Raw genomic sequence first — 230686 nt, forward strand, 5'->3', positions numbered from 1 at the left:
TGCGTTGCAGCTTTTCTCGGATCTCCATATCCCCTGTTCTTTTGGTCGGAGAAGCTAATAAGGATCGTGACAGATGAATAATGCCGTGAAGCGGTGTGTTAAGTTCATGGGAAGTCAGAAGAAGAAACTCATCCTTCATCCGATCAGCAACCTGCAATTGATGAGTTAGCTGCTTCATGGATTCATACGCTCTAACATAATGATAGACAAGAACATAGACAAAGATGAGCAGCATGAGCAGCATGGTCAAATTGACTAGCGCAAGTCCGATAAGATTCCACGTATTCAGGATTGACAGTACACAGGTCAAAAACATCATCCACACCGATATCATTAGCAATTGAAACTGCGGTCGCTGGACTGAACCATAATCTCTACGGATATAGCTCCGCAGCATAAGTCCGATTGCGATTACATAACCACCGAGACCCAGGAGGTAGAAAAAGTCCTGAATAGTGGAATAGATACGAAATGGAAACACTAGGATTCCTGCCACATAAGAAAGCAGAATGAGTCCAAGTAACCGTAATCCCTGCTGCGTCCGTCGATTTACCATAATGCTAGAAACGATCCAGAGGACGACAACGGGCAATGCGTACACTGCGATATATTTAATTTTAAATGCGATCTCAAAGGACAAATTCGGGAATAACTGAAGGAGCAGCCTTTCTCCATTCGCCAAAACCGCCACTGCCAAATTCAGAAAAAACAGCGATTGAAGCAATTGAAGCCGACAGCGATGCAGACGATAGAAGAAATATAAGTACAGCAAAGCAAAAAGAAGCAAGAAACCGATTACAAGCAGCTCAGTGGCTCCCTGCAACAGCCCGCCCTTCTCCGCCAGGTGCCCGAGACCTAAGGTTAGGGAACTAAAAATGCCACCGCTCTTGTAATCAAAATTAGCTACTTGCAGCACAACCTCAATATCAGCCCGAACAGGCTTAAAATACACGGTGTATGGTACATTTCTGGGCTCGTAGCTTTCACGGGAAAAGCTTGGCACCCCCGATTTCATCATTAGCGTGCCATTCACATAAATGGCATCTGCGAATCGAACGTAGTGTTTGCTTAGAGCGAGCATTTGGTCCGTTGGCGCGTGCTTGATGTGCAGTCGATACGTTCCATAGCCTTGCCCTTTCATCCTCTCTCCGTTCGGCAAAGGTGCTTTCTCCCAGTTGCCGGGAACTTGAATCGTAGTGGATTCCCCTATACCTCTATGGATATCTTCCGGTGAAAGTAACTGGTTAGGGAAAAATTCCCATTCCCCATCAAGGGAAATGGGACCTTCATTAATAAAATCCACATCATGCAAGTCGAGCACGCCTTGCTTTACGATAGGGGCACTTCTTGAATCGATTTCTATCCATGTAAATAGTAAGACAAGTAAAGACACAATAAGAAGTGTAAGCAAAAACCGATCCCTACCCACCATCACGACTAAAGCCCCCTTCTAAAATCGTGGTTATCCTCTGCTAAAAAAAATGCTTCTCGCACGCACTTGCAGAGCTTCATGCGGGAGAAGCATTCTTATGAATAAATTAATCAATTAACCTTGACTTCTGCAGCAGTCGCTGCATGACCGTCGCAGCCTCCGCTTTGCTAATATAGGCTTTAGGTGCGAGTTGATTGGATTGTCTTCCTGTAATTATACTCGCCGCTACACTAGATGCAATACCGCTGCGCGCCCATTCCGAAGCATTTGCAGCATCTGAGAAGGTACTTAGTACTAGGTCTATCTCAGTTGGAGAAACTGCCCCTGAAAGCTGAGTAAGCTTCATTGCCTTGGATACGATCAACATCGCCTGTTCTCTTGTAATCTTGTCATCAGGTCGGAAGCTGCCGTCTTCAAATCCGGATAGGAGACCATACGTATGTGCCGTATGGATAGCGCCGGCGTACCAGTCTTTCTGGTTCACATCGTTAAATAGCTGGTCTCCTGAATTTGCAGGCAGCCCTAAGCCACGAATGATAATCGAAGCAAACTCAGCACGGGTAATGTCTTGATCGGGAAGGAACAATCCATTTCCGGCTCCATTAATCACCATTCTGGACCCCATGTTATTCACCGCATCTTTGGACCAATGCTGCTCAACGTCTTTGAATGTGACGGGATTCCAAATAACGGAATACATACTGTTCGTCAAACTGTTGATTTCAGCTTTGTAAACTCCATCTTTGCTGATGATTTTCGTTGGAACATGGCGGATCGTTCCATTCTGTTCAATCACTACTCCTGTTGTAATTTTGCTAGTATCTACGCCTTGAGGTATCGTCACGGTTCTTTGGACATATGAATTGAACACGGATACTGCTTCAGTCCGATCTCCATATGAGGCTGTGACTTCATATTGCAAAGGCGGAACCACCACGAAAAGTCCGTTTGACTCAGCCGATGCTTGAGCGGCACGATTTTTTTCTTCCGTAGGCTTGCTAATCTCAATCCGCACCTTGATATCCTGAAGCTGCAGATTGGATCCTAATTTATCTCTCAGCGAGTCAATATTGATCTGCTTCGCTGGTACAACATAGCTTGCCGTTGGTGTGGCAATTTCTATAACAGCCTCGCTGGATTGTAGACTTTTAACCATTCGTCCATTTAGTTCACCGACCGCCACATCGTTCTGCGCAGCTACCGGTATAGTAATGATTGCATGGCGTCCCGCCGCAGCTACACGTTGCAACAGCTTGTCTTCGTCAACAACGATCGTAAGCACTTGCTGCCCATTCTTCTTTTCCGTCTTGGCGGTTCCTGCATTCTCTACCTTGCCATTGACCAACACCTCAACCCCATTTGGTACAGGAGTGCTTGGCGCTCCCCCCGATGTCCCAGCTGTACCAGACTCTTCGCTGCTTGGAGCCTGCGGAGTTGCTGTTACTTCTACTGAAGGTAGACTATTCCCTCCCGGTGCCCCTGCTCTCACTACAAAATAATAGGGCTTGCCGTTAGACAGTTTCTTGAAGTTGTATGAGGTTTCCTTCACTTCAATAGCGGATTCTGCATCAAATACTCCCGCAATGGTAGACACATACACAGAATAGTAGGTTGCTCCGGTCACTGAATCCCACTTCAGTGTAGCTTGTCCATCGCCCGCTGTCACCGTTACGTTCATGGGTACTGGAAGGCTGACGGTCACTGTTGCCATATCACTTCGAGTTGTGGCCGCTCGATCTCCGGTCGCGGAATCGTCCGTATTCGTCACCTCGACATAGTAGTAGAAGGTGCCCGTCGAATCTGAATTCACTGTTAGCGTTGCATCTGTAGCCCCTGGTATCGCTTCTCCGACACCATTCTTTATTTGATACCATTGATAGCTGAGCACATTCGGAGCGCTTGCCGCTACATTCAGCGTCCATGGCTGACTATAAAGAGCAGACTGATTCTGTGGCTGAGCTGTAATAATAGGCATAGCTGCATTTGTCAATTCATTAACGGTCACTTTGGCCGCCCTGCTCGTTGTGGTCGCCGTTTGTGTTCGAACCGCCGATGTGTCCGTGTTCGTTACAACTACATAGTAGTAGTACGTGCCTAAAGTTAACGTAGATGGACTGTATGTCGCATCGGTGACTCCGGATAAAGCGATGCCTCCTGTCGTACTGTCTGTATCATTCTGATACCATTGATAACTTAAATCTGTCATACCGACTGGATTTACACCTACACTGATCGCAGTACTTCGACCAATCGCTACAGACACATCCTGAGGCTCTGTTGTAATGACAGGCTCTGCTGCATCTTGCGAATTAACCTTTACGCGAGCGACCCCGCTTGTTACGGAAGTGGTCTTGTTCCGCGTCGCACGATTATCCGTATTCGTCAGAATGACATAATAATACTTGCTGCCAACTTGTTTTGTTGGTGCTGTGTAACTGGAGGAGGTTGCTCCGTCAATGACAGTTCCGCCCACAGTTGAATTTGTCGTATTGCTGTACCATTGGTAGGACAAGCTTCCACCTGTAGGTACCGTCGCTCCAACAGACAGCGAAGCTTGTCCTGCTTCACCGATATTCACATCTGCAGGTTGTGTTGTGATGGTCGGAGCAGGAGCATCCTGCATCACCACGGAAACCTTGACAATGTTGCTCTGGGTTGAAGCAATCTTACTGCCATTAGCCGTATTATCCGTATTCTGAACAACCACATAATAATACGTATCTCCAAGCTCACTTGTTGGTACCGAATACGTCCGACTCGTGGCATTGGCAATTGCCTGTGCTCCTGTCGTTGAACTTGTGCTGTTGCTGTACCACTGATAGCTAAGCGTTCCTGGACTTGCGTAAGCCGAGACAGCTAAGGTCGCAGTGGAACCAAGGTTCACATTCTGTACGGTAGGCTGTGAAGTGATCGACGGCGCACTGGCGTCTCTCACTACATTAACCGTCACCGTGTAGGTTTTAACCGAACCATTCGCTGCCAGCACATCAACATAGATGACATTCTTCTCCAGGGGGATCGTAATACTCCCGCTCTGGCTACCGCTCGTGACGGCTGTGCCATTTACTTGAATCGTTGATGTTTTGTATTCTGCGGTAGGCGTTAGCTTAACACTTGTCACGCCGCTGCTCGCTCCAATATTAACCGAATAATTGGTTACAGAAGACGAGAATGACGGCGACAGCGTCCCCGAGCTGATGACAAGATTGCTCAGATTACCGGCATTAGCGTTTGGCGGAGCTAACGTTTTGACAATCGCTTTCTTGGACTGGTACATTTCTTGATAAGCAGCATAGTGCTGGCCATTCCATACGCTTGTAGTGAGGTATTTAATTTCATTACGGCCAGATAAATCGAAAGAACCGAGCGTGGTCAACGTTCCGTCATTTAACTCCTTAACATAAAGATCACTAAAAGCATTATAAACCCAATGCAATTTGCCGTTATAAACACTTAGATGGGAATATGTACTGAAGGTGCTTTGATATCCTACCTTCTCCCACGTTGAGCCGTTCCATTTTTTCAAATAGGCGCTTAGCCCATCCAAGTTGTCACTATATGAAACGTAAGGGGTACCATACAGAAACGCAACGCTTATATAGTAGGGTTGCTGGTTCGTTGTAACCGGAGGGGTCACAGCGACCCACGATGCCCCGCTTTCCTTCTTGAACACAATCTCTTGGATTTGGTTAAAATTCGCATCGAAATAGGACTCTTTATAAGCGATGTAAGCCTCATTATTATAGAAGGTCAAGGAATAAAAACCGCTTGACTTGGTAGACAAATAGGAACCGCCTACCGCCACCCAGCTGCTTCCGTTAAACTTCTTCACACTCGCCTTATTGGAATCCCCTGCATCAAAATAAACTACATAGAGCGTACTATTATGAGTCTTGAATTCAATCCCGCCGACTGTACCTATACTTATCCCCTCTGCTCCAACGGTTGTCCATTGCGTGTTGTCCCATTTCTTGACGATCAGTTTCCCATTTCCTATTGCCTTATCAGTATAGGCAACATAAGGAGTCTGATTGATAAAAGCTAGTTTAGGATTAGACACTTCACCATCTGAAAATCCCAGGGGGCCCACGTTCACCCAATCTGTGCCGTTAAATTTCTTGACGACAAGCTTCTTGGAAATGCCGGCATCCTTATAAGCCACATACGGCATACCATTACCGTCATTTGCTATATTCATATCTTCCGCTGATCCCACGGAAAACTCCTCTGTCCCAACGGGATTCCAAACTTTACTTTCTGTGGTCGTTACCCGCGCAATGTTACTATAGACGGATTGACTACCCTCTGTCACCTTCGCATAATAATAGGCAGTGCTTGCAATAGATCCGGTAACATTATATGTTGAAGCGGTACTTCCGGTAATCGCCATACCTCCAGTTGTACTTCTGGTTGGACTGGCGTACCATTGATAATTTAGTGTACCGCCACTTCCCGGAGTGGCTGTCACGGAGAGTGTAGTCTGTCCACCCACCACAATAGACGCATCTGAAGGCTGTTGAGTAATCGTAGGACCTCCTCCTGCAGCTTCAGCAAGTGGCGCAAATCCAAAGATTAGTTGAAAGACAAGAACAATAATAAGCAGCAATTGCATACCCCGACTGAAGCGTGGGGCACTATGTCCATTCCATGAGTGCATCATTTGCAAGTTGTTCCCTCCAAATAGGTTATTGGTGTATGCTCACCTCAGCCTGCTGAGATTTACATGACCACCCTTCAATATATTAGAAGAATCCACTTAACAAACGCTTAACAACTTGACATTATTTCACTTGTTTCGACAAAAAACCGCCCTCAATCGACTCCCTCTAGAATCGTACGGATCGCCTTTTCCAAACGACTTATCATCATTCTTAATGACAGAATCAGAAATATATTGTTCAATTTGCTTATAAACCATTTCTACTTGGCTTAGACTTTCATCAAAAAATGGTTCAGGTCTTATTACCAGATGTTCTGGAGTGTAGGACACATTTTAACCTCAAAAAAAAAGATGAGGAGTTCCCCCCTCATCTTTTTTATATTTATACAAAAAGCTGTATAGCGCTGTTTTTCTCACTAAAGTTGAAACGGTTTTATCAACTTTAATGGTGTTATTCTCATTTCGAATGAAAAATCACATTTATTGTGTGGTGTCATAATTAATGAGAAAAAATCGGGAGAAAACATTGATTTATCAAGGGACGTTTTCACAATTAGTGAGAACTACATTCCCCAGAAAGCTGCTGTATAAGCCCGATTTTCACATTTTATGAGAATATCCGCATAATTCAAAATGTATATTTATTCACCTTAATGTATAGTCGAACCCCACCTTAAGGTTATCCCTTAAAAAGGCACAAAAAATGCTTACCATTAATAACTCGTGGTAAGCATTTTATTAACCTTAAATGAATAGAAGTCAAAATTCAGTTTAAGTAAGTAAATTTTAAAAGTACATCGATCAATGAGAAAGTATATAGCTCCCCGGCTAAACGGGTTTAACATAGGACAGGCTCAGCTTCGTGACTATGCTTTTAATTGTCAAATAGAGTTATCTTTCTACTGAAAGCAAGTCTTCAATTCTTACTAAATAATCTGATAGTAGTTGAATTACTAGCTATTAAAACTATAAAAGCATAACCAACCAAGAACTCAATATATTAACATATTCATCAATCCCATTCCTCACGAGCTCTGCTTACTGCAGTGATAACTCCTGTGCGCGTTTTGGCATAATTGCCCCAACCGCCTCAAGCAGATCTCCGGCCCCCATGTCATCGTCTTTAATTTCAACTTTTCACTTTGAATTTCAATAAGGACCTTCTGGTTACTAATGTTTGACTTTCTCAATATACTTTGTAACTGGATGATTGTTTCATGGTCCATTTTTTGACCATAACCGCATCACTTCCTAATAATAGTTCATTCATTATACCTTATCCCTAATACATCAGATAAATGTTGGCTTCAAAAGAACGGGGATATGTTTCGTGGTCACCTTACATATAAACCATTATGGACAAAAATTCCATCTTTTATACATACGTTGATGAACTGAATGACAAGAACATATATCATTTGCCAGGTTGTCCTGTTTTCTGCAGTTATGCGACCTTTAAACATGTATGTTCATGTCAACCGACAGCTTTCTTATGTGTCAATCGGGAATAGGATAAAGTTCTTGTCATTTATGACATCAAGTTCTTGTCATCCGACAGCAGCAGCTGGGGAAATAAAAAAACACCAAAACCATCGAATCACGATTGTTTTGGTTTTCGTAATTTTTTATAAGATCGATATATTTACTGATCAATTTATAAACACTTTTTTATGCGTCGTCGGCAACTCCATGGAGACCGGGATCAACGCCAGCAGCAGCGGGTCCGCCTCGGCAAACTCCCGGGCCATTGCAGCAGCAATTTGCCAACGCCCTGGCCGCGATAATCCGGGTGTACGACTACATCCGCAATGTAGCACTCCCTGGCCCGCGGCTGATAGTCCAGCGTATAGAGTCCAAGCAACATTTTGAACGTGTACCACTTGCCGAACTTGGCGAGTTCTTTCCATAGCGAAGAGCTTTGCGTCTGCGGTTCAGCTCCTTTCCCATCCGGATCCGATCGCCACTTGACCGAGAACGTGCCGACCGCCACGCCATCTTGCACAGCAACCATGCGGAGGCTAGCCGGTAAATAAAAGTCTCAAAAACGGAAGTTTTTAAGACTGGAAATGATTATAAATATATTGAATTAGCTAAATAAAAAGCAACGTTCCACATAATAATAGCAGATAATTCATTTAACAATAACATTAGCTTACCTAATGAATCGATACGACCCAATATTCCTCCGGCTAATACCAGTGCTGCATTTATGATGAACAACCAGCTACTAATTTACGTTCTCTCTTTCTTTTATTTCATTTATCTGTTGAATCAGTTTGTCTAATTCCTTTTCCGGATTATGAGTTTCCATCCACTTTTGACCGAACAGAGAAATAAAAGCTGAGACAGGCATTTCTCTTAAAAACGCGATTGTATATTCATCATCAAGATTAAGCTCTTTACTAATCTCTGAGAAAAACGCGGTAATCAATTTTTTCCCGAACGTATCTTCCAGCCATTCTTTCGTTAAACTTTGTCTTGTAAATACATATTCTTTCTGGGTAGTCGATGCTACATGAATAGTTGCTTTTAACGGTAAATGATCCAGCGATCCCCCAATTAATATCTCAAAATATCCTGTTTCCACTAACCAATCGCTACTTTCCACATTATAAAATGCAAAATCACGTTTTGTTAATTCAAAGTGCAACTGTTTCTTTTCTCCTGGTTGTAGTGATACTTTAGTGAATTTTTTTAATTCTTTAATTGGACGAATGACGCTTGCTTGCTGATCATGTACATATACTTGTACAACCTCTTTCCCGGGCAAACTTCCTGTATTTCGAACTTCTACATATACATGAACGGTTTCATCATCTTTATAGGCTTTTTTTTCAACACGTATAGAGTCGTAAGAAAATGTTGTATACGATAAACCATGTCCAAATGAGAACAACGGCTTTATTTCTTTTTTGTCATAGTATCGGTAACCTACAAAAATACCTTCACGATAATGGACTTTCCCGTTTTCCCCCGGATAGCTAATATGTGCTGGATTATGAGCCATATTTTCAGGGAATGTTTCTGATAATTTGCCAGATGGATTCTCATTACCAAATAGAATATCAGCAATAGCACTTCCACCTGCTTGTCCGGCAAACCAGCCTTCTACTATCGCTGGAACTTGTGCTACCGACCAAACGAGCAGCTCTCCAGGAGATAATGCGACAAGATTAACGGGAACCGGCGCTCTCTCGCCTACAAGGCCATCACCGGTTAAAGAGTACACGCTTTGCCCGTAGCTCTTCCCGAGTTCCAAGTTTTCCTCCCAATACTTCTCCATGTGATCCATCCTATGACATCCTTTCGTGTTTTTGGACACAAAAAAAGCCTTGAATGTTAAATAAGGCATGACCGAATAGGGCCATACACATATCTACTTCAAGGCATATTTTATACGTTGTCTGATTAGACAACTGCTCCCTCTCCAGCTGAATTTTGCAGCGGAGAAAATCAATAAGATTTCGTAATACACTGCCTATAACTGGAAATGGAGCAACAGAAATTAGCGCTGGGGCGTACGACCACCATTGTTATTTAATATTTTTCGACAAATGATTGTCCCCCTTTTGTTTTACTGGTAAGCTCCAGTTATTGGTGCAAACCCCTAAACTTTATCTTTGAGGTGAACTATGCGAATTTGGCTGCTCGATGTTTATAAAAAAACGGAGGAACTGATAGCGGATCATAAAATCTACCCCTCCAGCATAATTCGTATTTATGATGGATATGGTTTCGAACCGATCCCGCTTCCCCATGAATTTGATCTGGTATTGATTGATTTTATGAACGCAAATGATAACCAATTGACTGAACTACAGGACCGTCGTCGTGAACTTGAGCAGCTTACAGGACAGCCCCAGCGTAAATCTTTTAGGGGGGTTAATAGTGAGACATTTTTACAATTTTCACATGCAGCCGGGGATTTATCCCCGAGAATTGTAGAAGCTCTTAGAGCGGGCATCCCTGTGGTTGTTATTGGGGGGAAATTCAATACGGAGGTGAACTTTCCCGACCAGCCTCTAATCCATAGTTACTCCTGGCTTTTAAATACTCTTCCTTCTTTAAAGGTAACAGATCAATCACCTGCTGAAGGTCCTGCATCAATTGATTGTGTTAGTTCAGATCGAGCAGTTAAAGAACTGGCTAAGCAGTTTGAAGGGGATCTAACCTGGGAGGTTGCTTTTAATGGGAAGCGGGATAATTTGTTTAAATTGTTCCGTAAAAAAAGTGAACAATCTCCATTTGAACCGCTGTTTGAGAACAAAAAAAAGCAACCGGTTGGGTTCGTTCTTCAGGCTTTTAACAGAGAGCTGATCCTGCTCCCGAATATCAGAGACTGCCAGACAAGAAGTCAATATATTGCATACATCTTAAATGAGTTTCTACCTCAGTTCCGTCCGGGATGGTATCCGGAAAGATGGTCCGGCACCTATATGCCGGAAGTGCTAAAGGAGAAAAGTAGAGCCCTTGAGATGGAAAGGAAGAGAATTTTAGAGGAGTTAGAGCGCAAGGAAGCCAAGGTACAGGGACAGATAGACACGATTCAGTCGTTTATCGATTTGGTTACCCAGGCAGATGAACGATTAGTTACTGTAGTAAAACGCTCTTTTGATGAAATCTTCGGCGCCAAAGTAACTGATTTAGACTCCAATCGTGATGGAAAAGAAAAGCCCAGATTGTTTGATTTGCTGGCCAGCATAGAAGGCAGGCAAATTGCCATAGAAATAAAAGGAGGGAAACGCTCGTTAAGCAAAGACATGCTGGACAAAGTCCAGGCAAATGTAGGGACTTACCTCAGGGAAACCAATGCGAAATTACATGGAACCGTACTTGTCCTAAATGACCAATTAGCAAAGGCGCCAGAAAATCGCGAACCATTTGCTCCTCATATGATTCAGGATGCTGAGCAGCGGGAGATAGCAGTACTACCTACTCCAGTCCTCATGGGTTTAATTGCAATGCGCATCACCGGTGATTTAAATAATTCAGACTTTTTGGCGCTTATAACAAAGCCGGGACTGGTGAAGCTTCCACAAAAGAAATAAATCCAACAAATCTAAATGTCGCCCAGATAAAATAAAGGCTCGATCTACTGGTATTGTGATCACCCAAAGCCTATGCGTATCCTTCAAAGCTTCTTTCTCCCTGCGATAAATTGTCCTAAAATGGTGTATTTCTGTTATGGTGTCTAATCCTTCGTGCTGAGTTGAGTTTAACATGACATCCAAAACCATTACGTCTATCTGTAATTGCATACTTGCTTGAATCGCTGTTTCTTTTGTTGAAACAATTCCCGATACTTTCACATCCGGTTCAGAATTGATTAACGTAGCGAGACTTTGTTGCCAATCGTGGTCACTGTCAGCCAGTAATACTTTTATGCTCCGTCTCTCTCTGAGAATCAATTCTTTAATCTCTTCTGAATAATTCTCCAATCTATCCATAAATAATAACCTCTTTTCCACTTTAAAAACAGAAACAGACACAGCCCCCTCTGAGCTGCATCTGTTTCTCAACATCGTGTATTTCGAGAGGGGAACCCGGCGATCATTGCATTAAGCAGAAGACCCGTCGCTTTGCGTCCCAGTCTTTCGATCTGGTTTGCCATTATCCTTCAAGGTAGATATAACATAGAGCAAGTTCGCTTACATATTAAATGTGCCGAAAGCTGCACCTATGCCAATCAGATGACTAAAATAGAGCAATCTCAAATATCATCATCAACAAAGAAAACGTCAGGAAATAAAGAGAAAGTCGAAAGTTGTTTGAAGCCCATCTCGCTTCATTTTTTGTAATCAATCCATGTAGACATGCGATCAACCAAATTATTAACAGCGCACCAGAAACGATCAAATATCCTACACCAACGTAGTTATAATCAAATAACAAATAATTAACGAAAAATAAGCTCACAACATACGGTATCATCTGTATTTTTGTGCGATATACACCTTTTATAACGGGAAGTAGTGGATACCCTGCTGCTCGGTATTCTTCTTTTTTTAAAATCCCAAGTGACCAAAAATGCGGTGGCTGCCATAAAAAAAGAAACAAGAATAAAAGCCATGCGCCAAGTTCCAGCTCATTTGAAAAACCGCAGTATCCGATCATTGGTGGCATAGATCCGGAAATACCTCCGATTGAAGTACTCCAGGTTGATGTCGGTTTAAGCCAAGCCGTATAGATCACTACGTAAACAAAAAGTCCAATAAAGCCCAAAGCTGCGCTTAATGGATTAACGAAAATATACAATGTAGCCAATCCAACGAACCCCGTTATAATCCCAACTATCAATACATTCCGAGGTTTCAACCGCCCGCTCGGTAACGGGCGAACACGAGTCCGTTCCATTTTTAAATCTCGTACACGATCCAAGAAGTTATTTAACATCGAAGCAGCCGCAACAACTAATGTTGTTCCAAACAGAATGAGTATCAAATTTAAATCGCCAGACTTCAATCTTGAAGCAAGACAGTAACCAGCAAACGCACAAAATAAATTAGAAACCAAAATTCCTGGTTTAATAACAGAAATCCAATCTCTCCAGGGTTGGATTTCTATTAACGACTGGCCTGAGGCTCCACTGCTGTTCTGCATTTTGTTCTGCATTTTGTTCTGCATTTTGTTCCACCTCATATCTTCCAGAAAAAATGATGTTGGAGGAGGTATCTGGATTCGAACCAGAAGTCAGGGTTTTGCAGACCCTTGCCTTACCTTTTGGCTATACCTCCATGGGAAATGATAAAATATTTATTTTTGATAATTAAATCTTACCCGCTTTCTTTCATAGGATCAATTCTAATAATTAAATAATAATGATTAGTTTTTCCTATGATAATAAGCATTTCTCTATCACAAATGGTTCTGCAGACTGAAATTTCAGTCTGCATGCCTCTGTTCCAATTCTTTCAATTAATCAATCAAGACCGGCAATGTGGAGCAGATCATCAGGTCGATTCGATCTGTATTATGCGACAGTGTGTTCTGTTTGCTTGTCTCCCACATCGCTTTTGCAAAGTCGATTTGAGCCCCGTTCGCGCATATCTGATCAAATACGGTATCTTCACATAAAGTGATGTCGTCGGGTTAGTAGTCCCCATGCTCATGCGGAATAACGATACTTTTATTCTTTTTCAATGTCGCTCAAGATGAATCATATTGCTAACTCCTATCCTCCGATTTGAGACATTCTGCGAGCCGTGGGTGTATGTGAAATGTCTTGTTCGTCTTGCAGAAATTTGGACATTTCATGATTTTCAGGCTTTGTACCGAGCGCATCGAGGAAAAGCTGCCGGATCGCCGCATCATCGCCGATCACGCTGCGTACTTGGAACTGCTCTGTCCAAGCAAGGCAAGGCTTGATATAACCGTCTGCCGTGAGGCGCAGACGATTGCACGTCTGGCAGAAATGCTCGCTTACCGGATGAATCAAGCCAAAACTGCCTACAGCACCGTGCAGACGATAATTCTCCGAAGGACCATTCCCTTGGATGGTCGTCTCAGCCTCGTACTGCCATTGCTGCTCCGCACAAACTTCCTTGATACGGTTGAGCGGCAGGTACAAGTTCTTCCACTGTGAATCACTGTGACCGATTGGCATATATTCGATAAATCGGACATGAATATCGCGGTCCAGTGTTAGCGTGATAAAATCCGCGATTTCGTCGTCGTTAATCCCTTTCATCAGCACAACGTTCAATTTGATCGGGCTTAAGCCAGCCTTCACGCAGGCATCAATGCTATCGAGCACTTTCCGAACGTCACCGCCGCGCGTAATCAATTTGAACCGATCCGGCCGCAGGGAATCCATACTAATGTTCACGCGTGTAAGTCCAGCTTCCTTCAACCGGGCGGCGCGCGGCGCGAGAAAGATGCCATTCGTCGTTAGCGCAATATCTTCGATGTCAGGGATGCCGGATATCATCGCCACAAGCTTCTCCAGCTCTTTGCGAACAAGCGGCTCTCCGCCGGTGAGGCGGATCTTGCGTATGCCCATCTCCGCGACGACGCGTACGACATCGACAATCTCTTCGTAGGTAAGGATATTGTCCGCCGGTTCAAATTCCATGCCTTCCTCGGGCATGCAGTAGATACAACGCAAATTACAGCGATCCGTCACTGAAATGCGCAAATAATGATGTTGACGTCCGAATGGATCGACTAAGCGAGGCATTGTCATCGTCGTTACACACTCCTTACAGATGGAGGATCGGCTCTCCTCACACCTTAGTTATTTATCGCTGTTTACATCTTCTGACGGTATATCGCTGAGCAGCGGTCGTCCATCAGGATAGGTCTGTTGGTTCAACTGATCCCCAATCCATTCGGAGCCGTCTTCGCCATATTCTTTCTTCCAGATCGGTACGATCTGTTTAATCCGTTCAATGACATATTCATTCGCTTCGTAGGCCGCTTTGCGACGCGGCGAGGAGACGGCGATGACAACAGCGATATCGGAGATTTCAAGCCGTCCTACACGATGGGTCACCGCCACGACGGTATCCGTCCAACGTTCGCGCGCCTCCTGCCCAATTCGCTCCAATTGTTTCGCTGCCATGGACGGGTAAGCTTCATATTCAAGATATAAGGTGCGTTTGCCATAGGTAATTTCACGGACCGTGCCTAGGAATAACGTAATCGCACCTGCTTCCCGACGCTTTACTTTCTCCGACACGTCTTCCGGCTTGATTGGTTGATCGGTTATAACAAATAGTGAGCCGCTCATATGGGCCTCCCTTCCTCTCATATTTTGATTACAAGTGCTGACGCTGATAATCACCGCTCTTCCCACTTTTCTTTTTCCAAATAGGTCGGTCCCAGCACAAAATGCGTCAGTTTCTCAAGATTCATCGTGATCGCTCCCCTCTCTATCCACCGCTGACTGGAGGCAGCAGGGCCACCGTATCATGAGGCTCAATCCTATGTGTCTCATCTACGAATTGTTCGTTCACCGCGATCATCACATGATCTAGACGCAAATTAGGATAACGCTGCTTGAATTCTTCTAAGAATGCATCGACAGTCATCGGACCGAGATGAAGCTCCAAATTGGATGCGCCTAACTGTTCACTCACATGGGCAAAACATAATATTTTCACAAGATCACCTTCCTATATGACATAGCGATGATATAACTTCTTGGCTACCAGCGGTTCGGAAGTGCCATGAACCAGCGCGCGACCATCCTGGAAAATAACGAGGCGATATTCCCCGTCATGAATTTGCAGCAGATAAGGATTTGCCTTTACGTCCGCATGCAACTGCTCCACATGCCAAGCGACCGCTTGCAAATCGAGCGGCTCTTGGCGCGGATACCGTACCCAAACGGAGGTTCGACCGCACAGCACTTCAGCTTGGATCGCCGACTCGTGCTTCAAATACGGATAGCTTGGATCGTTCCCACACGTCGGGCATGCGTGGCGCTTTGCCGATCCATTGAGTCGTATCGCTTGATGCGTATTCGACCACAGATCGAAGACCGTAAACCGATCCGACATCTGATCTCGGTTCCTAGACAGCCACTTGAGCGCTTCGGCCGACTGCATCGATACAACCATCTGTACCGTTGGCGCAATAATGCCTTCCCGATCGCATGATGTGGAGCCAATCGGCATCCGTTCCATCAAGCAATGCAGGCAAGGCGTCGTGCCTGGAATAAAGCTGCATACGGCGCCATAACTGCCAGAGCAGGCCCCATAAATCCAAGGAATTTGGTAGCGATAAGCAACATCGTTCAATATATACCGAATCGCAAAATGATCCGTCGCGTCAAGGATCAAATCCACTTTGTTACGCTTCAACAAGACTTGAAGATCCAAAGCTGTGCAATCCATCACATGCGCGTGAACCGTAATATCAGAATTGATCTGCCTTAACCGATTCGCTGCCGCCACGGCTTTGGGCAATTGATCGATAGCATCCTGCTCGGCGTACAGTGACTGCCGCTGCAGATTACTCCACTCTACATAGTCGCGATCGATAATCGTGATCGTGCCAACACCCGAGCGAGCAAACGTTTCCGCATTACCGGAGCCGAGCGCGCCCGCACCTACGATCAACACATGCGCATCCCCCAAGGCCTGTTGGCCAGCAGCACCAATCGGCCGGAAATTCTGCTGTCTGCTATACCGATCCTGAGACATCGCTGCTACCCCCTTCTGTTCATTCATCAAAGCCGCACTGACAACCGCAAAACCGTCCATCCCAGAACAGCGAAAATACGACATTGGCTGTAGTGCGTGAAGCACCACAGCCAATGTTTTGCCGATACTATGCATGAGCGATAATGAATCATTCAAGACCTACAATGCGGAGTAGATCATCAGGTCGATTCAATCTGTATTTCGCGACAGTGCGTTCTGGTTGCTTGGCTCCCCACATCGCTATGGCGAAGTCGATTTGAGCCCCGTTCGCGCATTGCTGATCAAATACGGTATCTCCGACATAAAGCGTTGTTGTCGGGTCGATTCTGGTTTGCTCTACATATTTGATTAACGGATCAGGCTCAGGCTTATGCTTGGACGTATCATCTGCACAAATAATGTGCGAGAAGTATTCACTAATACCGTGCGGCATAAAGTCGAATTTGAATTCCTCGCGTGTTTTGGACGTAACAACACCCGTATGGATGCCTTTTCCGGCCAACTTTTTAAGCATATCTTCAATCCCGGGATAGAGGGTCATCAGATGAGTATTCCTTTTTACATAAAGCGTCAGCTTTGCAGCAGCATGCTTTACATCCGGAACCTCCAAGAGGTTCATACTATTCTCACTAGTCATCCCCAATACAGGAATCAATTCTTCACTTGGGTACTCCATGTTCTTTTCTTCTCTTAAAACCTGCTGCAAGGCTAGAATGATCGCTTGGTCTGAATTAAGAAGAGTCCCATCCACGTCAAATATAACGGCATGAATCATATTAAAAACCTCCTTTTTTCATTCACAATTCCCGCTAAAAACCCATTAGTAATTCAATATTATTTATCGTATAATAATAGAAAATTCCTATCATTATAAAAGCAACACAAAAGGAGGAAGTCCAGTGGAACTGAAGCAATTGGAATACTTCATGAGGTTAAGTCAAGAACTGCATTTTACCCGTGCTGCCGAAAAACTAGGTATAACCCAGCCCTCGCTTAGCCAGCAGATTCGTTTGCTTGAGCACGAAGTCGGCATGCCTCTCTTTGATCGTGTCGGCAAAAAAACAATGCTTACCGAAGCAGGCAAAGCGTTACAACATCACAGCTACAATGTGTTTCATGAGCTCTCACAGGCGCGTGCAGTAATCAGTGAACTGCAAGGCTTAAAGAGAGGTACATTGAAAATTGGCGCGCTCTTGACCGTTGTTAATTACTTGCTTCCTCCTACGGTGGTGGGATTCCATAACCGTTATCCCAATGTAGAGCTTTCTGTACTTGGGCTGCGGACCGGTGATATCTATAACGGACTTCTGCAAAATGAGCTTGATCTGGGAATTGTACTCTTGCCAATGGAACATGAAGATCTTGAAGCCATCCCACTCTATAAGGAATATCTTGCCCTTGCAGTATCTGTAGATCATCCCTTGGCCCAAGCATCGTTTGTGACGCTTGACATTTTAAAGGAAACACCTTCTGTTCTATTGCCGAATTCCTATTTCTTACGGCAAGTGATTAATGAACAGTGCCGGTCATTGGCATTCACGCCCCAGCCAGTGTTGGAAATGACAACGATGGAATCGATCATCACGATGGTTGGCAAAGGTGTCGGCGTTACCGTCCTGCCGAAAGGGTACTTGGATTATATTGATCATCCACAAATCCGAACGATTCCGATTCAAAATCCGGTGCTCACCACACAAATTGGAGTCGTATATCGTAAGAATAAACATTTATGTGCAGCTAGCCGTGTATTTATGGAACAATTAATTTCAACGGTTAAAAACAAAAACTTTTTGTAAACGAAAAGCTACCGGCGAAACTCTCTTAGTCGCCAATAATAGGATAGGATACATTGCTTTTATAAACCAACTCATTCCCCTTATTAAGAGTCCGATAGTTCAGTTCCAATGTATCGAGCAAATGTGCCAAAATAGTATTTGAATGTGCTAGCAGAGACATCTGATCCATCATTTGATCTGGATGTTGGACATATCTACCTGGTTCGATTTCATCACTACAATATTCAATCAGCTTTTTGATGCTGTCATTGCTGCTTTCCAGATGAAATTGCAGCCCAATCACATGACCACTATACTCGAATGCCTGATTAACGCAACCAAGACTCATCACAGCCGTCTTGACTTCATCAGGTAATTCAAACGTGTCTCCATGCCAGTGAAAAGGAACGTACACCTGCGGAAATTGTTTGAAAAATACAGAGTTCTGGGACTCTTCCGTCATTTTTACAGGATGCCAGCCAATTTCCTTATACGGATTTTTGTATACTTTTCCGCCAAGTGCTTCTGCAATCAACTGCGCGCCCAAGCATATACCAAACACCAGCTTCTGTTGCCGAATCGTTTCTTTAATAAACGCCTTCTCATGAACAAGCCATGGAAAACGTTCCGCGTCGTATACCCCCATCGGACCGCCCAAGACGACGAGCATATCGAACTCCGACTGAAGTGGGAAATGCGTGCTTTCGTATAATAAAGTGCCTGTTAACTTATAGCCTTTGTCCCTAACCCAATCCGATATTCGTTCGGGCGATTCGAATGGAACATGCTGCAAGTAATGGATTCTCATCTTATTCCACTTCCCTAAAGTATTCTTTCGTTTTGTTCAGTGCAAAAAGAAGTTGCTCTACATCCTCTTCCGTATTATATAAATAAAAGCTGGCACGAGCCGTAGCACTGGCTCCAAAATGTCTCATCAACGGTTGACAGCAATGATGCCCTGCACGAATCGCTACGCCGTACGAGTCCAAAACCGTAGCCAGATCATGCGGATGGATCGTGCCCAAATTAAACGTCACCAATCCAAACCGCCCTTCCTCCGGACCATACATCGTTAAATGTTCGATTTGCTTCATTCGTTCTACTGCATAGCTGGTCAATAGCTTGTCATGCGCTTCGATGACATCCAGTCCGATTTGCTCAAGAAAATCAATAGCCGAGCCCAAGCCAACTGCGCCTGCGATAATTGGCGTGCCCCCTTCGAATTTCCACGGGAGCTCCTTCCAGGATGCGTCATACAGACCCACATAATCGATCATTTCTCCGCCGAATTCAATCGGCTCCATTTGTTCGAGATAAGCTTTTTTTCCATATAACACCCCAATGCCGGTTGGCCCGCACATTTTATGTCCCGAAAAGGCATAAAAATCGCAACCCAGCTCTTGCACATCCACCTTGATATGGGGAATGCTCTGCGCTCCATCTACCATGATGACTGCCCCATGCTTATGGGCGATTGCCGCGATTTGCTTCACTGGATTGGCAACACCCAATACATTGGAAATATGTGAAACAGATACGATTTTCGTGCGATCTGTGATCGTTTTTTCCGCCGCTTCGATCGAAAATGTCCCATCGGCTTGCAGCGGTATATATTTTAACACTGCACCTGTCGCCTTTGCTGCTTGCTGCCAAGGAAGAAGATTGCTGTGGTGCTCCATAGTGGAGACGACAATCTCATCGCCCTCTTTGCATACCGCTCGTGCATAACTGCTTGCCACAAGGTTAATGGATGAAGTTGTCCCGCGCGTAAAAATAATTTCCTCAACCCGTTCTGCATGGATAAAACGAGCTACTTTCGCCCGCGCTCCTTCATAAGCATCCGTTGCGCGCGAACCTAACGTGTGAACCCCTCGATGGACGTTCGCGTTATCTCGTTCATAATAGTGTTTCAAGACCTCAATGACCTGAATCGGTTTTTGAGCCGATGCTGCGCTATCCAGGTAGGCGAGCGGATGACCGTTAACTTTTTGACCCAATATAGGGAAGAGTTTTCTTAGGTTAGAAGTATCCAAAATCATCACCCTTTATTGCTGATTTTAGTCAGTGCTTGATAATGAGCGCTGATCGTCCTTTCGATATCCTCTTCGGAATGAGCTGCCGAGACGAAACTCACCTCGTAAGGTGTAGGAGCAGTTAAAATGCCAAGCTCCAGCATGGCTGCATAATATGCTTTAAATAGCTGCATATTTGAACCTTTAGCAGTAGTATAATCTACAACCTCTTGCTCCGAAAAAAAGGTTGAAAACATGGAGCCTACCCTGTTTATCTTGAGCGGTATGCCTGTCAGTTCAGCGTTTTCCTCAAAACCATCTGCCAATCTAGTCGCTTTTCTGTCCAGCTCCTCATACAATCCTGGCTCTTCAAGCAATCGCAAGGTTGTATATCCTGCCGCCATAGCGAGCGGATTGCCTGACAATGTTCCCGCCTGATAGATGGACCCAACAGGAGCAACCTGTTCCATAATCTCACGTTTACCGCCGTAAGCGCCGACGGGTAACCCACCTCCAATAACCTTGCCGAGACAGGTAAGATCCGGATCGATTCCATATAGCCCTTGCGCCCCATGAAAACCTACGCGATATCCCGTCATCACTTCATCAAAAATAAGCAAGCTGCCATACTGCTTTGTAATCTCGCGCAACCCGTGGAGAAATCCAGGAGTTGGCGGGATAACCCCCATGTTCCCCGCAACAGGCTCGACGATAACAGCCGCAATTTGTTCCCCGCATTGTTCGAATAGAAAGCGGACACTGTCCATGCTATTATAGGGCGCTGTAAGCGTATGAGCAGCAACACTATCGGGTACTCCCGGACTATCCGGCAATCCTAGGGTAGCGATGCCCGACCCTGACTTGATTAATAGTGCATCGGCATGTCCGTGATATCCGCCTTGAAATTTTACGATTTTTTGCCGCTTTGTATAACCTCTTGCTAATCGTAATGCGCTCATTGAAGCTTCCGTACCGGAATTCACCATACGTACCATTTCAATAGATGGCATACTTTTGCATATCCATTCAGCCATTTTGATTTCAATCTCCGTAGACAAGCCAAAGCTGGTTCCGCGAGACGCTGCTTCCTTGATCGCCTCCACCACTTCAGGATGAGCATGCCCGAGGATCAAAGGCCCCCACGACCCAATATAATCGATAAATTCGTTGCCATCGATATCGAACACCCGAGCCCCTTGACCTCTTGCCGCAAAAACAGGCGGTAAGTCTACCGTTGAAAATGCACGAACAGGGCTATTTACCCCACCAGGTATCACTCTTTTGGCTCGCTCGAATGCTGCTATGGAACAGGAATCCTCTCTTTTTGCGCTGAGATTCATAGTTGCCCCCCTTTAGCTAAATCGCCTTGGCTTCGATAACTACCTTGATGTTTTTTACAGTTAAATCTTGTGGTCCTCTTACAGGCAAACCGACTTCCAGATGCTCTTGAATGTATCGGATATGTTGTTCCGCGATGACTTCCCCAGGCAGTAAAATAGGAATACCTGGGGGATATACATAAACGGACTCTGCCATGATGCGCCCAGCAGATTGCGAAAATGGAATGAGTTCGACCTCCCCATAAAAGGCATCTCTTGGCGTCAAAGCAAGCAGCGGAATTTCTGGTAATTTGACATCAATGGCTCCAGCTTCCGCTTTTGGGTTTTGATGAGCTTTGGCAAGTTCAGCTAAACCGTCCAGCAAGCAAGCTACCGTTTCTGTCGAATCACCTGGTGTGATTAAGCAAAGAATGTTGTACAAATCGCTCAATTCTACTTCAATATTGTAGTGCTTCCGCAGCCATTCTTCCGCAGCATATCCGGTAATGCCTAACTCTCGGACATGTATGGTAAGCTTAGTAGGGTCGAAATCAAAGGCCGCATCCGTCCACAGAATCTCCCTGCCGAAAGAAGCCAGACCGGGAATTTGGTTGATTTGATCTCTGGCGTATTCTGCTAGTTGAATCGCTTTTGCTGCCATTTTCGAGCCATTCAAGGCAAGATGCTTCCGTGCTGCGTCCAGGGAAGCCAAAAGAATATAGGAAGTCGATGTTGTTGTCAGCATGCTAAAGATGGTTTGTACTTTTTCACGCTGAATGAGCCCTTTTTTAATATGGAGCAACGAGCTTTGTGTCAACGATCCGCCAAGCTTGTGCATGCTTGTTGCAGCCATATCTGCTCCAGCCTGCATAGCTGATAACGGAAGCATGTTATGAAAGTGGAGCAATGCCCCATGCGCCTCGTCAACAAGTACCGGTATGGCGTAATCATGAGCTAAATCAACGATGGCTTTCAGATCGGTACATACACCGAAATAGGTTGGATTGATCACGAGTACCGCTTTGGCATCCGTATGTCTTTCAATCGCCTTCTTCACTGAACGAACAGAAACGCCATGATCGATCCCCCATCGTCTGTCTCTCTCGGGTGTGACGAATACAGGTTTGGCTCCTGCAAAGATGATGGCAGATAAAATCGACTTATGCAGGTTGCGCGGCACAATAATTTTATCGCCCGGCCCACACACAGACATAATCATCGTAATAATCGCACTACTCGTTCCTTGCACGGAAAATAATGTATAGTCCGCGTCAAAAGCATGGGCAGCCATGCGTTGGGCTTCGTCAATCACGCCAGTAGGCTGGTGCAAATCATCCAATGGCGCAATATTGATCAAGTCAATGGACAGGGCATTTTCGCCCAGAAATGTTTTAAACCCGGCTTCCATCCCTTCTCCTTTTTTATGGCCCGGTATATGAAATGGAATCGGGTTTCGATTCGCATGCTCGAGCAATGCAGTAAACAATGGTGTACGGTGGTGATCCATATTGTTGTTCAATTCCTTTCAAAACGAGAGATCAAGTCAACTTATGGTTAATCTTAAATTGAATCGGATCATTCTTCAATTCAATTGATTATATGATAATGATAGTATATTCCTATGATAAGATCAGATTTTTCACTTCATCCCGTCCCGGAAGAGCCGAAATCGCACCTTTTCTTGTCACGGTGAGCGCGCTAGCGGCTACAGCAAATTTAAACGCCTTGTGAATGTCCTCTTCATGCCAACTCATTTGTCCGATGACTAACCTGCCCTTATCCCCTTTTGTCCCGCCAAGTTCGGTTAACCGAACCAAAAGTCCGCCGACAAAAGCATCTCCAGCTCCTGTTGTATCGACTGGCAGAACAGCGTAGCCGGGACACCCCCCTGTAACAGATGCTTCCTTGCTATTGAATGAGTAGTAGCATCCCCGACTGCCCAAAGTGACGGCAACAAGGGATACCCCTCTGGCGTGAAACCATTTGGCTGCAGCTTTCGGCTCCGATTCACCTGTAAATAGTGCCATTTCTTCCTCGTTCACTTTAACAATATCCACATACGGCAGCACCGCTCCAATCTCATCCATCGCCTGCTCCGGGTTCATCCATAGAGACGGACGCCAATTGAGATCAAATGAGATCATAGTTTGCGTCTCTGCTGCAAGCTTCAAGGCGTGCATCAAGGCAGACCGGATCGGCTCAGAAGCTAGCGAAATAGAACCAAAATGAAAGATAGCCGCTTCTTTTACCTTAGTCTCATCCAATTCAGCGAGAGTCAGAAGCATATCCGCACAAGGCTGCCTATAAAACAGAAAGTCCCTCTCCCCGTCAGCCTGCAAGGAGACATAAGCCAGCGCTGTCTTCGCTTCTCCTGTGTGGAGAAGCCCGCTCACGTCGACTCCGATATTCTCCAAGGTGTTCCTGATGAAATAGCCAAAAGGGTCAGCTCCAACCATCCCGAGAAATGCCGCTTTGCCGCCAAGCCTTGCAACAGCCGCTGAAACATTGGCCGGAGCCCCTCCTGGCGCTTTGTCAAATCCCGGAGCGTCTTCGAGCCCCATTCCCGCTTGCTGCGACACCATATCAATGAGCGCCTCGCCCATGGCTACAATCTTACTCGGAATCATCCCCATCCGTTCCCCCATCCATATTATTTAAATCATTCAACAACTTCGTCAACGACAACAACACCTGCCGTTCTTCTACTCCATGGGCTGTTATCGATATCGTTTCTCCTGAAGATACTCCCAATTGAAGAAGACCGATAATGCTTTTCCCGTTGGCCGTTCTGTTTTTATAGCTTACATTGATTTCAGCATCGTATTTTTGGGCTTCCATGGCAAACTGTTTGGCTGGTCTGGCATGAAATCCCGATTTACAAGCGATCCTGACATCTCGGCTGATCATACTGCGGTTCCTCCATCACTTGTTCTTGTAAGTATTGGCTATACTCTCCAGAACAAGCGCATAAATCTCCTGTCTGTTTGAAGCCCGAATTAACCGGTTTACCGTATCTTTATTTTCAATCAAATAGGCGATTTGAGAGATTAACTCCAATTGTTGGGGCTGATTGCCTACTACGGCAATCAGCAGATAAGCGATTTTGCCTTCACCGAATTCCACACCCTCGGGATATTGGGCAAATACAATACCGGGCTTGAAAATAGATTTGCTGCCCGAATCAATTCCGTGAGGAATCGCCACTCCATTGCCAATATACGTGGAAAGCACCCATTCCCGCTTGTACATCTCTTCAATGAACTCGGGATTGGCGTGACCTTTGAGTACGAGTAACTGCCCGACTTGTTCGATCGCCTCCCACTTATGGCTCGCTCTCGTGTTCAGTAGAATATGCTCGGTTGTCCAAGAATCTTTCGGCAAAATAGATGGACCCACGACCTCTTCGCCTTTCATTGTTTCCGTATCTCCCCTCCCCTGTTCCGTCTTAAGTTGCTGAACCAGCTCCTGATAGAACGTCCGATCAAGAAAAGAATTCAACGAATAATGCCGGGCATGCGGTGCCGCGACTCGGGCCCGTTCGGTGAGATGCACTTGGGAGCAGACGATATCCGATTCTTCGGTCAGTTCGTCGATCGAGCAGTTATTCACAGCCACATTCAGGTCGGCTTGCTTCAATTGTTTGCTAAGCAAGGCAGCTGCCATTGCGCTGGTACCTACTCCTGCTTCGCAAGCGAAAGTGATCGAATTTACTTTTGTCATCGGCTTCGCAACTTCGATGAAGGCTTCATTTAAAGCAGCCTTCTTACTGGATAACCGAGTAGACATCGCTTTCCTTGATTGCTTCACCGAAAGAATGACGAAGTTTCCGGCAAAACTAACCATAGCCGAAACGAGGATGCCCGCCAGCACAGGCAAATGCATGCCCTTTGGAGCCATGAGAAGCACCACGATAATGCTGCCGGGAGAAGGCGTGGCGACAAGCCCGGCATCCAACAGACTAAATACGAGATTTCCAGCCATCCCTCCCAGAATGAGGGGTACAATAAGCGACGGCATCATCATTGCATAAGGGAAATACATTTCATGGATGCCGCCAATGCTATGAATGGCCATAGATTTTCTGCACTCTTGCTTCTCTTGTCCGTATGATCTTAAATAATAGGCCAGCAGCAAGCCGAGCCCCGGTCCGGGATTCGACTCCATCAGGAAATAAATCGACTTACCGATCTGACGGGCCTGGTCTATGCCCAGCGGTCCCAGAATACCGTGATTGATGATGTGATTAAAGAACAATACTTTTGCCGGTTCAATAACAAGCGCAAGCAACCAGAATAAGCCGGATGCCATTAACTTCTCCATCCCAGTCATGATGATCTCAAGCAATTCGACGAAGACGGGTACGAGCATATAATGCGCGACCAATACAAAGAAAACCCCAATCAACGACGGGATAATATTATAGGAAAGCAGCTCTAGTCCTGTGGGAATTCGCTCTTTGAGCTTAAGATCCGTCTGAACGATCGTATATCCGATAATCGGCCCGAGAATCATGGCAGGCAAAATCATCGTATAATTGGAAGGGTTTCCTGCGATTAGACCGACTACGACAAAAGCGGCGACCATTCCTCCACGCTGTCCGCCAACCATCTTCCCTCCCGTGAAACCGAATAAGATCGGAATAAAATATTGGATCAGCGTATCGATAAGCGGATAAATTTCGGAAGTCGGCCACCATCCTTGTGGGCCAAACAGTACCCGAACGATGCCGATGGCGGTGAGACCAGGAATATTCTGTATAACCAGAGCACTAAAGAAACGTCCGATGCGGTTAAAACCCTTCATAATTGTCCTCGGAATACAGCGCGGGTCTTATCCATATAAACCCTGCCCAGAACTGCCTTAAATTTATTCCGCACCCCTTCGATTTCATCTCCGGTGAGCGATTGAACGAATTGTTCTTCTGCCAACTCCGCGCTGACCGAACTGATCATCTCTATATACTCCTTGGGCGCAGTATGCGGGGCAAGCAATATAAGCACGGTGCTGACTGGCTCGGCATTTTGCGAATCTCCCCAGTCCACAGCTCTCTTCAGTTGAAACAAGCACACGCAAAGCGTACTTATTGCGTCGCTTCGACAATGCAGGATGGCAAGCCCCTCATCCTCCAGCACGAATGCTCCCCTTTGTTCTCTCTCTAGAAGATCTTCTTTGAGCCTGGTTTGCTCAACTTGCTGAATTCGCTCTCCCACATAAGCAATCGCTTGATGAATGAGATCCTCCTTCGATACAACAGTTAAGTCTGATTCTAGAAACAAATGATTGGTTAGAAGCATCACGGCTTCTCCATATAAACTGATGGCCGCAACGGTGCCTTCGATTTCCGTCGTTTCCCGTTCGGATACATCCCTGGATAAGGGAGGACGGTTTAAATATTGTTCAATTAACGATATATCACTCTCTCCGAGGAATGAATTGACAGCGATAACCTGATGCTTTTCGTGACTGAACGAAACGGTGGAGATAATCAGATCGATGGGCGCATGCTTCTCAATCGCATTCTCAATATGAAGCAGTGACACGATCTCCACGATGCGAATGTTTGGGAACTGTTTCTCCAATTGGGTTGCAAGTAGCTTAGACGTTCCCATGCCGCTGGGACAAGTCAGAAGCACCCGATAGCCGTGGGAAGAGCTGCCCTTTTGCCGCAAAATAGCGGCTCCGAAGTGTAGCGCAAGATACCCTATCTCTTCCTCCGGAACGTTGCAACACAAATTCTCCTCCAATACGCATACCGCGCGGGCCGTGGCAGCGTACACTTCCGGATATTGGTCACGAATATGATCCAGAATCGGATTTCGGATATCCATATTCAGCAACAGTCGATGAATAGCCGATTCAAGATGTGCAGTAAGAGAGTCGATAAGATAGTTGTCATATTCTAGCTCCAGCTTCAAATCTTGCCCTACGATTCGAATCATCTGCTCCACGTAATGCTCTACTTTAACATCACCGGGGCGGTTAGCTAGAGCGAATATCCGTTTGCCCTTGGCTCCTAGCAGATGCATCGTGATGTAGCCCACTTCACTCTCGGGAATATCCACTTCCAATTGTTCATTTAATTTACGGGCCATTACCCGCGCCCAGCGGAACTCTTCGGTTTCTCTCAGATGGCGCAGGGAGTCGGTATCAATCGTAATGCTCTCACCATGTTGTAGACGCTGAATGACCAGAGCAATATGAATAACAAAACCTACATAAGCGCTGTCAGTCATCTCGAATCCGCGTACTTTCTCAGTTTGCCTGACTATGCCTTCAATTTGGCTAATCGTGTCTGGCGCAATAAAATGAAGCAAATGATTGCGAACAGACAGCTCAAGCTTGTCCTTTTCGAAAGTATACGATGAATAGGAGGATAAAATATCCATCAATTGCTCTTGCGAGAAATGCTGATACAATAGGTCAATGATCGCCGCCCGAATGCTCAGCTCCTGAACTTCTAGATGTATGCCAACCCCGGGCTTGCGAATCAACCGGATTTTGTGCCTTTCAAACCATGGCTCCAGCTTGTCGAGATCATTGCTGACCGTTGCCATGGCAACGCCAAGCTTGCTGCTGAAGAAGAACAGTTTGGCGGGCTCCTGAAGGGTAAGCAGCATCTGCGTCAGCAGATACTGCCTTTCCTCCGGTGTAAAGATTCGATTTCCATCCCTGATGTTGATCTGGTCGAACAGCTCTTTTTTGGCGTCATCCTCACCTTCCAAATGAAGCCCAACCCCTGTCTTCTTGACAAAAGTAAGCCCAAACGGAAGGAGAAGACGGTCCAAGCCGTCAAGTTCTCGTTGAACCGTACTGATGCTGATCTTCAGCTCCAGCGAAATCTCTCTTATTGTAATTGGTAAGGAGGATCGAAGAAGAAGCATCAGAATTTGATGTTGTCTTGAATTCACCGAGATGCCCTTCTTCATACCAATCCCCCCCTTGTGCCGAACCTATGTTATCTGGCGATATGTTTAAGAATCCGCATCCATAATGCCGGATAGTACTCCCAGTCGGTGAACTCTTTCGGCCCCCAGTGTGGCGCACAATCGCTGGCAAAACAGGCCGTTTTTCCCTCGCCGTAGCTTCCAACCACGAGGAAGGGGTCGTTCTTAGCTGTAACCAAAACTTCCGCGTCAGCTTTGGATTTAAAGCGATTATAGCCCAAGAATCTAGGCCATTCGCCGAAGCCTTCTGTTATGCTATGTGGCTTCGTATTGGTTGGTCTTACGCCCTCTGGGGTCTCCATCCGATCATCGCCATCCAACATTTCAACAGGAAGCACATCAGCGAGAACGGTGTTTTTGTAATTGGCTTTGCCATCCGACCCCATGTAGGACATGTATCCGCCAATCATGAGAAGACCGCCGCCGCGGGCGACGAAATCGCGGATCAGTTCCAGACTGTTCGGCAAATATTCCATCAGGAAGACCGTTTCGTATTGAAGCAGAAACGTATTGCTGCCCACATCGCTCAGTATGATGGCATCATATTGCTGTAACTGCTCATCGCTCTTTGGAAAATGCCGCGTTACTTCATGCGAAGGGATATAATCGACCTCAACCCCCGCATTTCTTAATCCCCCAATAAGAGCTGTAGCTCCCTCGTGATATCTTGTATAATGCAGGCTGTCGTACCCTTTATAATGGATTTCGTAAACAAACCAGGACTCGCCTACAAATAAAAGTTTCATCGTATATTACTCCTCTCGATATACGTTTATCATGTAATGCAAATAGACTTTAAGCTTTGGATGCCATCAGCCTTTGACGGCACCCATTGTCAGCCCGCGAACCAGCTGCTTCTGCGTGAACCAGCCCAGGATAAGCGCCGGTAGAACGGACAGCGTAGCGACAGAAGACATTTTTGCCCAGAACAGACCTTCCTGCGTCATGTAAGTGGCCATGAAAACCGGCATCGTTGCCGACCGTGTGTAAGTGAGGCTTGTCCCCAGCAGGAATTCGTTCCAGATAAACACCATGCAGAGCAGGGAAGTCGAAATGATTCCCGATTTCACTAGCGGCAGTGTGATTCTGAAGAAGCCTTGAATCCCCGTCGCCCCATCCATCTGATAAGCTTCTATGGTCTCTGACGGAACCTCCTTAAAGAAGGATCTCATCATCCAGACGACAAGCGGTACGTTCATAGCCGTATAGAGCAAAATCAGTGTCGGCAGCGTGTCAAGCATATTTAACTGTTTCCCAACCAGATAAATTGGAATGATGACCCCAACTACAGGCAACATTTTGGTAGAGATGAACCAGAATAAAATGCTGTCTCCTTTCTTAAGTTTATGCATCGCCAACGCATAAGCGGCGGGCACGCCAAGCAGCAATGAAAACAGCGTGGCTACAAGCGTTACAACGGCTGAATTCAGCATATAATGTCCTGCGCCGTTATCCCACACAATCCTGAAGTTCTCGAACGTGGGTTGAAAGATCAGGGTTGGCGGCATGGTAACGGCGTCGGTCTCGCGCTTAAACGCGGTTGTAAACATCCAGAAGACTGGCGCGAAGTAAATCAAGGCCACTACATACGTGAGGAGTGTAAGAAGCAATGCCAACGGTTTTCTCACGAAAGCTCCCCTCCAAATCTTCTCCGTAAAAACTTGAACAGCATCATCATCAGAATCGTCGTCAGAATAACAATGATGACACCCAGTGCGGAGGCTTTCCCAATATCCCAGTTCTGGAACCCAAGACGATACAAGTAGAACGTCAGGTTTGTAGATGCATAACCTGGGCCTCCTGACGTCGTAACATAGATTTCACCGAACGCCTGCATGATTGAAATGAGTCCGAGCAGGGCAGCGACTTCTATATATCGCAACAGATGAGGAATCACGACATTGGCAAACTGCTGCAATCTTGTAGCGCCGTCTAAATGCGAAGCTTCTAGCAGCTCCTGCGACACGGATTGAAGCCCGGCAAGCAATACTAGCATGAAGAACGGGGTCCACTGCCAGATGAGCAGGCACATGATCGTCTCCAGCGGATATCGTCCCAGCCAGTCAGGTGATTGCCCGCCGAACAATTGGAATAGATATGCGCTAAAACCAAAATTCGGATTCAAAATCATCGCCTTCCACACGATGCCCGAGACCGCAGGCATGATGAAGAAAGGTGCGATGATCAGCGTGCGGGCAATGCCTTTTCCATAAAAATTTCGGTTTAGCAACAATGCCAAACCAAGACCCAGCAACATACACAAACAAAGGGAAACGATTGTCAATACAAAGGTGTTCTTCAGTACGAGCCAAAACTCCGCACTACCGATAATGTCGATAAAATTGGATACTCCCGCAAAAACAATCCCTTTATCAGGCCTCATGATGTTCCAATTTTGAACACTGTAATATAGAGTCATGAGGAATGGCACTTGCGTGACAGCACAAATATAGATGATGCTGGGCCACAATAACCATTTTGTCGGAGGCGAGAAATGAGATTTCCTACTATGGACTGCTTTAACGTCTCGGGAATTCGGATGATTCAATTCGGCAACCTTCATGTTACCTCACCTTCTTGTGTGTAATTCTGGAGAGAGCCCCGGAATAGCACCGCTCTCTCCAGGAGAGGTTATTTCTTGTAGCCGGCCGCCTCTGCGATCTTCTGTGCGATCTGTTGCGACGTTTTGATGGCGTCCTCGACTGACTTTTTTCCGCTGATCGCCGCTGCAATTTCCTGGCTCACTTCGTTGCCCAGTTGCTGCCATTCAGGGATAATCAGCGCTTGAAGTCCCATGTAGGGCACAGGGTGGATAGTCGGCTTTGCTAAATTTGCATTATCTATCGATTTGAAGACAAATTCGGCAAATGGAGCCGCTTCTTTGTATTTCGGATTTTCGTACGTCGACATCCGAGTGCCTGGGGGAACCCCCCCCCATCCTTCACTCTCTCCAACCTTCGTAATGTATTCCTTGCTGGTCGCCCAAGTAATGAATTTGAACGCTTCATCTTTATGCTTGCTCCCCGATTCGATAGCAAGTGACCAAGCTTCCAGCCAGCCATTGCTTTCTTTGCGATGCTTCGGCGCGAGGGCATAACCGATCTTTCCGGCGACCTGCGAACTGTTGGGATTGTTCAGAAATCCCGCTGCAACTGTCGCATCGTACCACATCGCAGCTTTACCTGTGGACATCAGCGTAAGTGCTTCCGTAAATCCGGTGCTGGTCGCTCCCACCTGGCCCGATTCCTTCAGCAAGTTAACAAAAAACTGGATTGCTTCCGCTGTTTCCGGGCTGTCTAGCTTGGCATTCCAATCCATGTCGTACCAAGAACCGCCGAACGAATTGATGGTCGTGTTCAGCGGAGCCAACACCTCGCTATATCCCGGCATGCCGCGAAGTACGATGCCCGGCACGTTGTTAGCTGCTTTTACTTTTTTGGCGATATCCTCAACCTCTTTCCAGGTCGGGCTCTCGGGCATTAAGACCCCGGCTTTGGCTAGCATATCCTTGTTATAGAACAACATGCTGCTTTCTCCATAGAAGGGAAGCGCATATAACTGTTCATTGAAAGATAGTGCGTTTCGGATGGATGGGAAAATATCTTCGAGGTCGTATTTGGTCTTTCCGTCCCCTGGCAGAGCGTCAAAGCGCGGATTAAGCGGCTCGATCCATCCATTGTTCGCCCAGATCGGCGTATCGTAAGTCCCGATCGATACAATATCGAATTTTCCGGCCCCCAGCGAGACATCTTCCGTCACCTTCTTGCGCAGATCGTTCTCAGGCAAAGTAACGAACTTGATCGTCACGCCGTTCTCTTTCTCATAGTCTTTGGTCATCTTTTGCATGATGATCATATCCGGATTGTTAACCGTTGCCACCGTCAACTCCACTTTCTTGCCATCGTTCTCTTTCGTCGATGGCTGTTCCCTGCTCTTCGTATCCGTGGAACTGGGCGCCCCGCAACCAGCCAGAACAAGTATTAGAGAGACTGAAGCCAGACTTATTTTTTTCAACCCCTTGCCCATACAAAACCCTCCCTTATCCATTTTTGGACATCCGGAGATCTACCCGCCCTTAGGTTGATGGATGTCCAATGCCTATTATAAACAGCCAAAATAGCCACTGTATATTTATACATTCACAAGTTTGACCCCATCAAATTCAGTTCATTATTTAATAGTTCATGTTCGATAGATGATCTTGCAGACTCATTGGATTATACCGCTGCCCATTAGTCTTTCCCGGGAATCAGGGATAGTGCTCCTCGTATGAAACGATTTCTGCATTTGCCATTAGATCCCCCATCCATAGTTTTGATTAACTATAAATATTAATTGGATCCGGCTTATCGTTCAATTCAATTGATTGTATAACAATGATAGGATTTTCCTATTGCAAGAGAACGGGAAATAAATCCAGATGCAGAGATGGCATTCATCGCTGCAATTCTAGACTTTGAATGAGGGAGTATGTTCGGGGCATTCTTGGAGTGAGGCTTCTTGGGTAAGATATTTTTGGATCATCTTGCAATAATGAGGGGTGGCGATATCGCCGGTATTCGGGAGAAAATGAATGCAACCTAGACAGGGTTCCGATAGAACGATATGCCCCTCCTTTTGCAACTTAGACACAATAGAGCCAAGCCCTATCTCGAAATGCGTCATCAGCTCCTCCGAAATAGGCTGGAGGGCATCTTCTAATAGGTGTCCCCAATTATCAAGTTTATTAACGATCTCCCTTCCCTTTGAAGTTAAGGAAAGTAAGGTCACTCGGCGATCGTCGGCTTTTTGTGATTTATCAATGAGCCCCCTTCTCACTAATCCATTGAGTATTTTCACGGCCGTTACATGGGTCGTACCGATTGTATTGGCGAAGTTGCCTACCGTGGCCACATCGCTTCGTGTGTGAGCAGCGAACAGCAGTGCCTGGATTTGTACAGGGGATAATCCCAGGGTATCGCTTTCGGCCTGTGTCACTTTTTTGATCGCCTGGGACATTCGGAACAAGGCCATGCCGATGCGGGCTGAGCGATTATCCTTTCGATGCTGAGGGTCAAATATCATTGCATTTCGTACCTTCCATATTGATAGATGTCTCTTATATATTACATGCAAAGCAAGTCGGATAAAAGCAGATTCAATGAAATGTGTTGACAAAAGAAGGTGCCGCTTAGGGCACCTTCTTTTGCGGTGTTTAACCTTTTACATCTTCGAGACTAGCACCGAAATTGATATGATATACATTTCCGCCAATCACCAAGGCTGGAACGGATTTAACACCCGCCTTCTCCGCTTCTTCGATCCGGTTTCGCGCTGTACCGAGATGCACAATTTCCGTAGTTATCTTTGATTTGTCAAGATAATCAACAACCACTTGCTCCGCATCTACACAAACGGGACAACCTGCATGATAAAAAACTGCTTGTGCCATTGACATTCACTCCTTTATATTTTATGTAGCTTTGCTACTTAATTAAATTATAAAAAAGGATACAGACATGATCAATCTCAAATTGCTTATCGTTATCATAGGTAAATATGATGATCGTTCAAATCGACTTCACGATATCGTAAGGGCGCAGGAAAACGTGGTCGGCTGGCAATTGCTTATTTACCGCGCCCCATACAGCCAAACCGAAGTCGACTCCCGCGCCTTTTGCGCATTCCATGTCATAGACTGAATCTCCGATATACAATACTTCGCTAGGATCAAGATCGGCGATTTCCAAATATTTCAACAGCGGATCGGAATAAGGCTTATGGCGCTTAGTATCGTCCGCGCATATAGCAACCGGGAAATAATGCTTGAGTCCATGAGGTGTAAACTCACGGTGAAATTGTGTTCTTGTTTTTGAAGTAACGATGCCCAAATGCAAGCCGCCCAAAGTCAAGGTAGCCAACACGCTTTCGATTTCCGGAAATATACTTATCTGCTCGTGATGCTCCGCGAAATACTGTGACATTTTGCTCATTGCGTTCTCCATGTTCAGGTCGTCTATACCGAATTTTGCAAAAGTATGTGAACTAGGCGTGCCAAATTCTTCGGCCATTCTCTCGTAGCCGACCTCGATTCCCCGCATGTCGCGTACGGTTTTTATGAGAGATTGGGTGATCGCTTCTTCCGTGTCGATCAATGTTCCGTCTACGTCGAAAACAACGGCTTTATAAAGCATCAGTTCTGTCTCCTTTTCCGTTAGTTACAGCGCGATAAGAGCGGACGGCAACCGGGTCCCCCTCCCGATTGCCGTCGCAAATAACTGAAATGCCAAGTCTATGCTCTTGTCAAATACGCACCGTGCACGGTAGAATGAAATTGCATGAGTGCTTGTGCGGGATCCGCGGCCTGCCAAATATTCCGTCCGATGACGATGCCTTTGACCCCCAACTGCATCGCTCGATCCAGCTTGGACAGAAACTGGTTGAAGTTGTCAGCTTGCGGTCCTCCCGCCAAAAATACCGGCGAATCAACGCTTGCCAAAATTTCCTTCAATACGCCCTCGTCTTCCGGATGTTCGATTTTAAGCAAATCAGCGCCCAACTCATAGGCAATCCGGACCGTTTTTACGATATTGCCCCCTGTGACATTACTTCCTGTTGTAAACGCTTCCACAACGAGCGGCATCCCCGCATCCCGACATTGTTCTGCGATGCTCGCTATATGTCTTGTATTCTCGGCGTCCGCATCGGCAGTTGTTCCATCCGATCGAATGTACCAAACGACCGCCGCGTCAGCGTTTACTCTTAACGCATCCTGAACGGTAGCTATCGCAGAAATGTTCAGCCTCTTCGGAGTCGGCCGATCGAACGCGTTCGTGCGATCAAGCCGAAGCCAGAGCGCCGTACTGTTCGCCTGTCCCAAACTTGATGCGGCCCATAGACTCGCTTTCGGCCCGAGTAAAATCGCGTCGGCAACGCCTTTCACGCAAGTAGCGCTGATGGTTCCGAGATCGTGAAGTCCAGGCATCACCCCCGCGGACAATCCGTGATCGAGACCGACGACCATTGCTCTGCCGTCCTCCCGAAACAGCTTCGACAGCCTCCGCTGCCTGCCAAGCCCTGGTAATGTTGCAATGTTAGCGATTACTGTCATCTTGTCACCTCTTGATAAACTATATTAGGCAGTGTGGTTCCGAACCTGATCACCGTGATTCGGTTCGATTAAATTTGATTGTTCCGACTCTGGTAACGGCCTAGCAAACAGACGGGCTAAACCGAATTTGTACAAAAGGCATCCAATCACGCCGCCGGCAAGCGGACCGCCGATCGTAATAAACATTGATAGACCGTCCCGAGGTCCCGGAAATGCTACACTTCCGAATCCCATAAAAGCAAGCATGATTCGCGGCCCGAGGTCTCGAGCAGGGTTCAGCGAAGTCATCGTATGCGCGCCCGTCACGACCGTCAGCATGGTGACGAGTACGATAATGCCGATCGGCAAACCCCAGGGTGCTGGGGAATTCTCGTTACGAGCTTCCGTCAAAACCAATACCACGATGGCCAGCAAGGCTGTGCCAAGCAATTCAGTCGCAAATCCTCGCCATACCGGCACGATTGCATAAGCGTGTGCGTCGATGCCGACGATCCATGGATGAGGAGAGTAAGGGGCCAGCATCATGGCGATTTTTTCGCTGCCAACGGCTCCGATTTCAATCCCTTTGCGCACCGCGAAATCACGGATCGCATCGCCGAATACAAGCACAACGGCTGCAGCCCCCCCGAAAGCGCCCATCACCTGGGCTGTCCAGTAGGGGATTACTTTACGCCATGGATGACGTCCGATGACTGCAAAACCGAGCGTGACCGCCGGATTCAGATGCGCCCCCGATATAGAACCGGTTACCCAAACCGCAAGAGCAACAGAAAATCCCCAAGCTAATCCTGCACTGAACAAGTCGGCGGCATGCCCGTAAGTGACGGCGATCACTACAGCCGAACAGCCGAACAGGATAAGAAGAAAAGTGCCTACTGCTTCGCCAGCATATTTTTTCAGCCAACTGTTTCTCATGCAGTATCCCCTACCTCTTCGGTTGATTTAAAACTTGTTTAAGAAGGTGCTCCAAATGATCGTTACGGGCATACGAGATTTGCGTACCTGGGCGGGTAACGCTATCGGAAGCAAGCGTGTTGGCCAACTCGATAGCCTTGAGCGGTTCAAGACCCGCCGCGATTCCATAAGAGAACGCGCCGCAGAAGGCGTCGCCGGCTCCTGTTGTGTCCTTGGCATCGACAGTTGGCGCTAATAGCTCGATAATATCGTTCCCACTGCCAGGCATATAAAGCAATGCACCGTTTTCGCCTAATGTAACGACCAGATTCACACGAGTACGATCACCAAATTGACGAACCGCCTGATGAAGATCCGAAGCATCGATGCCTGCCATTTCTTTTGCAAGTAGGGCGAATTCCGTTTCGTTCGGAATCAGCCAATCGGTATTGTCGAGAATTTCTTTTTGTACAGGAGCTGCAGGGCCGGGGTTCAAAATTGTCGTCGCTCCGACTTCTTTCGCCCTTTGAAAGCCGCGCAAAATGGCGGATTGTGGAATTTCCAACTGCGAAATGATCACATCTGGCTTAGGCAACCGATCGAACGCTTCGTCAACCATCTCGGGAGATACTTCCTCGTTGGCTCCGGCGCCCAGCACAATCCGGTTGTCGCTAGTCTTTTCCACCCAGATAGCCGCTACGCCGCTGTAATTGTCCGGGACAATTTTTACGAACGAAGTGTCGACACCGTTCTGTTCAAACGTTTCGATCCACTTCGGACCGAAAACATCGTCGCCGACACACGTCACCATGGAAACTTTAGCTCCGAGGATTGCCGCCATGATAGCCTGATTGGCGCCTTTGCCGCCGAAGCCTTGCGTGAATCCTCGACCGAATACGGTTTCTCCGCGTTCCGGGAACCGTTCCAGATAAGACAGAAGATCAACCATATTGCTTCCTACTACCGTAATATTCGGATGTTGTTTCATTGAATGTGCCTCCCAAGTAGTTTCAGTATGAATCTCTCTACCACATCCATTATCGCTGAAACCGATCCGAATGAGATGGTACGCTTTTTAGATAGCGCTTACATTCTAGGACTGCGTGCTCCAACACTTATACAGGTAGGTAATCGTGTCGTCTATTGGCCCACCTCTTTCCCATTATAATTTGTCTTGATCTGGAGATGAATATAAAGCTTTGATAAATTTGTCTATAGTGGTATATATACCTCTATATACATCTCTAATTTAGAGAGTATCATACCAGCTTCAATGCTGTCAATGGCATTATTCCAATCGCATTGTTTAGTTGTTTAAATTGTCGAAACACAAAAAGACACCTTCCGCAAAGAAGGTGCCGAGTTTACAACTTTAAGAGCGGCTTTCATGAGCGTTCGAGAATAGAGGTCAATTTCATTCGATCGCTTCGCAGCCATACTTTGGAATATTCGAGCGGCGCATTGTCCGCAGAATAGGTCACTTGTTCCAAAAGAATAATCGGGGTCCCTACATCGATTTCCAATAAGGACGAAATCCGCTCGTCCGATCCGCATGCAACGAATGAACGTTTGCCGCGGCGAATGCTCAAACCGTAATCACGCTCGATAATGGAAAATAGCGTCTCTTTCTCGAAGTTGTATTTGTCGAGGTTTGGGAACAGTTTGGCAGACAAATAGTTTTCAAGATAGACGACCGGACAATGATCAAACGATCGGACACGCCTCAAAAAGTAAAGCGATTCACCTTTGGACAAGCCCAGGTGCTGGTCGAACGGGTTGACGGCAGGAATACGCTCTATGCCAAGGAGAACGGTCGAAAATTCATTTTTATTGCTATCAAGCGTTTCAGCGATCGATACGAGCCGTTCTGCCACAGGCGATTCGATTTGCCGTCCTACGACAAACGTGCCTTTGCCGTGGATTTGCACCAGTACGCCTTCGTCAATCAAATTTTTAATCGCTTGTTTGATCGTCCCTCGACTGATCTCAAGCGACGCAGCAAGATCAATCTCCGATAACAACTTATGCTGTGGACTCCACTCGCCGCTATTGATTTTTTGTTTCATCCAGGTTTGCACCTGTACGTAAAGCGGTTCAGGACTATTTTTATCTATAAATGGCATAATGGCATCATCCTTAAATAACGTTCATATACATCAATATACCTTTAATCTTAAAAAAATACAAAGGTTCAAAGGTGAATTAATCAAGAAAGCGACCGGTAGATCACCCGAATGATCGGGACTCCAACAGTCGCTGCTTCCCCATTAAAATTCAACCATTCCTCTTTTGAAACTCAGTCAGAAAATCCGCCAGTGCTTTGCAATGCTCATAAGGTACCGCATTATAAATGGAAGCGCGGAAATGCCCCGCGTCTCGATGGCCTTTTAATCCCATGAACCCTTCCTGCTCCAGCTCAACAAGCAACTTATTCTCCATTTCTGGACTGGATGCACGAAAGGTAACGTTCATCATCGATCTGCTGTCCTTATAAGCCAATCCTTTATAAAATCCGCCGCTATTGTCGAGCACATGATAAAGCAGCTCTGCTTTCTGCTGGTTGCGGACAGCCATCCCCTGTAGGCCGCCCTGATTCACAATCCACCTGAGTACAAGGTTCACCATATACACAGAAAAAACGGGCGGTGTATTGTAGAGCGAATGATGGTTGACATGTGTGCTATAACTTAATATATCGGGAATCGTTTCCGGAATGCGCTCCAGCAAAGAGCGGAGGACAATGACGATCGTAACGCCCGCAGGTCCCAAATTTTTCTGAGCACCTGCATATATCAATGAAAATTGGGATGCTTCAACGGGACGGGAAAAAATATCGCTAGACATATCCACTACTAAGGGAACATGTCCGGTATCAGGAAAGCTTCGGCATTGTATGCCGTCAATCGTTTCGTTTGATGTGAGATGGACATACGCCATATCCGTCGGAATATTCAAGTTGCTTAGATCGGGCATCTGTTTGAAACTTTGTTTCTCCCCGCTTGCCAACACGAGGGTCTGCCCTATTTTCAGCGCTTCTTGCCACGCCTTTCCCGACCATGTCCCAGAGTGTATATATCCAGCTACTTTTCCTTCTGTCAAAAAGTTGATCGGCACCATCGAAAATTGCAGGCTTGCCCCTCCGTGAAGAAATAAAACCTCATATTCTGAAGAGAGACCCATCAACTCTTTAATCAACTGCTTCGCTTTATGATGAATCGCTTCATATGCTTTGCTTCGATGGGATATTTCCAGAATGGATGCGCCAATCCCTTGATAATTTCGCAATTCTTCTTGTGCTTCCTGCAATACTTCCGCCGGCAACGCTCCCGGACCGGCATTAAAATTATAGGTATTAGCCATAGCCCATCACTCCTGTAGACCTTCATATAAAGGGAATTGCGACGTGATTTCCTGCACACTTCTTCGTATTTGCTCCTTGGCGACTGAACTCTCGGGATTTTTAAGCGCAAGTCCAATAAGCCGAGCAATTTCTTTCATTTCTTGGGGTCCCAATCCTCTTGTTGTCATAGCTGGAGTCCCGAAGCGAATGCCGCTCGTCACAAGCGGGCTTGCCGTATCATGAGGAATCGCATTTTTATTCGCCGTAATCCCCACCTCATCGAGTATGCTTTCAGCTTCTTTTCCAGTTAGTCCGATCGGGCGCAGGTCGAGCAAAATAATATGATTGTCCGTCCCTTCCGATACAACAGTTAACCCTTCATTTAATAATTCCTCAGCCAATACTTTGGCGTTAACCAGCACTTTTTCGATATAAGATTTGAATTCCGGTTGCAACGCTTCGCCGAACGCAACCGCTTTTGCCGCGATGGCATGCATAAGAGGACCGCCTTGGACTTGAGGAAAGATTCCTTTATCAATCGCTTGCGCCCACGGCTTGCGGCACATGATGATACCGCCTCTTGGACCTCGCAGCGTTTTATGCGTTGTCGTCGTAACAAAGTGCGCGTGCGGAATAGGGCTAGGATGGAATCCTGCCGCGACAATTCCTGCAATATGCGCCATATCTACAAAGAAAAGTGCTCCTACTTCGGCTGCGATTTGAGCAAACGGCTCAAAATCGATCGTCCGCGGATAAGCGCTGGCACCAGCAACGATCATACGCGGGCGGTGCTTAAGCGCAAGCTTTCGGATAAGTTCAAAATCAATTCGCGCCGATTTTTCATCAACACCATAAGGCACAAAATTATAGAATCTTCCGGAAAAATTAACCGGGCTCCCGTGTGTCAGATGACCGCCATGAGATAAATTCATGCCTAAAATCGTATCCCCTGGTTCAACGGAAGCAAAATAAACCGCCATATTTGCCTGAGCGCCGGAGTGAGGCTGCACATTGACATGCTCTGCACCAAAAAGGGTTTTCGCACGTTGAATAGCCAGTTCCTCGACCCGATCCACATATTCACAACCGCCATAATACCTTCTTCCCGGGTATCCTTCGGCATACTTATTGGTCAGTACCGTACCTGTTGCTTCCATAACCGCTCGGCTCACAAAATTTTCCGAAGCAATCATCTCTATTTTATTCCGCTGTCGTGCTGCTTCTTGCCAAATGGCGTTCGCAATGGTTTTGTCCTGTTGTTCCAAAAATTTCACAAACCTCATCCTTTCCATCCACGCGTTGCAATAGTAACGATTTTCATGATAGTATATCAATCAATGGATTATAAAAAACTATCCATAAACCATTTATCTGAACAATCCATAATTTCAAAATAAATGTTGGAGGTGAATCCGATGCTCAAAGTTAACCGAGATGATGAACGTCCCATTTGGCAGCAGTTGCTTGACCAAGCGATCCATAATATCACGACCGGAAAATGGCCGCCTGGCGAATTGCTGCTCCCATCCCGCGAGCTCGCGCAACTGATTGGGGTTTCCCGTTCAACCATCCAAAGTGTGTATGAGGAGCTATTCAGTCGCGGATACACCGTAACCTCTCGCCGCGGCGGAACAAGAGTTAGTGAATGGACGTATAAGCCCCACTCTGCAGACGAAGTTCCAGCCCTGGGGCCTGTTCCGCCAGAATTACCGCTATTAAACACCGCCATCGGCCATTTGCATAGCTGGTTCGGAAATAAAGAAAATGGTAGAGATGAGATCGATTTCAGTCCCCATGAACCGTATTTAGATGAGCACTTTCTAAATAATTGGCGACAATCCTTTTTACAGGCTTCCACAGAAACAGACCTGGACAGTTGGGCCTACGGCGAGGCCTATGGATTCCTGCCGCTGCGAGAACAGATTCAGCGTTATTTGTCGCTTGAACGTGGCGTTCATGTGGAGGTCGATCAAATTCTGCTGACCTCAGGCGCACAACATAGCCTCGATTTAATCGCCCAAGCCCTGTTGCATGAAGGAGCAACCGTTTCGGTTGAAGATCCCGGCTTCCCTGCTGCCTGGATGGCGATGAAGTACCGGCGTATGCAAGTTGTATCCGTCCCGGTCGACGAGCACGGGCTATGCGTAGACGACATTCATCCTGAATCCAGACTTGTGTATGTTACGCCATCGCATCAGTGCGCGGTTGGCGTTATTATGTCGGAGCCTCGCAGGCAACAATTGCTGCATTTGGCTGCGGATCAGCGATTTTGGATCGTTGAGGATGATTACGACAGCGAATTTCGCTATCGCGGTGACCCGCTTCCCACTTTGTTCAGTCAACGGCCTCAGAACACGTTATATATGTTGAGTTTTTCCAAAATGATCGCTCCCGGCATTCGGATGTCTGCCCTCGTTGGCCCCAAAGAAGCCATTCGTCAACTCGCTCGCGTCCATGAACTGACCTATCGTCATCTTCCGATTATGGAGCAATTAACGCTCACCCATTTTATCGAACACGGTCACTTCATGCGCCATATGAGAAAAGTGCGAAATATATACCGTCGCAGACACGCAGCCATGACGAAAGCTCTCATCGCGACAGGTTTGAGCGAACGCTTCACGCTAAGCGGCGCAGAAACAGGGCTGCATATGCTGCTTGAAGCTGAACCATCGTTTGACGAGGCAACCGTGACGAGCCGGGCGCTGGAAAGAGGAATCCGTATCTATCCGCTCAGCCAGTATGGTTTGGAAAGCAAGCGAAAAGGCTGGGTACTGGGTTTTGCTAAAGTTGATGAAACAACCATTAAAGAAGGGATTGAATGTCTGGCAGAGCTCCTTTTAAACAAGTAGCCCTGCCAGCGTTTGATTATATAGCAGCTCCGTCTGCGCTACCATCCCGTTCTTTCAGCACCTTGCTCAGAATGCCGATCGCTTGATCGATCTCATCGCAGGTTACGTATAAGCTCGGCATAAAACGGATTACGTGGGTTCCTCCCGCTAGAACAAGCAGTCCATTCTGGTGCAGCTTCTGAATGATCGGTGCAACAGGTTCGGCAAATTCAATGCCTATCAGCAGTCCTAGCCCTCGAACGGTACGGACGGCGGGATAAGCTTTTAACTCATTACGCAGCTTATCCAGTGCATACGCTCCCGCTCGTTTCGCTTGTTCTGCCAATCCGTCCTCCAGCAATATTTCAATCGTTGCCAGCCCTGCTGCCATTGGAAGAGGCGAACCACCAAATGTGGAAGCATGGCTGCCAGCCGAAAATGCCTCTCTCAGCTTCTCCTTCCCCAACATCGCCCCGATCGGCAACCCGCTGGCCAATCCCTTCGCCAGTGTGATGATATCCGGTTCGATGCCATACTGCTCATAAGCAAACAGGCTCCCCATTCTCCCGATTCCGGTTTGCACCTCATCGACGATCAGGAGAATTCCTTCCTCTTCGCATAGCTTAGCCAGCTCAACTACGAATTTGGGTTCGGCAAGATGAACGCCGCTCTCTCCCTGCACCAGCTCCAGCATGACGGCCGCCGTTTTGTCCGTGATGCTGTTTCTTACGCTCTGAATATCGTTAAAACGCGCATGCACAAACCCTTCCGGCAACGGAAGGTAGCCATCCTTGACCTTCTCTTGTCCGGTAGCTGTCAAAGTAGCCATTGTACGGCCATGGAACGATTGTTCAAACGTAATAATCTCGTAGCGGTTATTTCCCAGCACGCGCTGGTGATACCGGCGAGCGCATTTGATCGCTGCTTCGTTTGCTTCAGCGCCACTGTTACAGAAAAATACAAGTTCCGCACAACTGATCGTCACAAGCTTCTCGGCAAGCTCTTCCTGAATCGGGATATGGAACAAATTGGATACATGCCATAATTGATCCAGTTGCTCTTGAATCCGTGCTTTTACCCGTTCCGGGACGTGACCTAAATTACAAACGGCAAGTCCCGCCATAAAGTCCAAATACGATTTCCCTTCAGCATCCCATAAGGTTGTCTGGTGTCCTCTCACCAGTGTGAGCGGGAACTTATTATAGGTAGGAAATAAATAACTCTTTTTCAGGTTGATCACCGCTTTCCCATACACTGAATTCCTGATCTACTCAAGTTCAATCCTGTTACTGGCCGCGTTCCTGCATCCGTTCATGCTCCCGCAAACTGGATATTTCAATTCCCTTCATCGGCGTTCCCAAGTTTTTCGATACGCTTGCGATTAACGCATAATCTTCGTAGTGTGTCGTGGCTTCAACAATCGCACGCGCAAACTTCTCAGGGCTATCCGACTTAAAAATACCCGATCCTACAAAGACGCCGTCTGCGCCCAGATGCATCATTAGCGCAGCATCGGCTGGAGTAGCCACCCCACCTGCGGCAAAGTTGACCACCGGCAGCTTGCCGGATTCGTGAACCTGCAACAGCAGATCATACGGTACGCCGTGCAGCTTCGCTTCGTGGTACAATTCGTCACTGGACAGACCTTGCACTTTGCGAATTTGACCGTTGATCAAGCGCATGTGACGCACCGCTTCCACAATGTTGCCCGTTCCCGGCTCTCCCTTCGTGCGAAGCATAGCAGCTCCTTCCTGAATGCGGCGCAGCGCCTCACCAAGGTCTTTGGCGCCACAAACAAACGGAACGGTAAATTCGTTCTTGCTAATATGGAAAACTTCGTCAGCAGGCGTCAGCACTTCGCTCTCGTCGATATAATCTGCGCCTAGCGATTCGAGTACTTTGGCTTCTACATAATGGCCGATGCGGGCTTTGGCCATCACCGGTATCGATACAACCTTCATTACCTCTTCCACAATGGTCGGATCAGCCATGCGGGCTACTCCGCCAGCTGCGCGAATATCGGAAGGCACACGTTCCAGCGCCATCACGGCTGTTGCTCCGGCCGCTTCCGCAATCTTGGCTTGCTCGGCATTCATCACGTCCATGATGACGCCGCCTTTTTGCATTTCCGCCATCCCTCTTTTTACCCGCTCTGTACCTGTATTCATGTTCGTATTCATGTTCACGCCTCCTGTTATTTTTGTTCGATTTGTTGTATTCCTCGCGCTCTGTATGGCTTCTTATGAAATTTCCCATGAATCAATAAATGTGCAGCCAAACCCGCGACAAGTCCCCAAAATGCGCCGCCGACGCCAAGCAAGGTCACATTTGCGGCTGTAGCTAAAAACGTAATCAATGCCGTCTCACGTCCCTTTGGCTCCGCTAAAGCATTGGCAAGACTGCCGCCAATGGTGCCCAGCAATGCCAATCCTGCTAATGTGGCGATGAAGGTTGCAGGAAGAATCAGAAACAGCGCAGCCAATGTCACGCCAAAAATACCGACAATCGTGTAGAAAATGCCGCAAGCAATGCCTGCAATATAACGCTTTGACGCATCCTCGTGCGCGTCTTTTCCTGTGCAAATCGCTGCTGTTATGGCAGCCACATTAAAAGCGTGCGAGCCAAACGGCGCTGTAAGGAGCGAGCCCAAGCCCGTTATAGTCAAAATAGGATTCGCGCTTGTCTTAAACCCGTCATTCCGCAATACGAGCATGCCGGGCATATATTGTCCCGTCAAGGTGATCACAAACAGCGGCAAGGCAACGCCCAACAAAGCCTGTAACGAAAACTTTGGAGCGACAAATACCGGCGAGGCTATGGCCAATTGGATATTGCTGAAGTATGCTTTTCCCGTCAGGATCAAATAAAGCAGTCCGATGACTAAAATACCCACAATGGCGTAACGGGAAGTAAACCGCTTTAGCACGACATAAGCGACAAACAGCACAACGACAAGCAGCGGGTCCACTTTCGCTCCGCCAAAGGCTGAAATGCCAAACTGCAGTAAAATACCTGCCAATAGCCCGGAAGCGATGCCTGGCGGAATAAGCCGGACGAAACGTTCAAACATGCCCGATAAACCTAAAACGATAAAGCCTGCCGCAGAGATCATATAGGCACCAATGGCTTCTGGATACGGGGTTACGGCTAAAGCTGATACGAGAAATGCTACGCCTGGCGTTGACCAGGCTGTAATGATCGGTTCCCGGTAGCGATAGCTTAGCCAGATCCCGGTTATACCCACGCCAATGGAGATCGACCAAATCCATGAAGCGGTCATTTCGGGACTTAACCCCGCGACTTTTGCCGCCTGAAACACAAGAATAAAGGTACCACCATAGTTGACAATGACAGAGATTAAAGCAGCAATCGTCGGTGATATAAAGTCGCGGCCACGCAGCGCGGTTGTTGATGTGTTCACATTCTTTCTCACCCCCTTTACTCGTCCTGACGCATATTTTCGTTCCAGTAATAGCTGTCCGGCAAGTACCGCTCTCCGAATACTTTTGTTCCTACGCGAATAATGGTGGCTCCTTCCTCAATGGCCACCTTGAAATCGCCGGACATGCCCATCGAGAGTACATCCATTTCTATACGCGGGAAATTTCTCTCCTGAATTTGATCTCGAATGGATTTCAAAAGCCGGAAGCAATGCCGGGTCTCCTCGTTGGTCGCATTCAATTTGCCAATCGTCATCAGACCTCTTATATTTAAAGTTTCAAGCTGGGATAATTGTTCGACCAACTCCAGAGCTGATTCGGGAGAAGCCCCAAATTTGCTCTCCTCGTAGGACGTATTGATTTGTACCAAAATATCCATCGTCTTGTTCTCTTTAACAAGTTGCTGGTGCAGAGCCTGACCCAATTTCAAACGATCCACAGAATGAATGAGCGTCACATATTTGACGACATCCTTCACTTTGTTCGTCTGCAAATGCCCGATAAAATGCCATTCCACCCGATTATATTGCTGCATAAGCGGGAATTTGTCCCGAAGCTCCTGAGCTTTGTTTTCCCCAAACAGAACCTCTCCCGCCTGCATCGCCATTTGCAGTTTTTCAAGCGTTACAGTTTTGGTCGCGAGCAATAATTTCACGTCCTCGGTTTTACGCCCCGATGCTTGGCAAGCTAATTCCATCTGCTGTCTTACGCTTTTGAGATTCTCTTCAACTAAATTGCTCATGTCTCCTCTCTTCTTTCCTCACGACCCTCGTCAAAGGAGATTTCCCGTACGCGCTTGATTTCCGGTATCGCGAGTAAGGACTCCATCACGTTCCTTGATGCTTTTTTATCGATTTTTAAGATCATCACTGCTGAGCCGCCGACTTCGTTTCGCCCCACTTGCATCGTGGCGATATTAATGCCGCTATCCCCAAGCAATGTTCCCACACGTCCAATGATGCCGGGCTTATCCTGCTGTGAAATCAACAAAACATGTCCTTCAGGTGGAAGCTCAACCGGATAGGGACCAATTCGGACAAGACGTCCGCCAACGCCGGGAAGTGATGTCCCTGTCACCCATCTCTCCTCGATGGTTGTCTTTAGTCGAATGGTAATCTCGCTGGACGCGCTTTGGGCTAACAGAGATTTTCGTACCGTAAGATGAATGTCGCGAAGCTTCGCCAGGTGAATGGCATTGACGATATTGACCTGTTCCGCGCCGAGATGGTGAGAAAGTATCCCCTTAAGCACATACGGGATGAGCGGCGATGTGTCCAAATCCGCAAGTTCGCCTGCGTATTCCACCGTGACTTCTCGGATCGCGCCATCTGTCATCTGGACAAGCGATTTCCCCAGTTGTTCGCACAAGGTGAACCAGGGCTGTAATTGATTGAGCAGGTCGGATGGAACGGCCGGCATATTGACAGCATTTTTAAACGGTTCCTGTCGCAGGATATGAATCACTTGTTCAGAAACATCAATAGCGACATTCTCTTGCGCTTCCAAAGTGGACGCGCCCAAGTGCGGGGTAACGATGATTTTGGGATGCCTTAGGAATGGGTGATCCGGCGCCGGAGGCTCGTGTTCAAATACATCGAAGGCGGCGCCTGCCACAATCCCTTCATCGAGCGCTTCAACAAGCGCCGACTCGTCAATAATTCCCCCGCGCGCGCAGTTGATAATCCGCATTCCCCGTTTCATTACATCGAATTGCAGCCTCGCAATCATATGATGCGTTTCATCCGTCAGCGGCGTATGCACCGTTATAAAATCAGCTGTCCGTATGATGGTATCTACGGTCGCCAACTTGATCCCCAGTTTTCCCGCCCTTTCCTCCGATAGAAAAGGATCGTAGCCAAAAACGATCATGCCAAACGCCGCTGCGCGTTTAGCTACTTCGATCCCGATACGGCCCAGCCCAAGCACGCCAAGCGTCTTGTTTCGCAATTCAACGCCAAGGAATGATTTTCGATCCCACTGCCCGGCAACGGTTTTGGTATAGGCTTGCGGAATATGCCGGGCGAGTGACATCATCATCGCAAAGGTATGCTCGCACGTCGTGACCGTATTGCCGTCGGGTGCATTGACCACGATAATTCCCCGGCTTGTCGCAGCATCCAAATCAATGTTGTCCACCCCAACTCCTGCCCGACCGATGACTTGCAAACGAACGCCTGCCTCTATGATGCGCTTAGTCACTTTCGTTTGAGAACGGACGAGCAGCGCATCATAGGAATGAATGACAGAAATGAGCTCCTCTTCGCTCAGCCCCGTTATTTTGGCGACCTCCACATCTTCAGCACGCGTCAACTGCTGCAATCCAAAATCGCTTATTGGATCTGACACCAGAACTTTAAACATGATCTTCCCTCCCTCTCTATTTGAAGACTGTACGATAGTGAATGCGGGCTTGTAGTCTGTATACCCATGCGGATTTGAGAACCACAACGTCAGTTTATCAAAGTATGGTTTGTTTCTATATATCCAAAAACGATGTATTTGAGCAATCCATAAAACAGTGTTGATTCTCAAGTCCCATCATCCCTGTCTTGAAGGTAGAAAAAAACCACAAGAATCACCAGGATTCCTGCGGTCTATTTTTGTTGGCTATGTTAAATTCTAATGTTGATAATTGACCATAATAAAACCGCCTTGGTGAAAAGACGGTTTTAATGAGCTATCTCGTACCCGTTAGATCAATCGATTTAGATTGTTAGTCTTTTTCAAATCCATAATCTCGTTCGACCTTACAAACTCTCGTTTTATATCTGAGATACCAATCAGACATACCTCTTCTTTGAGCAATCAAATGTCGTTCGTTCTGCTTCCATTTTTGTATAGCTTCGAGAGATTCCCAATATGATACTGTAATACCTAAGCCCTCTCTGGCACTTTCTACGCCTAAAAATCCGGGTTGGACAGATGCAAGTTTAACCATTTCCTCTGCCATTTCCGAATACCCTTTATCCCCATCAGTTCTTTCAGATGTAAAAATCACTGCGTAATAAGGTGCTTTTGGTGTTTGGGCAATTTCACTCATGACTTTCCTCCGTTAAAATAATTATTTGGGTGTTAATACATTTTGTTAATCTCTTCTGCCAGTTCAGTTTAACAAGTATAAGCAGAAAGCCGAAGTTTGTCATTCGTGTCGGTCACAGAAAACAGGCATGATTTCACCAACATATTTTTCTTATTCGATGCTGTATTCTCATATTCCTTACTGTCTAAGTAACGAAACCAAGCCAAATAATTTTGCAAATATCTTAGTTGCAACACCATTAAAGCGGTCCATCCATTTCTTCAAGCGGCTGTGGTAGCTGTTTACGTTTTGGATAGGGTACACGCCTTTCGCACGTTGTTTTCCATCCGACTTGAATCGGTAATGAGCCGAGCCTTTTGAATTCGCATAGGAACTGAATGCTCTCCACGAATCAGTGCATAGCACGTTTGAGTCAGATATATGACCACCAATCGATTCATCCAATTTTGTATTCCGAATACGTCCACGCCCAAGTACGCCAGAGTAAGTCATTTTTTCTGACGGTCACGGGCAACGAGTACACATACTTGGTCATTACTATTACCACGATATTGGGCTTTTCCGCCGCGTTTACGTGGCTTACGATCGGCTATATTCCGTTTGCCCTTTTCGGAGAATAAGAAATACGTTTCATCCATTTCAACGATTCCTTGGAACGCTTCAGTTGAAATCTGCTTTAGAACGGCAAGAATCTTATGTCGCCAGTAAAACAAGGTGACGTGCGTGACTTCACCATTTAACTGCTCTGCACATTTTCTCAGTGAATAACCCTCAATCATACATTCAATAAAACGAATCCAAATATGAGGTCTCCTCGTTCGTTTCAGAGGGGTATTTGTAAGGTCATTGAACGTTTGGCGACAGGACTTACAACGGTAACGTTGACGTTTAACCTCTCCAGTACGGGATTTTACAACGTACTTCCCAAATCGCACAACAGAATGGTTTTTGCAATGCGGGCAAACGAGTCCCTCTTATGCTTCTGCTCTTGAATTTCATCAATCGCTCGAACTGGAACCGCCACACCCTTGGTTCGGGACTGCAAAAAGTAGATAAGCTCTCGCTTACCATTATCGTCCAATGTATCAGCAAGTCTCTTCAGTTCCTTTAAATCCATGGGTAAATCATCTCCGAACAGTAATATTACCCTAATTATAGAACATTAGTTCGTATATATATCAAATATCAACAACAAAGTTTAACATAGCCTTTTTGTTATTAACGGGTTGCGTTCTCCTCCTGAATCGCTCCGGCAAACTTATCCAGCGCCTTCAGCAGCAAAGAGCGTGGACATGCAAGATTCACGCGCAAGTAACCAGCTCCTTTTTCGCCGAATAGGGAGCCTTCGACGAAGGCGACGCCCGCCTTGTCGAACATGAGCTGTTTCAGCTCCGCAGGCTTGTCCGAGATCGCTGTACAGTCCAGCCATACCATATACGTTCCTTCCGGCGACATCGCTTTCACCTGCGGCAAATGCTCCGTCACGTAGGCAAGCAACGCATCGCGATTGCCCTCCAAATAGACGAGCAGTTGGTCCAGCCATTCGTCACCGTGCGTATAGCTTGCCTCGGTCGCGGTCAGGCCGAAGTACGACTCCATATGAATGGACAGCGTTTTGAGCGCCGTATTGTATTGGCGGCGAATATCCGCATTCGGGATGACGACGGCTGCCGCCCGCAAGCCCGCGAGATTGAACGTTTTGCTCGGCGCAATGCAGGTAATGGAGTGCTGCGCGCACACCTCCGACAAGGAAGCGTACGGCACGTGCTTATGCCCGGAGAAGACGAGATCGTGATGAATTTCGTCCGCGACGACAAGCAGTCCGTGCTTTGTGCAAATTTCCGCCACCCGCTCCAACTCCCCGCGCGTCCACACGCGTCCGCCCGGATTGTGCGGCGTACACAGCAGCAGCACTTTCGCCCCGGCCGCGGCCTGCTTTTCAAGCAGCTCGAAATTCATCTCGTATCGGCCTTCCCGAAGGATTAGCGGATTGTTCATGACCTCCCGACCGTTCATTCGAATGACATCGTAGAACGGATAATATACCGGCGATTGCAAAATAACGCCGTCTCCCGGCTGCGTGAACGTCTGCACCGCCAGACTCAGGGCAGGCACGACTCCTGGGCTGGATGAAAGCCAGTCTTGCTCGATTCGCCACCCATGGCGTCGCGACAGCCATCCGACAATCGCATCGTAATAGCTTTGCGGCCGCATCGTATATCCGTAAATGCCATGCTCCGCTCGACGTTTAATCGCCTCTACGACTTCCTTCGGGGGTTCGAAATCCATGTCCGCTATCCACAAAGGCAAAATATTAGAGCGCCCGAACAGCTTCTCGGATTGATCCCACTTGTAGGAAGCCGTCCCCGTCCGATCGATGCGTTTGTCGAAATCGTATTTCATGCGTTTTCCTCCGATCCGTTTTATCCACTGATTTCCCGTTCCGCAGCCTCGATCGCCTGCCGCAGATCCTCCAAAATATCGTCCGCATGCTCGAGCCCGACGGAAAACCTCAACAGTCGATCATCCACGCCGATCGTGCGTCGAATTTCTTCCGGAATGTCCGCATGCGTCTGTACCGCCGGGTATGTCATAAGGGATTCTGTGCCTCCCATGCTTTCCGCAAAAGCGATCAGCTTAATGTGGCGCAGGATCGGCTCGATCGTGCGGACATCCCTCATTCTGAAGGAGAAGATGCCTGTATTGCCGGACGACTGAGCCTTCTGAATCTCATGTCCGGGGTGATCCGGCAGCGCCGGATAGTAAACCTCTTCTACGGAAGGATGATCCTTAAGCCATTTTGCGACCTTCATCGCATTCTCTTGATGACGTTCCATCCGCAGCGCCAGCGTCTTCATGCCGCGCATCAACAGCCAGGAATCCTGGGGAGCGAGTACCGCACCGATCGAGTTATGCAGGAACGCCACATCAGCGGACAGCTTTTCGCCCTTCGTCACGATAAGACCTGCTAGCACGTCGTTATGGCCGCCCAAATACTTGGTCGCGCTGTGAACGACGATATCCGCGCCAAGCTCGATCGGTCGTTGGAAAAATGGCGTCAGCAGCGTATTGTCCACAATCGTGAGCAGACCGCTGCGCTTCGCCCATGCCGCCACCTTGGCAATATCCGCAATCACCATCAATGGGTTGGTAGGCGTCTCAATCAGTACCGCCTTCGTATTTGGCTTGCGGTGCGATTCCAGCGCATCCAGATCTTTCGTATCGACATAGGTCACCGTCACGCCGAATCTGGACAGCACCTGCTCCAGCAGACGGTAAGTTCCCCCGTACAAATCGAGCGACACGAGCAAATGATCCCCGGTGCTGAACAAGGAGAAGACGATCTGCAGCGCGGCCATGCCCGAGCTTGTCGCGAAGCCCGCGTCCCCGCTTTCCAGATTGGCTGCCGCCGCTTCCAGCACGGCGCGCGTCGGGCTTTTTGAGCGGGAGTAATCGAAGCCTGTGCTCTGCCCAAGTCGGGGATGCCGAAATGCGGTGGATGAATAGATCGGGAAGCTTACCGCTCCGGTCTGAGGATCGTTCTGCGATCCGATTTGGGCCAAGCGACTTTCAATTTTCATCATGATTCATGTGCCTCTTTTCCAACTAATACCGATCCAAGCCTCAACCAGGTAGCACCTTCTTCGATCGCAACTTCGAAATCATTGGACATCCCCATGGAAAGATGTTGCACGGGATAGGAAAAAATATCTCTTCCATTAAGTTCATCGCGTAATCGTTTCAATTCTCTAAAAACCGGTCTAGTCGCTTCAGCATCAAGCTCGTACGGGGCCATCGTCATCAGCCCCACGACTCGAATCTGTTTCATCCGTGAAACTTCCTGCGCAAATGTAAATAACGCTTCCGGAGAAAGTCCTTGTTTACTCTCCTCCCCCGAAACGTTAACCTGAATAAAACAATTTACGACGACATTCAAATCAGCAGCCTTCTTCTCTATTTCTTTCATCAAGGATAGGCGGTCTAATGAGTGTATATACTCGAATTTACCGATAACATCTTTTACTTTATTGGTTTGCAGATGACCGATAAAATGCCACGTTCCTCGTGGATGGAAGGCCTCCCATTTAGATTGAGCTTCTTGCGTACGGCTTTCGCCGACATGGCCTATACCAGACAACAATACTTGCTCCACTGTTTTCATCGTCGTATATTTCGTCACAGCTATGATCTGGATCTCTTCTTCGCTTCTGCCGCATCGCCCACAAGTTTCGCGGATGCGATGTTCGACCATGGACAGACGATCTTGCAGATTCATTGGATCACTCCTCTTACGGGTTGCTTGTTCCTCTCAAAACTTCCGATTGCAAAGCCAAAAGCGGCGTTCGTTCTGTCGTCACTATTTTTTGCCCATTTCGCGAAAAGAGGCTTCGACAGCCTCAAGCGTGTCGTCGATATCCTGCTCCGTATGGGCCGTCGTCAGAAACCAAGCTTCGTATTTCGACGGTGCCAGATTGACGTTGCGATCAAGCATATGCCGAAAAAAAGCGGCAAATGCTTCGCCGTCCGTATCCTGCGCCTCCTCATAATTGGTGACCGGATGATCGCAAAAATGGGTGGACAGCGAGCCGCGAATGCGGTTGATCGTCAATGGCACGTCATAGCGATATGCCGAAGCCTGCAATCCTTCCGCGAGCTTGGCCGCAAGGCGATCCATTTCCTCATATACGCCTTCGCCTTGCAGAACCTCTAGGCAAGCTATGCCGGCTGCCATTGAAGCCGGGTTTCCAGCCATCGTACCCGCTTGATATGCTGGACCGAGCGGCGCGACCTGCTCCATAATTTCCTTGCTGCCACCGTAAGCACCGATCGGCAACCCGCCGCCGATGATTTTACCGATCGCGATCAGGTCCGGTTTGATAACCTCCTGATTGGCAATACCGGCAAATGTTTGGGTAGAGCCGTAATGAAAGCGAAAAGCGGTGATGATTTCGTCATAAATGACAAGCGAACCGTTATCATGCGCCATTTGGCAGAGCCCCTCAAGAAAGCCAGGTTTCGGCATGACCATGCCGAAATTTCCTACGATCGGCTCGACTATAACGGCGGCGACGTTTTCACCCCATGTATCCAGCGCTTTACGCAATCCATCCAAATCGTTGAACGGAACAGTAATAACCTCCTGCGCGATGCTGAATGGCACACCTGCACTGTCCGGCATCCCCAGTGTGGAAGGCCCGGACCCCGCCGCAACGAGCACAAGATCCGAATGGCCGTGGTAGCAGCCAGCAAATTTGATGATTTTACTCCTGCCCGTATAAGCGCGTGCAATACGGATCGTCGTCATGACTGATTCGGTGCCGGAATTAACGAAACGGACCTTTTCCATGGAAGGGATGGCTTTTTTGAGCATACGGGCCATTTTTATTTCGAGCTCGGTAGGCGTACCGTATAGCAAGCCGTTTTCTGCAACGCGCGTGATCGCCGCCGTGATGTGAGGATGGGCATGTCCAGTAATGATCGGGCCAAAGGCCGCCAAATAATCGATGTAATGGTTGCCGTCTTCATCCCAGAAGTAAGCGCCTCTGGCCCTCTTCATAAATACGGGCGCCCGGCCGCCTACCGCCTTAAATGAACGAGAAGGGCTGTTGACGCCACCAGCGATGTGCTGAAGTGCTTCCTGGTAAAGCTGTTCAGAACGAGAACGATTCATTATAGATTCAATTCCTTTCTACATGGACAGACGACATTCCAGATTCATTGCCTTACGTGTTGCCTGTTAGTCTTTTTCGAGAATCCGTCTCGGTTCCCGCCAAACGTTTTAGAAACGTATTTCTCCAATTCAAGGACAATTCTTCCACTTCGAGGATTTGTTTGATGCCCTCGATATTATCCTTCTCTCGGTGCATAATCCGATTGGCAAATGAAACTGTAATTTCCTTAGGATGACGATGAAGAAGCGATAGTCCGTCGTCTTTAGAGACAACCCCCTCTGCCAGAACGCGGAAGTAAAATCCCGTGTAGCCCGTTTGTTGTACCTTCAAGAGCATATCCGGTACACCGTACCTAATCGTCAACTTGTAACAAGGCTGTCTCGGCTGACTAACTTGAACGATTGCTTTACCAAGCTCAAAAACGTCCCCAATGCAGACATCGGTTTCCAACAAGCCTCTTATCGTTAAATTTTCCCCTAAGGCGCCATACTCTAACGGTATTTTCAGCTCATTTTCCCAAAATGGGTAGTGCTCGTAAGGATAGACACATACAGCCTTCTCCCTACCTCCATGATGAACGAGATCACCCTGCCCATCCCCTTCAAAGTTTAGATACGATAAATACAAAGCTTCGCCTGTAGCCGTTTTGAATATCCCCGTAGAAACGTTTTTCTGCTGAAACTGGACCTGTGTGGGCATGCCCACATTTAATGAAAGAATTTCAATAGATGCCATTCGGATCACCCCGCTCTAAGATTTTGATCAACAAGTTTGCCGATGCGACTATATACCACGTTCCTGCACTCGTTCACGACGAATCTCAACAGCAAGCCCTGAAAAATGAATAGCAACCGGAGGATTAGGCTTGGTCACACGAACCGTAACCTTTTTGATCTTGAGATACGAATCCAGAAGGGTGGATGCAATGTTTTCGGCTAAAGCTTCTACCAAGGCAACCGGGGACCCTCGACTACTCTTTTAATCACCTCATACAAATCGGCATAATTTATCGTCAACTTCAAATCATCCGCCACCCCTGCAGGAGACAAATCAAGATATAAAACTAAGTCGACAACATATTTTTGACCCAAACGGTTTTCCTCAGGCAACAAGCCATGACGACCAAAGAAATCTATTTTACTTAAAATCATTTATCCAAAACGCTTCACTCCTCGGCTCTTTTAAGATTCTTCTGGCTGCCATTGCTGTTATCCAACTGGTGAACCTTCGACAACTTTTTTAATCACCTGCGTCAAAACCGAGAAGCGAGCGCCACCGTCTCCAATACAGCATCGATGACATCCTGCACGTCGCTGTCGGTCATCGCCGGGAAAATCGGCAGAGACATCGCTTCTTCGTAATAGGATTCGGCATGGGGACACAGATGATCCGCATAACCAAGAGATTGATAATAAGGCTGCTTGTACACCGGGATATAGTGTACATGAACGCCGATATTCCGTTCCCGCAGCGCGGCGAACGCCCGATCCCTCCCCCCGGCAATCGCGTCTTTCTTCCACCTGAGCACATATAGATGCCAACTGGAGTTCGCGTCGGGAAGCTGCGTTGGCACTTGAAGTCCCGGCACATGGCAGAAAGCGTCCGTATATGCCGCTGCGATCTCCCGCCGTCTCGCCACGAACGCATCCAGCTTCTTTAATTGCGAAGAGCCGAGCGACGCCTGTATATCGATAATCCGGTAATTGTAGTCCAGCGACTGCATCTCGTAGTACCAAGGTCCGTCGTTGCGAGTTAGAAGCCGAGGATCCTTGGTCATCCCATGGCTGCGGAACATACGAAGACGCTCCGCATACTCCTCGTTATCCGTGACAATGATCCCAACCTCGCCGGTTGTAATATGTTTGACCGGATGGAAGCTGAACATCGTCATATCCGCGAGGGAACCGGTCTTGCGCCCCCTGTAGCTCGCCCCAAGCGAATGGGCGGCATCCTCGATAATGACGAGGTTATGCAACTCGGCTAGCCACCTGAACGCATCCATCTCGGCGGGCTGCCCGCTGAAATCAACCGGAATGATCGCCTTGGTCTTCTCCGTAATCCGTCGCGCTGCAGCATCTGCATCCAGGTTGTAGGTGTCCGGGCAAATATCCGCAAATACTGGAGTTCCCCCGCAATAGAGGACGCAGTTGCTGCTCGCAAGGAAGGTAAGCGGGGTTGTAATGACCTCATCGCCCGGCCCGATACCAGCAGCCTCGCAAGCGCCATGCAGGGCAACAGTCCCGTTAGCGAACGCCACCCCGTATTTTGCCCCCGTATACGCAGCGATGTCCCGTTCGAACTTCTCAATCGCCGGCCCCTGCGTAAGCCAAGCGCTGCGCAGCGTCTCCACGACGGCTGTAATATCATCCTCATCCAAACATTGTCTGCCATAAGGCAGCATCTTCTCACGCATAGAGCCTCTCCCCTTCTCTATAGAAGTGCCGTCCTGAACCACTCTTCCGTGCGGCGTATCCCTTCATCGGCATAATTTATCGTCAACTTCAAATCATCCGCCACCCCTGCAGGAGACGAATCAAGATATAAAACTATATCGATCGTCCACTATACGAAAACTGTACGGCATTGCATAGAAGAAGAACACTATGCTAGTATATCAATAGGTGGATTGGTTACATACGTCCAAAAATTATGTATTTAAGCAATCCAAAAAGGGTGCTAATTTCACTTCATTCTATACGGGGGGATCAAATTGCTGAAAGTAAACCGGGACGATAAAAGACCCCTATGGCAGCAATTGCTCGATCAGGCCATCGATCATATTAACAATGGTGTCTGGAAGCCAGGGCAGCGCTTGACGCCCACTCGAGAGCTCGCCCAGCAGTTGGGAGTGTCCCGCTCCACCATCCAAATTGTGTATGATGAACTGCTAACCCGTGGTTATACGGTAACATCAGGACGCGGGGGGACACGCGTTAATGATTGGATTCAGATCACTGACAAATGCGCTCCCTCGCTTGATCCGCCACAGCTTCCTGAACTGCCTTTGCTGGTCGAACAGTCGCAACACTGGTTTAGAAGTAAGGATAATCAGGAATCGGTCATTGATTTTAGTCCCTATCAACCTTTTGTAGATGCGCAGTTGTTAAAAGCGTGGCGCAAATCGTATTTGAATGCCTCTTCCCAATTCAATGTTTCTTCCTGGTTTTACGGGGATGCTTATGGCTTTGAGCCGTTACGCCGACAAATCCAACGATATTTATCGCTAGAACGCGGGATTCATGTGCAAACGGATCAAATCTTGCTAACATCCGGGGCCCAGCACAGTATTGATCTCATCGCACAAACACTTTTGACCAAAGGAGATATCGTAACCGTCGAGGACCCAGGCTATCCCGTTGCTTGGATGACGATGAAATACCGGCAAATGAAGGTTACTCCAGTTCCTGTTGATGAGCACGGACTTGTCATAGAGAAGGTGCCCGCTGACGCGAAGCTTGTATTTGTGACCCCTGCTCATCAGTGTGCCGTAGGTGTAATGTTATCAGAACCACGCAGGCAACAGCTTTTGCATAGAGCCGCTCAGCAACGTGCATGGATTGTCGAGGATGATTATGACAGTGAATTCCGGTACCGTGGAGATCCGATGCTTACTTTATTTAGCCAACTTCCACAAAATTGTCTCTATTTAATGAGTTTCTCGAAATTGACCATGCCGGGCATTCGCATATCCGCTATTGTTGGCCCTGCCGAAGCAATTGCACAACTGGCTCGCGTGCAAGCATTCACCTATCGCCACCTCCCGATCATGGAACAAGTGGCACTAGCACATTTCATCGAGCATGGGTACTTTATGCGCCATATGCGACGAGCCAGAAATATTTATAGACGTCGTCATGAAGTCATGCAAAAGGCGATTACAGCCAGTGGTCTCGGAAACAAGTTCACGTTGCGAGGGATTGAAACCGGCTTGCATGTACTACTGGAAGCGGATGAATCATTTGACGAGGATACGATGACCCTTCGGGCGCTTCAGGGCGGAGTTCGGGTACACCAGCTTCATTCCTATTGCTTGGAGAGTAGACGCAAAGGGTGGGTATTGGGCTTTGCCAAGGTAGACGAAAGACTTATCGTGGAAGGCATGTATCGACTTGCTGAAACGGTCTTGTAGCATGCTCTGGATATAACACATCATCCTGTGATGTAACAGGTTTTAGGCTTTTCGCGATGAAAGCCACGCCATTACATCCGAGGCATTTCGCTCCGGTAGAAACACTGGATAGAACACATGCTCAATCCTTCCATTATCTATAATCAAGGTTAGCCTTTTGATGAGCGTCATTCCTCCCACTTCAAAAATTGGAAGTTCCAAAGCGCGAGAAAGGGAGAGCGAACTGTCTGACAACAAAGGGAACGGCAGATGAAGCCGCTCGGCGGCTACTTTTTGGTAGTCCGTGGATTGAGTCGAAAGACCGAACAGCCGCTCGACGCCCAGACCCTTCAGCTCGGCAAAATGATCGCGAAATGCGCACGATTGCGAAGTACAGCCGCGTGCGCCGGGGATTGCATCCCATCCTTCCAGAGCGCCGCCGACTGTGGGGCTTGTACGCGGATACGCATAGACAACGGTTAAACCGCCTTCTGCAAGGTCAACAGTAGAGCCGTCAGTTGCAGCCAGACCGATGCTGGGGATCTGTAGACCGCTAAGATACGCGACCTTCCCGTCATCTTCCGGCATGGCAAAATGCCCCGGCCCAAATTCTTTTTCAGCCATTGCAGCTTCTCTTCCCTTCTCCATCTGTCCTTATTTCTTACGCTTAATCACAAAACCATTTTCTATTTTCTCAAACCCGACTTTAGGATAGTATGCCATTGCACTTGGTGCGGCCAATAAGATCAAGGCGACGCCTTCCCCAATTTCTTCTCGTACTCTGGCAATAAGCTCCCTTCCTATTCCGGATTTCTGGACATCCTTGTCTACAGCCAGGTCTGACAGATAGCAACAAAAACTCCAATCTGTTAGCGCTCGAGCGATGCCGATCATTCTATCCCCAAGCCAGGCGGTGAGCAAGATATCTGCATGACTTATCATGGCTTGAATTCGTTCAGGTTGATCGGTCGGGCGTGCAATTCCGCTATTTCTAAACACACGAATGACATCTTCAAGCTTCACATCCCTATTGTTCCTGTAAGTGATATTCACTGTTTTCGTCTCCTTCCTGCTATGGACAAACTCTACTTTTAATCATTCTCTATCGTTGAGCGACAATAGCCATTACTTCTCGCAGCGATCTCAAAAATTTGTCGTTTTGTTCAGCTCTTCCAACCGTTACTCTGATGTGGGTTGGAAAACCCAGCGCATGACCCCCCCGGATAATAACACCTCTCTTAAGCAACTCATCAAACATGATTTTGGACGGGCGTTGTACATCAACCAAGATAAAGTTTCCATGTGGTTCATAGTAACGCAATCCCATATTGTCAAATTCAGAACTGAGTTGAATGATCCCTTCCCGATTGTGCATGCGGCATCTCTCGACGAATATCTGATCTTCCAACGTAGCCAGAGCTGCTGCTTGTGCGAATCGACTAGTATTAAACGGTTCCCTGACCTGATTGATTGTACGAATCACATTGGGGTGTCCGATTCCGTATCCAATTCGCATGGAGGCCAGCCCATATATTTTTGAAAAAGTCCGGAGAAGAACAAGATTAGGATAGTCCTTCAACAGACAAAGCCCGTCCGGATAGTCTCGATGAGTGACATAATCGGAATAGGCTTCGTCCACCACGACGAGCACATGTGGCGGAATCAGGCGCAGAAAGAACTCCAATTCAGCATGACTAACCATCGTTCCCGTCGGATTATTGGGATTGCAAATCCAGACAATTTTGGTTCGCTCGCTAATTCTTGACAGTATGCCATAAAGATCATGTTTTCCTTCCTTATGCGGGATCTCAATGCAAACTGCGTTTTCTATCTCTGAATTATGTTTGTATTGAGGAAAAGTGTTCATCGACATGATCGTTTCATCCCCGGCAACCAAGTAGGCTCGAGCCAGCATCAGAATCACCTCATCCGACCCTGCGCCCAAAATAATCTGATTGAGCTGAACATCGAGCATCTCAGCCAGCTTGAGCCGCAATGCACAAGCTTCGCCGTCCGGATAGTAATGGATGTTTTCCATTTCTGCACGGATTGCCTCAATCGCACTTGGCGAGCAACCAAATGGATTTTCGTTAGAGGCTAGCTTGATCACCTCCGTCAAACCCAATTCACGTTTCACTTCTTCAATTGGTTTCCCAGGCTGGTATACAGGCAAATGTAGAACATTTGTTTTCGGTTTCATCCGTCTCTCATCCTCTCACGCCTTGTAAGTCAAGGCGTTTTTCACAAAACAGACATCTGGTCTTTGATTTGTTTAAGCAAGAATTCACAGTCATCAATTTCAAGTGCATTGTTATCCTTCCTGTGCCACTTTAAACAAAACAATACATGTTTTTCCCAATCAACTAACTCATCATAAGTACAATTCCTTACCCTTTCTATAGCATGCTCACGATGCACAATAGATCACCTTCCAAAAATGCAAATCCAAGTCTTAGTAAGGTTGCTCCTTCTTCAGTTGCTAATTCAAAAATTAATACATACTCATAGGGCATTATCTCTGCTGCAGCACGCCTTTCCCTTTTGATTCAAGTACCATTTGTAGAAAATAGGAATGTAATGAAGTGTCATCAGTCAATTCAGGGTGAAAGGAGGTCGCGAGTAAAAGTCCTTGTCTTGCTGCTACAATTCGGTCATGATAAGTTGCTAAAACCTCGACACCAATGCCTACCTTTTGGATTAGAGGAGCTCGAATAAATACGGCCCGAACAGATTGAGGGATACCTTTTATCGATAAAACAGTTTCGAAGCTTTCTTTCTGCCGTCCGAAGGCATTGCGGGATACTCTCATATTCATGAGAGAAAGATGAGCTTCCTCACCACTATCTATTTCATTGGCAAGTACAATCAGACCTGCGCAGGTTCCAAGTATAGGTTTTCCAGAAATAGCAAACGATCGAATCTCCTCGATAAACCCATATTTCCTCATCATTTTCCCTATTGTTGTGCTTTCACCTCCAGGAATAATAATGCCATCTATACCGGTTAATTGTTCTTTTCGTTTGATGGCAATGCCAACCGCACCAACTTCATGAATCATGTTCAGATGCTCTTCCACTGCCCCTTGCAGTGCTAAAACGCCTATTTTCGTTTCCATAATTGCCCTCGTTCCTGCATTCTATTTATTTGCTTTAAATTTGGAAATTTCGATACAAGATCATAAGTTGAGTATAATATCTAATTTATGATAAGACTATTCCGTTGATATTATAAAAATAATAGTTTTTCCCTATGATTCAAGCAAGCCTATCATTACGATAGGCAAATCTTAATTGATGCGGCTTGAAACTCTGTCATATAATGCTTCTTAAATCATTTTAAAATCAAAAAGAAATTGGTGATCGTTATGGCAATTCAACGTTTATTTCAAATGTTAACTGAACTGACATCTCATAAATGGTCCTCAAAGTTGATCGGCTCATTTACGAAAACAAGAGCCAGCCGCTGGCTTCTTCCATGGTATTCGAGAGCGTACGGGATTCGTACCGAGGATGCGGAAAAGCCTTTGAAGGCTTATCAGTCATTAAATGAATTTTTTATTCGACGCTTGAAGGACGGCCTTCGTCCGATTGATCAAAATAGCGCCGCGTTAGTCAGCCCCGTGGATGGTACCATCACTGGAATAGGTCGAATAGACGAAAAAAGAATAATCCATGTTAAAGGCCAAAATTATACTACAGAAGAGTTATTGGGTTCTTGTTCAACCTTTGACAGATATCGTGGAGGTTTCTTTATTGTACTTTACTTGAGTCCAGCTGATTATCATCGCGTTCACTCACCGGTTACCGGAACGATCATTGCTAAGAAACATATTTTAGGTAGAGCGTATCCCGTAAACGAGTTTGGGTTAAAGCATATGAGCAAAGTATTAAGTCGTAACGAGCGACTGATCACTTATATGAGGCATCAATACGGCATTTTATCTATCGTTAAAGTCGGTGCAATGAATGTAAGCAGTATCAAGTATACGAACTCGCTCGCACCCCATCTCAATAAAGGGGATGAGCTTGCTTATTTTGAGTTCGGGTCAACCGTTGTTCTTTTCGTTGAGAACGGAGCCTTCGAATTTCTCCAAGAGCTATGTTTAGGAAGCCAGGTACGTGTAGGTGAACCACTAGGTTATTGGGGAGCACGCTTTCAGGATGCATATCAAACGGACGCACACAACTAGCAACGTAGAGTGTCTAAATGAAGAGACGAGATGTAGAACACGTGTGATTCACACTTTCCCGAATTGTAATACAGTTACATCTCATTGGCTGTCTGCATCCGGTATAAGGTGAAGATCGGCTCCACAAAAGCGATCCAGGATAGAATTGAGAGGTTTCATATCAAACGTCATGCCTGCTCAAAAGGAGAAAAGAGTAAGCGGCTGGTTTTTGTCGAAACCAACCGCTTTCGGTGTTTTAATTATGATTCTCCAGGCCTCGTGGTCATCAGACGATACAGTTTCGTATTTCGCGGAAACTTGTCGGCAAATGGCACAAGAGAACTTCCGATTTTCATTAAACCATTCCCCACATCAACATTCGTGATGTAGGAAAGCCGCATGTCTGAAATATTGAGCAGTTCCGCCAGTTCTTTGCGATCTGTACTGGCTTGATTCAGCATGACGATAAACTCACTGTTCGCAAGCATGGTATGGGCTGTATGACTTTGCAGAAGATTGTCCACATTTTGCGTAATTCCCGTACAAAAAGCGCCATACTTTCTGACCCGCTTCCAAAGTGCGTACAGAAAGTTGGCGCTGTATTCATGTTGGAACAGCAAGTAAAACACCAAGTAACTTTGACTTAATTTTCATATTCCCATTATGCAGCGCCGCTGGAACGGGAGCAGCTTCGCGCAACGGGCATACACCTGCAAGCGAAATATGTGCCTCAATTCGAGCAGGATGAGAGCGGACGGCTGCTGCGGTTGATCTTGAGGTGAGTGCCATGAACACGCTGATCAAGCTGTTTGCGGTTCTGATTGCCCTCCTATTGCTCTACCTGTATCCGCTCGCTGCCGCCTTTGACCAGCAGGACGATATTTCCGAGCTGGTAGCGCTGCGGGCGACGACCTCATTTGTGGATGCGGTACGTGACAAGGGCGGCATTACGCCCGCGATGTATAACGACTTTATGGCAGGGCTCGCGGCAACGGGCAACAGCTTTGCGGTTGAGATGGAGCATGGCAGCAAAACCTATGTGCCGGTCTATGATGACCCCGCCCGACCGGAAACATTTCGCGGCACGTACGAGATTCATTATGACGCGTACTACAACGCGCAGATGTTGCCGGTGCTGTTTCCCGACAATACCCTCACCAAGGATGATCCGAGCCGCCGCTACCGGATGCGGGCGGGAGACAGCTTCGCGGTCACGGTGCGCAATATGAATCGGACGGCGGGGACGCTGATCTTTGACATGCTGAACAATACCATCAGCCCGAATGAATAACTTTGCTGGCTTTTTTATTGTGCTACGGAGAACGTTAGCGGAATACTGATGCAAAGGTAGCCGGTTACCATGGTCGGCTGGCCCTGCACATCTGGTAGAAGAGCCTGCGACTTTTCTGAAAGATCCGATTTGAAAAATTAAGCAGCCCAGCCGCCATAGCTATGCAAGCAAAAGCGATATGAACATACATTACGTTCAACCAAACCGCGAGATTTAGCCCATGCTTGAGTCCTGTTTTATGGCTTAAAAATCCCTCGGCTCCGGGATCGAACATATAGTTTTTTACACTGACGTAAAGGATCAATAACATACTGATTCCGACCAAAAATCGGTAACATGATTTGGTATTATTCAATGGATCGTAACCTCCGGTTTCAAAATGCAGAGGGTTAGGCTTCCAATGTCTTCAAAAAAGCAGAAATATGATCCGTACTGTAATGAATATGCCGGTTGTCAGCTTCCAGTTTGCTCAGCATAATCCCGCCTTCAAGAGCGGCCATAAGAAAAGAGGCTACGCCATCTTGATCGATGCTGGATTTGAATTCCCCATTCGTTATGCCCTCGTGCAAGATGTTTGTGATAAATGCTATAAAGTCGCGCATCCGATCCTGGGTTTTCTCGCGCAGCAATGGATGCCCATCATCGTGCTCAATGGCCGCATTCATAACCGGACAGCCTCCCACAAATGGAGGAGAGTCCACCACGTTGCTGTACAGTTCAAACATACTTATCAGTTTTTCCATAGCGGATTGCCGGGAACTGACTACTGCTACAAATTGCTCGAATACAGTGTCGGCGGCATATTCAAAAGCTTCCACTGCAATTTCATCCTTATTGATGAAATGTTTATAGATGCCCCCTTTCTGAATTCCCGTAGCATCTGTGATTTCACTGAGAGAGACACCAGCATATCCTTGAAGGTTAAACAGCTCGGCTGATTTGCTAATGATGTGTCTGCGGGTTTGCTCGCCTTTTTTCATATCATATACCTCCAGCATGCATCATTCACTGAAATGGGAGTGATGTTTGGCGGCTTCGATAATCGGAATCAATTTCGTATCGTTCTTTTTCTGAAGCTGGTAAGTAAAATGCTCGATCATTTTTTGATTAATCCCGAGTCGCGGATATTCTCCAATGATTTGCTGGACAAGATCTTTTGGAAAAAGATCGACCCGAAAACCTGCATCAACCATAACCCCTAAATGTACCAGAGCAATTTCGGGCTGTTTTTTTTCCGCTTCGATGGTGGCGTGCAGTTCAACCGCTTTTTGTACGATTTCCGCTTTTTCAATTGGATAACCATGTTGAACCAAAAAATGGCAAGCCGCTTCGCCGCCCTCGATTTCAAAAGTACGCTCTCTGTTTGCAAATGGTTCGGTCAAGCCCAAATCATGCATGATGGCACCGAGATACAGTAATTCCGTGTCAATATTCAGATCATTCTTCTGAGCAATCATATACCCAAAAGCATAAGTTCTCATCAAATGATTGAATAGTGTTCGGGTTGATAGTTCTCGCACGTAATGAGTGGCATCAACGGACAGCTTGCTTTCTGGAACAAGAAACAGTGAAGTCATGTATGACTCTCCTTTGCGTTAGAAAATGTGTGCTGCCTTGCTAATAAAAAAAGATACCGATCGGTATCTTTTTTTATTAGCATAGTTCTATTTCGTTTTCAATAGTTGCGTCGTCTTGCCTATTTGACTTGGCCAATCGATAGGCTTACCTTATAGTTGCCATACTTCAAGAGTTCTTCCAAGAAAGCATTCAGTTCTAATGGCGAGCCTACTCGTACCGGGATGATAAGAGCGTTCGTTCCCATAACCAGTCTTCTTCAAATTCAGTTTGATCTTCTCTATCACGTTGCATTGTAATTGCAATGTCATTTTTATATATGTATCTACCGTCAGAATCATCGTAAATCCAATCTCAAACATCAGATTCAGAGATAAATTCATCATAGGTCATTTGGCTCTTCTCCCCCTTTCCACACATCTATTTTTCCAATGGTTTCCTCAAAAAGAAAGTGAACTGAACCAGACAAATCAAACTTTATAAAACTCTGAAAAGAGCTCAAGCTATAACAACGCCTGAGCTTCAACTGATTAGGTAAATGTGGCTCCGATACACATATTACCTGATAAGCAACAGTCAGTTCACCGTATCGTTTTTTTGGCTAAGCTGGGATGAATCGCTTGCTCCGATATTTTCACATACAACAGTTTAAAGAGAGATGCGAATCAAAATTTTGCGTGTTTGCCTCGTGTGTCTAAGATCTTGCAAGCATGATATACTAGTAAGGAATGGAGTTGATTGCACATGAATGAACTTCTAGATCCCGAAATGACTTTTTATTCAAACGCATATTCGGCAGTGAAGAGAACCGGGATGTACTGCTTGCCTTCTTGAATAAGACCTTTATAGAAGCGGAAAGACCCCCTTTGACGGAGATTATCTTGCTGAATCCCTATACCGAAAAGGATGCTCCCCGCGATAAACAGTCCATTTTGGACATTCGAGGCAAAACAGCGGACGGGGAACTTATCAACGTTGAAATGCAATTATTTAATAAATACGATACCGAGAAACGTACGATGTTTTATTGGAGCAAACTATACAGCGGTCAGCTTCAAGAGGGCCAGTCATATAAAATGCTCAAAAAATGTGTGACCATAAACATCCTGAACTATTCGTTTCTGCCTAACAACCAGTATCATAACGTGTTCCATCTGCGTGAAGATCGAAGCGGCCTACCGCTTATAGATGACTTAGAACTGCATTTTCTTGAATTGCCTAAGATTGGCGATCATGCAACTCCTGTTGAGAGTGGTGGACTAGTCAATTGGTTACTTTTCTTAAAAGGTGTCGATAAATCCAATTGGGAGGTGCTGACGATGAACGAGCCTGCATTGAAAAAAGCAATGGACACATTGGAATTTCTTAGTCAGGATGCTGAGGCCCGCCGATTGTATGAAGACAGACAAAAGTATCTGCATGATGAAGCTTCCATGATTGAAGGAGCTATGGCTGAGGGTGAAGCTCGCGGCGAGCAAAAGAAAGCGATCCAGATGGCACTGGAGCTTCTCAAGCTTGGAGTGGATACAGCTGTCATAGCCAAGGCCTCCGGGCTGTCCGAGAAAGAAATCATCGCCTTAAGAAAGCAGTAATAAAATCGATAAAAGGATGATTGTAGGATTATCTAAATCTGGATGTTCAGCTTGAAAAGCCCGGACATTATCCATCACTTTTTTATATAAGTTGATAATTTCCTGCTCAGTCCACGTAGTATGAATTTCATCCATGATTATCTCAAGTTCAACCTCTGAGACTGTAAAGAAATCGCTGCAGCAATTACTACATCCCGAGAACTGTAGTTTCAACTTGCTCATAAAGTTTGAATAGGTGTGCCGCGCGACTGTCAGGAGCGACCCGATGACAATTTTTCGAAGCCTTCCCGCTTCCACAGAAGCAACGTTCTTTCTTAGCCATAAACTACCTTCAGCATGTATAATTTCCGTCTGTAAATATTCGCCAAAATATGACTAATTTCCTTCTCCTGTAGGGTGATAGACCAACAGAAGCTTATCTCCACTTAAAATTAAAGAGCCGAGCAGCAATGTACTCGATCCCATTAATTACCGAAGAATTCCTTCTCCAATATTTCAACGGCTTCACTTATAGGTATGACCCATAGGAACCCTGCTTCTTTATTCCCATTAGATAATATACCAAGTAATCGAAACGGATTCTCAGTATCTTCTCTTTGATAAGAATAAGCAAATGAACCACTCATCCCACCAAAATCGGGCAGTGGATGACCTGTCTGACCAAATTCATTAGTCCCATCCACATCTGCCAGTAATACTATTCTCTGCGATGCTTCATCAACTCGATCAATAAAGGTCGTATAAGGTGTCGTTGTCATATCTACTACGAATGCATCATAATCCACGTCGGTTTCTTCTTTAGAGATACCATGTAGAAATACAACATTGCATTTATTTTCAAAATAACCTAATGGATCTTCATAAATCAAACCATCTTCCAAGAAGCATTTATTTTGTTCCTGCTCCATAAATACTGCGGACGTATGAGCAACTTCAAAGATTGCTATATCTCGCTCGAAATCAACTGCTTGCTTCAATAAAGTCAATGCTTTTGTTCCACCTTGATACTGGTAAGGAATCACGATGTCAGAGAGAGGAAGTAGTTCATTACCTAATGTGACAACATGTTTAGCCGTAACAGCAAAATATCTATGTTTATATTTCAATAAGCCGGCAGATCCAAGTGTACCAATTTCATAACCTGCTACACCTGTCTTATTAAATATTCGAGTCAATACCGGACCGGAAAAGAGTTTAAACTCCTTAGATTTCTGGAGAAGCTCTTCCTGTTCGATTCTTATCTCCACGATCATCACCTCACAGAAAGTCTAGTCTGGCAACCTCTCTAACAAATCCTTTGCAGAATACCTGATCCCCGCGCATTCTTCTAGGATGCTTCTAGCGAGTTGTTTTACTTCTACATCTTTCGAGGTGATACACACAAGATAAGCGATATTAGCAAAAGTATCGTAGTTACCCCATCCACCATATCCAGTTGCATTAACAAAAGTGTGTGATATCGATTGCAAAATCCTTGTCTGATAAATAACTCCGAAGTTCAAGATCAAATTTCCAAACGATGACAGTCGATGTTCTACTATGAACTTGCTAATCTTGTCTGCATCCACCAAAGCCATTACATACTCATGCACTTGGGCGTTATACTTAGCATTCAGAATATTATTTATCGCGTTTTGTTTGTTCTCCTCTTTATTCACACTATTGATAACGAAGTCTACATCCTTAATTATCTCTCTAACTGAGTCATATCTTAATGATTTATCCCTTGCCATACACCGTTCAACTACAGTCTCAAACATATGATCAGGATCTTCTGAATTTAAGGTGAAGATGTAATCAATAATTTTGCCAATAGAGTATATATCACTTTTCAGATCCAATTTGGTAAAGTCTGTACCTGCGGCAGGATCAACAAAAAGATGATTGTTCTTCTCCGTCATCGACGACTTCATGCTGCGTTCAATAGATAAGTCCTTACTTAACCCAAAGTCACAGATCACAAAATCATTCTTAATTTTTAATACATTACCTAAATGAAGATCACGATGGATGATACCTTGTTCATGAGCATATGCCATACCGTTCAGAATATCCAATACGATTTTCAGCTTATCTTCAACAGAGAGATCGAACTCTTCTTCTAAGTACTTAAAGAGATTTGTATCCCCTGGTTCCATCAAATACGAATGGTTGTCCGAATCGTATTCATACACATTCAGAATTTGTGGGCAACCTTCAAGCTTCTGCATATTTTCAAACTCATATCTCATGCGCTTTTGAAGTTTTACATCAATTTGAAAATGGAGCTGCAGCTCTTTCCTTAAAACCCCTTCCCTAACCCGTACAATATTACAGTAAGAACCATAATCCAAAATGTCGTCAGGAGCTAAAATGATGTCTCTCGCTTCTGGATTTCTAACCTTTACGTTGTCTCTCAATAATACTTTTGTGATGAGTTCAATCACGTTGTTACTTTGTTCTTTATTTATCGAGGAGAACTTAAGAATGTTCAAAATATTTTGTAGTACATGTAACCACTTATTGTTCGGCAATCCACTGTATTGGTCAACTAAATACTGGTCTTCTACTATTCTAAGACTACCATTCTGGTCGAAGAAATCAGCAATATCCAAGTACTCAGCACTCAGTACAGAGTTATCAAAATACCAATCCAAAACAAGACCATAATACTGCCAGTTGGTATCTGAGATCTTACTATCCCATAGTCGCTTATCGAGATAACTCAGGATTTTTATATAGTTCTGCTCCGATAACACAATATCCCTCCTTGAACTGCCATTGAATTGGGAATGATGTGACTACTTATTGAGTTCAAATGTATCTGCTTTCGATAACAGCTCAAACTCTTCCCGAGAAGCCACAAGGGCCTCATTCAACCAAAGGATCTTTCCAGACCCCTCATTTAGCTTTACATCGAAGCCGAACTTCCATTAAAAATGAGCAGACCGATCAATGTGACCCCAGTCGACACCTGAAATCCAACCGTCGATGAACTTGATTTCCAACTGGTGAGCAAGCTTCAAGATCTCGCTCATGACGATGGAGCCGTAGCCGCGATTCACGTGAGCACCCTCGATACGAATGTCTGCTATTTGAATGTGTTGTTCCTTTTGAAATACGTGTAAGTAGATATTGGGGTCAGGGAGCTTTACACCCTTATTTGTAATGATCCGAATACGCAAATTGATATTGATATCGTCTTGATCGTCACCGTAATACAAGCGGTATACGATTACTCGTTCGTTATGCTTATTGGTCACGACATTGAGAACACGATGCCCTTCGCCTTCGATCTGAGACGATAGATATTGAACCTCGTATTCGATGTCGCCTTTCCGCTTCAATGGGATCGGTTTATAGTTACGCATTCGCTTCAGATCATCGAGCGAATCGTTGCTGCCAAATAGACCTTTCAAAAGAGAGACAACGGTCATCGCTGTCTCGGTCAATACAGTCTGCTCATGGCATCGTAAAATAATATGCCTAACTGACACTCTTTTTTGTTCGGTGCCAATTAGAAAGTACTCTTTAATTGTAAATTCCAGCTGCTTTAACTCTTTTCGGGGATAAGATTTTAATTTGATTTCTCTAGCATCCAAACCAACTTTGCCTCTATGGCCCGAAGGTTGTCTCCTTCGAGCATCCGCTCCGACAAGACGTTTTGAACTTCGCGAGAGGAAGGGACGACTTGTGCCGGCGAAGGACTAGGTGGGACAAGTTAGCGGCGTCCCTAAAGGATGTCGGTTGGAATTCGCATTAAAATTTCACCCCATTCCCTTAATCAGTATACAATGATTCCCACCCATCAGCCGATCTCTGACTTAGAATTGATAACTTTTCTAATTTAGAATACCAATACTCTTTTTTGGCTTTTTCTTTTTGTAAAGTCATCAGAATATATCTTCTTTGTATATCTACAATCTTTCTTACACTAGATAGTTCAAATTTCTTCAAGAATCCTTTCGCGATAAATTCATCAATCCTTTCCAAATTCACTTTGACGCGACTGCATATTGTCTTTTCATCAAGAAGTCCATGTATCAAATCTGTTCTATATATTTTTTGAGCTTCTATCAATGAAAACGTACCACATTCAAATGATAATTCCTTTGATTTCCTGAACTCAGGAGTCAAAAGAGCCTTTAACTTTTCACATTTCCATATGGCATTTAATTGTTCGAATTTATTATGATTTTCTTTCCACATTGAAACTTTATCCAGTAAGCTAATATTTTCAAGATTTACTTCAAACGATGTAGTGTTCTCTTTTCGCTTAAAATTATTATTTGGAGTATATCGTAAATACCTTTTTCTTTGATAAGAAATATGTGCTATTTTTTCTAACTCCTTCTCAGATAAATCTTCACTTTTAATGAAGGTTACAAGGGGGAGTATTCCTACATTGTGAAGATAGGCGATTAATTTTGCGTAGTTGTATTCATAAATCTTATAGATTTCAAACTCTCCAACAACACCACTTTCTGCCCATAAAATACGCTTTAAGCCTAAACTCTCTTGCTCTTCACGAATCTGGTATTTTAATAATTGTAATCTTTTTTCAGCCTGTCTTAGTTCCAAATAAGACCCATCTAATATAAATCTTTTTAACTCAACCAGGCCCAATTAGCTCAACCCTTCCGACAATTCTACATACTTATTAATTCTAGATACGGTCTCTTCTTTGAAATAATACCTTTTCCTTCCATCCTTCATGACTAAGATATAGTCAGCCTTAATGTCCTGTTCTTCTAGCAATCTCCATAGCCTCTTTTCACCTATTTTTAATAATTTCATTACGTCGCTAAAGTAGAGTCCCTTCTCATCTTGTCTTCTCTTCTTTAAAATTTCCATGCATGTCTTAACTTCTCCCTCATCATAATAATTGTCAGCCAACGAGTACGAATTTTTTCCAGTGATACGACAAGGGTTTAAGTGACTTGAGTATGTAAATGAAATAATTTCGATTATTGTGAAGGCATACTTGGAATACTTTGCCAACACACTATGGAAACTAATCATTGAAGGACTTATCCCCTCCAAACACTCTCCGAGGCAATCCTGTATCAAATTATTAACCTCTTGGATTTGAAACAATACCTTGGATGAATATGCAACTCTAATTGGTGTTATATAACCGGCATTAATTATTTTTTGAACGGAATCAGAGGTGACCCCAATAATCAAACCGACTTCTTTTTTTGATATCAAACAGTTTCGATTTTTTAAATATCCGTCAAGGGGCGTTTTCTCGACTAAATATCTATGCTGACCGTTTATATACTTAGTTTCAATTTTCAGTTCGTTATAATCATTTAATTCATGAAGTTTATCGAATGCAATGCCCGTACTTTGTCTTACTTCTTCCCTTCGAATTTTCCTCCTATCAGCTAATAAACTTGGTTTTCTTTTAAACACAGAAAAATCCTTCCTTACATTACCTTTATCAATTTGTTCAACAAAATAGGAATTGTATGCATCTTGGACCCAAGCAAAATCTTGAACATTGAAAATATCTTCAAAGGCCTTTAGACGTTCGTATCGTTGACTACCTTTATTACGACTTAGGAAATTATCTAGTACGATGTAAAAATGTTTTGGAAAGTCTAGATACATCCAGTACACATTAGCTAATGCAACTGCTAGCTTAAATCCACTTTTTTTCCCCTTAAATTGGTTATAAAAAATGGTTAACTTTTCAAATGTCATTCCGGTAAAATCAACAGCACCAATAAGTAAATGAAAACTCAAGTAAGCTAGTCTAAAGTATTGAGCAAAATTGCAATTTTGTATAAAACAGCTTTCTTTCTCCCATAGATTGTTCACTAATTGTTGCTGGGACTGAATAATAATATTGTTGTCAATTGGATCAGGACATTTTGTATCTTCAAAATTAAACGAACATATCTCACATATTTGATTTGTAAACGTCCCCAAGTTGATTGAACGATTACATTGAGGACATAGATCTATCAACATTACGTTATGATTAGTACATAGATGAATGGGTGTTATACACCAAATTGTACGGTGATAGTATTTTTCTTTAATACACTGGGGGCAATATTTCACTTTATTCTTTAAAATTATCTTTGAGGCTAGTTCCGATCCAAAGAAATCTTCTAAATTATATCCATTTTTTTCAGTTATTGAATCATTCTCCCCTAAAATAAAGGTATTTATTTTCTCTAATGCCTTAAGATTAATTTCATTATTTTGCGCTTGGTAAACTGATAATTCCAGAAAATTATTGAGGTAAGAATAACGGTGGTAATTCATTTTTGATACTCTATGAAGAAAACCCGATATACTTTCATTGCTTTGGATAACGGGGCTAATTAATGCTTTCTTCAAATTTCCACTCATTATTTTTTCCTATTTCTTTTCTTACGTTTCTTTATTTGTTCTTTTATTGATCGGATCATCGCTTGATAAGTTTCAAGTCCGTGACGATCAACACTAATATCATTTGAAATACGATACGCAATTGTTAACCCTCCATCTTTCAATAAAACAAAGATATATTCATCGTCGTAGTTATCGAAATAAATGGAAATACTACCAAACTCTTTTCCATACCACTGTTCACGAATAGCAATGCTACATGAGTAGATAAAGCCTTTAAAAAGAATTCCTTTATCTGTTAACTCAGCTTGCTCAAGTGGAAAAAAATCAATTAATTTTTCCACACTTGTTACACCTCCTATTATTCTATTAGTCCTATTATTTCCAAATGATAGATTTATCATACATATATATAGTATTTGGTTTTAAATACTATTTTTCTCTCGTGTTTAACGGTATTCTGGTTGACTACACTTCAATTAGAGGTGTAGCTAATGTCTGAATCAATTTTGAAATTAATTGGTAAACGGATACGGGACTTACGAAAAGAAAAAGGATTGTCACAGGAGCAATTAGGTGAGTTGGCGAACTTAAACTACACCTATATTGGGGGAGTCGAACGAGCGGAAACAAATATTTCTGTGCTTAATCTTACAAAGATTGCACATGCATTAAATGTTGGGGTGATTGAACTCTTCTCTTATACTAGGATATACGACCAAACAAAAGGGAAATCTTCTGATCTAGAACAAATCATTGATCTTCTCCTTTCGATTAGTCCTAAAGAAGTGAAAAAAGCGAAGAACATATTGATGGAAGTTTTTGACAAAAATTAGATGGCGGCCTAGGTGGCCGCCATTTGAGTTATTAACCATTTATACATTTAGCGAAGGTCCTTGAGCTTTCTGCAAGTTTCTTCCCTTTTTCCGTTTGATCATCAGTTTCTCTTTGTACTTGTTCATCGCATCATTCTCAGTTCCAAGCGTTGTTTCTAAATCAAAATTAGTGTCGGCAAAGGGATTTGCAACAAATGGTCTAGCCACTTGTTTTACTTTCAGAAGTGCCTTCGCCAAATGTGATTCAGCTATTTTATCAGCGCCTGCCTTAACGGCAATATATGTCGCATACTCAAGTAACTTCATTACATAAAAAGGTATTCCATTCGAGATGTAGTACAACTTATCAGCAGTTCGTGGATCAGCCAGATTCGCTAATTCAGCAAAAGGAAGCAATTTATCAACTTTTTGAAGAAATACCCTAAAAATAAGAATCTCCTCAACGGTACCATATGCGAAAGCTTCTAACGCAACTTTGTTACAAAATCTTCGATCCAATTGGGGATTGCTAATAAAAACTTTTACTGATTCCGGCATTCCACAGAGAATAACAGCAATGCCAATTTCTTCGGTAAATGTCTTAACCCAGTTTGATGCTGTCGCTAATACATACTCGGTGTCTGCATCAATTAGATGCTGGAACTCGTCAAAAATAATAACTTTTATCCCAAGTTCCTTGACAAAGTGATGAATGCGACTGGTCAACTCAGTTTCGGATCCTTTATGGCTGAAGGGATCTCCCATATCTTCTAGCACTTTCGATGCAAGCATTCTCGGTGTTGCTTTTGGAGGAACAACTACCCTTAATACTGGAATATGCGTATATTCTCGATCATCCGTTTCTTTAGTTTCACGAGGATATCTTGCCGTGAATTCCTTGGTTACCGTACTCTTCCCCGCACCTGTTGGCCCAAAAATATATAAACAATCTGGACTAACGGAGTCATCCGACAAATCCATGATCGTTTCCATCTCCTCAAGCAGATTTTCATACTTTGGGTGATGGACAATGATCTTTTTAACATGCTCAACACGTCTTTTCAATTCCTTTGAATCAGGTGCTTTTCCATCTAACCGTTCAAAATCCAATTAACATATCTCCTTTTGCCCAATCCCCCAACTGTCTGCAATTTTATCTAAATCAATGTTGTCTACTTGCAAGGCACCAGGTTCAGGTTTTACAATAATAGTTTCTTCCTGATTATTATCTGATTTAGAAGGCTTTATACCTCCGTTACTTTCCTCAGGATTTAGAATCGATATATTCATTGCTTCTACAAGTCCAGGAAGTTGTTTGATAGGTACACCTTTAATTGCACTGGCCACAGTTTCATTGACTGCTGCCTCCCTTCTTCTTCTTCTACGAATCCCTTGATATTCTAATTTGCATTCTTGTTGAATCTCTTCAACGTTTAATCTAGCCCTGCCTTGTAGCGAAGAATCATAGTCATTATATGCACTACCATCCTTGTTTGTCAGATATGCCAACAATTCAGCATTAATCGGATAATTCTTGTCGATATTTTTTCGTTCCAGGCCTCCATTTTTAATAAAGGCCTCAATATAACGTTTATTGAATTCATCTTTTACATAGATAACCCTTAAATCAGAGCCATAGCGAATCAGTACTTCACGACTTCTACCTTCACGTTCCAATCGCTTTCTAAGTTCATTTAATTCATCACTAAAAAAATGATGTCCCATGAGTAATATTCCACGAGGACCGACGGTACGTGTATTACTGTTTGAAGAGAAGAGTAATTCTAAATACTGACGATTTGCAGGTAATTTAGGATGTATCTTCATTTCTTTTAAGCCTTTAGCCCATAAATGCTCTGGAACCCCTTGGATGTTCTGACCTCTATTAAAATTGTTCGCGACCATGTCAACAATTGCTATGTGTGCGATATGATACAGTCCTTTACTATCGACCACCGCTTTCGCTGCCGAGTCATATTGTCCTTTTTTTGTAGGATTTGAAAAAAGTGAACCGACTAATCCTTGAAATGCTTTATGATTTAGATTTCCTAGTGCTTGTTCAACGGATCCTTTTTGATGACCGGAAGCTACTTCGCAATATCTAAGTCCGATACGAAGAGCCGAACACACCTCTTCTACTTCTTTCGCGTCGTTTACCTTTGCATTATCCAAAAGTATTGATTGAGGGACACCATATGCCGTCCAATTCTTCTCAACCCGTGTGTACAACTCTTTAAATCCAGTCTTTGGTAAGATGCAATGTAAAATTAATTGTTTCCAATCACCAGCATCAGGCTCCTTTTTAAAGATGATATTAAATCCCATCGGTTCACCTGTTGCCTGATCCATTCCGTACATGAGGACCGGACGAAATAACTCGTCAAGTTCAAAGTCTACGATTAAACAGTCAATTGGCGTCCAGTCACATTCCATACATTCAAGTGGACGTGTTGCTCTTGCATTTGAATGCACACCATTGTGTTTTAAATCTGCTTGATTTACCCCCATGTGTTCTTTATCGCGCTCATATGTATCTACTGTTTCCTTCCGTATCCTTCGATATGTCGATTCTGAAACATTCTTGAGTTGCTCATGATCTGCCCTTGTCAAATTAATATTTTTTATTTCAGCATCAAGCACATCATATTCGTCTTTAATAGTAACGTATTCCGCTTTGCTTCCATATTTAAAAATAATGCGAGAAACTTCAGTCATTACTTCTGTAGCGACCCGATGATCTTTTGGCCCCCTCATTTTTGGAATTAAGTCTAATTTGTTCTCTCGCTTATACCATAAATCTAACCATCTATAAATCGACGCGGGAGAAATCGAGCCATTGGGCTTTAATTCCTCAGGATAGTTATCAGCATAAGCCTGAAACTGTGATGGCCTTATTTTTCGTTCAATAATAGGCTCAATCGCTTTATACCGTTTCTCCATAATATCGATTTGAACATCAGTATAATCTTTAGTACTGTATTCAATAACATCAGAGTCTTGACCTTCATGCAGAATAATTAGCCTTTTCTCATTGTAAGCAGTCAAGATCTCAATAAGAGACAGCAATTCCTTTGTGTCGTGTGTTATATTAAACAATTCAACATCATCATCTCTTTGCCGGAGCACTTCATATGTGTTCGGTCCAATTCGAAATTGCGTACCATACTTGAAATCTATGAGCATGAACTTCTCTCCCCCTCAACTGAATAACGTAAAACTGAATCGTCAGATAGCTTTACATTAACTAAATCTGTTGAAATCTCTTGTAGGTAAATCAATTGATAAACAGCCTTATAGAAGCTTTCTTCATCAATTTCCTCACAAGACTCCCTCAATATAAAAAGATAGATTTCTGTTTTTTGCTTCAATTGCCCCAAAATATGGTCCATAATTTTATCCGAAACTTCTTGAGTACCTAGATGACGAAGTAATGAAAGATTGGTTTGCAAGTACCCTGGGTTTATTTCCTCCTCTGTGAATACCTCGTAATGCCATCTCTGAGCTTCGCAAAATTTTCTACCAACTTCATACTTAATAACATTTGACGGATAGTTCTTAAACCGAAGAGATTTTACCTCAATAATGAAAACACGGCCATCTTTTAGGATTAATTTGAAATCCGGAAAATACTTATGTTTTTTACCATTCAATAAATAATGAATGCAGACCGGCTGATAAAAAATTTCTTCAACTTGAACATCAAAGTCAGCTAGTCTAATAAAGTTCCTTTCAAGAAAACTCTCCCAATGAATCATATCACCAGTTTTAAGAAATGGTTCTTTCCCACGGAAACCTTTTCTTTTCGGCATAATTTTGCGAGCTGGTTTGTACGGCATACGCTTTTCACCTCTGTTCATTTCATTATTTGTGGTAAAAGTATTGCCAATTCTTATGCTGTGATAAACAGTCTTTTTTGATAAACTTATATATTTAATTAAGATACAAAAAAGGGTAGTGCTAGATCTTTCCTAGAAAACTACCCAAAACCATATTTAAATTAGCCCTTTACATGACTAAGAAGATTGTTCGCTTCTTCCACTAAATACATGTATTTAAAACCGCCATCAATTTTATTTCCTGTTATTGCTTTTAAACCAAAATCCTCTTCTAATTTTCTTATAGAAATTTTAATATTAGTAAAATACTCATTTTTAATTCCGTCTAACGACATATATGTTTCTTTAAATTTTTGAATCGACACCTTATGATAGACCTTAAAAGAAAATTCTTCGTGATATGTAGCTTCTAAAATCCCTATTTTCACCCAAAAGTTCACGCAATGCTCTTTCACACCAAGCAATCGTGCAACTTCTATTGTTCTTAGGTTGTTTCCCTGACTTTCATTGAATTTACGTCTAAAAAAATCTTTAACCTGCATTCTATTGAACAATAGTACATTTAAACCAATTCCTGCACCAATACCACATGGTAGAAGTTCTTCATTTAAAATCATCTGAACAAGTCTTCCTGAAGAACAATGTTTATGAGCCTGTCCGATGTTAACCACTTTTTGAAAATTTATAATTAAGCTTTCCTCTGTAACTTGATTGGTAACCCTACTTCTAAGATTGTCAATAAATACATCAATTGATTGTTTTTTTATATATCTTGCGTTAGAAAAGTCATACTCTTTATATGAATATTCAAGATATCCATATCTCACGATGTCATCTATCCCAAATCCTACATCCAAATAACTTTGAGCTTCCAAGTAGCTAAGCATTTGCTGATTCTCTGCATCTTGTTTAGACTTATACTTTTCTAGACTCTTTTTAATTGTAATTATGTTAATACCTAGTGCTTTTTTTGAAATTTGACCTTCAATTTCATGATTTACTATTAATCGAATTAGTTTTTCTTTACTCACATTTAAATATCGCGCAGCTTGAATTCCAGATATGATCAATTCCTCGTACACATTTATAATTTTTATCAGATTTGAACAAGAGTAGGAATTAAAATTATCTAAAAGATAATTTATAAATCCTTTACGCAAAAGTACTAAACTGTCGTACCTTGCATCGAATAAGTCGCTGTAAAAATTCCCGAAATCCCCCATGATATTATTGAATTTTTTATTTGAAGTAGACACCTTCACTTCCTCTAAAAATTTATAAAAGTTATTTGGCCAATCAGAAAATACTTTAATAGCCTCTCTTTGTAAAGTTGAAAATTCTTCTAAATTGCAATTAACACCAGAAAAATGAGAGATATTTTTGCATTCACACATAAATTTCGATACTAACAAAATACTATTATTTAACGAAACAAAATCCATCTCATTTATTACTACACTAAATTGTTCATTATACTTAGTATTCAATAGATGATTCGTACTAATTCCACAAATAGCGAAGATTCTCATTGACAAATACAAGCTTTCCTTATTTGCTGCTGCTAAATTGGAATTCTTATGCTCATGACCGCAACTACAACGAAATATATCAGAATTCCACCATGTCATTGATTTCGAGCATTTTTGGCATTTATCAATAAGCATACATGAATGTATAGGACAGGAGGTTAAGTTAATTAAGCTCCATATTTTTCTGATATAATTCTTTTCTTGCAAGCAAAGTGAACATACTTTTAATTTTCTAGTGCAAATCGAATTCATATTAACATTAGCATTGAAGTATCTATAATAAATTTCCGATTCATCAAACGATACTATGAAAAGCTGTTGAAGCAATTCTCCTTCAAAACCCAAAATGCTTTCCAATAAGTTTAAATCTTTTTCGGATATTACAGTAGTATCAAGAAAAAAACTATGCATTCTTGAATCTTCGTAAACACTCAATAATTTATAAATGTATATTGGGTTAATTCGGTTGCTTTGCGCGGATCTTATAAGATAACTGCTTATGCTCTCATCTAATTTTGGGCTCGGGCGACTGAGAAGTTTAAACATATAAACCACTTCACCTTTATGTTCAAATTATACTAAAATAGCAAAAGTGTTAATTATATTTAATTAGCACTTTTGCTAATTACCTATTTTCCCAAATAATCAGCTATATATACTTCTTATATAAAGGTGAAGTCCACGAGTTCGTTGATTTAACGGAGATATTGTCCTTGGGCAAGACGATGCCATACAATGCAGCATAAGGACTTAAAATAAGGCTTGTTGTTGCCGAATCTTCGCGCTTACCCGCTTTTCATGATACCTCCATTTTACGACAAAAAAGGTACAGCCTCTTCAACTTTCTTGAAGAACTGTACCTTTTTCTAAGCAATAGACTTTTTTCGGTTCAATTAGGGAAGGCAAATAGGTCTAGGTCAAAAATGATGTATAACAATGTATAATTATACATTTATCATTAAATACGAAAATTCCTTCTCATTTACTTGAAAAAAATTCTCAGTATTTATGACGCCACACATTTATAAAGTAAACTAAACTTTATTCAATCCTTACGAACAACGGCTGTATCCGCAGTTCGTACAGTTCTTGCAGCCTTCGCTGTTCACGAGCGAAGCGGAGCCGCAGGACGGGCACAAGTCAAGCGAAGTCAGCCCAGCAGGCGCAGCACCTGCGGAAGGTGCAGCATGGCTAAGAGCATCCGGCGCTTCAGGCACGACTTCTCTTGTGGCGGTTACGTAAGCCTCCGCATCCGTTTCACCGGCCATCGCCTCTTCATGCATCTCAAGCGCTTTGGCGACCGCATCGGCGATGGACTCGACACGGTTGGCGCCGAAGCCGATGGCCCCGGAACCGCCGATACCTTTGAGATGCTTGATCAACAGGTTCACTTTGTTCCCGTGATCGCCGTAGCGCAGGAACAAGGAGCAGACGCGGCCGAGCGCTTCCGCCATGGCGAAGACGTCCGAGCCCGCTTTTCCCACGTTGAGGAAAATTTCGCTCGGCGAGCCGTTCATGTCGTTGATTGTAATGTACGCCATACCGAACGGCGTATTGATTTTATAGGTAGCGCCGCGCAGAATTTGCGGACGGCGTTTATATTCTTTATCGAAGACGTTCCCGGAAATCGCATCCGCTTGGACGACCGGTTCCGCCGCAACCGCCACAGACGGTGCTTCTGTCGGAACTTCAGGTGCAGGAACGGCCGCTTCGGCTTTCTTTTCGTCCTTCTTGTCCTTGTCCGTTCCGGTGCTGAGTACCTGTACGTCACGGCTGCCGTCGCGGTAGATGGTCACGCCTTTGCATCCCAGATCGAAGGCAAGCTCGTACAGCCGCTCGGTTTCTTCGACCGTGAAATCGGCCGGGCAATTCGCCGTCTTGGAAATGGAACTGTCTACCCAGCGCTGGATAGCGGCTTGAGCGCGGATATGATCCTCCGCCGACAGACTCATGGCCGTCACGAAATAATCCGGCAGTTCCTGGTCCTTGTTGGCATCCTTCCATTCCTGCGCGATCGGCACGAATTGCTTGTCGTAACCGAGGCGGCTTTGGCGGAAATATTCAAAAGCGAAATAAGGCTCGATACCGGTGGAAGTTCCGACCATCGTTCCCGTGCTTCCCGTCGGTGCCTGCGTAATGACCGTCACGTTGCGCATTCCGTTCTTGCGGACGGATTCCGTCACTTCCGGATAAACCTCGTGCATGTTTTTCATAAAGCCGCTCTGCAGGAATTTCTCGGTTTCGAAGTGCTTGAAAGAACCTTTCTCCCCGGCAATTTCAGAAGAAGCCAGGTAAGCTTCACGTGCCATGAAACCATAGATTTTATCCAGGAATTCGAGAGATTCCGGGCTTCCGTAACGGATGCGAAGCTTGATCATCAGCTCGGCCAGCCCCATCGTTCCAAGTCCGACACGGCGTTCACCCTGCTGGTTCTCGCGGTTTTCCTCGAAGTGGTAGGGCGTCTTGTCGATAACGTTGTCCAGAAAACGCGTGGAGTAACGGACGGTTTTGCCTAGCTCGTCCCAGGCGACATCGTCATTCTCCTCGTCGTAAAACTTGGACAGGTTGACGGCGGACAAGTTGCATACGCCCCAGGCCGGAAGCCCCTGCTCTCCGCAAGGATTGGTACAGATGATCGGGTTGAAGTACCAGCTGTTGGACATCTGGTTGTAGTACTCCATAAACACGACGCCCGGCTCCGCGGAGCGCCATGCGGACTCGATGATCGTGTGCCAAACTTCGCGGGCTTTGACCGTGCGGTACACTTTTACGGCTTTTCCGAGCTTTTTCCACTCATTGAGATCGCCGTTCCAAACTTCGTCGTATTCGGGGTCCGTCGTATCCGGGAACACGAGATCCCAGTCCAGATCCTCCTTCACCGCTTTCATAAAGCCGTTGCTTACGCAAACGGAAAGGTTCGCGTTCGTAATCTGGCCCATCGTAGATTTAACGGTGATAAAATCAAGCAGATCGGGGTGCCAGTCGTTGATCATAAGCATCAGAGCACCGCGACGGCTGCCGCCCTGCTCGATCAAGCCCGTCGTATAGCTGAAGAGGCCTCCCCATGACACGGAACCGCTGGAAGAGCCGTTAACGCCTTTAACGATCGCGCGACGCGGGCGAAGGGACGAAAGATTAATTCCGACCCCGCCCCCGCGGGACATAATTTCCGTCATCTCGGACAAGGTGGCCATAATACCTCCGCGGCTGTCATGCGGAGACGGAATGACATAGCAGTTGAACAGCGTCAACTCGTCGCTGGCATCCGCGCCTGCGGCGATACGGCCCCCGGGAACAAGCTTCCAGTCGTCCAGAATGTAACGGAATTTTTCCGTCCATTCCTTCTGTTTTTCCGGCGTCGCTTCCACGGAAGCCATGGCCTTGGCCAGGCGGTCCCACAGCTCATCCGGCGTTTTTTCTATATTAAGAGTCAGTCTGTCGATGTTCGACTCGATCGTTTCGCCGCTGCGCAGCTTAACGGTAACATTGCGCCCATCTCGCGCGGTGATTTCCCCGACTTCCTTGGCCGGAAATTTCGGGTCGTCCTTGGTCAGGACAAGCACCACGTCTCCGACTTTCGTATTGTTCGTGTCCGCATCTTTTAACGCATAACGATCCAAAAAGATTTTTTCACTCAAACCTTCCAAACTTTTCCGCTGCATCGTCTTCAAAACGGCAACACCCTCCCAAATCAATGTACCTGCACCCGGGAACCCGCACCACTGCGCGAATTTCGCGGTATGTACGTAAGCACTATATATAGTGTCCTTAAAAGATTATACAACACTAGATGTTGTGTTACGAATAAACTGCGAATGAATTCAACGGGATAACAAAAAGCAGGTGCTTGTTTTCTCACTTTTTCTTCGCCTTGCTCTTTATTTCGTTTGCGAAACATTTATAAAAAACGACAATTTTCGACATATCGAGCCTGTAAAAGGATAAGAGTCGCGGTGCCCCGCGGGTAATTTTTTGTAAACATTGCTGCAGCCGATTTGCGTGCATACAGACCATCGGCTCATTTGTGTAAGGTATTCTTTCCCCTATATACTATAAACAGATCCGCCGAAAAAAGAAACGGACGTTCGCCAGTTGGGTAATTTTTCGTATTATCCCCTACATACTTTTTACTTTCAATCGGCTGCGCCCAGACACGCTTGCCAACACAAGCGCTTATTTTGGTAATAGAAAGATAACTTAAAGGAGAACTAACCCGATGATGCTTTTCGGAAATCAACTTGTACCGGACGAAGAAGTCCGCATTTCCCCCCTTGACCGGGGCTATTATTTCGGGGACGGCGTCTACGAGGTGTTCCGCATTTACGACGGCCGGCTATTTGAAGTAGAGAAACATATGGAACGTTTCAACCGCAGTATGGCCGAAGTCCGGATCGGCCTTCCTTATCCGCTCGAAGAGCTGGAGAATCTGCTGAACCGGCTCACGGAGGCTGCCGGCATCCCCGACGGCCTCGCTTACGTTCAGATCACCCGCGGCGCCGCTCCGCGTTCCCATCCGTTTCCGGCTGCGGCGGAGCCGGTCGTGACGGGCTGGTGCTCCCCGTTTTTGCGTCCCCTGAAAGATCTGGAAAACGGGATTTCCGCCATCGTCCGGGAGGATATCCGCTGGCACCGGTGCGATATCAAATCGCTGAACCTGCTCCCGAACGTGCTGCTGAAGCAGGAGGCTCTTGACGGCGGTGCGGGCGAAGTTATTTTCAACCGAGGCGGCGTCATCACCGAAGCGAGCGCGTCCAACGTGATGATCGTCAAAGACGGGATCGTGAGAACTCATCCCGCCGATCATCATATCCTGCGGGGCGTCACCCGCTCGCTCGTTATCCGACTCGCGGAAGGTCTGGGCATCGCCGTGCGTGAAGAAGCTTTTCGGGCCGAGGAACTCGCCTCGGCCGATGAAGTCTTCATCACCAGCACTGGCTCCGAAGTTATGCCGGTCGTGCTGGTGGACAGCCGGCCCGTCGGAGACGGCAAGCCCGGTCCCGTTACCCGGCGGCTCCAGCAGGCCTTCGAGGCGGCGATTCCGGCCGGAAGCCGCTGATCCGGCGGACAGCAAAAAAGGCCTCCAAACCGCACTTTAGAGTGGGTTTGGAGGCCTTTTTTTACCGCGGCAGCGGGCCGCCGAAGGCGGAAACCGGTATGCGGCCGCCATCCTTTGGCTACCGGTGCTGCCTCATCCATCCCGCCGCATAATCGACAAGCGGACGCTGCGGCATCAAGGCCGTGTCAGCCGAGCCTACTTTTCCGCGGATGACCACCGAGTGCCGGGCTTCGAAATCCGCACCCGCCCGGTCGAAATCGTCCGAGTCGATTCCGATATCCGGAAACTCCACCCACTGACGGACCCCGTCTCCATCAAGAACAGGCGCCCCGTTCGTGACTTCCTTCTTCGACGCATACTCCGCCCGGTATTCCGCCAAATGGATGGACGTGTTGGAGCCGTGACCGACGCCCAGCAGCAGCACATGACCTTCCAGCTCGTACAGACGGGCAAGCGGGGAACCCTCCCCGAGCCCGTAAGCCAGGGAATGATCGCCCGTCAGTTTCTGCGCCTGCGGTCCGATCGCCGCAAACGAAACCTGCGGGTGGCTGCTGCGCATAACCCCCGGGTAAGTTCTGAACGCTTCCGGCAAGGCTCCCATAAAAAACGTCCGGGTCTCCTCCGCTTTATAGGCCGGCATCGTGCTTCGGATCACGTCCCACCACTCCTGCGGCACGGGCGGATTGCTCCAAGCCGATGGCTCCGACAAGTCGCCGCTGTGTGTCGGCATCATCAGCGTGCCCCCGCTGCCCAATGCGTCCCGGAGAGCAGCTATGACCGCCTGTGTGCCCCCGCAAACCCAACCGAGGGAACTTAGAGAGGAATGGACCAAGAGAATCATCCCCTTCTTCACACCGAGTCTTCTGAGATCCTCCGCAAGGCTTTCCGCCGTATGCGGCCGTTTCCCCGTTCGTTCTATAATCTTGTCGATCGACATGGTACGTTCACCTCACCCCAAAATTACCGCTACCGCTTCAAATTCCATTCGTCGGAACTGTACTTTTCGCGCGCCAGCTCTTCCGCAAGCTCCAGCTCGTACGGAGTCAACGCTCCGTCTTCAAGCTCAATGCCCATGCCTTCGGCTACACCGGCGCGGAATGCGGTTTCCACGTCTCCGAGTGTCACGGGGGCAAGCCCGGCAGTTCGGAGCAGATCGTTAATCGCGACCGCTTTCTGCACAAAGCTCTGCTTCATCCGCTCCGCAATCCGCTCGTTGGAGAAAAGCAGCAGGCCGAACAACTGCTCAACATCCAATTCCAGCAAAATGGAGCCGTGCTGAAGCACGACATTCTTCTGCCTAACCTGCGCGCTTCCAGCGACTTTGCGGCCTTCCACGACAAGCTCGTACCACGAAGGGGAATCAAAGCAGGCCGCCGAGCCGAGCGATTCGTATTTCCTCTTCTCTTCTTCGGTTGCCAGGTTCACCATCTCGGCCGCCAGCCCCAGCTTCCGGAATCCGAGGAGCAGCCCTTCGCTGAGGACCCGGTAAGCTTCCGTTACGCTCGTCGGGATTCCCGGATAACGTTCCGAGACGATGATGCTGTATGTAAGCTCGGCATCGTGCAGAACCGCCCGGCCGCCCGTCGGACGGCGTACGAATCCGAGACCTTGGCCGGCGACTTTGTCCAGATCGATCTCCTTCTGCGCTTTCTGAAAATAACCGATGGAGAGAGCCGCCGGCCCCCAGCCGTAAAAACGGACCGTCGGAGGAACCCTGCCTTCGCTGTGCGCGATGAGAATCGCTTCGTCGATCGCCATGTTCTCAGCCGCCGTCCGGTTGCCTGTATGCATATAACGCCATGTTGTCATGTTCCTCTTCCCTTCTTATCAAGAACGGCAGGCGCGGAAGCCCGGCCCGCCCGTATCGGTTTTGAGTGCACGTTCATTCCTTTATCATAGCACAGGAGCGCTTCCGATAACATTCGATAGAGCTCCCGGCAAGGATGTCTGTGGCGGCACAAGCCGAAGAAATCCCGGCAATGCGGCCGCGTTATGAAACCTCCTTCTTTGGATCATACTAGTTACAAAGTTGCAGATTGCATACGGCTGACCGCTCATAACGGCAGCAGCAAGCGGATGACGGGCAGACGGGTCGGGAAACGGCGCCCGGGATACGGCCCATTTTCGAGAAGGAGGCAGAGCCTAGATGAACAACCAGACAACGGAGCACATCCGCCCGATTCATGAAGGGCTGAGCATGCATACGGATCGGGAATGGTTTCTGGACTGGGAGTCGCGTGTCGTCCGTAACGGCCCCTGGGATAATTGGACCTTGTACCAGCTTGCTTACGAGGCGGAAAAGTCGAGCCTGATCCACTCCTTCGACGAGCTTCTGTGCCTGAAGCATGTGAACGGAATCGAGCCCATGAGCCATCAGATCGATACGGCCAAGAAAGTGCTGTACGACATGCGCGGGCGGGCTATTCTGGCCGATGAAGTCGGACTCGGCAAAACGATCGAAGCCGGACTTATTTTAAAAGAATATATGATCCGCGGACTTGTACGCAAAGCGCTCATTCTGGTACCCGCTTCGCTTGTCCTGCAGTGGGTCCGGGAGTTGAATCAGAAATTCGGGATCGCGGCAGCCGCCCAGAAAAAATCGTACATGTGGCAGACGTGCGACGTGATTGTCGCTTCCATGGACACCGCCAAGCGGGACCCGCACCGGGAGATCGTGCTCGGTCTGGATTACGACATGCTTATCGTGGACGAAGCCCATAAACTCAAAAACAAAAAAACAACGAATTACCAGTTCGTCGGAGAGCTGCGTAAAAAATATTGCCTGCTGCTTACCGCTACGCCCGTACAGAACGATCTTAAAGAACTGTACAATCTGATTAATCTTCTGAAGCCGGGGCAGCTCGGGGCGCAGACGAATTTTCAAGCCAACTTTGTTATGGCCAAAAGAATGCCGAAAAACGAAGGCGTTCTCCAACAGGAGCTTTCCAAAATTATGATCCGCAACCGGCGCGGCGACGGAAATGTCGAGTTCAAGAAACGAATCGTGAAAAATATCACGCTTACGCTTTCTGCCGAGGAACAGGCGCTTTACGATGGCGTCACGAATTTTATCCGCAGCCAGTATGAACAAAATCAGGACCAACCGAGCAATACGCTGGCGCTTGTCACCCTTCAAAGAGAAGTGTGCAGCTCCCGGGACGCCGTTTTTATAACCTTAGTCAACATGTTCAAAAAGACGGAAGAAAACTCTCCGGTCCGGGCCAAAATATGGGAGCTGGTCGAGCGAATCCGCAGCATCCAGGCTAACACAAAAGCAGAAACCGTATTGAATCTGATCCGGGAGATTGATGATAAAGTCATCATATTCACCGAATACCGGGCGTCCCAGGAATATTTGCTGAACTATTTAAGAGAGAACAAAATTACGGCCGTCCCCTATCGCGGGGGAATGAACCGGGGCAAAAAAGATTGGATGATGGACCTCTTCCGTACCCGCGCCCAAGTGCTTGTCGCAACCGAAGCCGGCGGAGAGGGAATCAATCTCCAGTTCTGCCATCATATGATCAATTTCGATTTGCCCTGGAATCCCATGCGGGTGGAGCAGCGAATCGGGCGGGTGCACCGGCTGGGCCAGACGGACGACGTAAGAATCTACAATCTCTCTACCCGCAATACGATCGAAGAGCATATTTTGAACCTGCTGCACGAAAAAATAAACATGTTCGAGCTGGTCATCGGCGAACTCGATTCGATTCTGGAACGTCTGGAAAAAAAATCGACCTCGCTGGAAAGCTCCCTATTCAAAATGATGATGGAATCTCGTTCCGATGAAGACATCCGCCGTCAGATCGACCGGCTCGGGGATTCGCTTACCGGCATCCGGGAGGAGCTTGAACCGGAAAACGAAAGGAAAGCCAAAATCGGTTCCATACTCAGCGCCATCGGGCAGAATGTCGGGGTGAACCATGAATACCGCCCAGGTTGAACGCTTTGTTATGCGGTTTCTGGAAGCGTACAACTGCCGCATTATCGAAAAAACGAAGCACGCCGTCATCGTGAACCTCTCTCCGGAGGCGGATAAAGAACTCACCGGGCGCTCCTACTATTGGAGCTTCGTTGAGCGCACCGGAGTCGAACCCGAAACGATGACCTACCGTTTCGTTTTCGATCCGGAAGGGGACGCGGCAGCCGCGGCGGCGGCTCGTCCCGTACCGGCCGGGCCGCTTAACGGGCCGCTGGGGGCCGCTTCCACAGCGCCCGGGCCTCAGCCTGCCGCTGTGGAGCGCCGGGCGCAAGGTGCCGCCGGGCCGGGTAATGCCCCCCCGGGCGGCAGCGCGGCAGTCACGGCCGGGCCGGGGGCGCCTGCCGGTGCCGTCTCCGCGGCCTCTGGCGCTGCGGGCGGCGGTGGCCAGGCGGCCGGCGGCGGCACTGTTCCCGCGGGCAGCAGCGGGACACTGAGCCCGCAGGGCACGCTCGCGGCAGGCGCAGCAGGGCCGGGGGCTCAGGCGGGTCCGGCGGCGGTCACCACGGAGCCGGGAGCTTCTTCCGGCCACGGCCAGGTAAACGCCGTCCACGCCGGAAGCGGCGGAAGTCCGCCCGAAGCGATCCGCTCCGCGGACAGCATCCTCGGGCGGTACTTCGGCACGGCCCCCGCTCCGCCGGTCGGCCGCGTCCCCCGCGACGAGGTTACCTTCGGCAGCCGCCGCCTGCAGCAGCTCTTCGCGACGGCCTTGAACAACGGCCGGTTTACCCGGCTGTTCGAGGCTCCGCCGCAAGCAACCGGCAGTTCTCTGCCGGAGCGCTCCGCTCCCCTCACCTACTGCAGCTGGATGAATGTGAACTACAAGGTGGAGTATGCCTGCGATATGAAACGCAGCGAGGTTCATTCCTTGGCCATTCAAATGACGACGGGAGAAATCCGCGAAGAGTTTCATCCCTCCATGCTGACGAGGAAGCTCGCACCGAAACTGCCGGCCAACATTCATCTGCTCGGCGATAATTTGACCCTTTCGAGGGCCGCCTCGATCCTGGAAGATTACCTGGAGCAGAAAATCCGCCGCACCGACCACCGCTGGGCGGACCGTGCCAACCAGGTGCTGGCCGAGGAGCATCAGCTCGTCCGCTTGTATTACGAAGGCATGCTCGCGGCAGCCGAACCGGAAGCCCGCGAAGAGCTGGAGACCCGCTATGCGGCCCGGCAGGCGGAGGTAGACTGGCAATACCGGCCGAGAGTGCATGTATCCGTCATCAATTGCGGATTATTTCATTTAAGGGCGGACGAAAGGTGAAGATGCGACGAAAGTCGCTAAAAGTTCCTATGGGCCGGCCTACACGTTCTAACAAACTTTTTGCAAGGATTCCCTTACACTAGATTTATAGAATGAACGGCAGGCAGGTGAACAAATGAACCGCACAGCTGTATGGACGGCAGCGCTACTGGCGCTCGTTGTCTGGCTCGCTGCCGGGCCCCCTTCGTTCTCGCAGGGTGAACAACTCTTCTCTCAAGAAGCTCAAGAGTCCCTTCCCGGCTCGGCAACACGCATGAAGCAGGAAACCGGACGAGCGTCTTTGGATAAAAGGTACACGATCCTTCCCGGAATCAGACCCGCCGAGGTTCTGGCGGATTTCACGGCAAATGAACCGTCAGATACTCCCGGAGCGTCCAACACCGGTACCGTACTGAACGAACACATCGTACGTTGGATCGACAGTCTTGCCGGCCGGAAAGGTTTCGAAGGCTGGAACCGCGCCAAGTGGACGGTCGCTCCTCTCGGGCCGGGTACCCACGGCTGGATCGTCCTGCTGACGGATAACGGTCGCGAGACAGGCTATCTGATCGTGTCCGCCGCCGAAAACGGCACCCTGCAGCTCATCGAATACGGAACAGGCGAACATCCCCTGTTCAGCACCCGAACGCTGCACCGAACCTTGGTGCAGCACGCCATCATTCCTGCATCCATGTCCTATCAAGCTTGGCTGGACTCCGCGGAAACAAGGCTGCGCCGTCTTTATACGGATGCCTTCCATGCGGTTTGGACCGTTCCCGCCGGGAACAATCGTATTCTCGTCGATGCCAAAACCGGTGAAATCCGGACCTTTCAAAATTATTCGCCCGCAAGTGATTCAAGTTTGCTCGGGCTGCATGGCGCAGCCTTTGAACATACACCCGGAACGCCGCTTGAGGTCATGCCGTCCGATCCTTATGAAGAGATAGCCTGGCTGACCCGAAAAGCGCTCCCTATCCGTTCCTATGAAGAATTGACGCCCTACCTTGCGGCCGGCAAGTCCCTGACTTTCGTCTGTGAATGTTTCGGGGGCAGACTTACGCTGCCGCTTCCCGTAACCGGCGCTCTGCGCTGGACCGGCGGCGCCGCTTTTATCGCCTTCGAGCAGGAAGGCAGACGCTTTGTTCTCCTGGACGAAGCGGTTTCGCTCGGACAGTTTTACCCGACTGACGGTATCTCCTCCTCTTTCCCATAGAAAAGCTTCCCCGGGTCCCGGAACGGTTTACCGTTTCCGCCGTGAACCTGAGGAAGCTTCTTTTTTTGACCAATCGCTTCAATTTCCGCCTTGCGAGTTAAACATTCAGTCTTTGCTCCGGCGCCTTACGGCCTTTATGATCATGGAGATGGACAGGGGAATCATCCCGAACCAGTGGACCGACCAGCTTTCTCTGGTTTCTTTGTGCCTGACGCGTGCTTCCTTTCGTACTTGTCTTGGAGTTTCTATATAGTGAACCACTTGTTCCGTTATATATTTCACGAGCTCTTCTCCGCCTTTTGCCATTTGTCAGCCCTTCCTTTCCGCATTAAGAACGCAATTTCTTTAACATTAGTATTTCCCGGACCATCCTTTCGTAAAACGGAACATGCGCGCACATTCCCGATCATGACTCTTTCCAATCGCCCCCTCCCCTCCTATAATGAAAAGTGGAGCGTAAAATCACAGTCCGGTTGGTAGTCCGGATGCATGCTTTAGATTTAAGCCTGATTAAATCTGTTAACATGTCGTAGCCTTCCCCCTCGGGATGTCCGGCGCTCTGTTTACTTAAACGGAGGGGAAAAAACATGAAATTAACGGTTTTTTACAACGGGCAGTACTGGATTGGAATTGCGGAGGACGAAAGAAGCGGCAGCCTGCTTGCAGCCAGGCACATATTCGGAACGGAGCCCCTTGACGGGGAAGTGCTGGACTTTGTTCTGCACGATCTGCTCCGCTTGCTTGAAAGTGTCGGCAAAGGCGTTCGTGCCGTTCCCGCAGTTGAACGGAAAATAAATCCGAAACGGCTTGCGCGGCTGGCTTCCAGAGAGCTAGCGCAAAAGGGCCCTTCCACGATGGCCCAGGCAGCCATCCGGGCGGATCTCGAATACCGCAAGAAAGTGCGGACAACGTTATCCAGGGAAGAGCGCGAGGCAGACGCGGCCCGCAAGCGCGAGATTGCCCGTCAGAAAGCCAAAGACAAACACCGCGGCCGCTGAAATGGCGCACAAAAAAACCGACTGACGCTTCAGGGCGTCAGCCGGTTTTTTGATCATCCTGTAAGTCGGGCTGCATCAATCGCGGCTGATGCCGACAATCGAAGCGATAAAGCGCAGAATATACAGGAAAAGGTTAATAAAGTCGAGATACAAATTCATTGCGGCGAGCGGCACTTCTTCCGCTGCCACGCCTTCGCGGTATTGAGCGACATCATAGAGCACCCAGCCGCTGAAGATCAGAATGCCGCCAACGGACAAGAGCAGATTCAGCGTCGAACCGAAGTTGACGAACAGAGATAGCACGCCCATCAGCACGAGGCCGATCGTTGCCGCGAACAGGAAGCCTCCCAGGAAACTAAAGTCCTTCTCGGAACGGGCCGCGTACCAGGCAAGTCCCCCGAATATAACGGCTGTAGCCAGAAATGCCCCGGACACGAGGTTGGCACCGATTATCGAACCGTACGACATAATAACCGGGTACATGGTTACGCCCGAGATAGCCGTAAAGGCGTACAGGAACCCGTAGCCGATGTTTTTGCCCCGCATTCGGACTACAATGGCCGCCACGATCATTACGAGCTCAACGACAATAAACAGCGGGATGATCGACGGCGGTACAATCATGGCACCCACCAGCATGCCTACGAACGAGATCAGCAGAGAAAGCGCAAATGTCCGCAAGATGTGAGAAAGCGATCCTTGGTGGGAATACGTCATTGTTCTTTCCAAATTACAACACACTCCTTTTTGATACTACCCATTTTCCACTTATTTATAAATGGTTATACGAAAAAGGCCAGGCATTCGTTTCATTTTTAAAGAAGGATTTTTTAATGAAAAACAAAAAAGCCACCTGCTCCGGTTGACCGGTAGCCAGTGGCTTTCCTGTGTTGCTGATGCGGTCGAGAGGACTCGAACCTCCACGGCTGTTACACCACTAGAACCTGAATCTAGCGCGTCTGCCAATTCCGCCACGACCGCGTGCTTTGTAAGAACGAGATTAAATATATCATGTGGCAAGACGTTTGTCAAACATATTTTTAATCTTTTTTTGAGACGCGCCATATCCATACATTTGAGCCAAAATAAGACAAAAGAAAGCCGTAACGGCTTTCCCTTGCCTTATCTGGACTGAACGCGTTTCTAATCCTTTACCGGTTCCGGGACCGGAATTCCTTTGTGAAGCAGTTTTTGACCGTATGACGAGCGGAAGAATAAACGTTCCAGTATCGTAACGATACCGCTTCCTGCCCAGTAAAGAACAAGCGCAGCCGGAGAGCGCCATATCACCGTCAACGAAACGGCCATGATGGCAAGCGGCATTCCCACCCTGAGCAGCGTGGGCTGCGACGCCGCCGGATCGGGAACGAGGCTGATCAGCATTCCGAGCCATCCTATAATGCCATACAACACAGGCAGTGCGTGCGCCGGATCGGGAACGCCCAGCGACTGCATCCATGGGATTAGCATGGAGGTCATCTGAGCGCCGTGCAGAGAAAAATACGGATAAAGGCTCATAAAAATCGGCATCTGGATCAGTCCCGCCGCAAACGCGAGCCCAGGTTTGATGCCGTAGCGGGAATACAGCCGGAGCATCTCCTCGCCCAGCTTGCCGGACTGGTTCGCATACTGCTCCCGGAGCTGCCGGATGGCCGGCTGCATACGAATCTGTCTCACTTGCTGCCGGGCACTAAGCAGATTTACGCGGAATAGAAGGCTGCGCACAAGCAGGGCAAGCAGCAGGATGGCCAGCCCCCAATCATTCGTAAAGGCGGCTACTACGTTCAGAATACGGTCCAGCAAAGAGATAAAGGGTTGTAAAAGTGACATAAAGGATTCCTCCCGTTTTTTGATAGCGGCAATACCGACAATAACCTGTATCGCGTTAAACGGGAGGAATCCGGTTCATCGGAATGATGATCGCTCCTGACGGGAACTTTTCGCCGGATTCTGAAAATACCGAATCCGATGAGCCGGATAAGAACCGGCGAACCGCTTTTGTCCGAAGTGACCGGGGGAACGGGAAATTCCACGGCGTTGAGAGGGGTCAGCAAAATCCATTCGCCCAGCCACCAGCACGTAAAACCGAGCGCCAAAAATAGCACCGGTATATCCAAACTCCACTCCATGGCAATCCCCCCTCTCCTTCATGATGATACGGCTGGGTTCTTCCGGGGTTTCATAAAAATCCGGGCGGATTCACTACAAGGCGTTCAAGCTTATTCCATGCTTATTCCAACGTTTTCTCTATCATGATCGCACAAAAAGAAACAGCGCCATCCTATAGGAAGGAGGCGCTGCGCTGTTATGAAGAGGCGTACCATACGAACCGCCACACCGAGGGGTGATGTGTACTGTGAAGGACCTACAGGTCACCGCCGTTATAAGAAACCGGGCCATGCGCTGGCAGCTGTGTACACCGGTGTCTCACCTTACGGGAGCGCCAGGGCCTTCTTGTAAGCCAGGCCGGACTGCATGGCGGCTTCATAAACGGACCGGCCGATCATATGGCCGAGGTAAGTGGCCGTTCCGGCGTAGCGGTGGAGCCGGCCTCTCTGCGTGGAAGCGATCAGCACGGCGTCCGTCGTCGTGCCCGTCGCCCCGCTGCCGTCTTCCAGCGCTACGCCGAGGTCCTGCAATGCCGCCGCCTTCGCCTCGGTGGCGGTAATGACGGCGTTGACCATGGCTTCATCGGTCAACTCGCCCTCTACGGCCACGATAATATTAATCGTGCCGGGAAAAAGCGCCGAAGCCGGAAGCCCGCGTCCGGCACGCGCCTTGTTGGAATAGCCGACGGTGACCCAGGCGCTGACGGCTATTCCGGTGTCCGCCGCGAAAGCGGCAGTGGCAGAGGGCTCGGCCGCGCCGATGCCGTTCACGGGATTCGCCGAATCCCTGTCTGCTGCTGCGGAGAGGCTTGCTTTCTCTGTCCCTCGAGTGTCCGGTCTTCCGTCAAATGCTTCAAAAAAGCTTTGCGCTTCCCGATCGGCTTCGGAGGAAACATCCAACTTACTGTCAGACGTATCGAGAAAGCTTCGCGCAGCTTGGTCGTCGGCTCCTACCGGCACGTGGGCGGGAGCGTCCAGGCGAAGATGACTTTCGCCAAGGCCGCTCATATGTACGGAGGTCAGCAGGCAGGCCGTTTCCTCCCTGTTCAGACCTGCCGCCTCCAGGAACCCGTTCATTTCCGTCACCGGATCTCCGCAGGCATACGTTTTGTCTACCTTCCGGTTGATGATCGTCCGGTGATAACCGAAACCGCCGCCCCACGGCGCGGAGCTTAACGTCCTCAGAGGAAACGGAGCTTCCAGCAGCAGATAGCTCCCTACCGCGCCTTCTTTCACGGCTGCGGTAATTGCTGCAGCCGGGCGGCTTACCGTCTGAATGAGCGTTTCTTGAGTGTTCAACGGATCAGGCCTCCTCGCCCTCGCTAGTTTCCCTTGGCAGCGTATATTCAGCGGGACGGCTCTCCGTATACGGCTGATAAACATACTTTCTGTCCAGCTGCACCAGCTTCCGGCTGCGTTTACGAATAGCGACGGACGACTCGTTCCATGCCACCACGTAGCCTCTTATATCGTTGTGCGGATCCGCATCCCTGACGATTCTAAGCAGGGTGCCGTCAATCCGGTATCGGTCTAACTGCTCGTCGCTGATCATGACAAGCCCTCCTTTTGCTCCAAAACATTTCCTGGGCAATTGTATCTATTGGTTCTTCGGCCCGCTTGCCTGCAAGGCAAAACCGGCATCCCTACTAGCATACACAAAACACGGCGGCAAGCCAAGAGAGCCCGAAGAGCGGACGGAATACGGCTGATTCATTTTTTTCGGGCACCGGGTAATAAAATCTGCGGACTGCGGGAGTTTTAGAAGCCGGCTAGTTGGGCAATCCTTTTAAGAGAAAGGGTACAACCTGCGGTCAGGCTTATAAGAAGGGAGCGAAGAGCGATGGACGGCAAAAAAACTTTTTACGTCAGCGTAGGTTCCAAACAAATCGTCGACGAAGCGGACGAGATCAACTTCGATTTCGAAATTAAGGCAACGGATGAGGAAATCGACAAACTGGCCGAGCTTTTCGAGGTTATAGACGAGTCGGACGAGCAGACACATTTCCGGGCTCTCCTGCCTTTTAAGGAATATCACAAGGACAAAGAAAACGACGCCTACGACTATGATCTCAAACAGATTTATCAGACGCTTTACAATCTGGGGACGGAAGAGACCCGCAAACATATCGAAGAAATGAATGTGCTGAATTAAAAAAAGACCTGCCGGGAAGCCCGGCAGGTCTTGCTTATGAGGAACACATCAGCCGACGTGTTCTTTGGAATCCGTATTTTCAAACCAGCAATCCAACACTTTGCTCGACATAACGCGTTTCTTGATATAATCGACCTGCTGAACCGTAAACTGGGACTCCCATGGAACGGAAAGTTCCGTGAAGAATTTGACCACCGTAAGAAGTTCAGACCATGCCACGTATCGTTTATACCAGAAAAATTGAGGGTGTTCAATCATATACGGGTACAAATCATCAAACTCGGTGTGTTTGCAGTCTAGGGCGCGTTCGAAATGGTTCTTCGCTTCGGACAGCTTCTCCAGCAAATATTCAGCTGGAATTTGCTCATTTCCCATAGCGATCCCTCCTCTCCAGTTACCTTCCTCTATTATATCGAATTTACCCCGTCCAGGAAAGTATTGAAGCAGAATGAAAATGTTTTCATAAAATAACGGTTAATCGGCGAACACGATGTGTCCTTGTTCGAGAGACGTTATCGTCACGAGGGACTCCGTACGGATTCCCTGCTCCCGGATCGCCCGGCCTCCGGCTTGAAACGCCTTCTCTACGGCGATCCCGACGCCGACCAGTTCGGCTCCCGCGCGTTCGACGATCCGGATCAGCCCTCTGGCCGCGTCGCCGTTGGCAATAATGTCGTCTATGATTAAAATCCGGTCGTTTGCGGTTATATATTGGGAAGAAACCATAATATCCGTCACGATTCCTTTGGTGAAGGACGGTACACGTTCGCAATAGGTATCCTCGCCCATGGTCACCGACTTTTTACGTCTCGCGAAAATAAACGGGACGCCCAGCTCGCTTGCGACGGCAAAAGAGAGCGGAATTCCGGACGATTCGACAGTCAGCACTTTGGTAGGTGAGCTTTCTACAAAACGCCGGGCGAATTCCCTGCCCATTTCCATAATCAATGCAGGGTCAACTTGATGATTCAAGATGGCATCCAATTTAACGACTTGGTCGGAAACGACGCTTCCGGCTTCTAAGATACGTTGTTTCAACAGTTCCATAGCTTCTCCTCCACCTTTGAATATGTGTTAACGTACCACAAGCCAAACATAGGTTTCAAGTCCCATTTTGCGCCTTAGGCCCTTTCTCCCGGAACTTTTCGGCCCTTTTACGAGTCTGTATAAATAACAGGCATTTAATGCCGCCCTCTTTGCCGGCGGCAAAGCAAGAAAAGACGGCTTAAGCCGTGCAAGGCAGATGACGGAGCCGTATGAACGAACGCCAGTCTCTAATTTCACCCCATCCAGGCTAATATGAAATTTGAACGAACCGTCCCCAGGGCTTATGATAAGGAATGTCGCTTCGCGTCCGAAACCGGAGCGGCAGAAGAAAGGAACGATTGCAATGAAGAACAAACTCCGCAGAGCAGCGATGATCGGTCTTCTGATCTCCGTTCTGCCGGCGGCGGCAGGCTGTGAAGCTGTACATACGTTTTGGGGGAAAGAAACTGCCGGTCCCTCCGCAAATCAGGCAGAATCTAACGGAAACGCGCAGCCTTCGCCTTCCGGTGCAGCCGGGCAGACACCGGCTCCCGATCGTTCGGCCGCCGTTTCTTCCAACGAAAATACGGAAGGGCCGGTCAAAGCCAAGCCCGTGGTGACTCCGGAGAACACATACCGGGTCAACAATCCGACCTTGATGGGCGTCACGCTGGGCACGCCTAAAGACGAGGTGCTGAATCTCTTCGGAAAAGCGAAGAACATGTTCGTCATGGACGAGGATCCCCAGTCCGTCACGGTATACGAATACGGGTCTTTCTCCGTCGGCTTCAACGTGTTCGACCGCCTCGAATTCGTCCAGATCCAATCGGCCGATATCGATCCGGGCCTTGGCGGGCTGCGTCTCGGACAAACCGCCGACGATGCCGGGGACGTTCTGGGCAAGCCGAACAACCGTACGGATTACGTGCTGACCTACAAAGCCCAGAATACCGTATTGAAGCTGGACCTTGATCCCGACAATCAAACGATTCAATCCATCAAATTGTTCCCGGCCAGCTAAACGCCGGTATACGGACAGTTAAAAACCCGCAGCCCTAGGGCTTGCGGGTTTTTAACTGTTCTTTTTTCTTTTTCTGCGAACCAGATAGAAAATAAGAAAACCGACTGCGGCGGCAACGGCGAGCCACATGATGCTGATGCCGAGGTAAGTGTGAAAACCGTGCAGAACCGCTTCAAAATTGGCCCCGATGAAATGTCCGAGCGAAAGAAACGTACAGCACCACAGCAGAGCGCCCGATCCGGCAAAAAGCAGATAGCGCCAAAGGGAAATCCCGCTGACTCCGGCCAGATAACAGGTGAAATGTCTGAGTCCCGGAACGAAATACCCGAAAAAGACAGCCCACATGCCGTATTTCTGAAACCACAGCTCCGTGCGGGTGATGCGCTCCTGTTTGATGCGGACCCACTTTCCTATTTTGTAAAGGAAGGGCTTGCCGAGCCGAAGTCCGACCGTGTAGGAAATCAGCATCCCCGTCATCGTTCCCAGATAGGAGACGATAAGTGAATGCGTAAAATTCAACGGACCGGTGTCCATCGTAAGCGAGCCGACAAACGTCATCAGCGTCTCATCGGGGATCGGCAGGCCGACAATGCCGGCGGCAAGCAAAGCGTAAAGAGCCGTATACCCGTAATTGGAAATCAGCTCAAATATCGTTTCTTTCACTACATAACACTCCTAACGGGGTTGTTCCTGCGCGTTTCTTATGTTGCTGTCATGCCCGTCCGGTCCGAAACATACCTTGTACTAGTACGAAACGTGAAGGGTGAGAAGAATGGCTTCTAAAACATGGACGCAAACCGCACAGGTTGCTTTTACGTATGTCGGGACGGTCGTGGGAGCGGGCTTTGCGTCGGGTCAGGAGATCCTGCAGTTTTTTACCCGCTACGGCGCGGCGGCTTCCTTAACCATCGCGCTCGCGAGCGTCTTGTTTGTATGGCTCGGCATCAAAATGATGCTCATGGCGCACGATGTCCGGGCGGAGTCGTACGAAGATTTGAATATCGCTTTATTCGGCCCGAAAATCGGCAGATGGATCTCTCTGTTCACTTTGTTCGTTCTTTTCGGCATCTCTTCGGTCATGCTCGCCGGCGGAGGAACGGTTTTCTCCGAGCACTTGTCTCTGCCCTTCCAGAGCGGACTGCTCGTCACCGCTGTCCTGTCCTATGCCGTAATTACACGCGGCATCGGTGCGATTATGGCGGTGAACACGGTCGTCGTGCCGGTAATGGCCACGTTCAGTCTTATTCTGGTGATTTACACGAATAAGCTTCCCACTTCGCAGGCATGGCTGACCCTCGGTACCGACCATTCGCCGCTCAGCGTCTGGACCGCGCCCCTGCTCTACGTCGGCTTCAACCTGGCCACCGCCCAAGCGGTTCTCGTTCCGCTCGGCGCCCAGATCAAAGACCGGCGCGTACTTTTCCGGGGCGCACTGCTGGGCGGGCTCGGAATCGGCCTTCTGCTATTCGCCGCGCACTATGCGCTGAGCGCACAGATGCCGGGAATCCGCCAGTTCGGCATTCCGATGGCCCGGATTATGGACGGGATGGGAACCGTCATCCCTTTTGTGTATCTGCTTGTCATCTATGGAGAAATCTTTACGACCTATCTTTCCAATACATATGGGCTGACTCTTCAGCTGCAGCAGCGGACGGGCCTCGGCCGCAGGACCGTTCTTCTCCTGCTTATCGCGCTCAGCTATATCGTCAGCCTGATCGGCTTTAAGCCGCTTCTGTCGGCGCTTTATCCGTTATTCGGCCTTGTCAGCTCGGTGTGGCTGGCCGTGATGATGTGGAGAAATCGCTCCGCCTGAGGAACGCCACGCCCGGACCGTCAAAAGCAGACGGTTGAAGCTCATCAGCATACCCAGAAATACAAATAAAAATCCGCAAAGCAAATAACCGATGTGATAATCGGGAAAAGCTTTCGCATCACGCAGCACCGCAACAAGATCGGCAAGAAGCATGATGATTCCGATCGCCATGAGAGCAAACTGCGCATAGTCAAGCGGAGTAATCCGCTGCAAAAATTTTGCCGCATGCTGTTCGGGAACAGCGCCTCGCATGTCCCCTTTCCACATCCGGTGCAGGATCCAGGCGGTATAAGCGGAAGCGGCGGTTACAAGAAGCCCGAAAAAGGCTGTGAATACGGCCAGAATTGTAAACAATTGAATTGAAATCCTCTCCCTTGCGTAAGGCTGTCAGCCGAATGTTAAAAGCCTGGACACGACCCAGAGGGTACACGCCGCTGCCGCGGCAGGCAGTACCCAGGTTATCATTGTCGCCGCCCGCCAACCGGGCAGCGGAGTTGATCGCCACAGCAGCTCCATAAGGCGGCTGCTCTCCCCGGAAATGGGTCTCGCTTTCTCTTCCAGATTCGTCCGAACGGCAGCGTCTGACGGGTCTGGGGCCCGATTCGCGCTTTCGCCGGAAACAGCCGCAGGAGAAGGATTGCTTGGATGTTCTATATACTCAGACGATTTTGCGGCCTCCATCCCTTCAACCTGCCGGGATCGGGAGGACCGGGAGGACGCACGCTCGGCCTCTGTCTTCGCTTTTTCTCGTTCCGATGCAGATTTTTTCGATTTGACAGGCTCCCGCTTCGGTTCCGGAAGCTTCTCGTCCTGCGCGGGGTCCTTCGCTTTTGCCGTGCGGATACGGCCTTTGCGGCGCCCCACTTGATAGGTAATTTCCCGGTCTCCGGGTTTTGCCGGTTTTTTCTCAGACAAATGTCTGTCCCCCCAGTTCCTGTAGAACCTCTTTTGTCCCCGGTCTTCTATTAGACGACTGTTGCGTCGGACAAGTTGTGCTTTACAGCCAAAAAAAAGACCTTTCCGTCCAATTCGACATAGGGAAAGGTCTTTCCTGTTTTTTACATGCAAAAATAATGACTTTATACCTAGATAAGCCTAGAAAGGTTTCGAAAAAAAGCTTATACGATCCCGGCCGCGCGGTTTGCGGCGAATGCCGCGCTGCCGATTACGCCGCCGTCGTCGATAAGGGTGCCGGGGTGGATGGTGAGGCGCTCCCAGTATCCTTTGTAAACCGACTTCTGCAGTTCTTCGCGCATAGGCTTGAACAGCCGCTCGCCGGCCAGGGAGGCTCCGCCGCCGATAATCAGCGCGTCCGGGCTGTACATGGTTACGGCATACGAAAGCCCGCGGCCCAGCAGCTTGCCCGTATGGTTCATGACTTCGATCGCCAGCCGGTCGCCTTCGTCATACGCGCGGGAAACATCCGCCGCCGTAATGGAAGCTGCCTCTTCTCCGGGGAACCACTGACCCAGGATGCTCTCGCATCCTGCCGCAAGCGCTTCCTTGACCTGGCGAACGATCCCCGTCGCGGATGCGATCGTTTCGAGACAGCCGACGAGTCCGCAGCCGCATGGCGTCGTTTCCGCATCGTCGACGCGGATATGACCGATTTCGCCGGCCATGAAGCCGCCGCCGTAATACAGCTGGCCGTTATTGACCAGTCCGGCCGACATGCCGGTCCCGAGCGTAATCCCGAGCACATGCTCGTACCCGCGGCCCGGTCCCTTCATGGCTTCGCCGTAGACGTACATACGGACGTCGTTGTCGATGAAGACCGGTACGCCCAGTCTTGCTCCGAGCTGGTCGGATACCGGCACCTCGTTCCAGCGGAGGTTGCTGGCGAACACGCACACTCCGCGAACCGGATCGATAAAGCCCGGCGTTCCGATTCCTACCGCTTTCAGCTGCCCGGGCGCAATATTCTGCTCCCGGAGCATCGTTTCCACCATAACCGCAATCTTTTCCAGCACATAGTCGCTGCCTTTGGCCGCTTCCGTAGGCTGTTTGCTTTTGACCAGGACATTGAATTCCTCATCCAACAACCCGCATACAATATTCGTTCCTCCGAGATCCACGCCGACGAAAAAGCTCATTCCCGTCCGTCCTTTCCCTTATGCGTTCGCATACAAAGTGGTAATGCCGTGCTGCTCAAGAACCTTCTCCATGTCGGGTTCCAACCTCGCGTCTGTCACACACACGTTTACGTCCGCAAGCGGAGCTATGGAGAACAAGGAGGCTTTCCCCACCTTGGTATGGTCAAACACTGCTATCGTATGCTGGGTGCGGCTTATCAACAGACGGGCGGTCTGGGCTTCGAGCTCCGAAAACGTCGTGATGCCTTTGTCCGCGGAAACGCCGTCCACTCCGAGAAAGAGCTTCTCGATGTTGAGATGCTCGATCGTCTTCTCGGCCAGCGGCCCGCTGAGCTCGAAGCTCTTGCTGCGCATGACGCCGCCGACGACGACCACCTGCAGGCCTTCGCTGTCGGCCAGTTCCATGGCGATATTCACGGCATTGGTCACAACCGTAATCCCCTGGCGCTGCTTCAGTTCGCGGGCGATGAGGAAGGTTGTCGTGCCGCCCGTCAGGCAGACACTGTCCCCTTCCTCGATAAGGCCGGCCGCCCTGCGGGCGATCGCTTCCTTCTCCAGCCAGAGCTGCTGCTTCTTCTCGGCGAACGAGGTTTCGCGGACAGCCGTGAGGCCTTCGAACAGGGCCCCGCCGATGGTGCGGACAACCTCGCCTTTTTTCTCCAGAAGGTCCAAATCGCGTCTTGCCGTCGCTTCCGAACATTGAAAATGCTCGATGATCTCCCCAATGGTTATGCGCCCCTGCTGCTTGAGGATCGTCATAATCTGCTGGCGCCTGAGATCTCCTTTGGAAGGAGTCGTGTCATTCATTTCAACTTTCACTCCGTCACAAGGTTAAATTTCGACAAACTGAGTCAGGTTGCGCGGATCGTCCGGATTCAGCCCGCGCTTCATCGCGCTGTAATAGCCGTTGTACTGGACAGCGGGCAAATACAATACGCTGCGCGCTTCATCGCTGAGCGCGGCTCCGCCGAGTTCCAGAACCAGATCCGCAAACTCCGTGTCTTCCCCGCGCTCCGCGGTCAGAAGCAGAATCGTCGCTCCGTATTCCTTCAGCTCTCTGGCTACCTTCAGCTCATAATCGCGAGCGGACTGCGAAAGCAGGAAGCAGACAAGCGTACCCGAGTCGACGATGGATTTGGGACCGTGTCTGAACTCAAGCGTGCCGTACGCTTCCGTCCACGTATACGTCATTTCCTTCAGCTTGAGGCAGGCTTCCAGCGCCAAGCCTCCGAGTGCGCCGAGTCCGAGATAGACCGTTTTGTTGAAGTTGTGCGCCGACACCCATTCTTTGATGCTCGTATCCGAGGCTTTGACCAGTTCTTCGTCTAATTCTAACACAGTTTTAAGCTCTTGTAAGTATGCCTCGCCGCCCGCCGCCATGGCGATTGCGGCCTGCATCATAAAGGTCATGGAGCTGAGCGATTTGCTCATCACTGTGCTCTTCTCTTTGCCGAGCGGCGAAAGCAGGCATTCCGTCATCCCGAACAATTTGCTCGTCTCGTGGCAGGTGATGCCGCACGTATCAATATGAGCCGCATTCTTGACGGAATCAAGCGCAAGAAGCACCTCATGGGATTCGCCCGAACGCGACACGCCTACAATCAGAAGCTTCTTCCCTCTCGGGAGAGTGGCGTCTCGCAGCAGGAAAATATCGGAGGAAGGCTGCGCGGATGCGCTGCGTCCGGTCCATTTGCGGAACGTCGCCGCCATCGTGATCGACTGGTAGTAGGAAGAGCCCGATCCGATAAAAACGACTTCCTCGTATTGATCGTTTCCTATATAACGGTTCACCCAGTCGGACTGCTTCTGAAGCTGGTCCCATGCGGCCTGCAAAGCGGCGGGCTGAGCACTGATTTCGGTATACGTTAATTGGCCTTGAACGTTTGACATCTTCTAATTTCCTCCCTTATAATCAACTTAATGACATTATAAATCATTATTTTGATCGTTTCAATCATTTTATACGAGGGGGTTTTTCAAATGGCTCATTTGATTTCTTCTACACACCTGCTTCAAGCGGCCCGTCAGAACGGCTACGGCATCACGGCATTTAACGTGCATACGCTGGAAATGCTGCAAGCCGTCGTCGAGGCGGCCGAGGAGCTTCAGGCTCCGCTGATTCTGCAAACTACCGTCGGAACGGTGAAACACCTGGGACCCGACTATATCGTTGCGGCCGCAGCCGCTGCCGCCAAACGGTCTTCCGTCCCGATCGCGCTTCATCTTGATCATTGCACGGATTACGAGCTTATCGTACAATGCATCCGGGAAGGCTATACATCGGTCATGATTGACGCTTCCATGCATCCGTTCGAAGAGAACGTCCGGCAGACGCAGGAAGTCGTGAAAGTCGCCCGTGCTGCCGGCGTGAACGTGGAAGCTGAACTCGGCAAGGTCGGCGGCGTCGAAGACGACATCGTCGTAGCCGACGAAGATGCGCTCCTCGCCGATCCCGACGAATGCGTCCGCTTCGTGGAGCTTACCGGCGTGCCGACGCTTGCCCCGGCCATCGGAACGGCTCACGGCATTTACAAGGGCGAACCGAAAATCGCTTTCGGCAAGTTGGAAGAAATCTACCGCAAAGTGAGCCTCCCCCTTGTTCTGCACGGCGGCTCCGGCATACCGGAAGAACAGGTCAAACGCTGCGTATCGCTCGGCATGGCCAAGATGAATGTCGCCACGGAGCTGCGCATCGCCTTCTCCGATGCCATCAAGAAAGTGTTCCAAGCGAACCCGGATGAAAACGACCCGCGCAAATATATGGTTCCGGCCAAAGCCGCCGTTAAAGAGCTGGCCCAGGCGAAAATGCGGCTTACCGGCTGCGTAGGCCGCGCCAAAGATTTCATTTAATTTCAGTCAAGACAGGAGAACCCGGATGATTACCACCGTGACCCTCAATGCGGCAATCGACAAAACCTACCGCGTAAAAAGCTTCGAAATGGACCGGGTTTCCCGCGTAACGGACATGATCGCCGTACCCGGCGGCAAAGGGATTAATGTCGCCCGGGTGGCCCGTCTGCTCGGCGAGCCCGTTACGGCCGCCGGCTTCGTGGCGGGCTTCAACGGACAGTTTATCCGCAGCGGTCTGGACACGGAGGGCATTCCCCATGACTTCACGGAAGTCCCGGGAGAATCCCGCCTCTGCCTGACCGTTCTGGATGCGGACAACGGCACGCAGACGGAGCTGCTGGAGCCCGGACCCGCCATCGCGGAAAACTCCCTTCTTACCCTGAAGGAGAAGGTGAAGGCACTCGCGGGCAGGTCCACGCATGTGTGCTTCTCCGGCAGCCTGCCGCTCGGCTGCCCTCCCTCGCTCTATGCGGAGCTGATCACGCTCGCAAGAGAAGCCGGCGCCGAGGCCGTCCTGGACGCGAGCGGCGACGCTCTGGCTGCCGGGCTCGAAGCGAAGCCTCTGCTCATTAAGCCCAATGAGCATGAAATCGTGCGCCTGCTCGGCAGGCCCGCTTCCTCCGACGACGATCTGGCCGCCTGCATCCGGGAACTGATGCAGCGCGGAATCCGGCACGTCGTCGTCTCGCTCGGCGCGCGCGGAGCCCTCGCGGGCAGCAGCGGCCGCGTGCGGCGGGTCGCCATCCCGGCGATCCGGGCCGTGAACCCGGTCGGCAGCGGCGACGCGATGGTGGCCGGCATAGTCACGGCTCTTCGCCGGGGAAGCAGTGACGAGGACGCGGCCCGCTTCGGCGCGGCATGCGGAAGCGCCAACGCTCTGCAGATGCAGGCGGGGGTCGTCACCGCTGAAGATGTCGAGCGGATCTTCCGTTCCGTCACGGTGACGGATTACTGACACGGGCGGGATCGACGAAAAGACGATGGACGACGGGAGACCGAGTCTTCACGCTTGGCTCCGGAACACACGGCACCGTCGCACTCGCAAAAAACAGGCATGTTCTCTTGCAACGCGGAGAACATGCCTGTTTTTACGTTTTGTCCCGGTCGCTGCCGGGGAGGCCGCACGGTGCATGTGAAACGCTTCGCAGCATGCGAGCAACGGCAGTTCCGGCTGTATGTTTATCAGTACCGCGATCGACAAAAGTCTTTTTCAAGACGACGTCGCCCCCGCATTAGCCGATGGGAATCGCAGCCGGACGACTGGACGACTCTCTTCCCGAACGACTAACTGGGATGAACAAATAAAAAACTGGAGGTCATGGTCCGCGTTCATCTCAAAATCCTTTCTCCGGAAGGCAAAAGAGAATAGAACATTTTCTTGTCAAAAGACATACTTGTAAGGACCTATACGATGAACGCCAAAAGACCCTTCCTTTAATAAGGAGGGTCTTTTGGCTGTCTATTAAACATGAAGCACACCTGCTGCGGGAGAAATCCCTGTCACCGCATCCCTTACATGCTCGTGACAAGTAAAAAGCAGAACCTGCCGCTTTCCGCCGAGCTGCCCGATAATCCGCAGCGCCCCTTCCATCCGCTCTTTATCGAAATTGACGAATATATCGTCAAAAACGAGCGGCAGGGAAGCTCCGCCGGTAAATTCTTCAACGAGCGCGAATCTCATCGACAAGTAAAGCTGCTCCGCGGTTCCGCGGCTTAGCCTTGATGAGTCCACCTGCCGTCCGTCCGACCGGACGGCATAGAGCCGCTGCTGCCCGAACGGCGCGACCACTTGCGTAAACCGGCCGCCCGTCATGGCCGCAAAGCAGGCCGAAGCGCGGCGGAGCACGCCCGGCTGGCGTTCGCGTTCACAGCGCTCGCGCGTCCGCTTCACGAGCAGGGCGGCCATCGCGAGCACCGCGTATTTGCCGCCCAGCTCGCGCACCTCGGCGAGCTGCTCCTCGGTGCGCTGGAGCAGCTCGCCGCGCTCGCTCCCGCCTTCGAGCTTCTCCAGCTCGCCGGCCAGACGGCCGCGCCTGTCGCGCAAGCGGTTCGCCTCGGCCTCCAGGCCGCTCAGGCTGCCCGCGAGCTCCTCCTCGCGCGAGGCGAGGCTCCCCTCGTCGGCGCCGGACAGCGCCGCGTCGAGCCGCTCGCGCCGCGAGACGCCGGCATGCGCATCCAGCGCGCCGGAGAGGAGCCGCGCTTCGGCCGCGAGCTGGGCAAGGCGCTCCTGGAGAGCCGCCTGCCAGAGAAGCTCCTCTTCGCCGGCGGCCTGCGCCTCGCTCAGAAGCGCTTGCAGGCGCTCCGCCGCTTGACGCGCCTTCTGCGCGGCAGCCGTCTCCCGGCGCCGGACCTCCGCGGCTTCGGCCGCAAGGCGCTCGCGCCTTGCGAGCAGCCCCTGCTGCTCCGCAAGCCGCTCGGCGCGGCGCCGGAGCCCCGGCAGCGGGTCCGCCGCTTCGGCCTCGCCCAGCAGCCGGACCGTCCGCGTTTCGAACGCGGCGGAAGAGGCCTGCAGGGCGGCCAGTTTGGACTCGCAGCCGGCAAGGCGCTGCAGCAGGTCATGCCCGCGGGCGATCAGCTGCAGCGATTCCAGCGCCGCTTCGGGAGACAGGTGCGGCCTCAGCTTGCGTTCGCGAAGCCAGGCGCTCCAGCGCTCCTGACCGGACGCGGCGCGTTCTTCCAGCGAACGCATCCGGGAGGAAACCGCCGCCTGCTGCTTCTCCAGCGACTGAATGCTCTGCTTCAGTTCTTCAAGCTTGGCCCTCCGGCGCTCCAATTCGGAGCGGTGCTGCGCCCACAAATCGGTGCCGGTCAGCCAGCTTTCCAGCTCCCGCTCCAGCCAGCTCAGCGTCTCCGGCCAAGACGGCAGAGGCATGCGTCCGAGAGCGGAAGTTTCATCGGAAGAGCCGTTCGCGCGGGCGGCGGCCGCTTCACGGCTTCCGGCTCCGCGGCTGCTCAGAAGAAGCGCCAGATTCTGCTGCAGCCGCTGCCGGAGAGCCGCCTTGTCTGCCTCCAGCCGGACATCCTCGCCGTCTGCCCGATGGTCCGCTTCGCCCGGTTGTGCGGCAGCGGACAACCAATCGCCGGAGGAGGCCGCTCTTCCCCGGCGGGCACGCCCTCTCCCCTCCGTCCGGGCTTCCGGCAGCAAGGGACCCCGGCTGTGCCTGTTTCCGCGGGCTCTATCCGGGGAGCCGAATATCAGCCAGGCCGTACCCGCCGCCAGCACAACAAATACGGCCGCAGCCGCAGCCGCCTGACCGCTTATAAGCAGCGCCGCCGGCAGAAGAACCGCGATCGCTCCCGCGGCGTAAGCGGTCTTTTTCCTTGTACGGTCGGAGTCGCTCCGCCTTTGGTCCGACCAGGCTTCGAATTCCTCCTGCCTACGGCGTTCTTCCTCCCGGATCCGGTCTCTCTGTTCTTCCTCGCTCTTCAGCAGTCTCCACTGCGCGTAATCGGAAGACAACCGGCGAAGCAGACCCGATTCGGCGGCTGTCCGCGCACCCGGCGCATCTTCCCGGAGCTCCGACAGCGTCAGCCATTCGCTCCATTCGAGCTGGCGCTCGGCGAGCTCGCTCTGCTGCTCCTCCAGCCGGCCAAATACCCGGCTCAGCTCGCTTTCGAGCAGCGCCCTCTCTCCGTCCCATTTCGCAAAGGAATCCCGTGCTTCCCGGATCTGTTCTTTCATGCCGACCGAAACGGGGAAATCAGCCAGATCCTGCCGCGTCCACTGCTCGTCGAGCTGCCGCAAGAGAGCCGCCAGCGCTTCGTTCAGCTGAGCTTTCTCCGTCTCCGCGGACGCCGCCGCAAGCTGCCCGCTGCGGTAAGCCCCCGCTTCCTCTTCAAGGGCGGCGAGTTCGGCCGCGCCTTCGAGCAGTTCTTCGCGGACGGGCAGGGCTTCGACCGCCCGCAGAAGCGCGGCGCTCTCTTCCTCGTATTGACGCCGCTCATTCTCGAATTCGTCCCGTTCCTGACGGATGGCTTCATATCGCTCGGCGGCATGCAGCGGAAATCCGGGAATTTCCCGGATTTCCGCCATTTCCGCCTGAATCCGCCGCAGTTTCAGCCACGGCTCGAAGGCTTTCCCGCAGCGCCGGGTCCATTCCAGCTCGGCGGCCGTCTCCGTCCGGGCGGCATCCAGCCCGTTCAGCCGGTCTCCGAGCCGTTTCCACTCTGACGTCGCTTCTTCGTACCGGCTGATCTCGTCGGCGGAACGGTTCCGGCTGGAGCGGAGTTCTTCGTACGCCCGGATGCTGCGGTTCAGCTCCTGGGTCCGTCCCCTTGGCCGGAACAAAGCATCCGCCCTTGCAGCGAGCTTGCGCTCCGCTTCCACTACGGCGCTTCCGCTCACGCCAAAGCCCGCTCCGTAGAGGTAGCCGCCGATGTCGTCCCCCTGCAGGGTCCGCAGCTCCTGAAGCTCGCCCAGCCCGAAGGCGAACAAGCTCCGGAAAAGCTCCGCGGACAGTCCTCCGAGCAGATGACGGAGCAGTTCTTCGCCGCCTTCCGCGCCTCCTTCGAGCGTCACTTTAACGGAGCCGGCTGCGGGCGGACGTCCGGGACCGCCGTGATCCGCATAGCGTTCGATCAGGACGGTCCGGCCCTGCTTGTCCTCCAGCAGCAGCGCGCCGCCGTGCGCCCCCCCGCCATCGGGCTCATACCTGTCGGCGGCCTGCGCCCGCGTCGGGAACCCGAACAAGACGGCGCGGATAAAACCGAGCAGGGTACTTTTGCCCGCCTCATTGGGGCCATACAGCACGGTAACGGGCGATTCAAACCGGTAAGTCCGGTTCTGCAGGGAACCGAACCCCCGGACTCTTATTTCGCGGATGATCATTTGCCCCGCCTCCCGTCCGGCATCAGCTGATCGACGGCGAGTTCACGCGCCGCCTCCAGCCAATCTCCCGTGTCTTCGAGAAGCCCGTCCGCTCCTCCGAACAGCCTGGAAGCTCCGTTCTGGACAAGGAGGGAACCGAGCGCCTCATCGGCGAATTCTCGCAGCTTCCCTTCATCCGCAGCCAGTTCTTCCGCCAGCCGGAGGAGGTCGCCTATGAAGCTTTCCTCCCGGAGAAGCAGTTCAAAGTCGATATCCTGCCCGGTTCGGGCTTCTATGGATTCGATCCAGACGAACGGAACGTCCGCCGCCGCACTGCGGAAGACGCCGCCTGAGGGGGGATCCTTGGGGTAAGAGTCCGTCCCCTCTTCCTTATTGTCGTCTGCCGGGTGGAGAGCTTGCGTATGTTCGGCGCCTGCAGCGGTGCCGCCCCTGCCGTATCCGGCGGCCGAACGTCCCGCCAGAGCCAGCAGCTCGCTCTCGCGCAGCTCACGGAGCAGGTCGGAAAGGGTACTCCCTGCCTGCAGCTTCAAATGAAGCGGTCCCCGGCCTTCCAGGAAGATCCGGGCGACGGTCGGCCTGCCTTCGGCTTTCTCCCTTAGCCGGGCCAGCAGATCCTGCAGGCTTTCCTGCAGTTCCTCTTCCGTGCCGATGCCCGCGATAGAAAGAGTCTCCTGCTGCCAGCGCACCCCGTCCAGGGCGTGAAAATCCAGCGCGGGACTCCCGTTCTCATCCACAGCCACGATATAGCACCCGCGCGGGCCGCACTCCCGTATGCTCCTGCCCTGTATGTTGCCGGGGTACACGGCGGCGGGCTTCTCATCCATGACGATTTCTCTTGTATGTATGTGGCCTAGGGCCCAATAGTCGATCCCCCGCCCCACAAGATCCGATTTGTTGCAAGGGGCGTAGTTGTCGTATCCCGGGCGTCCGTCGACATTCGTGTGAAGCAGAGCCACTTGGAAAACCGAAGCGTCCCCGCCCCGGAAACGCAGGGCGAGGTTCTCCGTTACCGCGGCGGATGCGTACGAGATGCCGTGAACTTCGGCGACAAGCCCCCGATCTTCCTTCACGACCCGAACCGTCTCGACCCTGTCCGACGGATATACATAAGCTCCCGCCGGCCATTCCAGGTCCGCTCCCCGGCCGTCCAGCGGATCGTGATTGCCGTGGATAACCAGGGCGGGGATTCCCGCCCGGTCCAGCTCGGCAAGGGCGCTGCGGAAGCGCAGCTGAGCCCGGAGGGAGCGGTCGCCGGCGTCATAGATATCGCCGCTGAAAACAGCGAAATCGACCTTCTCCCGGACCGCCAGCCGGACGAGCCGGCTTAACGCTCCGAAGGTCGATTCCCGGATTACATCCCGGATCCGCTCGGGAACCGAGTTCATCCCTTTGAACGGGCTGTCGAGGTGAAGGTCGGCGGCATGCAGAAATTTCAGCGCCTTCATCCGCACACCCCCTTCGTTTGGCCTAAAGCGATGAAAGTCTTCATTTCCCGTACCTCTCGTACACTCCGCGAAGCTGCCGGATGACCCTGTTGAGCGAGTACGATTTCTTCGCTTTCTCCGAAGCCGCACGGGCCAGCTGATACCGGTAGGTCGGATCGACCACGACTTTCTCCAGCGCCTGGCTGAGCGCCGGCGCATCACCCGGCTCGACCAGCAACCCGTTGCGTCCGTTCTCGATCTGCTCCGCAACCCCCCCGACATTCGTGCCTACTAGTGCCAGAAGGCAGAGAGCCGCCTCCGCAAATACGGAGCCGAAAGCCTCAGCTTTCGAAGGAAGGACGAAAACGTCGAAGAAGGGCATAAACTCTTCCGGGTGCAGCATGTACCCGTAAAAAATAATCTCCTCATATAAGTTCAGTTCCTTCGCCAATTCCTCGAGCTCTGTCCGGGAAGGGCCGTCGCCGATAATATGCAGGACGAAAGGATGCCCCCGTTCTTTGAGCATCGCACATGCCTGAAGCAGCGTTTCGAGCCCTTTCGCCGGAACCAGGCGGCACACCGTAATGAGTTGGGCGACTTCGTTCTCGTGGGAAATCGGCCGGAAGCGCTTCTCGTCGTAGCCGTTCGGGATAACCCCGATCCGATCGGGGTCCTGGATAAATTCGCTTATATATCCTTTGAAAGAGTTCGAAACCGTTAAAATCTGGTCCAGCCGCGCTTCCATCTCGCCGTAAATCGACGTCAGAAAAAGCTGCTCGGGACCGCCTTCCTCTATTTTTCCGTTCAGCAAAAGCTCTCCCTCGTAGCTGGAGTGAACGGTTACGATGACCGTCGTATCGGGAAATACTTCCTTAATAGCGAGCGCGGCAATCGGGTGATGGGCGTGAATCAGATCGTAGCTCTTACGGATACGAAGCTTCGTCCACCACACGTAATCTTTGTAGGTTTGGATATATTTGTCCACGATCGGGTTCCCCGCGTAACGGGTCCAATCGAACGTATTGAAGGTAACGGGCTCGGTTCCCTTGCCCCTGACCCTTCTGGGAAGGGAAAACAGTTCCATGTCCCAGCCTCTTTTATTAAACTTTTCGGTAATATACGGGACCATGGAAGAAACCCCGCCCGGCTGCTCCGGCGGGAAGAATAACGCTTGCAAAATGTTCATCGATGCACACTCCTGATCCTCCGGCCGCTTGCGCGGCGCAAATCCGGCTTCAGCATCATACGCTCAGCCTCTTCTTATTGTACCTTCTGCCCGGCTAATAGAAAAGAGAACACGTCCCTGCCGGTGGAGACGGCGTTTCAGTCTGCCGGTACTTTTCCGAAAAAAGTTGTTCTTGTCCCCGCCCTATTTTGCTATAATGAAATCGCCTGAAAATGCGAACGTACATTTGAGTCCGGACCCCGCAAAAGGGAACGGACAACCTCGGAGGAATGTTGAACTTGTGGAACAATCCGATTGAAACATGGGGTCCGGAGACGGCCAGCTCCATGATGCTAGTCATTCTTGCCCTGATGATTTTCATCTCGGGAAGGCTTTACTATACACGCAGAAAAAAAGGCTATCTCTCGATGACCGTTTCGCTCATCCTCATGCTCGCGCATAACCTTCTCCGGCTTTACTGGCAGGCCTCGGGCCAGCTGCAGGGCGTGTCGGGCTTCGCGGACGATCTGCTGCAGGCCGTCACCTTCGTCCTGATCAATCTGGGCGTTTATCAGCTGTATAATCCGACGCGGCGGCGTCATTATTTATATTTTTACGGCTTGATCGCGGTCGCTCTGGGCATTTCCGCTTTTCATTTTTACCCGCCGTCCGCAGGAAGTCCCGAGCAGGCTGCGCTTCTGGCCGACTTGCCGCTGGAGCTGTACATGTTCGTGCTGATCTTTTTATGCGCTTACACCATTACGCCTCTGATCGGACAGCAAGGTAAATTCCAGGCCGTGATGACGCTGTATTTCGCCAGACAAACGGCACATATGGTCAATCTGTACCTGTTTCAAGGGGAGCAGAAATGGCTGATGCTGGCGGAATGGTTCATTCCGGTCATCTATGTGACGATTCTTTTCTTCCTGCTGTTCGATCGGGTAGTCGAGCTCATGCAGGCGATTTACCAGTCCTCGATCACCGACGGTCTGACCAAAGTGTATAACCGCAAATACTTCGATAAAAGAGTTTCGCAGTATATCCGGCTGAATTTGAACGTTTCGGTCCTGTTCAGCGACATAGACAATTTCAAAAAGCTCAACGACACCAAGGGCCACCACATGGGAGACGAGATGCTCAAGCAGGTGGCGAGCATCATGCGCCAGGAAGCGGACGAGAGCGGTATCGTGGGGCGTTACGGCGGCGAGGAGCTCGTCATTCTGCTGACCGATCCCGATGTCAAACCCGCCGAGCTCGCGGAGAGAATACGCAAGCGCATCGAAGAAGAAACCATCGTCACCGTCAGCATGGGTTTCAGCACCTACAAGAAAGGCCTTACGGGAGACAAGCTGATCAAACAGGCGGACGAAGCGATGTACAAGGCCAAAACAACCGGGAAGAACAAGGTCGTCAAATTCGGCGCTTGACTTATTCCCTGCCCGGTCTTCCGGCAGCAATGACTACACGGCGGGGATTACAAAAAAGGCGCGGCCTCTGGCAGGACCGCACCTTTTCCTCACTGAATATGGAACAACTCCTCGACCTGCTTTCCGAGAACGATGCTCAGACGCTTCGCGGCCCCGGGACCGACCGACTTCATCGACCGCTCCAGCAAGCTGATGTATGCGTGGCTTAATCCCGTCTGTCTGGCGAGCTCCCGCTGGGTCAGTCCCAGCGTCATTCTTCTGCGGATAAATTCTTCCGATTTGGCGATAATCCTCATAAAAAATCATGGCCCCCATTTCCTAATTAATTCCATGGTAGCATTATAATTTACTATTGTAAACATAAATATTTACTATAGTTGACGATATCTCTTCTTTCTTTTACCCCGGATTGAAAAACCACATTTTCCCTGCTATGATAAGCATGTTAACTAATGTTTACCAAGAAATGCGGGTGCTGCGATGTATTTCTATGACAAACTCAAAGATCTCCGCAAGCTGAAAGGCTATACGATCCGCGAACTGGCAGACCGTTCCGGCGTATCCGCCGCTTACATTTCCCAGCTTGAGAACGGCAACCGCAATATCCCGTCTCCGGATGTGCTGATGAAGCTGTCCGAAGGCTTGAATATTCCTTACGCCGAACTGATGAAAATCGCCGGATATCTCGACGAACCGGAGAGCGGCGGGGACAAGCCCAAGGCTCCGGTCAATCTGCGCCGGTTTCTTCATGACAACGATCTCATCTTCGACGGCATGGAACTGACGGAGCAGGACAAAGAATGGGTCGAGCGCATGCTCAGCGCCCTGTTCTGGAAAGAACGGAACAGCCGCAACGGATAAGAACGGCCGACCGCCCTCCTGCAATCCTGCCTTACATAAGCAAATGGAACAACCCGCTGGAGCTGAATCTTCCTACGGGTTGTTATTCGTTCCTGTTAATCTTTTTGGGCCGCGCGGCCAAAGTTCCCCTTTGAAAACCGCATATTCCCTGCTATGATAAACATGTTAACTAATGTTTACCAAGAAATGCGGGTGCTGCGATGTATTTCTATGACAAACTCAAAGATCTCCGCAAGCTGAAAGGCTATACGATCCGCGAACTGGCAGACCGTTCCGGCGTATCCGCCGCTTACATTTCCCAGCTTGAGAACGGCAACCGCAATATCCCGTCTCCTGATGTGCTGATGAAGCTGTCTGAAGGCTTGAATATTCCTTACGCCGAACTGATGAAAATCGCCGGGTATCTCGACAAACCGGAGAGCGGCGGGGACAAGCCCAAGGCTCCGGTCAACCTGCGGCGGTTTCTTCATGACAACGAACTTATCTTCGACGGCATCGAACTGACGGAGCAGGATAAAGAATGGGTCGAGCGCATGCTCAGCGCCCTCTTCTGGAAAGAACGGAACAGCCGCAACGAATAAGAACGGCAGGCAGGCACCCTGGAATCCTGCCTTACATAAGCAAACGGAACAACCCGCGGGAGCTGAATCATCCCTGCGGGTTGTTTCTTGGTGTATGTTAATCCGGGCCGGCTACGCGATTGAATTCGGTTTGGCCAGACGGCCGAGGTTTCCCTGTATCTCCTGAATCCGTTCATTCTCCTGCCGCAGCTTCTCCTCGATACGTTCCGTCAAATGAGCGATCTGTTCTGCAACACTGTCCGGCACTTCAACTTCGGGCAGCGACTTGATGATATACAGCAGACACTGCAGCGTATCTTCCATCACTTCTTTTTTGCGGCTTGCGATTACGACCTCCGCCAAGAAGATAAGGTGCGTCAGTTCATTTTGCAGGACACTCATTCAAGTTCCACTTCCTTCCACTTCCGATTATGACTGAAATTGTCGAATGTGAAAAGTTGCTCTTGACAGTTTTAACTGTAATATTTATTATACTAGATATATCGTAACTTATTTAGTTACAGTTTAGTCCACCCAGACGGCATCCGTTATGCCCGGATATCCGTCCTTCTGCCAGCGGGCCTGACCGAGTTCTCCCTTTTCTGCCGAACGGCCGGCGGCCCGCTTTTTTTACCCGACGACCGAGAAATCGTTTGGCCTGAAAAAATTGACTACGCGGAACTACCGGAAACGAGACATGTTTTCCGCAAAACCGCACACATTACCTATAACTTTGCCAACCGCCAAAAGGAGGATATTTATGACCCAACAGCTTTTTCCCGAAACTCTGAAAGTCATTGCGGAGCGCCACTCCGTAAAATCGTACGATCCGGATTTTGTGTTTCCCGAGGAGCATAAGGAGCTTATCCTGAACGCGGCTAACCAGGCGCCGTCCTCCTGGAATCTGCAGCACTGGAAATTCCTCGTGATCGACGACCCTGCCGCCAAGCAGCGTCTGCTCCCCATCGCAAGCAACCAGAAGCAGGTCGTGGAAAGCTCCTTTGTCGTCGCCGTCCTGGGCGACCTGCAGGCGAACTTGAACGCCGAAACGATCTACGGCGCTGCCGTTGAGAGCGGGTTCTTGACGCCGGAAATCAAAGACACGCTCGTGTCGCAAATTAACGGCGCCTATGCAAGCGGCGGAAGCATTCCTCGCGATGAAGCGATCCGCAACGCCTCGTTCGCGTCCATGCAGCTCATGCTCGCGGCGAAAGCGCTCGGCTACGATACGTGCCCGATGGGCGGCTTCAATCCGGCCGCGTTCGTACAGGAATTCAATATTCCGGAGCGCTACATTCCCACTCTGCTGATCTCCGTCGGCAAAGCGGCGAAACCGGCTTATGCGTCGGGCCGCTTCCCCCTGGAGCAGGCTATCGTTAAAAATTCGTTCTAACCTGGTCTTACCCTAAAATTTCACACACGGAGGGATTCCTATGTCTTTGCTAAATGTATCCGATCAAACTTTCCAAGAAACGCTGGATAACAACAACCTTGTTCTCGTCGATTTCTGGGCGCCGTGGTGCGGTCCCTGCAAAATGCAGAGCCCGATCCTGGACCAGCTGACGGAAGAAGCCGGCGAAGCGGTAACGATCGCCAAGATCAACGTCGACGACAATCCGGAAACGGCCTCGAAGTTCGGCGTGATGAGCATTCCTACCTTGAAGCTGTTCAAAAACGGCGGCGAAGTCAAAACGATGGTAGGCGTTCAATCGCTTCAGACGCTGAAAGAACTGGTTAATCAAAACCAGTAATTATCCGAAATTTTCCCTGCCCTTTTCTCCCAAAGCCCGGCACAAAGCAAAAAGAGCGGTCCTTTTCGTCATCCGGCGAATTGGACCGCTCTTTTTTACGGAAAAAACGCGGAGCCCCGGCTCCGCCTTATCGTGTTATTGAATCGTAACATTTTCGAACAACAGTTCATCGATCAGCTTGTTGCGGTAAAGCATGGACAGATGCAGCGAATCGTAATCCTGCTCCTTGTCCAGCTCCTCCATCAGCAGCCGGGCAATTTCCTGCCGTTGGCGGGAATCGTCGGTTTGGCGGAAATCGATAAAGCCGGTCAGCTGATCCTCGCTTACGTCAATAGTGGCCGTTCCGATCGGAATACCGCCGTATTCCTGCTCGTAAATCTCATAGGTCAACGTATCCCCGTCATCCCTTGCCAGAATGACCGAGTATTCCTCTTCGCCGCTGTCCAGTTCGCTCAGCTCATCCGCCTCTTCCAGCGAGATTTCGATCGAATCCACAATTTCCCCGTCAAAACGGCTGTGGAACAAAAAGTTCTCGGTCTCTTCTTCCTGAAAGTCGGCGACAATCAGGTTCGATGCGAGCTCCATCTCTTCCTCAAGCGGGTCGAATACCCAGTCGAGCATACATACGGCTTCGCTGCCGTAGATCCGGCATGACGCTTCCGCCACCAGGCGGGAACCCGGATCGAAAAGCTGGTACTCCACCCGCCCGCGCGAATCTTCCAGAAGCACCAGCTCGTAATCCGGTTCCGCGTCGTAAGCGTCCTCTTCCATGGAGATGTCATCGAGCTCATCTTCCTCGTAGTCTCCGTATACGGATTCGTCACCGACCCACTCCGCCGTCGTTTCATCGTCCGCATAGTCCACCGCCGAGGATTCGTCCGGAAGCAGCGGAGTCCCGATGATATGGTCATAGCTGCCATACGTCAGCACAACGTCGCATTCCCGGATGTTCATCGCATCGACCAGCCATTGGATATGGTTGCGCACGAATGCGTCCACTTCTCTTTTGCCGGCAGGGGACAGTACGGCATCCTCAAGCTGAATGCCCCCGGTCATCCGGTCCCCTTCGCGGTACACCAAACTGATAATTCCGGCAAAACGGCCGTCCACCAAGATTTCCGTCACTTCTCCGCCCGCCGTTTTCAGGTCGGGTCTTAGTACTAGCTGGGCCATTTGCTCTGCCTCCCTTATCGGTATTTCCGGACGATGCAGCAAATTCTGGCCAGGCCAAAAATGCTTACCCGGAAGATTCTGCTCCTAGCGTACCCGGATCGCCGGAAATATATGTGACAACCGGGAGGCGGGCCCAAAACAAAAAAAGACTTACCCGGAGTCTGCAGATGCGGACGGGTAAGCTTCTGATTACTCCACTTGCAAAGAAACCAATATTCTCCAAGCAAAAAAGTCGGTGTTAACTGACCTTTCCTAAATTATTTGATTAAGTGAACTCTGATTACTGAACCTGTACCTTTATTGCATAATCGACAGACCCTTCAGGCCATTTAACTAAAAAAGAATAAACATATACGCCTTCTTTATCTGGAGCAGTTATTTCATTCGATTGAATATCGAGGTTTTTAAATTCTTCTTTATTAATGGTTTGACGAAATTGAACTTTCTCTGGAGTCTTATCAAAGGAAATATTAATAGAAGATTTTTTGGGAACAGGTACGGCGTCTTTATTATCCATAACTTCCCACGGTACCCCGTAACCGTCTTTAGCTCCCCAACTAAAAGAAACGATCTCAACAGGAATGATTATAGAGCTATCCTCTATTTTAGCCACAGGATTAGGAATAGGTTTATTGCTTAATTTGCTGCAGCTGACCGCTACCATTACCCAGGCTAACAACAAGAAAAATACCAGGGATTTTTTCATAAAATCCTTTTCCCTCCCATTTTCTAGATATATATTACTATACATGAATAAAAAGGAAAGTGAAACCCATGGGGTGTCGCTTTCCTTTTACACAATATTCATTTAATCAATCATGTAATGTAACCATCTCTCCAGCCCTAATTTTTGCAATTACTCTGTTTTGCAAATCGCCATCCGATGTCCATAGTATACTATCAGTTAAGATATTCCAAGTATCTCTTCCCTTCTCGTTATTATGAAGATCCATATTACTATGCTGTCTTCCCGAGTATCCATCTTCAAATATTTTACTGTAATAGGCTTCATCTTTACTTTCATGTGCTGTTCCATAAGACCAAGCCCACTGCTTTCCTGCATACTTACACATTAATGCATTCCATATAGCATGGCGGAATGCATCGCTAACATCTCCTTGTCCACTTTTACCATAATTAGTAACTGTATATGAATATGCTTTTTCTTTACAGCTATTAATAATTAAAGCTATCGCAGGGTTAGAGACAACTAAAGCTTTTTCAGCAGGCGTTAATTCAAGCCAAGTAGATTTAGCTTCTTCATATCCAAAGGTTTGTTCCTGCTTCGCTGTTTCATCAAACAATTTATTTACTTGGTCCAAAAGCAAATTCGGATTCTTTTTCTTTAAAACCTCTATTTTTTTATATAGTTCAATCTGTGTGCTAGAAAAGTTTAAATCTTTATAGGCCGGGTTCGAAACCACATCATCAACTGTGAGCTGTTTGCTTTCTATTTGTACGGGAGATGGTAAAACTGAAATTGTTGTATCGCTAGAATTTGCAGAAACAGTAGAACCCATAGAACTAATAAGAGCAGTAGACACAAGGACATTGAACGAAACTTTTTTTAACATTGATTTAGTTTTCATAGGCTTCCCTTCATTTGGTATTTTCATATACATTGTATTTTTAATTTTCAATTATGTAAATATATGTAATGTTTAGAATTTGTAAAGGTCCATAATATCTAAAACTAGCTTTATCTCAAATTTTCAAACCATGTTTCATTTGATATTATTTGTAATATGTGACAACCGGGAGGCGGGCCCATAACAAAAAAAGGCTTACCCGGAGTCTGCAAATGCGGACGGGTAAGCCTTTTTTCATGGATACAGCGTTAATTGCCTCCGTTCAATCCGTCAGGACTGCCGGGACGGCTCCGGTTCCGCCGCCAGCTCCGGCTCCTCTTCGACCTTGAACCGTTTCGGCAGAAGCAGCGTGAGCACGATGCCGATGGCCGCCAGAACGAGCAGGGACCAGAAGATGCGGCTGAGACTGAACGCGAACAGCTCGCGGATGCCTGCCATCGTTTCCGGCGAGAACGCGGAACGTCCGTGGGCGTCCAGCGCTTTGTTGAGATCGATGCCTCCGACCTGATCGGGATGAGCCTGCTGATACGTATGCAGCGAGGTGTTGTACAGCATCCCGAACACCGCGATCCCCAGCGTCTGGCCGAGCGTACGGATGAACGTATGCGAAGACATGGCGGCTCCGCGCAGCTTCCAGCCTACGGCGGACTGCATCGTGATCGTGTACGCCGTGAAGGCGAAGCCGAAGCCGATCCCGAACAGCGCCGTGTACACTTCAAGCGCCCACCCCGGGGTTGCGGACGTCATTAGGGCCAAGGCGACGGAACCCGCCGTAATTCCTCCCACGCCGATGAGGACGGCGGATCTTACGCCGAGGCGGACAAAGCCTCTTCCCGCCAGGGCTGCGCCGACCGTCCAGCAGATGGACAGCGGGATCAGCGCGAAGCCCGAGCCGGTCGCCCCGCCGCCGTTCACGCTCTGCACCCAGAGCGGCAGATAGATCGTGACCGCCACGAGGATGGCGCTGAGAATGAAGCCCGACGAGTTGATGAGCGTAAGGAGCCGGTCCTTAAACAGGTCAAGCGGCAGCATCGGCTCCGGCGATCTTTTTTCGACGGCGATAAAAATAAACAGGAAGACGACGGAGACGACCAGCAGACCGAGAATGACAGGCGAGCCCCAGGCATACTGAACCCCGCCGCTCAGCAGGGCATAGATCAGAGCCGTCATGCTGACCGTGAACGTCACAATGCCCGGATAATCGATCGGCCGCTTCGTTTTCTCCAGATTTTCGTGCAGATAGGCGGAAATCAGCAGCATGGAGATAATGCCGAACGGAATGTTAAAATAGAAAATCCATCTCCATGACACATAATCGACCATCAGACCGCCGGCCAGCGGCCCGAGAATGCCCGAAAGCCCCCAGATGCCGCTGATCCAGCCCTGGATTTTCGCGCGTTCTTCGAACGAGTAAATGTCTCCGACGATAATCATCGTAACGGGAAGAATGGCGCCGGCGCCGATCCCCTGGACCGCCCGGAAGAAGATCATCATTTCCATGGATTGCGCGATTCCGCACAAGGTCGAGCCGATCAGGAACAAACCGGTTCCGATCATAAAAATTTTCTTGCGTCCGTACAAATCGGACAACTTGCCGAATATCGGGGTAGAAACCGCCGTGGTGAGCAGGTAAATGGATATAACCCAGCTCATCAAGTCCAGACCGCCCAAATCGCCGACGATACGGGGAATGGCGGTCGACACGATCGTGCCTTCGATGGAAGACAGGAAGGTCACGACCATGATCGCCAGCAGGACTTTCGTTTTGTCGGTGTTACCGGACCGAGCCATTGGCAGCACCGCCTTTTCTTTTTTTAGTGAACCGCACGGGATGTTCGTTCAATTCGCTCAATCCCGGCGGACCGTTTGCAAGACGTGCGTTTCCAGCGCTTGCGCCACGCCGTCTTCATTGTTGGATGCGGTTATTTGGTCCGCCTGCTCCAGAACGCCTGCCGGAGAATTGGCCATCGCGATTCCGAGACCCGCGAAGGAGATCATCTCCAGGTCGTTGAAGTAGTTGCCGATGGCAAGCACCTCGTCCGGACGGACGTCGAGACTTGCGCATAAACTGCGCAGTGCGTTGCCCTTCGTGGCATCGGCGTGCATCACGTCGATAAAATGATCCCCGCTGCGGATCATGCGGAGATCGCCGTACAGCCGCGAAAGCGACCAGTCCCGCTCCACCGTGTCCATGACGGCCGGGTCCGCGCTGTAAAGCGTAAACTTGACGAGCGGGACCGTCAAAGCCGTAACATCCGCAACGAGATGCGGAGTGACGAAAAACTTCTTGTACATGGCCTGTTCGACCTCGGTTAAACGCTCCAGGTACATATCAAACGGGGCGCACACGTCGAAGTGCACCTCATGCTCGCGGCAGTATGCGATCATAGCGGCGATTTGGCTCACCCGGAACGCATACTGATGAATCAGTTCCAGCCCGGGAGACTGAACGGTGGCGCCGCCGTTGTGCGTAATGACCGTTCCTTCCAGTCCCAGTTCCTCCAGAACCGGAATGGCGCTTGCGGGCCCGCGGCCCGTGCAGAGCACGATGGAGCTTCCCTGCTCGTGCACACGGCGTACGGTTTCCCGGGTCCGTTCGGTAAGGAGATAGTCGTCGTTCAGAAGTGTGCCGTCAACATCCAGGGCGATCAGTTTGTAAGTCATGGGGCAGGTCTCCTTTCCACTCCGTTATTAGCTGGTATTGTCTCTCTTGCCCTTTGCACAGTCTTATGCACAGTCTTGTGCATTGCCTTGTGTACGCTGCCTAAGCTTCGTCTCATTTATGTAGATCGTTGTCGACACCGGGCTCGGAATCCAAGGAAGGCTTGCCCTGGAGCAGCTCCAGTTCCTCCCGGGTCAGTTCCCGGTATTCGCCCAGTCCCAGAGCCGGGTCCAGTTGGAGCGGTCCCATCGAGATGCGCTTCAAATAAACGACCCGCTTGCCGACTGCCTGGAACATCCGTTTCACTTGGTGAAACTTTCCTTCCTGAATGGTCAGCTCAATCTCCGAGCGTGGCGGATCAGCGGTTGTATCGCATGTCAGAACGCGAAGCTGCGCCGGCATCGTCACGTACCCGTCATCCAGCTCGACGCCCGCCTCAAACGCCTGTTTGTCGGCTTCTCCGGCTGAGCCTTCCACCTTGGCGTAGTAAGTCTTCGGCACATGCTTGCGCGGAGAAAGCAGATTGTGGGCCAGTTTGCCGTCGTTCGTTAGCAGCAGAAGCCCTTCCGTATCTTTATCCAGCCTGCCGACGGGAAATACGTCAAAGGGCGCATAAGCCTCGCCGAGCAGATCCACGACCGTGCGGTCCCGGTTGTCTTCCGTAGCGGAAACGACGCCCTGCGGCTTATTCAGAAGAAGGTAGACGAACTCCCGGTAAACGATCTTTTCTCCGCTTACGGTGATCTCGTCCTGCTCCGGGTCCACCTGCATCCCGCTGTCTTTGACCCGGATGCCGTTCACTTCGATCAAGCCGTTTTTGACCGTCTTTTTCAAATCGGAACGTGAACCGTAGCCGAGATGGGCGAGCACCTTATCGAGCCGTTGTGTTTTTCTTTTAATCGCGCTTCCGCCTCCTTCCGGCCAATCTTTTATGGAGCCTGCCTCTATTTCCTGCTTTTCCGCCCTATGAATAAAAGCCCTCTTGCCTCCGAGATCCGGGGCCAGGGCATGTTAGGTGGACTGCCTTTTATGCGAATCGGGGTATTCGGTCGAAGCGTTGGTGTTGAGCATACCGGGCGGAATTTAGTGCGGCTCCCCGTATTATAGACTATTCCGTGCCTGCTTGCACCTTCGGTCCGACAAAAAAACAGGCAATCTTTCACGATTTTCTCACTTTTTCACGAAGAACAAGCAGGATTTGCGCTCTTTCGTCTCGAAATTATTCTAGCTAAACAAGTAACCACTTAAGGAGTGAATTATGAAAAAATTAGCGATTTACTTAGGCATTATCGTTGTCCTTTTCGCCGCGATCTTCGTGGTCACGAAATCTTCCAACAAGGGCAATGACGAAGCGGCCAACAAGCTTTACGGCGTATCCGCTTCCAAGCTGAAACCGGCCACACAGAAACTGCTCGAAGACCCGAACTACCAGAACCTGATCAAACCCGAAGAGCTTGACAAACGCATCGCGAACAAAGAAAGCTTCTTCCTGTACTACTACGGCGCCGATTGTCCGCACTGCAAAGTAACGACTCCCGTCCTTGTCCCGCTGCAAAAAGAGCTTGGCATCGACGTGAAGCAGTTTAACCTGCTTGAATTCCAGGACGGCTGGAAAAAATACAACATTGAATTCACGCCTACACTCGTATACTACAAAGACGGCGTAGAGGTAGAACGCATGGTCGGCGGCGTGCCGGAAAACGGCGGAACCGAAGGCAATACGCCTGCGAAGTTCAAAGAATTTTTCCTCAAACATAACGGCAAATAATATAAAGAAGCAGCGGAGCTTATCCGCTGCTTTTATTATTGTGTTGGCACTTGGAGGACTGCGGGTCAAAAATCTTTCTTTTTCATGATTCCGAGTGAAATCAGATAAGAAACGAGAAATGCCGCCGCTCCCCCCGCCGCGATAACCGCGACCGCCGTCGGGGAAGGAAGCCCCCATTTGTCCGTCGCTCCTACAATGAAGCCCAGCATGGAAGTCGACGCGAACAGCAGGATCATCATGATGACGCTGATTACCTGCAGGTACTTGTCTCCCAGCCAGTAATGCAGCGGAAGGTAGATCGCCGCATACACGAGCAGCATGACGCCGAGAAGCCCTGAGGTTCCCCAGGAGAAGGCGGATGCGCCGCCCGTCCCTCGTATCATCGACGTTACCGTGCTTACGATAAAACCGATCCCCGTTCCCAGTATACCGAACAGGAGCACGCTCACATACCTGGCGCCCACGATATCCGAACGCCGCACGGGAAGGCTGCCCAGCAGGATGAAATTTCGGTTCTTCACGTCATGATTCGCGGAAATAAATAAGAGCATGATGGAGGGAACAAGCTGGACCACTACACCGCCCATCCGGGAATTGGAGAACGAGATGGCAAAGAAAACCACATAGGCGGCCATCCACCAGAGCTCTTTTCTCATCACGCGAAAATCTTTGCTAAGCAGTGCCACCATGGCTGTACCCTCCTTTGACCGTATAGACCATAATATCTTCCAGCGTCGCGGGCTCGATGACCGCGTAGCCTCCGAACAACTTCTCGGCCTGCGGCCGGTTGTAAACAAGGCCTTCGAAGCCTACGGACGTTTCCCGGACGGAAACGAACTGCTTGCGGATGTCCGCATCCAGAAGCTCCGTCCCGCCTTTGACGATCGCGTACCGTTCCTGAACGTTCTCCTTGCTCTCGCTGAAAACGAGCTTTCCCCGGTTCATGAAGGCGATGTAATCCGCGACGCGGTCCAAGTCCGTCGTAATGTGGGTGGAGAACAGAATCGTATGCTGCTCATCCTGCATCAGATCCGCCAGCAGATCGAGCAGTTCGCGCCGGAAGACGGGATCGAGTCCTGCCGTCGGTTCGTCCATCACGAGGAGCTTGGCCCCGTGGGACAGAGCCGCAGCCAGACCGAATTTCATCTTCATGCCTTTGGATAAGTCCGAAATCTTCTTCCCGGCCGGAAGCTCGAACCGCTCCAGATAGGTTTGAAACTGCTCCTCGTTCCAATTCCGGTAAAAAGAAGCGAGCAGCCTTCCGGTCTGGCGGACAGTCAAATGCTCGTAGAAATGACTTTCGTCCGATACGAAACCGATCCTTTCCTTGATCTCCTTCTCCCGTATCGGCATCTCCATTCCTTCTATGAAGACACGTCCCTGCTCCGGAATAGCGAGATGGAGCAAAATCTTGATCAGGGTGCTTTTGCCCGCACCGTTAGGACCGATCAGTCCTGTAATGTATCCTTTCGGAACCGCAAAGGACAGGTCTTGAATGTTGAAGTTTGAATAGGCTTTGGAAATATGCTTAAACTCCACGGCGTTCATCGGATGTCTTCCTCCTCTTCATACAGCGCTTTGACGGTTTCGATCGTTTCATCCACGGTTATTCCCAACTGCCTAGCTTCCCGGACGGCTTCCGACAATTTCGCTTCAAACTGCTTCAGCTGCTGTTCCCGGATATATTCCCGATTCAGACCGGAGACGAAGGAACCTTTACCGACGACCGAGTCGATCAGCCCTTCCTTCTCCAGCTCCTCGTAAGCTCTCTTGGTCGTGATCACGCTGATTTGCAAATCTTTGGCCAGCTGCCGGATCGACGGCAGGCTTTCTCCCGGAAGCAGCTCTCCCTGCAGAATTTGTCGCTGAATCTGCTGTCTGATCTGCTCGTAGATCGGCTCGCCTGAACTCTGCGAAAGAATAATGTTCATAGTTCACCCGCTTCGCGTTATCATTGTTCATATTGTATATGTATACTATATACACTATATACAATGTTGTCAATCCGATTTTGCCCATAAAAAAAACGGCAGGCCGCTTGGAGCAGCCTCCGTTATTTGTCCAACCGCCTTCCCTCGAGGCTTCAGCGGTCTCCGCATCGTCCCAACTCCTCCATAAGAAGCCGGACTCCCCTCTGGATTTGTTCGTCCCCGACTTGGGAGACATTCAGCTTCAAATAATTGTCCCGGGGAAAGCCCGGTAGATAGTGCTTGTCGATCGGTTCGATCACCACCGATTTTTTACGCAGCCGCCTGGCCAGCTCCGGCTGGGATACAGACGGGCTCAGCATAAGGTGAGTATGGACGGGAGAGAGCTCTTCGCTGTCCATAGCCCCTTGTACTGCGCCGCCGGCAAGCGGCCCATACTCCGCAAGCATTTGCCGGAGAAGCAACGACCTGGTCGCGTAGGCGGCCTTGATTTTATGCTTGTGCCGTTCGAACATCCCGCTTTTCAGGTAAATCTCCAGCGCGCCTTGGGAAATCATCGAGCTGTCAATGTCGGCGATGCGCTTATACAGGCTGAAGAGGTCCACAAGACTGCCGGGAATGACCGCAATACCGATGCGAAGGCCGGGGAACATGATTTTGGAGAAACTTTTCAAATAAATCACGCGCCCCCCCTCATCGTAAGCATGGACCGGATCGGCTTTCCCGTCCGGCTCCAAGTCGGCCAGATAGTCGTCTTCCACCACGTAGACATCGTACTTGCGGGCAAGGGCCGCGATTTTCTTCTTCACATCCGTGCGGTAAGAGCACCCGAGCGGGGCATGAAACCTCGGGATCGTATAAAAGAACTTGATCGGCTCCGTGCGGAAAATCCGCTCCAGTTCGTCCAGATCGATCCCTTCCCGCGAACGCCGGATTCCCATGACCGGGACTCCGTGAGTCACGAGCTGTTCGATGAACAGGTGATAGCCGGGCTGCTCGATCAGCACCTTCGTTTTCCCGTTCGGAAAAGGAAGCCCGGCCAGAATGGCCAGCGCCTGCTGCACCCCGGACACGACAAAGAGGCTGCTGACGCGCGTAAACACCTGATAATCCGCAAGCAGCTTCTGCATCATCACGAGCAGTGCGGGCAGGCCTTGAGGAGTGCCGTACACAAACAAATCGTTTTTGTACGTATCGATCGCTTTGTTCATACAGTGCTGGAAATCCAGATAAGGAAAAAAGGCCGGGTCCGGAGCGGAGACGGCAAAGTCGATGACATCCGGCGAGTCCGGGGAGGTATCCGACGACGATTGGACGACGTAGTACCCGCTCTTGGCGATGGAATAGACCAGATGCCTGCTCTCCAATTCCTCCATTGCCCGGATAACGGTGCTTTTGTTAACCCCGTAGCTTTCCGACAACTGCCGGATGGAGGGTAGTTTGCTGCCCTCCTTGTAGCGGCGGTCCGCGATCTGCTGCTCCAGATCGGTTAAAATTCCTTCATATTTGTGCATGAATTTCACCTCTCCGGCCAATCTGTACCGGTACAGTTAACGTTTTCTCCTATTGTAGCACAGGCGCCCGTCCCCTTAAAATCTAGGCAAGGACCTTAATAAACCGCTTTGCATGCAGGCTCAAAGGAATAGATCGCCATGAAAGCAGCACCTCTTACCAAAGCTTACCTATCCGCCGTACTATACGCCTTGATCATCGGCTTCTCGTTCATATTCGTAAAAACCGCCCTCGTTTCCACAGGGCCGTTCGACCTCCTGGCGCACAGGTTTACGATTTCCCTGGCCGCGCTGCTCCTCTTCCTCGCCTTCAGCAGAACCCGGCTGAACATCAGGAAGCGGGATTATTTAGCCATCCTGCCGATGGCCGTGCTGTATCCCGTTCTGTTTTTTGCTTTCCAGACCTTCGGCCTGGTACAAGCGTCGGCTTCCGAGGCGGGAATCATTCAAGCCGCAGCCCCCGTTTTCACTATGATGCTCGCTTCGGTTGTGCTGAAGGAACGGACCGGCCTGCGGCAAAATCTGTTCATCGCCCTCTCTGTGGCAGGCGGTGTTTATATTTTCGCCATGAAGGGACTGGACTTTCGTACGATGAACGGAGCCGGACTGTTCCTGATCCTGCTCTCCGCTCTTTCCTCCGCCGGATACAGCGTGCTCGCGAGAAAATTAAGCCGGAACTATACGCCGCTCGACTTGACGTTTGTTTCGCTGCTTTTCGGCTTCATCGCGTTCAACGGATTTGCGGTCATCCGCCGCACCGTCCAAGGCACGCTTCCTTTCTATTTCGAACCTTTCGGCGACCTTTCGTTCATCGTCTCGGTCCTTTTTCTGGGTGTGCTGTCCTCCCTTGCGAGTTCATTTCTGTCCAATTACGCCCTTTCCAAAATGGAGGCGTTCAAAATCAGCATTTTCAACCAGTTGGCAACGATCGTGACCATGACGGCCGGCGTCATCATCCTGCATGAGAAACTGGCCTATTTCCATTTGATCGGAGCCGCCCTTATGATTGCCGGAGTAGTCGGCGTATGCCTGCCGGCGTCTCCCCGCAAAACTTCCCGGCAGCCGGAACGGGGGCTGGATGCGTGAAGGGAATGTTGAGCAGCAAAAAGCCGCCGCGTTTGACAATCTATCACCGCGTCCAGCTTCGAGTATGCGCCCGTTCAACTATAATGCCTGACGCCCATTCCGCAGGTACAACGAAAAGGCCGTGACATTCACGGCCTTTTTATCGTTCGCCTTATTCCCGGCTGCCTGCTTCCCGCACCGGCTGCGGGGGACCCGCTTCTCGCCCCGAATCACTTCCTCAAAGAGAGACGCGCATATGAATGCCGGCCAGACGCTGTCCGTCCGGTCCCGTCTTCTCCGACACGTCAAAAGGACAGAAGCCGAGCTTCGCATACAGCAGCAGCGCGGGCGTATTCGTGTTGTGACAGACGAGATTCAGAAACGGAACACCGAGCTCCCGCTTCGCCCTGTCCATCATCGTCCGGATCAGATAAGAGGATGCCCCTTTCCCCCGGTATTCGGGCGCCACAATCACGTTTCCGAGCCAGCATTCCTTCTCCCGTACGCAGCCGTACAAATTGGCGTAAGCGGCAATTTCCCCGCCTTCGGCCGTTATAACGGTCGGGCACAGCCGTGTTTTCAGCGTTTCGCGAATCTGCTCCGGCGTTAGCGGATATTCGCCTTTCGGATACATGTAAAAGAGCTCGCCCGCATGCTGCGGCAGCCCGCAAATAACGTCCAAATCGTCCGGTGATAAAGACCTGCTTTGATAATCCGCCATTCCTGCCACTCCCTCATCTTATTCTTATGTACCGTATTGTACAGGCGAACACCGTTTTCCCGCCCGCTCTTATCTCTTGTCTCTTGTCCCTGCCCCTGCCTGCAAAAAAAACCGGCAGGGCCTTATGCCTGCCGGTTCCTTCCCTGCCGTTCCGTCTTATGATTCGGTCCGCCGCTCGCCTTGAATTTGCCGGACCTGTCCCGCCAGGTTCTCATCCACGATGCGAATTTCCAGCGGATAAGGCTCGAAAGGCCGCACCCCGATATTCCGGAGCTTGACCAGATACGCCTCCGCATCCCGCAGCAGCAGAGCCACGTTTATTCCGAGCAGCCTGTCCGGGTACCCCTGCAGCTTCGCGATCCCCGATTCCATCAATTTAACGGCTCCCGATACGTTAGCGTTAAGATGATGATACAGCCCGACGGCAATCTGCAGCAGCCCCTGGTAAAACGGCTTCCGGCCTTCTTCCAGCCAGAGGGTCTCCATCACTTCATGGCATTCGTAATAGTCCCGGTTTACATTGAACTCGTATAAAAAAGCGAGGTACAGAGGATCGTAAGGACGCAAATCAGCGCGCCCCTTTTTTCGCCCGTTTGATGGCTTCCTGGATTTCCTCCTGGAGCTCTCGCATGGCCCGTGTATCGTCCTTTTCGAAAATTTCGTTGAAGCGCATCTGGAACTGGACGGCTTCCCGGACGCGATGATAGAAGTACAGCACCTGGATGCAGTTCAGAATGACGGTAACCAGATTCGAATTGTCTTCGAACAGCTTCTGCGCTTCCACGATTTCCCCGCGGATATTGGACATTTCCTGATCCAGCAGGTAAGCGGCTTCCGCCGCCCGGCTCAGTCTCGTGCGGACCTCCTCCGGCAGCATGCTTTCCTTGTATTTATAATTCAGGGAATGCTCGATAGTCGCCCAGAAATTCATCGCCAGCGTACGCAGCTGAATTTCGCCGAGCACCTTTTTCATCCCCAGAGAAGTCTGTACCGGGTATTCGATAATCATATGAAAGCTGCGATAGCCGCTTTCCTTCTTGTTGGCGATATAATCTTTCTCGTAGAGCACTTTCATATCCTTACGTTGGTGGATCAGCTCGCGCAAAGTTTCGATATCTTCAACGAACTGGCACATGATGCGGATGCCCGCAATATCTTCGATACCGGTTTCGAGATCGTCCATGGATACGTTCAACTTCTTGGCTTTATCCAAAATGCTCGAGATTTTTTTGACACGCCCGGTCACGAATTCGATCGGAGAATATTCCTCGCGGTTTTTGAGTTCCGCCCGAAGCGTTTTGAATTTAATTTTGAGTTCTTCTACGGTCTGTTCATAAGGAAACAGAAATTTTTTCCAATCCCTTCCATCCATAAGAACTGCCTCCACTTCCGGTCAAAGTCGACGTTGATCTGCCCCGATCGCCTCGGAAATATGGGTAAAGCCGTCTTTTTTAAGCAGGGTCGACAAACCTTCATTCAATTTCTTCAAAAGGCCCGGGCCTTCGTATATAAGCGCCGTATACACCTCGACGAGGCTCGCTCCCGCACGGATTTTGTCATAGGCATCCTGCGCGGTGAAAATTCCGCCGGACCCGATAATCGGGATGCGTCCTTCCGTCATTCGGTACACGCGCGAAATAAGCTCGGTCGAACGGGATGTCAGCGGACGTCCGCTCAGGCCCCCTGCCTGATCCCGGTTGGGATGACTTAATCCGTCGCGTCCAAGCGTCGTATTCGAAACGATAATCCCGGAAACCCCGCTTCCGCCGATGACGGCAATCGTATTTTCCAGCTCGGTGTCGGTCAGGTCGGGCGCAATTTTGACGAGAACCGGCTTGGCCGCGCCGCCGGTCCGCTCGTGCTGAATCTTCATCTCGCCCACGACCGCATGAAGCAATCTCTGCAAATCATTGCCATGCTGCAAATTACGCAGATCGGGAGTATTCGGTGAAGAGATATTGACCACGAAAAAGTCGCCGTGCCCGTACAAAGTTTGGATGCAGGAGCGGTAATCTTCTTCCGCCTGCTCGTTGGGCGTCGTTTTGTTCTTGCCGATGTTGACGGCCACGGGGACCGGACGGCTGCCGAGGCGGCTTAAATTTTGCGCCATCGCCTCCGCGCCGACGTTGTTGAAGCCCATCCGGTTGATCAGGGCTTCATCCTCCGGAAGCCGGAAAAGCCGCGGCTTGTCGTTGCCGCTCTGCGGTTTGGGGGTAACGGTCCCCACTTCCATAAAACCGAAACCCATCCGGGAGAAACCTTCCACCGCCTGGGCATTCTTATCCAGTCCGGCGGCAAGTCCCACCGGATTCGGGAACGCGATTCCCCAGAGCGTGCTATGAAGTTCGGGGGCGTGGCCGAACCCCCATGCGGCGCCGATAACGGACGACATTCCCGGGATCTTGGCAGCCGTTTTAAGTCCGTTAATAATCAAATGGTGAGCCTTCTCCGCGTCCATGCGAAACAGGACCGGCTTAGCGATTTTCTTGTATACCATGCAGTTGACACTCCGTTCCTCAGTACTCTCATCTGTCAGTTTATCGCGTTCCACGCGAGAATGCAAAGATTTTTATCCGTACAGAGCCCCGTGATCGGGACGTATAATCCCCTTTAATCCACATTAAACACGAACGAAATATATTATAACACAAAAAATGTTCGCCTTATCATGAATTCCGTACAAATGTTTGCTTATTTTGACCGGTTCTTGCGACAGAACCTATTACGATAAACCGGATCGTTTTAATCGGTTTTAAAAAACGAATTTAAACGGCAGGCCTTCGTCTCGTAACGCGTCAGACGGAAAAGTCTCTGAGCGGCAGTAAAAAGAGCGCCCGCCCCGCACATAGCAGGGAAGGCGCTCTCGCATCCCGTCCTTAACGGACGGGGAATTTAATCCAGCCAGCGGTATACTTTACCGGGATTGGTCTCCTGTACCTCCGAAGGAAGCTTAAAAGCTCCCTTCGGGCCAAATCCGGCCCCGGATGCGCCGCCGCCGCCGGGCCCGTCACCGACGAGCCCCGCCGGGAGCAGCCCGCTTCCTATGGTGACCTTCGTGCCTTTCGGAGCCATGTCGAACAGCTCCTCCACATCTTCCTGCCTCATCCGGATACAGCCCAGCGATTCGTCCTTGCCGATCGAGGAGGGGTGTCTGGTCCCGTGGATCGCATAGTCCGTATCGGAGAGCGTCATCCCGCGCGTGCCGAACTCGCCTTTCGTCCGTCCCTTGGGATTGCGGACTTTCTCGGACACGGCGAATTCGCCGAGCGGGGTCCGCGCCCCCCCGAGACCGACCTCGTAGCTCCTCACGACGGTCCGTCCGCTCACCAGCGCCAGCCGGTGCAGCTTGGTGTCGATGAGGATCGCCAGCGGCTCGCTGAGCGCCTCCTCCGCGGCCGCGGAAGCGGCGGACGGCTTGGCGCCGGGGGGCGTGTCCGCGCCGCCTGTCCCGGCTGCGGCCTGCCCGTTCGCGCCCGCGGCGGCCGCCTCCCGTACAAGCGGGAACGCTTCCCGCATGTACGGCGTCAATCCCGACATGACGTTGTCGGGATACGGCCGTAGCAGCTCCTCCGGACGCTCCGGCAGCTTCCCGCTTGCCGCGCGGTAAGCCTCCAGCGCCGATCGGAGCACGAGGAGCTGCTCCTGGCGCTGCCGCCAGGCTCCCGCCGGCTCCGCGAAGCGGCCCGGATCGTCCGGGCGGCAGTTGCATGCGGCGGCGTCGAAATAGGCGATCGCCGCCGCTTCGCCGGGCCCGCCGCTTGCGACCGACAGGAGCGGCTTCAGCGGCCTGTGCCAGGCGATCCAGCCGCCGCCCGGTCCGTCCGCGCCCTGTGCGGACAGGAGGACGGCTTCGCCGCCTGCCGGCCTGTCGCGCAGCAGCATCCGTTCGAGCGCTCCGCTCGCGGACGTCTGCTTCTCCGCCGCCAGGTAGACGCGGAGACCCCCTTCCGCCGCCGGGAGGTCCGCCGGGGCGGCGACGCTTCCGCCGGGGCGTCCGTCTCCCGCTGCCGGTCCCGACGGAGCGGGCAGCAGCGCGATCAGCGCCAGCAGGGCGGCCGTAAGCGCGGCTTTCCTGCGGCGGCTTCGCTTGGCCGCCGTCTTCAGCTCCTGCGGCCAGGGAACGGAGGAATCGAGCGCCGACCAGTCGACGGTTATTTTCCGTTTCTCGAACGCTTCATAGATTTCCCCGGACTGCGCGTAGCAGTAAGCGGCTTTCCCCCGGTCTCCCCGGGCCGCATACTCCCTGCCGAGCAAATACCACGCCATCCGCTGGTCCGGATGATCCCGGACGTATTCCTTCAGATAAACCCGGTCTTCAATGGGATTGTGCCGCAAAAATCGGGCCAGTTTCTCGTCCGGTTTTTCTGTGCTCACTTTTTTCACCGCCTGCTTCAAGGATTACCGGTGTTTCTTTTCCTTTTATCGGCAGGAGAAGCTGCTCTGTTGAATTTCGTTCAAATCGCGTCGGTTTTTCTCTCTTATTTTCTTTTATCCGGGGCAATCCGAGTTAATCCGACAACAATAGACAAAAAAGCCCTGTTTCCGATAGGGAAACAAGGCTTTATTTGTATAAAGAAAGAAATCTTACATATTGAAAGGAGTATCGGCCACTTTGATCGAATCGGTCGGGCAGCCGTCTTGCGCATCCTGCAGATCGTCGTACAGATCTTCCGGAATTTCGGTCACGCCGTGGTTACCGTCGTTTTCGTAAATCACTTCCGCAATACCCTCATCATCGTAGTCGTAAATATCTGGAGCAGTTGCGCCGCAAGCTCCGCACGCAATGCAGGTGTCTTTTTCCACCCATGTATACTTAGCCATATATGAATTCCTCCTCTAATAGTCCTCCATTGTCCACTATAATATAAAGTATTCGAAAGTTCAACGGAAAGTACAAGTGAAAAGCCAGCCGCCATGCGGTGTCCGGCTCTTCCCCTTTAAGATTTCATTCTTGGGCGGATGTTATTCGGCTCCCGGTTTTTATAACGGGAATGAATCTCCGTCCGGGTCTTTCTGCAGGGAAGTTCCCCTCCGCTTGCGGTTGCGTATAAGCGCCGACGGATTGTCGCCGATCATCCCCGCGGTAAGCACGGCATCTTCTCCGAATTTATCCCGGAGCGCATCCATAATTTCGCTCAGCTTGTCCTTCTTCGGCTGCTGCTCGTAACTGAACAGATCGAGCTGAATCGCGGCCTCCTCCTTCGGCGTCAGGTTCTGGCCCGTGATGCCGAGGAGGCGGATCGGCTTTTCCGGCGCCCAATGCCGCTCGAACAGCTCGCACGCGGCCTTGTACAGATCCTCGTGATGATCGGTCGGCACGGGCAGTGTCACATTCCGTGTGATCGTCTTCATATCGGGGTCCCGGATCGTAATCTGCACGGTCGAAGCCATCAGCTTCTGATGCCTGAGCCGGCGTCCGACCTGATCGGCCAGATTCAAGAAGACACGGAACACTTCCTTGCGGTCCGTGTAATTGTAAGGAAGCGTCGTCGTGTGGCCGACCGACTTGTTCGGCTCGCGCTCCGGGTTAACCTCCGAACGAGAGATGCCGTTGGCGGCCTGCTTGAGAGCGGGTCCGCTTATGCCAAACGACTTGCGGAGAAGCCCATCGTCGGCAGCCGCCAGTTGGCCGATCGTGTGAATCTGCAGCTTCTGCAGCTTCTCGGCCGTTTTTCTCCCGATGCCGTACAATTCTCCGCAGGGTCTATCCCAAAGGACCTTCGGCACATCCCGCAGACGAAGCACGAACAATCCGTTGGGCTTTTTCATATCGGAAGCCATCTTGGCCAGAAGCTTGTTCGGCGCCACGCCGACCGAACAGGGCAGACCCAGCTCTTCGCGTATCCGGGTCTGAATCTCCTCCGCGATCTGAAGCGGGGTTCCGAACTGCTTGGAACCCGTTATGTCCACATAACATTCATCAATGGACATGGTCTCGACCATCGGCGAATAGTCATAGACTATACGGCGGAAGCCGCGGGAAAACTGCCGGTACAAATCGAAATTCGGCTTGATGAGCACAAGCTCCGGACAAAGCCTCATCGCCTGCCGGACGAGCATTCCCGTTTTGACTCCGCGCGCCCTGGCGGGATAGGAGGAGGTTACGATAATGCCTTTGCGCTGTTCCACGCTGCCCGACACCGCGATCGGCTTGCCCCGGTACAGCTCGGGCTCCACGACTTCGTGTACGGAACAGTAAAACGCGTTCATATCGATATGTAAAATAACTCGTCCGTTTTTGGGATACCCTTCCTGTGCCATTATCCCGGCTTCCTCCTTCCTGCGGGCGCGCGAGGTCCCGTTTAGCGTATCGAAAAGCGGCCGTGCGGCGCTTTATCCTCTTTATTCCTTCTAATTCTTAGTCTATTCCTGTCCGCTTGAGGAATCAAGAACGGCTATCGTCCAAAATTTGCGAAAATTCATTCTTTATGGTTGAAATTATGATATAATCGTGCATTATACATTCGAGAAAACATTCGAAAAATGAACAGCGACACGTTTAGAGGGGGAGCACCGAAATGTCCGATTCAATCAAAATCTTTGACACTACGCTTCGTGACGGAACCCAGGGCGAAGGAATCAGCCTGTCCGTGGAGGACAAACTGAAAATTGCCCAGAAGCTCGACGAGCTGGGCGTTCATTATATAGAAGGCGGCTGGCCCGGAAGCAACGGCAAAGACATTGAATTTTTTAACCGTGTTCAGGAACTGAATCTTAAGCATGCGAAAGTAACGGCATTCGGCAGCACCCGCCGCAAGAACACCAAAGCCGAAGAAGATCCCAATCTGACGACGCTGGTGGCGTCCGGCGTTCAAGTCGCGACGATTTTCGGAAAATCGTGGGATTTTCACGTTCACACCGCCATTCAGACGACGCTCGAAGAAAACCTCGCGATGATTTTCGATTCCGTACGGTATCTGAAAAGCTGCGGTCTTGAAGTCATTTACGACGGCGAGCATTTTTTTGACGGCTACAAAAACAACCCGGACTACGCCCTCCAGACAATCCGCCAGGCGCAGGAAGCCGGCGCGGACTGGATCGTGCTGTGCGATACGAACGGCGGATCGATGCCGGAGGAAATTTTCGAGATCGTTTCGGAAGTCAAGAAACAGATCACGACGCCCGTGGGCATCCACGCCCACAACGACTGCGAGCTGGGCGTCGCCAATTCCCTGGCAGCCGTGAGAGCCGGCGCCCGCCAGGTCCAGGGCACGATGAACGGATACGGCGAGCGCTGCGGCAACGCGAATCTGTGCTCCGTCATTCCGAATCTGCAGCTGAAGCTCGGCTTCGCCTGCATTTCGGATGAGCAGCTGGAATCGCTGGGGCCCGTTGCCCGTTACGTCAGCGAGATCGCGAACATGCACATGCCGATGAACCAGCCGTATGTCGGCAGCGCGGCTTTCGCCCACAAAGGCGGCATCCACGTGTCCGCTATCCTCAAGCACGCGAGCACGTATGAGCATATCGTTCCCGAGAAGGTAGGCAACAAGCAGCGCGTACTCGTTTCGGAGCTGGCGGGGCAGAGCAATCTCGTTTCGAAAGCGGCCGAGCTCGGCCTCAACCTGGAACAGCAGGACGGCAAAGCGAAAGAAATCATTTCGCGCATCAAAGACCTTGAGCACGAGGGATACCAGTTCGAAGGTGCGGATGCTTCTCTTGAACTGATGATGCGTGAAGCTTCCGGCGAGCTGCAGGAGCCGTTCGTGCTGGAATCGTTCAAAATTTTCGTGGAAAAGTCGGCGGATCGTCCGGTCAGCTCCGAGGCTTTCGTCAAGGTGAACGTGCACGGCGAATCCATGTATACCGCCGCGGAAGGCGACGGACCCGTCAACGCGCTCGATAACGCGCTGCGTAAAGCTCTGCTGCCTTTCTATCCGGACATTCACAGAATGCACCTGTCCGACTATAAGGTACGCGTGCTTGACGACAAAGGAGCGACCGCTTCCAAAGTCCGCGTTCTGATTGAATCCCGCAATTACGAGAACGAATGGAATACCGTCGGCGTTTCCTCCAATATTATCGAAGCCAGCTGGCATGCGCTCGTGGACAGCTTCCGGTATGCCCTAATCGGAAAGTCCAGCGTCGAGAGAGAATCGCTTGATCCAAGACCGGTCGGTCTAGTGAACCACTAATTTATTTTTCCTTACAAAAAGATAAGCCCCGTTTCTTCCGTGTGGGCAGCCTGGCCTTACACACGGACCCGAAACGGGGCTTTTTAAATGTCTCCGAAAATCGGGCAGGCTAGACCCGAAACTACGGAACCTTTTAGCGGCCCTTGATCAAAGCCTTGATTTTCTTTTCCCACTCCGCCTTCGGAAGAAGGTTTACCACTTCCTGCACGACTCCGTTCCTGTCCACGAGGAAGCTCGTCGGGATCGCCAGAAACTTGAACGATTCCGAGACTTTACCGGGTTCATCCAGCAGCACCGGAAAATTGATTCCATACTCCTTGGCGAAGGCCCTCGCCTTTTGCTCGTCATCCTGACTCGTTACATTTATTGCCACCAGGTCCACTTTGTCCCCGTATTTTGTCTGAAGATCAATCAAATCCGGCACTTCCATCTTGCATGGACCGCACCAGGACGCCCAGAAATTCAAAATAAGCGGCTTATCGCGCGCGCCTCCGACCTGGTAAATCTCACCATCCAAATCCGGCAGGCTGAAAGAAGGCACAAACATTCCCGGACGGGGGCCCGTTTGGGTAGGCGCAGCCGCTTGTTTTTCGTCTTTTTTGCCGATCTGGACAAATATAGCCGCGGCCAGAAGAAGCACGATGGCCAGAATCGCTGCATTCCGTTTCAATTTCAGCCCTCATTTCCGCATCATTCGCTTTTTATTCTATCACACGGGAAGCTCAAAATCAGGTACATACACGGTCAGTATCCCCATCTTTATCCGATTCCAACATTATGAACGGTTTAAAAAGTATGATCTTCCGCCCCGAGGAAACCCTATCCGTACCAAGTCAGAAGAGAGGTCAACCACATGGAAAAATCGAAATCCCGAGGGCTTGACATCATTTTCGAGAGTGATCAGGACGACGACTACCAGTTTACCGCCGAACAGACGGCTGAAGGCGGCAAAAAAGGCGGAGGCAAAGGCCGGCTTCTTGAATTTATGGCCATTGCGACGGTACCGCTCGTGCTGGTACTCGGCAACTCGATGCTGGTCCCTATTCTCCCGCAATTGGAGACGGAGCTGGGCATCACCAAGTTTCAGAGCAGTCTGGTTATTACTCTGTTTTCGATTACCGCAGGCCTGATCATCCCTATCTCCGGTTACTTGTCCGACCGGTTTACAAGGAAATCGGTGATCATCCCGTCTCTTATTATATATGGGGCGGCCGGGGTTTTGGCGGCGTTCGGGGCGATCTGGAAATCCTATATGATTCTTATTATAGCCAGAGCCATTCAGGGTATCGGCGCAGCCGGCACGGCCCCCATCGCGATGGCTCTCGTGGGGGATTTGTATAAAGGGGGGACGGAAAGCAAGGCCCTCGGCCTGACGGAAGCATCCAACGGGTTCGGTAAGGTGCTTAGTCCCATCATCGGCTCCCTGCTTGCTCTTATTGTCTGGTATATGCCTTTTTTCGCCTTTCCGATCTTTTGTCTTCTGGCTCTGCTGGCCATGATGTTTCTCATTCACGAACCCAAAGCCAAAAAGGAACCGACGAAACTAAAGCCTTATCTCCACAAAATCGGAACCATTCTGAAAAAGAAAGGACGCTGGCTGATCACTTCCTTTTTTGCGGGTTCTCTTGCGCTTTTTATCCTGTTCGGTGTCCTGTTTTATCTGTCCAACATATTGGAGGAGCCCCCTTACCACATAGCCGGCGTCAAAAAAGGGCTGGTCCTGGCGATCCCGCTGCTGGGCATGGTCATTACCTCTTACACAACCGGAGCCCTGATCAAGAAAAACGGCACCGTGATGCGCTGGCTGATCAACATCGGCCTTTTAGTTATGACGCTGTCGCTGGCATCCACGATATTCGCTCTCCAGAATCTGTATTTGTTTATCGGGCTGCTTACCTTAAGCGCCATAGGCACCGGGCTGCTTCTCCCCTGTCTCAACACGATGATCACCGGCTCCGTGGAAAAAAGCGAACGCGGTATGATCACGTCCATCTATAACAGCCTCCGGTTCATCGGCGTGGCCTTCGGTCCGCCCATCTTCGGCTGGCTGATGGATAAATCCGACCGGCTCATTTTTATAACCGTATCCTCTCTGGCGGGGTTGACGCTCGTCCTTGTGTTTTTTCTTGTTAAACCGCAGGGAAAAATCAGCTGATCCGTTGAGTGCGGTAAAGGATTCCGTTATAATTAGCGCATGATAAACGCGAAACGGTTAACTGAAATCAACGTAAGCCTGTCTTTGTACACGGAATGGCTGGCGCGGTTCAGCCGCTTTCCGGATGAAGAGGCTTGCGGATTCGTTTACGGAAGGATTCGGAAGGAGACCGCATATGTCTCCTCTTTCGTATGGGTTCCGAATGTTTCGGCTTGCCCCACCCGTTCTTTCCGCATATCCCCCTCCGATATTATGCATCACTTAGGGGGCGGAAAAGCCCCAAGCGACCGGCCCGCGCGCTCTTCATTAGCGGGTCCCGTGCTGTTGGGACTGTTCCACTCCCACCCGCGTACGGCTGCTTCGCCGTCTTGCGAGGACATCTCGGTCTTGCGGTTGTGGCCGGAACTGCCCTCCTTCTGGATCGTCTCCCTGGAGCGTTCCGTTCCCGAAACAGCGGTATACGCGTGGGCGGAACCGCAAGAGAGCGGCGCTGCACTCGGACCGTCCGAATCGGCGGATTCTGCCGACAAGGCCGTCACGACTGAGGATACGGGGCAGCCCGGATCGGTTGGTCCCTCCGACACGGGCACCCGGACCGATCGGACCTCACAGCGTGCAGAATCCGCTCCGTCGTCTAATCGGCCAGATCAGGTGAAGAGTCTCTCAAGGCTCCGTAAAATCCCGCTTTGTATAGAAGCGCTATGAACCAAAAAAAGCAAGCAGGTATCCGCGGCTTCCCGCATTCCTGCTTGCTTTTTCATATCACAGCCTTCTTTTCCGCGTTCTGCGAGCCCTAGGTTTTACTGAGAAGCGCGTAAAGATCTCCGAGCGTATCCACGCCCATTTCACCGATTTCTTCCAGGAGCTTCTTCCACAGCTCGGCGGTCATCAAAGAATCGTCCAGGGCGTGGTGTCTTCTCAGCACCGGAATCTCGTACAGCTCAAGCAGAGAATCGAGGGTATAGTCTTTGCGCCGGGGCATCAGCCATTTGGCTACCATCATCGAATCCAGCACCCGGTGGGAGAGGCTGACTTTCGAAGTTTTCCAGAGCGCCGCATTCAAAAACGCTTTGTCATGAGCCGAGCCGTGCGCCAGCAAGACCCTCGCCCCTACAAACTCGAAAAATTCACGCAGGGCCGTAATCAAGTCCGGCGCTTCGGCCGCCTCTTCCGTCCGGATTCCGGTCAACTCCTCGATATGAGGAGGAATCGTGAGGTCCGGATTCACAAGGGTGTAAAACGTCTTGTCTTCGAGCTTGTCCCCGGCCATAGACACGGCGCCGATCGAAATAATCTCGTCCGCCGTCGATGAGAAGCCCGTCGTTTCCAGATCAAAAACAACGACTTTGAGATTGTGCAGGCGAGTGTCCAGCAGCGAATGTCTGCGCTGATCCTTCAGAAGCTGACGGATAAACGCCATCTGCTGGGCGTTGCGCGGGTTAAACATGGATGTAATCGCCGGGGTCAAGCCGCCCATCTTGTAAAGCCTCCACATACCGCCGTCGGGGCCGCTCTCTTTCATCGTTTTACTCCTTTCCGGTCCTATTGTCCCGTATGCTCGCGCAGCTTGGCGGAGGAAGCGTCCCTGCCTTTCTTGACGGAACCCCGCACCTGGCGGATGACCTGCCGCTGAAGCCGTTTTCCGAATTTAAGGCCGCTTTTCAGTTCCGCCCGGCATTTGCGGGTCAATATTCCGGCAGGCAATATACCCGCAGTCGCGAAGTGTCCGTTTTCCCTGTAAAAAGGCGTGTTCAATCTCATCTTCAATGAGTGCAGAAACACTTCCCGGCAAGCCGTGCCGAACTCAACCGTAACGGCTCCGCGGTCGATGAGCGCATCGATTCTTTTAAGGGTGGAAGAATCGGAAATGCCGTTTTCCAGAGCCAGAAGACGGACCGCATTTACAAGCGGGATATAAAGTCCGTATTTGATATCCACGCCGCCCGCGTAAGGCCCGTACCGTTCCGTCACCAGACGCCCCAGTAATCCCAGGGACACTTTATGGTGCAGGGTGTTAGCCAGAAGCGGCAGGAGCAGCCCCCTGTTGAGCGCTATGCTCTCGTGAAAGGCCTGCTTGATCCGGTCCGCAAGAGCTTCGCTACCGTATACGCACCTCAGGTCGGCCGCGATAAGCAAATAGCGCGCGTTCTCCCAGACGGGCTCCGCAAACCAGCCGTTAAGCTGATCTTTCCACCCCGCTTCGCTTCTTCTCCACAACTGGTTCTCGGCCAGCACCCTCCCCGTGCACGGCGGATAACCTGCCAGCTCCAGACCTTGGCGGATTCGCTGGGCAAGCTTGCTGAAATATCCGTCCGCCGCCGCTTCCGTGCCTTCCGGGGGATTTTCGTAAACCAGTCCGTTGTCCTGGTCGCTCCACGGCGTTTGTTCCTCCCGGCCGCCGCTTCCCATAAGCAGGAATGCGTAAGGGAGCGGGGGCTCCCCCGCTCCTTCCGCAGCCAGGCGTTTTTCCGCCAAGGAAATCATTTTCCGGATCATGGCATCGTGTGTAAAATTGAGTTCTTCGTACAGCAAGGCCGCCGTTTCCTCGCCGAGTTCACTCTGGAACAAACCCTGCATATCCGCGCGGATCAGAGCCAGTTCATCCGATCCGGCAGCACCGTTGATCCTTGTGCGAAGCAGTTGCCAAGCCGAGCCTACTATCGGTTCCATGAAGGCATCTCCTTAGATAAGACCGGTCCGGGGCGCGGTCACGAAACCGGCACCGAGCGACCGCCTTCATTGGACTGTTTTGCCGAAGTGTGCGCTTCGATCGCGTGATTCATTTGCTCCGGATACCCGTAAGTGCCGTGCTCGGCGAGATCCAGCCCCATGATTTCTTCTTCTTCCGTCACGCGCAGACCCGTCGTAACTTTAATCAGGTAGAGGACGATGAAGGAAATAACAAGGACGAAGACAAGTGCGCCCGCTACTCCGATAAACTGCACCCACAGCTGGTGGAAACCGCCGCCGTAGAACAAGCCCGCTCCGCCTACATTGACCGTTTTGGCCAGCTCCGGCGTAGCGAAGAACCCTGTGGACAACGTGCCCCAAATCCCGGCGATGCCATGCACGGAGAAAGCGTAGACCGGATCGTCGATCCCTTTCTTTTCAAACCAGATCGCCGTGAAGAAAGTGACCCCTCCAGCAATGGCCCCGATGGCGATCGATGCCAGAGGCGTAACGAAGGCGCAGGAAGCCGTGATCGCGACAAGCGCGGCAAGTACGCCGTTAAGCATGCTTGGAATATCGGATTTGCCGAAGTAAATCCAGGAGATCGCCATAGCGGCCACACCGCCTGCCGCCGCGGCCAGGTTTGTCGTCAAGGCGATATAGCCGAAGAAACCGTCTCCCATTGCGCTCAGCGTACTCCCCGGGTTAAAACCGAACCACCCGATCCAGATGATGATGACGCCAAGCACGGAGAGCACTTGATTGTGGCCCGGAATTTTATTCGGCGAGCCGTCTTTATTGAATTTGCCGATACGCGGCTTCAGGAGGATGGTTGCCACAAGTGCCGCTGTTGCTCCCTGCAGATGCACAACCGTGGAACCCGCAAAGTCCTGCATGCCGATTTTGGACAGCCAGCCGCCGCCCCATACCCAGTGAGCCACGATCGGATAAATCACTACGGTGAAAAGCAGTCCGAAAATAAAGTAAACCGGGAGCTTGGCGCGTTCGGCGAAGCCTCCCCACGCGATTGCCAGTGATACACCCGCAAACGCCAGTTGGAACAAAAACTTAATCGTGATCGGGACATCCGAAGCGCTCAAGGAAACGAAGGCGTCGGCGTTGACTCCGTCCATGAAGAAGCCGGACAAGCCGAACAGATTGTTGTTGAACAATCCGGCCCCGTCTCCGAAAGCAAGCCCGAAACCGAACGCCCAGAATGCGATGGCGCAAATTCCGAAAGTCAGAATGGTTTTACCCGCCACGTGGCCGGCATTTTTCATCCGGGTTGAGCCTGCTTCAAGCAAAGCGAAACCGGCCTGCATAAAGACGACCAGCATAGCGGCGACCAGCACCCATACCGAGTTGATCGCGGCTTGCAGTTGCTCCGGTGTCGGAGCTTCCGCAAACGCCAAAGCCGGGAAAACCATACTGAGCAGCGCTAACCCGATCAGTGTCTTTTTAATCATTCATACCAGCCCTTTCATGTCAGGTTTCTTAACAATATAATTGATTAGTGTCATTATACGCGAACGTTTTGCGAAAAAACAATAGGTTTCGTTCACTTTTCGGATGTTTTTCATTAAAAAAATCAGCTTTTTTCAGATTTCCACAATATATATATCATATTATGTAATATATATGTCATATGTATACTTGTTCATCAAAATGTCAAAAGCATTACGTTTGACTGTACGGTTTAGGATCGGGTATCATTAGGCTGAGGTAAACACGTGCGAACAACAACTTTTAAAGGAGGGGCGAAATCATGGGGATATGAAGCTTCATAGAATCGGAGAGTTGTCCCGGTTGGCCGGAGTCAGCCCCAGGACGATCGATTATTACACCAAGCTGGGCCTGATTCATCCCGAGAAAAGATCGGACACCAATTACCGCCTGTATTCGGATGAAACCTTGCTGCGGCTCAAACGTATTGAAGAGATGAAAAAAGAGAAATATACGTTGGAAGAAATCCGTACAACAATGCTGAAGCTGGATAAAGCGGCCCACGACGAACATGTGACCGATAAGCTGACATCCTATCAGGTGCTGCTCGGCCAACTGCAGAAAGAAATCAAGGAACTCGATCCTATGATTCAGCAGCTAAAACCGAATCAGCTCAAAAAGATTTATAATCTGATTACCCAGCCCACCGCCGCATGCGTCGAGGCACTGCTCTATTTGCTCGGCAAAGGTCCCTTTACGTAACGGATCCCCACGACTATCTTGACTATGGAGGTCTGCAGTTATGTTTTTTCATCCTATGGATTTTCTTATTCTCATTGCCTTCGGCTTATCCATGTGGGCTTCATTCCGGGTCCGCGGCACGTTCAACCGCTGGTCCCAGGTACCCGTTCAATCCGGTATGACCGGATACGAAGCGGCCCGCCGCATGCTTGATGCGGAAGGGCTGTACGATGTTCCGATCGAGCCGGTTCCCGGAGCTCTCACGGATCATTACGATCCGATCTCCAGAACGGTACGTCTTTCCGAGCCTGTCTACTACGAGAGCACCATCTCGGCCGTTTCGGTCGCTTGTCACGAAGTGGGACACGCGATTCAGCACCAAGTCCATTATCCGATGCTTGTTGCGCGCCACAAGATGTTCCCGGTCGTAAACTTCGCTTCCGGCGTGGCTCCGCTTCTACTTATCGCCGGCCTTATTTTTCAGCAGTTTGATATTCTGCTTCTTCTGGGAATCGTCTTCTTCTCCGCCGCGGTGCTTTTCCAGCTCGTGACTCTGCCGGTCGAATTCAATGCCAGCAACCGGGCCCGGGAGCTCATGATTGCAGGCGGCTTTATCACCAACGAAGAAGAGCAGGGCGTAGCGAAAGTGCTTAACGCGGCCGCCTTGACTTATGTGGCTGCGGCTCTTATCTCGCTGCTTGAGCTCGTTAAGTACGTTATGATTTTCAACAGCCGTTCCAATGATTAAAACGGCCGTATCCAACTCGGACGCAGCAGATGCTGTAACCGCAATAAGCTTTCGTCTACAATAGACGAAAGCTTTTTTTCTGTATATGCACGGAAAACGGCAGATTATGTATGACGGAGTGCTTTCTCGCATCGTTATCCAGCTAAGACCCGTTTAATCTGCCCATAGGCCTGCCCGGATCGGCAGAGGGCTGAAACTCCATCAGAAACCGGCTGAAATGCTCAGTCACGAGCGGAAGCTTCTCATCCCTCCGGCGGATGACTCCTACGGTGCGCGTCACTTTCGGATCGACCTTCACCACGCACGGCTCGATATGCGTCGTATAGCGCAGCGCCAGCTCGGGAAGAAGACTGACGCCCATCCCCGCTGCGACAAGCCCGCGGATCGTATCCGTCTCGTCTCCTTCGAATTCGATCTTCGGCACAAATCCTGCCTTCAGGCAGGCGTTCATGACGATCGGACGAAGCGAATACTGTTCGCCGAACATAACAAACGGCTCCTCCTTAAGCTGCTCCAGCCGGATGCTTTTACAGCCAGCCAGCGCATGGTTAGGCGGAAGCACCGCTAACAGCTCCTCCGTGAGCATGACTTCTCCCTTGACGAGCTCGTGCGTCTCCGGACACGGCGATATGATCGCCAGATCGATTTCGCCTTCCGTAACGTCACGGATGAGACTGGTGTAAGTTCCTTGCTTTAATCGGAATTTAACGTTGGGATGCTCCTTCTTGAAGCAGGATATAAACGCCGGAAGAATAGAAACGGATACACTATGGGGAAAACCGACCCGGATCTCCCCGGCTTCGGGGTCCAGGAATTCCCGCACTTCGCCCACCGCGCGTTCCAAGTCGGTCAAAATATGTTCCGCACGGCTCAGAAACAGACTCCCGGCGGGAGTCAGCTGCAGATTGCGTCCTTTCTGGACAAACAGACGAACACCGAGCTCCTCCTCCAAATGGCGGATTTGCCGGCTTACGGCAGACTGGGCCACGCGAAGCTCTTCGGCTGCTTGTGTCATATGCTGCTTTTTAGCCACTTTCACGAAATACTGCAGTTGTCGTAACTCCACAGATTCCTCCATTAGTAAGTTCTGCTATCTCTACCTATTATAGCCGATTTAGATGTTCCGGAGAACCGTTTACAGGCTCCATATGTTTAAAGAGTGTATTGGACAACCCCTTTAACGCGAGGGTATAATAGGGAGGGCTGGAATTTCCAGTTCTTTCGGATAATCGATAAGGAGGAATACATATGTCTCAAGAACGCAAGGGTGCAGCCACTTTTAAGGGCAACCCGATCACACTCGTTGGTCCCGAGCTTAAAGCGGGCGATGCAGCACCGGATTTCAAACTGAACAAAGACCTCCTGAACGAAGTTTCCCTTTCCGATTATGCCGGCAAGGTGAAGCTGATCAGCGTGGTCCCTTCCATCGATACGGGCGTATGCGACGCTCAAACCCGCCGTTTTAACGAAGAAGCCGCCAAACTCGGCGATAACGTTGCCGTTCTGACTGTCAGCGTTGATCTTCCGTTCGCGCAAGCCCGCTGGTGCGGCGCCGCAGGCATCGATCAAGTCGTCCTGCTTTCCGACTACAAAGCGAAGTCCTTCGGACAAGCTTACGGTGTTCTTATTCAAGAACTCCAGCTCGACATGCGTTCCATCTTCGTCATTGATGCCAATGACAAGATCCAATACGTGGAGTATCTCGGTGAAATGACGGAGCACCCGAACTACGAAGCCGCGATCGAAGCGGTTAAAAAGCTCGTATAAAACTCCGGCATAAAAAGAAAACAGCACAGGAATCGATGCGCTCATCGAATCCTCTGCTGTTTTTTTATGCCTGTGAAGCTGCCCGCAAGCTGCCCAAGCGTTAGCGGCTGATTTTGTAAGCCGCCAGCTTTTTGTCCAGCTGCTTGTAAATGTCCAGAATGGTCCGGTAATTGGAACCGAGATCCCCCATGTTCCCACGGGAAGCCGAATAAATATCAATAGCCGATGTCGTCGGATTAACCGCAAACAAAGTAATTGTAATATCCTGAGTACGTCCGAGAGCCGTACGTTTTTCCACCACAATCTCTCCGACATTTTTCACTTCGTGAAGGAGTTTGTAGCCGGGTGTTTTTTTGATCATCCCGACGGTTTCTTCCCACACCTGGTCTTTGGATAATTTGTAGTAACGGGTTTTTAATTCCGGATCTTTGGCTTTCTCACCGGTTGTCTCGAAACTGCGAAGCAAACCGACTAACGTTCGTTTCAAAGTCGTTCCCCCTTCATGAAGCATATCCAAACTGCTTGCCAAACCACACTAAAAACAATCTTACCATTCTTTGCAGGGAAGCAAAAGAGGAGAACGGTAAAAACCGGGCATAAATCCCTGGTCATTTTATTAAACAGCGGCTAAATAACCAATTTCATCCATCCTTACCGCTTTTGCATGAATAAAAAGCCTCTCCGCAGAGAGGCTCCTCTAATTCAAGGGGGTTCCGTTCACTTTAAATGTGTGCCCCGGATTATCTTTAGAACGTTTTCTGGTTGGCGCTTTCCCAGTCTTTCATAAACCGTTCCACGCCGGCGTCGGTCAGCGGATGCTTCATCATAGCTTCGATTACTTTGAACGGCACCGTAGCGATATGAGAGCCTAGAAGAGCGGCCTCGATCACATGCGTAGAATGACGCACGCTGGCTGCGATAATTTGTGTCGGAAGCTCGTGCACCGAAATAATTTGGCTCACTTCTTCGATCAGATGCATGCCCACCTGGTTAATATCGTCGAGCCGTCCGATGAACGGAGATACATAGGTCGCTCCCGCTCGTGCCGCCAGAAGCGCTTGTGTGGAACTGAATACAAGGGTCACGTTTGTTTTAATGCCTTGGTCGCTGAAACGCTTCGTCGCCTTAAGGCCGTCCGCAGTCATCGGCAACTTAATGACAATCCCGCTGCCGACTTTGGCAAGTTTCTCGCCTTGCTGGACCATTCCTTCCACGTCCGAGGCGACAACTTCGGCACTGATCGGCAGATCGCCTACGATGCCTACAATTTCTTTGAGGGTCTCAAAGAAATCTCGTCCCTCTTTGGCAATCAGAGACGGATTCGTCGTAACTCCGGAAATAACCCCCAGCTCGTGCGCTTCTTTAATCTCGTTTACATTGGCCGTATCAAGAAACAGCTTCATACACGATCCACCACTTTCGGCAAAATTTTTGATCTCTATGTACATTCACATTCCACTTTTTTACCATAGCATAAAATGGGCTCTAATACAAAAAGGGTCCGTGCCTGTAGCCTCTCTTTAAATTACCCTCTTTCGGACAAAATAAAAACAGCCCCGTTTACGGAGCTGTGTCTTTTTTTCTACTTATAACATCCATGATTACATAAGAAAACCCGCAAATGCCGTCCGGTTTAATAGTTTCAAACCTGCTTTAGCAGGTGGGTGATCGCAGAAACGTTTTTGAAGTCCCTTTTCGGGGGCATGTCAGCCGCGCTTCAATATGGATCTCCCGAGAAACAATCATTGGTTTAAAACAAAAGAAACCGAAACGTACATCGCAGGATTTTGTTTATATCCCTATTATAAGACAATCGCGAACCGGATTCAACTGGAATCGACTGTCTTTTGTAAGAATAGGTCTATCGCTTCAGAACGCCGCTGAAAAAGGGACCAGGGCTACAGTTTGTCAGACTCTTTCTTTGTCGAATCGTCTTCCCGGACGGCCGCCGCATCAAGCTCAGCCGCCTGCCCGTTCTCTTCCTGCTCCCGCTCGCGTTCAGCCTCTTCCATCGCTTCCTGCTTGCGTTTGATTTTCTCGAAGCTCCGGTTGAACTGCCAGAACGAAAAGGTCGCGCTGACGCTGCCCGCGAAGAATACGAGCAGGAAACTGAAACGGAAACTGATGATCACGATCGCCACGTTCCCGATAATTGTCATCACGCTAGTCACGGGGTTGCCGATCGTCAGCAGAATGGCGTTTTTGATAATTTGAAGAACCTTCATATGAAGATGGGACATGATACAGAAAAAATTGAAAAAGGCGCCGATCAGCAGGATTCCCATGGCCAAGAACATGTACGAAAGAAGGGAAAGCGCGCTGTCGAGACCCGCATAAAAACGGTAGCTCACGAACAAAATCAGAGCAAATAAGACGAAGGCAATGCCTCCGATCATACTCTGCAAAAAGTTTTCTTTGTAGCCGCGGAAGAAGGTCTTGAACAGGGGCACATCCTCATCCCCGGTCACCCACTTACGGGCTACCGTGAACATCGCAGCCGTTGAAGGAAACAGTGTAAACGGTGCCAATATTCCCATTAAAACGAGCGATTGCATCATTATATCCGCTTGGCCCGAAGTAAGCCCGGCTAATGCAAAAAAGAAAAACGGAATGCTGCAAAGGATCCACAGCAAATTAATGGCGGACAGCCTCATGATCCATTCGGAAATCCGGTAAAAGCCGCCCATTAGTCCTCTAAATTCCAAACCCTTGTCCCCCTCTGTTGATGTTATTCTTATTATAGCCTATTTTGTAGAGCATAGGTAGCGGCCCTTTCTTTTCCTCCCTGCAGGCATATTTTATTAAGGTAATAAATCTTCATATTTTTTACGAGGAGGAGATTACATGTCTGGTGTTGGCGGTGCTTGGACTTCCACAGCTGCGATTCTGGTGCTCTTCATTCTGCTGGTTATCGTCTCTCGTACTTTCCTCTACTAATCCTTCCTTAACAGATCCGTAGGAACTAATTTAACACGAATCTCCAAAAAAAATGACGACCCGACGGGTCGTCATTTTGATATTTGAATCCATTAAGCGTTGGAATCTTCACTGCGGCGGGCGCTGCTGGAACGGTCACGATTGTAATCGGAACCGCCGCTGCGGGAGCCGTAGCCGCCACCGGAACGACTGTCACGGTCACGGTCGCGGTAATCGCGTCCGCCGTCTCTTCCGCGGGAGGAAGAAGAACCGTAGCGCGATCCGCCTTGGCCGGAGCGGGAGCCGTAGCCTCCGCCGGAACGGCCGTCGCCTCTGCGGTCGCTGCCATAGTTGAACTTGCGTCCGGAGCTGCGAACATCGACGCGGCGTTTCTTAGCACGGATCGGATCTTCCGGAGTCAGCTCGACGGATACTTCCTTCTTCTCACCGCCGGTAAGAAGTTGAAGTGCCGCTGCCAGCAGGTTGACGGAATCGTATTCCTCAAGGAGCTGGATAGCTACGCCTTTGAATTCGTTGTGCTTGTCTTCTTGAAGCAGGTTGATGATGCGTTCAGCCGTTACCTTCTGCTTGCCTTCCATAGCCTCGGCCGGGCTCGGCATAGGCTTCTTAGGAATGCGGTGACGGGTCACTTTCTCGATAAAGTGCAGGTGATCGATCTCACGCGGCGTTACGAACGTCCAAGCCGTTCCTTCTTTGCCCGCGCGTCCCGTACGGCCGATCCGGTGAACGTAGCTTTCCGGATCCTGCGGAAGGTCGAAGTTAACGACGTGCGTGACGCCGGAAACGTCGAGACCGCGCGCCGCCACGTCCGTAGCGACAAGCACTTCGATGCTGCCGTCACGGAATTTGCGCATCACGTTGTCACGCTGATTCTGGGACAAGTCGCCGTGCAGGCCTTCTGCGGCATAACCGCGCTTCTGCAGGGCTTCCGCCAGCTCGTCTACACGGCGCTTCGTACGTCCGAACACGATCGCCAGTTCCGGGGATTCCATGTCGATGAGGCGGCTAAGCGCTTCGAATTTCTGCTTCTCATGCACTTCAATGTAAGCCTGATCGATAAGCGGAGCGCTTACGTGCTTAGGAATAACCGATACATGCTGAGGGTTCGTCAGGAACTGTTGAGCCAGCTTCTGGATGTTAGGAGGCATGGTTGCCGAGAAGAGCATGGTGTGGCGCTCTGCCGGTACAAGGCTCAGAATGGACTGGATGTCATCCATGAAGCCCATGTCGAGCATTTCATCCGCTTCGTCGAGAACGACGGTTTTAACGTCTTCGAGCTTGATCGTTTTACGGTTGATGTGGTCAAGCAGACGTCCCGGCGTACCGATGATGATCTGAGGTCTTTTCTTCAGCGCGCGGATTTGCTTGCCGATATCTTGTCCGCCGTAAATCGGCAGGGAGCGAATGCCTTTGAAGCGTCCGAGTTTGCTTACTTCTTCCGCAACCTGGATGGCAAGTTCGCGGGTCGGGCACATGATAAGTGCAACGATCTTTTCTTCGCTTGGCTCGATTTTGCTTACGAGAGGAATACCGAAAGCGGCCGTTTTACCCGTACCGGTCTGCGCCTGGCCGATCAGATCGTGTCCTTCAATCGCAAGCGGAATCGTTTTCTCCTGAATCGGGGTCGATTCTTCGAAACCCATTTCTGTAATAGCTTTAATTACTTTTGCATCTAAATCAAATTCTGAAAAATTTTTCAATCCGTTCATTCTCCTTTTATCCGATGAAGATCTCTCTTCTTTTATATACCCTTAAGCACGACTTTTCTTCCTTAATATCCGTTCATCCGTGCGGAAACCCTATCCCGAATTGCCCTTATCCTAATTCGTAGAGCCGCCCTTAAGAATATCTCGACTAGTATAACATATTATACTCAAGCTTTTCCAGTGACTATTTGCCCATGTGCAGGGAGGAAGAGGGTCTGTCATCGAAACCTTAATCGCTTTTCATCGTATATAATGGACAGAAGAACATCAGATTAAACGTAAGGAGCGTCCCTTTATGTCTATATTCAAACGCGTAGGCAACATTATCCGCAGCAATAAACAGCAGGAACCGGTCAGACAAGCGAACCCCTTCGAGGAATCCCGCGTCGGCGATATCGTCAACGTCGATCTCGAGGAGTACGTCGTTTCCGGGAAAGTGATTTATTTCGACCGCGGTTTCGAGCCTCACCGGTATGCGTACTATCTTCAAAGCGGCAAAGATGTCCGCTGCCTGCTGATCGAGAAGGGCCGTTCTTACGAGTGCTTCCTCTGCGATTTTATGGAGGGAGCGCTCGACGACCCGAACGACGTGCCTTCCCGGCTCGAGCTTGACGGAGAAGACACGTTCGAACTGGAGCATCACCGCAGCGATGTGACCCGTACGGAAGGCAGCACCGATTTCCGCAGCGGCGACGAAGTCATGATCTGGAGATACTTCGGACCGGACGACCGCTATTTCTTCCTGCAGTGGCAGGACGGCAAATTCGTCGCCATGCAGGGCGAACGCACGCCGGCCTCGCAGGTCAAATTTATGCGGGCGACGCTTTAACGTCCGGCGGGCGGAAACCCGGTTCGTTCATTCCGGCGGCAAACGGCGCTGAGGCTGCAGACGGCCGCACAGACTGTCTGTGCGGCTTCTCCAGTTCAAACGGAGGCTTCTGTTTTTGATTCCCCCTTCAGCCCTCAGGAGGTGCCTTCCGCTTGAACAGATGGACATCATGGATTTCCGGCCTGCTAGTATTTGTTCTGCTCACGGGCTGCGCCCCCAACGCCAGCGATTTCGTCCGGCAAGAGTATAATCTCACCAGCGCCGACGGATCGGGCAGCAATTTATCGAAAGTATACACCGCCGAGAATAAAGACGTCCCGGCCGTGGTCAAGGAACTCGCCGAGCGGGAGAAGCCGCACGAAATCAGCAAGGAATCGCAGGATCAGATGTTTCTGCTCTATCCCGACAAGGTCATCAACCTGCAGCGGGACGATCAAAACCCGGCGAACACCCTGGTCCAGGTGGATTCGATCCAATATGCCAGGGAGCATTACTCGCCCTCCTTCCTGCAGACCTTCCTGACCGTAGCCATGCTTCAATCCGTTCTCGGCGGCGGGTTTTTCAACAGCCGCGGGGTCAGCGATTACCGCGGCTACCGTTCTACCCCGACCTACCGGGGGACGCCCGGTGGTGGTTATTCGCCCGGCACGGATACGGGCACGACCAAGCCGCCCGTAACGTCGGACCGCGAAGGGTCGTTCCGGACTCCGGGCAGCCCGTCCGGCACTACCGGCGGGATCGGTGCCGGAACGGGAGCCGGCGACCGCCGCAGCGAGATCACCAATCCCGGGCGCACAAAGAGCGGGATCGGGACAAGACCCGGAACAAGCGGCCGTTCCGGCTCGTTCAAAAGGCGGCGGTAAGCCGGTTGCCGGCGGCGGCCCCCCCCCTTCCTTGCAGTACGAGCCAGTACCCGCGCTATGCCGGAAACTGGTGAGCCGTGCGGCCGTTCGTTGAACGGCCGCACGGCTTTTTACATAGGCCGCTCCTGCTTAATTCTTCCGCGTTTCGGGTAAAAGAACAACGAACGAGCAGCAGAACCGTAACCCGGAAGGAGGAACGATCATGCCTTGGACCAAGAACGACTATCCGCCCTCAATGAAAAATTTGCCCGAGCGGGTCCGCAATAAAGCCGTTGAAATCGCCAACGCCCTGCTGGACGACGGATACGAGGAAGGCCGCGCGATCGCGATTGCCACCGCCAAAGCGGAGGAATGGGAAGAAAACCATCCCGATCACCGGAGCGACGGCAAAAGCGGTACGGAGCGCCGGGCTTCTTCCTCTCACTCCTCAACGCTCCATGTCGTACCGGACGGCGACGGCTGGGCCGTTAAAGCCGAGGGAGAAGATAAGCCTCGTTATGAAGCGGATACGAAAAGCGATGCGGTCAAAAAAGCCGACGAGCTTGCTTCAGACGCCAACACGAGAGCCGTCATCCACCGGAAGGACGGCACCGTTCAGAACTCGCACAATTACTCTTAACCCCACAAACGGACCGGCTGAAAGTAACCTGAGCGGCAGAATGACAGGTTTATTTTCGAAAAGGTCCGTTTTTTTATTGTCCTCCGGTCAATTCCTCTTGATGTTTATCCCGGATGAGTGGTACTTTTAATCTGCATACTACTTCTTGAGGTGATCGTGTGGACAAAAAAGCGATTTCCATCGCGGTTGTAATACTCGGCGCGGCACTCGTCGCGTTCGGCTTTAACATGTTTCTTATTCCGCACGAACTCCTGAGCGGCGGAGTATCCGGTATTGCGATGGTAATCGGATACTTGACGAACATGAATATTTCCATTTTATACTTCGTCCTGAACCTGCCCTTGATCATCTGGGGGCTTGTCATTATCGGACGCCGGTTCATCATTATCAGCGTCGGCTCCGTTATCGCCACAACCTGGTTCATGCAGATCATACCGGTCCGTGAGCTTGTGCAGGAGCCTATACTCGGAGCCGTATTCGGCGGCGTACTTGTGGGAATCGGCGCCGGCATCACGATGCGGGCGGGCGGCTCCACGGGCGGGTTCGACATCGTGGGGTCCATTCTGACGCGCAAGCGCGATTTTCCTCTCGGCCAGATGCTGTTCGCTTTGAACGGCGGCGTTATTTTTCTGCTCGGTTATTTTAAAAACAACTGGGACCTCGCCCTCTTTTCGATGCTGTCCATTTATATTGCCGGCAAGGTGATCGATACGATTCATATCCGCCATATCAAAGTGACCGCCTTCATCGTGACGAAGCAGAGGGAGGCGCTTCTGGAGAAGCTTCTCGTGATTCCGCGCGGGGTGACCGTTATCCGTACGGAAGGAGCTTATACGAATCAGGAGCAGAGTCTGCTGATGACGGTAACGACGCGTTACGAACTGGTCGGCCTGCAGAAAATCATTAAAGAAACCGATCCTAAAGCGTTCGTGAACGTGGTCGAAACGGTCGGTGTCCTCGGAGAATTCCGCCGTCAATAGCACCGGATTTAATCGGGAGCCCTCCACGATGTGCCAATGCAACCCGCCGCCCTTTATGGTATAATGAAAGAAGGCTTCAGCTTGGCTTCATTTCGGTTTACGAGTAATATTTCCGCTTAGCTTTCTCATCAAATCCGGATAGGAAGGATGATGGAAATGGAAACCGTAAAACTGTCTCATATCGTGAAGACTTACACCCCTGAGCTTTATACGTTTTTAACCCGTACGGAACTCAATTCCGAAATCGTCCTCGTGAACGGAATGCAATCCCTGGATCAGGAAGATGTGATTGAAATTGTACAGTTTAGCATAAACGAGAACCGCAAAGACGCCTTCCTCCAGTAGGAGGGCGTCTTTTTTTACAGCTATGTTCACAAAAAAGTAGCAAATGAACTGGATTGGTGTCCCATTACATGGTATGATAAGGTCACGATTGAATAGCCTGGTTGCATGCCGGCATCGAATTGGAGGTACATGTAATGAATTTTTTCTCTCCATGGCATTTACTGCTCGTTGTTCTAGTTGCTTTACTGCTATTCGGACCAAGCAAACTGCCTGAACTGGGACGCGGCTTCGGACGTATGTTCAAAGAATTCAAAGACGCGACTAGCGGTCTCGTTTCCGACGAACCGAACCAAGCGGCTCCGGCGCGTAAAGAAGTCAACACGAATTCTTCCGTTGAAGAAGAAGCGCGGAAATAATTTCATACGCCCCTTTATACACAGAAGACTCCGCGTCGATGCATGCAGGGTCTTTTTTATTTGAACATAAGCTGTAAAATAAAAAAACAGACCGGCGGAGAGAGTTCTCTAGCCGGTCTGTTTTGCGAAAAGCTCTTGCGGATTGAACCATCCGGATGAAGCGTTCCGGCGCCGTTCAGCGCATTCCCGGCCAGTTCCCCCGGGACGCTTGCTGCCAGCGTCCTCTGATTTCGGCAATCGCTTCGATCGGCAGCGTCCCCCGGGAGAGGAAGGCCGCATTCTCTTCCCAGCGTCCCGGACGCGTCGTTCCCACGATGGCCGTATGGACACCGGGCACCGACAGGGTGAACCGGAGCGCATAAGCGATGGCTTCCGGTACGGATTCGTTCAGAAAATGGTACCGCAGCTGCTTCAAGCGCTCCCAGTACTCGTGGTGATAGCTGTCGGCAGGCTTCTCCCCCGTCCGCCAGGCGGCGTTAGCAAGGGGCCTCTTCGCGATAACGCCCATCCCCCGCTGCCGGGCTTCGGGAATCGTCAGCTCGATCGCCTCCTGATCGGCTATGCTGAGCGACGTCTGAAGCGTGTCGAACACCCCCGTCCGGACGGCGTACAGGGCGGCTTGCCCGTCTCCGCTGCATCCGATGAAGCGGGTTTTTCCCTGCTTCTTGAACTTCTCAAGAAGCCCGATCACTTCCCCCCGGCGCAAAATCTCTTCCGGGCAGCTGTGCAGTTGAAGCAAATCCACATAGTCGGTTTTCAGACGTTTCAGGCTGCGGTCGATGCTTTTCTCAAGCATTCCCAAATCCCAGTCTTCTTCTTGAAAACCGGCGCTGTGGCCGATTTTGGTAAACAGGCTGAATTCCGCCCGGCGGTGCGAGACCGCTTTTCCGATTAATTCTTCGGAATCTTTGTAGCATTCTCCGGTATCGATAACGGTAAGTCCCGCGTCCAGCGCTCGGCCCAGCAGATTTTCCACCGTTCCCGGGTCAATGTTCTGGTAGCCGATTTCGGCGCCTCCGAATCCAAGCGGGCTTACCTGCAGGCCTGTCCGGCCCAAAATCCTCTTTTCCATCCCGATGCCTGACTCTCCTTTCAACCTTAAACGGATTTACGGAAAGTCTCTGTCATCGACAGGAAGTAAGTAACCGTTCTAAGAATACGCTCGCGGATTTGAACCGTTTCCGGCTCGCCCTGTTCGTTAAACGTCCGGCCCGCGCCCCCGATGGAAATCCATTCCGGGCAGTTAACGCCGTGAAGGTTGCGGACAACCGTCTGAAGCTGCTGCAGCGAACTGACTCCGACAGCGCCGCCCGCGGAACTCATCGACAGCACGACTTTGCCGTCCACGTACTGGGCGTCCATGTGATCGAGCGCGTTTTTCAGTACGCCGCTCATGGCGCCATGGTATTCCGGCGTAGCCAGAACGATGCCGTCCGCCTCCATGACCGTTTTTTTCATATGGACCAAATTCTCGTCCTCGACTACGCTCGGATCCGGGCTGTAGAGCGGGACAGGCTGTTTGTACAGGTCGACCAGGGTCACTTCCGCCCCCTTTTCCGTCAATACTTGTCCGACATAGGCGCTTAAAAGGGTTGTACTTGCCCCTTCGCGGTTGCTTCCGCTAATAATTACGATTTTCATTTTTCCGTTTCCCCTTTTCTTAAACCGGACTCTCGACGGCGGATTCGATTACGTACCCCGCGCCGTTTCCGACCCGTTTTTTCTCAATGATCGTCGTTTGCACGACTTCAGGCGCCACTGTGAAATGGCGGACAAGATGACCTTCTACCGCATCGAACGCCTTAGCGTCCGTTTCGGCCACAACAATCAGATAAGCCAGACTTTCTTTAAGCTCCAGCTCTACTTTGTATAAGAACACCTTCATACCCTCCTTCTCCCACCGATATACTCGGCATCTCTGTAAGATTCCCTTTATGTTACCAAATTGTCAAGGATTTGCCTAGATGATCCTTGGCTGCTCGCGCTTGTTTTCTTTCTCCTCCTCTTTTGTTTAATATATAGAAAAAGGAGCTGACCCCTATGCTGAATATAACGGCCTTGACGAAAATGGACTTGACGTATTTGCAGGATCATCTGCCTGAAGATTTAAAAGACGCCATCTCTCTGGCGCAATTTCCGACTGCCGAAGAGGCGGGAGACCGGCTCGCTTCCACGGATATCCTTCTCACTTCCGGAGCGTTTCAAGACGACTGGCTCCCTCTGCTGCCCAAACTGCGCTGGTTTCAAAGCCTCTCGGCCGGTGTCGACAAGCTGCCTCTCCGCCAATTGGACGAGAAAGGCATCCAGGTAACCAACATGAGCGGTGTCCACTCTATCCAAATGAGTGAATATGCGCTGTCCGTCATGCTGGACTTCGTCCGCCGTACACATACACTTATGGAGAGCCAGAGCCGCAAAGAATGGAATCACCGGATTCGTACCGCAGAGCTTCACGGCCAGACGCTCGGCCTTATCGGCACGGGAGCGATAGGTTCGGAAGTAGCCCTGAAGGCGAAGGCGTTCGATATGAAGGTGGTCGGCTGCAGCCGCTCCGGCCGGGACAGGGAACATTTCGACGACATGCGAAAAGGAAAGAGCGGCCTTCACTCTCTCCTGCGCGAATCCGATTTTGTCGTCGTGATCGTCCCCGCCACGCGCGAGACGGAAAACCTGATCCGGGCCGAAGAGCTGGCCCTCATGAAGCCGTCGGCGTTTCTCGTCAATATGGCCCGCGGCAGCGTGATCGACGAAACGGCTCTGATCGAGGCGCTGCGGAAAGGCACCCTTGCCGGTGCGGCGCTGGACGTATTCCGGGAAGAGCCGCTTCCTGCGGATTCCCCGCTCTGGGGAATGGAGCAGGCTGTCCTTACGCCTCATATCGCGGGAAATACGCCGAAATATGTAGAGCGGTGTGCGGAAATTTTATTTCCGAATATCCGCCGTTTTATCGAAAATAAACCGTTGATGAACCGGATCGATCCGGACCACGGTTATTAATAAGCGCCGCTTTGCGCCGGGTCTGCTGTCGGATAGGACGGGACTCGGTGCGGCCGGATTTATCACAAAAGCCTTCCTCCTCCATATGCCCGCTGAGGCCGTGGAGAAGGAAGGCTTTTGTCTACTGGCTTGCCCCGGCGTACCGGTCACCTGAATCGCAGGATTACTGCGACAAGCGAAGCGCAAGGTTGTACAATTCCATGTTGAACGGACGCTTCGTGTTCACGACAAGATCGATATCCGTCGCAACGAGTTCGCCTTTGATCACGCCGCAGGATTTGCCGGAGTCGCCCTCGATGAGTCTGCGCACGGCGAAGTCTCCAAGGCGGCTTGCCAGAATGCGGTCCGTATGAGTCGGCGTTCCGCCGCGCTGAATGTGGCCGAGAACGGTCACGCGGGCATCAATCCCGTTATGCTCCATGATCTGGCGGGCGATATCGTCCCCTTTGCCGGCGCCTTCCGCAACGAGAATAATGCTGTGACGCTTGCCGTGGGCGAAGTTGTCGCTCATCCGTTTCGCGATTTCCTGGCAGTCGTGAGGAACTTCCGGCACGAGGATCGTCTCGGCGCCGCTCGCGAGTCCCGCGTACAGGGCGATTTCGCCGCAGTGACGGCCCATGACTTCGACCACCGAGGAGCGCTCATGCGAAGTCATCGTATCGCGGAGCTTGTTAATCGCGTCTACGACGATGCTGACAGCCGTGTCGAATCCGATGGTGAAATCGGTGAAGGCAATGTCGTTGTCAATGGTGCCGGGAAGACCCATGGTCTTGATTCCGAGCTTGCTCAGCTTGTTAGCCCCTTGATAAGAGCCGTCGCCGCCGATAACGATCAGGCCGTCGATGCCTCTTTTGCGGAGATTCTCCGCTCCGAGCTGCTGGCCTTCCGGCGTCGTGAATTCTTTGGAGCGGGCCGTCTGCAGGATCGTTCCCCCGCGCTGGATAATATCTCCTACGCTTCTTAGATCCATTTCCGTAATATCGTTATTAATCAGTCCCTGGTAGCCGCGCTGGACCCCAAAAACCTTCACACCGTGGTAGAGTGCACTGCGCACAACGGCGCGTACGGCTGCGTTCATCCCTTGGGAGTCGCCGCCGCTCGTAAGAACTGCGATGGATTTTACTGCTGTCATTAAAGTTCCTCCTTGCTTATCTATGAGCAATATAATGAGAGATCAGGACGTTTTGCGGATCACAAGACTGTTTATCCAAAAAAACAAACGGCTGATCGTACTGTCTTTCATAAGATTCCGGGATATTTGCCGGACAACCGGCTGGTCTTTCACTTTGGGGTCGGACAAATAAAGGGCAAGCAGCCCTTCAATAACCATGCGGTGGAAAGCGGCGTCTTCCAGCTTCGAAGTGCCTTCCTTGGCCTGTTCGGCCACATAAGCGATCCGCCGGATCGTTTCATCCATATCCGCGTAGTAAAAACAAAAATTCAAATCTCCGCCGACACGGTCTTCTTCCTGGTCGATGAGATAATCCAGCAGAATATGAAGCCCGCATACGTAAGGGAAATAGGCGCTTTTAATCCCCTCCACCCGCCGACGGTCCAAATTGCGGTCCGAAGCCGCCGCGAACAGCATGAACATGCCGAGCGTCGAGCCGGTTGCCGCCGAAAATTCGTTCCAAGTCAAATCGGGGTAGTTCGCGCTATGTTCCGCCCACCAGTCCAGCAGGGCTTGTTCGCGAAGTTCCGGGCGGATATGTTTGTACACCTGCAAATCACAATACAGCCCCACAAGCGAGCGGACCGCATCGGCCGCCAGCCCGTACGAAGGAAGCTCGGCAATGCTTTTCTGACAAGTCTGTACGAGTTTGACCAGATAGCCGTTGTCTTCTTTCTCAAGACGATAGGCGTAATAATCGTGAAGGGGTGCCGCCGGGTCGACCGCGTCCAGCATGGATTGATGCAGCATCCGGAAATCCTGCGGGTCCAGTGAAGTGCTGCGGTCGCACAGGTTATCCAAGTAGTCGCTGATGGTCTGGAACGCGACAATCAGCGAAATGAGCACCTGCCTCATCGGTAAATTGATTACCGCATAAATGGCGCCGCCCTGACAGTGAAACTGTTTGGATGTCATGCTGGCAATCGCCTGCGTCCGCAGCTCCTCGTCCGGAATCCGCTCCGCTTCGCGGCGCCAGCCCTCCAATTCCCGTTTAACGCCCGGAAGCACATATTTGTATACCCGGTACATTAGGCCCAGAGGACCCCGGGGAACGTTTAAAGATGGTTTATTCGGCAAGTTCAACGAGTTCTCCTCCATAACACTGGCGATAGCAGTAAGCAAGCAGCAGTTTGAACTCCAGGTATTGGATATGGGTGAGCCAAGCTTCAATGTCCGGATTTTGCAGCAGGGTTACCTGAAGCTCGACGGCATCCGCAAATACGGAGGAATTCCACTCTGGAGAAGTAACGAGAACGTCAATCTTCGCTTTCATCGCTTCATGCTCTATCGCCCGGAGCCCCGGCTGGCGGTCCAGAAAGGACCGGACCTCGTTGACCAGGTCGGTATGGATCGGATGGTTGCCCGCGTCCTGCAGCCAATACTTCGCATTGCTGTAGTCGCCTTCCATCCGGTGCATCAGCCCGTGCCAATAGCTTCCGGTTTCATTTGTAATGGACTGGGAAATTTCATGACTGTTGTCAAGACTCTCATTTAACAGATAGAGTCCCGATTTTAGCGCCAGTGCATAAGGTTCTTTATCTGGATTGTCTCCGCTTAATGCGGAAACCTGAAGTTTGTCGATCCGGACATCGATCAGCGAATCCCATTCTTCGATCGGATACAGCGAAGGCTGCCTTCCGAGCAAAGGCTTGACGATCAGTCTGATCCAAGACGGTTTCTCATTTTCTGTTGGCACCTCGAGCACTCCTTCCTGCGGCTCAGACCTGGCGCTTCAGATCCAATCTCAATTTTTCTTTCTATCTTACCAGAATTGCGGAGCTTTTACACCTTGTCTCCTCCGGCATTTCTGCCGCAGGAAGAATACGTGCGTATCCGCGCAGAGAGAAAATCACCGGAAGGAACCCTCTGCCGTTAACCGTGTATCTTGCTTTCCACTTCCTGATTCGTCCGGAACCAGAGATGAAGGTCGTTGATGGCGCTGGCCAGATCGGCAATCTGCGAATTAAGCGCGCAGGAAGCCGGAAAATCGTCCTCGACGTTCAACTTGTTCTGCTTGGCGATAATCTGTCCTTCAAGCTGCTTGATCCGGTCCGGGATCGTTCCGCGTATTTGTTCCCATTGAAACAGAATGGACTCTCTTTCCCTTAGAGAGTACTCTTCCCACTCCTTATCGAACTCGGGGACCGGGATTCCCAATCGCTCGTCAAAAATAAAACGGCAGGTCACAAGGCACCCCCTTCAGCTTAATCCGGCGCGATGTCTAACAATCTTATCTTCTAATGTATCACGAGGCGCCGTGACCTTTCCACTACAAGTTACGGTAATTTGCGCCCTGCCGTTACCCGCATCCTACTCCACCCCAATTATACCGGGATATGACTTCTGTCATGGTTTCGGAGCGTCCATACAGGTCCTTAAGGCTATCGGACGGTCCATAACGCCACTGTGCCGGGATATGGCACCGGATTTGTTCATATAGGAGCAACCGGGATAAGCAGCCGCCCCTATTCTCCAAACGACTGCCGATAGCGGTGAAATGCTCAATTGCGCCACCGCCTGCGGCCTCCGTATACTGGATGGAAAGAATATGGGACGCCCTTACGGCGTCCTCCGTTTTTTTACAGAACAACGAAGACAGGTGGTCGCCTTGAAAAAACAAAATGATTTCGTCTTGCGGGGATTTACGTTTTCCTATTATATGATGATGGCCATTATCGCCTCATTTTTCCCTCTTTACTTTGATTCGCGCGGCTATTCCAAAGCCGAAATCGGACTGCTGTACTCCATCGGGCCGATGGTCAGCATCTTTGCCAACCTCGCCTGGGGATTCGCGAGCGACCGGCTGCAAAAGATCAAGCCGATTATGATCACCCTGTACGTCGGACAGCTCGTTTTCGTCGTCTCCATGTTCGGAACCGATTCCTTTACCGTGCTTTACGCCTTGATGGCCGGGTTTTACTTCTTCCAGCAGCCCGCCCAATCCCTGAACGACAGCCAGCTCCTGCTGCACGCCAGCCAGACGGGAAAGAGCTATTCCTCCTTCCGGATATTCGGCTCCATCGGCTTTGCTTTCTCGGCGCTTTTTTTCGGGCTCCTTATAAAAGAAACTAATATCGCCCTTACTTCGTCTATTAGTATAGCGGTTATTGTCATCGGGCTGATTTTCACCTTCGGCCTGGTCGATACACGGGTTGCTTACAGCAAAATGGACTTTAAGGGCATGGGAAAAGTGATCGGCTCCCCCCGGCTGCTGATCTTCCTCCTGCTCGTCCTAATCATGTCGATTTCGCACCGGATCAATGACGGCTTTCTGGCTCTGCATCTGCGCGAGCTGGGGGCCTCGGACATGACGGTCGGTACGGCGATGATGCTTTCGTCGCTAAGCGAAATTCCGGTGTTTTTTCTGCTGGGCAAATACGGGAACCGCTACAAAGAGCTGCCGCTTCTGGCCATTGCCGGATTGATGTACGCCATCCGCTTCCTGATCGTCAGCCTGTCGGATCATACCGGCTGGGTTCTGCTCGCGCAGACTATGCACAGCGTGACCTTCGGCATTTTCTTCGTCACGGCGCTGCGCTACCTCGCCCAGATCATTCCGGATGAGTACAGAGCGTCCGGCCAGGCTATTTTCGCCGTTACGTGGTCCGGCCTTGCCGGGATCATCAGCGGAAGATTCGGCGGCCTGATCTATGCGGATTACGGAAGCACGGTCCTCTACGGAATCGGATCAGGGCTTGCCGTTGCGGCTGCGGCCGGTTTCCTCGTATTCCATGCCCGTCTGAACGCGCTGGAAGCCAGATTAACTGCTATTTCAACGAAAAAGGAGGATTCGCATGCTTGAGGTAAGCGGGCTTTCGCATACCTTTCTAAGCGGTACGGAACAGTCCCAGGTGTTGAAAGACATCAATTTTACCGTGAACAAAGGAGAAATCGTAGCCCTGCTCGGAAGCTCCGGCTCCGGTAAATCCACGCTGCTCAACCTGATGGCCGGACTTATGAAGCCGACGGAGGGCAGCATTCTGATCGACGGACAGCCGATCGAGCGCATGAGCGAAAACAAGCTCGCCGAATTCCGGCGCCATCATATCGGATTTATTTTTCAATCCTATGAGCTCATCTCGCATTTAACCGTCCGGGAGAACGTCGAGCTTCCGCTCGTCTTTCAAAGCGTCAAGCCCAGTGAACGGCGCGAGCGTGCCATGAGTCTGCTTACGCAGGTCGGACTGGCGGAGAAGACGGAACTCTTCCCCTCCCAACTGTCCGGCGGACAACAGCAGCGCGTATCGATCGCGCGTTCGCTGATCACCCGTCCTCCCGTCGTCTTCGCGGACGAACCTACGGGGAATCTGGACACCAAGACCGAGAAGGAGATCATCGACCTGCTGCTCGAATTGAACCGCACGCTTCAGCTAACGTTCATCATCGTCACGCATGAACGCGAAGTCGCGGCCAGAACGCAGCGGGTCATTCAGCTGAAAGACGGACGGCTCGCCGAAGACAGCGATTACCTGCATGATGAGGATGAGACGGCGGCAGCCTTGGCCGATGAAGCTCCTCCGACACTATCGCCGGATACCGCCCTCCATGCCGGACAAGCCGGAGGTGAGCGGCCATGAAGATGCGCGATTACATGGGGCTCGGCTGGGATCAGCTCAAACGTCGGAAAGTCGTCACCGCTCTGTGCGCGCTCGGGATTTCCATCGGATCCGCCGCTATCGTTGTCGCCCTGGCCGTAGGGGAATCCGCTTCTCACTACAGCGAGCAGCAGATGAAAGCGTACCTGAAAACCGATGAGATTACGATCCGGAACGACCAGAGCCAGGACTCGGGGTCAGAGGGCTCCGCATCGGACAAATCCGGCTCCGCTGCCGGTTCCATTACAAATCAGAAGCTCGATCTGATCCGGACGCTGCCGCACGTCAAAGCCGTCGCCAGCTTTCAGCAGGTCGGTCACTTCTTCTTTAAGCTCGACGACGGCAAAATCGGCAGTTTCGAGCTGGTCGCCACGGATCTGGATACGCTCGAAAAGTTCGGGCACGAGTTCCAGCAGGGCGGCCCTTCCGATATCGAAAACACGATTATTCTGAACCCCGGTGCCACCATGGGTCTTCTCGACGAGGAAACCATGAAGAACCGGGATCGTCAAATGAGGGCGAACCAGAACGATCCGGCCCTCTGGGAAACGTTCCGGGAATTCGATAAAATCCCGACATCTCTTTATCAGAAGAAGATTACGCTGACGCTGGAACACCCAAGCGCATCGGAAGGCAAAGCGCAGGCGCAAATCCCCGTACGGGTCGCCGGCGTCCTGAAAAAAGGGGAAAGTGTGCCCAGCAACATGGTTATGTATGACAAAAGAGGATACATTTCACACGCTCTTGCCAAGCAAATCCGCGAAGCCATTAAAGCTTCAGCACCGCCGGGCAGCGAAACCGCCAAGCGGATGGGAGCGGGCGAATCCTACTCGGAGGTACTGGTTAAAGTCGAGAACTCGAGCCATATCGAAACCGTCGACAAGCAGATTCAGAAGCTTCGCCTGAATACCCAGAACAATCTTCATCAGGAAGAGAGAATGCAGGGAGAATTCGTCATCATCCGGGTCGTCTTTCTCGGCGTCGGACTGTTCGTCCTGTTCATCGCCTCCATTTCCATTGTGGTCGCCATGACGATGTCCACCTACCAGAGACGACGCCAAATCGGCATCATGAAGGTGCTTGGAGCAAATCTGAGGCAAATCCGCAACATGTTCATCGTAGAGTCGGCGCTCCTGGGGCTGCTGGGCGGAATTCTCGGCATTCTGCTGTCCTACTGGGTCATCTGGGGCATTAACGCTCTAACCTTCATGATGGGCAAAAATTCTGCGGGCGACGGCTCCCAAATCTTGTTTATATCCACCTGGATCCTTCCCGTCGGTCTCTTCTTTGCCATCATGACAGGGGTTCTCTCAGGTATCTATCCCGCTGTGAAAGCGTCCAAAACCGACGCCCTGACAGCTATCAAACGCGAATAGGAGTGACAACGGTAACGATGAAGAAAAAAGTGTGGGCACTGGCGGCGGCGGTTGTCGTCATAGGAATCAGCGCGTTTTTATACATAAAAAGCCATCCTCAAACAGGTCCTAATCCCGACGATATGGCGATGAACAATCCCCTTTCTTTCAAAGTGACCCGCGAAGAGCTGGTCGGCTCCATTGAAGTGAAAGGCAAATCATCTTATGAAAAAGAGACCTGGGTACACGCCCCGTTCAGCGGGGATATCGTGAAGTGGAACGTAACCGAAGGCGCTCAAGTGAAGAAGGGCGACTCTCTTTTCGTCCTCGACAGTACGACCATCGATGCCGAAATCGTTCAGATGCAGGCCAACCTGAAAAAACAGGACCTGGAAGCGCAGCTCGCCAAATTCCAGGAGCGTTCCGCCGAAGCTCCGGCAGGTTCCGGCGAATCGAGCGGCATGTCGGAATCGGACGCCAAGAAACGCTATGTCGATGCCGAAAGCGCCAAAGTCCAGGCCCAGCTCAATACCATGAACCGCGAGACGGCCCAGAACCAACTGGGAGAAAAACAGAAAATGCTCGCCAAAGCGAATTTTAAAGCACCGGAAAGCGGCATTTTTCTTTTCGAGGATTCGTCCAAAATTCCGCAGGCCCTTCAGGCCAATCACCGGATCGCCAAAATTGTTGATTTGTCCAAGCTCGAGCTGCTCTGCTATGTGGGAGAATTCGATGTTTTTCAAATCAAGCCGGATATGCCGGTCCAAGTCAAAATCAATGCTCTTGCCGACGTTCCGCTGAAAGGCAAAGTCAAACAAGTGTCCAAATTCGCCAAATCGGGAACGGAAGCGGCCGCCTCCGCCACAGCCCAGTTTGAAGTCATCGTCTCTTTGGAGCCCAATGACAGGCTTATTGCCGGACTCAGTTTAACGGGCACCATTGAAACGGCCCGCAAGGCCGACGCTCTTGTCGTTCCTACCCTTGCCGTGCAGCGTGACAAAGACAAGCATTTCGTCATGCTTGAAACACCGGGCGGCGTGGATCGTAAAGAAATTACAATCGGCATGGAAACCGCCGATAAAACCGAAGTGGTCAGCGGCTTGAACGAAGGAGATACCGTCGTCCTCCAGTAACAATTCCCGGCGGAAAGGACCGCTTGTCCGTCATCGGCTTTCCCTATGCAAACTGCCGGATTTGGACTATAATTAGGAGAAGATATTAGTACCAAGTCTTAAGGACAGTATCCAGGAACCAGCGGAAAGTAGGGACTGTACGCATGAACTATGAAGATTTCAAATCCGTCGTGCTCGAAAGACGGAGCGTCCGGAAATTCACGGAAGACCCTGTCTCGGTTGAGGACGTACGCGAACTGATTGACTGCGCCAGATACGCACCGAGCGATACAAACTCACAAACATGGAAATTTATTGCCGTTATGAACGGAGACCTCATCAAAACGATCGAAGACGTTACGTGGGAAGAACTTCACAAAAGGGCGGCCGATGCCGAAGAACGCGGCTTATCCCGTGAAGGCCGCCTTCTCGTCAAGTCTTTCGGACCGTATGCGACCGCGTTCTCAGGCGCGCCCGTGCTGATTATTTGCCTGGCCACCCCTTACGAGTCCAAATTCCGTGAGCGCATTTTCGACCCGATCAAGCTTGTGGAAAACTCCGTCTGGGATGAAGAAGGCATCAAGAGCTCCTGCCTCGCCGCCCAGAACCTGATGCTTGCCGCTCATGCGCGCGGCTTGGCGACTTGTCCCATGACCGGACCGGTCCTCCTTGCCCAGCACAGGCTCCGCGAGCTTCTCCCGATTCCGGAAGAAGCGCAGGTCAACATGGTCATCGCCCTCGGTCATCCGCAGGAGCGTCCGGGCAAGCTGGCCCGCAAAGAAGTGGATGAGATACTCGAAATCATCAACTGACCGAACCAAACGCAGGTAAACTTTCAAAGCCTCCCCTTTCCAAACCGGAAACCGGGAGGCTTTCTTTTCACGCTTTCTTTTCACTTTTCTTTTTATGTTCACCCCGTAACAAACTTCAGGAGGCGGTATGATGGCACAATTACCCGTACTTACACAAGAACTTGTAAAGCGCCTGGAGCAGGCGGAAACGGCTTTCTGGACTTCGCGCATAGAAGCCATCGGCAGCCGCGAAGGCAATCCGATGGGCGTTCATACGGCGCGGTTCGGCCATACAAGCGCGGTTTGCACGGAGCATATGCCCTGGCCCTTGTTCAACACTGTCAGGGGCCTGGGTTCGGGTGATGTCGGAGAACTCGGGGCGATTCTCCGTTTTTACGCGGAATACGGCCGTTCTTGCACATTCGAGCTCACTCCCGGCAAAGCGGACAAGTCCGTTACATACGCGCTGGCACGACAAGGCTTTTATCAGGAAAGCTTTCACGCTTATATGTATGGCCTGCCGGAACCTATCGCTCCCGTGCTTCCACCTCACATCCGGATTGAGCCGATCACGTCGGCAGACCGGTTCGACCTATACGGGGAACTGCACTGCGTGGGAACAGGGATGGATATTAGCGCAAAGCAGCATTTTATCGACAACAACATCGTTCTGCTTAACCGGCCGGGATGGCATATGTACGTGGGCTATGTAAACGACGAGCCGGCCGGAGTCAGTGTGATGCACATCGACGGCGACATCGCCTCTTTCACCCTAGCCGCGACAGTGCCGCAGCACAGGGGCCGCGGCCTGCACACCGCTATGCTGCAGGTACGCATGCACGAGGCGGCCAAACGAGGCGGCCGGCTAGTGGCCGCGCAGGCCGCCTTCGGCAGCGTGAGCCAGAACAACATGGAACGCGCCGGCATGAGGCTCGCTTATACGCGCGCCGTCTGGAGCGCTTTGGGCGAGTAGCCCTGGCGCGGTAGCCCTGGCGCGGTAGCCCTGGCGCGGTAGCCCTGGCGCGGTAGCCCTGGCGCGGTAGCCCTGGCGCGGTAGCCCTGGCGCGGTAGCCCTGGCGCGGTACACAAAAAAGGAGAGCGGAACGGCTAATGCCGCTGCTCTCCTTTTTTGTGTCAATTTCCCGGCCGCGGTGCGCTCCGCTCGTCCGCCGGCGTTCCCGGCTTGCCCGGCCAGAAAGCCGCTCTGCCGAGCAGAAGCGTGATCGTCGGCACAAGGAACGGACGGACGATGAACGTGTCCAGCAGAACGCCGACCGCACAGATCACGCCGAACTGCACGAGCACCTGAATCGGCAGCACGGACAGCACCGCAAACGTGCCTGCCAGAATCAGTCCGGCCGAAGTGATCACGCTGCTCGTCGAGCTCACGCCAAGCCGGATCGCTTCTTTCAGCTTGTGCGTTTTGCTTGCTTTCCATATCCCCGACACCATGAAAATATTGTAATCTTCGCCCAAAGCGACCAGGAACACGAACGCGTAAAGCGGAATCAGCCCCTGAATCGCTTCGGTTCCGAAGAACGTATGCAAAATAAGCCAGCCGGCTCCAAGAGCCGAGAAGTAAGACAGCAGAACGGTGGCCATCAGATAAACCATCGCAACGAGCGAACGGAGATAAACGAGAAGCAGCAGCGCGATGATCCCGATTACAATCGGGATGACCACCTTCGTGTCCTTGCTCGTCACATTCTCGGTGTCGTACTGCTCGGCGGTTTGTCCCGAAACCCTCACATGGGAGCCGGCGTTCGCAACTCCCGCATCTTGAAGGGAAGCTTCCGCCGCCGCGTATAGATCCGGAATGTGATGAATCGATTCCAGCTCGAACGGATCATCCTTGAACAGCACATCGTAGGCTACGATGTCGGGATTCGTTTTCCCTTTTACAGGTTCAGAGACGGAGTCCACAAAAGAGAGTGCCTTCAGTCTGGCTCCAGCGTCCACCTTATTCCCTTCCGTGTCCACCATCACTTTGGCCGGAGCCAGAGTCCCCGGAGAATAGTGTTCCGAAAGGAGAGTAAATCCTTCTCTGGACGGCATCGTTTCCGGAAAAGAGGAAAGCAGATTAAATGTATATTTGATCTGCGACGAAACCCCCGCCAGTGCAATCAGCACAACAAGGCTGACGACCAGAATCGTCCTCGGCTTTTCCGTCACCATCCGCCCCAAAGTTTCGCTCATACGACCGACGGCCCGCTGTCCGCGGACGGGTTTTCCCCGCTTCGCTTCCTTCACGGCTCTCTGTTCCGGCGTAAGCGGAGCAAACGGATAGAAAGACTTACGTCCCAGAATGCCCAGAATCGCCGGCACAAGCGTTACGCTCGCTGCGGCCATGATAAACACGGCCAGAGAGAACGGGATGGCAAACCGGTGGTTGGCCCCGTATTTGGCGAAAAGCAGCGCCAGCATCGAAACGATTACCGTCAGCCCGCTCATCCCGATCGCACCGCCCGAACCGAGCAGCGCTTCTTTCACGGCAAGATGCTTATTCTCGTGCTCCAGAAGCGCCGTCCGGTACCGCGTTGCAAAAAACAGGCAATAGTCCGTCCCCGCCCCGAAAAGCAGCACCGTCATAATAGAAATAGACTGCGCATCCACCACAATCCAGCCAAGCTGCGCCAGCTTTCCGAGTATCGGCGAAATAACGCCGTAAGCGAAGGCCACCCCGACAAGCGGCACAATCGCCATAACGGGCGACCGGTAAAGCAGAATCAGCAGCACGAGCACGAGAATGACCGTCGCCATCAGCAGCGAAAAATCCGCTCCTTTGAACAAATCGTTCGCATCCATGGAAATTCCGACTGGACCGGTAATACGCGCGATCAGACCTTCCCCTTTCAGGTCTTTAATGGCAAAAGGATCGCTTCCCGTCACGGCGGCGGATATCTCTTTGAGCTGTGCCGCGCTCTCCTTGAGCACCTTGGTTTCCGTTTTTTCTTTAAACGAGACCGGCAGCACGATGGTGGTCCCGTCTTTGCTCACGGACTGCTTCAGGGCCGGCAAAGGCAGCTTGTCAAAAGGAGCCACCGAAGCCTGCTCCGGAAGCGGCGTTTGCGTCAGCCGACCCGCTATTTTCTGCAGGGCGCCAAGATCTCCTTCGGTCAGTCCGGCCTGCCGGTAAAAGACCACGAGCGCCGGGACCCCGCCGCTTGCGGGAAACTGCTCTTTCTCGAGCGCCGCGGCCTGCACGGAGAGCGAATCCGCGGGAAGCTGGTCCGCCGCGTTATTTTCCTGACTGTTGACGCCCGGCCACAGAGCGCTGAGCAGAACGGTCAGCACGATCCAGACTGCTACCGTAACCCATTTGCTTCTGGGACCCGCAACCCGGGAAAGCATTCCCTCCATAAAGGACGATGATTTCATTGAGACGTTCTCTCCTTTTATCCGGATAGTAAAGCTGTACGTGCTCTCTATAGACGAAAAACATTCATTTTCGTTATAATTATATATACTGGTCAGTTAATTAATCAACCAAAAGTTTTCCGCTTCTTTTTTTCCTGCTTGTTTTTTGGAGCTGCGAGTCCCCTGCCACGGGACGCTTTAAGAAAGGTCAGATCCCGGTTTGTGGTATACTACTCTTTAATGAGCTTCTCAGATTCCCGTTTTGAAAGGAACACTGCCTATGTCATCCACTTCCCGAAAACCTCCCGGAAGGCCCCGTTCCAGCGAGCAGGCGGCCCCCGTTTCTGACCGGATTCTCCAGATAGCCATGCACGAATTTATCCGCAGCGGATATGATGCCGTTTCCATGGACGATATAGCGAAAGCGAGCGGCGTCACCAAAGCGTCGGTCTATTATTATTTTCCGTCCAAAGCCGTGCTGCTCACCGAATCGACGATCCGGCTTATGAATGTGGTGCGTGCGGCCACGCTGAAAATTCTCCAGAAGCCCCTTCCTCTCCGGGAACGGCTGCTGGAAGTCACTTATAATCACCTTCAAGCCACGACAAGCTTCGATTTCGAAGGCTTTATGAACAAAATCGAAACCGTCCTCACTCCCGAGCAGACGGAAAATATGCGAAAAGCGGAGCATCAGCTTCTGGAAGCACTGGCCGACGCGTTCGCCGAAGCTTCGGACAAGGGCGAAATCGGCACCGCGGATTCCTGGCTTGCGGCACGTTCTTACATGGCCCTGCTTATGATCGGGCACAGCAAACAGCCCGACGGGACGTTTACCTACCCCGACAAGCGGCTCGCCGCCGATAAAATCGTCAGCATGCTCTGGGACGGAATCGGCAACAGTCCCGCATGAGCCGGTTAGGTACAAATTCAGACCGCAAAAAAGACAGTTCCCAATCTTTCGATCGGGAGCTGTCTTGGTTTGCTATGACACTATTTATAAGAAGGTGGTTATCCCTGGATCTTATAACTTGGTGACGTTAGCTGCTTGAGGACCGCGGTTACCATCCGTGATCTCGAATTCTACTTCTTGGCCTTCGTCAAGAGTTTTGAATCCATCGCCTTGAATAGCGGAAAAATGAACGAATACGTCTTCGCCGCCTTCTACTTGGATGAAGCCATAGCCCTTCTCTGCGTTAAACCATTTAACTGTACCTTTCAAGTGAACAACCTCCTAAATGTATCGCCATCTATGGCGAATATGGATATTATATCATCCTTTGTCTGCCAGTTCAACTGCCAGAAAGGGGTCAATCCGCAACTTTATGCAAAGTCAAGTAGTCCCTCGAACCCGGGATAAAAGCGAGCCGCGTCGGCCTATATGCGGCGCTGACGCCCTCTCCGGCGAGCTCTGCCAGCAGCTCGGGAAGCTGAGGATACAGCTCTCCGCCGAAGGTCAGCAGCGGATAAATCCGCACTTCTCCGCCCGGTTTACATACCCTCAGCAGTTCTCTCATCGCCTGGAGGTGAAATTCGGGGCTGAACTGCTCTCCGTACAGAAACAGGAAGTGGCTGCACAGCACAAGATCGAACTCGCCTTCCGAATGCGGAAGCTCCGGCAGCGAAGCCGCCGTATATCTCTCTTCGCGGGAAGCGGGATTCGCATAATCTGCGGCGAAATCCGCGAATGATTGTTTGCGCAGTTTCTTTAATAACTCGGGCCCCCCGTAGAAGTCCCAATTGTACAAGTGCCTTCTCTCCGTCAGCTTGGCAATAAACCGGTCGATCTCCTCCAGACCCAGCCCTTCGATTTCCGAAGGCCCCATCGCATACAGGGGATCTGCCGCACTGGCCTTGATTTCCCTGCGGGAAGCCTCGGCCGTAAATGCCGAAGCGCCGGCGCCGGTATCCAGCACGCGCTTGCCGCGCAGCTTTTCCGGCTCCAAGTCAAACATCCGGACGTATTCCTCGAAATTGCGGCATGTCATAGCGACACCCGTCTGCTCATAAAAGCGTTTTGTTTCCATCTCAACTGCACTCTCCTCTTCTCGGCTCATCTCAACTAAACTGATTTTCCGTCGCTGCGGACGGGACTTTACGGATAAGTGACGGCGGCTCTCTGTCTGCCCCATCCAACTTTTCCCATAAAGATTGAATGTATTGTACCACCTCCGCCCGGTTCAAGCTAGTGAAATTTTTAATCCCTTATGCTAAAGTAAGATGCAAGCGGTTGGGGCATTCTTACCTTTATATCCGTCCCTCATCCTTCAAACCAGATTAAAGGAGAATTCTCATGTCACACGTGATAAAAAAACATGTCATCTTCAAAAGAGACAAATGGAATATGGTTACGGTTGAAGTGAACGGTTCCCGGCTTGTCGCCAGGGAAATTTCGGACCAATGGGGCGAAGACACCCATACTTTTCTCAGCCGGCCGGCTTTGATGCATTGGGCTCAGGAAAGATTCCCGCGGGATTCGTTCGAAGGAACCGACGAAGAATATGACGCCATGATGGAAGCTTTCCGCAACGTCTGAAACAGGCGAACAAATGTCTTGACGTATTTGCGACACGCGCGGTATACTGAGCACAGAAAACTAAATGTACGGGACAGTCAAAGGGGAGTAGCTTCTACAGTAAAGTCGTCAGTTCGGGTTGGACAACAGCCCCGGCTTTATTGGCAACGAGAGTTGTTAGCAAGACCTTTGCCAGCACGCTGGTAAAGGTCTTTTCCTCTTCGCTGGAGAAAAATGCCTTTACCGGATAATTCGGTAAGGCATTTTTTTGTAGGCTGCCGCCGAATTAGAAGTCCCTGACTTGCAAACCCTATTTTAAGATGAAGGAGTGAACTCACTATCATGGACTGGTTCTCAACAGCATCCTTGCTTACCTTGCTCAACATCATCATCATCGATCTCGTGTTAGCGGGAGACAACGCCATCGTCATCGGGATGGCTGCCAAAAACGTACCCAAGAACCTGCAGAAGCGGGTCATCCTTTGGGGGACTGCAGGCGCGGTCGGTATCCGCGTAGTCGCGACCGTTCTCGTTGTGTATCTACTTCAAATTCCCGGCCTGCTCTTCGTAGGCGGACTGCTGCTGGTCTGGATCGCGCTCAAGCTTCTCACGGATAAAAGCGATCATGACAATATCGCGGCTAAAAATACAGTCGGAGCCGCGATCACTACCATTATCGCGGCCGACGCGGCAATGGGCATCGACAACGTGATTGCGATTGCCGGTGCGGCTCACGGCCATATCGGCCTCGTCATTATCGGACTGCTGGTCAGCGTACCGATCGTCGTCTGGGGCAGCACCATTTTCATTAAGGTCGTCGACCGGTTTCCGATTGTCATGTACATCGGTTCCGGCGTACTTGCCTATACCGCAGCTAAAATGCTGACCGAAGAGCAATTCATTATGCACGATTATTTCTCCGCTAACCCGCTTGTAAAATGGCTCTTTATCGCCGTCATTGTCGTCGGGGTGCTCATAACCGGCTATGTCGTGAAAATGTCCGGTTATTCCGTTAAAATTAACGAACGCGGCCAGCTCACCCTTCCCAAGCATGTGGGCCACCAAGCCAACATCGCACCGGAAGACCGGTTCACCGTGCAGTCGGACCCGAGCGGCCGTCTCGTCTTCGTCAAGGTCGGACCGGACAAGGATCCGAAATCCGTTAAATCCGCCGGCTGACGACCGGCTCCGTATACCGAGTAATTACCGGACCCGCCCCTTTCTGCTGAAAGGCCGGCGGGTTTTGCGCGCTAGCCGGAAAAGAGGGAAATCGTCCGCATGAGGCGAAGTTGTATGGCATACTAGTTAAAATGCTTAATGGCAAGAGGTGAACGTATTTTGGGGATTTCAAATGATGTATTGCTCTTTATCATCGCGGGCTTCGCTTTCGCGCTGATTGTGCTCTATTCGCGCAACCGCATACCGGAACAGCTGCGCAGGCCGATGGCCATTTTCGCGCTGATCCTGGTGGTCTGCTCTTTTTCGCTGGTGGTCGTATCTCTGTTTAAATTAGGAATGGCGGGGTAAAACGCGGGCGAATTTACTTCCCAAACGCATTCCCCTATAATGATAATTAATCTTCCGATCGGTCATACTAGACGGGATTCCCGAAATGTCAACTGGGAAAATCCGTCTGGGGAGCGTGAAACCGTATGCGCCTCTTACCGATCGCCCTTATGGCCGGATTGCTCGCGTCCACGCTGGTTCCCGGCAGCGGCGCGCATTCGGCCGCCAATCCGAAATCATCTGTCAGGAGGGTTCCCATGAACCAAATTCCCGTTCGTAAAGACGTCCCGGCTGAGCACCGCTGGAAGCTGGAGGATCTTTTCGCCAATCAAGAAGCCTGGAACAAAGAATACAACGAAACGAAAGAAGCGCTGGGCAAAATCGGCCAGTTTCACGGCAAGTTAAGCGATCCTGCCGCTGTGAAGCAATGCTTCGAGCTTGAGGACGATATTTCTCTACATACCGAAAGACTTTACGTGTATTCCAACATGAAGCATCACGAGGATATGACGGACCCTACTTACCAGGCACTGTCGGATAAAGCCCAGAAGCTCAGCGTGGAAGTGAGCCAGGCGCTCTCTTTCATCTCTCCCGAAATCGTCAGCCTCTCCGAGGAGCAGCTAAAGACGCTCGTGGAGAACAAGGATCTGGCGCCATACAAAACGACGCTGGAAGAAATGATCCGCCAGAAGCCTCACGTGCTGTCCAAGGAAGAAGAAGCGCTGCTGGCGATGGCCGGCAATATGTCCGGCGCTCCGAGCAACATTTTCGGCATGATCAACAATGCGGACATGAAATTTCCGAAGGTGAAGAACGAGAACGGCGAGGAAGCCGAGCTGACACACGGAAGCTACATCCAGTTCCTCGAAAGCCGGGACCGCGAGGTACGCGAGCAAGCTTTCAAAGCCGTTTACGAGACGTATGCCAAACAGAAAAACACGATAGCCGCTACGCTTTCGTCCAACATCAACAAGAACATTTTTTATTCGCAGGCGCGGAAATATCCGTCCGTTCTGGAGATGTCCCTGTTCGGCGACAACATCAAACCGGAAGTATACACGAATCTGATCGAAACGATTCACGAATCGCTTCCGCTTCTCCAGCGCTACATGAAGCTGCGCAAGAAGCTGCTCAAACTCGACGAGCTTCACATGTACGACCTGTTCGTGCCGCTTGTAGACGATCTCAAGATGAAGGTCACCTACGACGAAGCGAAAGAAACGATTAAGGAAAGCCTGGCTCCGCTCGGCAAATCCTATGTGGAAACGCTGGAAAAAGGCTACAACGACGGCTGGATCGATATTTACGAAAACCAGAACAAGCGCAGCGGCGCCTATAGCTGGGGCGCTTACGGCACGCATCCGTACGTGCTGCTTAACCACAAAGAGAATCTGAACAGCATGTTTACGCTGGCGCATGAAATGGGTCACGCGATCCATTCGTACCTGTCGGACGAAAATCAGCCGTACCGGGACGCCCAGTACACGATTTTCCTGGCCGAAGTGGCTTCCACGCTCAACGAAGCGCTTCTGATGGACTACCTGCTGAAGCATACGGACGATCCGAAGAAGAAGCTGTACCTGCTTACTTACTATGCCGATCAGTTCCGTACGACCGTGTTCCGCCAGACCATGTTCGCCGAGTTTGAGAAAATCACGCACGAGAAGATGGAAAAAGGCGAATCGCTTACGGCGCAGGAGTTCAGCAAAATCTATTATGATTTGAACACCCTCTATCATGGTAAAGAAATGGTAGTGGACAAAGATATCGAAATGGAATGGGCGCGTATTCCACACTTCTATAACAGCTTCTATGTGTATAAATATGCGACGGGCTTCTCCGCTGCCACGAGTTTCTCCAAACAGATTCTCGACGAAGGCCAGCCTGCCGTAGAACGCTACCTCGGCTTCTTGAAGAGCGGCGGAAGCGACTATTCCATCAACATTCTGAAAAAAGCCGGCGTGGACATGTCAACTCCAGAACCGATCAAGCAGGCGATGAGCGTATTCGCTTCCGTGCTTGATCAGATGGAAGAGCTGACGAAGTAATTCACGCGGACTTTACCCCGAGCTTAAAGGCCGATGAACGGTTTCACGGCCTTTTTGCCGGTTTAAAGGAGAGATTTTCCATGAAATCGAACCGTATTCAATGGCTGTTGATCGGCGCTCTTATTTTTGCCCTTATTACGACGGTTTTCGCGGTGGTGAATATGGACCAGGTTCGTGTCAATTTCGTGTTTATGGAAACGAACGCGCCCCTCATTCTGGTCATCGTGATTTCCACCGTTCTCGGAGGACTTATCGTCGGTCTGTTCGGCATTTTGCGTCAGGTACAGATGCAGAAGGAAATCAAGGAGCTTCGCAAACAGCTGAAGGGGTTCGCCGTTCCGGGCGATACGGAAGTGCTGCCGGGCACTGCCGCCGCAGAAGCCGCTTCCGCTTCTTACGAAGATCGTCTGCCGGGTGAGGAATCTCCCGTCAAGAAAGAGTTCGGCAAGAACAACTCCGGCGTGCTGTAAGAAAAAAACGAAAAACCTCCATCCATGCGGCCGTTAAGGCCTGCCGGGATGGAGGTTTTTTTCATGTTTCGACGCGTTAGGCCGGAGTTTGCTGCCGCGGCTGGAACGCCGGGCAGCGGCAAAGGCCTGCGCAGCCGGCACGTTCGTGCCGTGATGCAAAACACTGCGACGGATGCGCTTGCGGGCGTCACCGGCGGTTCAGCGCGGCCGAAACGCCGGGCAGCGGCTGCTGGCGTGTGGCTTCGCGCCGTGAAGCGTGGCCTTGCTGCACGCTGGCGGCTCGCGACGTGACGCGGGTACCATCGGCCGGCGAGCGGCGGCGCACAAAGCCCGGCAGCGGCCCCCAGGCTGTTCACAGCCAGCCTGCGAGCAGGGCCGCCGCAAGCGCCGCGGCGCCGCCGAAGAGCGAACCGATGACGTTCACGGCATCGTTCGTCATCCAGGCGAAGCCCCGCAGCGGCTCGGCGGGCGAGCCGCAGTGCGAGCCGCGCTCGATGTCGCGGCCGCACACGGCGCAGCGGTACATCGCCTGCCACTTCGCGCCGATCAGCGAATCGGACAGCGATCCGGCGAGGCCGCCGGCCAGACCCGCCGCAAGCAGCGGCAGCAGCGTCTCCAGCGGATGGTGCGCTCCGGCGGTCAGCACGGCGGCCGCCTGCTGGCCGGACGCAGCCGCCCCGGCGGCTGCGGCGTTAGCGGCTCCCGTGACGGCGCCGCTCCCCAGCCTGGCCAGCAGCCACGCCGCCAAGCCGATGAAGAGCCCGCCCGCGCAACTCGCGAGCAGCCCGAGCGCGGTGACCCCGCCGGACGTGCCGGGGGCGACTTTGCGCCCCGTCAGGATAGAGCGGGGAGCGGTCCGGCTCAGCCCGCCGATTTCCGTGGCCCAGGTATCGGCCGTGACGGCGGCCATAACGCCTACGAAAGCGGCCCACCAGGCGGGGTGAGGTTCGATCGCCGAGCCGATGCAGAGCAGAAGCCCCAGCCCCCCGTTTGCGGCCACTTGTCCGGCGTCCCGGTTGCCGCTTTTGGCGTAGCCCGATTCGATGGCCGCTTTTCGCTTGTGCTTGTACTTGGACAGCAGCGTCGAGGCAACAAAAAACGCGATCAGGGTGCCGAACCAGGCGGCCGAGCCGAGCGAATACATCAGCGTGCCCAAGACAACCGCCGCGGCCGCACCCGACGCCGTCAAGGAGCGCTTCGAATAAGCGGCCCCCGCCACCAGGACGCTTCCCAGCAGTCCTATCCACACATCCATTCCCGACATTCTCTCATCTCCCCTTCTTTCAATCATCCGAGCAAGGCAAAGCACTGCCTGCAAAAGCCGGCGGCTGCAAACCGCGGGTTTCGTTTTCCGTATTTCGGGTAAAAATAAGGGTAGATCCCGTATCACACATTCGTATATGAGGGGAGATTTTAATCATGGAAACCAACCAAAACAAACCGAACGAGGACATCAACCCGATTACGGATGAAAATAAGCACAACCCCTACACCAATCAGAAAAATAACGTCCGTAAATATGAGAATGAAGATCTCGAATCCGTAAAAGAGCATGAATATCATGACGCCAAGCAAAATTCCGCGAATCGCGATATCAATGAGGTCATGAACGGTTCGATGGCGCCGAACATGGATGAAATCAAACAGCTCGGCAAAGACATGGAAGGCATGAAAACCAATGAGGACCTCACGGAAGAAGGCCTTCTTCCCGACCCGATTCAGAACGAACGCGAGGAAGAAGCTTCCCGCTAAATTCTGCCTTAGGTCCATTATGGCAAAAATCGCCCTTGCAAGCAAAACACACCCCCGCTCGGGAGGTGTGTTTTCTGCTTCTCAGGAAGCGGGTTCGATGGCTTTGCCGCGTATCTTGACGCCGTAAGAAATGGACTGGAGAAAATCCATCTGCTTTTTGTCGTAAGCCGCGTCCCTTTTCACAATCTGATCTTTTTGAATGTAATACGGGTTGAATTCTGCCGTGATCTTTCCGTTGATCAGCTTTAATTTAAGAAGTCCGGTGTCCGCTTTCGCGTCTTTCACATAATCGGGAAATAAAAAATTGCCGATGGAATACGCGATGGGCTTGCCTTTGTAAAATTCGAATCCTTGCAGAACGTGCACATGGCTCCCGATGATTCCGTCGGCCCCGGCATCGATCATTTCTTTGGCGAAGGTCCGCTGCCACTCTTCCGGTTTGTGGTTTTTCTCCACTCCCCAGTGCATATAGACGAATACATAGTCCGCGTCCTTGCTTTCCTGCCGGATGACCGGCAGAACGGCGGATTTGTCGTATGCCTGAGCAATCCCCGGCGTATCGGGACCCGCAAACCAGTCCCGGCTCGGAATGAACCGGGAAAAGGCAAGAAATTTGATCCTGGCCCCGTTAATTTCAACGGTTTTGGCTTTGTACGCTTCCGCGGCGTTGCGGCCGCCCCCGATATAAGGGAGACCCGTCTGTTTCAGGTGATTCAGCGTATCCAGAAAACCCTGTTTCCCGAAATCGAGCACATGATTGTTCGCTATGGAAACGAGATCGAATCCGGCATTTTTTAATCCTTTCAAGGACGGCGGGTCCGATTTGAAATTATAGAGCTGGTTCGTATCCTTCTCGGTCGCGTCGGTCACCGACGTTTCCAGATTCACAAAGGCGTAGTCCGCCTTGGAGACTTCCGCTTTAACAAACTGAAAAGGATAATCCGGCCCCTTCTTCTTGATCGTTTCCTTCACAGACCAATCCATCAGTGCGTCCCCGGCAAAAATGAGATCAACGGCTTCATGATCGCCCACTTTTTTGCGGACGGCAGGAGCCGTATCCTGCGAACCCTTCGGCTTTTCGGTCGCTTTGGCTTCCCCTGATTTCGCCGGTTTATCCGCCGGTTTGACTTCTTTATTGCCGGTCGGTTCGCTTGCGGCAGCCTCCGCCGACTCCTCCGCTTTATCCGGGACCGGAGATGCCGCGGGCACGGGCGATTTTTCCGGAGCCGGCACCGCGGAAGAGGCGGGCTGACTGTCTCCGGGCGTCTTGGTGACCGGCTGTTCCGAAGACGACGCAACGGGCGGAACGGATGCCGCGTCCATTTTTATTTTGACCAGCAGCAATCCCGTAACGAGAACGGCGCTGAAGATCGCAGACACGATAAGAAGGGTTAACCTCTGTTTCTTCATCGGTCCCCTCTACTTTCCGCGGCAGGACAGTTCATCCTATCCCTCCTTACAGCTTAACTGTGCAGCGGCCGAAAGTCTCCCCGCCCCAGAGAAGCTCGAACACATCCCCGTCCGCGCAGGCTCCGACGCCGGCAGGCGTGCCCGTATAAATCAGGTCCCCCGCTCCGAGGCCGTAGTTTGCGGCCACATAATCGACGATAGCCTGCAGCGGGAAAATCAACTCCCCGATATTGCCCCGCTGGACGGTTTCGCCGTTGCGCACGGTCTTGAATTCCGTCTTTTCCAGTTCGGCGGCACCCGGAAACGGGCGAAGCGGACTCAGAGCGGCGGAGTTCAAAAATCCTTTGGCGGCCAGCCAAGGATGGCCTTTTTTCTTCAAGACGCTTTGAACGTCACGAAGGGTGAAGTCAATCCCCAGTCCGAAAGAATCGACAAGCTCATCCACCGTCATTCCCGGCGAATAGGGCTTGGAAATATGAAGAACGAGCTCTCCCTCGTAGTGGATTTCTCCTTTACCTTGAGGCAGCTCGAGCAAATTCCCTTCCATTGCGGCAAGCGCATGCGTCGGTTTCGTAAAGATCATCGGCTCTTCCGGCACGTCATTGCCCAGTTCGGCGGCATGAAGCTTATAGTTGCGTCCTACACAGTAAATGTTGCGTACAGTTCCCGTCATCGGTCACTCAACTCCCCGTTCTGAATAAAGGCATTCATGGAAAAAGGCCCTCTAGCGATTATAAACGTTCCGCTAAGGGGCCTCAAGGAGAACACCGGTTTTAAACTGATTTTTATCGGAAGTTTCACGGCTGTCGCGGTTACACTTCTTAACGCTTATTGAATCGGATTGGAGGAAGACTCGCCCGCTTTGGAAGTCAGCGCCCCGCTGTCGGGTTCGTCCGTTTTCTCTTCCTGCCCGCCTCTTTGGGAGTTGACAGGCGTCTGGGCGTGGGAAGCCTGCCTGGTCCCGGCGGCGGATGCAGCGTAGCCGGACTGGTGCTGCTGCGTGCCGCTGTGCTGCTGGGTTCCCGAACCGGTTTGCGGCGTGTAATTCCGGTCTCCTTGATACGGGGAATTGGAAGCCTGGGTGTAGGACGGGTTCTGCGTCTGGTAAAGCGCCTGCTGGCCTGCGCTCTCATACCCGTAAGCGGCGCCGTAGCCGGAAGTGCCGCCTCCCGTATAAGAGGACGGCTGTGCGGAGCCGTAAGCGTCCGGCTGCTGCCCTTGTCCTCTGTAAGCCGAGCTGCCGTAAGAATGATCCGCATAGCCCGTTTCCGTTCTTCCGTATGCGGAGTAACCGCCGTTATCCGGCTGTGCGCTGTAACCCCCGTTGTAGCCGTAGGCGCCTGGCTGGTGGTTTTGCGGTTGGTAACTTTGCTGCGGGCGGCTTTGCTGATGCGGCTGGCTGCCGCCGGCACCCGGATAGCCGTACAAGTGATTTTGGCCGTAGTCGGGAGCATGGCCGAATTCCTGGGCGTAGCCGTAACCTTGGCCGTAGTTTCCCGCCGTCTGGCCGAAATCCGCTTCATGAACCGGCTGGAAGGTGTGCAGGTAGGTTTTGGCCGTATGATCGTGAAGCGTCGGAACCTGGTACTGGCCTTGACTGTTCATGAACAGAAATACTTCATAGGCATGATCCGCGGCCGCGTCGGCTGCTGTAAGAAGCATCCGGCGGACGTTGGGATCGGCGCATTCCAGCGCGGCCGTCATTTGATTTTTCGCGCTGTTTTTGTGGCAGCAGAGCATGGCGGATAAAATCTGCTCGTCATTGAAAGAACCGTCCGTTTCCGGTGAGACCTGGGCAGGATGGCGCAGGCCGTACAAAATATCCTGGACCGAGACAAACGGCGGCTGGCCGTAAGGCGCCTGTCCCCGTGCGGCGCTGTAATCATGCGTGTAAGCGACCAGCTCGTTATAGTGCTGCACCCCCGCTTGAAGATGATGCTCGGTGATCGCTTTCACCTGCGGATGCCGGGCCTGCCTGGCATAAAAAGAAAAATGCCGGATCATATTTATTTTTTCGGTCAATACTTCGTGGACCTCTAACGTTTCATGGGCTCCGAATGGCATGGGAAAACAGCTCCTTTTGTAAGTACCTTTACGCTTACAATTCCCTTTCCATGGGAAATTTATGCATAGGAAACCGATTGCTCCCGCCTTACCGGGTTAAAGATAACTAGAATCCTAGAAGTGTGCATCCGCAAAGCCGCTTCCTGAGGATGAAGGAAAAAATATCTTCTTTTTGTGATATAATAAGGGGATGAATTCCAGGACGGCGCAAAAGCAAAGCATGTACAACTAGAAATGGGGGAATTGCATGATCAATTGGAGAGTAAACTTGGCGGTTTTGTGGGTCGGACAGTTTTTCGTAATGGCAGGCATGACCATGATCATGCCGTTTCTGCCCTTATATCTCAAAGAGATGGGCCTTCAGGACGCGCAGGAAATCGCAACTTGGACAGGCATTATTTTTGCCGGCAACTTCGTCACTTCCTTCCTCTTCCAGCCGTTCTGGGGAGGAATGGCGGACCGCTACGGACGCAAGGTGATGCTGCTGCGTTCCGGCTTCGGAATGGCGGCCGTCATGACGACGATGGGCTTTGCTCATGCCCCGTGGGTGCTCCTGCTGCTGAGGCTCGTTAACGGCACGATCTCCGGGTACGCTCCCGCTTCCGTCGCTCTCATGTCGACGAACACGCCGCGAGAGCATATCGGATTTGCGATGGGAACGCTCCAGTCGGGTGCCGTGGCCGGCTCCATTCTCGGCCCGTTTATCGGCGGTCTGCTGGCCGAGCTTATCGGCTTCCGGTACATCTTCTATGTAACCGGAGCCATGCTCTTTATCGCTTCGATGGTGACGATGCTGCTGGTCAAGGAGAAATTCAATGCGGCCGAAGCCAAAAAACAGCCGAAAATATCGGTCATTCAGGGCTATAAGGACCTGAGGCCGATCCGACAGCTGCCGACGCTGTATTCGATCACGTTCGTGATCCAGTTCTCCATCCAGTGCTCCATGCCGCTGATGGCCCTCTTCGTCGAGGAGCTCCACGGCTCGGGGGAACTGCTCGCCTTCTACGCGGGACTTGTCGCGTCGATCGCCGGGTTCTCGAACATGGTGGCCGCCCCCCTTCTCGGAAAATTGTCCGATAGGATCGGCCCGCAGCGCATCCTGTTCGTCTCGCTTATCGGCGCGGCCATCTTCTTCATTCCGCAGGCTTTTGTGCAGAACGTCTGGCAACTGATGGCGGCCCGGTTCTGCCTCGGCATTTTTATCGGCGGGCTTCTGCCGACGGTCAATTCCCTGATCCGGACCTACACGCCGGTCGGAATGGAAAGCCGCTCGTACAGCTTCAATACGAGCGCTCTGGCTCTCGGCAACATGCTGGGACCGGTTATCGGCGGCGCCCTGTCCGGCTTCCTGAACATTCGCGAACTGTTCCTGTTCGCGACCGTGATGCTTGCCATTAACGCGGCCTGGTCGTACCGCACGCTGCTCGGCAAGCACAAGATTTCGGACGGAACCTTGTAAAGGCCGAACGGGCGGATGGGCGGATGGGCGGAATAGAAAAGCGCTCGACGGAATCGCTTCGGCGGTCAGACGCCTTCAACCGCCAACCAAACAAAAAAGAACGATCCTTTTACCGGCTGCGTCCGGGCGGATCGTTCTTTTTATTGTTTGTCTGTAACTCATTCACACCGCGCGAAGCTCCCAGCGCGCAGTGCTCGGCGTCACATGTCGGTGGTCAACGGAAGACATGCGCGCCCGGAGTCCTATTTCACCCGCGCCACCGCAAGCCCGTCGTAGGCGGGAAGCATCGTGCTTTCAAGGCGCGGATCGGAAGCGAACCGGCGGTTGAACTCCCTCATCGCTTCGACCGATTTCTTCGTAACGGCCGCATCGATCGTCCGCCCCCGCATCAGAATATTATCGCCTATGATAATGGCGCCCGGGTTGGCCAGCTCGATGGCATAGTCCAGGTAAGTCGGGTAATTCACTTTATCCGCATCGATAAAAAAGAAGTCGAACTTCGCGCCTTCCTCCTTCAGCGCGGCTAAGCTTTCTACGGCATCAGCCACCCGGTACCCAATCTTGTCACCGAAGCCGGCCTTGGTCACGTTCTGCCGTGCCGTTTCCGCGAAGGCGGCGTTCACCTCCAGGGAGAGCACCTGTCCGCCGTCGCCAAGCCCTCTGGCCAGGCAAATGGCGCTGTAGCCGCCAAGGGCTCCGATTTCAAGCACCCGATTGGCGCCCGTCAGTCCCACGAGCATGGTGAGCAGGCGCCCATAGCCGGGAGCAACCGAAATATCGGGCATGTTGTTGTCCCGGATAGCCTCTTTTACCAACCCCAGAGCCTCATCTTCCGCGTAGAGTGCTTCCAGGTATTCCTCAGGCCCCGGAGCCGCTTTCTCCGAACCCCCGTTTGTTTGATCCGTCCTTTTTTCCACGGGTCATTCCTCTTTTCTGCATATGTATTCAGAAACTGTCCTCACTGGACGGGACAGTCCTGGAACAGCCGGATTATCGGCCAAGCCAAACGCACCGTTGCGACGCGTGAACCCCATGCGTGCGTACGGCGTTGATCTGTGAGGTCATTGTATATGAAAAAACAAGCGCGTTCAACCGTCCGGAGGCTGATTTCGGCAACATTGGCATTTGTCTCCCGCGCCTCTTTCGCCTATACTTAGAAATTACACGGATACCACCCGAAAGGAAATGAAAGCATGGCTAAATTGGATTTGATCGCCACCTGTCCCATGGGGCTGGAAGCGATCGTAGCAAGAGAGGTCAAAGAGCTCGGTTACGAGGATGTAACCGTCGAGAACGGACGGGTTACCTTCACCGGGGACGAACTGGCGATTTGCCGGACGAACCTGTGGCTGCGTACCGCCGACCGCATTCTTGTCAAAATGGGGCAATTTGAAGCACGGACTTTCGATGATTTGTTTGAAGGCACCAAAGCACTCGACTGGCCCGCCTGGATTCCCGAATACGGCGAATTCCCCGTAGAGGGCCGTTCCCATAAATCACAGCTTTCCAGCGTCCCGGCCTGCCAGGGCATCGTTAAAAAAGCCGTCGTTGAGAAAATGAAAGAACGCTACCGGACGGAATGGTTCGAAGAAGACGGCCCCCGCTATGTGATCGAGGTCGCTCTTCTTAACGACATCGCCACGCTGACGATCGATACGACGGGTCCGAGCCTGCACAAACGGGGATATCGGAAGCTTGTGACTGAAGCTCCGCTCAAAGAGACGATGGCTGCGGCTCTGGTAAACCTGAGCCGCTGGAAGCCGGACCGCCCGCTCTACGATCCGTTCTGCGGCTCCGGCACGATTCTGATCGAGGCCGCCATGTCGGGCTGGAATATCGCACCCGGCCTTCGCCGCTCCTTCCCCTCGGAGGATTGGGACATCATCGGCCAGGATCGCTGGGAGCAGGCCCGGGAAGAAGCCTATGATTCCCTGAACGACGACATTCCGCTGGAAATAGCGGGCTCCGACATCGATCCGAAAGCGATTGAGGTCGCCGAGGCGGCCGCCAAAGCGGCCGGCCTTTCCAAGGAGCTGAAGTTTTACGTCGAGCCGGTAGCCAAAGCGAAGCCGCGAAGCGACTTCGGCTGCCTGATCACAAACCCGCCTTACGGCGAGCGGCTCGGCGAACAGAAGGAAGTGGAGCGCGTGCTGCGCCAGCTCGGACAGCTGACGGGTTCGCTTCATACATGGAGCACGTTCGTCCTGTCACCGAGCAAGCAGCTGGAGCATTATTTCACCCGTCCGGCCGACAAGCGCCGCAAGCTGTTTAACGGACGGATCGAATGCCAGCTGTATCAATATTTCGGACCGCTGCCGCCGCGCCGCCGGAATACGGAACCCGCCGAACAATAACGGCAGATTTGCGCCTGTCCGGTCTAACCGCAACCCCGATTCGTTCATTAGCTGAACGAACCGGGGTTTTATTTTGTCCGCAGGCTGCTATGACCGCGATTTAGCCCGAGAAACTTCGGTGAATCGTTATGTGACGCCACACCGCGCAACCGGGAACTGCAAGTAATGGGCGAAATGTAAATACCGGGCACAGGACAACGCCATTTGTAGAGCTTGAACCCGGGAAAACCGGGCCTATATACTCATAAATCCCACATTAATGAACGGAAACAAAAAAACTTGATAAAATTTTGATAAATTCTTCCCATTTTCCTTTGGATATGGTACTATTTTCATAGGAAATAGTACCCAATCATTTCTGACTATTTTATTATTTATAGGGGGAACCGCTATGCAAGGTATTCTGGCGCTTGTCTTATTTTTTATCTCCATGCTCATGTTCGCAGCTCTCGTTCATTCGAAATCGAAAGGCCAGAACCAGCGGTTCCGCTTTCTTCATCACCCGCTGTTCCGTAAAACGGCCGTGGTCGTTTCCGTTCTCGCCTTTCTGCTCGCGGTCGTAGTCAGCCCCAAAGCGGATGAGGGTCTGCAGACCGAAGCGAAGCTTACAACAGCGGCTGTTACGGTACGATAAAGTCCGGAAAGCAAGAGTGAACATCGCAGTCAGTCACCGCTCTGAACCATACCAAAAGGAATCAAAAACGGCCTCCAGCCGCATGTATGCGGGCGAAGAGGCCGTTTTTTCTTTGTCGGATAAACCCGGGAAACGAAACACATTCGTTTCGCAGCTATGCCGACCCGGTGGCGGTGGTGTATTCGCCTTCTATCCGTTTTGTAAGCAGGTGACTTCCACGCCAGTATAAAAACGAGCTGGTGACCGTCACGACCGCCATGACCAGAAACATATGGCCGCCGATCGAGGCTAGCAGAAGACCGCCGATCCACGGGCCGACAAAATGTCCGAGGCTGGTAAGGGTCTGCGCCCCGAAGTACGTGCCCCGCATATGGTCCGGGGCGATTTTGTCCATAAGCATCGTGGAAGCCGGAAAATTGAGCGTCTCCCCGATAGTGAAAACGACCATCGAAGCGATAAGCAGCAGCCAGTGGTTCGAAAGCGCGAAGCCGACGTCCCCGAGCGCGAACAGGAGATTCCCCACGACGATCGCCGTAAGCGGAGACTTCCGGTCCGCCAGCTTGGACAACGGAATCTGGAGCACGATCACGGTGACGGCATTGACGCTCATCATCGCCGCGAACAACTTGACCCCCTGGGCAAAATTTTCATTCACGTACTGCGACAGGGTAATGGACATCTGGGAATAGCCGATCGCGCCGATCATCCCGCCCAGCAGTTGGTAGCGCAGTATCATGTCCTTGCGGACGACTCTCCATGCGGCAGCGAACGTTACCCTCTCCTTGACTTCCTTGGATACGGTCTGAACCTTGAATTTCCTCATCATAACGACGAGGAAGATTCCGTAGAACAGATACACGATCCCTGTAAGAAGAAAAGGAAGCGAGCCTTTCACCATCCCGAAGGCCGCACCCAGCAGGGGACCTACCGCCACTCCGACATTGATCGCCAGATAGCGGAGCGAGTAGACCTGCAGCCGTTTTTCTTTTTCGGTCAAATCCGCCATGAGCGCCTGAGAGACCGGCTCGTAGAACGAACGGCACAGGCCGCTGATCAGATTAAGCAGAAGAAACAGCAGAGGGTGCGTCACCAGCGAAAAGCCGACAAAGACGGCCGCCCATGTAAACAGTGCCCCCTGCATGACCGCTTTGCGGCCGATCCGGTCCGAGAGCGTCCCCCCGATAAAGCCGCCTACCGTTCCCGCCAGCGAGCTTGCGCCGATAACGAGACCGATCATCCCTTTGCTCATATCCGTTGTGGCTACGAGGTAAAGCGCCAGAAACGGCATACTCATGGAGGAAGCTGCCCGCGCCATCACTGTACCGAACAAAAGCGTGTGCACGAGCGGGTGATACGAAGATAAAAAATGCCGTATTCGATTCAAGCCAATCAGTCTCCTTCCGAACATTTCCGGGAATCCGGCCGACCGGGTAACCAGGAAGGCATTCGTTTACCTTCGGTCAATTGTTGCATATTTTTGTTATTATACACGACAATTCGTCCAGCACAACAAAAAAATCTTGCCGCCCGGTACGGACAGCAAGATCAAGGACGGAGAGCTCTGGCTCTTCCGCCGGTCGGACATGTTTCAAGCCGGACGGATAAACGATCGTCAAAATCACGCCACGCCGCTCCCCGCACGCGGTGCAGGGTCGCCTGACAAACGGCGGCTCGTGAGAGAGCTCCGTCCATGCGCCGGATCACACGAGCAGACGCCCGTTTTCCAAAATCAGCTCGTCGTCGATATATACGCGCGGTGAGAGCACCATGAGGTCGATGTGGACGCCGGCCGCTACGGTTCCGCCAAACGTATTGTTGCTCCCGAAGGCCACATGGATCGTGCCGTACACCTTCTCGTCCTCAAGCACGACGCCGGTGATCCGGGCCTTGTCGTTCGTGCCGATGCCGAACTCGCCCAGCAGCCGGCCGTCTCCGTCGCCAAGCACGGCAAGCAGAGCCTCGCCCTGCTCCCCCTCCGCTCCGACAAGGCGGCCGTTCTCCACGGTCAGCGTGAGCGGAGACGTTACCTTGCCGAGCCCGGCAATGGAGCCGTCCACGAGCAGCGTGCCCGAAGCGCTCCCTTCCACCGGGGCGATATAGCCTTCTCCCGAAGGGAGGTTGCCCGATTCGCCCGGATTCAGGTAGACGCCCGTGCTGGGCACGCCCGCTCTGCCCGCGATCGAGAAGGTGAGCGCCGTGTGCTCCTTCTCGATCTTAACCCGGCTCCCGGCGGTCAGCCGGGCGGTCACGCGCTCGGTCAGCTCGCGCACTTTGGCGTAGTCGGCCGAGATCGCCCCTTCTCGGAACATATCTTCCGTGATGGTCGGCATCGTCGCCACGCGTGTGCCGCTGGCCGCCGCTTCCTTGCGCGCGCCCGTATGCGTCAGCGAGTGCTGCGTGAGGCAGATGGCCACATCCGCCTCGCGCATCGCCGCCGCAACCGGAGCCGGAGGCTCCTCGCCGGATTTCTCACGGTGCTTCATGACGACAAGGGAGGCATCCGCCCCCAGCTCCAGTCCGGCCTGATGCACATGCTCGGCAAGTTCTTTCTTATAATCGTCGGCCACAACGACAAGCAGCTCGCCCGGCTTTACGCCGAGGCTCGACTGCAGCAGCGATTTGCTGATCTCGATTAGGGAACGGTCCATAGTCATCGTTACAATCTCCTTTAAATCTTTCGGATTGCCCGGCCATGCCGGGCTGACGGCTCCAGGTTGCTTGCGCTGCCGGAACGCCGCCAGCCTTCCTGCCGGCCGGAGCTGTCCTGCTATCGTATCACGCCCGGCCTTCTTCCGTCATGTCCCGGATCATCCAGACCAGTTCGTGAGCGGTTTGAAACCCTCTCTCTTCCAGCAGGCGGAGCAGATCCGTCCGGCTCGAAGGAATATGAGAAGCGCTGAACGAGGCTTCCCCGTAACCGTCCAGGACGGTCTCCAGCAGAGTCCTGAGCACAGTCTCGGGGTCCCGGTTGTCCGGCGAGGCTTCACACTGGTAAAGGGTGACACCGGCAAGTTTGCCCGAAGCTTCGTAGACGCGCTTGTACAGGGCGTAGCCGATCGGCTTGCCGTCTTCGAGCATAATCATCGACTCTCCCGCCATCAAGCTGGCCCAATGCCCCTGCCACGCACCCAGGGCCGGATAGAACGGCAGAAGGCCGGCGTCTCTGGCGGTGCCGTGGCGCAGCGTGTACCGACCGTCGGCATCGTTATGCCGCGCCGCTGCCGCCTTGGCCCTGCCAGCGGACTGGCCGCCATCTGCCGGCCCTGCTTCCGCTGCCGACAGGGCAGATTGCCCTCTCCGGCCTTCCTCCGGCGCATCCGCCTGCCGCGCCGCTGCCGCTGAGCCGCCGGAGGCATGGGCAGACCCGCCCGCGCGTACGGCCGCTGCATCGGTCTCTGCGGCCGCCGGAGGCAGCGCATCGTCCCGGCTCTCAGCGTTCCCCTCTGCCGGACCGCCACCCGCAGCTCCGCCCGCTTTCCGGAGGACCAGCAGCGTGTCCCGGGTGACGTATCCCACGCTTTCATAGAGAGCGATCGCCGGGGCATTGTCCGCAAACGCTTCGATCGTAGCCGTATCGACGCCTTCTTCGCGGTAAATGTCCAGCGAGGCTTCGATCAGCTTACGGCCGACTCCTTGACCCCTGTACGCCGGAATGACTCCGGTGCCCCCGTTCCAGGAAATTTTACGGCCCCCCGCCATACGAATTCCGTTCAAAACAAACCCGACCGGCTGTTCCCCGTCAAAAGCGACAATGGAATGCTGCGGCGATAATTGTTCGTACGCCTGTCTCGTCATATAGGCACCCGGATTCGTCGTCATGTCGACAAAGTACCCGGAAAACCCGTCGTTCCATACCTGAACGGCCTGATCAAGGGTACATTCGGATAATTTTCGGATAGCCATCATCTGTCTCTTCCTCCTCTTTCCTATGTATACCGCTATTGTACCACTAGAAAGAACCCGGTAAAAACAGTTTTGACCCGCTTCTTCCTCCGGAAAAACCGTGCTTTTGCGTTCAAAAGTACTAGCTTCGTCCCGGCGGGAGGCCGCAAAGGTCCTGAAAAGTTCCGCCCTGAGCAGGTTTGTGGAAAAAAACGGTTCGTCATATAATGGAAATTAGAGAGAAGGAGGAGAGAGCTCATGCGAATTGCCATCAGCGGAGGAACCGGGTTTATCGGCGGACATCTTGTTGCCCATTTCAAAAAGCGGGGAGATGAACTTGTTCTCATTTCCCGTTCGGCTTCCGGACATGTTTATACGGGCGTCCAAACCGTAACCTGGTCGGAGATTGAGCACAATCCCCGGTATCTTGAAGGCACAGACGCCTGGATCAATCTGGCCGGCTCCACCATTAATCAGCGCTGGAGCGAAACCGCCAAGCGCCAGATCCTATCTTCCCGCCTGAAAACGACGGCGGCTGTCGCCTCAACCCTAAAGGCACTCCAAAACAAACCTCCGGTGGTCGTAAACGCTTCGGCTATGGCGATTTACGGCACATCCGAAACTCATACATACGATGAATTCAGTCCCGTCCGTGCCGACGATTTCCTGTCTGAAGTCGTGAAGGAATGGGAGGAAGCCGCCGACCGGATTCCCGCGGAACGGATCGTCAAAATCCGTACGGGTCTCGTGCTCGGAACCGACGGCGGCGCCTTCCCCAAAATGGCTCTTCCGTTCAAATTCGGCGCAGGAGGCCGGATCGGCAGCGGAAGCCAGTGGATGTCATGGATCCATATCGCGGATATGGTCGCTTTGATCGATGCCTGTATCCGCAATGAGGATATATCCGGTCCCGTGAACGCGACCGCTCCTCATCCGGTCCGCAACCGGGAATTCGCCCAAACGCTGGGCAGCGTGCTGCGGCGGCCTCATGTCCTGCCAGTCCCCGCCTTCGCCTTGAAGCTTGTTCTGGGGGAGCTTTCCATGCTTCTGCTGGAAGGACAGCGCGTTCTTCCCCGCAAGCTGCTGGAGCATGAGTTCCAGTTCCGCTATCCGACGCTGGAAGAAGCGCTTCTGGACCTGACCGGCGCAGAAAGACCCGCTTGAACAACCGGAAGCGGGTCTTCGGCCAAATAAAAACGGCCCGGTTCCCCGGGCCGTTTCTTTGGCTACTTCACAAACTTCTTCGCGTGCTCGATTGCTTCGTCTTCGGTCGGCGCTTTGATGTAACGGCCGTTAATAAAAACGAATGCGTAGCGGGCGCAAGGTCCGCAGTATGATTTGCAGCCGACTTTGACTTCGGCATCCGATGCAAGCTTCTGAAGCTTAGGCAGCGCCGTTTTCACCCGCATATGCTTGCATTTATCGCAAATCCGGATATCATTAGCCATTAATGATCCCCGTGATTGCCCTTGCTCGGATTCGTAATCATGAATCCTTCTTGCGGAATGTAGAAGTAATCGATCCGGATGCCGTCGAGCAGCGGCTCATCTTTCTCCAGCAGGACGTCAACATCCTTATCGGTAGAAACGACTACATCGTTATCCGTTTGTGTATCGAGACCAAGCGCATAGTGAGCGTGATCGCCGTGGTTGTGGCTTACCTGGACGCGGACCAGAAGACCCTGGTTCTCTTCTTTCTCCAGTTCGAGTTTCAAAACTTTAGCTGCGTTGCGCGAAATTTTGACGTTCATAGTGTAGTCACATCTCCTGAAAAGTTATCATTCTTTCTTTTAATCTTTATTGTAAAGAAAGCTTCGCCTGAAATCAACAAGAAGTCGCAAGCCGGAGGAGGCAAAGCCGTGACAATTCGCGGCATCAACCATTTACTAGTTTCCGTTTCCGATCTGGAGCGCTCGATCCGTTTCTACCGGGAGGTGCTAGGGGCCAAGCTGCTGGTGCAAGGGCGCTCCCTTGCCTATTTCGACCTGGGAGGCCTGTGGCTTGCCCTGAACACCGAGCCGGAGATTCCGCGCAATGAGATCCGCCAGTCCTATACGCATCTCGCTTTTACGGTGGACGAGAAGGATCTGCCCGCCCTCGAAGCGAAGCTTGCCGCCTGCGGTGCTCTTCTACCGGGCCGCGAACGGGATAGCCGGGACAAAAGCTCGCTCTATTTCGAAGATCCGGACGGACATAAGTTCGAATTTCACACCGGCACGCTTCAGGACAGGCTGGATTATTACCGGGCGGAAAAAGGGCACATGCGTTTTTCCGGCGATCCGACGGCGGATTAAAGGCTCCGGTAAGAGCGAACTCGCATGCCTTCCGCTTCCGGGGCATCGGCGCCGCGGCGCATGACGGACCGCAGCATAATCTAATTCTGCGGCAAAGAAAATTCGTCCCGTCCGATTTGAATTTTACGCGGTTATTTTATACTATGGAATTTGGGCTTTCTTATGGGCTTTGGAAAGCTTTTCAAGCTACGCTGACCTTTATCGGGATGTCAATCGCGCACAACGGCGTCTTTTTTTGACCCGAACGAAACTAGAAGCTGCCGAAAGGTCATACTGATGGAATATACAAATCATTCGGCAGAGGAGATGTACGCTCTTATGGTAACGATTAAGACCAAAGACGAAATCGAAAAAATGCACCGCGCCGGCAGACTGCTGGCGGCATGCCACCGCGAAATCGCGAAAATGATCCGTCCGGGTGTGACCACCTGGGAAATCGACCAGTTCACGGAACAATTTCTGCACGAGAACGGCGCCACCCCGGAACAGAAAGGGTACAAAGGATACCAGTACGCAACCTGCGCCTCCGTGAACGATGTCATCTGCCACGGTTTTCCGAAGAAAGAGCCGCTGAATAACGGGGATATCGTAACCATCGATATGGTCGTCAATCTGGACGGCTGGCTCGCGGACTCCGCCTGGTCCTATGCCGTCGGCACGGTTTCCGAGGAAGCCGGCAATCTGCTTGAGACGACGAAAGAATCGCTGTACAAAGGCATCGAGCAAGCCGTCATCGGCAACCGGATCGGCGATATCGCGCATGCGATTCAAGTCTTCGCGGAAGAACGCGGCTACTCGGTCGTCCGTGATTTCACGGGCCACGGAATCGGCCAGAAGATGCACGAGGAGCCGCAGGTGCCCCACTACGGCCCGGCCGGCCGCGGCACGAGGCTCAAGGACGGCATGGTGCTGACGATCGAGCCGATGCTCAATACGGGCATGTACTTCGCCACCGTGGATCTCGACGGCTGGACAGCCCGTACGGTGGACGGAAGCCTGTCCGCCCAGTATGAGCACACCATCGCCATCACGCAGGACGGACCGCTCATTCTGACTGCGCAGTAACCGCGGTTCTCCTGCAGCCGGGAGGCTGACGGGCAGCATGCCTGAAGCTTGCGACCTGTCCGTCCCCGGTTATTTTTTACCTACATACCCTGCCAAAGCATGGCAAACCTGCCCGGCAACTACCTTGTCATCCCCCACACGTCCTGCCAGCGGCCATAACGATTACGGAGGAATGCTATGATATCGTTTTACAAACGGTACTACAAAACCATCCTGGACATTGGGCTGATCGTCCTCACTGTTTTTCTGTTCATGAAATTGTTCAGCTTTATTTACGCGATCGCCACGCCGATCTTCTGGGCCTTCGTCATTTTTGCCATGATCGAGCCTCTTGCCCGCTTCCTCCATCGCAGAGGACTGAAAAAAATGCTCGCGACGACGATTTCGACGCTGCTGTTCGTTCTGGTCATCCTGGCCGTCTTCACCGGAGCGGGATTTCTGTTTACGAGCCAGATCGACAATCTGGTTACGGTTCTCCCCAAATATACCCAGATGCTTCAGGAGCAAATTACAAAACGCACGATCGATCTGCAAAACAGCATCGAGGCGCTTCCTCCCGATGTGATCGAGAAATCCAGGGAAATCGCCAATCAGATGGCGACGAAAGCGACCAGCTTCGCCACGAATTTCCTGAAAACCCTGCTTAATTTCCTGACCAGCGGCGTCATGGGACTCGTTACTTCCTTTTCGACGTTTATGCTGAATTTTCTGGTCGGCATCATTCTGGCCTTCTTCCTTTCTCTTGAAATCGACTGGTGGAAAAAGAACGCCCGCGAAAAGACGCCCAAAACGTTCCGTAAAGCGTTCGATTTTCTTCGCGAGAACGTTATCAAGGGCATCGTGAGCTACCTGAAATCCCAGCTCATTCTCATTTCCATCACGTTCGTCATGGTTCTGGTCTCGCTCATGATTCTCGGCGTCGACAACGCCTTTACGATTTCGCTGCTGGCCGCTTTCTTCGATGTGCTGCCGCTGCTCGGCGTCTCGACCTTGTTCGTGCCGTGGATCGTGTACCACTTTATCGCGGGAAGCACGATGATGGGTATCTGGCTGACCGTCGTGCTGGCCGTAGTCGTTCTCGTCCGGCAGGTGCTGGAGCCCAAGATTACCGGCGAGTCGCTCGGAGTATCCGCTTTCACGATGCTGTCCTTTATGATCATTTCGCTGTCCCTTTTCGGGGTCGCAGGCGTTATTCTTTCCCCGATTCTGATTATTCTCATCAAAGCGTTGTACGACCAGGGCTATCTGCGCAAATGGATCCGTTCCCCCGAGGATGAATATTGACCCTGCCCATATAGACAAGCTTATAGAAGAAAGAGGCCCCGGCGGCCTCTTTTTTTGTCTAGGCGTGAACAGCCGTGATATACTGAAGCCATGAGAGATTTGAGAGATTTGAGAGATTTGTAAACCGGAAGGCAGGGAACTTGCGATGAATAAAGTGGCAAAAGAAATTGGAGGCTGGGCGCTTTCCCTCGGAATCGCGTTCGTCATTGCACTGGTAATCGGAATCTTCGGTATTCAGCCGACCAAGGTGCTGGGCCATTCGATGGACCCGACTCTATCCGACCAGGAACGTATTTACGTATCCAAATTGTCGCACACGCTGGGCTACGAGCCGGACTACGGGGACATCGTCATTATCGACAGCCGCGTAAACCGGGAGCGTACGCTTAAGGACGACATCATGGAGCATCCCCTGTTTTCACTGTTGAGCGGGAAAGTGGACGATAACCTGTACGTCAAACGCGTCATCGGCAAAGCGGGCGATAAGCTCCAGTTCAAAGACAACAAAGTGTACCGCAACGGGCAGCCTCTGGACGAGCCCTATCTCAACGAAACGATGCTGTATGAATCGAACGAGGAAATTACCGTTCCCGCGGGCCACGTGTTCGTGATGGGAGACAACCGCAACAACAGCAAAGACAGCCGCGATATCGGACCCGTTCCGCTGGATCACGTGCTGGGCATCAAGATCAACGGTTAAATCAGCTTCCCAAAAAACAGAGATTTCCGGCTGTCCGGAAGCTCTGTTTTTTCCTTTTATGATGGGCGGCCTATTGAGTGACCTTACATCATGTGTTATATTAAAAAGGCGGAGGTTGAAGACTTTCCGCCTCTCACCCGCAACATTCATTGCTTCCGACAACCAGCAGTCGCACCCTTAATCTTGATTGACAAGGAGTGAAGAACATGAATGCCAATCTGCACATTCCCCAAGGGAACGATACGATTCTTGTTGAAATGACCGTTAAGGAAGCCATGGCGCTCTCCGGAGAAAAGTTTCACTCGGACCACAAGGTGGAAACCGAGGCCATCAAGAAAGTCAAAAAGAGCCTGGAGAACCGTCTGATCTCGGGCGTTTCGCAATAAAACTTTTTTTAAAAGCCGACCTTGAAAGGGGTTACATGCCCAGTTCAGGGTCTTTTTTATGGGCTCGTAAGAGCGGTAAGAAGCCGTCATGAAGATCCGGAGAACCGTATAGAAAACCCGCCGCGCCGTATACTAAGCATCGTGAACGTGCTTCAGTCTTGACCAGCCCGACCGGACAGGGGGTGAACGTCAGTGTCACACAAACAACAGGGCCACGCTCAGCAAAACACGACGACCCGCACTTCCGACCGCAAGAACGGCAACGGCAAAAGCAAATAAGTCATTTCATCCTTGAAACAGGGAGGCAGCGACCGATGATTGAAAATCTCGAAAGCAATTACGATTGCGCCCACGCGGGTCTGGACCTGCACCAGTTGAAGGAAGAGCTGAACGACCTCAGAATTAGCATGATTCCGGGCTCTCTCGTGCATAGCGAGAAAGTGAACCGTCTGGAGAACCAGATCCGGTTTATCGAGAACAAGTGCTCTATACACCATGGAGACTCCGGTTCCCTGTAAGGCATTCTCATCCTTTCTGCCGAGGACCGGATTTATTCAGGCCCTTTATCGTCTTGGCAGCATGCAAAAAAGCCGCGGCCGGGGGCGCGGGGTTAAACCCGTTCCCGCCGGATCGCGGCGTACAAACGTCTCCGGTACATATTCGTTCTTGATATGGCACCGGGCTGTCCGGACCTTCCGGAGTGTATCTATCCCTCTATATTCGGATCATGCTGCCTTGCCTTCCGGCCGGCGGCGCTTGATTTATCTAGGCCTGCGGATATTTACGCTCCATCCAGCCCGTAAACCAGCTGGCCAGCATCATCGTGACAGCTATATCGTCAATCGGCATAAACGGCATGACATCGGGAAGTACCCAGTACAGCAGCGCCGGAACTACAAAGAGAAGTTTACTGCCGATCGGTACTTGCGGAGACATCAGCAGTTTGCTGGCCCGCTTGAATACATGGCCCCAGTGGCGGAGTGACAATAGTTTTTTCACACGGGTTCCCTCCTTAGGGTGGGACATGATCCCGTTAACCGAATGTGCGGCATCTGCGCCGTGTCCCGGTCTGTAACGGAAGTCCCTAAAAGCCTATACGCGATACGGCTTTCTGCGTTCCAGTTTGAACTTTCTTCTGCCGTATACTCTCCTCTTACCCGTAATCGCCTGGAAAAGAACAAAGAGCATCTCGCCTAAGCCGATGCTCCGTCCTTGAAAACCCTTTACATTTTGCGTCAAACGTGCGGTTCGCCGGATTGCAGCTCGCTTGTCACGGCATCCGAATCGCCGAACCGGATGTTCAATTCCACGTTCACGGGAACATGACTCCGGATTTTAAGAAACAGGCTGAGCCGCTCCAAAATCTGCGCGACCTCTTCGGCCGGGTAGGTACCGTTTACGTTGTAGCGGAAGTTGTCCGAGATCGATAAGGCGGGGGCCGAAACGGCCGGACGATTTTCTGCCTGAACAGATTCGGGGAGGCGCCGGAAGTCGGACGGCTCGGAAGGCCGTTCCAATGATCTGCTTTGGGAACGGTAATTTGTATAGCCCATAAACTTGTTGGACGTTCTGACTGTATCGTTGTAGATGTTCAGTTTTTTCAAAATGGTATAGTAGGTTGCCGCATTGTTGAGCTTCCATGCCGACGTTATTTCGCCTACGGAATAATCTTCTTTCCACTGATTGATTAACCGTATTTGCTCCTCACGTTCCAACTCCTTGAACTGGTCGAGTGGCAGAATCCCGGACATACTATTCCTCCTATTCGGATTGGTCTTACTCTTTATCATAAAACAAAATTAATTAAACTTCAAAAACCTTTATACCTATAATCTCTACTAGTTTACCATTAAAATGCATAATTCATACAATTACTTTATATAGGTATCTTTTACCATTTTAAACGATATAAAATAAACCTTTAAAGGCCCGGACATGTGTCCGGGCCTGAGTCTTCGGAATCAGTCGATTTGTTTTTCATCCGAAATCGACACGCTTTTTAGACTCACGTGAGTTTTCTGCGCGTCAGTATGCAGGGTACTCCTGTGCCGATCGCCCCGGGCCGGGACATTTGCTCCAGATACCGCAGTCCCCTTGCGCACTGTTGTTTGCAAGAAGCACAGGTGGAGGATTCGACAATCCTCATCGTATACTGCGCCCTGCCGGATGATTCAATCTTCTTACCTTTTGCTTTTCCGCTTTTTCCCGCCATCGTATTCCCTCCCCTAACACACGCCTGGTTCAGTATATGGGAACCGATTTCGGACGGATTGGACGTTTGTACCGGCGGCGGGGGCTTCTTTGCGCGTTTTACAGGGCGAGAGCCCGGACAAGCAGCCGGGCGGTTTCTTCGTAAAGCGCCGGAAACTGCTCCAGCGGAAGCGGATTGATCCCGCTTCCGAGTTCAACGGTGAATCCGGGACGCCGGAATTCGTAGATGAACCAGTCCTTGAACCCGGCATCGCTGCCCCGCAGCTTTACGCTCTTGAAGCCGCTGGCCTGCTGCAGCTTTAGGGCCAGAAATTCCGCGTCATCCGGTTCGTAGTCCCGGTAGTTCCAGTAAATTTCGCGCCCCTGCGTATGAAGGGCGACGACGTGACGGAAGCTGCGGCTGCGGGTAAAATCGGCCACGGCGACCGCTTCCGGCTCGGTCAGCGGAGCCTCGCCCGTATAGTCGCGCGGTCCGGGTCCGGGGACCGCACGGCGGGCCCGCTCCTCTTCCCAGAAGGCGGGGAACTGATCGTTAAGATCGACGCCGTTGATGTTCGCTTTCCACCGGCGGAAATCAAACGACCCTCCGTTCCACTCATGGAGGGAAGTGAACAGGGGATGCGCCGGGTAGACGCCCCCGAGCACGAGCTCGACTCCGTCCGGGTTCACCATCGGCACGATCCATAAGCTCGTCTCGCGGAACAGGGCTGCCGCATCGGAGCCGTGGAGGTCCCCGCTTTGACGGACAGCCTCTGCGTACTCCTCGAGAAACTTCACCGCCGCCAGGGAGGTGATCCATTCGTTGGCGTGAAACGATGCGTTGACTTGGATCTCCCGGCTTCCGGTGCCTATGCGCACAGCGGGAATGTTGCGGCCGAGGACGCTGTGCCCGATGCATATTTCCTCTAAGAAGGGGTATCGTTCCTTCAGAAGCGTCAAATCGCGGAGCATTTCGGGATACCCGTATTCCTCGGCCGTGCGGACCACGGACCTGTCGCGGACAGCCGGAACATCAATCGTGACGCCGGGCCTGAGCACAGCCGGATCCAGGAAGGTATTGGCCTTCCAGAGCTCTTCCCTGGATAATCCGAAACGCAGCGACACGCTTTCCCAGGCGTCTCCCGGTTGAACCGTATATTGATGATCGAGTTTGGCGGGAATCAGGATCATCTGTCCGGGAATTACATACTCATTAAGACTCAGCTGCGGGTTCGCGGCCTTAAGCGAGACGGAATTAACGCCATACAATCTGGCGATCCGCTGCAGTGTCTCCCCCTGCTGAACGACGTGGCGAAACAGCATACCACTCATACCTCCTCAGGACAAGGCAAAGAGAAGCCGCTTTCCTTCACGCACTTGCTTCCCTGTACCGAGTTGTGAGTATATGTCTATGCCCCCTCTCCCTTCTTCATGTCCCGGGCATGCAAAAGGACCGGCGGGTTCCTACCGATTCTGAATAGAATACGGCGGAACTTACCGGTCCTGTCGTTCGATTGCGGAATGGTTACGGACTAGACGAACGTCGGCACCTGCCACACAACCGGGGTACCGAGCAGCTGCTCGCGCAGCCAAGAGCCCGTAATGTGATGGAACATCTCGGCATCGCCGCTGCAGAAAAACTGGTGCACCGGAATGTCTTTGGTCGTCGCCAGCATTCCCTGGTGATAGAGGATGGTGCTGATTTCCCGGGCGGTCTCGTCCGCGGAAGAAATCAGCGTCACGTCCGGATGGACCACACGGGCAATCGCCTCCGTCAGGAACGGGTAATGCGTGCAGCCGAGAATGAGACAATCCATGGGCTTGTCGAGCAGCGGCTGGAGGGAATCGCGCACGGTATCGACCGCTTTCTCGGAAAAGTACAATCCACGCTCCACGAGCGGTACCAGGGCCGGGCAGGCCAACGGGTGTACCTGGATCGTGGGCGAGATGGTTTTCAGCGCTTGTTCGTACGCTTTGCTCCGGATCGTGCCTTCCGTGCCGATCACGCCGACAATGCCGCTTCGCGTCGTCTTGATCGCGGCACGCGCTCCCGGAGAAATGACTCCAAGCACCGGAATGTCCAGCCGGCCGCGGATTTGCTCCAGCGCGACCGCCGTCGCGGTATTACAGGCGATCACGATCATTTTAGGGTTAAATTGGATCAGGTAATCCACAATTTGATTCGTAAAAGTGAGAACTTCATCGGCGGGTCTGGGGCCGTAAGGCGTCCGTGCCGTATCGCCGAAATAAATCACTTTCTCCTGCGGAAGCTGTCGCATAACTTCTTTTACAACGGTTAAACCTCCGACTCCGGAGTCTAGGATGGCTATCGCTTGCTGCACACTTATACGCTTCCTTTGCGAATGAAATGATTGCTTGTAAATACATGGTTAGAATATGATTGCCCAAGCCGAAATGTACCTAGGTATCATACCAGATTTCCGATTCGGTGCCAACGAAAGCAGCTCCGGAGCGGCATGCGCCCGGAGCTGCAGGACTAGCTGGGAATAGGGTCGGACGAGATCCGGCAACTCCTCACACTCAGGGGTCAGCGCTTGATCTCACTAACCAGACCGAAGGAGTAGCCGGCCTTTTTCACGTCTTTCAGAATGCGGTCCAGCGCTTCCATGTTTTCTTTGGAACCCTGATGCATGAGGATGATATTGCCCGGATGCAGGTTGTTCATGATATCGTTGTAAGGATCTTCCGCTCCGTTGGCGCGGGGCTCCCAGTCACGCATCGCGGTCGACCAGAAAACGGAGGTATACCCCATATCCGAAGTCAGATCGAGCAGATGCGTGCTGTATTTCCCGTACGGAAAGCGGAAATATTTGACGACATCCTGTCCGGTAATGCTTTTGTACAGCTTCTCGAAATCGGTAATTTCTTTACGCACCTGCTCATCGCTCAGCGTATTCATATCTTTGTGCGTCATCGTATGATTGGCCACGAGATGTCCGTCCGCTGCCAGCTGCTTGATAAAATCGGGGTGGGCCTTGACGTTGTTGCCCGAGATAAAAAAGTTCGCCTTCACGTTGTTCTCTTTAAGCGTCTTCAGCAGTTTCGCGGTATCCCCCATCGGACCGCCGTTGTCTATGGTCAGGTAAACGTTTTTGCCCTGCCCGACCCAGACGGCTTTCTCTTTGGCGGTAAAGGATTTCGTTTCTTTCGGAAAATCCGGCACCTGGCCTTTCGGCTTTTTCATGTAATACCACGATAGAGCCTGACGGTTGGCGCCGCTTTCGCCCTTCGGCTGCGGGGACGGTTTCGCGGTCCCCGGAGAAGCGGAAGGTTTTGCCGATGGAGCAGCGGAAGGTGCGGCCGACGGCGAAACCTTGACCGCGGACGAAGGCGCGGGAGAAGCTCCCGGCGCAGCCGATGCGGACGGAGACGCGGAAGGCTTCGGGCTGCCTGCCGGCGTTTTTTCCGGAGCCGGTGACGGTACAGGTGTCGGAGACGCGGAAGCGCCGGCGGTCGCCGCCGGAGATTGGACAGGACTTCCGGAATTTGATACGTTGGAATTGCCTGCGCATCCGGCGGTCAGTATACCGGAAAGCAGCAGAACGGCGGAAGCCGCAACGGTTTTTTTCATGGTATCACCTAGATTTCCTAAAATGTGAGACTAATCTTTCCTTTTCGACAACAGGCTGAGGAATCCTTGCTCGAAACTGTGTTTTAAACGTAAACGGAACAAATATTTCCGCCATCAAACAGGGACCTGCAGGGTCCCGCCGACAAAGGGGCGATTGCGATGCTTATCGACGAACTTAAGCAAAAAGCAGCCGTGACCGGTTCCGTACCGGCACACTTCAACTTGATCATCGAGGACATCCAAGAACCGGAGGACGGAGAGACAGAGGTCCTGTTTGTCTGGCAGGAGCCATCCAGGGAGAGCGGAATCTCCGTCACGCTTGATGCGGCCGGCAGGCTGCTCTCCTACTCCGTAGACGAAGAGCTGTGCAAGGAAGCCGCTCCGATCGGCGAGGAGGCTTTGAGGGAACGGGCACGGTCTTTCTTCCTCTCCCAACGTCCGGAAGATGCGGACAGGTTTCTCCTGACGGAGTCCCGGTTCGGGGAACGCAGCGTGTTCTTCGAATGGGCGCAGACCGCCCTCGATCTCCCGCTTCCCCAGACAGGCGCCTTTATGCGGCTTACCTTATCGGGAGAGGTAACCAGTTTCACCTACAAAGGGCCGGCGGCCTCGCCTCCTCTCCCCTCCTCTCTGGCACAGCCGGAGCGGCTCCGGCAGCAGCTAGCCGAAACCGTGCGGATGAGTCTTGCGATCGTCAAGCTCATCCCGGCATTATATGCGGGTGGCGACGACCGGCTCCGTCTCGTTTATCAGCCGGAACCCGGCTACCGGCGTTTCGACGCCGTGACGGGTCTGGCGCAGGGGACCGATGCTGAGGCGGAAGAGGAGCACGAGGCTTACAAGGCGTACGAGTTATCGCCGGAGGAGACCGATGATTCGCTCGGCAGTCTTGAAGAGCTGATCGGCATTTCCACCTATCCCCTCGTAAGAGACAGGGAAAGGGATATGGACGAGAATCTCAAAGGAATCGTCTGGCACGCTGCGGATCGGGAGGAAAATCCGTCCGATCTCTCGTTGGACGGCTATTTCCGCAGAAGGATGGAAGACACGGTGAAAGCGACCGCAGACAAGGACACCGGGCGTCTTCGCTCCTTCATTTGGATGATCCGCCGACCGGGGAAGCTTGCGCTCTCGTACGAAGAATGTTTGGAGCGGGCGGACGCTTTTCTGCGCAAAGCGATGCATGACTGGCTGTCAGTCCCGGGTCTCGCTTTTTATTTACAGGAAAAAAGCGACGAGGATGCCGGGTCGGAATCGGAAGGCCAGCTCCGGTACTTTTTTACGTGGCAGCTCCGCTATGAAGACGTTCCTCTCTATTTGCAGTTCGTGACGCTATGCGTGAATGCTTCCACCGGATATGTGGACCGGTTCTCGGGACCCGACTGGAATCCGGAAGAAATCCGGAATCTTGCTCCTGCTGCGAAGCTGAACGCGGACGAAGCTCATCGGCTCTACGTGGAAGCAGTGGACTTCAAACTGGAGTGGGAGCGGGATTATGACGTCGAAACGCCCGAATGCGCCTACAATCTTCTGTATACGCCCATCCTCAAGGGAAGCGGGCGGAGCCGGATCGCTTTTATCGATGCCGCAAGCGGCGAGTTTGTGACCCAGGCGTAATCTGTCCGCTGCTTCCTCGTTTCGCTTAGAAAGACTTGGATAGCAAAAAGCCGGCTCCCTTTCAGGGAACCGGCTGTTCAGCTTTGGCTGGGATCGGCTCGGATGCGCGGATGCGCGGATGTCCGTTTCGCCGTTCCGTCTTACGGATCCGCTCACCGTGCTGCCGGTGCGGTTAAACGCCGCACGGCGGCGGTCAACGCCGGATTCAGGATTTCGGGTTTGTGGCGCGTATACGCCCGCAAGCTACAGGTCCGCTTCCGTCCCGGCATGTCTTACGGCGGCATCGGTGTTCCTGCGGCTGCGCGCTGCGAATCGCACCCGCGAAAGCAGGCTGACGACCGGCTCGTCGATCAGCCGGTACATTAGGTGGGCGAGCGCAAAGATAAGCGGGAGCGAAACGAGCGTAGTCACGAGGATGTTCAGCCCGTAAGGCAGCCAGCCGTCAAGCCGCAAAAACAGCAGGCAAGAGAAGCTGCACAGCACGGCAAAATGAACGAGATAGAGCGAAAAAGACAGCTTGCCGAGATAAGCCATCGGTCTGCTGGCGAACAGCTTCTGCCCCGACGGACTGTTCAGCAGCGCAAGCAGCACCAGAGCCGCGCCCGCGGTCCGGTAGGCGACGACTCCTAGGAAGCCGTCCGGTCCAAGCGGCAGCCAAGCGTAGACGGTTCCCTGCCAGCCGACATAAGGAATCGAGCCGAGGAAGAGGCCCAGCAGCGTAAGTATCGCAGGAACGGCTCCGGGACGCAGCGCAATCAAATTCCGGCCGGAGACGGCCGATAAATCGCTGAGCAGCATGCCCAGCACGAAGCCCAGATAGTAAGAGTCCCGGAACAGCCATACCCCTGCGGCATACAGGATGAACCGGAAACGGGACCTGCCGAAGGCCAGAAGCAGACCGTAAACGAGAAAGGAACCGAAAAGCTCGTAGGTCATCGTCCAGAGTACGGGGTTATAAGCCATGCCATACCCGAAGAACGTATGGATAAAGCCCTGCTCCAACAGCGCCGCAAACGACGGCACCGTCGTGTACGGGTCGGACATCGTAGCCCGCGTGTGCCCCCTCGCCTCCTCGTAAAAATTCCAGTCCAGCTTCATGACCGCGAAAGCGAGGAGCAGCGAGCAGAAAGCGGGAACGGCGAGACGGAAATACCTTTTCAGAAGTGCGGCCGTCACAATCGAGCGTTTGCGGTACCGGAAGAAGCGGCAGCTCAGGACGAATCCGCTCAAAACGAAGAAAAGGCAGACCGCAAAATTGCCGTTGAACAAAAGATTGAGCGGCGTACGCGGAATCCACTGATCGAACGCAAAGTGGGAAACCTGCGGCCGAGCTTCGAACATGGACGGCAGGAACACCTGAAGAAAATGGGCAAAAACGACAACCAGAGCAGCCGCACCGCGCAATCCGTCCAGATACGTAATTTTCGGCTCGTTCATGACGGCTTGACTCCGGGCTACAGCCGGATCAGCTCACCGGACTCCGATGAAAGCCGGATGGCTTCCAGCATCCCGACGACCTCGCACCCCTGCGCCGCATCCGAGAGCGGCTGGCGTCTGGTTTGTACACAGTCGATAAAATGGGCGATCTCCGCCTTATAGTAGTCAACGGACGGAACGGAAAGCTTGTGTTCCACCGGGAAGCTGTTCACTTCCGTGAATACGCTCAGCGGCTCAAGACTTCCCCCGCCCTGCGTTCCGTAAAGCTCCACCTTAACGGCGTCATCCTGGCTGCCGTTGACAGCCCAGCTTGCTTCGACGGTAAGGACGGCGCCGTTTGTAAACGTGATAAAAGCGGTGCCCAGATCTTCCACATCGTAGACGCCTTCCGACTTGTTGATGTCGGAATGAGCCGTATAAGCCGCTATCCCCTTGGTCGAGTAGGGGGCGATTTTGCGGAACAGCTTACCGGTGACCGATTCGGGCTGAGGACAACCCATCATCCACCAGGCCAGGTCCAGCACATGGACGCCGATGTCCATCAGCGGTCCGCCGCCGGAATAGCGGCTGTCCGTGAACCAGCCCTCGGGCACACCGCGCTGCCGCAGGATCTTGGTCTTCGCGTAGTAGATGCTGCCGAGCCCGCCCGACGCGACCATGCCCTGCAGCGCCTGCACGTCCGCGCGGTACCGGTGGCTCATGCCGACCATGACGAGCCGGTCGCTCCCGGCCGCCTTGTCGCGGAGCCGTACGGCTTCGTCGCGGTTCATGGCCATCGGCTTCTCGACGAGCACGTCGAGGCCGCGCTCCAGCGCCAGCAGCGACAGTGCCACATGGCTGTCGTTGAACGTGCAGATGCTGACCGCATCGAGCCGCTCGGCGTTCAGCATCTCCTCGGCCGACGCGTACGAAGCCGTCCCGTATTCGGCAGCCGTTTTGTCGGCCCTGTCCTTGTCGATATCGGCCACGGCCGTAAGCTCCACATCGGGGTGATCCTTGTAATGCTTCAGGTGAAACATATGGGCAATGGAACCGGTCCCGATGACTCCAACGCGAATACTCATCGTCTTTTCGCTCCTTTGCGTGTGGGCTGCCAGGCAAGCCGCGCTGTAAGCGGCACGCAGGCGCCTTTTTTGGGTGACGGTCAGAACAAGGCTGGCATGGCCGTGGCCATGGTTGCGCCGACCGTTGCAGTCCGGTGTCCGGCCGGTCTGTTTTTACGATATCCGCTCAACCGGCCGATTGCCGGCGGTGCTAGCCGGTATCTTTTCCGTCCGGTCAGCCTTTGTTTCCGTTAGCCTCTGTTTCCGTTTCAACTCTTCCACCGGATTAGGTACCGTCGGCCTTCTTCATTTTCCGCCCGATCAACTCCCGTTTCCCGTACTCCTTCCCGCCTTGGCCTATTTCGATGGCCGTCTTGCCATCCGCCGGAATCTGTGCTTAACCGGTCGACGAACACAGTCATCGCACGCAAAATCACCGCTCACACCGGTTCGCTATTCTCTCTTCAACAGCTCCAGTTGTTTATGCACGTAGTCGAGAGCCTTTACGGAGCCTTCCGCAGGCTCCTCCAGTCCTTCGAACTCGACCGTGAGCCAGCCGTCGTATCCGCTCGCCGCCAGCTCCCGGAAAATATACGGCAGGTCCACGTCGCCGTCTCCCGCTATACGGCCCGCATAGGGCGTGCCGTCCAAGGCGTTTATGCTCCCCTCCGCACCCGGCTCCGTCCGCAGGAAGTCCTTGACGTGGACATGCCCTACCCGGCCCCGAAGCTCTTGTACGGCTGCAGAAGGGTCTTCGCCCACCAGCAGGAAATTGCCGGTGTCGAACGTACTGAGCAGAGCCGGAGAACCCACCTCGCGGATGATCTCCAGCACCTGGTCGCTGCGGCCCGCGAAAAGCCCGTGGTTTTCCAGGCACAGCACCTTGCCCTTCTCTTCCGCATAAGCGGCAGCCGCCTTCAGCCCTTCCAGCACGTAGCCCATGCCCTCGTCCACGGGCATCGTCTCATCCGGCCGGTCTCCGGAGAAAACCCGCACGACGGGCGCTCCGAAATGGACCGCCATATCGACGGCTTCCTTCACTTCCCGGAGCTGGGCGGCCCGTTCTGCGGCATCGGCCGTTACGAAGTTGTTGCACGCGCAGAAGCACGCGACCTCCAGTCCCAGCTCATCCAGCACCCGGTCGATCTCGGGCAGTTCGCGCTCCCGGTCCTTCCAGAAGACGGACAGGAGCTCTACCCCTTCCGCTTTCGTCCCGGCTGCAAAACGGAGAAAATCGGTGACGTCCCATTTTCCCCCGTACCAATAAGCATGAACGCTCCACATGCTGAGGCTAATTTTCATCGCCACTCTTCCTCCTCCTGAATTCTTCTCTGCACGGATCGGCAAGTCGCCGCCCATTACCAATCGGCACGAGCGCCTTATTTAAAACCGGAAAGCGTGGAACCGGCTTTCATAAAATATTTTTGCCCGAAAAAATACAAGACGACCATCGGAATCGTAAAAATGGCGGAAGCGGCCATCAAGAGCTCCCATTGAGCGCCGTGATCCTGCAGAAACCCCTGCAGCCCGACCGTAATGGTCCATTTCGTATTGTCGTTCAAATAAATGAGCGGCCCCATAAAATCGGTGTAGGTCCCCACGAACGTGAACAGGGCAATCGTCATCAGCGGCGGCTTCAGCAGCGGAACGATGATCTGCCCATACGTCCGCAGCTCGGATGCGCCGTCCATTTTGGCCGCCTCGCACAGCTCGCCCGGAATCCCCATCATAAACTGGCGCAGCAGGAAAATGTAAAACGGAGCGCCGAAAAAGCTGCCGATCGTCAGAGGCAGGAACGTATTGATCCAGCCCAGCTTCGCGAAAATGATATAGACCGGAATCATCTGAACTTGGGTCGGCAAAATCATCGTCGCCACGACGAGCGAAAAAATAATGCTCCTTCCGCGCCACGGGATTTTCGTGATGGAATAGGCCACAAGCGGCGCAGAGAAAAGCTGACCGACGATATTGACCGCGCACAGCAGCAGCGTATTGCCCATGTACAGGAAGAACGGAATCGACCCGATGGCTTTCCCGTAGTTGCTCCACTGCCACTTTTCCGGGAAAAAGGCGGGCGGAACCTGGAAGATTTCCGACGGGTTCTTAAGCGAAGTCAGAAGCAGCCAGATGAACGGAAACAGAAAGATAAGGCCGAGCAGCGACAGCGCCGCATGCGGCAGGATCGTCCTGCGGAACACGAGCAGCGGGCGCCTGCGCCTGTTCTTGGGCATTCCGGCAGGCGTACCCGGCAAGACGCTCATCCCGCCCCCTTGAAGGTTCGTGGAAGTTGCCATTCAATCACCTCCGTAATACACCCAGCGGGCGGACGTTTTCAGCACGAGTACGGTCATAAGGACGACGATGACGAACAGAATCCAGGCCAAGGCAGACGCATAGCCCATTTTCAGATACATGAAGGCGGTCTGATACAAATAAACGGCGTAAAACATCAGGGAATGATCCGGTCCCCCCAAGGCGCCGCCCTGGTTGCCTCCCGTCAGAATGAACGATTCCGTAAAGATCTGAAACGACCCGATGAGGCCCATAATGAGCTGAAAGAGGAGGACCGGAGAGAGCCCCGGCAGCGTAATGTGCCAGAACCGACGCCACACGCTTGCCCCGTCGATCGAGGCCGCTTCGTAAAACTGCCGGGGAATCCCCTGCAGCGCCGCCAGAAATATGAGCGATCCCGCACCGGAGCCCCACAGACCCATCAGGATGAGAGAAGGCTTCGTATAACGCGGATCGAGCAGCCAGGCCGGGTCCGGAAGATGCAGCGACCGCAGCAGCATGTTGATCAGCCCGTAGTCCGGATTAAGCAGCCACGTCCAGAGGATAGCACTTGCCACTACCGGGATCACCGCCGGCAAATAATAGACCGTCCGGTAAAAAGCGATCCCCTTTACCTTGACGTTCAGCAGCAGGGCGATCAGCAGCGAGCTGAGAAGCCCGATCGGCATGGAGATAAACGCCATGAAGAACGTATTGCGCAGCGATTTGTAGAACGTCTCGTCTTTTAAAATCTCCATGTAATTTTGCAGGCCCACCCACTGGGGCGAATTGAACAAATCATAGCTTGTAAAGCTGAAATACAGGGAACCGAAAAACGGATACACGGTAAACGCGAGAAACCCGATGATCCAGGGCAGAGCAAAGGCCGTACCGACCCAGAAATCCCGTCTGGCTTTGCGGGAGCGCGCAGGACGGCCGGCGCGGGCATTCAGCGTATCGGCGCTCATGACGGATCTCCTTTCGGAAAATCGGCCTCCCGCCTGTCTGGAGACGGAGCGGCCGGAATAGCGCCGCCCCCGTGTCCGGACTGACAGGCGGAGGCAGCTTGGTCGTGCGCAATCGGCACAACAACATCAATATGAAGTAAGCGCTTGCAAACGTTGGGCGCAAGTCCTTTTTACCTGCAAATTATTTCCCGACCAGCGGCTGGATTTTATCCTTGATCTGTTTGAGCCCTTCATCCACTCCGACTTTTCCACGGAGGATGTCGTTGTACTTTTTCGTAATTTCGTCCATATATTCGTTCATAAAAGGCAGCGTCGGAAACGACTTGAGGTTCGGGCTCTTGGCATATTCGGTATATTCCTTGAAGCCCGGAACACTGTCGTACGTCTTATCGTCGAGCGACGAAAGCCGGGTCGGCAGGTTGCCGAGCGCAGCCGTGAATTTCACCATCTGCTGCTTCTCCGTCAGCCACTTCAGGAACGTCCAGGACTGGTCCGGATGCTTGGCGCCCTTGGGGATGTAAAAGACGCTGGTGGCGATGCTGCCGGCGTTTTTCAGCTGTGGTTTATCCTCGCTGTAAGGGATGGGCGCGATGCCGTAGTTCAGACCCGGCGCATACTGCTTAATAAACGTCGGCAGCCATTCTCCGTCCAGGGCCATCGCGTATTTTCCCGAGAAAAACGGGTTCTGCGAAGACTGGTACTTGCCGAGGGACGCCGAGAAACGGTCGAGGTTTTCCGTGCCGTACTTATCCCACAGCTCTTTGGAAAGCAGAATGGCCTGCTTAAAGCCCGGATCATCCGGCGTGACTTCCTTCTTGGCCGGGTCCCAGAACTTGCCGCCGAACACTTGCGTAAAAGTATATGCGTCCGCTCCGGGCCATAAACCCAGCCGGTCGAGCCTTCCGCCCTCCTGGACCACGCTTAATTTTTCCGCGTACGTTTTCAGTTCGGCGATCGTTTTGGGCGGGCCGTCGAAACCCGCTTCCTTCAGGAGATCTTTGTTGTAGTACAGCATGCTGAAATGCATCGCAACCGGGATCGCATAGGTTTTGCCTTCGTATTGGGAAGTGGACAGGGCGGAGGGAATAAAATCGGCAAGATCGACCTGGTCTTTCTTGATGTACTCGTCTAGGGGAATCATCGCGCCTTTCACGCCCCAGGAAGCGACGTTCTGGCCGAATTGGGAAGCGATATCGGGGGGATTGCCGCCGGTAATGGCGGTCAGCTGCTTCTGGTAGTCACTCTGGCTGAGGCCTTTCACTTTGATGCCGTCATGGGTGTCGTTAAATTCCTTGATCAGTTTCTCCAGCGCTTCGGCTTCCGGTCCGGTCCAGCCGTACCAGAAGTTAAGCTCTGTCTTTCCGCCACCGCCGACTGCGGAACACCCCGACAGGGCGGCCGCCGACGCCATAACGGCAGCCAGCATACCCGCTGTGAATTTACGCATACCTGGACCTCCTCGTGAATAAGTGAACGTGATCCTTCCAGCATGGTGAATCCTTTATGCAGTTTTCGGCCTCCTTTTCGCAACGCTCGAACTTAAGATGGGGTTATCATAGCACCCTCAAAATGAAAAGGAAACAACTTTTTTTATTATAATTTTAGGCGGAAATAATTTTCAAAATAACGTCGAACGGTGCATAAAGAAATGAATACCTGGGCATCTGGCGGTGAGCTTAAAGGGGGACTTCGGGAGGAGGTGCGCGGCGTTTTTTTGCCTAATGGTCGGAAAGTGTGTCGGAAACTATTTTTTGCGCGAAAAAAAGGACCGGAATTCATGGAAAAAAATTTCGGTCCTTTCTCTCCTATCAGGATGTATAGGCAGGCAACCAATCTCCGTGCGCTTCGATCAGTTCATCGCAGAGGGCCACGATATCGTCGATCGAGAGTTCCGCGGACGTATGGGGGTCCAGCAGAGCCGCATGATAAATATGCTCCTTCTTGCGTGTAACGGCCGCTTCGATCGTCAGCAGCTGGGTGTTGATATTCGTGCGGTTCAGCGCCGCCAACTGAGGAGGCAGATCGCCGATATACGTGGGTGTAATGCCGCTGGCATCGACCAGGCACGGCACTTCCACGCAGGCTTCCTTCGGCAGATTCGTAATCAGCCCGGTATTCATTACGTTGCCCCCCATCTTGTACGGGACGTTCGTCTCCATCGCTTCGATCATGTAGGAAGCATATTCGCCGGACCGTTTGTGCTCAAGCTGCGGGTTGTTGACCAGCTCCGCACGAAGATTTTTCCAATGCTCGATCTGGTTTACGCATCTGCGGGGATATTCGTCCAACGGGATGTTGAACTTCTCAATCAGTTCAGGGTAATTCCGTTTGATGAAATACGGATGATACTCCGCATTATGCTCGGACGACTCCGTTACATAATACCCGAACCGGAACATAAGCTCGAAACGCACCATGTCGTGGTGTTTTTCTTTCTGTTTTTCCTTCGCCAGCCGCTTGATTTCGGGATATAAATCTTTGCCGTCCTTCGTCACTTCAAGCAGCCAAGCCATATGGTTGATGCCGGCGATTTTGGACTGGACGCCTTCGGGATCGATGCCCAGATGCCGGAACATAGACGGAACACAAGCCTGGACGCTGTGGCATAGGCCGACCGTTTTGACGCCGCCGTACGTATTGAGCACGTTCGTAAGCACGGCCATCGGATTCGTGTAGTTAAAGAACCAGGCGTCCGGACACACTTCCCGGATGTCCCGGGCGAAATCGAGCACGACCGGGATCGTACGCAGATTGCGAAAGATCCCGCCGATACCGACCGTATCGGCAATCGTCTGGCGCAGGCCGTACTTCTTCGGAATTTCAAAATCCGTAATCGTACACGGATCGTATCCGCCGACCTGAATCGCGTTGATGACCACCTTAGCTCCGCGGAGCGCTTCCTTGCGGTCGCTGTACGCCTTGATCCGGCATGTGCTGCCTACGGTGTTTTTGATATGGTTCAGCATCGTCTCGGAATCGCGCAGCCGCTCCCCGTCAATATCGAACAAGGCGAGCTCATAGCCCTGCAGCGCCTCCGTCACCATGCAGTCCCCTAATATATTTTTGGCGAACACCGTGCTGCCTGCGCCCATGAACGTAATTTTGGACATCTCTTCTCATCTCCCGACTAAAAAAGTGGAATGCCTATACCTAGCACTATACCGTCTTAAGGCGGCACCGCACATGGAGACATCCCACTTTCGTATGGAGATTTGTAGTGTGAAAATGGCCGGCAAATAATCCGAACGGAAAGTCTTATCTTTCTTTACGCATTTGGACCCACAGAAGACCGAGAATAACGGTGATCAGCGTAAAAGCCGTGAAGGCCAGCAGCGGAATCGTAATAAATCCGAGCCAGTCGATGTAATCCTGATCGCATGCGACGATGCCGCATTTGGAAGCTGCCTCTTTAAACAGAGGCGTTTTTTGCATAAGATAGTGATAGAGGGAAATTCCCATCCCCCAGACGGAGAACGGCAGCGCGTAAATGACCTGCTTGTTATCCTTGCGCGTTGCGGCGATTCCGAGAATCAGCACAAGCGGGTACATCAGGATACGCTGGTACCAGCACAGCTTGCACGGCGTAAAATCCATTATTTCCGAGAAATAGAGGCTGCCGAGCGTAGCAACCACGGAAATGGCCCAGGCCATGTGAAGGGCGTTATTTTTTAGAAACGAGTTCGATTTCAATACGGTATTGCTCCTCTCCCGGCTCAATCTTGACGTGCATGTTTTATTATAAAAAATGAAGCGTCCGAAGTCTATCGTTCTTCTATCGTGATTGGAGGCTTATCATGCTTAAACCGTTTCACTCTGTGTCGGTCAATCCCTATAACGGCAAAGGAGAGCTGTTCGTCCTGTTCGCGGGTTACGGCCAAACCGCTCCGTGCCACGAAGTCGGTCCGCAGATGCTGGATTACTACCTGATTCATACCGTGGAATCCGGAAAGGGCCGCTTCAGCTGCCTCGGCAAAGAATACGAGCTCGGACCGGGCGACACCTTCGTGATCTTCCCCGGTGAAGTCGTCACGTACGCCTCCGACAAACGCGACCCGTGGCGTTACAGGTGGATCGGCTTCAAAGGCAGTTCCGCCGACGACCTGTTGATCCGCCTCGGCATTACGGCGCAAAGGCCGGTCGTACATGCGGAGGGGCTTCCCCGCCTGCCTGTCTTCCTGCGCCGGGCCGAGCGGGCGCTGCGGGAGGCGGGCCCGGCCTGCGACCTCCAGGCGGAGGGCGAGCTGCGGCTGCTGCTTGCCCGGCTTGCATCGCACGCCGAAGTCCCCCGCCGCAGAGGAGAGGAAACCGACGCCGGGCGGCAGCAGATCGACCGCGCCGTGAGGTGGCTGCAGCTGCAGTACGCCCAGCCGGTGACCATCGAGCAGCTTGCGCAGCATATGGGCTACCACCGGACGTACTTGTCGAAGCTGTTCCGGCAGCATACGGGCCTCACGCCGACGCAGTTTCTGCTCAAAATCCGGATGGAGCGCGCCAAGCTTCTCATGACGGAGGGCTCGACGATCGAGCAGATCGCCTACTCCGTAGGCTTCTCGGATCCGCTCTATTTCTCGAAACAGTTCAAGAAATGGTTCGGCTGCACGCCTTCCGAATACCGCACCAAGCATGGACGGCTTGCCTACGACTGCTCGCGGTAGAGAAAGCGGAGCGAGGCCGGGAAACAGGCGGACGTATGGAAAAGGACGTACGTACGGGAGGCGGTCGTACGGAAAAAGACGGCGGCAGGCGGGAGCAGCCGCTCCGCACAGCGCGGGGCATGTGGGTGACCGCCGTCAGGCGACGCCACACCTTTCCGAGCGCTTGGAGGGGTCAGGTCGATCCGTCCGTTCAGAAAAGCGCGCTTGGTGAACTCACCAGGCTCGGCAGCGCCGTCTGCCAGCCATTGTGCTGCCGCTCCACCGCTGCTTGACACTAACGGATGGAGCGGCCTCGCGGGGCTCGCCTGACGCCTTGCTCTCCGGATGCCGCAATCGCTGCACGTGCCGATCTGCCCATACTCTCGGGCGGTCAGAGCGGCTCGCCCGAATCGCACGCCGACCGTTCGGTATGGGCGACAGCGTCCCAGCTCCTTGCTCACTCACATGATTTTACGCCCATATAAGCGAATACACAGACAGGAAAGGAATCCAAAACCTATGAATCGCATTTCCCTGCTCTCCCCCGGCGGCCGCTTCGAAACCGGCCGCCTGTACCTCCGGCTGTTAGCGCCGGAGGATGCCCCCGCGCTGCTGGACTACCGGCAGCGCAACCGCGCCGAGCACGCTCCGTGGGAGCCCGTGCGCGGCGAAGCGTTCTTCACGGCCGAAGCGCAGCAGGCGGCCATCCGCGGATTCGAGGACGAATCCGCGACCGACCGCGCCTACAGCTTCGGCGTGTTCCATCAGCCGGACGGCCTCCTCATCGGGACGGCCCGGCTGAGCCACATCGGCCGCGGTCCGTTCCAGAACGCGTACGTCGGCTACAGCATCGACGCGGCGCACGGCGGCCGCGGCCTGATGACCGAGGCGCTGCGCGAATGCCTGCGCATCGCCTTCGGCCCCCTCGGCCTGCACCGGGTGCAGGCCGCGATCATCCCACGCAACGCGCGTTCGCTGCGTGTGGCGGAGAAGTGCGGCTTCGTGCGGATCGGCCTCAGCCCGCGGTATTTGAACATCGCCGGCGTGTGGGAGGATCACATCTTGTTTGCGCTTACAAGTGAAGATTTCGGATGATTCCGTATGGAGTTTTCCTACAGTAGAAACATACATTTTTTTCTAGTTCTATTGCAATTATCATACAAAAACGGACAAGTTTCAAGCGTTTGTCCAAGCTCTCTTCCTTGTATACGACTGGCGAAAATTTTCCTCGTTTCTCCATTTCATGAACGCAAAATTTGTATGTTTATCCGTTCTCGAAAAGCAGCTAAAAAAGCCCGGCATCCGTCTTAAACGGATGCCGGGCTTTTCCTCATATTCCGTTATTTCTTCAAGCTGTCCCAAGCTTTCTGGAAGTCTTGAAGCATTTGATCCTTGCTGATCTGTTTGCCTACATAACCCTGCATGGTGTCGCCGAACTTCTTGGAAGTCGCTTCGCCGCCAGGGAATTTGAACCAGTTCCAGGAAAGCGTTTTGCCGTCTTTCGCGTATTTCATAATGTCGGCGGCAAGAGGGCCCACGACTTTTTCATCCACGGAGATGGTTTTGAAAGCCGGAATGAACTTGAATTCGTTGGTGATATACTTTTTACCCATATCGGACGTTACGAGCCAGTTCAGGAACTTTTTCGCCTCATCCTTGTTCGGTGAGTTCTTGTTGATGACCCAGTTGTTCGGCACGCCCACGAGCAGTTTGTCGTTTGCGGCGGCATCGTCAGAGATCGGCATCGGAAGGAAACCGATGTTGATGTTCGGATTCGTTTTGGAAATTTGAACCTGCGTCCAGTTGCCCTGCTGCGTCATAGCGGCTTTGCCGGTTGCAAACTCCGTTACTTGTGTGTTGTAGTCGGTTTGCAGCGGGTTTTTGTTACCGTATTTGAGCGTCAGGTCAAACAGCTTTGCCCAGTTGTCGAACACGGCATTGCCCGGAATTTTTTGCGAGCCGTCGTTCAAGCCTTTAATGAATTTGTCGGGATCCGGCTGGTTCGCAAACGGAACGTTCACGAAGTGGTTGCCGAGTACCCACCACTCGCCATAGCCGTTCACGAATGGCGTAGTGCCTGCCGCCTGCAGTTTCTTGGCCGCGTCTTCCAGCTGTGTCAGCGTCTTCGGAAGCTCGGTGATTCCGGCTTTCTGGAACAGATCTTTGTTGTAGATATAGCCGTAGCCTTCGAGACCTACCGGCATGCCGTAAATTTTGCCGTCTTTGGAAATCGGATCGCCTGCGCCCTGCGCCAGGTCTTTTACCCATGGCTGATCGGACAGATCTTCCAGATGCTCCTGCCAGACGTCCAGATCGGAGTTGCCCCCGTTGTTGAAAATGTCGGGCTTATCGCCGGAGTTGAATTTCGCTTTCAGCGCCGCGCCGTAGTCCGCGCCGCCACCGACCGTCTGAACTTCGATTTTGACGCCGGTTTCTTTCTCGTATTCGGCAATCAGTTTGGAAAGGGCCTCGGCGATTTCCACTTTAAACTGGAACATTTTCAGTGTGACGTTTTTCTTCTCGCCGCCTGCCGCGGGGGAACCCGATGGAGACGCTCCGCCTTGTCCCTGGTCTTTATTGCCGCAGCCTGCGAGCAAACCGCCTACGAGAGCGGTGGTCAGACCTACCGCGATCCATTTTTTATTTCTAGTCATGAAAGAAAACCTCCCTTTTCTAATGCATACCTGTTTGCTTGCATAAGCCTGATCTATCGGTGCTGCTCTATGCGGTAAACCCCGGTAATCGGGATAATCGCCGTTCTCTTGTGATGCGAAAAATGGTTGCCATGGCGAAAAGTACCGGTTCCGGCCGAAGTTAAGCCGGGTGTGCTCAGCCCTTGACCGAGCCTGCCGTGATGCCTTCGATGATGTGTTTTTGCAGCAGCAGGAAGAAGATGATGATCGGCAGAACGCCCAGCGTCAGCGCCGCCATCGCGAGATCCCACTGCTTCGTGTACTGACCGAAGAACGCGTAAGTGGCGAGCGGAATCGTATGCAGCTTCGTGTTCGTCAGAACGAGGGACGGAAGCAGGTAATCGTTCCAGATCCACAAGCTGTTAAGCAGAATCACGGTTACCGCGATAGGCTTCAGCAGCGGGAATACGATCCGCCAGAAAATGCTGAACCATCCGCAGCCGTCCACCGTAGCCGATTCCTCGATTTCCTTCGGAATGCTTTTGATAAATCCGTGGAACAGGAAGACGTTCAGGGAAACCCCGAAGCCGAAGTAGCAGACGACAAGTCCGAGCCGGCTGTCCATCAGCCCCAGGTTGCTGGCAACCTTTACGAGAGGAATCATGATGGACTGGAACGGGATGACCATCGCCGCTACGAACAGCAGGAACAGTATGTTGTTCAGCTTGGTGGGCTTGCGGACGAACCGGTAAGCCGACATGGAGGCGAAAATAACGAGTCCGATGTTCGACAGCACCGTAATCATCAGCGAGTTACCCATCACTTGCGGAAAGTGGATGATATCCACGACTCTGGAGTAGTTGTCCAGGCTGAACGATTTCGGGAGCGAAGCCGTATTTTGCAGCAGCTCCGCGAACGGTTTAAACGAATTTACGAGAACGAAGTAGAACGGGACAAGGAATAGGATGCCCAGTAAAGCCGTAAGAACTTCCAGAATAAAGGTCCGCGACGTATACTTGCTTCCGCTGCTCATGATTCCACCTCTTTCCGCTTGGTGTAGGAAACCTGGATGAGGGAGATCAAAGCGACCACGAAGAAGAAGATCAATGCTTTCGCGGTACCCAGGCCGAGCCGGTTATTGCGGAACGCTTCCTGGTAAATGTTCAGCGCTACCGATTCCGTGGAGTTGAACGGTCCGCCTTTTGTCAGGGACAAGTTCAGGTCGAACATTTTGAACGCCCAGGAGATCGTCAGGAACAGGCAGACGGTAAAGGCCGGCATGATCAGCGGCATCGTCACGCTGCGCAGCAGCTGCCATCTTCCCGCACCGTCAATCGTGGCCGCTTCCATCAGGTCTTTGGGCACGTTGGCCAGCGCCGCGATGTAGATGACCATCAGGTACCCGGCTCCCTGCCACACCGATACGATGACGATTCCCCAGAAGGCCGTAGGCGCGTCGCCCAGCCATGGAAGATTAAAGAACGAGATTCCCGTCATCTCCCCGATCGAAGCGAAGCCTTTTACGAAGATAAACTGCCAGATAAAGCCGAGCAGCAGACCCCCGATAACGTTCGGCATAAAGAACACGGTCCGCAGAACGTTGCGCGTTTTGAACGCTTTCGTCAGGAGCAGAGCCAGGACAAACCCGACCAGGTTCGTTAAAATAATCATGGCCGCCGAAAACCGGATGGTGAACCAGAAGGCATTATGGAAATCGGTATCTTCGAAAATGATCCGTTTGAAGTTGTCCAAACCGATAAATTTGACCCCTTCGCTGACTCCGTTCCATTCCGTAAAGGCGTAGTAAAGGCTCATCAGAAACGGAACGACGACGATCAGGGTGAAGAATAAGAGCGCGGGTCCGACAAATACCCATTGCTGGAGCCCGTCGTGCGTTTTGGAGCGAGTAGTCAAGATTTCCCTCCCCCTTTCTGAATGAAATCGCTTTCAAATGTGTCTTTTTTTGATTTATACTGTGATTGTAATTCAGTTTAACGGCGTTAAACACACCTTAAATTGCTCCTTTGGTGGACTATTTTGCGCTTGGGGCAAAACTTTCGCCCGTGTATTTGCACGCCCGGCATCCTGATGTACACTTACTATGCCGACAAGAAGCCGGCATGACCACTAAGCAGCGACAGGGGGAATTCCGATGCGGTCCAGACTCCGCAACAAGCTGATCGCCTTTATTCTGGCGGCGACGATCCTGCCGATCGCGACTTCCATTCTCGTCTCTCACTTCTATACGAAGTCCAAGCTGGAAGACAAGGCGATCCGGGACAATCTGAATCTGATTCACCAGGGAAAGCTCAATCTGGATACCTACCTCCAGAGCGTCGAGCAGAATATGAAGCTTCTCTACCACAATACCGTGATGATGGAAATACTGGAGAACCGGACGGATAACTTCTTCTCCGAGTCGCGTCTGTTTCTGACGGAGCAGGAAATTTTGCGCTCCATGCAAACGCTGAAATATGCGTCGCAGGATGTGCGGCAAGTTTACTTATATGTGGAACAAGCGCGCAAATCGTATCTTTTATCGGAAAACAGGCTCGTGCGAACCGACCAGGGAGCCGCGCCGTTCAAACCGGATATCCGCCGGGAAGAAAGCCGGATTGCGCCTCCCCACCCCATGTCCGCCTACGGCAAACAATTTTTCTTCTACTCGTCCGGAGACGTATTCACCTACCAGACGGCCTTGACCAACATCGTGGACAACATTCCGCTCGGCTCTCTGTCCCTGGATTTCTCGCCCGACACGATTAAAGCGATCTGTGACGAGCTTTACACCAAAGGAAGCGAAGAACTTTATATTATCGGGCCGTCCGGCGAAATTATGTACCAGGCCCATCCCGATCCCGAAGGAAGCAAGAAACCCGTGCCGTGGCTTCAGGAGCTTAAGAAATCGGCCGCCCAGGCGGAACGCGGTTACTTCCGTTCGGAGGATGCTTCCTACAACGGCATTCATATTTACGAAAGCATTCATGCGCCCGGAGGCAGCTGGCTTCTCGTCAAAGGAGTTCCGGACTCCGTTCTTTACAAAAGCCAGCGGGAGCTTACCGGCATATGGACGCTCGTCGGCGTTATTTTTCTGGGATTGGCTACCGTCGTGACGATCTATGTCTCCCTGCGGATGACGGCCCCCATCTCCGCGCTGATCGGCTATATGAACAAAATCGAGTCCGGGAACATGAACGTGGACATCCGGGTCAAAGCCGACGACGAGCTCGGCATACTCGCCAGACGCTTCCGTTCGATGATGCACACTATCAATGAATTGATTCTCCGGGAATATAAGCTGGAAGTCGCGAATAAAACGAATGAGCTCAAAGCGCTGCAGGCCCAGATTAACCCGCATTTTATTAATAATGCCCTGCAGTCGATCGCCGCCCGTTCCCTCCAGAAGGGAGACCGCGAGGTGTACTCCCTCATCTCTTCGCTCGGCAAAATGATGCGGTACAGCATGAAAACGGAAGAAACGATCGTTCCGTTAAAAAGCGAATGGGACTATGCGAAGTCCTATATCAAGCTTCAAAAACAGCGATTCCGCGACCAGTTTGAAGCGGAAATGGAGCTCGAACCCGGCCTGGAATCGATTCTCGTGCCCAAAATGGTCATCCAGCCGCTTGTCGAAAACTATTTCAAGCACGGATTCGATGGCAGCCGGAGCGATAACATCGTCCGCATCGTATGCCGCTCCTCCGGTAACCGCAGCCTGCTTCACATCGAAGTCTCCGATAACGGACTCGGCATCGGAGAGAATGAACTGACGGCGCTGCGCGCGGACCTGGAAGCCTGTATGGCGGAAATGGGCGAGCCCGGCAGCCATATCGGCCTGGCCAACGTGCTTTCCCGCCTCAAGCTTTATTACCGGGAACAGACCACCATGGAAATTGACCGCGGAGAAGACGTCGGTTTCCGCGTCTTGCTGACGTTACCGATTATGCAGGAAGAAGGTGAACCCGAATGAAGGCGCTCATCATTGATGACGAAACTCACGTCCGAGAGACGATCCGGCTGCTCGTGGACTGGCAGCAGTATGGCATTACCGAAGTACTGGAAGCTTCATCCGGCGAAGAAGGCATCCGGCTGATGACAGCCGAGAAGCCCCAGCTTGTCTTTACCGACATCATGATGCCGGGCCTGACGGGGCTTGACGTGCTCAGCCGGATCGCCGAGAGCGGCGTTCCGATCAAAGCGATCGTCATCAGCGGCTATGACGATTTCACTTACGTGCGCAGCGCTCTCCAGTTCGGCAGCTTCGATTACCTGCTCAAGCCGATCGACGAAGAGGAGCTGGAAGAAGCGGTCGGCCGGGCTGTCGCGGCCTGGCGCAGCGAAGAGAACGAACGCACCCAGCGGCTGCAGTCGGAGACGAAAGCGAACCTGTACAAACCGATGCTGGCCGACAAGAGCTTCGTCCAGCTGCTGCTCGATCCCGAGCAGTATCCCCTTCACGCGGAAACGCTGGAGCGTGAATTCGGCATCGGCCGGGATCAGAAGCAGGTGCTCGCCGCCGTCGTCTCCCTCCAGCCGCTGGATGCGAGGCTGCAGGCGAAGTTCGAGAGCGCGATGGATCTGCTCTTGTTTGCAGTCACGAACATATGCAGCGAATTTATGAGCAAAAGCAATCTCGGCCTCGCGTTCCGCCACTGGCACCGTCATGCGGCCGTCCTGCTCTTCTTCGACCGCTTCCACCAGGCCGGCGCGATCCTGGAAGAGATCAACGCGGGTCTGTATGCCGCGCTGCGCGGGAACTTCCACCTCGGCTACGGAACGGTCCAGCCGTTTCCCTCCGGGATTCAGCGCACGTTCCACGAAGCGGAGACGGCCCTTCAGCTGCGCAACCTCCGGGAGCAGGACATCTTCCTGCATCCCTATCACGTGCGCAGGCAGGCCCTCGGCACTCTGCAGGCGCCGCTGGCCGCACGCGAGGACGAGCTGACGCTGGCGGTCCGGATGAACGACTTGGCGGGCATCCGCCGCGTACTGGAGCAGTGGGAGCTGCAGATCCGCAAGCTCCCGTATATCCACACCCGCCAACTGGAAATGTGGTGGCAGGAGTTCACCCTCCTGCACAGCCGGCTGCTGCTGGAGAACGAGGTCGATGAGGACGGCGAGGAACAGCTCGGCACGGCGGACGACTTGTCTTTCTGCCTGCCGCTTGACGAGCACGGAAAGCCGGACCTGGCCATCTGGACGAAGCGGATGGAATCCATTCTGACCGGCATCGCCCAGTTTCTGCTGCGGGGCGACCGGAATTCGGTGATCCGCAGCATCGAGAAATACGTGCGGCTTCATTACCGCGAACAAATTCTGCTCGACGATTTGTCCGAGAGGTTCCATCTCAGTCCAAGTCATATTTCCCGCTCGTTCAAGACCGAATTCGGAGAAAATTTATCGGATTACGTGACGCGTCTGCGCATTAACAAAGCCAAGCTGCTGCTGGCCGATCCGGAGCTGAAGATCAATACGGTCGCGGAAGCGGTCGGCTACCAGGACGAGAAATATTTCAGCCGCGCTTTCAAAAAAAGCGAAGGCATCTCCCCGAATCTGTTCCGCAAGCGGAACGCTTGTCCGGCAGTGGATTAAAGGGCGGCTGGCCGTCTGCACAAGTGCCTCCTTCCCCGGGTCTGGGTTCCCGCCGGCATTCCATGCAATCGATCCTTACTTTGGTTCTATAAAGAAGCGGCGGCCCGTGAGCGGGCCGCCGCTGTTCTTTTGCTTTTTTTATTTCCCGAGAATGACCAGATCCTGCGCCGCCTCGGAAGCCGCAATTTCCTCCGCCGCCAGCTTGCCGGGAATTTGGCCTTCACCGCTTTTAAAAGAGCGGATTCCTTCCGTCGCGTTGAGCGTAACTTCTTTCGCTTTGCCGACCAGCTCAGACGTCTTCTCCCCTACGGTGCGTGCGATTTCCTGCGTTTTCTCCGACACGTTGGCCGCCTGCACGGCAATATCCGAACGCAGCTCCTTGCCCGACTTGGGAGCGAATAGCAGCGCCGTCACCGCGCCCACAACACTTCCGAACAACGCTCCGAATACCAGATCTTTCGTTCTTGTCGAGTTAGCCATTTACCATCTCTCCTTTAAAATTGGTGGGGTCTTTCCGGACCGCGCGAAACGTTATCCGGCAGTCCGGCCTTCCGGTGCATCCGTTCTCTGCCGATCGGCAGCCTAGCCCTTGCGTCAGCGGGGGCGATACATCGGTGGCCTGGCGGCTTTGGTCTGCGGCTCACGGCTTCCGTTCTCTTGCTTACGCCTTACGGCGTACGCTTTCGGCTCACTGCTCACGGGGCACGGCACTTGGCACTTGGCACTTGGCACTTGGCACTTGGCACTTGGCTCTTGGCGCACGGCACTTGGCTTTCAGCCTTCAGCCCGGGCCTTCCGCCTTCGAGCCTTCGGGCCTTCGGGCGGACCTATGGCTTTCAGTTTCCGGCACACGGCAACCGCCTTGCAGCTTCCGGCTGTCGGTATCCGCGGTTCTGCCGCCTTTACAGACCACCCGGGGAAACGCCGTTTCCCCGAGGGTCCGGGGACGGAGCGCCTGAATCCGGCGAAGGTGCGGAGGACCCGGCTGCGGTTTCGCTTCTGCTGTTCTGCCACCGGCGCCACAGCTCGATTCCCGCTGCCGTCCAGTCGGCTGCTTCCACAATCCGGTTCTGCCGGGTATGTACAGCCTGCTGTACCTTCAGAACCGACTCCGCCAGTGCGGACGCCGCGCCGCCGACAGCTTCCGCGCCTTCATGCAGGGCGGCGCCGAACTTTGCAGCTCCGTCCAGAACACCTCCGGCGGCGCGGAGGTGCGACCGTGTCTCTGCGGCGAGCTCTTTCGTCTCCTCCAGAAGCTCCGCTGTCCGGTCCGCCGTCTCCTCCAGCCGCAGCCGGGACTTTCCGAGCGCTTCCTCCAGCCGGATCAGCGACTGCCGGAACGCCTGCAGCGCCAGTACCGCCTGCCAGACCAGGATCGCAAACACGATTGCCGCACAGACCGCGGACAATTCGACCCACGTCATCCTTTCGCCACCTCCGCTGTTAGTGTGCCCCCGCTGCGGCTGTCTGTCTTCTAGACGAATGCCCAGGGGATAATACAGTATAAGCGTATCTCCCGTTTTTGACACAGCTTCCGGAAGAAAAATGGAGAAAAACGTAAAAACACCCGTCCACCCCGCATAAAACGGGAGGAACGGGTGCATGAAACAAATCGTCAGACAGCGTTCGATGACTGAACTTTAGGGCGATAGCCCGGGAAACGCTCTTTCAGCTGAGCCGTTACCAAGCGGAAAGCTTCGTCCGTATCCGCGGCCTGCAGGGTAACGGTTTCCTGCTCATAGTTTTGGGCGGCATGCGCATAGCGGGGGTCGTAATAATGCTCCAGCATCAGAGCGACCGCCTCGCCAAACCGGTCTTCCTTCAAATACTGCTCGATGGCAGCCGCAATGGGCGAATGAATCCGCTTTTTAATGAGTTGATACGCATCGATACATTCTTCTTTATGCAATAACGGCTGGTAGTCCGCCACGATATTAGCTACACGGCGCTCCATTGGAATGTCCAGGAAAAGGGGGATTCCCGTTTCCTTCGCATTGAACAGGAAATCGGGCATGACTACCTTCCCGACGCGTTTGCTCTCGGCTTCCACGAGGACGAAAGGCTGTTCATTGACTTCCATCAGCTCATGGACCAGCCTCGACTCGAACGTCTTCTGATTGCTGGGACGCAGTCCGATCTGCCCGAAAATAGAGCCGCGGTGCTGCGCCATCGTCTCCAGATCCAGCACCGGATATCCCGCTTCTTTCAGCTTCTGAAGCAGCTCGGTTTTGCCCGAACCGGTCGGACCGCCGATCACGACGCAGACCGGCTTGAACTCGAACGTTTCCAGCTTTTCATGCGTCCATTTGCGGTAAGAACGGATTCCGCCCGACAGCCTGTACATCTGAATTCCCATCAGGGATGTCACGGTCGCGGCAGTTTTGCTCCGCATGCCCCCGCGCCAGCAGAAGACGGCCTTCTGGCCGGGAATTTCTTCGAATTGTTTAATAAATGACGGCAGCTTGGCCGAAAAAATCTCCAGCCCCTTCTCCTTCGCCGCCTGAACACTGACCTGTTTATAAATGGTGCCGACTTCCTTACGTTCCCCGTTGTCGAACACCGGAATATTTCTGCTTCCGGGGATAGTGAACTCTTCGAATTCTCCCTCCGAGCGCACATCGATCAGTTGGATGCCCCGCTGCTCCTGCAGCTCAAGTAGTTGTTCAACCGTAATATCACGAAACATTGCTGCAAACACTCCTTTGATTTGCCGGAAAACGGTCTGTTAACGGATGGTTTTCGCGACGGCAATCCGTCCCGGATGATCGGCCGTCGTTTCGCCGATCATCGCCGCTTCGACGCCTGCGGCGAGCAGCCGGGCCAGCAGCTCGTCCGCATCCGCAGCCGCCGCCGAAATGAGCAGCCCGCCGGATGTCACCGCGTCGCACAGCATCCACTGGCCGATTTGATCGATAGACGGATCGAAATCGACCGTATCCTGTACGTGCGCGAAATTGTTCTTCGTGCCGCCCGGTACGAAGCCGGCTTCGGCCAGCTCGCGCACGCGCGGAAGAAACGGCACGTCATCGGCGCCGATGCGCACGCCTACGCCGCTGCCTTTGGCCACCTCGGACGCGTGTCCGAGGAGCCCGAAGCCGGTAACGTCCGTGCACGCGTGCACCTCGAAGCCGTCCATGACTTCGGCGGCCGTTTTGTTGAGGGTCGCCATCACGGACGTGACGCGCTGCACTTCTTCCTCGCTGAGCTGATCCTTTTTGATGGACGTCGTCAAAATGCCCACGCCGATCGGCTTCGTCAGAATGAGCTTGTCCCCGGGCTTCGCTCCCGCATTGGTCCGCACCCGGTCCGGATGAATCAGTCCCGTTACGGCAAGGCCGAATTTCGGCTCGTTATCGTCGATGGAATGGCCCCCCACAAGCGTAGCGCCGGCTTCCTGGACTTTATCGGCCGCCCCTCTCAAAATATCGGTAAGCACCTGCTTATCGAGCGTTTTGATCGGAAAAGCCACGATGTTCAGCACAGTCAGCGGTTTGCCGCCCATGGCGTAAATATCGCTGATCGCGTTCGCTGCCGCAACTTGGCCGAAAGAATAAGGATCGTCTACAATCGGAGTAAAAAAATCGACGGTCTGCACGAGAGCCAGATCATCGCTCAGTTTATATACACCCGCATCGTCGCTCGTATCCAGACCGACTAGCAGATTCGGATTCGGCATTGGAGTCGGCATGCCCCGCAGAACCTGAGACAAATCGGCGGGACCGATTTTACAGCCGCAGCCTCCTTTGCTGGAGAGGGAAGTTAATTTGACGGGTTGAGTTTCTTTCATGGGGTTCACCCTTTTCACACAGAATGGTTGACGCACTTCTTCTATTGTATACCAAGCTTGCGGTTTCTTAAAATAATCTTGTCCTTCGTCCCTCCCCCGGTTGGTCATGACGCCGCGCCTTTTCATGTGATAACATGAAGCTATACGGGAGTCTCTCCCGCTTAAACAACCGAAAGCGAAGTGAACGACAGTGGAACGTGAACAGGGACTCCAGGAACTGGAACGCACCCGACTTATCGCCATTCTCCGGGGCGTCAAACCGGGACAAATTATCCGCACGGCGGAAGCGATGCTGGAAGGCGGTGTTACCGTCCTCGAAGTAACGCTTAATACGGACGGGGCACTGGACATGATCCGGGAACTGAGAAGCAGGCTCGGCGGCCGCATGTTTATCGGGGCGGGCACTGTGCTGGACTTGGAGGATGCCAGACAAGCCATCGAAGCCGGTGCCTCTTTCCTCGTTACCCCGAACACCGACGAGGCCGTGATCGCGTATTCGGTTTCGCAAGGCATCCCGATCTTCCCCGGCGCGATGACGCCGACCGAGATTGTCCGGGCCTGGAAAGCCGGCGCGCAGGCCGTCAAGGTGTTCCCGAGCACCGGTCTCGGCCTTACGTACATACGCGAATTGATGGGACCGCTGGACCGGGTGCCTATGGTCGCCGTCGGCGGCGTCACGGCCGGCAACATCGGCGAATATTTGCAAGCGGGCTGCTATGCGGCCGGCGTAGGCAGCTCCTTGTGCAAGCTCGCCGATATTGATGCGGGCCGCTTCGACGTCATCACCGCGAATGCACGTCGGTTTGCGGAAGCCGTCTCCCAGTGGAGGGAAGCCGCGTGGACGTCCTGACGTTCTTCGGCACCGGCGACTCGATGGGCGTCCCCCGCGCCTACTGCGATTGCGCCGTCTGCACGGAAGCCCGCACAACTGGGATCAACCGCAGACTGCGCTCGTCCGCCCTGCTGGACACCGGCACGGCCGAAGGCAGCCTACTCCTCGACTGCGGGCCGAACTGGGGCCTGCAAATGGAGCGGGCCGGCCTTAGAGATCTGCGCCATGTGCTCATTACCCATGCGCATTATGATCATATCGGCGGCCTTCCGGAGTACGCCGATCTATGCCGCTGGCTGGGCATCCGCGGCAAAGTGTATGCCGCCGCGGAGGTCGTGGACCGGATCCGCGCCATCTTTCCCTGGATCGACCGCAATCTCGATTATATCGCGGTCGATGAAGGCTTCTCCTTCGGCGGCTGGGAGATCCGCCTGTGGAAGGTAACGCACGGGGCAAACGGATTTTCCTTTGCCCTGCGGTTCGACCGCAAGGAGGATTACAGCTTCGTCTACTGCCCCGATTCCATCGGCTTGAACGAGCGGGAGAAAGCTCCTATGCGAGGTCTTGATCTCCTTGTGCTCGGCACGAGCTTCTACAAGGAGGAAGGGGCCGGCCGCTCCGTCTACGATGTGACGGAAGCGCTTGAGCTGCTGCGGGAAGTGAAACCGTCCCGCACTGTTTTCACGCATCTGTCGCACGGAATCGACCTGTTGGAGGACTACGCGCTCCCCTCCGGCGTCAGGTTCGCTCAGGCCGGGCTGAGCATTGCTCTGTCCCGCGATTCCGGCTAACGACAGGTTCCTGTGCTCCGTGCGGATAAGAAGCGCGATGTCGCACGAGCCGCCGGTTATACAGCCGCTCCCGCTCCTGCTCCTGCGATGCAGCATTGTGTTCTTCGCAGCCTCCTGTGAAGCTTGGCCGCTGTCTTCATCCCCTTATATTATTCCGGACTGGCACCCGATAGTAGAAGGAATGCCCTAGGCATGGCCCCCGCCCCCGAGTTCTTCGGCAGCTCTATACAGGCAAAAAGAAGAAGCCCGCCCCGACGTCCGTAAGGACAAGGTTGGCTTCTTCTTTTCGTTTTAACGCGGCCGGTTCTATAAATCAGAAGCTCTCCGCCCGGCGAATCTGATACACGCACTTGGTCCCGCCTTTGGCCAAACATTCGGTGCGTTCGACCGGCGTTCCGAGCAGTTCCTGGAACAAGGCAAGCTCACATTGACAGGCCTGCTGGTATTGGTCCGCAACCTGGGCGATCGGGCAGTTATGTTCATTCAGAATATAATCCCCGTTCTCCCCCTGCTCCAGACTTACCATATAGCCGTTGTCGTTCTGAATCCGGGCCAGTTCGGCGACCTTCTCCGGGAAAGACTTGCCTTCCATCCGGGAGCCGTAACGCTCCGAAAGCTTGTCTTTACGCCTTTGAAAAAGCCGCGTCAGCTTCCCTTCGCCTTCTTCCGCAACCAGCTCCTCCAGAAGATCCAGAGTCAGCGCATTGTATTTCTTGGGAAATAAATCATCCGCTTCTTTCGTGAGCGAATACATATGCAAAGGCCTGCCCATTGCCTGGCGTGCCAGCTTTGATTCGATAAAACCATCTCGATCCAGCGTGTTTAAATGGCGTCTGACGGCCATCTCCGTAATCCCAAGCTCCTTGGCAAGTTCCCCTACACTGAGAGGGCCCCGGGTCCTGAGCAGAGATAACACGATTTTGCGGGTCGACAGCTCTGCGTCGCGATACATGAGAATCACCTGCCTGATGCCTAGATAGTCTCATTGTATCGTAACCTTTGGCATAAGTAAATTATGAAACATAAAAGTATAAAAACACCGGGATGCGTCTCTCGCCGAGTGTCAGATCATTTCTTTTTCAATAAAAGCTTCCACCGAACGGGTGAAATCCGGGAGAATCGCGGGCAGTTCTTTCAGCAGAGGGTGAACCCCTTCTCTGGAAAACGTATCGTACTCCTGTACGAGAGGCCTGCGAAGTTTCACCAGCGACAACAAGGCCGCTGTCGTTTCCTCCGAAAACACTTTTTCCGTTCCCAAAATGTCGATAATGTCCTCATAGCTGCTCGCGTCCCTCATCAGAAAGCCGTCAATGATCAGGCTCCCCACGTCCGTGACGGTTTCGATCGCCAGATGAAGAACACGCTCCTGGGCCAGGTACGTGATCAGGCGCTTGTCCCCGCTTGAGAATGCCTGCTCCAACTCGCTGCAGCCTGTCAGCAGTTCGGGTACGAAAGCGAGTCTTTGCTTGATTTGATCCACATTAACATAATACATGGCGGTTATTTCCGCCTCCTTTTCTTGCTCCATTTCGACCAGACCAGCATAATCACGAACATAATCACGACGATTATGACCAGAAGTACGCTCTGCATCAAGTATTCCATGCTGAGCTTGGACTTCCCGCTATCACCGGCGGCCGCTGCAATGTACATTAGATCCATCTGTGTTCCAGTACCTTTCTTGTCGGCTTGCGCCGCTTTCTTCTCTCAACTAAGTGTAGCCAACCCCCGGCGCCGCCGTCAAGCGAAGCCGCGGGCTTCAGGGCAACAACTTTCGCAAGCGTTTGACGCCAGCCGTCACTTAAACCGGGCGAGGATCGCCCAACGGCGCTGTTTGCGCCTGCTGTATTTAGGCAGAGATTTGTATACGTCGACGGATTCCCGGAAAGCTTCCTTCGCTTGTTCGGTACGGCCGAGCTTGCGGTAAAGCAGCCCCAGCCGATAATAAGCTTCCACCGAAGAAGATTGTTCGTCGCGGAAACGCT

Annotated in this window: 225 protein-coding genes, 2 tRNA genes, 1 other RNA gene, 3 pseudogenes and 1 riboswitch (2 of these 232 only partly in view); of the genes and pseudogenes, 69 read left to right on the plus strand and 162 right to left on the minus strand. The window is 51.7% G+C overall.

The genetic code is table 11. The features are described from left to right. From AC2TF6_RS19650 to AC2TF6_RS19665, 4 genes are all read right to left on the minus strand, one after another. Positions 1 to 1432, minus strand: the 5' end (the start) of a protein-coding gene (locus AC2TF6_RS19650) for an ATP-binding protein (protein WP_491311690.1). It extends 1589 nt beyond the left edge of the window; 1432 of the gene's 3021 nt are visible here — the first part of the coding sequence; the start codon lies at positions 1430 to 1432; the stop codon falls past the left edge of the window. A 106-nt stretch (positions 1433 to 1538) separates the two neighbouring features. Continuing rightward, on the minus strand, positions 1539 to 6092 hold the full coding sequence (locus tag AC2TF6_RS19655; protein ID WP_491311691.1) for an S-layer homology domain-containing protein: 4554 nt from the start codon (positions 6090 to 6092) through the stop codon (positions 1539 to 1541). A gap of 1702 nt (positions 6093 to 7794) precedes the next feature. Next, positions 7795 to 8103 carry a GNAT family N-acetyltransferase gene (locus tag AC2TF6_RS19660; RefSeq protein WP_491308142.1) on the minus strand — a complete coding sequence of 103 codons (309 nt, stop codon included), beginning with the start codon at positions 8101 to 8103 and terminating at the stop codon, positions 7795 to 7797. A gap of 216 nt (positions 8104 to 8319) precedes the next feature. Then, entirely contained in the window at positions 8320 to 9384 is a 1065-nt protein-coding gene (locus AC2TF6_RS19665) for a fibronectin type III-like domain-contianing protein (protein WP_491308143.1), read from the minus strand. A 340-nt stretch (positions 9385 to 9724) separates the two neighbouring features. Here AC2TF6_RS19665 and AC2TF6_RS19670 point away from each other — a divergent pair, with 340 nt between their 5' ends. After that, positions 9725 to 11140: a hypothetical protein gene (locus AC2TF6_RS19670; protein WP_491308144.1), complete on the plus strand. Its 1416-nt coding sequence runs from the start codon at positions 9725 to 9727 to the stop codon at positions 11138 to 11140. Here the strand turns inward: AC2TF6_RS19670 and AC2TF6_RS19675 are convergent. From AC2TF6_RS19675 to AC2TF6_RS19710, 8 genes are all read right to left on the minus strand, one after another. Continuing rightward, a complete protein-coding gene (locus AC2TF6_RS19675; protein ID WP_491308145.1) occupies positions 11081 to 11539 on the minus strand; it encodes a helix-turn-helix domain-containing protein in 459 nt (152 codons plus the stop codon). The genes AC2TF6_RS19670 and AC2TF6_RS19675 overlap by 60 nt on opposite strands. A gap of 87 nt (positions 11540 to 11626) precedes the next feature. Next, positions 11627 to 11711, minus strand: a riboswitch (cyclic di-GMP riboswitch). Between the two features lie 75 nt (positions 11712 to 11786). After that, entirely contained in the window at positions 11787 to 12716 is a 930-nt protein-coding gene (gene cyoE / locus AC2TF6_RS19680; RefSeq protein WP_491308146.1) for a heme o synthase, read from the minus strand. A gap of 36 nt (positions 12717 to 12752) precedes the next feature. After that, positions 12753 to 12826: transfer RNA gene (locus AC2TF6_RS19685), tRNA-Cys, on the minus strand. Between the two features lie 437 nt (positions 12827 to 13263). Continuing rightward, the gene (gene moaA / locus AC2TF6_RS19690) at positions 13264 to 14274 is read right to left on the minus strand and encodes a GTP 3',8-cyclase MoaA (protein WP_491308147.1); all 1011 of its coding nucleotides are present in this window, start codon (positions 14272 to 14274) and stop codon (positions 13264 to 13266) included. A gap of 51 nt (positions 14275 to 14325) precedes the next feature. Then, complete coding sequence (locus tag AC2TF6_RS19695) at positions 14326 to 14820, minus strand: molybdenum cofactor biosynthesis protein MoaE (protein WP_454236730.1); 495 nt, start codon at positions 14818 to 14820, stop codon at positions 14326 to 14328. Between the two features lie 142 nt (positions 14821 to 14962). Beyond that, complete coding sequence (locus AC2TF6_RS19700) at positions 14963 to 15193, minus strand: MoaD/ThiS family protein (RefSeq protein ID WP_491308148.1); 231 nt, start codon at positions 15191 to 15193, stop codon at positions 14963 to 14965. 12 nt (positions 15194 to 15205) lie between these two features. Beyond that, positions 15206 to 16237, minus strand: coding sequence for a ThiF family adenylyltransferase (locus AC2TF6_RS19705; protein WP_491308149.1), 1032 nt, complete (start codon positions 16235 to 16237; stop codon positions 15206 to 15208). 148 nt (positions 16238 to 16385) lie between these two features. Then, positions 16386 to 17012 (minus strand): HAD family hydrolase, encoded by a 627-nt coding sequence (locus AC2TF6_RS19710; RefSeq protein WP_491308150.1) that lies wholly within the window; start codon positions 17010 to 17012, stop codon positions 16386 to 16388. Positions 17013 to 17136: 124 nt separating this feature from the next. On the opposite strand from AC2TF6_RS19710, the gene AC2TF6_RS19715 reads away from it, so the two are divergent. Next, positions 17137 to 18033 (plus strand): LysR family transcriptional regulator, encoded by an 897-nt coding sequence (locus AC2TF6_RS19715; protein ID WP_454235842.1) that lies wholly within the window; start codon positions 17137 to 17139, stop codon positions 18031 to 18033. Positions 18034 to 18058: 25 nt separating this feature from the next. Here the strand turns inward: AC2TF6_RS19715 and AC2TF6_RS19720 are convergent, their stop codons facing one another. From AC2TF6_RS19720 to glyA, 21 genes are all read right to left on the minus strand, one after another. After that, positions 18059 to 18820 carry a type 1 glutamine amidotransferase gene (locus AC2TF6_RS19720; RefSeq protein WP_491308151.1) on the minus strand — a complete coding sequence of 254 codons (762 nt, stop codon included), beginning with the start codon at positions 18818 to 18820 and terminating at the stop codon, positions 18059 to 18061. Position 18821: 1 nt separating this feature from the next. After that, entirely contained in the window at positions 18822 to 20045 is a 1224-nt protein-coding gene (locus tag AC2TF6_RS19725; protein WP_491308152.1) for a cysteine desulfurase, read from the minus strand. Positions 20046 to 20050: 5 nt separating this feature from the next. Then, positions 20051 to 21364, minus strand: coding sequence for a glutamate-1-semialdehyde 2,1-aminomutase (hemL, locus tag AC2TF6_RS19730; protein WP_454235839.1), 1314 nt, complete (start codon positions 21362 to 21364; stop codon positions 20051 to 20053). Positions 21365 to 21380: 16 nt separating this feature from the next. Beyond that, positions 21381 to 22850, minus strand: coding sequence for an aminotransferase class I/II-fold pyridoxal phosphate-dependent enzyme (locus tag AC2TF6_RS19735; RefSeq protein ID WP_454236728.1), 1470 nt, complete (start codon positions 22848 to 22850; stop codon positions 21381 to 21383). Positions 22851 to 22962: 112 nt separating this feature from the next. Then, complete coding sequence (locus AC2TF6_RS19740; RefSeq protein ID WP_491308153.1) at positions 22963 to 23970, minus strand: carbohydrate kinase family protein; 1008 nt, start codon at positions 23968 to 23970, stop codon at positions 22963 to 22965. Beyond that, positions 23957 to 24250, minus strand: a complete 294-nt coding sequence (locus tag AC2TF6_RS19745; RefSeq protein WP_491308154.1) for an HPr family phosphocarrier protein — start codon at positions 24248 to 24250, stop codon at positions 23957 to 23959. Before AC2TF6_RS19745 ends, AC2TF6_RS19740 begins: the two co-directional genes overlap by 14 nt. Before the next feature lie 15 nt (positions 24251 to 24265). Next, positions 24266 to 26146 (minus strand): PTS sugar transporter subunit IIA, encoded by a 1881-nt coding sequence (locus AC2TF6_RS19750; protein ID WP_491308155.1) that lies wholly within the window; start codon positions 26144 to 26146, stop codon positions 24266 to 24268. Next, positions 26143 to 28269, minus strand: coding sequence for a BglG family transcription antiterminator (locus AC2TF6_RS19755; protein ID WP_491308156.1), 2127 nt, complete (start codon positions 28267 to 28269; stop codon positions 26143 to 26145). The genes AC2TF6_RS19750 and AC2TF6_RS19755 overlap by 4 nt, the downstream gene beginning before the upstream one ends. Positions 28270 to 28298: 29 nt before the next feature. Further along, the gene (locus tag AC2TF6_RS19760) at positions 28299 to 29033 is read right to left on the minus strand and encodes a glutamine amidotransferase (protein ID WP_491308157.1); all 735 of its coding nucleotides are present in this window, start codon (positions 29031 to 29033) and stop codon (positions 28299 to 28301) included. 66 nt (positions 29034 to 29099) lie between these two features. Next, positions 29100 to 29915, minus strand: coding sequence for a carbohydrate ABC transporter permease (locus AC2TF6_RS19765; RefSeq protein WP_454235833.1), 816 nt, complete (start codon positions 29913 to 29915; stop codon positions 29100 to 29102). Further along, a complete protein-coding gene (locus AC2TF6_RS19770; RefSeq protein ID WP_454235832.1) occupies positions 29912 to 30850 on the minus strand; it encodes a carbohydrate ABC transporter permease in 939 nt (312 codons plus the stop codon). Before AC2TF6_RS19770 ends, AC2TF6_RS19765 begins: the two co-directional genes overlap by 4 nt. 68 nt (positions 30851 to 30918) lie before the next feature. Next, on the minus strand, positions 30919 to 32313 hold the full coding sequence (locus AC2TF6_RS19775; RefSeq protein WP_491308158.1) for an ABC transporter substrate-binding protein: 1395 nt from the start codon (positions 32311 to 32313) through the stop codon (positions 30919 to 30921). 423 nt (positions 32314 to 32736) lie between these two features. Beyond that, positions 32737 to 33351: a MarR family winged helix-turn-helix transcriptional regulator gene (locus AC2TF6_RS19780; protein WP_454235830.1), complete on the minus strand. Its 615-nt coding sequence runs from the start codon at positions 33349 to 33351 to the stop codon at positions 32737 to 32739. Between the two features lie 130 nt (positions 33352 to 33481). Continuing rightward, positions 33482 to 33718 (minus strand): thioredoxin family protein, encoded by a 237-nt coding sequence (locus tag AC2TF6_RS19785; protein WP_379326082.1) that lies wholly within the window; start codon positions 33716 to 33718, stop codon positions 33482 to 33484. A 118-nt stretch (positions 33719 to 33836) separates the two neighbouring features. Next, complete coding sequence (locus AC2TF6_RS19790) at positions 33837 to 34460, minus strand: HAD family hydrolase (protein ID WP_454235829.1); 624 nt, start codon at positions 34458 to 34460, stop codon at positions 33837 to 33839. Between the two features lie 98 nt (positions 34461 to 34558). After that, positions 34559 to 35377 (minus strand): class I fructose-bisphosphate aldolase, encoded by an 819-nt coding sequence (locus AC2TF6_RS19795; RefSeq protein ID WP_454235828.1) that lies wholly within the window; start codon positions 35375 to 35377, stop codon positions 34559 to 34561. A gap of 24 nt (positions 35378 to 35401) precedes the next feature. Further along, positions 35402 to 36292, minus strand: a complete 891-nt coding sequence (locus AC2TF6_RS19800) for an MIP/aquaporin family protein (protein WP_491308159.1) — start codon at positions 36290 to 36292, stop codon at positions 35402 to 35404. A gap of 10 nt (positions 36293 to 36302) precedes the next feature. After that, positions 36303 to 37259, minus strand: a complete 957-nt coding sequence (locus AC2TF6_RS19805) for a ribokinase (RefSeq protein WP_491308160.1) — start codon at positions 37257 to 37259, stop codon at positions 36303 to 36305. Positions 37260 to 37656: 397 nt separating this feature from the next. Beyond that, positions 37657 to 38394, minus strand: coding sequence for a GntR family transcriptional regulator (locus tag AC2TF6_RS19810; RefSeq protein WP_491308161.1), 738 nt, complete (start codon positions 38392 to 38394; stop codon positions 37657 to 37659). A gap of 151 nt (positions 38395 to 38545) precedes the next feature. Beyond that, positions 38546 to 39631: a 3-phosphoserine/phosphohydroxythreonine transaminase gene (gene serC / locus AC2TF6_RS19815; protein ID WP_491308162.1), complete on the minus strand. Its 1086-nt coding sequence runs from the start codon at positions 39629 to 39631 to the stop codon at positions 38546 to 38548. A gap of 6 nt (positions 39632 to 39637) precedes the next feature. Further along, complete coding sequence (gene glyA / locus AC2TF6_RS19820; protein WP_491308163.1) at positions 39638 to 40885, minus strand: serine hydroxymethyltransferase; 1248 nt, start codon at positions 40883 to 40885, stop codon at positions 39638 to 39640. A gap of 141 nt (positions 40886 to 41026) precedes the next feature. On the opposite strand from glyA, the gene pdxR (AC2TF6_RS19825) reads away from it, so the two are divergent. Next, positions 41027 to 42463, plus strand: coding sequence for a MocR-like pyridoxine biosynthesis transcription factor PdxR (gene pdxR / locus AC2TF6_RS19825; protein WP_454235822.1), 1437 nt, complete (start codon positions 41027 to 41029; stop codon positions 42461 to 42463). A 16-nt stretch (positions 42464 to 42479) separates the two neighbouring features. Here pdxR (AC2TF6_RS19825) and argD read toward each other — a convergent pair whose 3' ends face one another. The 14 genes and pseudogenes from argD to pseC all read right to left on the minus strand — a co-directional run bounded on the left by argD (position 42480) and on the right by pseC (position 57007). Continuing rightward, entirely contained in the window at positions 42480 to 43679 is a 1200-nt protein-coding gene (gene argD, locus AC2TF6_RS19830; RefSeq protein ID WP_454236727.1) for an acetylornithine transaminase, read from the minus strand. A 49-nt stretch (positions 43680 to 43728) separates the two neighbouring features. Further along, a complete protein-coding gene (gene pdxS / locus AC2TF6_RS19835; RefSeq protein ID WP_454236726.1) occupies positions 43729 to 44610 on the minus strand; it encodes a pyridoxal 5'-phosphate synthase lyase subunit PdxS in 882 nt (293 codons plus the stop codon). Between the two features lie 26 nt (positions 44611 to 44636). Continuing rightward, a complete protein-coding gene (locus AC2TF6_RS19840) occupies positions 44637 to 45863 on the minus strand; it encodes a benzoate/H(+) symporter BenE family transporter (RefSeq protein ID WP_454235821.1) in 1227 nt (408 codons plus the stop codon). 17 nt (positions 45864 to 45880) lie between these two features. Next, a complete protein-coding gene (locus AC2TF6_RS19845) occupies positions 45881 to 46624 on the minus strand; it encodes a YggS family pyridoxal phosphate-dependent enzyme (RefSeq protein WP_491308164.1) in 744 nt (247 codons plus the stop codon). Then, complete coding sequence (gene serA, locus AC2TF6_RS19850) at positions 46621 to 48243, minus strand: phosphoglycerate dehydrogenase (RefSeq protein ID WP_491308165.1); 1623 nt, start codon at positions 48241 to 48243, stop codon at positions 46621 to 46623. Before serA ends, AC2TF6_RS19845 begins: the two co-directional genes overlap by 4 nt. Positions 48244 to 48595: 352 nt before the next feature. Continuing rightward, positions 48596 to 48922, minus strand: a complete 327-nt coding sequence (locus tag AC2TF6_RS19855; RefSeq protein ID WP_430200447.1) for an antibiotic biosynthesis monooxygenase family protein — start codon at positions 48920 to 48922, stop codon at positions 48596 to 48598. A gap of 68 nt (positions 48923 to 48990) precedes the next feature. After that, positions 48991 to 50039: pseudogene (locus tag AC2TF6_RS19860) on the minus strand (IS1595 family transposase). Positions 50040 to 50140: 101 nt separating this feature from the next. Next, positions 50141 to 51325 (minus strand): MalY/PatB family protein, encoded by a 1185-nt coding sequence (locus AC2TF6_RS19865; RefSeq protein WP_491308166.1) that lies wholly within the window; start codon positions 51323 to 51325, stop codon positions 50141 to 50143. A 20-nt stretch (positions 51326 to 51345) separates the two neighbouring features. Continuing rightward, complete coding sequence (locus tag AC2TF6_RS19870; protein ID WP_454236725.1) at positions 51346 to 52503, minus strand: aminotransferase class V-fold PLP-dependent enzyme; 1158 nt, start codon at positions 52501 to 52503, stop codon at positions 51346 to 51348. Then, positions 52503 to 53198 carry a YggS family pyridoxal phosphate-dependent enzyme gene (locus AC2TF6_RS19875; RefSeq protein ID WP_491308167.1) on the minus strand — a complete coding sequence of 232 codons (696 nt, stop codon included), beginning with the start codon at positions 53196 to 53198 and terminating at the stop codon, positions 52503 to 52505. The genes AC2TF6_RS19870 and AC2TF6_RS19875 overlap by 1 nt, the downstream gene beginning before the upstream one ends. Before the next feature lie 81 nt (positions 53199 to 53279). After that, positions 53280 to 54593: a glutamate-1-semialdehyde 2,1-aminomutase gene (locus AC2TF6_RS19880; protein WP_454235816.1), complete on the minus strand. Its 1314-nt coding sequence runs from the start codon at positions 54591 to 54593 to the stop codon at positions 53280 to 53282. Between the two features lie 52 nt (positions 54594 to 54645). After that, positions 54646 to 55329 (minus strand): MOSC domain-containing protein, encoded by a 684-nt coding sequence (locus tag AC2TF6_RS19885; protein ID WP_491308168.1) that lies wholly within the window; start codon positions 55327 to 55329, stop codon positions 54646 to 54648. 48 nt (positions 55330 to 55377) lie between these two features. Continuing rightward, positions 55378 to 55745 (minus strand): annotated as a pseudogene (folB, locus tag AC2TF6_RS19890) (dihydroneopterin aldolase). Between the two features lie 101 nt (positions 55746 to 55846). Next, a complete protein-coding gene (gene pseC / locus AC2TF6_RS19895) occupies positions 55847 to 57007 on the minus strand; it encodes a UDP-4-amino-4,6-dideoxy-N-acetyl-beta-L-altrosamine transaminase (protein ID WP_491308169.1) in 1161 nt (386 codons plus the stop codon). A gap of 297 nt (positions 57008 to 57304) precedes the next feature. Here pseC and pdxR (AC2TF6_RS19900) point away from each other — a divergent pair, with 297 nt between their 5' ends. After that, positions 57305 to 58723 carry a MocR-like pyridoxine biosynthesis transcription factor PdxR gene (gene pdxR / locus AC2TF6_RS19900; protein WP_491308170.1) on the plus strand — a complete coding sequence of 473 codons (1419 nt, stop codon included), beginning with the start codon at positions 57305 to 57307 and terminating at the stop codon, positions 58721 to 58723. Between the two features lie 42 nt (positions 58724 to 58765). Here the strand turns inward: pdxR (AC2TF6_RS19900) and AC2TF6_RS19905 are convergent, their stop codons facing one another. From AC2TF6_RS19905 to pdxT, 4 genes are all read right to left on the minus strand, one after another. Then, entirely contained in the window at positions 58766 to 59326 is a 561-nt protein-coding gene (locus AC2TF6_RS19905) for a peroxiredoxin (RefSeq protein ID WP_491308171.1), read from the minus strand. 30 nt (positions 59327 to 59356) lie between these two features. After that, the gene (locus AC2TF6_RS19910; protein WP_491308172.1) at positions 59357 to 59755 is read right to left on the minus strand and encodes a GNAT family N-acetyltransferase; all 399 of its coding nucleotides are present in this window, start codon (positions 59753 to 59755) and stop codon (positions 59357 to 59359) included. 49 nt (positions 59756 to 59804) lie between these two features. Beyond that, complete coding sequence (gene hisC / locus AC2TF6_RS19915) at positions 59805 to 60902, minus strand: histidinol-phosphate transaminase (protein WP_491308173.1); 1098 nt, start codon at positions 60900 to 60902, stop codon at positions 59805 to 59807. A 312-nt stretch (positions 60903 to 61214) separates the two neighbouring features. Next, a complete protein-coding gene (pdxT, locus tag AC2TF6_RS19920) occupies positions 61215 to 61817 on the minus strand; it encodes a pyridoxal 5'-phosphate synthase glutaminase subunit PdxT (protein WP_491308174.1) in 603 nt (200 codons plus the stop codon). Between the two features lie 249 nt (positions 61818 to 62066). Between pdxT and asd the strand changes: the two genes are divergently transcribed. Further along, positions 62067 to 62891, plus strand: a complete 825-nt coding sequence (gene asd, locus AC2TF6_RS19925) for an archaetidylserine decarboxylase (RefSeq protein WP_491308175.1) — start codon at positions 62067 to 62069, stop codon at positions 62889 to 62891. A 239-nt stretch (positions 62892 to 63130) separates the two neighbouring features. Here asd and AC2TF6_RS19930 read toward each other — a convergent pair whose 3' ends face one another. After that, positions 63131 to 63394, minus strand: a complete 264-nt coding sequence (locus AC2TF6_RS19930; protein WP_491308176.1) for a hypothetical protein — start codon at positions 63392 to 63394, stop codon at positions 63131 to 63133. A gap of 263 nt (positions 63395 to 63657) precedes the next feature. Between AC2TF6_RS19930 and AC2TF6_RS19935 the strand changes: the two genes are divergently transcribed. Further along, positions 63658 to 64161, plus strand: coding sequence for a hypothetical protein (locus AC2TF6_RS19935; protein ID WP_491308177.1), 504 nt, complete (start codon positions 63658 to 63660; stop codon positions 64159 to 64161). A 103-nt stretch (positions 64162 to 64264) separates the two neighbouring features. Here the strand turns inward: AC2TF6_RS19935 and AC2TF6_RS19940 are convergent. The 3 genes and pseudogenes from AC2TF6_RS19940 to AC2TF6_RS19950 form a co-directional block, all read right to left on the minus strand. Next, positions 64265 to 64471: pseudogene (locus tag AC2TF6_RS19940) on the minus strand (DUF2306 domain-containing protein); the annotation flags it as partial. Positions 64472 to 64550: 79 nt separating this feature from the next. Further along, positions 64551 to 65141 (minus strand): TetR/AcrR family transcriptional regulator, encoded by a 591-nt coding sequence (locus tag AC2TF6_RS19945; protein WP_491308178.1) that lies wholly within the window; start codon positions 65139 to 65141, stop codon positions 64551 to 64553. Between the two features lie 21 nt (positions 65142 to 65162). Then, positions 65163 to 65738: an HD domain-containing protein gene (locus AC2TF6_RS19950; protein WP_491308179.1), complete on the minus strand. Its 576-nt coding sequence runs from the start codon at positions 65736 to 65738 to the stop codon at positions 65163 to 65165. Positions 65739 to 66524: 786 nt separating this feature from the next. Between AC2TF6_RS19950 and AC2TF6_RS19955 the strand changes: the two genes are divergently transcribed. Then, entirely contained in the window at positions 66525 to 67328 is an 804-nt protein-coding gene (locus AC2TF6_RS19955) for an Rpn family recombination-promoting nuclease/putative transposase (RefSeq protein WP_491311692.1), read from the plus strand. Positions 67329 to 67515: 187 nt separating this feature from the next. Here the strand turns inward: AC2TF6_RS19955 and AC2TF6_RS19960 are convergent, their stop codons facing one another. The 7 genes from AC2TF6_RS19960 to AC2TF6_RS19990 form a co-directional block, all read right to left on the minus strand. Next, complete coding sequence (locus AC2TF6_RS19960) at positions 67516 to 67650, minus strand: SEC-C metal-binding domain-containing protein (protein WP_491308180.1); 135 nt, start codon at positions 67648 to 67650, stop codon at positions 67516 to 67518. A gap of 142 nt (positions 67651 to 67792) precedes the next feature. Beyond that, complete coding sequence (locus AC2TF6_RS19965; protein WP_491308181.1) at positions 67793 to 68575, minus strand: hypothetical protein; 783 nt, start codon at positions 68573 to 68575, stop codon at positions 67793 to 67795. Between the two features lie 21 nt (positions 68576 to 68596). Continuing rightward, positions 68597 to 70066, minus strand: a complete 1470-nt coding sequence (locus tag AC2TF6_RS19970; protein WP_491308182.1) for a protein kinase domain-containing protein — start codon at positions 70064 to 70066, stop codon at positions 68597 to 68599. 174 nt (positions 70067 to 70240) lie between these two features. After that, positions 70241 to 70909, minus strand: coding sequence for a hypothetical protein (locus tag AC2TF6_RS19975; protein ID WP_491308183.1), 669 nt, complete (start codon positions 70907 to 70909; stop codon positions 70241 to 70243). 178 nt (positions 70910 to 71087) lie between these two features. Further along, positions 71088 to 71933 carry a hypothetical protein gene (locus tag AC2TF6_RS19980; RefSeq protein ID WP_491308184.1) on the minus strand — a complete coding sequence of 282 codons (846 nt, stop codon included), beginning with the start codon at positions 71931 to 71933 and terminating at the stop codon, positions 71088 to 71090. Further along, a complete protein-coding gene (locus AC2TF6_RS19985) occupies positions 71934 to 73673 on the minus strand; it encodes a TniQ family protein (protein ID WP_491308185.1) in 1740 nt (579 codons plus the stop codon). After that, entirely contained in the window at positions 73673 to 73996 is a 324-nt protein-coding gene (locus AC2TF6_RS19990) for a hypothetical protein (protein ID WP_491308186.1), read from the minus strand. Before AC2TF6_RS19990 ends, AC2TF6_RS19985 begins: the two co-directional genes overlap by 1 nt. A 150-nt stretch (positions 73997 to 74146) precedes the next feature. On the opposite strand from AC2TF6_RS19990, the gene AC2TF6_RS19995 reads away from it, so the two are divergent. Next, on the plus strand, positions 74147 to 74488 hold the full coding sequence (locus AC2TF6_RS19995) for a helix-turn-helix domain-containing protein (RefSeq protein ID WP_491308187.1): 342 nt from the start codon (positions 74147 to 74149) through the stop codon (positions 74486 to 74488). A gap of 39 nt (positions 74489 to 74527) precedes the next feature. Here AC2TF6_RS19995 and AC2TF6_RS20000 read toward each other — a convergent pair whose 3' ends face one another. The 5 genes from AC2TF6_RS20000 to AC2TF6_RS20020 form a co-directional block, all read right to left on the minus strand. Next, complete coding sequence (locus AC2TF6_RS20000) at positions 74528 to 75577, minus strand: TniB family NTP-binding protein (protein WP_491308188.1); 1050 nt, start codon at positions 75575 to 75577, stop codon at positions 74528 to 74530. Further along, positions 75578 to 77650, minus strand: a complete 2073-nt coding sequence (locus AC2TF6_RS20005) for a TnsB C-terminal domain-containing protein (protein ID WP_491308189.1) — start codon at positions 77648 to 77650, stop codon at positions 75578 to 75580. Further along, a complete protein-coding gene (locus tag AC2TF6_RS20010; RefSeq protein WP_491308190.1) occupies positions 77641 to 78303 on the minus strand; it encodes a TnsA endonuclease N-terminal domain-containing protein in 663 nt (220 codons plus the stop codon). The genes AC2TF6_RS20005 and AC2TF6_RS20010 overlap by 10 nt, the downstream gene beginning before the upstream one ends. Before the next feature lie 161 nt (positions 78304 to 78464). Further along, positions 78465 to 80378 (minus strand): TniQ family protein, encoded by a 1914-nt coding sequence (locus tag AC2TF6_RS20015; protein ID WP_491308191.1) that lies wholly within the window; start codon positions 80376 to 80378, stop codon positions 78465 to 78467. Positions 80379 to 80884: 506 nt separating this feature from the next. Continuing rightward, positions 80885 to 83503 carry an adenosylcobalamin-dependent ribonucleoside-diphosphate reductase gene (locus tag AC2TF6_RS20020; protein WP_491308192.1) on the minus strand — a complete coding sequence of 873 codons (2619 nt, stop codon included), beginning with the start codon at positions 83501 to 83503 and terminating at the stop codon, positions 80885 to 80887. Positions 83504 to 84048: 545 nt separating this feature from the next. On the opposite strand from AC2TF6_RS20020, the gene dat reads away from it, so the two are divergent. After that, complete coding sequence (gene dat, locus AC2TF6_RS20025; protein WP_491308193.1) at positions 84049 to 84888, plus strand: D-amino-acid transaminase; 840 nt, start codon at positions 84049 to 84051, stop codon at positions 84886 to 84888. 118 nt (positions 84889 to 85006) lie between these two features. Here dat and AC2TF6_RS20030 read toward each other — a convergent pair whose 3' ends face one another. Both AC2TF6_RS20030 and AC2TF6_RS20035 read right to left on the minus strand, forming a co-directional pair. Then, entirely contained in the window at positions 85007 to 85825 is an 819-nt protein-coding gene (locus tag AC2TF6_RS20030) for an AAC(3) family N-acetyltransferase (RefSeq protein ID WP_491308194.1), read from the minus strand. 29 nt (positions 85826 to 85854) lie between these two features. Then, the gene (locus AC2TF6_RS20035) at positions 85855 to 86697 is read right to left on the minus strand and encodes a lipoate--protein ligase family protein (RefSeq protein WP_491308195.1); all 843 of its coding nucleotides are present in this window, start codon (positions 86695 to 86697) and stop codon (positions 85855 to 85857) included. Positions 86698 to 87034: 337 nt separating this feature from the next. On the opposite strand from AC2TF6_RS20035, the gene AC2TF6_RS20040 reads away from it, so the two are divergent. The 3 genes from AC2TF6_RS20040 (at position 87035) to AC2TF6_RS20050 (ending at position 91329) form a co-directional block, all read left to right on the plus strand. Further along, the gene (locus tag AC2TF6_RS20040; protein ID WP_491308196.1) at positions 87035 to 88834 is read left to right on the plus strand and encodes a DEAD/DEAH box helicase; all 1800 of its coding nucleotides are present in this window, start codon (positions 87035 to 87037) and stop codon (positions 88832 to 88834) included. Further along, positions 88815 to 90137 (plus strand): YqhG family protein, encoded by a 1323-nt coding sequence (locus AC2TF6_RS20045; protein ID WP_491308197.1) that lies wholly within the window; start codon positions 88815 to 88817, stop codon positions 90135 to 90137. The genes AC2TF6_RS20040 and AC2TF6_RS20045 overlap by 20 nt, the downstream gene beginning before the upstream one ends. Positions 90138 to 90252: 115 nt before the next feature. Continuing rightward, positions 90253 to 91329 (plus strand): hypothetical protein, encoded by a 1077-nt coding sequence (locus AC2TF6_RS20050; protein ID WP_491308198.1) that lies wholly within the window; start codon positions 90253 to 90255, stop codon positions 91327 to 91329. 105 nt (positions 91330 to 91434) lie between these two features. On the opposite strand, the gene AC2TF6_RS20055 is transcribed toward AC2TF6_RS20050, so the two are convergent. After that, positions 91435 to 91635, minus strand: coding sequence for a YqzE family protein (locus AC2TF6_RS20055; RefSeq protein ID WP_491308199.1), 201 nt, complete (start codon positions 91633 to 91635; stop codon positions 91435 to 91437). 281 nt (positions 91636 to 91916) lie between these two features. Here AC2TF6_RS20055 and AC2TF6_RS20060 point away from each other — a divergent pair, with 281 nt between their 5' ends. Beyond that, positions 91917 to 92327, plus strand: a complete 411-nt coding sequence (locus AC2TF6_RS20060; protein WP_491308200.1) for a YjdF family protein — start codon at positions 91917 to 91919, stop codon at positions 92325 to 92327. A gap of 75 nt (positions 92328 to 92402) precedes the next feature. Here the strand turns inward: AC2TF6_RS20060 and AC2TF6_RS20065 are convergent, their stop codons facing one another. From AC2TF6_RS20065 to AC2TF6_RS20085, 5 genes are all read right to left on the minus strand, one after another. Beyond that, positions 92403 to 93056 carry a Bax inhibitor-1/YccA family protein gene (locus AC2TF6_RS20065; RefSeq protein ID WP_009674792.1) on the minus strand — a complete coding sequence of 218 codons (654 nt, stop codon included), beginning with the start codon at positions 93054 to 93056 and terminating at the stop codon, positions 92403 to 92405. A gap of 168 nt (positions 93057 to 93224) precedes the next feature. After that, positions 93225 to 93308: transfer RNA gene (locus tag AC2TF6_RS20070), tRNA-Leu, on the minus strand. A gap of 162 nt (positions 93309 to 93470) precedes the next feature. After that, on the minus strand, positions 93471 to 94157 hold the full coding sequence (locus AC2TF6_RS20075; protein WP_491308201.1) for a YidC/Oxa1 family membrane protein insertase: 687 nt from the start codon (positions 94155 to 94157) through the stop codon (positions 93471 to 93473). 602 nt (positions 94158 to 94759) lie between these two features. Beyond that, positions 94760 to 95734, minus strand: a complete 975-nt coding sequence (locus tag AC2TF6_RS20080; RefSeq protein ID WP_491308202.1) for an adenosylcobinamide amidohydrolase — start codon at positions 95732 to 95734, stop codon at positions 94760 to 94762. 4 nt (positions 95735 to 95738) lie between these two features. After that, a complete protein-coding gene (locus tag AC2TF6_RS20085; RefSeq protein WP_491308203.1) occupies positions 95739 to 95987 on the minus strand; it encodes a hypothetical protein in 249 nt (82 codons plus the stop codon). Positions 95988 to 96275: 288 nt separating this feature from the next. On the opposite strand from AC2TF6_RS20085, the gene AC2TF6_RS20090 reads away from it, so the two are divergent. Next, positions 96276 to 96587, plus strand: a complete 312-nt coding sequence (locus tag AC2TF6_RS20090; protein WP_009674764.1) for a hypothetical protein — start codon at positions 96276 to 96278, stop codon at positions 96585 to 96587. A gap of 48 nt (positions 96588 to 96635) precedes the next feature. On the opposite strand, the gene AC2TF6_RS20095 is transcribed toward AC2TF6_RS20090, so the two are convergent. Both AC2TF6_RS20095 and AC2TF6_RS20100 read right to left on the minus strand, forming a co-directional pair. Then, positions 96636 to 96962 (minus strand): hypothetical protein, encoded by a 327-nt coding sequence (locus tag AC2TF6_RS20095; RefSeq protein WP_009674785.1) that lies wholly within the window; start codon positions 96960 to 96962, stop codon positions 96636 to 96638. A gap of 99 nt (positions 96963 to 97061) precedes the next feature. Beyond that, positions 97062 to 97634, minus strand: coding sequence for a xanthine phosphoribosyltransferase (locus AC2TF6_RS20100; RefSeq protein WP_491308204.1), 573 nt, complete (start codon positions 97632 to 97634; stop codon positions 97062 to 97064). Positions 97635 to 97977: 343 nt separating this feature from the next. On the opposite strand from AC2TF6_RS20100, the gene AC2TF6_RS20105 reads away from it, so the two are divergent. Beyond that, positions 97978 to 98634 (plus strand): hypothetical protein, encoded by a 657-nt coding sequence (locus AC2TF6_RS20105; RefSeq protein ID WP_491308205.1) that lies wholly within the window; start codon positions 97978 to 97980, stop codon positions 98632 to 98634. 51 nt (positions 98635 to 98685) lie between these two features. Here AC2TF6_RS20105 and AC2TF6_RS20110 read toward each other — a convergent pair whose 3' ends face one another. Next, positions 98686 to 99297 (minus strand): DedA family protein, encoded by a 612-nt coding sequence (locus AC2TF6_RS20110; protein WP_491308206.1) that lies wholly within the window; start codon positions 99295 to 99297, stop codon positions 98686 to 98688. Between the two features lie 109 nt (positions 99298 to 99406). On the opposite strand from AC2TF6_RS20110, the gene AC2TF6_RS20115 reads away from it, so the two are divergent. Beyond that, complete coding sequence (locus AC2TF6_RS20115) at positions 99407 to 100447, plus strand: YkvI family membrane protein (RefSeq protein ID WP_491308207.1); 1041 nt, start codon at positions 99407 to 99409, stop codon at positions 100445 to 100447. Here the strand turns inward: AC2TF6_RS20115 and AC2TF6_RS20120 are convergent. From AC2TF6_RS20120 to AC2TF6_RS20140, 5 genes are all read right to left on the minus strand, one after another. Further along, positions 100385 to 100801 (minus strand): hypothetical protein, encoded by a 417-nt coding sequence (locus AC2TF6_RS20120; RefSeq protein ID WP_491308208.1) that lies wholly within the window; start codon positions 100799 to 100801, stop codon positions 100385 to 100387. The two genes, AC2TF6_RS20115 and AC2TF6_RS20120, sit on opposite strands and share 63 nt — an antisense overlap. A gap of 33 nt (positions 100802 to 100834) precedes the next feature. Beyond that, a complete protein-coding gene (locus AC2TF6_RS20125) occupies positions 100835 to 101362 on the minus strand; it encodes a hypothetical protein (protein ID WP_491308209.1) in 528 nt (175 codons plus the stop codon). Between the two features lie 203 nt (positions 101363 to 101565). Further along, on the minus strand, positions 101566 to 102540 hold the full coding sequence (locus tag AC2TF6_RS20130; protein ID WP_491308210.1) for an ROK family protein: 975 nt from the start codon (positions 102538 to 102540) through the stop codon (positions 101566 to 101568). A gap of 18 nt (positions 102541 to 102558) precedes the next feature. Then, positions 102559 to 103347 carry a DeoR/GlpR family DNA-binding transcription regulator gene (locus AC2TF6_RS20135; protein ID WP_009674761.1) on the minus strand — a complete coding sequence of 263 codons (789 nt, stop codon included), beginning with the start codon at positions 103345 to 103347 and terminating at the stop codon, positions 102559 to 102561. Positions 103348 to 103371: 24 nt separating this feature from the next. Further along, the gene (locus AC2TF6_RS20140) at positions 103372 to 104430 is read right to left on the minus strand and encodes an SIS domain-containing protein (protein WP_491308211.1); all 1059 of its coding nucleotides are present in this window, start codon (positions 104428 to 104430) and stop codon (positions 103372 to 103374) included. A gap of 90 nt (positions 104431 to 104520) precedes the next feature. Here AC2TF6_RS20140 and fba point away from each other — a divergent pair, with 90 nt between their 5' ends. Beyond that, positions 104521 to 105390, plus strand: coding sequence for a class II fructose-1,6-bisphosphate aldolase (gene fba, locus AC2TF6_RS20145; protein WP_009674758.1), 870 nt, complete (start codon positions 104521 to 104523; stop codon positions 105388 to 105390). A 25-nt stretch (positions 105391 to 105415) separates the two neighbouring features. Continuing rightward, positions 105416 to 106345 carry a 1-phosphofructokinase gene (pfkB, locus tag AC2TF6_RS20150; RefSeq protein WP_491308212.1) on the plus strand — a complete coding sequence of 310 codons (930 nt, stop codon included), beginning with the start codon at positions 105416 to 105418 and terminating at the stop codon, positions 106343 to 106345. Positions 106346 to 106852: 507 nt separating this feature from the next. Here the strand turns inward: pfkB and AC2TF6_RS20155 are convergent. Genes AC2TF6_RS20155 through AC2TF6_RS20165 form a run of 3 tightly spaced genes read right to left on the minus strand, consistent with a single transcriptional unit; the run spans position 106853 to position 112828 of the window. After that, a complete protein-coding gene (locus tag AC2TF6_RS20155) occupies positions 106853 to 110218 on the minus strand; it encodes an AAA family ATPase (protein ID WP_491308213.1) in 3366 nt (1121 codons plus the stop codon). After that, positions 110215 to 111663 carry a metallophosphoesterase family protein gene (locus tag AC2TF6_RS20160; protein WP_491308214.1) on the minus strand — a complete coding sequence of 483 codons (1449 nt, stop codon included), beginning with the start codon at positions 111661 to 111663 and terminating at the stop codon, positions 110215 to 110217. The genes AC2TF6_RS20155 and AC2TF6_RS20160 overlap by 4 nt, the downstream gene beginning before the upstream one ends. Before the next feature lie 40 nt (positions 111664 to 111703). Then, on the minus strand, positions 111704 to 112828 hold the full coding sequence (locus tag AC2TF6_RS20165) for a glycosyltransferase family 4 protein (RefSeq protein WP_009674801.1): 1125 nt from the start codon (positions 112826 to 112828) through the stop codon (positions 111704 to 111706). Positions 112829 to 113097: 269 nt separating this feature from the next. On the opposite strand from AC2TF6_RS20165, the gene AC2TF6_RS20170 reads away from it, so the two are divergent. Further along, entirely contained in the window at positions 113098 to 114234 is a 1137-nt protein-coding gene (locus tag AC2TF6_RS20170; protein WP_491308215.1) for a GGDEF domain-containing protein, read from the plus strand. An 89-nt stretch (positions 114235 to 114323) separates the two neighbouring features. Here the strand turns inward: AC2TF6_RS20170 and AC2TF6_RS20175 are convergent, their stop codons facing one another. Beyond that, on the minus strand, positions 114324 to 114530 hold the full coding sequence (locus tag AC2TF6_RS20175) for a helix-turn-helix domain-containing protein (protein ID WP_009674753.1): 207 nt from the start codon (positions 114528 to 114530) through the stop codon (positions 114324 to 114326). Positions 114531 to 114714: 184 nt separating this feature from the next. On the opposite strand from AC2TF6_RS20175, the gene AC2TF6_RS20180 reads away from it, so the two are divergent. Beyond that, positions 114715 to 115095 (plus strand): helix-turn-helix domain-containing protein, encoded by a 381-nt coding sequence (locus tag AC2TF6_RS20180; protein WP_217560088.1) that lies wholly within the window; start codon positions 114715 to 114717, stop codon positions 115093 to 115095. Between the two features lie 200 nt (positions 115096 to 115295). After that, complete coding sequence (locus tag AC2TF6_RS20185) at positions 115296 to 115676, plus strand: helix-turn-helix domain-containing protein (RefSeq protein ID WP_491308216.1); 381 nt, start codon at positions 115296 to 115298, stop codon at positions 115674 to 115676. Between the two features lie 111 nt (positions 115677 to 115787). On the opposite strand, the gene AC2TF6_RS20190 is transcribed toward AC2TF6_RS20185, so the two are convergent. Next, positions 115788 to 116057: a hypothetical protein gene (locus AC2TF6_RS20190; RefSeq protein ID WP_009674730.1), complete on the minus strand. Its 270-nt coding sequence runs from the start codon at positions 116055 to 116057 to the stop codon at positions 115788 to 115790. A gap of 358 nt (positions 116058 to 116415) precedes the next feature. Here AC2TF6_RS20190 and AC2TF6_RS20195 point away from each other — a divergent pair, with 358 nt between their 5' ends. Both AC2TF6_RS20195 and trxA read left to right on the plus strand, forming a co-directional pair. Next, positions 116416 to 117048: a nitroreductase family protein gene (locus AC2TF6_RS20195; protein WP_491308217.1), complete on the plus strand. Its 633-nt coding sequence runs from the start codon at positions 116416 to 116418 to the stop codon at positions 117046 to 117048. A gap of 40 nt (positions 117049 to 117088) precedes the next feature. After that, on the plus strand, positions 117089 to 117406 hold the full coding sequence (gene trxA, locus AC2TF6_RS20200) for a thioredoxin (protein ID WP_009674789.1): 318 nt from the start codon (positions 117089 to 117091) through the stop codon (positions 117404 to 117406). Between the two features lie 135 nt (positions 117407 to 117541). On the opposite strand, the gene AC2TF6_RS20205 is transcribed toward trxA, so the two are convergent. The 6 genes from AC2TF6_RS20205 to AC2TF6_RS20230 all read right to left on the minus strand — a co-directional run bounded on the left by AC2TF6_RS20205 (position 117542) and on the right by AC2TF6_RS20230 (position 123700). Beyond that, on the minus strand, positions 117542 to 118579 hold the full coding sequence (locus AC2TF6_RS20205) for a hypothetical protein (protein WP_491308218.1): 1038 nt from the start codon (positions 118577 to 118579) through the stop codon (positions 117542 to 117544). 280 nt (positions 118580 to 118859) lie between these two features. Beyond that, entirely contained in the window at positions 118860 to 119285 is a 426-nt protein-coding gene (locus AC2TF6_RS20210; RefSeq protein WP_491308219.1) for a hypothetical protein, read from the minus strand. A 106-nt stretch (positions 119286 to 119391) separates the two neighbouring features. After that, complete coding sequence (locus AC2TF6_RS20215) at positions 119392 to 120168, minus strand: DUF6973 domain-containing protein (RefSeq protein WP_491308220.1); 777 nt, start codon at positions 120166 to 120168, stop codon at positions 119392 to 119394. Positions 120169 to 120438: 270 nt separating this feature from the next. Beyond that, the gene (locus tag AC2TF6_RS20220) at positions 120439 to 121959 is read right to left on the minus strand and encodes an MDR family MFS transporter (RefSeq protein ID WP_009674737.1); all 1521 of its coding nucleotides are present in this window, start codon (positions 121957 to 121959) and stop codon (positions 120439 to 120441) included. A 57-nt stretch (positions 121960 to 122016) separates the two neighbouring features. Further along, complete coding sequence (locus AC2TF6_RS20225) at positions 122017 to 122832, minus strand: Cof-type HAD-IIB family hydrolase (RefSeq protein WP_218229565.1); 816 nt, start codon at positions 122830 to 122832, stop codon at positions 122017 to 122019. A 112-nt stretch (positions 122833 to 122944) separates the two neighbouring features. After that, positions 122945 to 123700 (minus strand): pseudouridine synthase, encoded by a 756-nt coding sequence (locus tag AC2TF6_RS20230; RefSeq protein ID WP_491308221.1) that lies wholly within the window; start codon positions 123698 to 123700, stop codon positions 122945 to 122947. 388 nt (positions 123701 to 124088) lie between these two features. On the opposite strand from AC2TF6_RS20230, the gene AC2TF6_RS20235 reads away from it, so the two are divergent. After that, positions 124089 to 124598: a thioredoxin family protein gene (locus AC2TF6_RS20235; RefSeq protein WP_218229563.1), complete on the plus strand. Its 510-nt coding sequence runs from the start codon at positions 124089 to 124091 to the stop codon at positions 124596 to 124598. A gap of 65 nt (positions 124599 to 124663) precedes the next feature. On the opposite strand, the gene AC2TF6_RS20240 is transcribed toward AC2TF6_RS20235, so the two are convergent. From AC2TF6_RS20240 to AC2TF6_RS20255, 4 genes are all read right to left on the minus strand, one after another. Then, positions 124664 to 125287, minus strand: a complete 624-nt coding sequence (locus tag AC2TF6_RS20240) for an ABC-2 transporter permease (protein WP_491308222.1) — start codon at positions 125285 to 125287, stop codon at positions 124664 to 124666. Beyond that, positions 125271 to 126146: an ABC transporter ATP-binding protein gene (locus AC2TF6_RS20245; RefSeq protein WP_491308223.1), complete on the minus strand. Its 876-nt coding sequence runs from the start codon at positions 126144 to 126146 to the stop codon at positions 125271 to 125273. The genes AC2TF6_RS20240 and AC2TF6_RS20245 overlap by 17 nt, the downstream gene beginning before the upstream one ends. Further along, positions 126143 to 126529 carry a GntR family transcriptional regulator gene (locus AC2TF6_RS20250; RefSeq protein WP_009674777.1) on the minus strand — a complete coding sequence of 129 codons (387 nt, stop codon included), beginning with the start codon at positions 126527 to 126529 and terminating at the stop codon, positions 126143 to 126145. The genes AC2TF6_RS20245 and AC2TF6_RS20250 overlap by 4 nt, the downstream gene beginning before the upstream one ends. Before the next feature lie 152 nt (positions 126530 to 126681). Continuing rightward, the gene (locus AC2TF6_RS20255) at positions 126682 to 128040 is read right to left on the minus strand and encodes an aminotransferase-like domain-containing protein (RefSeq protein WP_491308224.1); all 1359 of its coding nucleotides are present in this window, start codon (positions 128038 to 128040) and stop codon (positions 126682 to 126684) included. Positions 128041 to 128178: 138 nt separating this feature from the next. Here AC2TF6_RS20255 and AC2TF6_RS20260 point away from each other — a divergent pair, with 138 nt between their 5' ends. Further along, positions 128179 to 129123, plus strand: coding sequence for a DMT family transporter (locus tag AC2TF6_RS20260; protein ID WP_491308225.1), 945 nt, complete (start codon positions 128179 to 128181; stop codon positions 129121 to 129123). A 217-nt stretch (positions 129124 to 129340) separates the two neighbouring features. Here AC2TF6_RS20260 and AC2TF6_RS20265 read toward each other — a convergent pair whose 3' ends face one another. The 7 genes from AC2TF6_RS20265 to AC2TF6_RS20295 all read right to left on the minus strand — a co-directional run bounded on the left by AC2TF6_RS20265 (position 129341) and on the right by AC2TF6_RS20295 (position 136084). Continuing rightward, positions 129341 to 129823: a GNAT family N-acetyltransferase gene (locus AC2TF6_RS20265; RefSeq protein WP_491308226.1), complete on the minus strand. Its 483-nt coding sequence runs from the start codon at positions 129821 to 129823 to the stop codon at positions 129341 to 129343. A 156-nt stretch (positions 129824 to 129979) separates the two neighbouring features. Continuing rightward, positions 129980 to 130390 (minus strand): DUF309 domain-containing protein, encoded by a 411-nt coding sequence (locus AC2TF6_RS20270; RefSeq protein ID WP_491308227.1) that lies wholly within the window; start codon positions 130388 to 130390, stop codon positions 129980 to 129982. Between the two features lies 1 nt (position 130391). Further along, the gene (gene yjbM, locus AC2TF6_RS20275; protein ID WP_009674739.1) at positions 130392 to 131195 is read right to left on the minus strand and encodes a GTP diphosphokinase; all 804 of its coding nucleotides are present in this window, start codon (positions 131193 to 131195) and stop codon (positions 130392 to 130394) included. A gap of 21 nt (positions 131196 to 131216) precedes the next feature. After that, entirely contained in the window at positions 131217 to 132320 is a 1104-nt protein-coding gene (locus tag AC2TF6_RS20280) for a quinone-dependent dihydroorotate dehydrogenase (RefSeq protein ID WP_491308228.1), read from the minus strand. A gap of 395 nt (positions 132321 to 132715) precedes the next feature. Then, a complete protein-coding gene (locus AC2TF6_RS20285) occupies positions 132716 to 134197 on the minus strand; it encodes a L,D-transpeptidase (protein WP_491308229.1) in 1482 nt (493 codons plus the stop codon). Positions 134198 to 134407: 210 nt separating this feature from the next. Next, complete coding sequence (locus AC2TF6_RS20290; RefSeq protein WP_009674781.1) at positions 134408 to 134644, minus strand: ferredoxin; 237 nt, start codon at positions 134642 to 134644, stop codon at positions 134408 to 134410. A 159-nt stretch (positions 134645 to 134803) separates the two neighbouring features. Continuing rightward, positions 134804 to 136084: a DNA polymerase IV gene (locus tag AC2TF6_RS20295; RefSeq protein WP_491308230.1), complete on the minus strand. Its 1281-nt coding sequence runs from the start codon at positions 136082 to 136084 to the stop codon at positions 134804 to 134806. A 257-nt stretch (positions 136085 to 136341) separates the two neighbouring features. On the opposite strand from AC2TF6_RS20295, the gene cimA reads away from it, so the two are divergent. Then, positions 136342 to 137958, plus strand: coding sequence for a citramalate synthase (cimA, locus tag AC2TF6_RS20300; RefSeq protein ID WP_491308231.1), 1617 nt, complete (start codon positions 136342 to 136344; stop codon positions 137956 to 137958). Between the two features lie 133 nt (positions 137959 to 138091). Here cimA and AC2TF6_RS20305 read toward each other — a convergent pair whose 3' ends face one another. Further along, a complete protein-coding gene (locus AC2TF6_RS20305; RefSeq protein ID WP_491308232.1) occupies positions 138092 to 138628 on the minus strand; it encodes a TlpA family protein disulfide reductase in 537 nt (178 codons plus the stop codon). A 183-nt stretch (positions 138629 to 138811) separates the two neighbouring features. Here AC2TF6_RS20305 and AC2TF6_RS20310 point away from each other — a divergent pair, with 183 nt between their 5' ends. Together AC2TF6_RS20310 and AC2TF6_RS20315 are read left to right on the plus strand one after the other, a co-directional pair. Continuing rightward, positions 138812 to 140113 (plus strand): MFS transporter, encoded by a 1302-nt coding sequence (locus AC2TF6_RS20310; protein WP_491308233.1) that lies wholly within the window; start codon positions 138812 to 138814, stop codon positions 140111 to 140113. A gap of 39 nt (positions 140114 to 140152) precedes the next feature. After that, positions 140153 to 140818: a Mov34/MPN/PAD-1 family protein gene (locus AC2TF6_RS20315; protein ID WP_491308234.1), complete on the plus strand. Its 666-nt coding sequence runs from the start codon at positions 140153 to 140155 to the stop codon at positions 140816 to 140818. Positions 140819 to 140906: 88 nt separating this feature from the next. Here the strand turns inward: AC2TF6_RS20315 and AC2TF6_RS20320 are convergent, their stop codons facing one another. From AC2TF6_RS20320 to AC2TF6_RS20330, 3 genes are read right to left on the minus strand one after another with little or no spacing between them, the layout of a single operon-like run. Then, complete coding sequence (locus AC2TF6_RS20320) at positions 140907 to 141635, minus strand: exonuclease domain-containing protein (RefSeq protein WP_491308235.1); 729 nt, start codon at positions 141633 to 141635, stop codon at positions 140907 to 140909. 20 nt (positions 141636 to 141655) lie between these two features. Then, positions 141656 to 142783 (minus strand): DUF294 nucleotidyltransferase-like domain-containing protein, encoded by a 1128-nt coding sequence (locus AC2TF6_RS20325; RefSeq protein WP_491308236.1) that lies wholly within the window; start codon positions 142781 to 142783, stop codon positions 141656 to 141658. Between the two features lie 38 nt (positions 142784 to 142821). After that, a complete protein-coding gene (locus AC2TF6_RS20330) occupies positions 142822 to 144249 on the minus strand; it encodes an ammonium transporter (RefSeq protein WP_491308237.1) in 1428 nt (475 codons plus the stop codon). 307 nt (positions 144250 to 144556) lie between these two features. On the opposite strand from AC2TF6_RS20330, the gene AC2TF6_RS20335 reads away from it, so the two are divergent. Both AC2TF6_RS20335 and AC2TF6_RS20340 read left to right on the plus strand, forming a co-directional pair. Beyond that, complete coding sequence (locus tag AC2TF6_RS20335; RefSeq protein ID WP_009674805.1) at positions 144557 to 144988, plus strand: helix-turn-helix domain-containing protein; 432 nt, start codon at positions 144557 to 144559, stop codon at positions 144986 to 144988. 40 nt (positions 144989 to 145028) lie between these two features. Then, on the plus strand, positions 145029 to 145715 hold the full coding sequence (locus AC2TF6_RS20340; RefSeq protein WP_009674804.1) for a zinc metallopeptidase: 687 nt from the start codon (positions 145029 to 145031) through the stop codon (positions 145713 to 145715). 142 nt (positions 145716 to 145857) lie between these two features. Here AC2TF6_RS20340 and gltC read toward each other — a convergent pair whose 3' ends face one another. Beyond that, complete coding sequence (gltC, locus tag AC2TF6_RS20345; RefSeq protein WP_491308238.1) at positions 145858 to 146781, minus strand: glutamate biosynthesis transcriptional regulator GltC; 924 nt, start codon at positions 146779 to 146781, stop codon at positions 145858 to 145860. A 182-nt stretch (positions 146782 to 146963) separates the two neighbouring features. On the opposite strand from gltC, the gene tpx reads away from it, so the two are divergent. Next, positions 146964 to 147482: a thiol peroxidase gene (tpx, locus tag AC2TF6_RS20350; protein ID WP_016423958.1), complete on the plus strand. Its 519-nt coding sequence runs from the start codon at positions 146964 to 146966 to the stop codon at positions 147480 to 147482. Between the two features lie 100 nt (positions 147483 to 147582). Here tpx and AC2TF6_RS20355 read toward each other — a convergent pair whose 3' ends face one another. From AC2TF6_RS20355 to AC2TF6_RS20370, 4 genes are all read right to left on the minus strand, one after another. Then, positions 147583 to 147993: a DUF1499 domain-containing protein gene (locus AC2TF6_RS20355; protein ID WP_491308239.1), complete on the minus strand. Its 411-nt coding sequence runs from the start codon at positions 147991 to 147993 to the stop codon at positions 147583 to 147585. 235 nt (positions 147994 to 148228) lie between these two features. Beyond that, entirely contained in the window at positions 148229 to 148885 is a 657-nt protein-coding gene (gene fsa / locus AC2TF6_RS20360; RefSeq protein ID WP_491308240.1) for a fructose-6-phosphate aldolase, read from the minus strand. Positions 148886 to 149090: 205 nt separating this feature from the next. After that, positions 149091 to 149271: non-coding RNA, 6S RNA (gene ssrS, locus AC2TF6_RS20365), on the minus strand. A gap of 109 nt (positions 149272 to 149380) precedes the next feature. After that, positions 149381 to 150187: a YesL family protein gene (locus tag AC2TF6_RS20370; protein WP_491308241.1), complete on the minus strand. Its 807-nt coding sequence runs from the start codon at positions 150185 to 150187 to the stop codon at positions 149381 to 149383. A gap of 139 nt (positions 150188 to 150326) precedes the next feature. On the opposite strand from AC2TF6_RS20370, the gene AC2TF6_RS20375 reads away from it, so the two are divergent. Continuing rightward, a complete protein-coding gene (locus AC2TF6_RS20375; RefSeq protein ID WP_491308242.1) occupies positions 150327 to 150419 on the plus strand; it encodes a YjcZ family sporulation protein in 93 nt (30 codons plus the stop codon). Between the two features lie 92 nt (positions 150420 to 150511). On the opposite strand, the gene cshA is transcribed toward AC2TF6_RS20375, so the two are convergent. Continuing rightward, positions 150512 to 152119, minus strand: coding sequence for a degradosome RNA helicase CshA (cshA, locus tag AC2TF6_RS20380; RefSeq protein WP_491308243.1), 1608 nt, complete (start codon positions 152117 to 152119; stop codon positions 150512 to 150514). Between the two features lie 301 nt (positions 152120 to 152420). Between cshA and AC2TF6_RS20385 the strand changes: the two genes are divergently transcribed. The 6 genes from AC2TF6_RS20385 to tatA all read left to right on the plus strand — a co-directional run bounded on the left by AC2TF6_RS20385 (position 152421) and on the right by tatA (position 156117). Then, positions 152421 to 152954: a DUF4178 domain-containing protein gene (locus AC2TF6_RS20385; RefSeq protein WP_009674989.1), complete on the plus strand. Its 534-nt coding sequence runs from the start codon at positions 152421 to 152423 to the stop codon at positions 152952 to 152954. Between the two features lie 152 nt (positions 152955 to 153106). Further along, positions 153107 to 153817 carry a DUF4247 domain-containing protein gene (locus AC2TF6_RS20390; RefSeq protein ID WP_491308244.1) on the plus strand — a complete coding sequence of 237 codons (711 nt, stop codon included), beginning with the start codon at positions 153107 to 153109 and terminating at the stop codon, positions 153815 to 153817. A 202-nt stretch (positions 153818 to 154019) separates the two neighbouring features. Next, positions 154020 to 154436 (plus strand): DUF2188 domain-containing protein, encoded by a 417-nt coding sequence (locus tag AC2TF6_RS20395; protein ID WP_491308245.1) that lies wholly within the window; start codon positions 154020 to 154022, stop codon positions 154434 to 154436. A gap of 158 nt (positions 154437 to 154594) precedes the next feature. After that, positions 154595 to 155416: a YitT family protein gene (locus AC2TF6_RS20400; protein ID WP_491308246.1), complete on the plus strand. Its 822-nt coding sequence runs from the start codon at positions 154595 to 154597 to the stop codon at positions 155414 to 155416. A gap of 156 nt (positions 155417 to 155572) precedes the next feature. Continuing rightward, a complete protein-coding gene (locus AC2TF6_RS20405) occupies positions 155573 to 155761 on the plus strand; it encodes a hypothetical protein (RefSeq protein ID WP_369995027.1) in 189 nt (62 codons plus the stop codon). Between the two features lie 134 nt (positions 155762 to 155895). Then, complete coding sequence (gene tatA / locus AC2TF6_RS20410; protein WP_491308247.1) at positions 155896 to 156117, plus strand: twin-arginine translocase TatA/TatE family subunit; 222 nt, start codon at positions 155896 to 155898, stop codon at positions 156115 to 156117. Between the two features lie 175 nt (positions 156118 to 156292). Here tatA and AC2TF6_RS20415 read toward each other — a convergent pair whose 3' ends face one another. Genes AC2TF6_RS20415 through AC2TF6_RS20425 form a run of 3 tightly spaced genes read right to left on the minus strand, consistent with a single transcriptional unit; the run spans position 156293 to position 158002 of the window. Further along, complete coding sequence (locus AC2TF6_RS20415) at positions 156293 to 157189, minus strand: aldo/keto reductase (RefSeq protein WP_491308248.1); 897 nt, start codon at positions 157187 to 157189, stop codon at positions 156293 to 156295. 26 nt (positions 157190 to 157215) lie between these two features. Continuing rightward, complete coding sequence (locus AC2TF6_RS20420) at positions 157216 to 157758, minus strand: NADPH-dependent FMN reductase (RefSeq protein ID WP_491308249.1); 543 nt, start codon at positions 157756 to 157758, stop codon at positions 157216 to 157218. A 19-nt stretch (positions 157759 to 157777) separates the two neighbouring features. Then, complete coding sequence (locus tag AC2TF6_RS20425; protein ID WP_084706622.1) at positions 157778 to 158002, minus strand: DUF3906 family protein; 225 nt, start codon at positions 158000 to 158002, stop codon at positions 157778 to 157780. 155 nt (positions 158003 to 158157) lie between these two features. Between AC2TF6_RS20425 and AC2TF6_RS20430 the strand changes: the two genes are divergently transcribed. Continuing rightward, complete coding sequence (locus tag AC2TF6_RS20430; RefSeq protein ID WP_491308250.1) at positions 158158 to 159114, plus strand: D-2-hydroxyacid dehydrogenase; 957 nt, start codon at positions 158158 to 158160, stop codon at positions 159112 to 159114. Between the two features lie 163 nt (positions 159115 to 159277). Here the strand turns inward: AC2TF6_RS20430 and pfkA are convergent, their stop codons facing one another. The 4 genes from pfkA to AC2TF6_RS20450 form a co-directional block, all read right to left on the minus strand. Continuing rightward, a complete protein-coding gene (gene pfkA / locus AC2TF6_RS20435; protein WP_491308251.1) occupies positions 159278 to 160246 on the minus strand; it encodes a 6-phosphofructokinase in 969 nt (322 codons plus the stop codon). Positions 160247 to 160288: 42 nt separating this feature from the next. Beyond that, positions 160289 to 161314 (minus strand): tetraprenyl-beta-curcumene synthase family protein, encoded by a 1026-nt coding sequence (locus tag AC2TF6_RS20440; RefSeq protein ID WP_138918197.1) that lies wholly within the window; start codon positions 161312 to 161314, stop codon positions 160289 to 160291. A gap of 37 nt (positions 161315 to 161351) precedes the next feature. Next, the gene (locus AC2TF6_RS20445; RefSeq protein WP_009674988.1) at positions 161352 to 161981 is read right to left on the minus strand and encodes a hypothetical protein; all 630 of its coding nucleotides are present in this window, start codon (positions 161979 to 161981) and stop codon (positions 161352 to 161354) included. A gap of 176 nt (positions 161982 to 162157) precedes the next feature. Further along, positions 162158 to 162472, minus strand: coding sequence for a hypothetical protein (locus AC2TF6_RS20450; RefSeq protein ID WP_218229521.1), 315 nt, complete (start codon positions 162470 to 162472; stop codon positions 162158 to 162160). Between the two features lie 412 nt (positions 162473 to 162884). Here AC2TF6_RS20450 and AC2TF6_RS20455 point away from each other — a divergent pair, with 412 nt between their 5' ends. The 6 genes from AC2TF6_RS20455 (at position 162885) to AC2TF6_RS20480 (ending at position 169111) form a co-directional block, all read left to right on the plus strand. Continuing rightward, positions 162885 to 164087: an MFS transporter gene (locus tag AC2TF6_RS20455; RefSeq protein WP_491311693.1), complete on the plus strand. Its 1203-nt coding sequence runs from the start codon at positions 162885 to 162887 to the stop codon at positions 164085 to 164087. Beyond that, positions 164080 to 164862 (plus strand): ABC transporter ATP-binding protein, encoded by a 783-nt coding sequence (locus AC2TF6_RS20460; RefSeq protein WP_491308252.1) that lies wholly within the window; start codon positions 164080 to 164082, stop codon positions 164860 to 164862. The genes AC2TF6_RS20455 and AC2TF6_RS20460 overlap by 8 nt, the downstream gene beginning before the upstream one ends. Further along, on the plus strand, positions 164859 to 166256 hold the full coding sequence (locus tag AC2TF6_RS20465) for an ABC transporter permease (RefSeq protein WP_491308253.1): 1398 nt from the start codon (positions 164859 to 164861) through the stop codon (positions 166254 to 166256). The genes AC2TF6_RS20460 and AC2TF6_RS20465 overlap by 4 nt, the downstream gene beginning before the upstream one ends. A gap of 17 nt (positions 166257 to 166273) precedes the next feature. After that, positions 166274 to 167368 carry an efflux RND transporter periplasmic adaptor subunit gene (locus AC2TF6_RS20470; protein ID WP_491308254.1) on the plus strand — a complete coding sequence of 365 codons (1095 nt, stop codon included), beginning with the start codon at positions 166274 to 166276 and terminating at the stop codon, positions 167366 to 167368. A gap of 143 nt (positions 167369 to 167511) precedes the next feature. Continuing rightward, entirely contained in the window at positions 167512 to 168159 is a 648-nt protein-coding gene (locus AC2TF6_RS20475; protein WP_009675022.1) for a nitroreductase family protein, read from the plus strand. Positions 168160 to 168289: 130 nt separating this feature from the next. After that, positions 168290 to 169111: a GNAT family N-acetyltransferase gene (locus tag AC2TF6_RS20480; RefSeq protein ID WP_491308255.1), complete on the plus strand. Its 822-nt coding sequence runs from the start codon at positions 168290 to 168292 to the stop codon at positions 169109 to 169111. Positions 169112 to 169272: 161 nt separating this feature from the next. On the opposite strand, the gene AC2TF6_RS20485 is transcribed toward AC2TF6_RS20480, so the two are convergent. Next, positions 169273 to 171516 carry an MMPL family transporter gene (locus AC2TF6_RS20485; protein WP_491308256.1) on the minus strand — a complete coding sequence of 748 codons (2244 nt, stop codon included), beginning with the start codon at positions 171514 to 171516 and terminating at the stop codon, positions 169273 to 169275. A gap of 259 nt (positions 171517 to 171775) precedes the next feature. Here AC2TF6_RS20485 and AC2TF6_RS20490 point away from each other — a divergent pair, with 259 nt between their 5' ends. Next, positions 171776 to 172405: a TetR/AcrR family transcriptional regulator gene (locus AC2TF6_RS20490; RefSeq protein WP_491308257.1), complete on the plus strand. Its 630-nt coding sequence runs from the start codon at positions 171776 to 171778 to the stop codon at positions 172403 to 172405. 111 nt (positions 172406 to 172516) lie between these two features. Here AC2TF6_RS20490 and AC2TF6_RS20495 read toward each other — a convergent pair whose 3' ends face one another. Then, positions 172517 to 172714 carry a cold shock domain-containing protein gene (locus tag AC2TF6_RS20495; protein WP_009675016.1) on the minus strand — a complete coding sequence of 66 codons (198 nt, stop codon included), beginning with the start codon at positions 172712 to 172714 and terminating at the stop codon, positions 172517 to 172519. A gap of 88 nt (positions 172715 to 172802) precedes the next feature. After that, a complete protein-coding gene (locus AC2TF6_RS20500) occupies positions 172803 to 173519 on the minus strand; it encodes a class I SAM-dependent methyltransferase (RefSeq protein ID WP_491308258.1) in 717 nt (238 codons plus the stop codon). A gap of 275 nt (positions 173520 to 173794) precedes the next feature. Between AC2TF6_RS20500 and AC2TF6_RS20505 the strand changes: the two genes are divergently transcribed. The 5 genes from AC2TF6_RS20505 (at position 173795) to AC2TF6_RS20525 (ending at position 178031) form a co-directional block, all read left to right on the plus strand. Beyond that, entirely contained in the window at positions 173795 to 174028 is a 234-nt protein-coding gene (locus AC2TF6_RS20505; protein WP_036740500.1) for a hypothetical protein, read from the plus strand. 321 nt (positions 174029 to 174349) lie between these two features. Next, positions 174350 to 175186 carry a TerC family protein gene (locus AC2TF6_RS20510; protein ID WP_491308259.1) on the plus strand — a complete coding sequence of 279 codons (837 nt, stop codon included), beginning with the start codon at positions 174350 to 174352 and terminating at the stop codon, positions 175184 to 175186. A gap of 159 nt (positions 175187 to 175345) precedes the next feature. Then, positions 175346 to 175534, plus strand: coding sequence for a hypothetical protein (locus tag AC2TF6_RS20515; RefSeq protein ID WP_491308260.1), 189 nt, complete (start codon positions 175346 to 175348; stop codon positions 175532 to 175534). A 236-nt stretch (positions 175535 to 175770) separates the two neighbouring features. Next, a complete protein-coding gene (pepF, locus tag AC2TF6_RS20520; RefSeq protein ID WP_491311694.1) occupies positions 175771 to 177561 on the plus strand; it encodes an oligoendopeptidase F in 1791 nt (596 codons plus the stop codon). An 80-nt stretch (positions 177562 to 177641) separates the two neighbouring features. Continuing rightward, complete coding sequence (locus AC2TF6_RS20525) at positions 177642 to 178031, plus strand: LapA family protein (protein WP_491308261.1); 390 nt, start codon at positions 177642 to 177644, stop codon at positions 178029 to 178031. Between the two features lie 352 nt (positions 178032 to 178383). On the opposite strand, the gene AC2TF6_RS20530 is transcribed toward AC2TF6_RS20525, so the two are convergent. Beyond that, a complete protein-coding gene (locus AC2TF6_RS20530) occupies positions 178384 to 179286 on the minus strand; it encodes a DUF92 domain-containing protein (protein ID WP_491311695.1) in 903 nt (300 codons plus the stop codon). A gap of 164 nt (positions 179287 to 179450) precedes the next feature. Here AC2TF6_RS20530 and AC2TF6_RS20535 point away from each other — a divergent pair, with 164 nt between their 5' ends. After that, positions 179451 to 179783: a hypothetical protein gene (locus tag AC2TF6_RS20535; RefSeq protein WP_009675006.1), complete on the plus strand. Its 333-nt coding sequence runs from the start codon at positions 179451 to 179453 to the stop codon at positions 179781 to 179783. A gap of 81 nt (positions 179784 to 179864) precedes the next feature. Here AC2TF6_RS20535 and AC2TF6_RS20540 read toward each other — a convergent pair whose 3' ends face one another. From AC2TF6_RS20540 to AC2TF6_RS20550, 3 genes are all read right to left on the minus strand, one after another. Continuing rightward, a complete protein-coding gene (locus AC2TF6_RS20540) occupies positions 179865 to 181193 on the minus strand; it encodes a CapA family protein (protein WP_491308262.1) in 1329 nt (442 codons plus the stop codon). Positions 181194 to 181239: 46 nt separating this feature from the next. Further along, on the minus strand, positions 181240 to 181866 hold the full coding sequence (locus tag AC2TF6_RS20545) for a fumarylacetoacetate hydrolase family protein (protein ID WP_491308263.1): 627 nt from the start codon (positions 181864 to 181866) through the stop codon (positions 181240 to 181242). A gap of 155 nt (positions 181867 to 182021) precedes the next feature. Then, positions 182022 to 183257 (minus strand): spore coat protein, encoded by a 1236-nt coding sequence (locus AC2TF6_RS20550; protein WP_491308264.1) that lies wholly within the window; start codon positions 183255 to 183257, stop codon positions 182022 to 182024. A gap of 247 nt (positions 183258 to 183504) precedes the next feature. On the opposite strand from AC2TF6_RS20550, the gene AC2TF6_RS20555 reads away from it, so the two are divergent. Then, positions 183505 to 184716, plus strand: coding sequence for an MFS transporter (locus AC2TF6_RS20555; protein ID WP_491308265.1), 1212 nt, complete (start codon positions 183505 to 183507; stop codon positions 184714 to 184716). Between the two features lie 242 nt (positions 184717 to 184958). On the opposite strand, the gene AC2TF6_RS20560 is transcribed toward AC2TF6_RS20555, so the two are convergent. Continuing rightward, complete coding sequence (locus AC2TF6_RS20560) at positions 184959 to 185633, minus strand: O-methyltransferase (RefSeq protein WP_491308266.1); 675 nt, start codon at positions 185631 to 185633, stop codon at positions 184959 to 184961. Positions 185634 to 185909: 276 nt separating this feature from the next. Between AC2TF6_RS20560 and AC2TF6_RS20565 the strand changes: the two genes are divergently transcribed. Next, a complete protein-coding gene (locus tag AC2TF6_RS20565) occupies positions 185910 to 187070 on the plus strand; it encodes a THUMP domain-containing class I SAM-dependent RNA methyltransferase (protein WP_491308267.1) in 1161 nt (386 codons plus the stop codon). A gap of 391 nt (positions 187071 to 187461) precedes the next feature. Next, complete coding sequence (locus AC2TF6_RS20570) at positions 187462 to 187704, plus strand: hypothetical protein (protein WP_369994988.1); 243 nt, start codon at positions 187462 to 187464, stop codon at positions 187702 to 187704. Between the two features lie 154 nt (positions 187705 to 187858). Here the strand turns inward: AC2TF6_RS20570 and AC2TF6_RS20575 are convergent, their stop codons facing one another. The 3 genes from AC2TF6_RS20575 to AC2TF6_RS20585 all read right to left on the minus strand — a co-directional run bounded on the left by AC2TF6_RS20575 (position 187859) and on the right by AC2TF6_RS20585 (position 191610). After that, on the minus strand, positions 187859 to 189088 hold the full coding sequence (locus AC2TF6_RS20575; protein WP_491308268.1) for an MDR family MFS transporter: 1230 nt from the start codon (positions 189086 to 189088) through the stop codon (positions 187859 to 187861). A 316-nt stretch (positions 189089 to 189404) separates the two neighbouring features. Then, entirely contained in the window at positions 189405 to 190352 is a 948-nt protein-coding gene (locus tag AC2TF6_RS20580) for an aminopeptidase (protein ID WP_491311696.1), read from the minus strand. 127 nt (positions 190353 to 190479) lie between these two features. Next, on the minus strand, positions 190480 to 191610 hold the full coding sequence (locus tag AC2TF6_RS20585) for a GNAT family N-acetyltransferase (protein ID WP_491308269.1): 1131 nt from the start codon (positions 191608 to 191610) through the stop codon (positions 190480 to 190482). Positions 191611 to 191844: 234 nt separating this feature from the next. Between AC2TF6_RS20585 and AC2TF6_RS20590 the strand changes: the two genes are divergently transcribed. Then, a complete protein-coding gene (locus AC2TF6_RS20590; protein ID WP_491308270.1) occupies positions 191845 to 192750 on the plus strand; it encodes a TIGR01777 family oxidoreductase in 906 nt (301 codons plus the stop codon). Between the two features lie 62 nt (positions 192751 to 192812). Here AC2TF6_RS20590 and AC2TF6_RS20595 read toward each other — a convergent pair whose 3' ends face one another. Then, positions 192813 to 193034, minus strand: a complete 222-nt coding sequence (locus AC2TF6_RS20595; protein ID WP_009676710.1) for a YuzB family protein — start codon at positions 193032 to 193034, stop codon at positions 192813 to 192815. Next, positions 193034 to 193336, minus strand: coding sequence for a heme biosynthesis protein HemY (locus tag AC2TF6_RS20600; RefSeq protein WP_009676739.1), 303 nt, complete (start codon positions 193334 to 193336; stop codon positions 193034 to 193036). The genes AC2TF6_RS20595 and AC2TF6_RS20600 overlap by 1 nt, the downstream gene beginning before the upstream one ends. A 108-nt stretch (positions 193337 to 193444) precedes the next feature. Between AC2TF6_RS20600 and fosB the strand changes: the two genes are divergently transcribed. The 6 genes from fosB to AC2TF6_RS20630 all read left to right on the plus strand — a co-directional run bounded on the left by fosB (position 193445) and on the right by AC2TF6_RS20630 (position 197832). After that, a complete protein-coding gene (fosB, locus tag AC2TF6_RS20605) occupies positions 193445 to 193879 on the plus strand; it encodes a metallothiol transferase FosB (RefSeq protein ID WP_491308271.1) in 435 nt (144 codons plus the stop codon). A gap of 318 nt (positions 193880 to 194197) precedes the next feature. Continuing rightward, positions 194198 to 194944: a type I methionyl aminopeptidase gene (gene map / locus AC2TF6_RS20610; RefSeq protein ID WP_326052792.1), complete on the plus strand. Its 747-nt coding sequence runs from the start codon at positions 194198 to 194200 to the stop codon at positions 194942 to 194944. Positions 194945 to 195121: 177 nt separating this feature from the next. Continuing rightward, positions 195122 to 196228, plus strand: a complete 1107-nt coding sequence (ytvI, locus tag AC2TF6_RS20615) for a sporulation integral membrane protein YtvI (RefSeq protein ID WP_454235713.1) — start codon at positions 195122 to 195124, stop codon at positions 196226 to 196228. 145 nt (positions 196229 to 196373) lie between these two features. Further along, positions 196374 to 196928, plus strand: coding sequence for a signal peptidase I (gene lepB, locus AC2TF6_RS20620; RefSeq protein ID WP_009676743.1), 555 nt, complete (start codon positions 196374 to 196376; stop codon positions 196926 to 196928). A gap of 206 nt (positions 196929 to 197134) precedes the next feature. Continuing rightward, positions 197135 to 197314 carry a hypothetical protein gene (locus AC2TF6_RS20625; RefSeq protein WP_491308272.1) on the plus strand — a complete coding sequence of 60 codons (180 nt, stop codon included), beginning with the start codon at positions 197135 to 197137 and terminating at the stop codon, positions 197312 to 197314. Between the two features lie 314 nt (positions 197315 to 197628). Beyond that, on the plus strand, positions 197629 to 197832 hold the full coding sequence (locus AC2TF6_RS20630) for a DUF2524 domain-containing protein (protein WP_491308273.1): 204 nt from the start codon (positions 197629 to 197631) through the stop codon (positions 197830 to 197832). Between the two features lie 247 nt (positions 197833 to 198079). Here the strand turns inward: AC2TF6_RS20630 and AC2TF6_RS20635 are convergent, their stop codons facing one another. The 6 genes from AC2TF6_RS20635 to AC2TF6_RS20660 form a co-directional block, all read right to left on the minus strand. Then, entirely contained in the window at positions 198080 to 198340 is a 261-nt protein-coding gene (locus AC2TF6_RS20635; RefSeq protein ID WP_491308274.1) for a hypothetical protein, read from the minus strand. Between the two features lie 209 nt (positions 198341 to 198549). Beyond that, positions 198550 to 199065, minus strand: a complete 516-nt coding sequence (locus AC2TF6_RS20640; RefSeq protein ID WP_491308275.1) for a hypothetical protein — start codon at positions 199063 to 199065, stop codon at positions 198550 to 198552. Between the two features lie 254 nt (positions 199066 to 199319). Beyond that, positions 199320 to 199526, minus strand: a complete 207-nt coding sequence (locus tag AC2TF6_RS20645; RefSeq protein WP_491308276.1) for a hypothetical protein — start codon at positions 199524 to 199526, stop codon at positions 199320 to 199322. 98 nt (positions 199527 to 199624) lie between these two features. After that, entirely contained in the window at positions 199625 to 200827 is a 1203-nt protein-coding gene (locus AC2TF6_RS20650) for a M14 family zinc carboxypeptidase (RefSeq protein ID WP_491308277.1), read from the minus strand. A 209-nt stretch (positions 200828 to 201036) separates the two neighbouring features. After that, entirely contained in the window at positions 201037 to 201846 is an 810-nt protein-coding gene (racE, locus tag AC2TF6_RS20655) for a glutamate racemase (RefSeq protein WP_491308278.1), read from the minus strand. A 206-nt stretch (positions 201847 to 202052) separates the two neighbouring features. Next, positions 202053 to 203096, minus strand: a complete 1044-nt coding sequence (locus AC2TF6_RS20660) for a delta-lactam-biosynthetic de-N-acetylase (RefSeq protein ID WP_491308279.1) — start codon at positions 203094 to 203096, stop codon at positions 202053 to 202055. Between the two features lie 159 nt (positions 203097 to 203255). On the opposite strand from AC2TF6_RS20660, the gene AC2TF6_RS20665 reads away from it, so the two are divergent. Beyond that, positions 203256 to 204713 carry a YcdB/YcdC domain-containing protein gene (locus AC2TF6_RS20665; protein ID WP_491308280.1) on the plus strand — a complete coding sequence of 486 codons (1458 nt, stop codon included), beginning with the start codon at positions 203256 to 203258 and terminating at the stop codon, positions 204711 to 204713. Positions 204714 to 204956: 243 nt separating this feature from the next. Here the strand turns inward: AC2TF6_RS20665 and AC2TF6_RS20670 are convergent, their stop codons facing one another. The 9 genes from AC2TF6_RS20670 to AC2TF6_RS20710 all read right to left on the minus strand — a co-directional run bounded on the left by AC2TF6_RS20670 (position 204957) and on the right by AC2TF6_RS20710 (position 214083). Continuing rightward, on the minus strand, positions 204957 to 206150 hold the full coding sequence (locus tag AC2TF6_RS20670; protein WP_491308281.1) for an acyltransferase family protein: 1194 nt from the start codon (positions 206148 to 206150) through the stop codon (positions 204957 to 204959). A gap of 17 nt (positions 206151 to 206167) precedes the next feature. Continuing rightward, positions 206168 to 207214 carry a Gfo/Idh/MocA family protein gene (locus AC2TF6_RS20675; RefSeq protein WP_491308282.1) on the minus strand — a complete coding sequence of 349 codons (1047 nt, stop codon included), beginning with the start codon at positions 207212 to 207214 and terminating at the stop codon, positions 206168 to 206170. A gap of 432 nt (positions 207215 to 207646) precedes the next feature. Continuing rightward, entirely contained in the window at positions 207647 to 208495 is an 849-nt protein-coding gene (locus AC2TF6_RS20680) for a sugar phosphate isomerase/epimerase family protein (protein ID WP_491311697.1), read from the minus strand. A 77-nt stretch (positions 208496 to 208572) separates the two neighbouring features. After that, positions 208573 to 209487 carry a carbohydrate ABC transporter permease gene (locus AC2TF6_RS20685; RefSeq protein ID WP_491308283.1) on the minus strand — a complete coding sequence of 305 codons (915 nt, stop codon included), beginning with the start codon at positions 209485 to 209487 and terminating at the stop codon, positions 208573 to 208575. Then, on the minus strand, positions 209488 to 210432 hold the full coding sequence (locus tag AC2TF6_RS20690; protein WP_491308284.1) for a carbohydrate ABC transporter permease: 945 nt from the start codon (positions 210430 to 210432) through the stop codon (positions 209488 to 209490). 181 nt (positions 210433 to 210613) lie between these two features. Next, positions 210614 to 211879: an ABC transporter substrate-binding protein gene (locus AC2TF6_RS20695; protein WP_491308285.1), complete on the minus strand. Its 1266-nt coding sequence runs from the start codon at positions 211877 to 211879 to the stop codon at positions 210614 to 210616. Between the two features lie 171 nt (positions 211880 to 212050). Further along, entirely contained in the window at positions 212051 to 212155 is a 105-nt protein-coding gene (locus AC2TF6_RS20700; RefSeq protein ID WP_491311698.1) for a DUF2933 domain-containing protein, read from the minus strand. 85 nt (positions 212156 to 212240) lie between these two features. Beyond that, a complete protein-coding gene (locus tag AC2TF6_RS20705; RefSeq protein WP_491308286.1) occupies positions 212241 to 213542 on the minus strand; it encodes an alpha-glucosidase/alpha-galactosidase in 1302 nt (433 codons plus the stop codon). A gap of 145 nt (positions 213543 to 213687) precedes the next feature. Then, on the minus strand, positions 213688 to 214083 hold the full coding sequence (locus AC2TF6_RS20710; RefSeq protein ID WP_405083254.1) for a disulfide oxidoreductase: 396 nt from the start codon (positions 214081 to 214083) through the stop codon (positions 213688 to 213690). 143 nt (positions 214084 to 214226) lie between these two features. On the opposite strand from AC2TF6_RS20710, the gene AC2TF6_RS20715 reads away from it, so the two are divergent. Beyond that, a complete protein-coding gene (locus tag AC2TF6_RS20715; protein WP_491308287.1) occupies positions 214227 to 215087 on the plus strand; it encodes an AraC family transcriptional regulator in 861 nt (286 codons plus the stop codon). Here AC2TF6_RS20715 and AC2TF6_RS20720 read toward each other — a convergent pair. Continuing rightward, on the minus strand, positions 215069 to 215527 hold the full coding sequence (locus tag AC2TF6_RS20720; protein ID WP_491311737.1) for a hypothetical protein: 459 nt from the start codon (positions 215525 to 215527) through the stop codon (positions 215069 to 215071). The genes AC2TF6_RS20715 and AC2TF6_RS20720 overlap by 19 nt on opposite strands. Before the next feature lie 58 nt (positions 215528 to 215585). On the opposite strand from AC2TF6_RS20720, the gene AC2TF6_RS20725 reads away from it, so the two are divergent. Then, positions 215586 to 216161, plus strand: a complete 576-nt coding sequence (locus AC2TF6_RS20725; protein WP_491308288.1) for a GNAT family N-acetyltransferase — start codon at positions 215586 to 215588, stop codon at positions 216159 to 216161. Between the two features lie 245 nt (positions 216162 to 216406). Here AC2TF6_RS20725 and AC2TF6_RS20730 read toward each other — a convergent pair whose 3' ends face one another. The 3 genes from AC2TF6_RS20730 to AC2TF6_RS20740 all read right to left on the minus strand — a co-directional run bounded on the left by AC2TF6_RS20730 (position 216407) and on the right by AC2TF6_RS20740 (position 219613). Next, entirely contained in the window at positions 216407 to 217720 is a 1314-nt protein-coding gene (locus tag AC2TF6_RS20730) for an ABC transporter substrate-binding protein (protein ID WP_491308289.1), read from the minus strand. Between the two features lie 175 nt (positions 217721 to 217895). Then, positions 217896 to 218732, minus strand: coding sequence for a carbohydrate ABC transporter permease (locus AC2TF6_RS20735; protein ID WP_491308290.1), 837 nt, complete (start codon positions 218730 to 218732; stop codon positions 217896 to 217898). Beyond that, on the minus strand, positions 218729 to 219613 hold the full coding sequence (locus AC2TF6_RS20740; protein ID WP_491308291.1) for a carbohydrate ABC transporter permease: 885 nt from the start codon (positions 219611 to 219613) through the stop codon (positions 218729 to 218731). Before AC2TF6_RS20740 ends, AC2TF6_RS20735 begins: the two co-directional genes overlap by 4 nt. A gap of 238 nt (positions 219614 to 219851) precedes the next feature. Between AC2TF6_RS20740 and AC2TF6_RS20745 the strand changes: the two genes are divergently transcribed. Next, a complete protein-coding gene (locus AC2TF6_RS20745) occupies positions 219852 to 221669 on the plus strand; it encodes a cache domain-containing sensor histidine kinase (RefSeq protein ID WP_491308292.1) in 1818 nt (605 codons plus the stop codon). Next, a complete protein-coding gene (locus AC2TF6_RS20750) occupies positions 221666 to 223291 on the plus strand; it encodes a response regulator (protein WP_491308293.1) in 1626 nt (541 codons plus the stop codon). The genes AC2TF6_RS20745 and AC2TF6_RS20750 overlap by 4 nt, the downstream gene beginning before the upstream one ends. Before the next feature lie 138 nt (positions 223292 to 223429). Here the strand turns inward: AC2TF6_RS20750 and AC2TF6_RS20755 are convergent, their stop codons facing one another. From AC2TF6_RS20755 to selD, 4 genes are all read right to left on the minus strand, one after another. Next, entirely contained in the window at positions 223430 to 223771 is a 342-nt protein-coding gene (locus AC2TF6_RS20755; RefSeq protein ID WP_009676731.1) for a YtxH domain-containing protein, read from the minus strand. A 422-nt stretch (positions 223772 to 224193) separates the two neighbouring features. Next, complete coding sequence (locus AC2TF6_RS20760) at positions 224194 to 224715, minus strand: DUF948 domain-containing protein (RefSeq protein WP_491308294.1); 522 nt, start codon at positions 224713 to 224715, stop codon at positions 224194 to 224196. A 191-nt stretch (positions 224716 to 224906) separates the two neighbouring features. After that, a complete protein-coding gene (mnmH, locus tag AC2TF6_RS20765; protein WP_491308295.1) occupies positions 224907 to 225977 on the minus strand; it encodes a tRNA 2-selenouridine(34) synthase MnmH in 1071 nt (356 codons plus the stop codon). Between the two features lie 39 nt (positions 225978 to 226016). Next, positions 226017 to 227078 (minus strand): selenide, water dikinase SelD, encoded by a 1062-nt coding sequence (selD, locus tag AC2TF6_RS20770; protein ID WP_491308296.1) that lies wholly within the window; start codon positions 227076 to 227078, stop codon positions 226017 to 226019. Between the two features lie 190 nt (positions 227079 to 227268). Here selD and AC2TF6_RS20775 point away from each other — a divergent pair, with 190 nt between their 5' ends. Together AC2TF6_RS20775 and AC2TF6_RS20780 are read left to right on the plus strand one after the other, a co-directional pair. Then, positions 227269 to 227928: a bifunctional 4-hydroxy-2-oxoglutarate aldolase/2-dehydro-3-deoxy-phosphogluconate aldolase gene (locus AC2TF6_RS20775; protein ID WP_491308297.1), complete on the plus strand. Its 660-nt coding sequence runs from the start codon at positions 227269 to 227271 to the stop codon at positions 227926 to 227928. Then, a complete protein-coding gene (locus tag AC2TF6_RS20780; protein ID WP_491308298.1) occupies positions 227916 to 228701 on the plus strand; it encodes an MBL fold metallo-hydrolase in 786 nt (261 codons plus the stop codon). The genes AC2TF6_RS20775 and AC2TF6_RS20780 overlap by 13 nt, the downstream gene beginning before the upstream one ends. A 313-nt stretch (positions 228702 to 229014) precedes the next feature. On the opposite strand, the gene AC2TF6_RS20785 is transcribed toward AC2TF6_RS20780, so the two are convergent. From AC2TF6_RS20785 to AC2TF6_RS20800, 4 genes are all read right to left on the minus strand, one after another. Continuing rightward, entirely contained in the window at positions 229015 to 229653 is a 639-nt protein-coding gene (locus AC2TF6_RS20785) for a helix-turn-helix transcriptional regulator (RefSeq protein ID WP_009671457.1), read from the minus strand. A 111-nt stretch (positions 229654 to 229764) separates the two neighbouring features. Next, positions 229765 to 230196 (minus strand): DUF86 domain-containing protein, encoded by a 432-nt coding sequence (locus AC2TF6_RS20790; protein ID WP_491308299.1) that lies wholly within the window; start codon positions 230194 to 230196, stop codon positions 229765 to 229767. Between the two features lie 5 nt (positions 230197 to 230201). Next, positions 230202 to 230363, minus strand: coding sequence for a hypothetical protein (locus AC2TF6_RS20795; RefSeq protein WP_016423947.1), 162 nt, complete (start codon positions 230361 to 230363; stop codon positions 230202 to 230204). 135 nt (positions 230364 to 230498) lie between these two features. Then, a protein-coding gene (locus tag AC2TF6_RS20800; RefSeq protein ID WP_491308300.1) for a tetratricopeptide repeat protein crosses the window boundary here: on the minus strand, positions 230499 to 230686 show its 3' end. It continues 478 nt past the right edge of the window; only the last 188 of its 666 coding nucleotides appear in the window; its start codon lies off the right edge, out of view; its stop codon occupies positions 230499 to 230501.

The sequence above is a fragment of the Paenibacillus sp. JNUCC 35 genome (assembly GCF_058269095.1).

What these genes read in the sequence shown, in the direction of transcription:
- AC2TF6_RS20005 (WP_491308189.1), bottom strand. Translation starts at nt 77,650, where the DNA reads ATGCTCATAGATTTCAAGTATGGTACGCAATTTCGAATTGGACCGAAC.
- AC2TF6_RS19995 (WP_491308187.1), top strand. Translation starts at nt 74,147, where the DNA reads ATGTCTGAATCAATTTTGAAATTAATTGGTAAACGGATACGGGACTTA.
- AC2TF6_RS20715 (WP_491308287.1), top strand. Translation starts at nt 214,227, where the DNA reads ATGCTTAAACCGTTTCACTCTGTGTCGGTCAATCCCTATAACGGCAAA.
- AC2TF6_RS19660 (WP_491308142.1), bottom strand. Translation starts at nt 8,103, where the DNA reads ATGGTTGCTGTGCAAGATGGCGTGGCGGTCGGCACGTTCTCGGTCAAG.
- AC2TF6_RS19785 (WP_379326082.1), bottom strand. Translation starts at nt 33,718, where the DNA reads ATGGCACAAGCAGTTTTTTATCATGCAGGTTGTCCCGTTTGTGTAGAT.
- AC2TF6_RS19695 (WP_454236730.1), bottom strand. Translation starts at nt 14,820, where the DNA reads ATGAGCGGCTCACTATTTGTTATAACCGATCAACCAATCAAGCCGGAA.
- pdxS (WP_454236726.1), bottom strand. Translation starts at nt 44,610, where the DNA reads ATGAATACAGGTACAGAGCGGGTAAAAAGAGGGATGGCGGAAATGCAA.
- AC2TF6_RS19770 (WP_454235832.1), bottom strand. Translation starts at nt 30,850, where the DNA reads ATGAAGGTTGCCGAATTGAATCATCCGAATTCCCGAGACGTTAAAGCA.
- AC2TF6_RS20490 (WP_491308257.1), top strand. Translation starts at nt 171,776, where the DNA reads ATGTCATCCACTTCCCGAAAACCTCCCGGAAGGCCCCGTTCCAGCGAG.
- AC2TF6_RS19935 (WP_491308177.1), top strand. Translation starts at nt 63,658, where the DNA reads ATGAACACGCTGATCAAGCTGTTTGCGGTTCTGATTGCCCTCCTATTG.
- AC2TF6_RS19655 (WP_491311691.1), bottom strand. Translation starts at nt 6,092, where the DNA reads ATGATGCACTCATGGAATGGACATAGTGCCCCACGCTTCAGTCGGGGT.
- AC2TF6_RS20415 (WP_491308248.1), bottom strand. Translation starts at nt 157,189, where the DNA reads ATGGAAAAGAGGATTTTGGGCCGGACAGGCCTGCAGGTAAGCCCGCTT.
- AC2TF6_RS20295 (WP_491308230.1), bottom strand. Translation starts at nt 136,084, where the DNA reads ATGGCACAGGAAGGGTATCCCAAAAACGGACGAGTTATTTTACATATC.
- AC2TF6_RS20385 (WP_009674989.1), top strand. Translation starts at nt 152,421, where the DNA reads ATGTCTATATTCAAACGCGTAGGCAACATTATCCGCAGCAATAAACAG.
- AC2TF6_RS20540 (WP_491308262.1), bottom strand. Translation starts at nt 181,193, where the DNA reads ATGAAGAAACAGAGGTTAACCCTTCTTATCGTGTCTGCGATCTTCAGC.
- AC2TF6_RS19855 (WP_430200447.1), bottom strand. Translation starts at nt 48,922, where the DNA reads ATGAGTGAAATTGCCCAAACACCAAAAGCACCTTATTACGCAGTGATT.
- AC2TF6_RS20105 (WP_491308205.1), top strand. Translation starts at nt 97,978, where the DNA reads ATGAAGAACAAACTCCGCAGAGCAGCGATGATCGGTCTTCTGATCTCC.
- AC2TF6_RS20180 (WP_217560088.1), top strand. Translation starts at nt 114,715, where the DNA reads ATGTATTTCTATGACAAACTCAAAGATCTCCGCAAGCTGAAAGGCTAT.
- tpx (WP_016423958.1), top strand. Translation starts at nt 146,964, where the DNA reads ATGTCTCAAGAACGCAAGGGTGCAGCCACTTTTAAGGGCAACCCGATC.
- AC2TF6_RS20460 (WP_491308252.1), top strand. Translation starts at nt 164,080, where the DNA reads ATGCTTGAGGTAAGCGGGCTTTCGCATACCTTTCTAAGCGGTACGGAA.
- AC2TF6_RS20705 (WP_491308286.1), bottom strand. Translation starts at nt 213,542, where the DNA reads ATGTCCAAAATTACGTTCATGGGCGCAGGCAGCACGGTGTTCGCCAAA.
- AC2TF6_RS20535 (WP_009675006.1), top strand. Translation starts at nt 179,451, where the DNA reads ATGGAAACCAACCAAAACAAACCGAACGAGGACATCAACCCGATTACG.
- AC2TF6_RS20225 (WP_218229565.1), bottom strand. Translation starts at nt 122,832, where the DNA reads ATGACTTACAAACTGATCGCCCTGGATGTTGACGGCACACTTCTGAAC.
- AC2TF6_RS20245 (WP_491308223.1), bottom strand. Translation starts at nt 126,146, where the DNA reads ATGAACGCCGTGGAGTTTAAGCATATTTCCAAAGCCTATTCAAACTTC.
- pdxR (WP_454235822.1), top strand. Translation starts at nt 41,027, where the DNA reads ATGCTCAAAGTTAACCGAGATGATGAACGTCCCATTTGGCAGCAGTTG.
- AC2TF6_RS20565 (WP_491308267.1), top strand. Translation starts at nt 185,910, where the DNA reads ATGGCTAAATTGGATTTGATCGCCACCTGTCCCATGGGGCTGGAAGCG.
- AC2TF6_RS20650 (WP_491308277.1), bottom strand. Translation starts at nt 200,827, where the DNA reads ATGCTGTTTCGCCACGTCGTTCAGCAGGGGGAGACACTGCAGCGGATC.
- AC2TF6_RS20795 (WP_016423947.1), bottom strand. Translation starts at nt 230,363, where the DNA reads ATGGATCTAATGTACATTGCAGCGGCCGCCGGTGATAGCGGGAAGTCC.
- AC2TF6_RS19985 (WP_491308185.1), bottom strand. Translation starts at nt 73,673, where the DNA reads ATGAGTGGAAATTTGAAGAAAGCATTAATTAGCCCCGTTATCCAAAGC.
- AC2TF6_RS20090 (WP_009674764.1), top strand. Translation starts at nt 96,276, where the DNA reads ATGGACGGCAAAAAAACTTTTTACGTCAGCGTAGGTTCCAAACAAATC.
- AC2TF6_RS20665 (WP_491308280.1), top strand. Translation starts at nt 203,256, where the DNA reads ATGCTTATCGACGAACTTAAGCAAAAAGCAGCCGTGACCGGTTCCGTA.
- AC2TF6_RS20240 (WP_491308222.1), bottom strand. Translation starts at nt 125,287, where the DNA reads ATGGTGGCACTGCTTAGCAAAGATTTTCGCGTGATGAGAAAAGAGCTC.
- pfkB (WP_491308212.1), top strand. Translation starts at nt 105,416, where the DNA reads ATGATTACCACCGTGACCCTCAATGCGGCAATCGACAAAACCTACCGC.
- AC2TF6_RS19755 (WP_491308156.1), bottom strand. Translation starts at nt 28,269, where the DNA reads ATGAAGAAGGGCATCTCGGTGAATTCAAGACAACATCAAATTCTGATG.
- moaA (WP_491308147.1), bottom strand. Translation starts at nt 14,274, where the DNA reads ATGACAATGCCTCGCTTAGTCGATCCATTCGGACGTCAACATCATTAT.
- AC2TF6_RS20510 (WP_491308259.1), top strand. Translation starts at nt 174,350, where the DNA reads ATGGACTGGTTCTCAACAGCATCCTTGCTTACCTTGCTCAACATCATC.
- AC2TF6_RS19720 (WP_491308151.1), bottom strand. Translation starts at nt 18,820, where the DNA reads ATGAGAATCCATTACTTGCAGCATGTTCCATTCGAATCGCCCGAACGA.
- AC2TF6_RS20590 (WP_491308270.1), top strand. Translation starts at nt 191,845, where the DNA reads ATGCGAATTGCCATCAGCGGAGGAACCGGGTTTATCGGCGGACATCTT.
- AC2TF6_RS20160 (WP_491308214.1), bottom strand. Translation starts at nt 111,663, where the DNA reads ATGAAGGCGCTGAAATTTCTGCATGCCGCCGACCTTCACCTCGACAGC.
- AC2TF6_RS19740 (WP_491308153.1), bottom strand. Translation starts at nt 23,970, where the DNA reads ATGATTCCGAGTAAGATTGTAGCCATGGGCGAGGCGCTCATTGATATG.
- AC2TF6_RS20760 (WP_491308294.1), bottom strand. Translation starts at nt 224,715, where the DNA reads ATGACGTGGGTCGAATTGTCCGCGGTCTGTGCGGCAATCGTGTTTGCG.
- dat (WP_491308193.1), top strand. Translation starts at nt 84,049, where the DNA reads ATGATGCTTTTCGGAAATCAACTTGTACCGGACGAAGAAGTCCGCATT.
- AC2TF6_RS19775 (WP_491308158.1), bottom strand. Translation starts at nt 32,313, where the DNA reads ATGGGCAAGGGGTTGAAAAAAATAAGTCTGGCTTCAGTCTCTCTAATA.
- AC2TF6_RS19880 (WP_454235816.1), bottom strand. Translation starts at nt 54,593, where the DNA reads ATGAATCGTTCTCGTTCTGAACAGCTTTACCAGGAAGCACTTCAGCAC.
- AC2TF6_RS19745 (WP_491308154.1), bottom strand. Translation starts at nt 24,250, where the DNA reads ATGATCAGCCGAGATGTCAGGATCGCTTGTAAATCGGGATTTCATGCC.
- AC2TF6_RS20555 (WP_491308265.1), top strand. Translation starts at nt 183,505, where the DNA reads ATGATCAATTGGAGAGTAAACTTGGCGGTTTTGTGGGTCGGACAGTTT.
- AC2TF6_RS20470 (WP_491308254.1), top strand. Translation starts at nt 166,274, where the DNA reads ATGAAGAAAAAAGTGTGGGCACTGGCGGCGGCGGTTGTCGTCATAGGA.
- AC2TF6_RS20100 (WP_491308204.1), bottom strand. Translation starts at nt 97,634, where the DNA reads ATGGAACTGTTGAAACAACGTATCTTAGAAGCCGGAAGCGTCGTTTCC.
- AC2TF6_RS19705 (WP_491308149.1), bottom strand. Translation starts at nt 16,237, where the DNA reads ATGTCTCAGGATCGGTATAGCAGACAGCAGAATTTCCGGCCGATTGGT.
- AC2TF6_RS19790 (WP_454235829.1), bottom strand. Translation starts at nt 34,460, where the DNA reads ATGCTTTATAAAGCCGTTGTTTTCGACGTAGACGGAACATTGATCGAC.
- pfkA (WP_491308251.1), bottom strand. Translation starts at nt 160,246, where the DNA reads ATGACAGCAGTAAAATCCATCGCAGTTCTTACGAGCGGCGGCGACTCC.
- AC2TF6_RS20785 (WP_009671457.1), bottom strand. Translation starts at nt 229,653, where the DNA reads ATGTATCGCGACGCAGAGCTGTCGACCCGCAAAATCGTGTTATCTCTG.
- AC2TF6_RS20645 (WP_491308276.1), bottom strand. Translation starts at nt 199,526, where the DNA reads ATGGCGGGAAAAAGCGGAAAAGCAAAAGGTAAGAAGATTGAATCATCC.
- AC2TF6_RS20545 (WP_491308263.1), bottom strand. Translation starts at nt 181,866, where the DNA reads ATGACGGGAACTGTACGCAACATTTACTGTGTAGGACGCAACTATAAG.
- AC2TF6_RS20340 (WP_009674804.1), top strand. Translation starts at nt 145,029, where the DNA reads ATGTTTTTTCATCCTATGGATTTTCTTATTCTCATTGCCTTCGGCTTA.
- AC2TF6_RS20395 (WP_491308245.1), top strand. Translation starts at nt 154,020, where the DNA reads ATGCCTTGGACCAAGAACGACTATCCGCCCTCAATGAAAAATTTGCCC.
- mnmH (WP_491308295.1), bottom strand. Translation starts at nt 225,977, where the DNA reads ATGTTTCGTGATATTACGGTTGAACAACTACTTGAGCTGCAGGAGCAG.
- AC2TF6_RS20570 (WP_369994988.1), top strand. Translation starts at nt 187,462, where the DNA reads ATGCAAGGTATTCTGGCGCTTGTCTTATTTTTTATCTCCATGCTCATG.
- AC2TF6_RS20625 (WP_491308272.1), top strand. Translation starts at nt 197,135, where the DNA reads ATGAATGCCAATCTGCACATTCCCCAAGGGAACGATACGATTCTTGTT.
- AC2TF6_RS20185 (WP_491308216.1), top strand. Translation starts at nt 115,296, where the DNA reads ATGTATTTCTATGACAAACTCAAAGATCTCCGCAAGCTGAAAGGCTAT.
- AC2TF6_RS20310 (WP_491308233.1), top strand. Translation starts at nt 138,812, where the DNA reads ATGGAAAAATCGAAATCCCGAGGGCTTGACATCATTTTCGAGAGTGAT.
- AC2TF6_RS20485 (WP_491308256.1), bottom strand. Translation starts at nt 171,516, where the DNA reads ATGAAATCATCGTCCTTTATGGAGGGAATGCTTTCCCGGGTTGCGGGT.
- AC2TF6_RS19810 (WP_491308161.1), bottom strand. Translation starts at nt 38,394, where the DNA reads ATGCCATTTATAGATAAAAATAGTCCTGAACCGCTTTACGTACAGGTG.
- AC2TF6_RS20425 (WP_084706622.1), bottom strand. Translation starts at nt 158,002, where the DNA reads ATGAAGGTGTTCTTATACAAAGTAGAGCTGGAGCTTAAAGAAAGTCTG.
- selD (WP_491308296.1), bottom strand. Translation starts at nt 227,078, where the DNA reads ATGAAAGAAACTCAACCCGTCAAATTAACTTCCCTCTCCAGCAAAGGA.
- cyoE (WP_491308146.1), bottom strand. Translation starts at nt 12,716, where the DNA reads ATGCAGAACAAAATGCAGAACAAAATGCAGAACAGCAGTGGAGCCTCA.
- AC2TF6_RS20335 (WP_009674805.1), top strand. Translation starts at nt 144,557, where the DNA reads ATGAAGCTTCATAGAATCGGAGAGTTGTCCCGGTTGGCCGGAGTCAGC.
- AC2TF6_RS20635 (WP_491308274.1), bottom strand. Translation starts at nt 198,340, where the DNA reads ATGTCCCACCCTAAGGAGGGAACCCGTGTGAAAAAACTATTGTCACTC.
- AC2TF6_RS20730 (WP_491308289.1), bottom strand. Translation starts at nt 217,720, where the DNA reads ATGACTAGAAATAAAAAATGGATCGCGGTAGGTCTGACCACCGCTCTC.
- AC2TF6_RS20050 (WP_491308198.1), top strand. Translation starts at nt 90,253, where the DNA reads ATGAACCGCACAGCTGTATGGACGGCAGCGCTACTGGCGCTCGTTGTC.
- AC2TF6_RS20660 (WP_491308279.1), bottom strand. Translation starts at nt 203,096, where the DNA reads ATGAAAAAAACCGTTGCGGCTTCCGCCGTTCTGCTGCTTTCCGGTATA.
- AC2TF6_RS20695 (WP_491308285.1), bottom strand. Translation starts at nt 211,879, where the DNA reads ATGCGTAAATTCACAGCGGGTATGCTGGCTGCCGTTATGGCGTCGGCG.
- AC2TF6_RS20745 (WP_491308292.1), top strand. Translation starts at nt 219,852, where the DNA reads ATGCGGTCCAGACTCCGCAACAAGCTGATCGCCTTTATTCTGGCGGCG.
- AC2TF6_RS20640 (WP_491308275.1), bottom strand. Translation starts at nt 199,065, where the DNA reads ATGTCCGGGATTCTGCCACTCGACCAGTTCAAGGAGTTGGAACGTGAG.
- AC2TF6_RS20315 (WP_491308234.1), top strand. Translation starts at nt 140,153, where the DNA reads ATGATAAACGCGAAACGGTTAACTGAAATCAACGTAAGCCTGTCTTTG.
- AC2TF6_RS19885 (WP_491308168.1), bottom strand. Translation starts at nt 55,329, where the DNA reads ATGGCATCTATTGAAATTCTTTCATTAAATGTGGGCATGCCCACACAG.
- AC2TF6_RS20215 (WP_491308220.1), bottom strand. Translation starts at nt 120,168, where the DNA reads ATGAAAACTAAATCAATGTTAAAAAAAGTTTCGTTCAATGTCCTTGTG.
- AC2TF6_RS20530 (WP_491311695.1), bottom strand. Translation starts at nt 179,286, where the DNA reads ATGGATGTGTGGATAGGACTGCTGGGAAGCGTCCTGGTGGCGGGGGCC.
- AC2TF6_RS19875 (WP_491308167.1), bottom strand. Translation starts at nt 53,198, where the DNA reads ATGAATCTGCAAGATCGTCTGTCCATGGTCGAACATCGCATCCGCGAA.
- AC2TF6_RS20040 (WP_491308196.1), top strand. Translation starts at nt 87,035, where the DNA reads ATGAACAACCAGACAACGGAGCACATCCGCCCGATTCATGAAGGGCTG.
- AC2TF6_RS19945 (WP_491308178.1), bottom strand. Translation starts at nt 65,141, where the DNA reads ATGAAAAAAGGCGAGCAAACCCGCAGACACATCATTAGCAAATCAGCC.
- AC2TF6_RS20085 (WP_491308203.1), bottom strand. Translation starts at nt 95,987, where the DNA reads ATGATCAGCGACGAGCAGTTAGACCGATACCGGATTGACGGCACCCTG.
- AC2TF6_RS20165 (WP_009674801.1), bottom strand. Translation starts at nt 112,828, where the DNA reads ATGAACATTTTGCAAGCGTTATTCTTCCCGCCGGAGCAGCCGGGCGGG.
- AC2TF6_RS20010 (WP_491308190.1), bottom strand. Translation starts at nt 78,303, where the DNA reads ATGCCGTACAAACCAGCTCGCAAAATTATGCCGAAAAGAAAAGGTTTC.
- AC2TF6_RS19795 (WP_454235828.1), bottom strand. Translation starts at nt 35,377, where the DNA reads ATGACAGTAATCGCTAACATTGCAACATTACCAGGGCTTGGCAGGCAG.
- AC2TF6_RS19845 (WP_491308164.1), bottom strand. Translation starts at nt 46,624, where the DNA reads ATGAGCAATTTAGTTGAAGAGAATCTCAAAAGCGTAAGACAGCAGATG.
- AC2TF6_RS20095 (WP_009674785.1), bottom strand. Translation starts at nt 96,962, where the DNA reads ATGGGAAATGAGCAAATTCCAGCTGAATATTTGCTGGAGAAGCTGTCC.
- AC2TF6_RS19760 (WP_491308157.1), bottom strand. Translation starts at nt 29,033, where the DNA reads ATGAAACTTTTATTTGTAGGCGAGTCCTGGTTTGTTTACGAAATCCAT.
- AC2TF6_RS20055 (WP_491308199.1), bottom strand. Translation starts at nt 91,635, where the DNA reads ATGGCAAAAGGCGGAGAAGAGCTCGTGAAATATATAACGGAACAAGTG.
- AC2TF6_RS19950 (WP_491308179.1), bottom strand. Translation starts at nt 65,738, where the DNA reads ATGACTTCACTGTTTCTTGTTCCAGAAAGCAAGCTGTCCGTTGATGCC.
- AC2TF6_RS20190 (WP_009674730.1), bottom strand. Translation starts at nt 116,057, where the DNA reads ATGAGTGTCCTGCAAAATGAACTGACGCACCTTATCTTCTTGGCGGAG.
- AC2TF6_RS19735 (WP_454236728.1), bottom strand. Translation starts at nt 22,850, where the DNA reads ATGGATCACCACCGTACACCATTGTTTACTGCATTGCTCGAGCATGCG.
- AC2TF6_RS19675 (WP_491308145.1), bottom strand. Translation starts at nt 11,539, where the DNA reads ATGGATAGATTGGAGAATTATTCAGAAGAGATTAAAGAATTGATTCTC.
- pseC (WP_491308169.1), bottom strand. Translation starts at nt 57,007, where the DNA reads ATGCGTGAGAAGATGCTGCCTTATGGCAGACAATGTTTGGATGAGGAT.
- yjbM (WP_009674739.1), bottom strand. Translation starts at nt 131,195, where the DNA reads ATGGATGGAAGGGATTGGAAAAAATTTCTGTTTCCTTATGAACAGACC.
- hemL (WP_454235839.1), bottom strand. Translation starts at nt 21,364, where the DNA reads ATGAATCTCAGCGCAAAAAGAGAGGATTCCTGTTCCATAGCAGCATTC.
- AC2TF6_RS20015 (WP_491308191.1), bottom strand. Translation starts at nt 80,378, where the DNA reads ATGTTTAAACTTCTCAGTCGCCCGAGCCCAAAATTAGATGAGAGCATA.
- ytvI (WP_454235713.1), top strand. Translation starts at nt 195,122, where the DNA reads ATGATATCGTTTTACAAACGGTACTACAAAACCATCCTGGACATTGGG.
- AC2TF6_RS20320 (WP_491308235.1), bottom strand. Translation starts at nt 141,635, where the DNA reads ATGAAAGAGAGCGGCCCCGACGGCGGTATGTGGAGGCTTTACAAGATG.
- AC2TF6_RS19780 (WP_454235830.1), bottom strand. Translation starts at nt 33,351, where the DNA reads ATGATATTTGACCCTCAGCATCGAAAGGATAATCGCTCAGCCCGCATC.
- map (WP_326052792.1), top strand. Translation starts at nt 194,198, where the DNA reads ATGGTAACGATTAAGACCAAAGACGAAATCGAAAAAATGCACCGCGCC.
- AC2TF6_RS20790 (WP_491308299.1), bottom strand. Translation starts at nt 230,196, where the DNA reads ATGTATTATGTTAATGTGGATCAAATCAAGCAAAGACTCGCTTTCGTA.
- AC2TF6_RS20115 (WP_491308207.1), top strand. Translation starts at nt 99,407, where the DNA reads ATGGCTTCTAAAACATGGACGCAAACCGCACAGGTTGCTTTTACGTAT.
- AC2TF6_RS20265 (WP_491308226.1), bottom strand. Translation starts at nt 129,823, where the DNA reads ATGGCGGATTATCAAAGCAGGTCTTTATCACCGGACGATTTGGACGTT.
- AC2TF6_RS20220 (WP_009674737.1), bottom strand. Translation starts at nt 121,959, where the DNA reads ATGGCTCGGTCCGGTAACACCGACAAAACGAAAGTCCTGCTGGCGATC.
- AC2TF6_RS20525 (WP_491308261.1), top strand. Translation starts at nt 177,642, where the DNA reads ATGAAATCGAACCGTATTCAATGGCTGTTGATCGGCGCTCTTATTTTT.
- AC2TF6_RS20500 (WP_491308258.1), bottom strand. Translation starts at nt 173,519, where the DNA reads ATGGAAACAAAACGCTTTTATGAGCAGACGGGTGTCGCTATGACATGC.
- AC2TF6_RS20175 (WP_009674753.1), bottom strand. Translation starts at nt 114,530, where the DNA reads ATGAGGATTATCGCCAAATCGGAAGAATTTATCCGCAGAAGAATGACG.
- AC2TF6_RS20550 (WP_491308264.1), bottom strand. Translation starts at nt 183,257, where the DNA reads ATGCCATTCGGAGCCCATGAAACGTTAGAGGTCCACGAAGTATTGACC.
- AC2TF6_RS20260 (WP_491308225.1), top strand. Translation starts at nt 128,179, where the DNA reads ATGAAAGCAGCACCTCTTACCAAAGCTTACCTATCCGCCGTACTATAC.
- AC2TF6_RS20430 (WP_491308250.1), top strand. Translation starts at nt 158,158, where the DNA reads ATGCTGAATATAACGGCCTTGACGAAAATGGACTTGACGTATTTGCAG.
- AC2TF6_RS20405 (WP_369995027.1), top strand. Translation starts at nt 155,573, where the DNA reads ATGGAAACCGTAAAACTGTCTCATATCGTGAAGACTTACACCCCTGAG.
- pepF (WP_491311694.1), top strand. Translation starts at nt 175,771, where the DNA reads ATGAACCAAATTCCCGTTCGTAAAGACGTCCCGGCTGAGCACCGCTGG.
- AC2TF6_RS19870 (WP_454236725.1), bottom strand. Translation starts at nt 52,503, where the DNA reads ATGAAAATTGAAAGTCGCTTGGCCCAAATCGGATCGCAGAACGATCCT.
- AC2TF6_RS20475 (WP_009675022.1), top strand. Translation starts at nt 167,512, where the DNA reads ATGAACTATGAAGATTTCAAATCCGTCGTGCTCGAAAGACGGAGCGTC.
- AC2TF6_RS20325 (WP_491308236.1), bottom strand. Translation starts at nt 142,783, where the DNA reads ATGGAACCGATAGTAGGCTCGGCTTGGCAACTGCTTCGCACAAGGATC.
- fba (WP_009674758.1), top strand. Translation starts at nt 104,521, where the DNA reads ATGGCTCATTTGATTTCTTCTACACACCTGCTTCAAGCGGCCCGTCAG.
- AC2TF6_RS20480 (WP_491308255.1), top strand. Translation starts at nt 168,290, where the DNA reads ATGGCACAATTACCCGTACTTACACAAGAACTTGTAAAGCGCCTGGAG.
- AC2TF6_RS20250 (WP_009674777.1), bottom strand. Translation starts at nt 126,529, where the DNA reads ATGAACATTATTCTTTCGCAGAGTTCAGGCGAGCCGATCTACGAGCAG.
- AC2TF6_RS20750 (WP_491308293.1), top strand. Translation starts at nt 221,666, where the DNA reads ATGAAGGCGCTCATCATTGATGACGAAACTCACGTCCGAGAGACGATC.
- AC2TF6_RS19905 (WP_491308171.1), bottom strand. Translation starts at nt 59,326, where the DNA reads ATGGCTGAAAAAGAATTTGGGCCGGGGCATTTTGCCATGCCGGAAGAT.
- AC2TF6_RS19805 (WP_491308160.1), bottom strand. Translation starts at nt 37,259, where the DNA reads ATGAAACAACATCCGAATATTACGGTAGTAGGAAGCAATATGGTTGAT.
- AC2TF6_RS20060 (WP_491308200.1), top strand. Translation starts at nt 91,917, where the DNA reads ATGAAATTAACGGTTTTTTACAACGGGCAGTACTGGATTGGAATTGCG.
- AC2TF6_RS20330 (WP_491308237.1), bottom strand. Translation starts at nt 144,249, where the DNA reads ATGATTAAAAAGACACTGATCGGGTTAGCGCTGCTCAGTATGGTTTTC.
- cimA (WP_491308231.1), top strand. Translation starts at nt 136,342, where the DNA reads ATGTCCGATTCAATCAAAATCTTTGACACTACGCTTCGTGACGGAACC.
- AC2TF6_RS20075 (WP_491308201.1), bottom strand. Translation starts at nt 94,157, where the DNA reads ATGTCACTTTTACAACCCTTTATCTCTTTGCTGGACCGTATTCTGAAC.
- asd (WP_491308175.1), top strand. Translation starts at nt 62,067, where the DNA reads ATGGCAATTCAACGTTTATTTCAAATGTTAACTGAACTGACATCTCAT.
- AC2TF6_RS20440 (WP_138918197.1), bottom strand. Translation starts at nt 161,314, where the DNA reads ATGTACCGGGTATACAAATATGTGCTTCCGGGCGTTAAACGGGAATTG.
- AC2TF6_RS20670 (WP_491308281.1), bottom strand. Translation starts at nt 206,150, where the DNA reads ATGAACGAGCCGAAAATTACGTATCTGGACGGATTGCGCGGTGCGGCT.
- pdxT (WP_491308174.1), bottom strand. Translation starts at nt 61,817, where the DNA reads ATGGAAACGAAAATAGGCGTTTTAGCACTGCAAGGGGCAGTGGAAGAG.
- serA (WP_491308165.1), bottom strand. Translation starts at nt 48,243, where the DNA reads ATGTTTAAAGTTCTGGTGTCAGATCCAATAAGCGATTTTGGATTGCAG.
- AC2TF6_RS19710 (WP_491308150.1), bottom strand. Translation starts at nt 17,012, where the DNA reads ATGATTCATGCCGTTATATTTGACGTGGATGGGACTCTTCTTAATTCA.
- AC2TF6_RS20155 (WP_491308213.1), bottom strand. Translation starts at nt 110,218, where the DNA reads ATGATCATCCGCGAAATAAGAGTCCGGGGGTTCGGTTCCCTGCAGAAC.
- AC2TF6_RS20630 (WP_491308273.1), top strand. Translation starts at nt 197,629, where the DNA reads ATGATTGAAAATCTCGAAAGCAATTACGATTGCGCCCACGCGGGTCTG.
- AC2TF6_RS20600 (WP_009676739.1), bottom strand. Translation starts at nt 193,336, where the DNA reads ATGAACGTCAAAATTTCGCGCAACGCAGCTAAAGTTTTGAAACTCGAA.
- tatA (WP_491308247.1), top strand. Translation starts at nt 155,896, where the DNA reads ATGAATTTTTTCTCTCCATGGCATTTACTGCTCGTTGTTCTAGTTGCT.
- AC2TF6_RS20675 (WP_491308282.1), bottom strand. Translation starts at nt 207,214, where the DNA reads ATGAGTATTCGCGTTGGAGTCATCGGGACCGGTTCCATTGCCCATATG.
- AC2TF6_RS20235 (WP_218229563.1), top strand. Translation starts at nt 124,089, where the DNA reads ATGAAAAAATTAGCGATTTACTTAGGCATTATCGTTGTCCTTTTCGCC.
- AC2TF6_RS20690 (WP_491308284.1), bottom strand. Translation starts at nt 210,432, where the DNA reads ATGAGCGCCGATACGCTGAATGCCCGCGCCGGCCGTCCTGCGCGCTCC.
- AC2TF6_RS20375 (WP_491308242.1), top strand. Translation starts at nt 150,327, where the DNA reads ATGTCTGGTGTTGGCGGTGCTTGGACTTCCACAGCTGCGATTCTGGTG.
- AC2TF6_RS20140 (WP_491308211.1), bottom strand. Translation starts at nt 104,430, where the DNA reads ATGTCAAACGTTCAAGGCCAATTAACGTATACCGAAATCAGTGCTCAG.
- AC2TF6_RS20205 (WP_491308218.1), bottom strand. Translation starts at nt 118,579, where the DNA reads ATGGCCCAGCTAGTACTAAGACCCGACCTGAAAACGGCGGGCGGAGAA.
- serC (WP_491308162.1), bottom strand. Translation starts at nt 39,631, where the DNA reads ATGGCTAATACCTATAATTTTAATGCCGGTCCGGGAGCGTTGCCGGCG.
- AC2TF6_RS20280 (WP_491308228.1), bottom strand. Translation starts at nt 132,320, where the DNA reads ATGGTATACAAGAAAATCGCTAAGCCGGTCCTGTTTCGCATGGACGCG.
- AC2TF6_RS20685 (WP_491308283.1), bottom strand. Translation starts at nt 209,487, where the DNA reads ATGGCAACTTCCACGAACCTTCAAGGGGGCGGGATGAGCGTCTTGCCG.
- AC2TF6_RS20725 (WP_491308288.1), top strand. Translation starts at nt 215,586, where the DNA reads ATGAATCGCATTTCCCTGCTCTCCCCCGGCGGCCGCTTCGAAACCGGC.
- AC2TF6_RS20585 (WP_491308269.1), bottom strand. Translation starts at nt 191,610, where the DNA reads ATGATGGCTATCCGAAAATTATCCGAATGTACCCTTGATCAGGCCGTT.
- AC2TF6_RS19960 (WP_491308180.1), bottom strand. Translation starts at nt 67,650, where the DNA reads ATGGCTAAGAAAGAACGTTGCTTCTGTGGAAGCGGGAAGGCTTCGAAA.
- AC2TF6_RS20465 (WP_491308253.1), top strand. Translation starts at nt 164,859, where the DNA reads ATGAAGATGCGCGATTACATGGGGCTCGGCTGGGATCAGCTCAAACGT.
- AC2TF6_RS19800 (WP_491308159.1), bottom strand. Translation starts at nt 36,292, where the DNA reads ATGAGAAACAGTTGGCTGAAAAAATATGCTGGCGAAGCAGTAGGCACT.
- AC2TF6_RS20030 (WP_491308194.1), bottom strand. Translation starts at nt 85,825, where the DNA reads ATGTCGATCGACAAGATTATAGAACGAACGGGGAAACGGCCGCATACG.
- AC2TF6_RS20255 (WP_491308224.1), bottom strand. Translation starts at nt 128,040, where the DNA reads ATGCACAAATATGAAGGAATTTTAACCGATCTGGAGCAGCAGATCGCG.
- AC2TF6_RS19750 (WP_491308155.1), bottom strand. Translation starts at nt 26,146, where the DNA reads ATGAAGGGTTTTAACCGCATCGGACGTTTCTTTAGTGCTCTGGTTATA.
- AC2TF6_RS20755 (WP_009676731.1), bottom strand. Translation starts at nt 223,771, where the DNA reads ATGGCTAACTCGACAAGAACGAAAGATCTGGTATTCGGAGCGTTGTTC.
- AC2TF6_RS20420 (WP_491308249.1), bottom strand. Translation starts at nt 157,758, where the DNA reads ATGAAAATCGTAATTATTAGCGGAAGCAACCGCGAAGGGGCAAGTACA.
- AC2TF6_RS20130 (WP_491308210.1), bottom strand. Translation starts at nt 102,540, where the DNA reads ATGAGCTTTTTCGTCGGCGTGGATCTCGGAGGAACGAATATTGTATGC.
- AC2TF6_RS20580 (WP_491311696.1), bottom strand. Translation starts at nt 190,352, where the DNA reads ATGGACCGTTCCCTAATCGAGATCAGCAAATCGCTGCTGCAGTCGAGC.
- hisC (WP_491308173.1), bottom strand. Translation starts at nt 60,902, where the DNA reads ATGAAACCGAAAACAAATGTTCTACATTTGCCTGTATACCAGCCTGGG.
- AC2TF6_RS20710 (WP_405083254.1), bottom strand. Translation starts at nt 214,083, where the DNA reads ATGGCCTGGGCCATTTCCGTGGTTGCTACGCTCGGCAGCCTCTATTTC.
- AC2TF6_RS20355 (WP_491308239.1), bottom strand. Translation starts at nt 147,993, where the DNA reads ATGCTTCATGAAGGGGGAACGACTTTGAAACGAACGTTAGTCGGTTTG.
- AC2TF6_RS20210 (WP_491308219.1), bottom strand. Translation starts at nt 119,285, where the DNA reads ATGAAAAAATCCCTGGTATTTTTCTTGTTGTTAGCCTGGGTAATGGTA.
- AC2TF6_RS19670 (WP_491308144.1), top strand. Translation starts at nt 9,725, where the DNA reads ATGCGAATTTGGCTGCTCGATGTTTATAAAAAAACGGAGGAACTGATA.
- AC2TF6_RS19665 (WP_491308143.1), bottom strand. Translation starts at nt 9,384, where the DNA reads ATGGATCACATGGAGAAGTATTGGGAGGAAAACTTGGAACTCGGGAAG.
- AC2TF6_RS19865 (WP_491308166.1), bottom strand. Translation starts at nt 51,325, where the DNA reads ATGAAATACGATTTCGACAAACGCATCGATCGGACGGGGACGGCTTCC.
- AC2TF6_RS20595 (WP_009676710.1), bottom strand. Translation starts at nt 193,034, where the DNA reads ATGGCTAATGATATCCGGATTTGCGATAAATGCAAGCATATGCGGGTG.
- AC2TF6_RS20135 (WP_009674761.1), bottom strand. Translation starts at nt 103,347, where the DNA reads ATGAATGACACGACTCCTTCCAAAGGAGATCTCAGGCGCCAGCAGATT.
- fsa (WP_491308240.1), bottom strand. Translation starts at nt 148,885, where the DNA reads ATGAAGCTGTTTCTTGATACGGCCAATGTAAACGAGATTAAAGAAGCG.
- trxA (WP_009674789.1), top strand. Translation starts at nt 117,089, where the DNA reads ATGTCTTTGCTAAATGTATCCGATCAAACTTTCCAAGAAACGCTGGAT.
- AC2TF6_RS20735 (WP_491308290.1), bottom strand. Translation starts at nt 218,732, where the DNA reads ATGAGCAGCGGAAGCAAGTATACGTCGCGGACCTTTATTCTGGAAGTT.
- AC2TF6_RS20680 (WP_491311697.1), bottom strand. Translation starts at nt 208,495, where the DNA reads ATGAAAATTAGCCTCAGCATGTGGAGCGTTCATGCTTATTGGTACGGG.
- lepB (WP_009676743.1), top strand. Translation starts at nt 196,374, where the DNA reads ATGAATAAAGTGGCAAAAGAAATTGGAGGCTGGGCGCTTTCCCTCGGA.
- AC2TF6_RS20290 (WP_009674781.1), bottom strand. Translation starts at nt 134,644, where the DNA reads ATGGCTAAGTATACATGGGTGGAAAAAGACACCTGCATTGCGTGCGGA.
- AC2TF6_RS20045 (WP_491308197.1), top strand. Translation starts at nt 88,815, where the DNA reads ATGAATACCGCCCAGGTTGAACGCTTTGTTATGCGGTTTCTGGAAGCG.
- AC2TF6_RS20195 (WP_491308217.1), top strand. Translation starts at nt 116,416, where the DNA reads ATGACCCAACAGCTTTTTCCCGAAACTCTGAAAGTCATTGCGGAGCGC.
- AC2TF6_RS20035 (WP_491308195.1), bottom strand. Translation starts at nt 86,697, where the DNA reads ATGACAACATGGCGTTATATGCATACAGGCAACCGGACGGCGGCTGAG.
- AC2TF6_RS20170 (WP_491308215.1), top strand. Translation starts at nt 113,098, where the DNA reads ATGTTGAACTTGTGGAACAATCCGATTGAAACATGGGGTCCGGAGACG.